This is a genomic window from Micromonospora sp. WMMD1128 (assembly GCF_027497235.1).
Taxonomy (GTDB): Bacteria; Actinomycetota; Actinomycetes; order Mycobacteriales; family Micromonosporaceae; genus Micromonospora.
On sequence record NZ_CP114902.1, the window covers coordinates 3,291,000 to 3,521,685 of the forward strand.

The window sequence follows — 230,686 nt, forward strand, 5'->3', positions numbered from 1 at the left end:
ATACCCGGTGCGCGGCTGAGCAGCGGAAACGCCCGCCACTCCGGATCACGGATCCGCGGAATGACGGCGGGTCGCCGGTCGTTGCACATCGTTCCGCCGGCACGACGAGGCCCCCGCCCCGTGGCCGGTCGGATCCCCCGAGAGCGCCTGACGGTGCTCGCGCACCCCACCCCCGGGTGTCGACCCCCGAATGGAGCCCCCCATGAACACCATGCTGCGCAAGAGCATCCTCGGCATCGCCGGACTGACCGTCGCCGGTGGCCTGGCCGCCGGCCCGCTCAACCACCACGACACCAGCCCCACCGCCCGCGAGGTCGCCGTCACCGCGCAGGCCGACCCCGCCGCGCTCGTGCCGCACGGCGTGCAGGGCGCCCAGTCCCGCATCGACCTGACCGACGAGCAGACCGCCAACGCCAAGGCGATCATCGCGGCGACGAAGAAGGCCGGCCTGCCCGAACGGGCCGCGGTCATCTCGATCGCCACCAGCCTCCAGGAGTCCAAGCTGGAGAACCTGGGTCACCTCGGCGACCGCAACGACCACGACTCGCTGGGCCTGTTCCAGCAGCGCCCGTCCAGCGGCTGGGGCACGCCGGAGCAGATCACCGACCCTGAATACTCGACCCTGGCGTTCCTCAAGGGGTTGAAGCAGGTCGACGGCTGGCAGGACATCCCGCTGACCGCCGCCGCGCAGACCGTCCAGGTCAGCGCCTACCCGGACGCGTACGCGCAGTGGGAGCAGCAGGCCGCCGACCTCGTCGGCCAGCACTGGAACAGCTGACACCACGACGGCCGGCACCCCGAACGGGTGCCGGCCGTCGGCGTGCCGGGCGAACGTCAGGTGGCGCTGATGGTGCCGGTGAGCAGCAGGCAGAGCACGAGCGTGCCGAGCGCCACCCGGTAGATCACGAACAGGTACAGCGTGTGGTGCGCGACGTAGCGCAGCAGCCAGGCGATCGCCGCGTACCCGATGGCGAAGGCGATCGCGGTGGCGACCACCATCTGCGCCACGCTCGGCGCGGCGGTGCCCGGCGCGGATGGCTCGAAGACGTCCGGCAGGCTGAACACGCCGGAGATCACCACGGCGGGGATCGCCAGCAGGAACGAGTACCGCGCCGCGGTCTCCCGGGTGAGGTTGAGGAACAGGCCGACGGTGAGCGTGCCGCCCGAGCGGGAGACGCCCGGGATCAGCGCCATGGCCTGACCCAGCCCCATCGCCACGCCGTCCCGCATCCGGAAGTTCTCCAGCGTGCGGGTCTGCCGCCCCCAGTATTCCGCGAAGGCGAGCACCAGGGCGAAGAAGATCAGCGTGAAGGAGATCAGGTAGAGGTTCCGGCCGGCGGTGCGGATCTGGTCCTTGAAGATCAGCCCCAGGATGCCGATCGGGATGGTGCCGACGATGACGTACCAGCCCATCCGGTAGTCGAGGCTGGAACGCACCGAGCGGTCGACCAGACCCAGGCACCAGGTCCGGACGATCCGCCAGATGTCCTTGAAGAAGTAGATGAGCACGGCGGCCTCGGTGCCGAGCTGGGTCACCGCGGTGAACGACGCGCCCGCGTCCCGGCCGAAGAAGATTGCCGAGGTGATGCGCAGGTGCCCCGACGACGACACCGGCAGGAACTCCGTCAGGCCCTGGACGACGCCCAGGACGATGGCCTCGACCCAGGTCACTCGCCGACCCCGGACAGGTCGAGGGCCTCGGCGACGGTGCGCAGCGTCTGCACGCCGCTGTCCCGGTCGGCCACGAACAGCGTCACCGACAGCGTGGTCACACCGGCGGCGGCGTACTCCCGCATCCGCTCGGCGATGCGTTCCTTCGGGCCGAGCAGCGAGGTGCGGTCGATGAACTCCATCGGCACCGCCGCCGCCGCGGCACGCTGCTGCTTGGCCAGGTAGAGATCCTGCACCTCGCGGGCCGCGTCGCCGTAGCCCATCCGGGTGGCGAGCTGGTTGTAGAAGTTCTGCTCGCGGCTGCCCATCCCGCCGACGTAGAGCGCGGCGTACCAGCGGACCAGCTCGGCGCAGGTGGCGACGTCGTCACCGACCACCACCGGCACCGACGGCACCACATCGAAGCCGGCCAGCTCCCGGCCGGCCCGCGCCCGCCCGGCCCGGACCGGGGCGAGCTGCTCCTCGGCGAACTCCGGGGCGTAGAAGACTGCCAACCAGCCGTCGGCGATCTCGCCGGCCAGCTCCAGGTTCTTCGGGCCGACCGCGGCCAGGTAGATCGGGATGTGCTCGCGCGGCGGACGGAAGCCCAGCCGCAACGCCTTGCCCGGGCCGTCCGGCAGCGGCAGTGTGTAGTGCTCGCCGTCGTACACGACCTCCTTGCGCGCGACCGCCAGCTTGACGATGTCGACGTACTCCCGGGTGCGGGCCAGCGGCTTGGCGAACCGGACGCCGTGCCAGCCCTCGGAGACCTGGGGGCCGGAGACGCCCAGACCGAGCCGGAACCGGCCACCGGAGAGGGCGTCGATGGTCGCGGCCGTCATCGCGGTCATCGCCGGGGTGCGGGCGGGGATCTGCATGACCGCGGCGCCGAGGTCGATCCGCTCCGTCTGCCCGGCCATCCAGGCCAGCATGCTCGGCGAGTCGGAGCCGTACGCCTCCGCGGCCCACACCACCGAGTAGCCGAGCCGGTCCGCCTCCTGAGCGAGCGCCAGGTGGTCCGCAGGCGTGCTCCACGCCGTCTGGTAGCCAAGGCTGAGCCCGAGTCGCAATGGTCCTCCCACCGTCCGCACCACAGGTCGCATCAGGTTACGCAATGCCGGTGACGCCGCCGACCACCGGCTCGCCCGAACACGTCACACCGCTCTGCGGTCGCGCGGGAAGTTGACTGCGGCGAGGATACCCGTGACACCGGGTTCGAAATAAGGTTCACGCATGCAACAGCGACCGCTCGGCCGAAGCGGGCTGGCGGTTTCGCGGCTCGCGCTCGGCACCATGACCTGGGGACGGGACACCGACGCCGACGACGCGGCCGCGCAGCTGAAGAGCTACCTCGACGCGGGCGGCAACCTCGTCGACACCGCCGACGTGTACGCCGACGGCGACGCCGAGTCGGTGATCGGCTCCCTGCTGGGCAGCCTGGTGGACCGCGACGAGATGCTCATCGCCACCAAGGCGGGGTTACGGCCGGGCAGCGGTCGCCGGCGGGACGGCTCGCGCGGGCACCTGCTGCGCACGCTCGACGCGTCGCTGCGCCGGCTCGGCACCGACCACGTCGACCTCTGGCAGGTGCACGGGTACGACCCGGACACGCCGCTGGAGGAGACGCTCTCGGCCCTGGACCACGCCGTGTCCAGCGGGAAGGCCCGGTACGTGGGCGTGTCGAACTTCTCCGGCTGGCAGACCGCCCGGGCCGCCGCCTGGCAGGCCGCCTGGCCGGGGCGGGCCCCGGTGGTCGCCGCCCAGGTGGAGTATTCGCTGCTGGAGCGCGGCATCGAGCGTGAGGTGCTGCCGGCCTGCGCCGGGATGGGGCTGGGTCTGCTGCCCTGGTCGCCGTTGGGGCGGGGGGTGCTGACCGGCAAGTACCGCAACGGCCGCCCGGCGGACTCGCGGGCGGTGTCGCCGCACTTCGAGCGTTTCGTGGCCACCTACCTGGAGCCCCGCTGCTCCAGCATCGTGGAGGCGGTGGCCATCGCCGCCGGCGGGCTCGGCGTGTCGCCGACGGAGGTGGCGCTGGCCTGGGTCCGGGACCGGCCCGGCGTCACCGCGCCGATCCTCGGCGCCCGCACCGTCGGGCAGCTCCTCGGCGCGCTCCAGGTGGAGCGGATGACCCTGCCGGACGAGATCGTCACCGCGCTCGACGACGTCTCCGCGGTGCCGGTCGGCTACCCGGAGCGCGACGGCTGACCCGCCGCCGCGACCCGGGCCACCGCCAGGGGGTGGCGGAGGGGCCGCGAGCTGGGCAGCATGGGGACATGGACTACGAATACGCGCCGCTGCGGTTGCCTTCGAACGTCGACCGGTTGACCGCCGCGGCGCAACTGGCGATCCAGGCGGAGTTCTCCGGGTGGGAGCTGGCCCGGGTGCGGCTCTACCGGGACGGCACACGGCAGGTGATGCTGCGCCGCCGCGTGGTGAACAAGCCGCAACCGGGCCTGTCGTACTGACCCCGCCCCGTACCCGGGGCCGCGCCGCGCGGTGCGGCCCCGGGACGGTCACGGCCTAGTGGGCGTGGTCGTGTTCCTCGTCGAGGTCCAGGAACGGGTGCTCGTCGAGGCGGCCGACCAGCCGGTCGTCGACGGCCGGCTGGAACGGGCCGACCGGGTCGTCGTCGTCGAACGACTCCAGGTCGACCGGAGTGCCGACCTCGCTGACCATGACCACGCCGTCGAGCGGCTCCAGCTCGGGCACGTCGAGCGCGGACAGCGAGCCGTCACCGCTCTGCAACAGCTCCAGCACCGCCTCGCCGACCCCCTCCACCGGCGCCGGCTCGTCGTCCTCCGGGATGCCCTCCCGGCGGGCCACCTCGGCGACCCGGAGCAGGGCCGCGATGCTCGGCACCCGGTAGTCGCGCCGCTGCCGCACCGAGATCACCCGCGGGTGCGGGTCGGTGGGCTCACCGCCCTCGACCGCGCCGAACCGCTCGTCGGCCTCGTCCGGGTCGATCGACTCCACGTCCCAGGGTGTCACCTCGCCGAACGCGTCGAGCAGCCGCTCGTCGTACCCGAAGGAGGCGTTGTTCAACGCGACGTACGCCTGCCAGACGGCGTCGTCGTCGATCCGGCCCTGAGCGGCCCGGACGGCGGCCAGATGGGCACGGGCCGCGTCGATCACCTGCTCGAGGGCGGCGTCCAGCTCACCGTGCTGGTCGGTCATGTGAGGCAGTCCCTTCGCGATGGGGGAGGTCCGCGCGGGCGGCGCCGCGGCGGGCGCGGTCAGCAGTTGCGGAGGAAGCGGTCGAGAACCCGCACGCCGAACTGTAGTCCGTCCAGCGGGACCCGCTCGTCGATGCCGTGGAACAGGCCGGAGAAATTGAGGTCGGCGGGAAGCCGCAGCGGCGCGAAGCCGAAGCAGCGGATGCCGAGCGCGGAGAACGCCTTGGCGTCGGTGCCGCCGGAGAGCATGTACGGCACCGGGTGCGCGCCCGGGTCCTCGGCGCGCAGCGCGGCGGACATCTGTGCCACCAGCTCACCGTCGAACGTGGTCTCCAAGGCCGGCTGGCGCTGGACGTACTCGATGACGATGTCCGGCCCGACCAGCTCCCGCAGCTGCCGCTCCAACTCCTCGCTCTGCCCGGGCAGGCTGCGGCAGTCGATGGTGGCGGTGGCCCGGCCGGGAATGACGTTGTCCTTGTAGCCGGCGGCCAACCGGGTCGGGTTGGCGGTGTTGCGGACGGTGGCGCCGATGATGTTGGCGATCGGGCCGAGCTTGGCGATCGCGGTCTCCGGGTCGTCCGGGTCGATCTCGATGCCGAGCACGTCGCCGACCTCGGCCAGGAACGCGCGCACGGTGTCGGTCATCACCACCGGGAACCGGTGCCGGCCGATCCGGGCGACCGCCTCGGCGAGCGCGGTGACCGCGTTGTCGTCGTGCACCATCGAGCCGTGGCCGGGCCGGCCCTTGGCGTGCAGGCGCAGCCAGTCGATGCCCTTCTCGGCGGTCTCGATGAGGTAGAGCCGGCGGGACTCGTCGACGGAGTAGGAGAAGCCGCCCACCTCACCGATCGCCTCGGTGCAACCGTCGAAGAGCCCGCGGTGACGCTGGGCCAGGAAGTGCGCGCCGTAGTCACTGCCGGCCTCCTCGTCGGCGGTGAACGCGAGCACCACGTCGCGGCGGGGCCGGACGCCGGTGCGCTGCCAGTCGCGGACCACGGCCAGCACCATGGCGTCGAAGTCCTTCATGTCGATCGCGCCGCGGCCCCACAGGTAGCCGTCGCGGATCTCGCCGGAGAACGGGTGCACCGACCACTCGTCCGGGTCGGCGGGGACCACGTCGAGGTGACCGTGCACCAGCAGCGCGTCCCGGCCCGGCTCGTGGCCCGGGATCCGGGCCACCAGGTTCGCCCGGCCCGGCGCCGACTCGTGGATCTCGGCGTCGACACCGACCTCGGCGAGCTTCTCCGCGACGTACTCCGCGGCGCGCCGCTCCCCCACACTGGTGTCGTTGTCCCCGGTGTTCGTGGTGTCGATGCGCAGCAGGTCCCGGCAGAGGTCCACGACCTCGTCGGCGGGCCGGGGCGGGGAGGAGGTCGTCATCGCTTCCTTATACCAGCCGAACGGGTCGCGACGGCGGGCGCGGTGCGGACCGGTTTCGCGGGGCGCGCGGGCGGGTAACGCCGGACATCGATCCCGGCACCACGCCGGCCGCCACGAGGAGGGCACCGTGACCGTCCCCCTGCCGCCGCTACCGCCCACCGCCGACGACGCCTACCGGCCGGGTGGGCGGAGCATGGCCGACCTGGTGGACGCCGAGCACCGCACCCTGCTCGACCTGGCCGACCGGGTGACCGAGCCGGGGCTGGACCCGGCCGGTCGCCGCCGGGTGCTCGACGTGCTCACCGCCGCCGTGTCCCGGCACCTCTCCGCCGAGGAGCAGTACCTGTTCCCCGCCACCCGTGCCGCGGTGCCGGAGAGCGGCGAGTTGGTCGCGCGCGAGATCGAGGCGGACGCCGCGCTGCTGGCCGCGTTGAAGGGACTGTCCGGTCCGGACGACGCGGCGGTCGCCGACGTGGCCGAGCGGGTACGCCGGCACGTGGGCCGGGTCGACGCGCTCGTCACGCCGCTGCGGGAGGTGGCCAGCGACGCGGAGCTGATCCGGCTGGGCAACCGGTGGGAGATCGCCGAGGAGGCGGCGCCCACCCGGCCGCATCCGGGCACCCCGGCCCGGCCGCCCTGGAACAAGATCGTCGAGCCGGCGGTGGGCGTGGTGGACAAGGTGCGCGACGCGGTCACCGGGCGGCGTACCCGCCTGGCCGACCTGGAGCATCGCCGGGACGCCTGAGCCGATCCGCCTCTTCCCGGACACCCGTTCGTGGTCCTACCGTCACGGTATGAACCTGGAGCTGCGACACCTGCGGGTGGTGTGCGCGATCGCCGAGACGGGCAGCGTCACCAAGGCGGCTTCCCTGCTCGGCCTGGCCCAGCCGGCGCTGACCGCCCAGCTCCAGCGGATCGAGCGGGTCCTCGGCGGGCCGCTGTTCGAGCGGGACCGCCGGGGCGCCCGACCCACCGCGCTCGGCGAGCTGGTGTTGGACCGGGCCCGGGTGCTGCTGCCGGCGATGAAGGGCCTCCAGGACGAGGCGGCCCGGATGGCCGGCGCGGGAGACCCGCTGCGCCGCTACCGGTTCGGTGGGGTGAACAGCCCGATCCTGGGCCGGCTGGTGCACCGGCTCGCCGCGGAGCGCCCGGACGCGCAGATCACCACGTACGCGTCCTGGTCGGTGGACGAGCTGGCGCAGATGGTGGCCGGCGGCCGGCTCGACTTCGCCCTCGCCGGCGTGTGCGGCGACGCCACCCCGTCGCCGGTGTTCGGGCTGAGCTGGCGCGAGGTGGCCGTCGACCCGGTCCTCGTACTGCTGCCGCAGACCCACCCGCTGGCCGGCCGGGACGAGATCGACCTGGTGGAGCTGCGGCGGGAACAGTGGGTGGCCGCGCCGGGCGACGGCTGCTTCGGCGACTGCTTCGCCGCCACCTGCGCGCGCGCCGGCTTCACCCCCCGCAAGGTGTACGAGGCGGACGTGCGGGCCGCGCTGGACCTGGTGGACGCGGGCGCCGCGGTGGCGCTGTGCCAGGCCACGTTCCGCCCGGTGGCGGGGCTGGTCACCCGCCGGCTGGCCGGCGCGCCGCTGCGCTGGCGGCTGCTGTTCGGCTGGCACCCGGAGGCGCCGGCGGCGGCGGTGGCGGAGCCGGTGCTGCGGACGGCGGTGGCCGCGTACACCGACGCGCTGGCCCACCACCCGGACTATCTGTCCTGGCTGCCGGCCCACCCGGACTTCGGGGCGCAGTCGCACGGCGCGGGCGGGGTGCGAACCGGCTGAACGCGGGTATCACCGACGACATGACTGATCTGTATCCCGCCGCCGACGAGCGGGAGCTGCTGCGTCGGGCGGCCTCCGCGCACACCACCGCCGCCGCCGACGTGGAGGCGTTCCTGCGCCGCCTGCCCGAGGTGCCGGATCCGGCGGACGTCACCGAGTACGCCGATCTGCTCAGCCGCGAGGAGCGGGCCCGGGCGGACCGGCAGGCCGCGGCCGACGCCGCCGGCCTGCGACTGCCCAGCGTGGAGTCGGAGTAACCGGAGGCCCCGCAGGGGCGAACGCACCGAGCGAAGCGAGGGCCGTGAGGCCATGCCCGGTCAGCCCCGCAGGGGCGAACGCACCGAGCGAAGCGAGGGCCGTGAGGCCATGCCCGGTCAGCCCCGCAGGGGCGAACGCACCGAGCGAAGCGAGGGCCGTGAGGCCATGCCCGGTCGGCCCCGCAGGGGCGAACGCACCGAGCGAAGCGAGGGCCGTGAGGCCATGCCCGGTCGGCCCGGGCGGCGTGGCCGCCCGGGCCGCGGCTCAGCGCTCGACGAGCACGTCGTGGCCGAGGTCGAGCAGCGCGTGCCGCCACTCGTCGTCGGCGTTGCCCCGGTCGGGCCGCTCGGCGCTGAGTTCCCGGATCCGGGTGATCGCGTCCCGCATCACCTCGATGTCCTCGGGCGTGAGGTCGACCTTGCGCTTGCGCAGCACGGCGAGGATCTGCCGGCCCGGCTCGGGCAGGTTGAGGTCCGGGTCCGGACCGAACGCCTCCTCCCCCGACCCGCGCGTGAGCAGCCACTGTCGCAACTGCTCGGAGGGCACGTTCACCTCGGCGTGGAAGTCGTCCCAGATCACCTCGACCTCGGGGTCGAGTCGCGCCTCGCGTGCCATCACGCCTCCTCCTCCGGTGGCGGCCCGGACAGTTCCGGTTCGCCCTCGCTCGTCGGTGTCCGCGGGGTCAGGCCCTCCGGCGGCACCCGCACCCGGGACGGGTTGGCCGTCGGCGCGACCTCGATGGGTTCGCCGGCCGCCGCGTCCTCCCGGGTCTCCTCGGGTTCGGTCATGTCCGCCCTCCGATCCTCACGTGCCGGCCGGCCCCCGGTGGCGGGTCACCGGGGGTGGGACGTGGTGGCGGCCGAATAGCCGCGCTCGCCGGCGGACACGTCGAGGACGAGCCGGTCGTCGCGGGCGTCCACGGTGACCTTCTGCCCGGGTGAGATCTCGTCCTCCAGCAGCATCCGGGACAGCCGGTTGTCGAGCTCGCGCTGGATCACCCGGCGCAGCGGCCGGGCGCCGAACTCCGGCTGGTAGCCGTGCTCGGCGAGCCAGTCCACCCCGGCGGTGCTGATCTCGACCTGGATGTCCTGGGCGTGCAGCCGGCGGCGGGTCTCCTCCAGCAGCAGGCCGGTGATCTGGCGCAGTTGCTCGGCCTCCAGCCGCTGGAAGATGATGACCTCGTCGATCCGGTTGAGGAACTCCGGGCGGAAGTTCTCCTGCAACCGGCGCATCAGCCGTTCCCGCAGCTCGGTGGCCTCCTGTTCGCCCGGCTCGCCGGTGGCGAAGCCGACCGTGCGCTGGGTGCCGGTGATCAGCTCCGAGCCGAGGTTGCTGGTCATGATCAGTACGGTGTTCCGGAAGTTCACCGTCCGGCCCTGGCTGTCGGTGAGCCGGCCGTCGTCGAGCACCTGGAGCAGGACGTTGAACACATCGGGGTGCGCCTTCTCGATCTCGTCCAGCAGCACCACCGCGTACGGGCGGCGGCGGACCGCCTCGGTGAGCTGGCCGGCCTCCTCGTAGCCGACGTAGCCGGGCGGGGCGCCGACCAGCCGGCTGACGGTGTGCCGTTCCTGGAACTCGCTCATGTCCACCCGGACCATCCGGTCGGCCTCGCCGAAGAGCGCCTCGGCGAGCGCGCGGGCCAGCTCGGTCTTGCCGACGCCGGTGGGGCCGAGGAACAGGAAGCTGCCCATCGGCCGGTTCGGGTCGGCCAGCCCGGTGCGGGAGCGGCGCACCGCCTCGGCGACGGCGCCGACCGCGTCGTCCTGCCCGATCACCCGCTCGTGCAGGTGTCCCTCCAGGCGCAGCAGCCGGTCGCGTTCCTCCTCGGTGAGCTGGTTGACCGGGATGCCGGTGGCCCGGGACACCACCTCGGCGATCTCCTTCGGCCCGACCGCGGGCACCTGGCTGGATCCCTCGTCGCCGCGGGCGCGGCGGATCTGGTCCTCCAGCTCGGCGAGCCGGTCGCGCAGCGCGGAGGCCCGTTCGTACTGTTCGTCGGAGACCGCCTGCTCCTTGTCCCGGCGTACCTCGTCGAGTTGCTGCTCCAGGTCGCGCACGTCGGAGGCGGGGGTCCGGGTGCGCAGTCGCACCCGGGCGCCGGCCTGGTCGATCAGGTCGATCGCCTTGTCCGGCAGGAACCGGTCGGTGACGTACCGGTCGGCGAGTTCGACGGCGGCGACGAGCGCCTCGTCGGTGAACCGGACCTGGTGGTGCGCCTCGTAGCGGTCGCGCAGGCCGCGCAGGATGGCGACGGTGTCCTCGACGCCCGGCTCGGGCACCAGCACCGGCTGGAACCGGCGGGCCAGGGCGGCGTCCTTCTCGATGCTGCGCCGGTACTCGTCGAGCGTGGTCGCGCCGATCACCCGCAGCTCGCCGCGCGCGAGCGCCGGCTTGAGCATGTTCGACGCGTCCATCCCGCCCTCGCTGCCGGCGCCGCCGGCGCCGACCAGGGTGTGGATCTCATCCAGGAAGATGATCAGCTCGTCGCGGTGGGCCCGGATCTCATCGATCACCTTCTTCAGGCGTTCCTCGAAGTCGCCCCGGTAGCGGGTGCCGGCGACCAGGCCGGACAGGTCGAGCTGGATGACCCGCTTGCCGATCAGCGTCTGCGGCACGTCGCCGTCGCAGATCCGCTCCGCCAGCCCTTCCACGATGGCGGTCTTGCCGACGCCGGCCTCCCCGATCAGCACCGGGTTGTTCTTGGTCCGCCGGGACAGGATCTCCACCGCCTGCTCGATCTCGTCGGCGCGCCCGATCACCGGGTCGATCTGGTCCATCCGGGCCAGCTCGGTCAGGTCCTGTCCGTACTGGTCCAGGGTGGGGGTGCCGTGGTCCGGGCGCGGGCCGTTCGCGGCGCCGCGCTCGGCGCTGGCCGCCTGCAACGACTCCGGCTGGATCCGGCCGGCGGCGAGCATCCGCCCGGCGGGCGACTCGGGGTTCAGCGGCAACGCCATCAGGATGTGCTCGGGGCCGATGTAGTTGGCGCCCATGGCCCGGGAGAGCTGGTGGGCGTCGAGCAGCGCCCGCTTGGCGGCCGGGGTGAGCGACAGGTTCGGCGGCACGTCGCCGCCGGGCGCGCCCTCGGCCCGCCCGCCGAGCGCGTTCACGAGCGCGTCCGGGTCGGCGCCGGCGCGGCGGACCAGGTCCCGCAGCGGCGCGCGCTGCAACGCCGCCCAGAGCAGGTGGTCGGTGTCCAGGTCGGTGCTGTGTTTCTGGGCGGCCCGCCGGGCGGCGTCGGCGAGCATCTCCCGGGCGTCGGCGGTCATCAGGCGGGTGATGTCGACCCGGTGGGCCGGCCGGCGGCCTCCCTCGCCCCGGCCGAAGTAGCGGGCCAGGAACTCGTCCCACGGGTCGTTGCCGAAGTCACCGGGTCCCATCATCTTCGTCCTCCGCAGTCGGTCGGCACGACCGGGACGCGACACGACACGGCACGGTCGGCGGTGGCTACCCGGCGGGGTGCGCGGCAAACGCGACCGGATGGCAGGCTGGGGGCATGGAGAGCAGGCCGCTGCTGGTCGTCGACGGCGCGAACGTGGTGGGTTCCCGGCCGGACGGCTGGTGGCGCGACCGGGCCGGCGCGGCGGTCCGGCTGCGCGACGCCCTGGCGCCGCTCGCCGACGCCGGGGTGCCGCCGGAGCTGCCACCACCGGTGCAGGTGGTGCTGGTGGTGGAGGGCGCGGCCCGCCGGGTGGCGCCGTCACCCGGGGTCGACGTGGTGTCCGCCTCCGGGTCCGGCGACGACACCGTGGTCGAGCTGGTCGCCGCCGCGCCGGACCGGCGCCGGGTGGTGGTGACCGCCGACCGGGAGCTGCGTGCCCGGGTCACCGCGCTCGGCGCGGAGGTACGCGGGCCGCGCTGGCTGGGCCGCTGACCCGGGGGTCCCGCCGGTGGGACCGACCCGCCCGTCCGTGGGACCAGCGGAGGCCGGGCGGCGCGGTCTTCGCGCACGTCAGCGCCCTAATCGGACACCCGGGCAGGAACGGCGCGAGGGCGGATGTTCGCCCATCCGGTGGGATGGGTTGTAATGGAGATCTCCCCTGCCCCCAGGAGGTCCACGTGGCGAGCGTCGCCGAGCTGAAGGCCGCCATCGATGTCGCTCTCCAGCAGATCGGTGACGGGCAGACAGCGGTGCAGGCGGCCGGCGAGAAGCTGGCCGAGGCACAGCAGACCCTGGCCGGCGCGCTGGAGGGCAGCGGCCACGAGACCGTCGAGGCGGCCCAGTCCTCGCTGACCCAGGCCAGCCAGGGGTTGGAGGACTGCCTCGCGGCGACACTCGTGGCGGTCGAGCAGGCCCAGCTCTACGTGTCGACGCTCTGAGGGCCGGCCGTGTCCATCGTCGAGGACATCGGCGCGCAGGTCCGCGCCGCCGCCGAGGAGCTGCCGCTGGCGCAGCTCGCCGCCGCGCTGGAGAAGCTCGGCCAGGCGCAGGAACGGCTGCGCTGGGTCCGCCAGGAGTCGGCCGACCCGATGGGCGTGCCGGAGCTGTCCGCCGCCATCGAGCACGCCGAGACCACCGGCTACGCGCTGCGCGTGGCGCAGGAGCAGCTCACCGCGTACCTGGCCGCGATCGGGCTGTCCCCGGACGGCGCGCCGCCCCCGCCGCCGGGCGAGCGCCGGCCCCGGCACGACACGCCGCGCGGCGACGCGCCGCCCGCGCCGGGCCCGGACGCCGAGCCGGACGAGCAACCCGCGGTGAAACGGTGGTGGGCGGTCCGGGTGGCCGAGCTGACCGGCGGGCGGGAGGGCGCCCCCGACGAGCCGGACGAGCGGATCGAGGACTCCCGGGAGCTGCTGCGCCGGGTGGTCGTCGGGATCCGCTCCGGCGACCGGGACCGGCTGCACCGCGAGCTGCGCCGGGCCCACGCCGACGTCGGGCTCGGCCTGGCCGCGATCGCCCCGCCGATGCTGCGCGACCTGGCCGGGGAACTGCTCGGCCACCCGCCCCGCGCGGACGACCTGACCCGGCTGCGCCGCGAGTTGGACGGGCGGGTCCGCGACCTGCTGCCCGGCCTGCCGCCGCCGGTGCTCGACACGCTGCTCACCCGGGTCTGCCGGATGCCACCGCCGCGCCGCGACGACGGGCAGGAGCAGCCGCACGCCGCCGACCCGGCGGTCACCGCCGGGGTGGTCACCGGCGTGCTCCTGCAACGGCTCGGCCGGGACCTGCCCAGGGACACCGAGGAACGGGAGCCGTCGCGTGGCTGACGTCCGCGCCCAACTGGTGACGCGGGTCCGGGGGATGCTCTCCGACGCCCTGGGCGCCACCCGCACCCGCCTCGCCACCGCCGAGGCCGAGCTGGCCGCCGACCGGGAGCGGCTGGACCGTACCCGACGTGCCGCCGCCGCGGTGCCGGAGCGGGTCGGCGCGGCGCGCGACCGGCGGCTCGCCGAGATCGACGCCCGGCACACCACCCGGCTGGCCGAGCTGGCCGGCCGGGCCGCCGACGCCGCGCGGCGGGAGGCGCCCGGCGCGGCGTCCACGCCGTGGGAGCACTGGCAGGCCGCGCCCGCCGGTCGCGGCGAGCCACCGGGCGCGGTCCGGATCGGCACGGTACGCATCCCCGGCGCCGCGCCGGTGCCCGCGCTGGTGCCGCTGCTCGACGCCGGGCACGCGCACCTGGCCGGCGGCGACCGGGACGGCCTCGCCGCGGTGGTGCCGGCGCTGCTGCTGCGTTCCGTCGGCCGGGCCGACCCGGGCGGGGTCCGGCTGTTCGGGTACGACCCGGAGCACCTCGGCGGCGGGCTGGCCGGGTTCGCCCCGCTCGGCACCGCCGGCCTGCTCACCTTCGTCGGCCCGGGTGGTCTCGGCCGGCTCCTGGACGACCTGGTGGAGCAGATCCGCCGGATCAACGCCACCGTGCTGGCCGGCGAGTACGGCTCGCTGCGGGAGCTGGCCGCCGCCACCGGCCGCCGCCCCGAGCCGTGGCGGGTGGCGGTGCTGCTCGGCGGCGACGAGCTGTCCCGGCACGAGCGCGGCCAGCTCGACCGGGTGGTGCGCACCGGCGCGGCCTGCGGGGTGCACCTGGTGGTCCGGGGCATCGACCTGCCCGACGACCGGACCGTCACCCGGATCGTGGTCGACCCGGACGACGCCCGGATCGCCGGGCTGCCGGTGGTGCTCGACGACCCGCCGCCGCCCGCCCTGGTCACCGAGACCTGCCGCACGCTCGCCTCCCGGGTCAACGCCGGCCCGCCGCCGACGCCCTTCACCGACCTGCTGCCCGCGCCGGACGAATACTGGCGGGAGGACTCGGCGCACGGGCTCAGCGCCCCGATCGGCGAGGGCCCGCACGGGCGCCCGGTGCTGCTCACCCTCGGCGACTACCCGCCGCACGCGCTGATCGGCGGTCCGTCCGGCACCGGCAAGACCAACCTGATCTTCGCCTGGATCGGCGCGCTCGCCGCCCGCTACTCCCCCGCCGAGCTGGAGTTCTATCTGCTCGACTTCAAGGAGGGGGTGTCCTTCGCCCGGTTCGCGAAGGGCCGGCGCGACCCGAGCTGGCTGCCGCACATGCGGCTGGTCGGGATCAACGTCAACACCGACCGGGAGTTCGGCCTGGGCCTGCTCCGGTTCCTCGCCGAGGAGCTGCGCCGGCGGGCCGACGCGGCGAAGAAGCACGAGGTCACCAAGCTGGCCGAGCTGCGCGCGGTGGACCCGACCGGGCACTGGCCCCGGATCGTCGCGGTGGTCGACGAGTTCCAGGCGCTGCTCGCCGGCCGGGACGTGGTCGCCCGGGAGGCCGCCGACCTGTTGGAGGACCTGGCCCGGCGGGGCCGGTCGCAGGGCATCCACCTGGTGCTCGCGTCCCAGGACGTGCGGGGCATCGAGGCGCTGTGGGGCCGGCCGGCCCTGGTCGCCCAGTTCACCCTGCGCATCGCGCTGCCCAAGGCGCTGCGCATCCTGGCCGAACGCAACGACGCCGCGCAGTCGCTGCCCCGCCACCACGCGGTGGTCAACGCCGAGTCGGGCCTGACCGAGGGCAACGAGATCGCCCGGATCCCGTCCGCGAGCGACTGGGAGACGTGGAGCGAGTTGCAGCACCGGCTGTGGCGGATGCGCCCGCAGGACGCCGCGCCGGCCCGGCTCTTCGACGGCGACGCGATCCCCCGGCTCGCCGACGCGCCGGACTTCCGTGCCCTGACCGCCCCCGAACAGGGCCTGCCGCGCAACCCGGTGGCGGTGCTCGGGGAGATCATCGACGTGCAGTCCCGCTCGGCGGCGCTGCGGCTGCCCCGGGCCCCGGGCCGGAACCTGGCCGTGCTGGGCACCCGGGTGGACGAGGCGTGCGCGGTGCTCGACGCCGCCGCCCGCTCGCTGGCCCGGCAGTACCGTCCCGGCGCCGCCCGCTTCTCCATCGCCTGCCTCGACCCGGACGCCGACCCGGCCGCCCGGGCGCTCTACGAGGACCTGCCCGGCGACGCCTCCTGGTACGACGAGGAGACGGTGCCCGAGCTGATGGCCGAGGTGGGCGACGGCCTGGCCGCGCCGGGCACCCCGCGTACCCCCCATTTCCTGCTGCTGTACGCGGTGGACGCGGCGGCCGGGTCGCTGGCCGGCAAGGCCGGCACCCGGACCGGGTTGGCGCAGTTGCGCCGGATCCTGCATGACGGGCCGGAACGCCGCACCCACGTGCTGGCCTGGTGGCGCGGGGTGGCCCGGATGCGGGCCGACCTGGGCGGCGCCGGCGCCCGCACGGACCAGATCGGCGCCTGGGTGGCGCTCGACGTGCAGGGCGGTGAGCTGGGCTCGTCGCTCTACCCGGGCAGCGGCGGGCCGGACTGGTATCCCCGGCCGTGGCGCGGTCTCTTCTTCGACCGCGCGGTGCACCGCACCGGGCAGGTGATCATCCCTTATGGTCCTTCGCGATGAACGAACCTGTCTCCAGTGAGACGTACAGCGCCCAGATCCGCCGACTCGCCGAGCTGACCGCCCGGGTGTCCGCCCAGCGGTCCGAGGCGCACACCTGGTACGCCCAGCAGGTGTCCGCCGCCGACCGCGCGGTGGCCGAGGCGGCCGAGGCGGTCCGACGGGCCGAGGCGGAGGTGACCGCGGCGCAGCGGATGGTGGACCGGGTGGACGGCGAGGTCACCTACCTGTGGGCGCAGCTCCGCGATCGGCTGGGCATGAGCGTGCGGCGGTTGGGTGACCCGCCCGGGCCGGCCCGGGACGTCGCCGGTGACCCGGTGCCGCTGCTGCGCGGCGTGCGGGAGCTGCTGGAGCGCACCGGAACGCCGGGCGAGCTGCCCGGTTCGGTGAACCCGCTGCTGATCGCGTGCGGGGTGGGCGGCGCGCTGGTGGCGTACCTGCTGGGGATCGGGACGCGGGCGCTCGGCGCCGGCTCGGGCGGTGACCTGGCGGTGGGCCTGCCGGTGCTGGCGCTGGTGATCACGCTGCTCGGTCCGCTGGTCGGGCTGGCGCCGGCCCGGCTGCTGGCGGACCGTCGGCACGCGGTGCTGACCCCGCGCCCGATGATCCTGGTCGCCGCCAGCGGCCTGGCCACCACACTGCTCCTGCTGGCCGTCACCTACACCCGCTGACCCGCCCCCACCCCACCCCGCGCCGGCCCGGCGATCATGAAGTTGGCGGCATCAACGGAGATCGACATCGCCGTCAACTTCATGATCACCGCGGCGGGACGGTGGGTGGGTGGGGTGGGTCAGGCGGGGGTCAGGACGGCTTCCTTCAGGAGGCGGCGGGTCAGCACCAGGCGGTCGGCGTCGTCGTCCAGGCCGGGCAGGTCGCCGACCCGGGTGACCTCGCCGGCCAGCAGCGCGCGCAGCGCCGCCTCGCACGTGCCGGGCAGGGTGAGCGTGCGGTCGACCAGGCGCAGCGCGACGCGACCGGCGCCGGTCGGGGTGAGCTGCCAGCGCAGGCCGTCCCGGACCGCGATCCGGCTGTCCGGGCTCAGCCGGGCCAGCGCCTCGGCCTGGGCGAGCGGTCGGATCGGCGCCGGGCGGGCGGCCGGCCACACCCGGTCCCGCAGCCGCGCGGCCACCGCCGCCGGCTCGGCCCGCAGCAGCCAGTCGCGCAGCGCCTCGACGGTCTCGGTGAGTTCCGGCTCGATCGCGTCGGCGTCGGCCAGGTCGAGGCCGAACGGCAGGCCGGCGCGCAGTCGGGCGTCCTCGGCGGCCAGGGCCAGCAGCTCCTCGACCATGGCGTACCGGGTCAGCGCCCGGATCCCCACGGTCAGGTGCAGCGAGCTGGACTCCTGCGCCTGGGCGCTGTGCAGCCAGCCGCGGGGCAGGTAGAGCGCGTCGCCCGGTTCGAGCACCACGTCCAGCGCGGGCCGGCCGTCGGCGGTGGCGGCGACCTCGTCGGCCCGGCCACCCCAGGGCTGGCGCTCCAGCGGGTCGGCGAGCACCGGCGGGTGGATGCGCCAGTGCTTGCGGCCGTCGACCTGGAGCACGAACACGTCGTGGGTGTCGTAGTGGGTGGCGAAACCCTGGCTGCCGGCCGGGGTGAGGTAGGCGTTCACCTGCAACGGCTGGGCCAGCGCGGCGCCCAGGTCACGGGCGAAGTCGACGAGCGCCGGCCAGGTGCGGTGCAGGCCCTGGAGCACGAGCGTGGCGCCGTCGGCGTAGAGCGCCAGCACCTTGTCGTCGCGCACCTGGTCGCCGATCTCGGCGCCGGCGCCACCGCCGCCGGTGTACCGCGCCGCCGGCACGAGCTGGCCGTCCTTGGCCACCCGCAGGAACGGGGTACGCAGGCCGCGGCGGCTGAGCAACTCGTCGGCGTCGGCGGGGCTGAGCAGGTCGGTGAAGCCGTCCGGGTTGGGCAGCTCGGCGGCCCGGGACAGCAGTGGGCCGCGGCCCCAGTGGTCGGCGACGAACGTGGCCGGCTCGACCGCCACGCAGCGGGCCAGCGCCCCGGCGGCAGGAGACGGACCCGCCGGGTGGCCGTGGCCACCCGGCGGGTCGACGTGCGTCATGGTCATCGCTCAGGCGCTGCCGTCGGCGCCGCCGTCGTGCTGGCCGGGGGTCGCGCCGCCGTCGGCCGGACCCTCCGCGCCGCCGTCCGCGCCACCGTCGTGCTGACCCGGCGTCGCGCCGCCGTCGGCCGGACCCTCCGCGCCGCCGTCCGCGCCACCGTCGTGCTGACCCGGGGCCGCGCCGCCGTCGGCCGGACCCTCCGCGCCGCCGTCCGCGCCACCGTCGTGCTGACCCGGCGTCGCGCCACCGTCGGCCGGACCCTCCAGCCCGCCGCCGCCGCTGGTCTGGATGTCGTCGTCGTTCAAAGCCATGGGTGCTCCCTCGGTGTGCCGCCCCGCGTGTTCCCGGGGACCGTGTTGCAGCGGGTGGTACCCCACATTCGATCTTCTCTAACACACCGTAGACGTCCGGACCGGCACACGCGGACGGTTCGCGCCGGCACGGCCGGCGGACCCGGTCGGTGCCAGGACGCGGAGGGTGGACCGGCGGGCCGGGCCGCCGGTCCCCCGGACGCCACCGGCCGGTCAGGGGATCAGCTGACCGAGGTCGCGCGGCAGGTTCGACTTCACGTCCTGCCACTCCCCCTGGGTGACGTGCCGGCGCAGCGTGTCCAGCACGACCTGCACCACCCGCCGCGGGCCGCCGTCGGTGTCGTACGGGAAGCCCTGGCGGACCTCGTAGAGGAAGTCGTCGCGGTTGAGCTTGATCGGCACGTTCTCCGGCTGCCAGCCGTCGAAGTAGATGCCCCGCAGCAGCACCGGCAGCTGCTGGGCGAACTCGGCGCTCTCCCCCACCGGCATCCGGTCGCGCAGCAGGTGCAGCACCGTGCGCAACGCGGCGTAGGACTGGTTGCGGCGATCCGCCGGCCAGCCGTACGCCGACTCGATTTCCTTGAGGATCACGTTCGTCTTGTCCAGCGAGGACTCGAACGCGGACATCAACTGCTCAGCCATCCGGCTCACCCCCGGGCGTCGGTTTCCCAGCGTCGGTCGTCGGCGCGTCGCGGCGGTCCGCTCGGCCCCCGCCAGAGCCGGGTCGGGCTGAAGCGGCCGGGCCGCCCCGCGCGCCCGCGCGGCACACCGGTGTCGCCGACCACGTGCAGGACGCCGCCGCGGCGTCGATCCGCCACCACCCGTACCGTCATGACCCACCTCCTCGTCGCCGCGCGCGGTCCGGCGGGCCGCGCGCACCGCCCATGCTGCGCGGCGGACGGGTGAGCGGGCCTCACCCGGTGTGGGTGAAGCGCGCTCAGTTCGCCAGCAGGCCGACGAGCGTGGTGGCGTTGCGCTGGGCGTGGTCGCGATAGCAGTTGTTCATCAGCACGTGCGTCCGTTCGGCCCGCCCGGCCAGTTCGCGCAGCTTCGGCGCCCAGTCGCGCAGTTCCCGGTCGGAGTAGTCGTAGCCGAACTTCTCGTGGATGTCCTTGCTCGTCCACTTGTCGCTGTGCCCGTGGAACCGGACCACCGCGAGGTCCGCGGTGGCGGCCAGCACCGGCGGTACGGACGACCGGTGGCCCTGCGGCATGTCCACGCAGACGAGCGGCAGTTCGTGCCCGCGCAGGAACTCAAGCGTCTCGTCGGCGTGGTCGCCGTCGAACCAGGAGGCGTGCCGGAACTCGAAGACCGGGCGCAGCGGGGCGCACCGCCGCGCCACCTCGAGCAGGTACTGCTTGTTGTCCCGCCGGAGGGTGAACCAGGGTGGGAACTGGAACAGCAGCGCGCCGAGCTTGCCGGCGGAGACCAGCGGGTCGAGGGCGGACAGGAACCGGGTCCAGACCTCCTCGTACGCCTGCGCCGGCAGGTCACCCGGGTAGACGGTGCGCTTCTGCGTGGCCGGCCGCAGGTCCTTGTAGAGCGCGGAGACCCGGGTCGGGTGGCCGGTCAGCAGGCTGAACGCCTTGACGTTGAAGGTGAACCCGGGTGGCGTGCGGTCCGCCCACAGCCGAGCGGTCCGCTCGGCCGGCGGCGAATAGTAGGTGGCGTCCACCTCGACCAACGGGAACTGCCGGGCGTAGTAGGACAGCCGGCGCTCCGGGGTGTCGGCGTCCGCCGGGTACCAGCCGGAGTCGAGCAGGGTCCGGTCGGTCCACGACGCGGTGCCCACCTCGATCTCACCCACGGGACCGACCGACGACCGGGCGGGCTCAGGCCGCCCGCCGCTCCCGGGTCTGCTTGCACGCCACGCAGGAGGTGGCGGACGGGAAGATCTCCAGCCGTTCCACCGGGATCGGCGCGGCGCAGCCCTCGCAGTAGCCGTAGGTGCCCTCGTCGAGGCGGGCCAGCGCGCGCTCGAACTGGGCGCGCCGCTCCAGGATGGTGCGCAGCAGGGACTGCGCGGTGTCCCGCTCGGCGGTCTTGGTGCCGCTGTCGGCCTGGTCGTCGCCGGCGGTGTCGCCGACCTCGACCAGACGCAGCACCTGGCTCTGCGCGACGGCGAGGTCGTACTCCGCGGTCAGTTCGTCGTACCGGGACCGCAGGGACTGCCGGATCTGGTCGACCTCCGCCTGGGAGCGGCCCGTGGCTGTCGTGTCGTGGACGAGCATCGCTGCCTGCCTTTCCTGCGGTCTCATAACGGGTCCGGCCGGAGCGACGAGCGCCGGCGGACCCGGTCCGGGACGTGGTGGGCGGGCGAACTCACCCGTGCCCTGTGAGCCGGGCGAATACCCCTGCCCCCAGCGGGCCAAACCGGAGATTTCCTGTCACTTTCCGGTGAGTTCGTGCCCGCGTGCGCGCATCGGCTCAGCCGGTCTCCACGAGGGCCGGGTGGCGGGGGTCGTCGGCGCGTACCACCACGTCGGCGAAGGAGGCCGGGTCGACCTCGTCGGCGTAGCGGGCGAAGGCCGGCAGGGTCCAGCGCCACGCCGGGTCGGTGCGCCGGGCCAGCGCCGCCGGGGAGAGCACCAGATGCACGGCGACGTCGAACGGCAGCGGGCCGCCGAGCAGCAGCGCGCCGCTGACCAGGACCACGCCGCCGGCCGGCACCCGCCGGTAGGTGGCCCGGCTGGCCCGGTCGGTGTCGGCGTCCCAGAGCGACGGCAGCAGCCGGCCGCTGCCGTCCGGGCCGGCCGGGTCGAGCACCTCGCGGCGCAGGCCCGGTTCGTCGAGCCAGCCCTCGTAGTACGCGTCCGGGTTGGTGCGTCCCTGTTCCAGGCGCACCGAGGCGGGACGGAGGAAGTCGGCGGCCCGTACGTGCAGCACCGGCCGTCCGGCGGCGCGCAGCGGGTCGACGAGGGCGGCGGCGAGGGCGTCCGGTTCGGCGGCCGGCGGCCCGTCGACGGCCACCCGCAGCCGCCCGGGCGTCTCGGCGGAGGTGAGCCGCGCGACCAGTTCGGCGACGAGGCGGTCGGGGCTGATCGGACGGACACGCATCCGTCCATCCTGCCCGGCCAGCCGCGCGGACCGACCACGAGTGCGCGTCCGGGCGGTCGGGGCTCCGTCCGGCGAGCGGGCTCTCGCAGGGGTGGCGTGCAGGTCAGCCGGTGCGGTCGATGGTCACCCGGGCGTCGTCGGCGAGCCGGTAGCCCACCCCGTAGACGGTGGTGACGAGCGGCACGTCCACGCCGACCTTGCCGCGCAGCCGGCGCACGTGCACGTCGACGGTGCGGACGCCGGCGTGCTCGTACCCCCAGACGGCGTTGAGCAGTTGCAGTCGGGTGAAGACCCGGCGCGGGTGGGCGACCAGGTGCAGCAGCAGGTCGAACTCCAGGCGGGTCAGCGGCAACGGCTCGCCGTCGCGCAGCACCGACCGGGAGGAGGCCAGGATGTGCAGGGTCGTCATCGTCGAGGCGAGCGGACGTGCGGGGGCCCGACCGGTCGGCACCTCGGGGCGGCGTTCCGCCGCGACGGTCCCCGTGCTGATCACCGCGTCGCCGCGTTCGAGCAGCTCACGAGCCGCGTCGAGGAGCCGGCGGGCGGCCGGGGTGAGCGACTCCTCGCAGGCCAGCGGAATGTTCAGGGTCACCGTGAGCACGGGCGTGGCGGTGTTGGCGGGGCGACGTTGACCGCCGGGCGGACGACCGGGGACCACGGGTTGGGACGTATGCCATCCGGCGCGCGGCGAGGCGGGGCTGACCGACATGGTCCTCCTTGGCTGGTCCGGGTATCTCCCCGCGGCCCGGGACACCGCTTCATCGATGCTTCCCGGCGCTCGCGTGGGGGTCAAGGGGCCATTGTGTTGCATGAATGTGACAATTGACGAACACACCGGAGCGGAGTGCTCGCTCTGCGTGCGAGGCCCGTTGATTACAGCAGAGCGACGAAACGCGGTGTTACGGGGGGTCCCCGCCCGGTTCACAATGGCCGGTAGGGCACGGAACGTGAACGCGGCGCACCCGGAAGCCGGGTACGCCGCGTGTCGGCGGGCGGCGACTCAGGCGTCGCGGTCCACCTCGATCGGGGCGTCGTCGGCGAGCCGGTAGCCGACGCCGTACACGGTGGTCACCAGCGGCGTGTCCGGACCGAACTTGGCCCGCAGCCGACGGATGTGGACGTCCACCGTGCGGGCCACCGCGTGCTCGTAGCCCCACACGTTGGCGAGGAGCTGCCGCCGGGTGAACACCCGACGCGGGTGCTCGGCGAGGAACAGCAGCAGGTCGTACTCGATCCGGGTGAGGGCGACCTCGACGCCGCCGTGCCGGACCCGCCGGGTGCCGGTGAGGATGCGCAGGCCGCCGGACAGGTCCGGCGTCGCCGGTGGCGGCTCGGCCGGCGTCTCCCGGGGTTCGGCAGGTCGGGCGGCGACGCGGCGCAGGTCGAGCACGGCCGGGGCGGCCCGGTGCCCGTCGGGGTGGACCGCGTCCTCGCCGGCGGTGGCGAGTTCGTCCAGCAGCTCGACCAGCCGGGCCAGGCCGGGCGTCAGCGGGCCGGCACCCAGGTCGAGGGTGACGGTCAGGGTCGGTCCGGTACGCGGCCGGGGCGGCAGGACCCGGTCGGTGCGGCCCGGTCGGGCCGGACGGGTGGTGAGGGCGACGACGGACATGGGTGCCTCCTGTGCGGGCGGGCGCCCCGCCCCGCCGGGTGCGGCGGGACGGTCAGCGGAGTGCCCGGCCGGCAGTGACCGGGGGCGCGGTGGACGAGGGTCGGGACGGCGGGGTGGGGCCGAGGGTGGGCAGGCCGGCGATGCGCCAGGCGGCGAAGCCACCCGCCACGTCGGTGGCGCGGCGCAGGCCGATGTCCTGTAGCGCGGCGGCGGCCAGCGACGAGGTGTAGCCCTCCTGGCAGAGGACGACCACGGGCACGTCGTAGTCGACCGCCTGCGGCAGCCGGGCCGGGCAGCGCGGGTCGAAGCGCCACTCCAGGACGTTGCGCTCGACGGTGAGCGCGCCGGGCACGGTGCCGTGCGCGGCCCGCTGGCCGGCGGGGCGGATGTCGACGAGCAACGCGCCGCCCCGGTGGGCCAGGTGCGCCTGCTCCGGGTCGAGGCGCCGCAGCCGGGCGCGGGCGGCGGCGAGGAGGTCGTCGATCCCCCGGGAGCCGGGTGGGGGGACCGGACAGCTCTCGACGAGGGCGGGGGTCAGCGCCATGTCGGCGTCCTTCCGTTCGACGGGGTTCGGGATCGGGGTGGCGGGCCGGCTCACCACGCGACGCCGGCCTCGGCCACCTCGGCGACCCGGAGCCGCCCGGCGTCGAGGCGGTAGCGGGTCATCCGGCGCAGCGCGGGCCGGTAGACGTGCACACTCACCGCGGGCTGGTCGCCGCGGTTGGTGACCTGGTGCACGTGCCGGGCGCCGAAACGCCGGCCGGCGCCGGCGGCGAGCCGGTGCGGACGCAGCCGGCTGCCGCTCACCGTCTCCTCGGTGAGCACGCCGACGACGACCAGGAAGGCGCCGGACGAGCCGCCGTGGTCGTGCAGGTCGGTGCCCTGCCCCGGCAACCAGCTCAGCGCCCACACCTCGTGCTCGCCGTCGGCGTGCAGCCGCGCGTACCACCGCTCGGACCGGTCGAAGCGCAACGGCACCGGCCAGCCGGTCGGGTCGGCCCAGCGGGCGGCGACGGTGCGCAGGTCGGTCGGGTCGGTGCTGGTCATCGGCGGGACGTCCTCACGGTGCGGAGCGGCGCGTACTCCCATACCTTAGGCGGCAAACCCGATAGGTTTAGTAGGTAATTCCAGATGCTGGGATGATCTAGGCTGGGCGGATGCCCGACGAACTGGACGGCGAGACGATCGCCTTCGCGCACCGGATGTTCGACCTGGCCCGCAGCGGAGCGACGGAGGAACTGGCCGCCAACGTGGACGGCGGACTGCCGGTCAACCTCACCAACGCCAAGGGCGACACGCTGCTGATCCTGGCCGCCTACCACGCCCACCCGGAGACCGTCTCGGCCTTGCTCGCCCGCGGCGCCGACCCGGCCCGGGTCAACGACCGGGGGCAGACCGCGCTGGCGGCGGCCTTGTTCCGGCAGAACGCGGCGGCGGTCCGGGCGCTGCTCGACGCCGGCGCCGACCCGGACCACGGTGGCCCCTCCGCGGTCGAGACCGCCCGCTTCTTCGACCTGCCGGAGATGCTGACGCTGCTCGGTCGGGACTGACCTGCGGTATACAGGGCCGGTGGAGGAACCCGTACCCGAGCAGATGCGCACCGCGGCCACCGCGCTGCTGGCGGCGCTCGACGAGCCGGCCCGCCGGCGCGCCCGGCACGACTTCGACGACGAGCCGGCCCGGCGGTGGCTGGAGTACCGGCCCCGCCCCCGGCCCGGCGTCCCGGTCGCCGACCTCGACGTCACCGCCCGCAAGGCCGCCCACCGGCTGCTCGCCACCGCACTGAGCCCGCCCGCGTACGCCCAGGCGATGGCCGTGGTGGCCCTTGAGGAGGTGCTCGACCGCGCCGAGGGCTGGCGGCGTGGCCGGCACAGCGGCGACTACTGGGTGGCGGTCTTCGGCGACCCGGCGCGCGACGACCGCTGGGCCTGGCGGTTCGAGGGACACCACCTGTCGGTGAGCATGACCGTGGCCGACGACCTGGTCTCCCCCGCCCCGATCTTCCTCGGCGCGAACCCGGCCACCGTCCGGCACGCCGGCCGGCCGGTCTCCCGGCCACTCGGCCCGGAGGAGGACCTGGCCCGGGAGCTGCTGGACGCGCTCGGCCCGGCCGGACGCTCCGCCGCGATCATCGCCGAGGAGGCGCCGGCCGACATCATCAGCGCCACCCGGGCCACCGCGCCCAAGCGACTCGACCCGCTCGGCGTACCACGGGGTCGGCTCGGGCCGACCGGCCGCGCGCTGCTCGACCGCCTGGTCGCGCTCTACCTGGACCGGCTCCCGGCCGACCTGGCGGCCCGCGAGGCGGCCCGGCTCGACGGCGGCGAACTGCACTTCGCCTGGGCCGGTCCGGTCGAGCCGGGCCGGCGGCACTACTACCGGGTGCAGGGCGACGACCTGCTGATCGAGTACGACAACACCACCGACGACGGCAACCACGCGCACACCGTGCTGCGCCGCCCGGCCGCCGACTTCGGCGCCGACGTGCTGGCCGCCCACCACGCCGCCGCGCACCGCCCGGTCACCGGCGACGCGCCTCGATGAGGAACCGTCGGGCGTGGGCGACGAACGGCCCCTCGGCGCGGATCCGCTCGTCCAGCCGGCGCAGCGCCGTGCGGTGCCGCTCCACCGTGAAGCCGGGCACGGTCCAGACCACCTTGCGCAGGAACCAGACCACCGCGCCGATGTCGTGGAAGACGGTACGCAGCGTGGCCGTGCGCAGGTCCACCACGGTCAGCCCGGCGGCCTCGGCGTCGGCCACCGCGCGCTCCGGGTGCCGGTGCGCCGGCGGCGGCAACGGCCCGAGGATCGCCTCGCTGAGCTCCCGCACGGTGCCCGGGCCGATCTGCTGGGACAGATAGCTGCCGCCGGGGCGCAGCACCCGGGCCACCTCGTCCCACCAGGTGTCCACCGGGTGCCGGCTGACCACCAGGTCGAACCCGGCGTCCCGGAACGGCAGCGGCGGCCGGTCGGCCACCCGCACCACGGACGCGCCGACCCGGCGCAGGTTGCGCCGGGCCACCGGCACGTTCGGCGGCCACGCCTCGGTGGCGACCAGCAGCGGCGGTGGCGCGGGCGCCTCGGCCAACACCTCGCCGCCGCCGGTGTCGATGTCCAGCGCGGCCCGGGCGGCGGCCAGCCGGGCACCGACCAGGCGCGCGTAACCCCATGGCGGGCGCTCCTCGGTGGCGCGACCGGCCAGCCAGGAGAAGCCCCAACCCTCGACCGGCGCGGCCACGGCCTCGGCGACCAGCTCGTCGAACCCCCGTTCCATCGTCATGGACGCAGCCTGCCGCCGGCGCCGGGGGCTGGCAACGCCTTTACCCGGCGCGCCGGCTCACCGCCGTACCCCCGCCGCGCCGTACCCCGGCCTCGGCGCTGGACCGGCCGCGCCGTACCCCGGCCTCGGCACTGGACCGGACGCGCCGTACCCCGGCCTCGGCACTGGACCGGACGCTCTCGGCGTTCCCGCCGCCGACGCGGTCGGTGCCTTTCGGTGGCGACGCACGGAGATCTTGGTACGAAATGGCCCCTATAGGGGCCGATTTCTACCAAGATCTCTCCTGGTCTCGCGACTTGGAAGATCGATCCCGAGAAACGGGAGCAGGTACCCCGGCGGCGGACCGGGCTGGTGCCCACCGGCCGTGCGGCACGGCCGGGGTCCAGCACGGCCGGGGTCCAGCACGGCCGGGGTCCAGCACGGCCGGGGTACGGCACGGCCGAGGTACGGCACGCCGGAGAGGCGCCGCGCCGGTGGACGGGCGGCCCGTGGCGGGCGGCCTGCGGGTGGGAACGGTCAGAACGGCCGGGGACGGGAGATCTCGACGGTCGCGCCGGGGATCTCGGCGAGCGCCTCCAGCCCGGTCGGCTCGGCGGCGTGGCTCCGGTCGGACCGCTGCATCAAGCGGGCGCCGAGCGCCACCCCGACCGCGCCCACGACCAGCGCCACCAGCTCGGTGACGAGCTGGCCGGTGGTCGCGCCCCGCTGCGGTGCCTGCGCCCGGACCAGGCAGGTCAGCAGGAACAGCCCGGCCATCACCGCGTTCACCACGTTGAACGTGAGCGCGGTCCGGTCGGCCCGACCGGCGCGTACGTCCCAGAGGTCGACCATCCCGGCGACCGTGGTGAGCGCGGCGGCGACAAGGGCGGCGACCGCCGTCCAGTAGCCCACCTCGCCGAGGAACGCCGGCCCGCCGACCACATCGGCCAGGTCGAACACGGCGGCGCTGACGAAGAGCCCGAACGGGAACGTCACAAGCATCGGTTGGATCGGGTGCCCCTGCACCCGAAGTCGGCTCTCCATCGCGTCCTCCCCACGTCGGCGCGGCTCACCAGTCCAGGGTGCTACCCGACGGCCCGTGGAGCGAAACGACTGTCGCTCAGTTGTCCCGAGGACGGGAGACGGTGAGCACGAGCCGCTCCGCCACCGCGCGCAGCGGAATGTCCAACGAGGAGGCGGCGCTGCGCAGCACGTCCAGGGCCTCCGGCGCGGGACAGCCCCGCTGCGTCATGATCACGCCGACCGCCTGCCCGACCACGCCCTCGACCAGCAACGCGCCGTCGAGCTGACCGGCCCGGGCGGCCACCCGTTCCCGGTCGCGGACCGCGGCCAGCAGCAGCCCGGCGTGCTCGGCCAGCAGCATCGCGGTGAGCTGGTGGCTCGGCGTGAGCGCGCCGGGCGACTCCGCGTACAGGTTGATCGCGCCGATGACGTGGTCGTCCACATCGACCGGCGCGGAGACCACACCGTGCACGCCGAGCGCCCGGGCGCGCGCGCACCAGGCCGGCCAGCGCGTCTCCTCCGCCAGCGCGCCCGCGATGGTCATCTCCCGGCGGCGGATGGCGCTCAGGGCCGGCGTGTCCGGGCCGTACCGCAGGTCGTCCAGCTCGGCCCGGCGCGCGTCGGAGGCGGCCACCCCGGCGGGCTCACCGGCACGCAACGCGGTGAAGCCGCAGCAGTCCACCCCGGGCACGGCGGCCCGGGCGATCCGGACCAGCCGGTCCAGTGCCTCGTCGAAATCGGTCACGGCGATCAGGCCGGCGGTCAGCTCGCGCAGCAGCGCGGCGGTCTCCAGCACGCCGAGATCCTCGGTTGTCGGATGGCAGGTGTGGAGGTTCACCGCGTCGCGGCCCCCACCGCCCCCGCGTCCGCCCGCGCGGTGTCCGTGTCCGGCGTCGTTGCCTGTCCCATGTCCGCCCTCTCTCTGCCGAGCCTCGGCCTACTACCCTCCCAGACCACCGTCGAAACCGCGCAAAAAGGCCCCTTCCGACCGGATCGGCGGAAGGGGCCCTGCGCTCGGGGTCAGCGCGACCCGGAGATGAGCCGCCGCCCCACCGAGGCGATCAGCCGGTCCAGCTCCGAGCCGAACGGGTTGTCGTGCACCAGGTAGGTCCAGGTGGCGGTGGGCCGCACCAGCTTGGACGAATCCGGCTCCCAGCCCTCGTCGAACTCGGTCTCCTCGAACGTGGCGACGGTCCGCGTCTCGATCTCCGGCACCAGGGCGTTGAACGCCGGCACCGCGCTGCGGTGGAACTCGTCAAGCGGGTCGAGCCGGCCCAGCGCCCGCAGGTGCACCCCCTCGCGCACCTCGGACAACTCGGCCAGGTGCTCGGCCCAGAGCCGGTCCAGATGATAGAGCGCGATCTTGCGGGCCACGTCGGCGAGCAGGTCCTCGTCCATCTCGCCGGCCTTCTCCGGCACGCGCTCCAGCAGCATGAGCGCGGCGATGTCCGTGGTCAGCAGCCGCTCCCGCCGCTCGGCGAGGGCCTTGCGCTGCTGCTCGATCACATGGCTGTAGCGCCACGTGTTGCGGTGGATCTCGTGGTTGACGCCCTCCGCGACCCGCTGGGCGTGCTCCACCGCGTAGTCGACCACCGGATCGGTGACCAGACCGTCGGCGTTCATCCGGGGCGACGCCGGCACGGTGTCGCCGGCGTGCCGCACGACCAGGTCGTCCTCCAGGCTGACGAAGAAGACCGACCCGCCCGGGTCACCCTGCCGGCCGGCCCGCCCGCGCAACTGGTCGTCGACCCGGCGGCTGTCGTGCCGACCGCTGCCGATCACGTAGAGGCCACCCAGCTCGGCCACCCGCTCCCGGTCGGACTGGTCGCTGCCGCCGAGCCGGATGTCCACGCCCCGGCCGGCCATCTGGGTGGAGACCGTCACCGCGCCGTACGCGCCGGCCTCGGCGATGATGCCGGCCTCCTCGTCGTCGTTCTTGGCGTTGAGCACCACGCTCGGCACCCCGGCCTCACCCAGCGCGGCGGCCAGCGCCTCGGACTCCTTGACGTCGAGCGTGCCGACGAGCACCGGACGCCCCGCCTCGTGGCAGCGGGTGATCTCGTCGACGAGCGCCTCGTCCTTCTCGGCGCGGGTGGCGTAGATCCGGTCCGGCTCGTCCTCCCGGACGCACGGCGTGTTCGGCGGGATCACCGCCACCTCCAAGCCGAAGAACTCCCGGAGCTGGTCGCCGACGAGCACCGCGGTCGCGGTCATCCCGCAGACCGTCGGGTAGAGCGCGATGTACGCCTGCACGGTCACCGTGCCCAGCACCTCGCCCTCGGCGGTGGCGTCCAGCCCCTCCTTCGCCTCGACCGCGGCCTGGAGCCCGTCCGGCCAGCGCCGCCGCTGGGCGACCCGGCCCCGCATCTCGTCGATCAGCTCGACCGAGTCGTCCCGCACGATGTAGTCGACGTCGCGGTGCAACAGGGCGTGCGCGTGCAACGCCACGTTCACCGCGGAGAGCTGCCCGACGTGCTCGGCGTCGTACAGGTCGATGCCGCCGAGCTTGGCCTCGACGGTGGCCAGGCCGAGCGAGGTGAAGGCGACGCTGCGACCGTCCTCGGCGACGGTGTAGTGCCGGCCCTTGCGCAGCCCGCGCACCAGCGCGGCGGCGGCGTGCACCGGATCCTGCTCGCCCGGGACCGCGCCGGCGAGCACCATCGGCACCCGCGCCTCGTCGATGAGGATCGAGTCGGCCTCGTCCACGATCGCGGTCTTCAAGGAGGGCTGCACCCGGTCGGTGACGTCGGTGGCGAGCTGGTCGCGCAGGTAGTCGAAACCGGCCTCGCTGACGGCGACGTAGGTGACGTCGCAGCCGTACGCGGCGCGCCGCTCCTCCGGGGTGGACGCCTCGTTGACCCAGCCCACGGTGAGCCCGAGCAGGGTGTAGACCGGCTCCATCCACTCGGCGTCCCGGCGGGCCAGGTAGTCGTTGACGGTGAGCACGTGCACCGGCCCGTTGCCCAGCCGCACGTGCCCGTACGCGGCGACGGTCGCGGTGAGCGTCTTGCCCTCACCGGTGGCCATCTCGGCGACCTTGCCGGAGAGCAGCGCCATCGCGCCGAGCAGCTGCACGTCGTAGGGACGCTGGTCGAGCCCGCGGCGGGCCGCCTCACGGCCGACGGCGCAGATCTCCTCGTATTTCTCCGCCCGGCCGGCGGCCTCGGTCAGCTCGGCGTCGGAGAGCTTCTCCAGCTCGGTCTCGCGAGCCTCGATCGCCGGCAGCAGCTTCTCCAGCGGGGCCAGGTCGACAGTCGTCCCCGGGCGCTGGAGGAACTGGCGGAGCCTGGTCTTCAACCGTTGCGACACACCCATGAGCCGCAACGGTACGCGAACCGCAGCCGATTGTGACCCCCGCCCGGCACGGCGGTCGGAACGTGTCCGGGTTCCGGCCGGTCACCGCAGGTCAGGGCCGGTCCGGGCGGTATCAGTCCACGAGCAGTTGGTGCGCGGCCAGCTCGCGGTAGAGCGGGCTGACCGTGGTCAGCTCGTCGTGGGTGCCGATCGCCGCCACCCGGCCGCCGTCGAGCACCACGATCTGGTCGGCGTCCACCACGGTCGAGAGGCGGTGCGCCACGATCAACAGGGTGCGGCGCACCGCCACCGCGTCGATCGCCCGGCGCAGCGCCGCCTCGTTGCGCGCGTCGAGGTTGCTGGTCGGCTCGTCGAGCAGCAGCACCGGCGCCCCGGCCAGCAGCGCCCGGGCGATGGCCAGCCGTTGCCGTTCCCCGCCGGAGAGCAGCACGCCGCCCTCACCGACCTGCACGTCCAGCCCGTCGGTGGTGCGGTCGCCCAGGTGCGTCAGGTTCACCTCGTCGAGCACCGCGCGCAGCCGGTCGTCGGTGGCGTCCGGGGCGGAGATGAGCAGGTTGTCCCGCAGCGTGCCGGCGAGCACCGGCGCCTCCTGCTCGACGTATCCGAGCCGGGCGCGCAGCGCGTCCCGGGGCAGCTCCCGCACGTCCACCCCGTCCAGCCGGATCGCGCCCTCGCCCACCTCGTAGAAGCGCTCGACCAGCGCCAGCACGGTGGACTTGCCGGCGCCGGACGGGCCGACCAGAGCGGTCCGGGTGCCCGCCGGCACGGTGAAGCTCACCCCGCGCAGCACCGGCGGACCGCCGGGATAGCCGAAGCCGACCCGGTCGAACTCGACCCGGGCCGGAACGTCCACGGACGGCGTGCCCGCCGCGGCGGGACGGTCGTCCGCGCCCTCGCCCGGCACGGCGAGGATCTCCTCGATCCGGGCCAGCGCGCCCAACCCGCTCTGCAACTGGGTGTACGCGCGGGCGCCCTGGCCCAGCGGCATCACCAGGAAGAACAGGAACATCACGAAGGCGACCAGGTCACCCACGCTGATCGCCCCCGACGCCACCCGGGCCCCGCCCACGGCCAGCACCAGCAGGAACGCGCCCTGCACGGTGATCGTGCTCGCCGGGCCCACGAGCGCCTCGGCCCGGGCCACCCCCAACCCGGCCTGGTACGCCGCGGTCGCGCTCGTCACCACCGTGTCGGTCTCGCGGCCCTCGGCGCGGCTGGCCCGGATGGTGCGCGCCGCGGAGATCGCCCGCTCCACGGCCGAGGTCATCTCGCCGACCCGTTCCTGCGCCCGGCGGGCCAGGCCCCGCACCCGGCGGGCGACGGTGACCGCGAAGACCACACCGACCGCGACCGCGGCCAGCGTCACCCCGAACAGCAGCGGGTCCAGCAGCAGCATGGCGGTGCCCGCGCCGACCACCATCACCGCCCCGGTGACGGTCTCGAAGAGGCCAGACGTGATCACCGCCCGCAGCAGCGTGGTGTCCGCGCCCACCCGGGACAGCAGGTCGCCGGTGCGACGCCTGTCGTACTCGACGATCGGCAGGCGCAGCACGTGCCCGGCCAGGCGACGGCGCACACCCAGCACGAGCCCCTCGGCCGTCCGCTGGAGCAGGTAGTCCCGGAGCCCGCCGAGCAGCGCGGCGACCACCACCAGGGCGACGAGCGCGACCACGAGCAACGCGGCCGGCTGGCCGGCGGTGATCCGGTCCAGCACGGTGCGGGTGAGCAGCGGCTGGGTCAGCGCGGCGACGGACCCGGCGAGCGACAACCCACCCACCCCGGCGAGGGTGCCGCGGTGGGCACGCAGATAGGGCAGCAGCGCGGCGAGCCCCGGCATCGGGCCGGCTTCGACGGTCATGACGGAAACGGTAGCGGGGCGCCGCACGGATCCGGCGCCCCCGCGCCGCCGTCAGGCGGTCAGCACGACCTGCAACTCCGACCGTCGCCGCTGGGCCAGGTCGGTGAGCAGGGCGGGCGCCTCGTCCAGCGGCGCCACGGCGGAGACGAGGTGTTCGCGGATCTCCGCGCCGTCCTGGCGCAGCAGCGCGATGGTCTCCGCGGAGAGCCGCTCCCGGTCCCAGGTCGGGGCGAGACCGCGCGGCACCCGGCCGATCTGCGCGCAGCGCAGCGACAACCCGTTGTGGTGGAACTCCTCGCCGAGCCGCACCGCCCCCGCGCCGCCCTGGTAGAACGCCAGGTCGACCACCGTGCCCTGGGGCCGCAGCAGCCGCAGCGCGAGCTGCAACGCCCAGTCCTGGCCCCGGCACTGGAAGACGACGTCCGCGCCCCGGTCCCCGGCGGCGTGGTGCCACCGGGTCTTCAGCACCACGGCCGGGTCGTCCGCGTCCGGGTCGAGCGTCGCCAGGCCGAGCGCCTCGGCCACCCGCCGCCGGGCCGGGGTCGGGTCCACCACGACCACCGAGGCGGCGCCGTGGCGGCGGGCGAACAGGGCGGTGAGCAGGGCGACCACGCCGCCGCCGACGACCGCCACCCGGCGCCCGCGGACCCCGTCGCCGAGGGTACGCACGTCCGTGCCGCACAGGTCCGCGGCGGCGTGCAGCAGCCCGTTGGCGCAGATCGGCCCCATGTGCGCCACGTAGACGCCGAGCAGCGGGTCGAGGTCGTCGGGCAGCGGGACGAACCGCTCGGCGACCGGGTCGGCGACCCAGCCGCTGCGGTGCCCGTACGTCATCGCGCCGACCGTGCCCACCGCCACCGCCGGGGTGCGGCTCGCCACCACGCGGCCGACCTGCATGTAGCCGAGCCGGGTCACCGGGTACGGGGTGGTCGCCGCCCCCGGCCGGAACAGCCCGAGGCCGGCGTCCCAGGTGACGTGCAGGTAGGGGTTGGTGCCCTTGACGTAGCTCAGTTCGGTGCCGGCGGAGACGCCGCTGTAGATCGTCTCCACCCGGAACGTGCCGTCGCGCAGCTCGGGCGCGTCCTGCTCGACCAGCTCGACCCGGCCGGGTCCGCGGACCACCACCACCCGATCACGCATCGACGGCCGCCCCCGCGTCGGCGACCGCGGCCCGGGCCGCCGGGCCGGTCGGCAGGGCCACCGGGCGGCCGGTCCGCGCCGATTCGGCCACCGCGACGGCGAGCCGCTGGGTACGCAGCGCCTCGGCGTACGGGACGCGCACGTCGTCGCCGACGCCGCGGACCGCGTCGACGAAGGCCCGGTCGACGGCGACCCGGGCGGCGTCCGGGTCGGCGGACAGGCGCCGCTCGCCGTCGGCGTCCCGGACCGTCAGGCCGTCCTCGGCCAGCGACAGGACCAACCCGTCGGCGAGGATCTCCAGGCCGGCCCGGTGCTTCCAGGTGAGCACGCAGGCCGCGGCGAGCGTGCCGACCGCGCCGGAGGCGAACCGCAGCGTCGCCGCCGTCACCGAGTCGATGTCGGCGCCGTCGACCGGCGGCGGGTCGCCGTCGCCGTACGCGGTTACCTCGGCCACCTCGCCGGCCAGCAGCCGGACCAGGTCGAGCACGTGCGCGGCCTGCTCCACCACCGGGCCGCCGGACCGGTCCCGGCGCGCCCACCAGGCCACCGGCGGCACCTTGTCCAGCCAGGCCCCGTTGACCATCCGCACCGGGCGGTCGCCGAGCAGCCGCCGGGCCTCGGCCACCACGTGCAGGTAGCGCCAGTGGTGGCCGACGCCGGTGAGCAGCCCGCGTCGTTGCACCAGGGCGGCGATCCGCTCGGCCGTCTCCAGGTCCGCCGCCACCGGCTTCTCCACGAACATCGGCACGCCGGCGGCGATCACCGCCTCCTCCACCGGGCCGTGCGCGAACGGCGGCACGCACACGTACACCGCGTCCGGGCCGGCGGCGAGCAACTCGTCCGGGTCGCGGAAGACCCGGCCGCCGTACGTTCCGGCGAGCGCCTCCGCCGCGCCCGGCGCGACATCCGTCACGCCGAGCAGGTCCACGTCCTCGAAGCCGCTGAGCACGCGGGCGTGGCGTTGCGCCACCCCGCCCGCACCGACCAGTCCCACCCGCATCCGACCGCCCCTCACCGTGACCTCGACACCCGCGCGGAGCACTCCCCCGGCCGGTGTCCCGGCAAACGCGACCGGGGGCGCAACGTGACGTTCATCCGCTTGATCACGAGAGTGGGCAGGATCCGGTTAGCGCGGGTCCGGAACCGGGAAAACAGGAACCCGCGATTCCGCCACTGATGGGGGTGCCCGTGCGGGAATCAGATTCGACCGTCTCACCTGTGGTGGAGGCGTGGGCCACGTACCGGACCAGCACGGCCGACGACTGGCCGGCCCGCCGGCTGGTGCGGGCCAAGGGCACCAGCCGGGTCAGCGTGGTGCTGCCGGCGCGCAACGAGGAGGCGACGGTCGGCGCGATCGTGTCGACCATCCGCGAGCACCTGATGGACCGGGTGCCGCTCGTCGACGAGCTGATCGTGGTCGACTCCCGGTCCACCGACCGGACCGCCCAGGTGGCCCGCGCGGCCGGCGCCGAGGTGGTCGGCCAGGACGCGATGACCCGCGGGTTGCCGCGGCTGACCGGCAAGGGTGACGCGCTCTGGGCCGGCCTGGCCGCGGCCGAGGGGGACGTGGTCGCGTTCGTCGACGCCGACCTGCGCGAGTTCCGGCCGCACTTCGTCACCGGCCTGCTCGGGCCGTTGCTCACCGACCCGGGCGTCGAGTTCGTCAAGGGCTTCTACCACCGGCCGCTCGTCGGCGCGACGAGCGTGGAACCCGACGGCGGCGGCCGGGTGACGGAGTTGATGGCCCGCCCGCTGCTCAACCTGTTCTGGCCGGATCTGGCCGGTTTCGTGCAGCCGCTGGCCGGCGAGTACGCGGGCCGCCGCGCGGTGCTGGAGCGGGTGCCGTTCGTCACCGGGTACGGCGTCGAGACGGCGATGCTCATCGACCTGCTGGAACTGGTCGGACTGGACGCCCTGGCCCAGGTCGACCTGGGCGAGCGCAAGCACCGGCACCAGGACACCGCCGCGCTGGGCCGGATGTCCGCGCAGATCATGCTGACCGCCTGGTCCCGGCTCCAGCGACGCGGCTGGGCGGCCACCGGCACGGCGCCGACCCCGCTGCTGACCCAGTTCCGCCGGGGTGGTTCCGACACGCTGCCCCACCTGGACCGGGAGATCGTCGTCACCGACGTCTCGGTCGAGGAACGCCCGCCGCTGGCGCAGCTGCGCCACCGGGTGCCCCGCCGGCGCGTGCCCGCGTGACCGCGACGTCCGAGCGAGGAAGAGGCGGCGCATGACGCTCACCGTGCTGATGAACGCCGGTCCGTGGCTGTCCGTGCCGCCGCCGGGCTACGGCGGGATCGAGAACGTGGTCGCCACGCTGGTGCCGGAGCTGCGGCGCCTCGGCGTGCGGGTGGTGCTCGCCTCGGTGGAGAGCAGCACGCTGCCGGTGGACGAGCGGATCGCGGTCTTCCCGGACGGGCAGTTCCACGCGTTGCAGCGGCCGTACAACCAGGTCTGCGGCGTCTCCCAGGCGCACCTGGCCGCCGTGGTGCGGGCGCTGCACGTCCGCGACGACATCGACCTGGTGCACGACCACGTGGAGGCGGTCGGGCTGGCCACCCTCACCGCGATGGGACCGGACGCGCCGCCGGTGCTGCACACGCTGCACTGGGACCTGGCCAAGCACCCGGAGCTGTACGGCAACCTGGACGGCGGCGACCGGGTCCGGGTCAACGGGGTGTCCGCGTCGCAGCTGGCCCGCGCGCCCCGCGCGCTGCGGGAGCACTCGGTCGGCCACGTGCACCTGGCCACCCCGCTCGCCGTCGACGCGGACCGCCGCCCGGCGGTCGACAAGGGCGACCACGTGGTGATCCTCGGCCGGATCAACCCGGGCAAGGGGCAGGATCTGGGGGCCCGGCTGGCCCGGGAGGTCGGCTTCCCGCTGGTGCTGGCCGGGCCGGTCGGCCCGTACCACCGGCCGGCGGACCTGGCCGCGGCCGGCGACGAGGCGCGGCAGAACCCGGACGTGCGGTTCTTCCACGACCACGTCGCGCCGTACGTCGACGGCGACCTGGTGCGCTGGGTCGGCACGGTGGCCGGGCCGGAGCGCGACGACCTGGTCGCGTCCGCGCGGGCGTCGCTGTTCCCGCTGCGCTGGGAGGAGCCGGGCGGCACGGCGGTGGTCGAGTCGCTGTCCCTGGGCACCCCGGTGGTGGCCACCGCCCGCGGTTGCCTGCCGGAGCTGATCGAGCACGGCCGCACCGGCCTGCTCGCCGCCGACGAGGAGGAGCTGGGCGACCTGGTGCTCGCCGCCGGCCTGCTGGCGGCCGGCGAGTGCCGGCGCGAGGCGGCCGGGCGGTTCACCCCGGCCCGGATGGCGCAGCGGTACGTCGAGCTGTACGACCGGGTCCGCCAGGGCGCCACGAAGCCGTTGCAGCCCGCCTGAGACCCGCGCGTCGCCGTCACCGGTCCGGTCGGCCTCGCGCCTCCGGGCCGGCGCGGATCCGGGCCGCTCCGCGTCGCGCTCGGGGTCCCCGGCGCGCGGCCCGCACCTGTCGCAGGTGGGCTGGCAACGGGGCTGACCTGCGACGGAGGACTCCGGAGCCCCCGGTTTCGGTGGTCCGGGGCGCGGGTACGTCGGTAGTCCTCCGACGAGTTGGAAACGAGGGCCCGATGTCGACCCGGATCAGGTGCGAGGTCCGCGACGAGTCCCCGGTCACGGTCGTACGGCTGGCCGGCGCGCTCGACCTGGGCACGACGCGTTCCGTGCACGAGGTGCTGGACCGCTGCCTCTCCGCGCAGCCGGACGCGCTCGTGGTCGACCTGGAGAAGCTCGACGTCCTCGACCCGCTCGCGTTGTCCGTCTTCGCGGCGGCCTGCCGGCGGGCCGCGGACTGGCCGGCCGTGCCGCTTGTGCTCTCCGCCCCGCCGTCGGCGGCGGCCCGGTTGAAAGAGACGATCGCCTGCCGGGTGGTGCCGGTGCGCCGGGACTGCACCGAGGCGACCGCGCTGGCCGGCACGGCCGCGTCGCCGCGGTTGCGGGCCCGGTTCGAGCCGGTCGCCGGGGCCTGCCGGCGGGCCCGGGAGCTGGTCACCGAGGCGTGCGGCAGATGGAACGTGCCGGAGCTGGCCGGGCCGGCCGCGCTGGTGCTCAGCGAACTGGTCGGCAACGTGGTCCGGCATGCCGGCACGCCGATGCAGGTCACGCTCACGCTGCGCCGGCCGTACCTGCGGGTGGCGGTGATGGACGGCAGCCCGGCCGACGCGCGGGCGGCGGCCGGCAACGACCCGTCGGCCGAGGGGGGCCGCGGGTTGATGCTGGTGCGGGAGCTGACCCAGCGGTGGGGCAGCACGCCGGTCGGCGCCGGCAAGGTCGTCTGGGCCATGCTCCCGGCGAACTGACCGAATTCTCCGCTCTCGCCTGGTTTCATGGGCAGCGGGGTCGGGTACGCGCGCCCGTCCTGTCTGTCGTCATACGGGGTGAGATGCCATGCCCAAGCGGGTAGTCACGGATCCGGCACGAGACCGAGGGCCCGCGATCCTCGCGCCGGCCCGGTTCGGGGGGTATCCCGGCCCGGTCCGGGAGGCTACGAAGGGCAACTCGCTGTGGCGGTTGCTGCGGACCACCGACGCCAAGCTGATCGGCCTGCTCTACCTGGGCACGTCGTTCCTGTTCTTCCTGGTCGGCGGCGTGCTGGCGCTGGTGCTGCGGGCCGAGCTGGCCCGGCCGGGGATGCAGTTCCTCTCGCCCGAGCAGTACAACCAGATGTTCACCATGCACGGCACGATCATGCTGCTGCTGTTCGCCACCCCGCTGGTCTTCGCGTTCGGCAACTACATCGTGCCGCTGCAGATCGGGGCGCCGGACGTGGCGTTCCCCCGGCTCAACGCGTTCGCCTACTGGTTGTACCTGTTCGGCGGCACGATGGTGGTGGCCGCCTTCGTCACGCCCCAGGGTGCGGCGGACTTCGGCTGGACGGCCTACACGCCGTTGAGCACCGCCCAGCACAGCCCGGGCGTCGGCGCCAACATGTGGGTGGTCGGCCTGGCCCTCTCCGGGCTGGGCACCATCCTCGGCGCGGTCAACCTGATCACCACGGTGCTGACCCTGCGCGCGCCCGGGATGACCATGTTCCGGATGCCGATCTTCACGTGGAACCTGCTGCTCACCAGCGTCCTGGTGATCTTCGTGTTCCCGCTGCTGGCCGCCGCGCTGTTCGCGCTCGCCTCGGACCGGATCCTGCACTCGCACGTCTACGACCCGACAACCGGCGGGCCGATGCTGTGGCAGCACCTGTTCTGGTTCTTCGGGCACCCCGAGGTCTACATCGTGGCGCTGCCGTTCTTCGGGATCATCACCGAGATCATCCCGGTCTTCTCCCGCAAGCCGGTCTTCGGCTACACCGGTCTGGTGCTGGCCACGCTCGCCATCACGGTGCTGTCGATGGCCGTCTGGGCACACCACATGTTCGCCACCGGCCAGGTGCTGCTGCCGTTCTTCAGCATCCTCAGCTATCTGATCGCGGTGCCGACCGGGGTGAAGTTCTTCAACTGGATCGGCACCATGTGGAAGGGGCAGCTCACCTTCGAGACGCCGATGCTGTTCGCGGTCGGCTTCCTGGTCACGTTCCTGCTCGGCGGCCTGACCGGGGTGCTGCTGGCCAGCCCGCCGGTCGACTTCCACGTCACCGACTCGTACTTCGTGGTCGCGCACTTCCACTACGTGCTCTTCGGCACCATCGTGTTCGCGGCGTTCGGCGGGGTCTACTTCTGGTTCCCGAAGATGACCGGCCGGCTGCTCGACGAGCGGCTGGGCAAGATGCACTTCTGGACCATGTTCGTCGGCTTCCACGCCACCTTCCTGGTGCAGCACTGGCTCGGCGCCGAGGGCATGCCCCGCCGGTACGCCGACTACCTGCCCAGCGACGGTTTCACCGGGCTGAACGAGATCTCCAGCATCGGGTCGTTCGTGCTCGGCGCGTCCACGCTCTTCTTCATCTACAACGTGTGGCGGTCGTGGCGCTACGGCGCGCTCGTCACCGTCGACGATCCCTGGGGCTTCGGCAACTCGCTGGAGTGGGCCACCACCTGCCCGCCGCCGCTGCGCAACTTCGACCGGATGCCGCGGATCCGGTCCGAGCGCCCGGCGTTCGACGCCAAGTACGGCCCGCTCGTCTCCAACCTCGGCCGCGACCTGCCGCAACGCACCACCAAACCGCCGCAGCGCCTCACCGAGGAGTTCCACCGCGAAATGCTGGTGCCGGAGTCGCCGGCCGCCGAGGGCGCGCACGGCGCCCGCGAGGCGGTGGAATACCAGCCCGCGCCGCAGTCCGGCGCCCGCCCCGTGGTCGTGCCGGAACCGGAGGAGGTGCGCCGCGCCAGCTTCGAGGAGACCGACGAGCCGGAGGAGACGATCCTCGGCGCCCAGCGCGAGGACCAACCCAACGACCGCTGGCGGCACCCGCGCGGACACGGCGACACCCCGCAGAACTGAAAGGAGGGGCCCCCGCTTAACGCCTGGGGTAGAGGAGGGGGCCCCGCTTAACATGCCCGTCGAGGCGCCGAAGCCGCGGCGCGGCCCGCCGGCCCGTCGAGGGCCGGCGGCGCGCGGACCGTTCAGTCGGCGGCCGGCAGGCCCGCCGCGGTCAGCGAGCGGCGCACCGCCGGCTGCACCCGGGTCAGCCGCAGCGGCACCCCGGTCCGGACGGCGGCGTCCCGGCCGGCCATCAGCGCGGCGATCCCGCCGGCGTCGAAGCCGCCAGCGCCGACCAGGTCGACGACCACCTCGCGGGGCTGGCCGGTGACCGCCTCCAGCACCGCCCGGCGCAACTGGTCCGCGCCGGCCCGGTCGACCTCCCCGCCCACCTCGACGACCACCCGGTCGCCGTTGTGTTTCACCGAGATCCGGGCCTTCGCCGGCTCGGTCTCGGCGGCGCCGTTCTGCCACGGCGGTGGCGCGTCGGCGAGCATCGCCTGGCGCAGCCAGGTCAGCGCCCGGGACAGCAGCCGGGAGACGTGCATCTGCGAGATGCCGAACCGGGCCGCGATCTCCGCCTGGGTCTGGTTGCCGTAGAAGCGCATGGCCAGGATCCGCCGCTCCCGCCACGGCAGCCGGTGCAGCAGGCCACTGATCGTGACCCGGTCGTCGACCGACTCCAACGCGTTGTCGGACTCGCCCACCAGGTCACCGAACTCGGCCGAGCTCTCCCCGCCCACCGGCGCGTTGAGCGAGGCCGGGCTGTAGCCGGCGGCCGACTCCAGCGCGGCGAGGATCTCCTCCTCCGGTGTCTCCAGCCGCGCGGCCAGCTCGGCGACCGAGGGGGCCCGGGACAGCTCGCTGGTCAGCGTCGCCGTCGCCTGTCCCACCTCGAGGATCAGGTCACGCAGCCGGCGCGGCACGTGCACGCCCCAGGTGCGGTCGCGGAAGTGCCGCTTGATCTCGCCGACGATGGTGATCGCCGCGTACGCGGTGAACGAGCCGCGCTCCGGGTCGTACCTGTCGACGGCGTTGACCAGGCCGAGGCGGGCCACCTGTTCCAGGTCCTCGAGCGGTTCCCCGCGGCCCCGGTAGCGACGGGCCAGCCGCCCGGCGAACGGCAACGCGAAGCGGACCAGGTCGTCCCGCGCCTCCTGCCGCCGCTCGGGTGGCAGCCCCGCGATCCGGGCCGCGTACGCCAGCGCCGCCGCGTCCAGGTCCTCCAGTCCCCGCTCGGTGGTCGGTGGGGTGGGTGTGGTGGTCTGTCCGAACATCCGCGCCTCCCTCGCCGAAGTCCCCCGCCCGGTCGGAACCGGTTACGCGCGTGGTCGGACCACGCACCGGGTGAGGAAGTTGGGTTACGTGACGGAATACGTCGGAAGCGGTCGCTGCCCGCCGCGCGGCGTCGTGGGCCGTTCCGCGGCGAGCGGTCTTCCCGCTCCGTAGGTACTCAATCACGGTCCGCAGGATCGCGAGGATGTTTCGCCAGGTTGCCCGGGCGGCCGGGTCAGCAGACCAGCAGCCCCTGGTGGGCGCCCGCGTCGCGGAGCGCGGACAGCGCCTCGGCCATCCGCAGCGGCGGCGGTACGGGCAGGTCACAGGGCTGGTTGCGCAACACCTCCGTGGCACGTCGGGTCGGTACCGAGGTGACCGGGTAACCGCGCGCCGCGCCCCGGTCCAACGCCCGCCGCCGCCGCCCGAATCCGGCCACGGCAAGCCACTGGGGCAGGCCGGCGAGCGCCGGCGACCGCAGCCCGGGCGGTTCGGGCAGCACGTCCACCGAACTGAACGGCTCGCTGCCGGCCAACCACCACTCGGCCCCCTCCACCCGGCGACGGGTGGCGTTCTCGCACCAGTAGGGCACCAGGCCGGCGCGAAGCACCTGCCCCGGGTCGAGCAGCCGGCCGCACTCCACCACCAGCCGGTTTCCGGTCTTGCCGGCCCGGCGCAGCCAACGCCGGTAGAGGTCGGCGGTGGCCGCGCTCAGCGCGTCCGGCTGCGGGACGACCACCCGGTGCAGGGGGTGCCCGTGCGTGTCGCCCCACTCCCGCGCGCCGTGTTCGAAACCGGACTCCACGCCGTGCTCGGCGAACGCCGCCGACTCCGTGACCTCGGGCGACGTCCAGTGCGTCTCGTCAGCGCCGGCCGCCCGCAGCACATGGCGCAGCGCGCGGGCGTCCGGGTGGAAGTCGACCGGGTCGAGGCCACTGGCCGGGCAGCCGGCCTGGAAGCTGTGCCCGGCGCCGTCGTCCCGCACCGGCCACGTGCGCGCGTCGTGCAACAGCAGCACCGGCGCCGACGGCTCCAGCCGGTCGGCCAGGAACCGCGCGTACGCCCCGGGCAGCGCCCGCCAGCGCGCGGCAAGGGTCACCGTGGCGCCGGCCGCCACGCCCCGGCTGGCCGGGCAGTGCACCTGACGTACGTGCACCCGGGGGTTTCCGGCGAGCAGCCGGCCGGCGAGCGCCGCCCCGTGGTCCAGCGCGGCGTCCGGGCGGTCCACCGCACCCCGGCCCCACCGCGCGGTGAGCTCGAAACCGGCGGGCAGCCAGGGCACGCCGAGCGCCACCGCGAGGTGGGCCGCCGCGCCGTGCGGCGAGCCGAGCACCGCCCCGGGCCAGTGCCGCTCCGGATACTGGCCGACGAACCATTCGGCCACCCGCTCGGCGTCGACGCGGGCGACCTGGGCGGCGGTGAGCGCGGCCCGGCCGGCGGCGCGGGCGGCGGCGGCGCGGCGCACCGGCTCCGGCGTACCGGAGAGGCGGGCCAGCGGGCCCGGGTGGCCGAGGTCGCCGCAGTCGTCACCGCGCAGCGCCCGGGCGGTCGCGGCGACCAGGATCCGGGCGGCGCTGCCCGCCGTCACCACCCGCTCGCCGGGCAGCCCGGCGTCGACCACCGGCGCTCGCTTGCCTCGTTCGCTCACCACGCGGCCCGGCTTCCCGTCCCTCTGGGGTCTAAACGGGGCATCTCCCCACGACGCGGACCAATGCCCGGTCGGGTGCCGTCGCGCCGCTGAACCGCCGTCGCGGGCGCAACGGCACGGCGGTGCGGGTTCGGGGCCAAGGCGGGACGCGACGGAAAGGAGGGGCCCCCGCTTAACGCCTCCGGTAGAGGAACGGGCCCCGCTTGGCGGGGCGGCTAGACGAGGTCCTCCGCCGCGATGGCCTCGGTCTGGCTCACCCGCTCCCGCACCCGGCGGGCCGCCTCCCCGTCGACCATCAGGCCGCGCAGGTCGGCCAGCGCCGGCTCGGGCACCTCCAGCGGCACGGTCGGGTCCACCACCGCCTCCAGCACGCTGGGCCGGTCGGCCGCGAGCACCTCGTCCCAGGCCGCGCCGACAAGATCCGGCCGGTCCACCCGGACGCCGTGCAGCCCGAGCAGCCGGGCCCATCCGGCGTACGGCACGTCGGGCCGCCGGTCGGCCGGGAGGCCGGGCGGGCGGCCGTCGCCCACGCCGGACTGGTCCCGGTTGTTCAGCACCAGCACGACCAGCCGGGGATCGGGCCACCCGGTCCAGTGGTGCGCCACGGTGATCAGCTCGGCGAGACCGTTGAGCTGCATCGCCCCGTCGCCGAGCAGCGCCAGCACCGGCTGACCCGGTTCCGCCAGCTTCGCGGCCACCGCGTACGGCAGGGCACAGCCCATCGAGCCGAGCGTGCCGCAGAGCCGGGCCTGCACGCCGGGCGGCAGCTCCAGGTGCCGGGCGTACCAGTAGACGACCGAACCGATGTCGACGGCGACCGCGGCGCGCGCCGGCAGCCGGGCGGACAGCTCACGGAGCACCAACTGCGGGTTGAGCGGCTCGGCGGGCGCGGCGACGCGGTCGGCGGCGACGGTACGCCACCGCTCCACCGTGCTCTCCACCACACGACGCCACTGGGCGTTCGGCCGTTCCGGCACCCGGGCCAGCAGCGCCCGCAGCGTCTCGGCGGCGTCGCCGACCAGCGGCACGTCCACCGGATAGCGGGCGCCGATGCGCCGGCCGTCGACGTCGATCTGGACGGTGCGCACCTGCCCCGGCATCGGGAACCAGTCGGTCCAGGGGTCGTTGGTGCCGACCAGCAGCAGCGTGTCGCAGCCACCCATGAGCTGCGCGGCGGCCGGCGTGCCGACCGCACCGAGCACACCGGTGTGGAACGGCAGCCGCTCGTCGAGCACCGGTTTGCCGAGCAACGACGTGGCGACGCCCGCGCCGAGCCGGTCGGCGAGCGCGACGATCTCCCCGGCCGCGCCGTGCGCGCCCTGGCCGACAAGCAGGGCCACCCGCTGTCCGGCGCCGAGCAGCGAGGCGGCGGCGTCCAGGTCGGCGGCGTGCGGCAGCACCCGGGCCAGCGGCTCGCCGGGCGTGGCGGTGACCACGCCCGCGGTCTGCGGCAGCAGGTCGGGTACGGGGGCCACCTGCAACGCCCGGGGCAGCACCACACAGGTCGGGCTGCGGGTCGCCGCCGCGGTGCGGAACGCCTGGTCCAGCAGCACCGGCACCTGATCCGGACGGCGACCGTAGCGGATGAACTGGTTGCACACGTCGCCGAAGAGCCGGCTCAGCCCGATCTCCTCGTGCGCCCCGCCGAGCGGGCCGTCGACGTCCTCGCCGATGATCGCCACCACCGGCTTGTTGTCCAGCTTGGCGTCGTAGAGACCGTTGAGCAGGTGCACCGCGCTGGGGCCCTGCGTGGCCAGGCACACCCCGATGCCGCCGGTGAACTTGGCGTGCCCGGTGGCCATGAAGGCGGCGGTCTCCTCGTGCCGGGCCGGCACGAACGCCGGGTCGCCGCCCGCGTCGACGAGCGCGGCCACAAGCGGGGCGAGCGCCGCGCCCGGGTAGCCGAAGGCCCGCGGCACCCGCCACGCCCGCAGCCGCTCGACCACCAGGTCGGCGACGGTACGGTCAGCCATCGTCCCGCCCCGGGGTGCCGGCGTCGACGTAGCGCAGCACCGCGCCCACCCCGTCGGTCAGCTCCGGCGCCTCCTCCGGCGCGAGCACGGTCAGGTCCGCGTCGGTGCCGATCAGCGCGCGCAGCAGCGCCGCGTCGGCGCGTACCCGCTGCGGGTCGGCCACCGACATGTCCGCCAGTTGCGTCCGGTCGGTGGCGATCTCGGTCGGCTCGGGTCCGACCCACAGCTCGCCGTCGGCGGACGCGTCGTCGACGAGCAGCATGGTGTCGACCTGGTTGCGTTGCAGCGCGGCGACCACCGCGTCGAGTCCGGCGCCGACGTCCTCCTGCACGCCGAACCGGTCCAGCGCGGCGGCGACCCGGCGGTCGGCGACCTCGGCGACGGTCTGCACGGTGAGGTCGTCCATCAGGGTGTCCTCCGCGCCGCCGGCGCGGGAGCCGGCGTCGGTGCGGACCAGCACGTCCTGCCAGCGCTCCGGCAACTGGGCGGCGATCATGCCGGTGGCCCGGATGTCGCCGGCCACCACGACCACGTCGGCGCCGACCCGCTCGGCCAGGTCGGCGGTGGCCGCGGCGGCGTCGCCGGCGTTCTGGTGCCACGCCTCCATGGCGGCGCGCTGGTAGCGCGACTGCGACCAGCCGCCCGGCTGCACCCGGCGCAGCTGGCGGGTCTGCCGGCCCTTCACCGTGGCCCGCCGGGGCACCCCGCCGGCGCTGACCGCCATCGCGTCCGCGCCGGTGCGGTCGGCCAGCACCCGCACCCAGGCCACCTGCTCGCCGCGCTGGGCGACGAGCGGCATGGTGTGCGGCAGCGCCGCCCAGGTGCCCAGGTCGCGCAGCGGTGGCGCGGAGAGGTACTCGGTCAGCACCACCCGGCCCCGGCTGGCGAAGACGGCGATGCCGTAGTCGCCGGGCATCGGCTCGTGCCGGCGGACCACCTCCTCCACCGCCTCCACGGTGACCTGGTCGGCGCCCTGGGCGAGCAGGTCACCCTTGAGGGCCCGCCAGCGCAGGTCGACCTGCGGCCGGGAGTCGTGGGTGTCCCGGGAGGCGTCCAGGTACACCGAGCACCAGGGCCCGGGACGGTCGTAGAGCGGGCGCAGGAAGGACAGCTGCATGCTCGACCCCTTTCCAGCTCGGCCGCACGCATACCCGCGCCCCGGCCGATGTCACCTTCCGCGCGCCGGTGCGTGACCGCCGTTCATTCACGTCGTTCAACCCGAAGGATCGATACCATCTGTGCACGGAACGGAACTCTGGGTGGTGAAGATGGACACGGAGCTGCACACCCGACGCGTGGCCCGTCCGACGGAACGCATCGTCACCGGGCGCATGGTCCGGTTCATGGAGGGCTACGCCCGGGAGGTACGGGTGGGCCAGCCCGTGCTGGTCGCGGTGCTGACCGCCGCGGGCGTGGTGGGGCTGCTGCTGCGGGTGGTCCGCGCGTTGCTCAGCAGCGGCGGCGGGGGCGCGAAGCGCAGCTTCAAGGAGTTGAAGAAGGGGCCCGAGTTCCTGGTGACCCCGGTGCGGGTACGCGACACCGCCGACCGGCTGGTCGAGGTGGAGCTGCACGGGCACCTGCCGCAGAGCGCCCTGCACCCGGGCGACCACGTCCAGCTCACACTGCGGGCGCAGCGCGACCCGGACCTACCGCCCCGGATCGAGCGGATCGTCAACCTGACCACCGGGCAGTTGCTCACCCCGCGTACCGCGACGCTCTGGTCGCACCTGGGCCCGGCGCTGCTGCTCCAGGCGACCCTGGGCGCCCTCTTGCTGTTCACCGTGGCCGCCTGCTCCGCGTTGACGTGAAAGGCGGGGGCCCCTTTTAACGCCTCCGGTATAGGCGGGGGCCCCTCTTAACCACCGACGCCGACGCGCGGAGGCTCGGCGGCGGTGGGAGCGGAAACGGCGGCGGAGAGCAGGCTGCGGCGGCGGGCCCAGCGCTCGAACACCACCGTCGCGAACGGCGGCACGGAACTGGCCAGCGCCAGCCCGGTCTGCACCAGCGACCAGCGACAGCGCCGCGCCACCACGAGGACCAGCAGCCCGTACGCCACGAAGAGCGCGCCGTGGATCGGGCCGAACACCTGCACGCCGATCTCGTTGCGCGGCGGACCGTACTTGACGGCCATGCCGGCCAGCAGCGCCGCCCAGGAGCATGCCTCGGCGACGGCCGCCACCACGAACGCCCGAATCCACCCGTCGCGCATCAACCACTCCCGGAGTCGCCGTCGGCGGCCATGGTAGCCGCCCGGCCTCCGACCGGGTGTTAAAAGGGGGCCCCGCCTATACCCCAGGCGTTAACAAGGGGCCCCTCCTTGCACCGCAGGCGTTGGCGAGGGCGGGATGGGGTACAGGTTGCGGGAAACCAACGGTGACAGGGTGGTGACCATGGGCGAGGACGTCGGTGTACGCACCTTCAGCCGGGAGGATCGGGCCCGCTACCGGGAGAAGGTCCGGCGGTGCCTGGACGTCTTCGCCGAGATGCTGCGGGAGTCCCGGTTCGACGTGGAGCGGCCGATGACCGGGCTGGAGATCGAGCTGAACCTGGTCGACGACAGCTTCGACCCGGCCATGCGCAACGCCGACGCGCTGGAGGCGATCGCCGACGAGGCGTTCCAGACCGAACTGGGGCGGTTCAACGTGGAGATCAACGTCGCGCCGCGCCGGCTGGCCGGCGCCGGCACGGCCGAGTTCGAGGAGCACGTCCGGGCCAGCCTCAACGCGGCCGAGGCCAAGGCGCGTACGGTGGGCGCGCACATGGTGATGATCGGCATCCTGCCGACGTTGCGCCCGGCGCACCTGACCGCCGACACGCTCTCCACGAACCCCCGGTACGCGCTGCTCAACGAGCAGATCCTGGCCGCCCGCGGTGAGGACCTGCCGATCTCGATCAGTGGGGTGGAGCGGCTGGCCACCACCGCTGACTCGATCACGCCGGAGGCGGCCTGCACCAGCACGCAGTTCCACCTCCAGGTCAGTCCGCCGCAGTTCGCCGACTACTGGAACGCGGCCCAGGCGATCGCCGGCATCCAGGTGGCGCTCGGCGCGAACGCGCCGCTGTTCTTCGGCCGGGAGTTGTGGCGGGAGACCCGCGTCCCGCTGTTCCAGCAGGCCACGGACACCCGGGCGGAGGAGATCAAAGCCCAGGGGGTACGCCCGCGGGTGTGGTTCGGGGAACGCTGGATCACGTCGGTGTTCGACCTGTTCGAGGAGAACGTCCGCTACTTCCCGGCGCTTCTGCCGGTGTGCGACCCGGAGGATCCGGCGGTGACGCTCGCGAGCGGCGGCGTACCGAAGCTCGCCGAGCTGCGCCTGCACAACGGCACCATCTACCGCTGGAACCGGCCGGTCTACGACGTGCTGCGTGGCCGACCGCACCTGCGGGTGGAGAATCGGGTGCTGCCGGCGGGCCCGACGGTGGTGGACACGGTGGCGAACGGCGCGTTCTACTTCGGCCTGGTCCGGGCGCTCGCCGAGTCGGACCGTCCGCTGTGGTCGCAGATGTCGTTCAGCGCCGCCGAGGAGAACTTCAACGTGTGCGCCCGGCACGGCATCGACGCCCAGGTGTTCTGGCCCGGGTTGGGCTACCTGCCGGTGACCGAGTTGGTGCTGCGCCGGCTGCTGCCGATGGCCCATCACGGGCTGGACCGGTGGGGTCTGGACCCGGCCGAGCGGGACCGGCTGCTCGGCATCATCGAGCAGCGCTGCCTGACCGGCCGCAACGGCGCGACCTGGCAGGTGGAGACGCTGCACCGACTGGAGTCCGCCGACCACCTGGACCGGCCGGCCGCGCTGCGCGAGGTGGTCCGCCACTACGTCGACCTGATGCACAGCAACCGTCCGGTGCACGAGTGGCCGATCCCCTGAGCGGGCCGCCCCCGCCCGGGGACGGCCCGCATCCGCGCCGCGGGTTACGCGGTCGCGCAGATCGCGTACGACGTCAGGGTCCAGTTGCCGGCGAAGGCGTCCTCCTCGTAGGCGCCCGACGTGATCGAGGTGGGTGCCGTGACGCTGCTCCCGTTGGGCCGGAAGTCGTCGACCACCGCCTCGCCCGTCGCGCCGTTGAGCTCGTAGCCGGCCCCGGTGAGGACTTTGCCGGCCGCGCAGGTCGCGACCGTGCTGTGGAAGTCGTTGGAGTTGCTCGGGCCGGTCACCGTGGTCCGGACCAGCCCGGCGATCGGGTTGGCGCAGATCGCGTACGCGGTGACGCTCCAGTTACCGGCGAACGCGTCCGCCTCGTACGCCCCCACGGTCACCGCGGTGGGCGCGGTGGCCGCGCCGCCGTTGGGCCGCAGATCGTCCACGACCGCTTCGCCCGTCGCGCCGTTGAGCTCGTAGCCGGTGCCGACGAGGACTTTGCCGGCCGCGCAGGTCGCGACCGTGCTGTGGAAGTCGTTGGAGTTGCTCGGGCCGGTCACCGTGGTCCGGACCAGCCCGGCGATCGGGTTGGCGCAGATCGCATACGCGGTGACGCTCCAGTTACCGGCGAACGCGTCCGCCTCGTACGCCCCCACGGTCACCGCGGTGGGCGCGGTGGCCGCGCCGCCGTTGGGCCGCAGATCGTCCACGACCGCTTCGCCCGTCGCGCCGTTGAGCTCGTAGCCGGTGCCGACGAGGACCTTGCCCGCCGGGCAGGTCGCGGTGACCGTCCGGAAGTCGTTCGAGTTGTTCGCGCTGACCGCGGAGATCCGCACCAGGCCGGGGACGGCGGCGGAGGCCGGGGTGGCGGGGGCGACCACCACGACCGCGGCGGCGCCGCAGAGGGCGAGGGCCGTCATGGCGTGCCGCCAGGGTCTGTTGTGCTCGGACATGGTTGTGCTCCTGTTCAGGTAGCTGTCGAAATGACCTCCATACGGTAAGTAACATCGCGACCCGGCATTACCGGCGATCCGACCACGCTAAGTAATCGACAACGCCCTTCCATATCCGGAATAACCGGCATACCATCGCCTGTCCTGCGCGTACCCTCCGGGCCGGGTTAAGGTCAACCGCCGACAGCGCCGAACGCCACCGCGCCCAGGGCGGCGAGCGGGAGCGCCACCACCGCCGCCTGCAGTCGCACCCGGGCGGAGCGGCCGACCAGCACCACCACCAGCGCGGCGAGCCCGAGGTCGATGGCCACGTTCCACCACGCCCCGGGGTAGTAGCCGGTCCGGGCCCGGCCGGCGAAACGCAGCGCCTCCTCGACGAACACGGCCGCCGGCAGCGCGATCGCCACCACCCGCCGCCACCCGGCCGACCGCGCCCAGACGCCGGCGACGCCGAACACCACGCCCGCGAGCACGCCGGACGCCATCCAGACCAGCGAACTGGGCGCCCAGATGACGGCCAGGTCGTCGCCCTGGAGGAGCGTCGCCGCCAGGTAGTAGCTGGGCACGGCGACGACGAGCAGGACCACGCCCGCCACGGCCGCCCGCAGCGCGCCGGCCCGGGCCCACCAGCCGAGCGCGAACGCGGCGACCGCCCAGGTGGCGGTGGAGTTGCCGAGTTCGGCGAACGGATACGGCACCCGCGTGATCCAGACGAAGTCGAGGAAGCCGAGCAGGAAACCGGCGACGGGGGCGACGAGCGCCAGGACGTGACGGGCGGGTGGCATGTCCGCGAGCATACTCAGTATGCCCTTCCGCGCGGCGGCGGGCCCTGGCAACACGGTCAGGCCGGCGCGCAGCGCTCCCGCAGGGTGGGCAGGCCGGGCCCGCTGAGGTCGTCGCAGTACGCGACCCGCCCGGCCACCGTGAAGTCCCGGGCCTGTCGAAGTCGAACCGGGCGCCCAGCACGCTCGCCAGCCAGCGGACCCGGCCGAGGCTCGCCGCCGCGGTCAGGTGCGCGACCACCTCCTCCACCGTCCACCGGCCGCACAGCGAGCGCCGCGCCCACTGGGGCCGCGTCGAGTCCGGCCAGGTCGTCGGCGAGGGCGGCCCGCTCGGCGTGCGCGAGCCCCCACAGTTCGTCGGACATGCACCCTCCAAATATTCGAGCCGTCCCCCAAAGACCACCCCCACCCCACAAACACCCTCAATGCCGTGATCATGAAGTTGACGGCAGTGTTGATCTCCGCCGATGCCGCCAACTTCATGATCACGGCCCGGGGGGGGGTGGGTGGGTGGGCGGCACCGGGCGTGAGTCGTTCACGACATCAAGTTTGTAGGCAGGGCGTCAACGACCTCGCCGGCCCGCGGCGAGCAGCCCGACACCTGGTCACGCACGTTGACGCAGGGCCTGAACCTCAATGGTCCGACCGGCGCAGCCGGATCGGCGGACAGGAAGCCGCGCCGCAGCCGCGAGGCTCAGAGCGACACGATCGCCGCGCTCTCGGCGGGCAGTTGGAGGCCGTCGCGCATCACGGTGACGCCCTCGGAGGTGGCGAGCAGCACCCGACGCACCACCCCGGGCAGGTTGACCCGCTGCGGCCGGTCGGCCAGGTTGGCCACCACGAGCGTGTCGCCGCGCCGCATCACCAGGAACTGGTCGCCGTGACGCACCTCCACCCGGTGCAGCCGGGGGTCGGACAGGTCGGGTCGGGACTTGCGCAGCGCGATCAGCCGCCGGTGGAACTCGTACATCTCGCGGTGCTCGGGTTTGTCCAGCTCGGCCCAGTCGAGCCGGGACCGCGTGAACGTCTGCGGGTCCTGCGGGTCGGGCACGTCGTCGGTGGCCCACCCGTGCGCGGCGAACTCCCGTCGGCGGCCGGTGGCGACCGCCACCGCCAGCTCCGGCTCGGGATGGCTGGTGAAGAACTGCCACGGCGTGGTCGCGGCCCACTCCTCCCCCATGAACAGCATCGGGGTGAACGGCGCGGTCATCAGCAGCGTGGCGCCGACCCGCAGCATCCCGGCCGAAAGCGTGGCGGAGATCCGGTCGCCGGTGGCCCGGTTGCCGATCTGGTCGTGGTTCTGGAGGTACGCGACGAACCGGTGGCCGGGCGTGCGCTGGCGGTCCACCGCGCGGCCGTGGCTGCGGTTGCGGAAGCTGGACCAGGTGCCGGCGTGGAAGAACGCGCCGGTCAGCACGTCGGTGAGGCACTCCAGCGAGCCGAAGTCGGCGTAGTAGCCCTGCCGCTCGCCGGTGAGCAGCGTGTGCAGGGCGTGGTGGGCGTCGTCGTTCCACTGGGCGTGCAGGCCGTAGCCGCCGGCCTCGCGCGGGGTGATCAGCGTCGGATCGTTCAGGTCGGACTCGGCGATCAGCGACAGCGGCCGGCCCAGGGCCGTGGACAGCGCCTCGACCTCGGCGGCCACCTCCGCCAGCCAGTGGGTGGCACGGCCGTCCGGCATGGCGTGCACGGCGTCCAGCCGCAGCCCGTCGACATGGTAGTCGCGCAGCCACATCCGCACGCTGTCGACGATGTAACGGCGTACGCCGTCGGAGTGCGGGCCGTCCAGGTTGACCGTGCGGCCCCAGGTGTTGCTCTGCTCGGCGAGGTAGGGCGCGAATCGCGGCGCGTAGGCCCCGGAGGGCCCGAAATGGTTGTAGACGACGTCGAGGATCACCCCCAGGCCCTTGGCGTGGGCGGCGTCGACGAACCGCTTCAGGCCGTCCGGCCCGCCGTAGGGCTCGTGCGGCGCATACCAGCAGACCCCGTCGTAGCCCCAGTTGTGCTCGCCGTTGAACGCGTTGACCGGCAGCAGCTCGACCAGGTCGACACCGAGGTCGACCAGGTGGTCGAGCCGGGCGATCGCGGCGTCGAACGTGCCCTCCGGGGTGAACGTGCCGACGTGCAACTCGTAGAGGACGCTGCCGGGCAGTTGCCGGCCGGTCCAGGCGCGGTCGGTCCAGGCGAACGCCGACTGGTCGTACACCCGGCTTGGTCCGTGCACGCCGGCCGGCTGCCAAGCCGACCGGGGGTCGGGCAACGCCTGCTCGTCGTCGTCGAGCAGGAAGGCGTAGTCGGTGCCCGGCCCGGCGTCGGGCGCCTCGACCCGCCACCAGCCGTCCCGCCCCGGACGCAGCTCGTGGTCGGCGACGCCGGGCAGGCGCAGCCGTACCCGGGCGGCCTCGGGCGCCCACACCGTGAACTCGGTCATGCGGCGGCCTCCACAAAGTCGATGGGCGCGAGGAGGGCGACGGGATAGGTGCTCAGCAGATCATCCAGGAGCAGCTCAGCACCACTGTAGACCCGTCCGGTGAACAAGTCGGCACACTCGTGAACGGGCAGTGACAGGGTGGTGTCCCGCCAGCCGCCGGCGCGGGCCAGCCGCAGCGGCAGCCGGGTCGCCACCGCTACCGCGCCGCCCCGGTCGAACGCCACCGCGTGCGCGGCGGCCGGGCCGCGCGCCGGCACCGGCCGGTAGCCGCCGAACAGGTCCGGGCGGTCGCGGCGCAGCCGCAGCGTCCGGGACACCACGAGCAGCTTGGCCGCGCCGTCGGCGGCCACCGCCGGCTGCCAGCCGGCGTCGAGCCGGGCCAGCACGTCCCGGCGTACGGCGAAGTCCACCGGGCGGCGGTTGTCCGGGTCGACGAGCGAGTTCTCCCACAGCTCGGTGCCCTGGTAGGTGTCGGGCACCCCGGGCATGGCGAGCTGGACCAGCTTCTGCCCGAGCGCGTTGGACCAGCCGGCCGGGGTGATCTCGGCGGCGAAGGCGGTGATCTGGGCGTGCAGCTCCGGGTCGTCGTACATCCGGTCGACCAGGGCGTGCATCTGGTGCTCGAAGGCCGGGTCCGGGTCGGCCCAGCTCGTGCTGACCGACGCCTCCCGGGCGGCCTTCTCGGCGTACCCGTGCAGCCGGTCCCGCTCGATCGGCCAGGCCCCGACGGCGGTCTGCCAGAGCAGGTGGGCCAGCGCGGGGTCGGCCAGCGGCGCCCGGGACATCCAGTCGGCGACCCGCTCGGCCCAGCGGCCCGGCATCTCGCTCAGCACGGCCAGCCGGGCGCGGACGTCCTCGCCACGCTTGGTGTCGTGGGTGGAGAGCGTGGTCATGCTCGCCGGCCAGCGCACCTGGCGGGCGGTGGCGAAGCGGTGCAGCTCGGCCGGCGGCACGCCGAAGTGGGCGGGGCTGCCGCCCACCTCGTTGAGCGCCACGAACCGGCTCCACCGGTAGTAGGCGGTGTCCTCCACGCCCTTGGCCATCACCGCGCCGGTCAGCTGCGGGAACCGGGCGGCCAGTTCGTGGCCGGGCTCGCGGAGCCGGGCGGTGACCTGGTCCAGCACGCCGGTCAGGTCCGGGCGGCGGCGGCCGGACTCGCTGCGGGCGGCGGCGAGGTGCCGGGCGCCCTCGGGCGGGTAGCCGCGGTAGACCGGGTAGCAGGCCGCCAGTTCGGCCAGGGCGGCGCGGACCTGCTCCCCGGGCAGCTCGGGCACGAGCGCGGCGAGGCGGGTCAGCTCGGCGGCGAGCAGCCGGGTGGCGGCTTCCAGCTTGGTGGCGTGGGTCAGGTCCGCCCAGGAGGTGTGCCGTCCGGTGAGCCGACCGTCGAGCGCGGTGAAGTCCGGTTCGGCGTCCGGGTCGACGAAGAGCCCGCTGACGGCGGCCAGCGCGTCATAGCCGGTGGTGCCGTCGACCGGCCAGTCGGGCAGTTCCTCGCCGTACTCCAGGATCTTCTCCACCACCAGCCAGCGGTCCGGCGCGGCGGCGCGCAGCCAGGCCAGGTAGCCGGCCGGGTCGCGCAGCCCGTCCGGGTGGTCGACCCGGATGCCGTCGACGTCCCCGGCGTCGACCCAGCGCAGGACCTCCGCGTGGGTGGCGTCGAAGACGGCCCGGTCCTCCACCCGCAGCCCGGCTAGGTCGGAGACGGCGAAGAACCGCCGGTACGTCAGCTCGGTGTCGCCGCGCCGCCAGTTCACCAGCTCGTAACGCTGCCGGTCGTGCACCTGCCGGGGCGTGCCGTCGCCGGTGCCGTCGGCGACCGGGAACCGGTGCTCGTGGTAGCGCAGCTCCCCGTCGACGAGCTTGAGGTCGTCGAGCGCGTCGGGGGCGTCGGCGAGCACCGGCAGCAGCAGCCGGCCCCGGTCCCAGTCGATGTCGAACCAGTCCGCGTACGCCGAGTCGCGCCCCCGCCGCAGCACGTCCCACCAGGCCGGGTTGGCCGCCGGCCGGGCCACCCCGGCGTGGTTGGGCACGATGTCCACGACCAGCCCGAGCCCGGCCGCGCGCAGCGCCCGGACCAGCCGCCGCCGGCCGGCCTCGCCGCCCAGCTCCGGGTTGACCGCGCGGTGGTCGACCACGTCGTAGCCGTGCGGCGAGCCGGGCGTGGCGGTGAGCAGGGGCGCGGTGTAGAGGTGGGTGACGCCGAGCCCGGCCAGGTAGTCGGCCAGGTCGGCGGTGGCGGCCAGGTCGAAACCGGGGCGCACCTGCACGCGGTAGGTCGAGCGGGGGGCGTCGGGCATGGTCAGGGCGTCCTCTCCAGGACCAGCAGCGAGCGGTCCGGTACGCAGACCGTGCCGGCGGCCTCCACCACTGTCGTCTTCTCCGGATCCGGTTCCGCGGTGCTGATCACCAGCTCCCACCCGGGGCCGAACTCCTCCCCGGGCAGCGTGAAGTCCAGCGGCGCGTCGTGCGCGTTGAACAGCAGCAGGAAGGAGCTGTCCCGGTGGCGCTGGCCGTACTGGCCGCGTTCCGGGATGCCGTCGCCGTTGACGAACAGGGCCACCGAGCGGCCGAAGTCGTTGCCCCAGTCCTCGCCCGTCATCTCCCGGCCGTCCGGGGTGTACCAGGCCAGGTCGGGCAGGCCGGAGCCGGCGGCCCGACCGCCGACCGGCAGGCCGGTGAAGAACCGGCGGCGGCGGAACACCTGGTGCCGGTTGCGGAAGTCGGTGAGCCGCCGCACGAACGCGAGCAGCTCGTCGTCGGCCCGCTCCCAGTCCACCCACGCCAACTCGCTGTCCTGGCAGTAGGCGTTGTTGTTGCCGCGCTGGGTGCGGCCCAGCTCGTCGCCGTGCCCGAGCATCGGCACGCCCTGCGACAGGATCAGCGTGGCCAGGAAGTTGCGCCGCTGCCGCTCCCGCAACGCCCGCACGCCCGGGTCGTCGGTGTCGCCCTCGACGCCGCAGTTCCAGGACCGGTTGTGGCTCTCCCCGTCCCGGTTGTCCTCGCCGTTCGCGTCGTTGTGCTTGTCGTTGTAGGAGACCAGGTCGGTGAGCGTGAACCCGTCGTGGCAGGTGACGAAGTTGATGCTGTGGAACGGACGGCGCCCGTCGTCCTGGTAGAGGTCGGCGGAGCCGGAGATGCGGGACGCGAACTCGGCGAGCGTGGCCGGCTCGCCGCGCCAGAAGTCGCGTACGGTGTCGCGGTATTTTCCGTTCCACTCGGTCCACTGCGGCGGGAAGTTGCCCACCTGGTAGCCGCCGGGGCCGATGTCCCACGGTTCGGCGATCAGCTTCACCCGGCCGACCACCGGGTCCTGCTGCACCACCTCGAAGAACGTGGAGAGGCGGTCCACCTCGTAGAACTCGCGGGCCAACGTGGCGGCCAGGTCGAACCGGAAACCGTCGACGTGCATCTCGGTGACCCAGTAGCGCAGCGAGTCCATGATCAGTTGGAGCGAGTGCGGGCTGCGCACGTTGAGACTGTTGCCGGTGCCGGTGTAGTCGACGAAGTACCGCCGATCCTCCTCCGACAGCCGGTAGTAGCTCGGCGTGTCGATGCCCTTGAAGCTCAGCGACGGCCCGAGGTGGTTGCCCTCGGCGGTGTGGTTGTAGACCACGTCGAGGATGACCTCGATGCCGGCCGCGTGCAGCGCCTTGACCATGCCGCGGAACTCCTGCACCTGCTGCCCGAGCCGGCCCAGCGCCGAGTAGCCGTGGTGCGGGGCGAAGAAACCGATCGTGTTGTAGCCCCAGTAGTTGCGCAGGCCCAGGTCGACCAGGCGGTGGTCGTGCACGAACTCGTGCACCGGCATCAGCTCGACCGCGGTCACCCCGAGCCGCTGGAAGTGCTCGATCATCACCGGCGAGGCGATCGCCGCGTACGTGCCGCGCAGTTCCTCCGGGATGTCCGGTTGCCGCATGGTCAACCCGCGCACGTGCGCCTCGTAGATCACCGAGTGGTGGTAGGGCGTGCGCGGCGGCTTGTCGTTGCCCCAGTCGAAGTACGGGTTCACCACCACCGACTTCGGCATGTGCGGCGCCGAGTCGGCGGTGTTCATCAGGTCCGGGTCGCCGCCCACCTCGTAGTCGTAGACCGCCGGGTCCCAGGCGACCTCGCCGTCGACCGCCTTCGCGTACGGGTCGAGCAACAGCTTGTGCGGGTTGCACCGCAGCCCGTTGGCGGGATCCCACGGCCCGTGCACCCGATAGCCGTAGCGCTGACCCGGCTCGACGCCCGGAATGTAGGCGTGCCAGACGTACGCGTCGACCTCACGCAGCTCGACCCGCCGCTCGGTGCCGATGTCCCACTCGTCGAACAGGCACAGCTCGACCCGCTCCGCCACCTCGGAGAAGATCGCGAAATTGGTGCCCATCCCGTCGTAGGTGGCGCCGAGGGGGTAACTGTCGCCCGGCCAGACCTGCATGTCGCTCCTTCGGGCCATGATCATGAGCGCACCGGACGGGCGGCCGGCACACACGCCGATGATGCCCCGCCGCACCCGCCACCAATCCACCCGTTCGGACGGTAGACCCGAACGCCCCGGGTGTCGTCCGTCACGATCGTCCATTTCAAGATGCGGGTTCGGCCCGGATGCACTTTCCTGGACCGCGGACGCGCGCCCGCGCGGGTCCACCCCGGCCGTTCGGCCACCCTCACCGCTGTCCCCGCCGTCACCGACGCCGGCGTGTCCCCCCATGCATGGACGGAGATCGACGTGACCTCTCTGCGGGTCGGCGCGCAGACCGCCACCGCGACGGACCGGCTCCACCGGCCCACCCTCACCTCCCGCCCGACCGCGCCGCCGCAGCCCGGCGGCACGCCCCGGACCCGGCGCATCCTGATGCTGTCGTGGGAGTACCCGCCGGTGCTCGTCGGTGGCCTCGGCCGCCACGTGCACGCGCTCTCCGTCGCCCTGGCCGCCGCCGGGCACGAGGTCACCGTCGTCACCCGGCACGCCGAGGGCGCGCCCCTGGAGGAGTACGCCGACGGCGTGCGGATCGTCCGCGCCGCCGAGGACCCGGTGCGCTTCCCCCTCGCCACCGACTCGCTGCTGGCCTGGACCATGGCGTTCAACCACACGCTCACCCGGGCCGCCCTGCGCGCCGCCCAGTCCGGCGCGTACGACGTGATCCACGCCCACGACTGGCTCGTCGCGCACACCGCGATGACGCTGCGCGAACACCTGGACGTACCGCTGGTGACCACCGTCCACGCCACCGAGGCCGGGCGGCACCAGGGCTGGCTGCCGGCGGAGATGAACCGCACCATCCACGGCGTCGAGCACTGGCTGACCGGCGAGTCCGGCCGGGTGATCGTCTGCTCCGGCTACATGCGCGACGAGGTCGGCGCGCTGTTCGGCGTGGAACCGTCCCGGGTCGACGTGGTCCCCAACGGCGTCGAGGCGCACCGCTGGCGGGCGCCCGCCTCGGCCGTCGCCGCCGCCCGGGCCCGCTTCGCCGCCGACGGCCCGCTCGTCACCTTCGCCGGCCGGCTCGTCTACGAGAAGGGCGTGCAACACCTGCTGGCCGGGCTGCCCCGGCTGCGGGACCGGCACCCCGGGCTGCGCGCGGTGATCGTCGGCGACGGCCCGTACCGCGCCGAACTGGAGGCCGAGGTGCGCCGGCTCGGACTCGGCGACACGGTGCGCATGCCCGGGTTCCTCGGCGGCACCGACCTGCCCGCGGTGATGGCCGCCTCGGACTGCTTCGTGGTACCCAGCGTCTACGAGCCCTTCGGCATGGTCGCGCTGGAGGGCGCCGCCGCGGGCGCGCCGCTCGCGGTGTCGCGCACCGGCGGGCTGGCCGAGATCGTCGAGCCGGGCGTCACCGGGATGACGTTCGCCCCGCAGGACCCGGAGGCGCTCGCCGGGGCGGTCCACGCGGTGCTTGCCGACACCGACCGGGCCCGCGCGCTGGCCCGCCGCGCCCGCGCCATGGTGCACGAGAGGTACGGCTGGTCGGCGATCGCGTCCCGCACGGCCGCCGCGTACGCCGCCGCCATCGCCGGCGATCCGGCGTTCACCGCCGCCCGTGCCGAACAGCGCATGGCCGCCGGCCACACCCGCCCCGCTCTCCCCGCCGGCAACCTGCTCACCGCCGCCGGTTTGCGGTAAGGCGGGGGCCCCGCTTAACGCTTCCGGTAGAGGCGGGGGCCCCGCTTAACACCCCAGCGCTCCGGAGCACGGGAAAGGCCGCCGACCCCTGCACGGGGTCGGCGGCCTCACTCGTCGGCGGTGGTTAAAAAGGGGCCCCGCCTCTACCGCAGGCGTTAAGCGGGGGCCCCGCCTTACACCTCAGCGGTTGGTGGCGGGGAGGTACTGCCGCTCGGGGGCGCCGGTGTAGAGCTGCCGCGGACGGCCGATCTTGGTCTCCGGGTCGTTGATCATCTCGCGCCACTGCGCGATCCAGCCGGGGAGCCGGCCCAGCGCGAACAGCACCGTGAACATCTTCGTCGGGAAGCCCATGGCCTTGTAGATCAGGCCGGTGTAGAAGTCCACGTTCGGGTAGAGCCGCCGGGAGACGAAGAAGTCGTCGTCGAGCGCGATCTCCTCCAACTGCATCGCGAGGTCCAGCAGCGGGTCCGGCTTGGCCATCCGGTCGAGCACGTCCTGGGCGGCCTTCTTCACGATCGCGGCGCGCGGGTCGTAGTTCTTGTAGACCCGGTGCCCGAAGCCCATCAGCTTCACGCCGTCCTGCTTGTCCTTCACCTTTTGTACGAAGGAGCGGACGTCGCCGCCGTCGGCCTGGATCTTCTGGAGCATCTCCAGCACGGCCTGGTTGGCGCCGCCGTGCAGCGGGCCGAACAGCGCGTTCACGCCGGCCGAGACCGAGGCGAACAGGTTGGCGTTGCTGGAGCCGACCAGCCGCACGGTCGAGGTGGAGCAGTTCTGCTCGTGGTCGGCGTGCAGGATGAACAGCATGTCCAGCGCCCGGGCGACCACCGGGTCGACCTCGTACTCCTCGGCCGGCACGCCGAACGTCATCCGCAGGAAGTTCTCGACGTAGCCGAGCGAGTTGTCCGGGTAGAGCAGCGGCTGGCCGATCGCCTTCTTGTAGGCGTACGAGGCGATGGTGGGCACCTTCGCCATCAGCCGCACGGTGGACATCTCCACGTGCTCGGAGTCGAACGGGTCCAGGCTGTCCTGGTAGAAGGTCGAGATGGCGCTCACGGCCGAGGAGAGCACGGCCATCGGGTGCGCCTCACGGGGGAAACCGTCGAAGAAGCGGCGCATCTCCTCGTGCAGCAGCGAGTGCCGCCGGATCCGCTCACTGAACTCGGTGAGCTGCGCCTGGGTCGGCAGCTCACCGTAGATCAGCAGGTAGGAGACCTCCAGGAAGGAGGACTTCTCGGCCAGTTGGTCGATCGGGTAGCCGCGGTACCGCAGGATCCCGGCGTCGCCGTCGATGTAGGTGATCGCGGACGAGCAGGACGCGGTGTTGACGAACCCGGGATCGTACGTGGTCATCCCGGTTTCCTTGAGCAGTTTGCTCACCCCGATGCCGGCGGGGCCTTCGACCGCGGACTGCACCGGCATCGACAGCTGCCCACCGGGGTGGTCGAGCTTGACTTCCGTCATCTGTTCCTCGCTTCGCCGGCAAGATCTTCGTTGAATTGCCTTCGCTTCTACCGTAATCACGGTGCGGGGGACAACGCCCGGCGTGGTTTCGCGGTGAGGTATGCGTCACCTCATTCCCGACTTGCCGGGGCGGAAACCGGCAGCGGCCGGGGGCGGAAACCGGCAGCGGCCGGGGGCGGATACCGGCGGGGACGCGGTCAGGACAGCGTGAGGCGGCGCAGCGCGCCCCCGGCGTCGACCCGGTAGAGGTCGAGGCGGTTGGCGCCGGCGACGAAGAGCCGGTCGTCGGGGAGGAACGCGGCGAACCGCCGCCCGCCGGCGTCCGGTGGCACCACCGGCACCACCGCGCCGACCGTCCCGTTGACCGCGACCGCGAGCCGGGTGCCGTCCGGCACCGAGTCGGGCAGGGTCCCCCAGACCAGCGCGGGCAGCCCGCGCGCCGGGTCGACCGCGTCGAACGCGGCGCGGTTCGCCACGGTGGCCGTCCCGCCGGCCGGCGCGTTCCCGACCCGCCTGCCGACGAGCGGGTCGGCGGGGGGCGGCGGCACCGGCGCGGGCACCCCGCCGGTGATCGTCACCGGCTGCCCGGGCCGGTCGTAGAAGCGCTTGTCGGCCCGCTGGCGCGGGGCGGCCTCGGCGGAGACGCCGTCCATCCGCCAGGGCACCCGGATGTGGGTCTCGTCGGCGATGGTGGGCAGCAGGTCGACGTGTTCCCAGTTGCGGTCGTCCACCCGGCCGGCGTGCTGGCCGGGCTCCTTGACGAACATCGGCACCCAGGCCACCTGGTTGGCGGCGTGGTCGATGGCGCCCATCCCGCGTCCCTGCCAGTCCTGGCGGAAGCTGACGCCGTGGTCGGCGGTGACCAGCACCAGCGCCTGGTCGTAGAGACCGGTGGCGCGCAGCGTACGCAGTGTCTCGCCGATCAGCCGGTCGGTGTAGCCGAGTTGGGCCAGGTGCCGGGCGCGGGCCAGGTCCACCCAGCCGGCGCCGTCGTTGGGCAGGTCCTCCGGCGCGTCGTAGTGCGCCCCCGACGGCAGGTACGCCCACGGCGAGTGCGGCATCAGCAGGTGCAGGAAGTGCAGCGTGGGGCGGTCGGCGGGGCGTAGCCCGGCGAGGAACGAGGTGAACCGGGCGGGCTGGTTGTCGTCGAGGGTGTCCCACCGGAACTTCGGGTCGTCGGGCACCGGCTCGGCGGCGTCCAGTCCGGCCTCGGCGGCGGTCTGTTCCCGGTAGGAGTCCTCCGGGTCGACCTGGCTGTCCACCGGCGCGGCGAGTTGGCGCAGCAGTTTGCCACTCTCCCGGGCCAGCACCCCGAATCCCTGTGGCGGGCTGGCCGGTTGCTCGCAGCGGCTGGGCGGGCAGAGCCGGGTGATGCTCTCCTCGGCCTTGATCTGGTAGAGGCCGCCGAGCGCGGTGAACAGGTTGTCCGGGTACTGCGAGTAGTGCGGCGCCACCGCCCGGTCGGGGTACCCGCCGCTGAGCATCGCCGGCAGCGCGTAGGGCGTCCAGCCGCTGACCCCGGTGGCGTTGCGGTACCAGGTCGATCCGTCGGCGAGCGCGGCGAAGTTCGGGTAGCGGGTGGCGTCGATCCGCCCGTCCGGGCCGAGCAGCGACACCAGCGGCAGCTCGTCCAGCACGATCATCACCACCGGCGGGTGGGCTCCCGCCCCGGCCACGCCGGCCGTGCCGCCGTCGCCCCTCGGCAGCACCACCGCGGAGGCCGGCGACGCGAACAGGAACAGCCCGACGAAGACCACCGGGCCGATGGCGGCCACCCGTAGCACCCGGCGCAGCGCCCGCCATCGCCGGTGCGCGACCGCCGCGGCGACGCCGGCCACGCCGGCCACGACCAGCAGCGGTACGCCCCGCAGCGGCGTGAGGTGCCGGCCGACCTGGACCGCGAGCGCGGCGAGCAGCAGCCCGACGAGCGCGGTGTGCACCGCGGCGCGGATGGCCCGGCCGCCGAGCAGGGACAGCGCGCCGAGCGCCGCGACCGGCAGCGTGGGCGCCACCGCGATCAGGGCGACCAGGAGCAGCACGTCGCCCCGGGAGGCCCGGTGGAACAGGAAGAAGTCGGGGCTGCGCCCGAGCACGTCCAGCAGCGGCTGGGTGACCACCAGGCCGATCAGCGCCACCATTTCCGCCAGCCGTGCCGCCTCGGCCCGCCAGGCGACCCGCCGTCGGGGCGTCCCGGTGCCGGCGGGGCGCTCCCGCGGCGGCGCGAGGGTGCCCTCAGCCACCCACCACCACCTGGTGGAGGGTGCGGGTGCCGGACGGCAGTTCGGCGCGCGCGACCACCCGTCCGTGCCGGGCCAGCAGCGCCTCGAACACTTCCGGCCGGTAGTCCGGGAAGAGTCCGTCCGGCTTGTTGGCCAGCAGCCGGCGGGCCATCGGGTCGTCGGGGTGGACGAACTCGACGACCAGGCTGCCGCCGGTCTCGGTGAGCGCGGCGAGTTGGTCCACCACCTCGGGCAGCGGCACGTTCCGGCCGATCGCCAGGTGGTGCGTCACGGCGAGGGCGAGCACCACGTCGGCGCGGGCCCGGTCGGCGAACGCGGCCCGCTCGACGCCGCGCCAGCCGCCGCCCGGAGTGGGATCCGCCAGGTCCATCACCAGCGGCAGGATCCGCTGCTCCCCCTCGTCGCGCAGGGCGCGGTAGAGGGCGTCGACCACCGCCGGGTCCTGCTCGACGGCGACCACGTGCGCGGCGTGCCGGGCGGCGATCCGGGCGTACCGGCCGTCGTTGGCGCCCAGGTCCAGGGCCGAGCCGGGCGCGGTGGCGGCCATCGCCCGGTCGACGAACGCCTCCTTGACCTGCCGGTCCGGCACGGAGTACGCGCAGGTGCGCTGGTAGTCCGACCAGTGAGTGTCGCCGGGCCGGTGGTCGAGCCGGCGGATCAGTCGGGTCAGCCCGCGTACCGTGGCCAGGGCCAGCTCGCGGGAGAACCCGGCGGCGCGCAGCTGGGCACGGACGTCGCTGGTGCTGGCGCGCGCGTTGCGGGCCTGCATGGCGCCGTGCAGGTGCACGTGGGTGGGCACGCCGGCGCGCCAGCGGCGGGTCCCGGCGAACAGCCGGCGCATCTGGTCCGGTTCGACGCCGTCGACGCGGGCCCGCAGGAACGGCTGGAAGTCCAGCCCGAGGTGGGCCTGGATGAGCAGCGGGTAGAGCAGGGTCTGGCAGAACTGCCGGTAGCCGGCCCAGGGTTCGCCGTCGCGGTGCGCCTCGAACGAGCCGACGTCGATGAAGACCGGCCGGGCGCCGCGCCACTGCACGTTGTAGGCCGAGCCGTCCTTGGTGGTGAAGCCGGCGTTCAGGGCGGCGCGCAGCACGTCCAGGTGCAGCAGCGCCGCGTCCCGCAGCATCGCGTACGACCATTCGTAGGGGTGCGAGACGAACGGGATCCGGTCGTGGCGCAGCACCGCGGCCCAGGGCGCGTCGACCGGGGTCGGCGTCAGCTCCTCGGTGCCGACGACGTGGCCGGCGGCGGTGAGGTCGCGGAAGAAGTCGGTGGCGGACAGCGCCTGCCAGTCGCGGGCGGATCGTTCGTCGAGCCCGCGCAGCACCTCCGCGCCCCGGTGGTAGACCCGGTTGCCGGGGTCGCGGAAGGAGCCGGGGTCGGCGCGGACGCGGGTGTCGGGGACCGTCACGCCGTCAGCCCCGGTCGGTGGGCTGGCGACGGAACCGGGTCACCAGGCGCCGCCAGTAGAGCTTGGCGGTCACCGCCACGCCGGCCACCCCGCCGACCACCGCCTGCACGATGAGACTGCCGGATCCCGCGTCCAGGTAGGCCAGGTGCGTCACGGCTGCTTTCCTTCCTTCGCCGGTTCATCGCTGTCCGCCCGGTATGCGAGCTTATTTCCGCAAAAAGACGGACTCATCCCCTACGGTACGCGGTCGACCGGATACGCGCGGGCACACCGGACACTCCTCGCCCGTCCGATCCGTTCAAGACGGCCGGCCCCGCGTGCACCTACCGTGGCGGACATGACAGCGCACTTCGACCTCGTCGGGACGGTCGTCACCGACATGGCCCGCACCCTCGACTTCTACCGCCGGATGGGGCTGCCGGTCCCGGCCGGCGCCGAGACGGAACCGCACGTGGAGATCACCCTGCCCAACGGCGTACGGCTGGCCTGGGACACCGTCGAGACGATCCGGAGTTTCCATCCCGGCTTCACGCCGCCCACCGGCAGCCCCCGGATGAGCCTCGCGTTCCGCTGCGCCGACCCGGCCGAGGTGGACCGCAGGTACGCCGAGCTGACCGCCGCCGGCCACCACGGGGAACTGCCGCCGTGGGACGCCTTCTGGGGCCAGCGGTACGCGGTCCTGCACGACCCGGACGGCAACGGCGTCGACCTGTTCGCGCCGCTGGCCACCGACTGAGCCGGGGCCGCACCGGTCAGTCGACGGGCGGGGCGAGCAGGTGGGTCGGCGGCACCCCGGCCAACTCCCGCACGTCGCGGGTGAGGTGGGCCTGGTCGGCGTACCCGGCCCGCACGGCGACCTCGGCGAGCGGCACGCCGGCCCGGGCCAGGCCCAGCGCACGGCCCATCCGCATGATCCGGGCGAGCGTCTTCGGGCCGTACCCGAAGAGGGCCCGGCTGCGCCGGTGCAGGGCACGCGGGCCGAGGCCGACCTCGGCGGCGGTCGCGGCGACCGTCGCCCCGGCGGCCAGCCGGGCGGCCACCCGGACGCCGAGCGGGTCCGGCCCGCCGGCGGCCCGCAGCCGCCCGCGCGCCACCTCCTCCAGGATCGCGGCGCCCGCCGCCGACCAGCCGGCCACCGTCAGCGCGGCAGCCGGACCGGTCGGGTCGGCCGCCGCCGCCTCGATCCGTTCGGCCAGGTCGGCGGCGGCGCGACCCCACAGGTCGGCGAGCGGGACGCGGCGGTCCCGCAACTCCTCGGCGGGCAGCCCGAACACGGCCGGCCCGACAGCCGGGGGCAGGCGCAACCCGATCCACCGCTCCCCCGGCGCCGAGCGGCCCACCTGCGCGGTGCGGTCCGGTCCCGCCACGAGCAGCCCCACCCGGCTGGACCAGAGCAGGTCCAGGCAGCCGTCCGGCAGAACCCGCACCGGCCCGCCGCCGGACGCGACGCTCGCCCATCGCACGGCCCGCCGGACACCCACCGCCTCCCGTTCCCGGTACACCACGCCCACCCTGCCACCTCACGTCGATCACGAGGTTGGCGGGCACGCGCCGGGCCGGTCAGCGGCGGTGGTGCATGGCCAGGCGGAGCAGGAGGAAGCGCAGCGCGGTGGCGGCCAGGTTGGCCGTCACCAGCACGGCCAGCTCGGCGGCCCGGGACGCGCTCGTGGTCGCGTGCAGGACGGCCAGGGCCCCGCTGGTCAGGGCCAGGCCGAGCGCGAACGCGAGCATCCCCTGGAGGTGGTGCCGCCCGGCGTGCCGGCGACCGGTGACGCCGAAGGTGAGCCGCCGGTTGGCCGCCGTGTTCGCCACCGCGGTCAGCAGCAGCGCCAGCAGGTTCGCCGGTTGCGCCCCGAGCGGGCCGCGGGCCACCACGAACAGCAGGAGGTACGCCAGCGTGCTGGCCACCCCGACGGCGGCGAAGCGGGCGAGCTGACCGGGCAGCCCGACCGGCACCTGCGCCGCCGGCGCCGGAAGCGGCGCGCGGCCGAGCTGGGAGCGCAACCGGGCCAGCGGCAACGCGCCGGTGAGCAGCGCCCGGCCCAGCCGTCCGATGCCGCGCAGGTCGGCGAGGGCGGTGGCGACGATGTCGACCCGGCTGTCCGGGTCGTCCACCCAGTCCACCGGCACCTCGTGGATCCGCAGCCCGGCCCGCTGCGCCAGGACCAGCAACTCGGTGTCGAAGAACCAGCCGGTGTCCTGGACGAGCGGCAGCAGCTCGGCCGCCACGTCGGCGCGGATCGCCTTGAAGCCGCACTGCGCGTCGGAGAAACGCGCCGCGAGCGCGCCACGCAGCAGCAGGTTGTAGCCCCGCGAGATCACCTCCCGCTTGGCGCCCCGGACCACCCGGCTGGCCCGCGCCAGCCGGGTGCCGATGGCCAGGTCGGAGTGGCCGGACAGGAGCGGGGCGACGAGCGGCAGCAGCGCGGCCAGGTCGGTGGAGAGGTCCACGTCCAGGTACGCGAGCACCGGCGCGGGCGACGCGGACCAGGCCGCCCGCAGCGCCCGTCCGCGCCCCTTCTCGGCCAGGTGCAGCACTCCCACCTCGGGCAGCTCGGCGGCGAGCGCCTCGGCCACCGCCCAGGTGCCGTCGGAGCTGGCGTTGTCAGCCACCGTGATCCGGAACGGGTACGGGAAGTGCGCGGTCAGGTGCGCGTGCAGCCGCCGCACGCAGGGGCCGAGGTCGACCTCCTCGTTGTAGACCGGGACCACCACGTCCAACACGGCGGTGGCGGCGGTGGGCCGGGCGTGCACCGCGGCCCGGGACTCAGGCGTACGTGTCATGGCTCAGCCCTCGCTGCTCAGGTCGTAGACGGTGGTCCCGTCGACGGTGGTCGCGGTGAAGGTCTCGGCCACCCAGGCGGCGATCTCGGCCGAGGCGCTGCTGCCGCCGTTGGCCCGGAACCCGCCGCCCCCGACGAAGTAGTGGATCTTCCCGGCGGCGACGTACCGCTGGAACTGTTCGAGGGTCGGCGACGGGTCGCTGCCGTTGAAGCCGCCGATCGGCATCACCGGTTCGCCGGTGGCGAGCTGGTAGCCGGACGCGTTGTTCGAACCGACCGTGGCCGCGACCCAGGTGTAGTCCGTCGCGTCGGCCTTGAGCAGCGCCGTCATCTCCGCGCTCGGCTCACGGGCGTCGAGCAGTCCGCCCATGCCGCCGCCGGGCGTGCCGCGACCCCCGTCCTGGCCCGTGCCGCCGCCGTCCCGGCCACCGGAGGCGCCCGGAGCCTGGCCGCCGCCCGGAAAGCCCGGAAACCCGCCGTCCTGTCGGGTGCCGCGGTTCTGGCCGGTGCCGTCCTGGCCGCCGGGAAAGCCGGGGAACGCGCCGTTGCCGCCGCCGGGGAATCCGGGGAGCTCCCCGCCGCCGGGGCTCCGCCCACCGGGGAAGCCACCCCGGCCGGCGGGACCGAAGCCGCCCGCCACGACGGGACCCGCGCTGGGAATCGAACCGGTGTGCGGGGTCGACGCGGTCTGCCAGGCGTACGCCGCCGGCCCCGCCATCCCCACCGCCACCCCCACCGCCGCGATCCCGGCCACCCCCCACCGCGTCCACCGCGTCCACCGCCGCGCGCCCCGACCCGGGGTGATCAAGGAGTTCGCGTCGCCGCGCGACTCGCTTCCCGACGCGAACTCCTTGATCACTGGAAGGGGCCGGGGGGTGCGGAGGTCGAGCAGGGGCAGGAGGGCGGCCGTCGTCAGGCCGGTGGCCAGGATCGTGGGGCGCAGCCACGGGTGCCAGTCGGGGGTACGGCCGAGCAGGCGCCACGACCACCAGACGGTGATCGCGAGCGTGCCGGCCAGGATCAGCGTGGCGACGTGTCCACGCCACCGGCCGGACGCGGTCCGGGCCCGCCAGAGCATGGTGACCCCGATGCCGACGAGCGCGCCGACGGCCGGCGCGAGGGCGACCGTGTAGTAGGCGTGGAAGATGCCGGACATGAAGCTGAAGATCAACCCGGTGACCAGCAGCCAGCCGCCCCAGAGCAGCAGGCCGGCCCGCCGCCGGTCGGTACGCGCCGCCCGCCCGGCCAGCCACAGGCCCGCCGCCAGCAGGATCAGCGCGGCCGGCAGCAGCCACGAGATCTGCCCACCGACCTCGGTGTCGAACATCCGCAGCGGGCCGGCCTGCCCGGAGAACGGTCCCCCGCCTCCGCCGCCCGGCCGGCCGCCCCCGCCGACGCTGCCCACCTCGTCGCCGGTGATCCGGCCCAGGCCGTTGTAGCCGAGCGTCAGCTCCAGGATGCTGTTGTGCTGCGAGCCGCCGATGTACGGGCGGGCGCTCGCCGGCACCAGCTCCACGAGCGCCACCCACCAGCCGGCGGAGACCAGCACGGCCAGACCGGCCAGCAGGAGCTGGCGGATCCGCCGTCCGGGGCCGGTCGGCGCGGCCAGCAGGTAGACCCCGGCGAGGACCGGGAGCACCAGGAACGCCTGGAGCATCTTGGTGAGGAAGCCGAAGCCGACGAGCACGCCGGCCAACGCGAGCCACCGGGTGCTCGCCGTCTCGACCGCCCGCACCGTCGCGTACGCGGCGGCCACCAGCAGGAACACCAGCAGCGCGTCGGGGTTGTTGAACCGGAACATCAGCGTCGCCACCGGGGTGAGCGCGAGGACCGCACCGGCGAGCAGCCCGGCGGCCGGGCCGTACCAGCGGCGCACCGAGGCGTACAGCACGCCGACCGAGGCGACGCCGAGCAACGCCTGCGGCACCAGGATCGACCAACTGCTCAGCCCGAAGACGCGCACCGAGAGGGCCATCAGCCAGAGCGAGGCGGGCGTCTTGTCCACGGTGATCGAGTTGGCCGCGTCCGAGGAGCCGTAGAGGAACGCCGTCCAGCTCTCCGAGCCGGCCTGCACCGCGGCGGAGTAGAACGCGTTGCCCCATCCCGAGGCGCCCAGGCCCCACAGGTAGAGGAGCCCGGTCGTCACCAGCAGGGCGAGCAGGGCCGGGCGGGCCCAGCGCGGGTCACGACCGGCCGGCGGGTCCGCCGGGGTCGGCGTCGGCCGGGGTACGGGGTGGGCGGCCGGATCGGTCGCGGGCGGACCGGTCTCGGGGGCGGTCGCGCCCGGGCCACCGGTCAGCAGGCTCTCGGTTCTGTCCATGCCGGCAAGCTTCGGAGCGCCCGCTGGCCCGCCCCCGTGAACGACCTATGCGTCCGCTGTGGATCGCGGCAGCCACACCGTGAACGCGGTGCGGCCGGGATCGCTGGCCACCTCGACCCGGCCGTGGTGCGCCTCCACCACGGCGGCCACGATGGCCAGGCCCAGACCGGTGCTGCCGTGCGCCCGGGAACGGGAGCTGTCCCCGCGGGCGAACCGCTCGAACACCTCCGCCTGCAGGTCCGCCGGGATGCCCGGTCCGTCGTCGGTGACCTGGAGCTCGACGCCGTCCGGGACCGCCGCGAGGCGGGTGGTCACGGCGGTGCCGGCCGGGGTGTGCACCCGCGCGTTGGCCAGCAGGTTCCCCACCACCTGGTGCAGCCGGTGGGGGTCGCCGGTGACGGTGAGCGGCTCGTCGGGCAGTTCGAGCTGCCAACGGTGCTCCGGTCCGGCCACGTGCGCGTCGCTCACCGCGTTCACCGCCATCGCGGTGAGGTCGACCGGCTCGGCGGTGAGCGGACGGCCGGAGTCCAGTCGGGCGAGCAGCAGCAGGTCGTCGACGAGGCTTGTCATCCGGGTGCTCTCCGACTCGACCCGGCGCAGCGCGTGCGCCACGTCCGGCGGCACCTCCTGCCGGCCACGCCGGGCCACCTCGGCGTAACCCCGGATCGCGGCCAGCGGCGTGCGCAGCTCGTGGCTGGCGTCGGCGACGAACTGGCGTACCCGGGTCTCGCTCGCCTGCCGGGCGGCGAGCGCGGCGGCGACGTGGCCGAGCATCCGGTTGAGCGCGCCGCCGACCTGCCCGACCTCGGTACGCGGGTCGGTGTCGGCGGCCGGCACCCGGACCGACAGGGCCACCTCGCCCCGGTCCAGCGGCAGCTCGGTGACCCGGGCGGCCGTCGCGGCGACCCGGTTCAGCGGGCGGAGCGTGCCCCGGACGATCAACGCGCCGAGGCCGCCGGCGATGACCAGGCCGGCGCCGATGACCCCGGCCTGGGCCACGAGCATCCACATCACGGTCTCGTCGACCTGGGCCGTCGGGATCGCCAGGACCAGCACGTCGCCGTCGCCGCGCGGGGAGGTCACCGCGATGGCCCGGAAGTCTCCCCGGGCCCCGACGTCGACCGTGCGGGGACGGTCGTCGGGGGTCACCGTGGCCAGGTCGGCCAGGTCGGCCGCGGACACCGACTCGGTGGCGCCGCTCTCGGTCCGGACCTGCCCGGAGGGGCCGCCGGTGGGTGGCACCCTGGCCGCGATCGAGCCCGGCGGGAAGCCTCCCGGCGGCGCCGGCGCCGTCTCGCCGGCGGGCGGTACGGGCGGGGCCACCTGGTTGGGCCGGGTCGGGTCGACGCCGCGGCGGGCCCAGCGTTCCAGGTCGGCCGGCCTGCGGTCGCCGAAGGTGAGCTGGTTGTCGATCTGGCCGATCAGGAAGTGCCGCAGGGCGACCGTGGTCAGGCCGCCGATGCCGACGCTCACCAGCGCCAGCAGCGCCACCACGGAGAGGACCAGGCGGCGGCGCAGCGACCAGCCGGCCAGCCGCCGCCGCAGCCGCCCGCCGAGGTCACTGTGCGGGCTTGAGGACATAGCCCGCGCCACGCAGCGTGTGGATCATGGGTGTCCGGCCCGCGTCGATCTTCTTGCGCAGGTACGAGATGTAGAGCTCGACCACGTTCGCCTGGCCGCCGAAGTCGTAGTTCCACACCCGGTCCAGGATCTGCGCCTTGCTCAGCACCCGGCGGGGGTTGCGCATCAGGTAGCGCAGCAGCTCGAACTCGGTGGCGGTGAGCGTGATCAGGTCGTCGCCGCGGCGTACCTCGTGGCTGTCCTCGTCGAGGCTGAGGTCGCCGACGGTGAGCACCGCCTCCTCCCGCGCGGCGACCGCGAACCCGGTGCGGCGCAGCAGGGCGCGCAGCCGGGCGATCACCTCCTCCAGGCTGAACGGCTTGGTCACGTAGTCGTCGCCGCCGACGGTGAGCCCGGCGATGCGCTCCTCCACCGCGTCCCGGGCGGTCAGGAACAACACCGGCACGCTCGGTGACTGCTCGCGCAGGCGGCGCAGCACCTGGAACCCGTCCAGGTCCGGCAGCATCACGTCGAGCACGACGGCGTCCGGCCGGAACTGGCGGGCCGTGCTGATCGCCGCCATCCCGTTGCCGGCGGCGGCCACCTGCCAGCCCTCGTAGCGCAGGGCCATCGAGAGCAGGTCGGTGAGCGTCGGCTCGTCGTCCACCACCAACACCCGCACCGGCTCACCGTCGGGTCGGCGCAGCTCGATGCGGCCCTGCGCGGCCTGCCCGTTCATGACCATGCTCCCCATCGTGGGCGCACCCGCTGTACCGGCGCTGTCCCGATCCTGTGTACCAGCTGTGCCCGTGGCGCGCGGCGCATCCGGGCGGGTCGGTCGCCGTACACCCCTCGCGGTTTGCACAGCTCGGGGCGTGGGTAGCGGGTTCGGGGGGACCGGATGACGGCAGGGAGTTTTCGATGAGGACGCTGGGCGGGCGGTACGAGCTCGAACAGCGAGCCGCGCTGGGTGGCATGTCCGAGGTGTGGCGGGCACACGACCGGGTGTTGGACCGCACGGTCGCGATCAAGCTGATCTCACCCGGCCTGGACGGCGACGCCGGTTCGGTGGAGCGGATCCGGGCCGAGGCCCGCTCGGCGGCGCGACTGGTGCACCCGAACGTCGCAAGCGTGCACGACTTCGGCACGGCCACGCTGCCGGACGGGCGGCCGGTCCCGTACATCGTGATGGAGCTGGCCGAGGGGGAGACGCTCGCCGCACACCTGCGCGCCGGCCCGCTGGACTGGCGCATCGCGGTGCGGGTCTGCGCCGAGGTGTGCGCCGCGCTGGCCGCCGCGCACGGCCACGGCATCGTGCACCGGGACGTGAAACCGGCGAACGTGATCCTCACGCCGTCCGGCGTGAAGGTGCTCGACTTCGGCATCGCCACCCCGGCCGGAGCGCCGGACCGCACGCCGGAGGGGATGGTGGTGGGCACCCCGGCCTACCTGGCTCCGGAGCAGCTCGACCGGCAACCGGCAACCCCGGCCGCCGACATGTACGCCCTGGGCGTGCTGCTCTACTACTGCCTGACCGGCCGCCTGCCCTACGACGCCGACAGCGCCACCCAACTGCTCGGCGTACGCCGCCGCCGGCCGCCCCGGCCCCTGCCGGAGGTCCCCGGGCTGCCGTCGGAGGTGGCCGAGCTGTGCGAGCGCTGCCTCGACTCCGACCCGACCGCGCGCCCGACGAGCGCGATGGCCGCGTTGCTGCTGGCCGAGGCGGTCGACGCCCGGATCTACGTGCCGATGACCGTGCTGCTCCCCCGGCAGCGCGCCCCGGAGGTGTCGCCGTGGACCCGCCGGGCCGCCGCGGAGGCGACCGAGGCGATGGCCCTGGAGGCAGCCACAAGCGGTCGGGTGCGCTGAGCGTACTCCCTGATCGGCGGCGGTTTCGCCGGTCGGCGGTCGGGAACGCCCGCCGGTGAGTGACGGGAGGAACGCGATGCCGGATCCGAGTTCCTGGCTGACCGAGACGGCCACGGCGACCGCGGCGGGCGGTCATGTACGCACCGACGACGGCGGTCTCTCCTCCGCCCTGGCGTCCCCGCTGGCGCCGCACTGCACCGGCCTGACACCGGAGCAGCTCCTGGCCGCCGCGTTCGCCTCCTGCCTGCACCACGCCGCGGTGGAGGCCGCCGGGAAGATCACCGACGAGGCGCACACCGTGCAGGTGACCGCAGAGGCGCGGCTGGGCCGCGACGACGACGGCCGCTACCGGGCCGACGTGCACGCCGAGATCTCCTCGGCCGGGCTCACCCGCGAGCAGCTTGCCGACCTGGTCGCGAACGCCGACCAGCTCTGGCCGTTCTCCAGCGGCGACCCGAGCCGTCACCGGCTCACGGTCACCCCGGCCGAGAACGGCCGGCACTGAGCGGCCGGTTCACCAGCGGAAGCCGGCGGTGACCGCACGATGGTCGGTGTCCGGCGTGTGCACCACGCCGGCCCGGGTCGGGGTGAGCCCCCGGTAGAGGACGTGGTCCGGGCGGGTCACCGGCACCTCCGCCGGCCAGGTGAAGCCGAAACCCTGCCCGGCCTCGGCCTGCGCGTCGCCGAGCAGCCGGGTCAGCGGGTCGAGGGCCCGGTCGGTGGTGGCCGTGTTGAGGTCGCCGAGCACCACCAGCCGGTCGGCCGGGTCGGCACGGACGGTGCCGGCCAGCGCCGCGACGGTCTCGTCCCGGGTGGTCGTGTGGCCGGCCCGCGCGGACCCCAGGTGTACGACGTACACCGTCAGGTCGCCCTCGGGGGCCGCCACCACGGCGCGCAGGGCACGGTCCCAGCCCAGTCCGGTGTCCACGCCGTGGGCCTCGCGGATCGGCCAGCGACTCCACAGCGCGACCGTGGAGACCGCCGTCCGGTGCGGGTAGCGGCCGGCCAGCGCGGGCGCGACCCGCGCGTCGTCGTCGACCTCCTGCAACCCGATCAGGTCCGGCGCATCCCCGGCCAGCGCGCCGACGGTGGCGGCCGGGTCGGGGTTGCCGGCCCGCAGGTTCTGGCTGGCCACCCGGACCACGGTGGCGTCCGCGACGGCGGGCGGGGGCAGCCAGGCGCGGCCGTAGAGACCGGCCCAGACCAACGCCGGCAGCAGCACGACGAGCAGCGCCCGGCGGGAGCGGCACAGCAACGCCGCGAGCCCGAGCAGGGGTACGCCGAGGCCGAGCAGCGGGACGGCGCTGTCGACCAGGCTGCCCAGACCACGCACGTTGGGGACCGCCCGGTGGCCGGCGAGGAGCACGGCGAGCAGCGCGGCGCAGACGATGACGATCGTGCCCCGCCGACTCCGGCGGCCGGCGGGCTCTCCGCCGGCCCGCTCGTCGACCATCTGCCCCGTCACCGTCCGCATCGTATCGAGCGGCCCCGGCGCCGGTGGACCCGATTCCGGTACGCGGACAGGTCCACCGCCAGCACCACAGGTCATGACCCGTGCGACCGGCGCGGCCTGGGTCGAACGGCCGATGCCGCCGTTCGGGTCGACACCGGCCCGCTCGTGCCCGAATCACCCCGTCCAATCTGACATAGACGTCTTTACGGACACGAACGGATGGCCCGTTATGGGGGCTCGTGACGGTAATGCGGGGGTCGATTCCGGCGAATTGTGGCGCATGCCACCAACCAGCCCGATGGCAAGCGCCCGCAAGATCTCTAACCTCGGCGGGTGCATGCCGACCACGACGACTCCCAGCCCTTGCCCGCGAAGCGCCCGGCCGGCCGAACGATCGACCCGGCATCGGCCGGACGGAGGGTGGGGCGTCATCGCGCCGCGGAGCCGCCCCGGCGCGGGCCGGCCCGGTCCGTCCCCGGCCGGATCGCGGTGACCACCGGCATCACCTGCTGTCTCGGCCTGGTCGGCGTGGCCGGGGTCGGCGAGGCCCGGCAGTCGCACCCGGACGTACGCGAGGCGCTCGCCGACCGGGCCGCCGTCGAGCAGCGGGCCTCCCGGGACTTCACCCGCGCCGCCCCACCGGTCGCCGCGCCCGCGCCGATCGCCACGCCCAGCCCGACACCGACGCGGAAGAAGGCGCCGAAGAAGGTCGTCCGCCCCCGGCACCCGCGGCCCGTCGCCGGCCTGGACCAGCGGCAGATGGACAACGCGAAGGCCATCGTCGACGTCGGACGGGACATGAGGCTGCCGCGCCGGGCGATGGTGGTGGCGGTGGCCACCGCCATGCAGGAGAGCGACCTCTACAACCTGGCCAGCGACGTGGTGCCCGCGTCCTTCGACCACCCACACCAGGGCAGCGGCTCCGACCACGACTCGGTCGGGCTGTTCCAGCAGCGCCCGAGCAGCGGCTGGGGCACGGTCGCCGAACTCATGCGGCCGGCGTACGCCGCCCGGGCGTTCCTCACCGCGCTCGTCGAGGTGCGCGGCTGGGCGGACATGAGCGTCACCGGCGCGGCCCAGGCGGTGCAGGTCTCCGCGTTCCCCGACGCGTACGCCAAGCACGAGAAGCGGGCCGTCACGGTGGTGGCGGCGCTGGCCTGACGCGGGCGTCCGTCAGGCGTGCTTCGGGAGCACGACCACCCGGCCGAAGAACTCGTCGATGCGGCGCACCACGTCGTTGAAGTCGTCCAGGTCGATCGGCTTGGTCACGTACGCGTTGGCCTGGAGCGTGTAGCTGCTCACCACGTCGGTGTCGGCGTTGGAGGTGGTCAGCACCACGATCGGGATGGTCCGCAGGTTCTCGTCCCGCTTGACCTCGCCGAGCACCTGCCGCCCGTCCATCCGAGGCATGTTGAGGTCGAGCAGGATGACGTCCGGTCGCCGCGCCTCGGCGTGCCGACCCTCGCGACGGAGGAACTCCATCGCCTCCTGACCGTCGGCGACCACGTCGATGACCTTCTCGACGTCGGAATCCTCAAGCGCTTCCTCGATCATCAGGACATCGCCCGGATCGTCGTCCACCACCAGGATACGAACGGGGTTGGGGCTGGGCTGACCCATGGGGCTACCTGCTTCGTCTCGAGGAGGGCGCCGACCGCACGGCCGGCCGCTGGCGGGGAAATCTATCCGATCAGGCGCTGGCCGACCGCGTCGGGTCGAACGTGTCGCGATCGTGGCGTAGCACCTCGGCCAGGCCGGTCACCTGGAGCACCCGGGCCACGCGGCCGGTCGCTCCGGTGAGCCGCAGCCACCCGCCGTCGTCGGCGACGAGGTTGTCCCCCCGGACGAAGGCGGCGATGCCGGTGGAGTCGCAGAACGTCAACTCGCTGAGATCGAGCAGCAGCTCACGCCGGCCCTCGGCGATGAGCCGGTCGATCGTCGCGCTCAGCGTCCCGACCGTGCTCAGGTCGAGTTCGCCGGCGAGCCGAAGGCAGGCGCCGGCCTCGCCGCGCCGGGCATGCGTGACGGTGAACGTCACCGTGGCCCCTCTCGCTCCCACCGCAGGCGAACCCTTGCAGTGCAGCAAGTATAGGGGGTGTGCGGTGTTTCGCGGCTCAGCGGCCCGCCGCCGCCGCGGACCGGCCGCCCACCACGGCGCGCCCCCGGCCGAGGAAACCGGCCGCGCGCGGGAAGTCGCGCAACTCGTGTCCATAGTGGTCCAGGGTGAGCCCGACCGCAGCCGCCGGCACGCCGCGGCTGACGAGAATCTCCACCAGCCACTCGACGAACTCGGCGAACAGCGTCCCGTCGTCCACGTAGAGCGCGGCGGCCAGGAAGTCGACGATGTAGCCGAGGTCGCCGACTGTCGAGTCGAGCTGCGCCGGGGTGTAGTCGGTCACCGCCGGCACCCGCGCACGCAGGTCGGCGAGCGCGCTGTCGATCAGCTCACCGCGCCGCTTGACCAGGCTGGCGTACTCGTCGTCGGCGAGGTGGTCCAGGCGCGCGGGCGGCGTCGCGCGCAGCGCCCGGTCGTCGGCGACCAGATCGGCCGCGGTCGGTGCGTCCGGTGCCCACGCCACCCCGAGCACGCGCGCCCAGCGGCCGTCCGAGCCGAACCCGCGCCCGCCCACCACCACCGGCACATCGGAGCGGCGGCACGCCTCGATCATCCGATGGGCGTGCGGCAGCCGCATCGGCAGGGCACACGCCAGGGCCACCGCGTCGGCGTCGTACCGGTGCAGGTAGGACACCAGATGCGCGGCCGGCACGCTGGCGCCGAGGAAGACGACCTGCCAGCCCCGCAGCCGCAGCACCTCGGCGACCAGGCGGGCCGGCAACGCGTGCCACTCACCGTCCATGCAGGCCATCACGATCCGGCCGCGGGTCGGGCGGGGATCGGCGTACGCGGCCACCGCGGCCACCACCCGCTCGCTGATGTGGGTGGCGGCGTGCTCCTGGGCGACGCTCCACTCGTTGCGCGCCCACCGCTCCCCCACCTCGGCCTGGGCCGGGGCGACCAGGTCGAGCAGGACCCGCTCGGCCGGCACACCGGCCTCCAGCAGCTCCCGGGCCACCGTCACGGCGCCCTGCTCGTCGGCCTCGGCCAGGCACTCCAGATAGCCGGGGAAGGCGCGGACCGGGTCGGCCCCGGTGCTCGTCGCGGTCACGCGGGCTGCTCCCTCGCTCGGTCGGCGTTGGTCGGGCCGGGCACCGCGTGCAGGTGCCGGGACGCGCGGCCGGACGGACCCGTCGCCCGCAGCGCGAGCACCGCGATGTCGTCGTGGTCGCCGTGGGCCAGCCAGTCGCAGGTCACCTGCTCGACCCGCTCGGCCAGCGCCGCCGCGGGCATCCGATGGCAGCCGGCCACGGCGGTGAGCAGCCGCTCGGCGCCGAACTGCTCGTCGCCGCGCCGCCCACCCCGCGCCTCGGTCACGCCGTCGCTGTAGAGCAGGCACGTCTCCCCCGGCGCCAGGTGCACGGTCACCTCGCCGATCCGCGGGTCCGGCACCACGCCGATCAGCATCCCGCTCAACGGCACCACCTCGACCGCGCCGGACTCGCGCAGCACCAGCGGAGGCAGGTGCCCGCCGCCGGCCAGGGTCAGGGTCAGCCCGCCGTCGCGGTGCGGTCGGCTCACGCCGAGCACCATGGTCGCGAACCGACCCTGCCCGTGAGCCTGGGTCGTCTCCAGCAGCGCGTCGTTGAGCAGCTTCAGCAACCGGCCCGGCTGCGACTCGACCCGGTGCAGCGCGTGCAGGCACTGGCGGAGCTGCCCGGTGAAAACCGCCGCCTCCACGCCCTTGCCCGACACGTCACCGAGGAAGAAGACCGAGCCGCCGTCGGCGAGCCGGTGGGAGCCGTAGAAGTCGCCGCCGATGCGCAACCCGGCCTGCGCCGGCCGGTAGGCCGTGCCCCACTGCCCGCCCGAGACCGCGGCCGGCTCGACCGGCAGCAGGCTGGCCTGCAGGGTGTCGGCGACCTCGGCCTGCTCGCGGTAGAGCAGGGCGGTGGTCAGCGCCGCGCCGGCCCGGGCCGCAAACGCCCGGACCAGGTCGACGTCGGCCTCGTCGTACCAGCGACCGGCCCGGCGGGCCACCAGCAGCACACCGGCCGGCGACTCCCGGCCGGGCAGGGGCACCACCCGGGCGGTCGCGCCGGGCACGTCGAGGCCGGGCAGCCAACCGGCCTCGGCGGCCTGCTCGGCCAGCCAGTCCAGCGCGTGCGGCTCGGCGCCGGCGAGACCGGCCTCGATCGCCGCGGGCAGCGCGGAGGCGGGCAGCACGCCGGTATCCACGGCGGGGGCCTCGTCGTCCGCGCGCACCGCCCGCCACCAGCGGGCCCGTCCGGCGCGCGGGGCCAGCACCAGCACCGCCACGTCGGCCACCGCGGGCACCGCGAGCCGTGCCACGGCGGCGGCGGCGCGGTCGGGGTGCAGCGGATTGCCGAGCTTCTCGCCGACCACGGCGAGGAACAGCGAACGAGCCCGTTCGGCGAGCAGCGCGTCGGCCCGGCTGACGCTCTCGGTGACGTCCTCCACGTACCAGCAGCGCCGGCCGCGCGAGAGCGACACCGGACGCAGCCGCAGCCGCCGTCCGTGGTGGGTGAACTCGGCCGGGCCGTCGCCGTGCAGGGGCGCCACCGCGGCGGCGGCGAGCACCTCGCCGGGCGCCACCTCGGGGACGAGGCGTTCCGCTACCGGGCTCACCTGACGCACCACGCCGTCGGCGTCGCAGACGATGAGGCCTTCGCGGAAGTGCTCCACCACCTCGGACCACTCGGGTACGGCGGCGATGTCGAAGTCGGGGGCCAGCGGTGGGAGCTCGGACGTGGTCGCGGCGACGGCGGACCACGCCGGAGCCCGTGCGGCACTCGTCGTGGAGATCCGTCCGTCGCCCGGGTCGGAACCCCTGACGTCGGAAGCAGTCACCAGCGGGGCCCCACTCTCCTCGTCGACATCCGTCGGGTGCCGAAACCCGGCACCCGTGGTCACGTCTCGTCACCCCACCCTACGCCGGTCCGGCCGCACCGCCACCCGAGCGCGCCGCCGGGTGACGGACGCGCGCCGAGCGGTCCGGTTGCGGGGTTGTTACGATCCGAACGTGCCTGCCCGACCGGCAGCTTGCGGAAAGGCGTGATGAGTGGTGCCCCAACGGAGAAAGCCCGACGCGACGCCGCTGAGCCTCTCCGTGGACGATTCCGATCCCGCCGCGCCGGTGGTGAGCGTCGGAGGTGACCTGGCCTACACCACCGCCATGCCGCTGCGGACCGAGGTGGACCGCCTGCTCGCCGCGCATCCGGCCACGCTGGTGGTGGACTTCGCCGACCTGGTCTTCCTCGACAGCACCGGCCTGTCGGTGATCGTGCACGCCTGGCGGGAGGGTCAGCAGGTCGGCACGGCGATCGAGCTCCGTTCCGTCCCGCGCTTCCTGGCGACCATCCTCGACATGACCGGGGTGACCGCTCTGCTGGACCGCCCCGCGGCGGGCGGCCGGCCCGCCCCCGGCTCGATCGTGTCCGCATGAGCCCGGGGGTGGCCCCGGGCACGGGCGGCTGGGACCATCAAGCGGTGCGCGCGCCGCTGCTGTCCATCGAGGTGGACCGGATCGACGCCGGGTCCGCCCGGCTGCGGCTCGCCGGTGAGCTCGACTTCGACACCGCGCCGGACCTCGTCGAGGCAGCCGCCGGGCTGCGCCGCGACGGCCACCAGGAGCTGTGGCTCGACTTCGCCGGCGTGACGCTCTGCGACTCCTCCGGCCTGAGCGCGCTGCTGGTCGTGCACCGCGCCGGCGCCGGCGCGGTCCACCTGCTCGGGCTGAATCCGCGGATCCAGCGGCTGCTCGACCGCACCGGTCTGGCGGACGTGCTGGCCGTCGCCCCGCACGCGGCGCCCGGCGCCACCCACGACGTGGTCACCTCGCGGGCGGCAGCCGCCGACGCCCGCGAGGTGGGCTGAGGCCATCCCCTCACCGATCCCGGACAGGGGGTGGCCCCCGACCCTGGGACCAGGGGTCGGGGGCCGGGAGGGGTGGCTCAGGCGGCGGGCACGGCCGCGACGTGCGTCCCGGTCTCACGGGTCTGACCCGCCGCGGGTGGTTCGGCGTCCTCCGGCATCCCGGAATCGGGCGTCTGAAACAGATAGCGGACGAAGTCCACGGTTGCGGCGTCGTCCGCGCCGGGCCACTGCCCCACGCAGTCGACGCCGACCACCTCGCGTCCGCTGCCGTCATGGCGCTCCAGCAGCGCCCACAGGGTCACCGGATAGCACCGCGTGGTCTCCGGGCCGAGGCGCCACCGGGCATACCAACCGGGACGAGCGGGGACGATCTCCACGATCCGTTTCATCACGACCTACCCTTCCGCGTGCGTCGGAAGTTGTCCGGTCCACCCCCGATCCTGCGACCCGACGGGGTGACCGTTCCTCACCCCCAGGGAATGAAGCCACCGCTCCCACAGCGCCCGTGCGCTTCCCGGCCGCGACCGTCAGCTTCCCCGCAGCACCCGTTAGCTTCCCCGCAGCGCTGGGAAGGCGACCGGCGCAGGCGCAACCGACCAGGAACGAGGTGCGACGATGCGCAAGCAGATGGAGGGCGACAACAAGCGCCGCCGGGCCCTCGCCCGCCAGGCCCGCGAGCAGGGGCGGCGACCGAGTCAGACCGGTGCCAGCCTGAGCGCGTCCAAGCAGGTCACCTCGCTGGACCGCCACGACCGGTCCGGCCCGCCGCCGGCCGGCCGGCACAAGCCGGACAGCACGCGCGGCGGTCCCGCGCCGCCCCCGGTCGGGGTGGCCGAGCGGCCACGCCCGCTTCCGGATCCGCCCACCGGACGGGCCGCCACGATGAGCTACCGGGAGCTCGTCGACGACGTGAGCCGACGCGCCGGCGTCGACTTCACCGAGGCGAAGATCGCGGCGGAGGCCACGGTGCTCGCCCTGGCCCGGGCGCTCGACGAGAGCGAACGGGAACGGCTGCTCGACGCGGTGCCGGTGAAGCTGCACGACGTGGTGCCGGTGGACGGCATCGAGCGGCGGCACGACCTGCCGGGTTTCCTGGCCGAAGTCGGGCGGCGCAGCCGGCTCACCCCGGACCAGGCGCGCTACCAGGCCGAGGCGACCCTGGCCGCCCTCGCCGACGCCGACGCAGAACTGGTCGGCTCGTTGCGCGTACCCGACGGATTGCGGGACCTGCTCGCACCGGCCGACTACGGCGGTGGCCTGGTGGGCGCCTCCTCGGCCACGCCGCCGCTGACCGAGCCGGAGCTGCGGGACGCGCTGGCGTCGCTGCCCTACTGGTCCAGCGACAGGCGGTCGTTGGTGCGTACCATCGAGCTGCCCGGCGGCGACCTGGACCGGCTGCTGGACCGGCTGGACCGGCTCCGGGCCGAGGGTGGGCGTGGTCCGCAGATCGGCCGCCCCGACCCGGACAACGCCGTGCTCACCGTCCGGACCCAGCACGCCGACGGCGTGACCGCCGCGGACGTCGACCTGGCCCAGCGCGTCGACGCCGCTCTCGACACCGCCGGTTGAGGTGTAAGGAGGGGCCCCCGCTTAACACTTCCGGTATAGGCGGGGGCCCCGCTTAACACCGCGCCCGCGGCGGTAGCGTTGCCGCGGTGGAGAGCGACGCCGAGGTGTTGGAGATCGTCGTGGACCCGGCCCGGCCCACCGGGCGCACGCTGCTCGCCGATGGGGTGGAGCAGTCCTACGTGGACGTGGCCGACGCCCGCCACCTGCACTTCGAGTACGTCCGGCGGATCGCCACCGTGATCGACCTGAGCGCGCCGGCCGGCCACCCGCTGACCGCCCTGCACCTGGGCGGCGGTGCGCTCACCCTGCCCCGCTGGCTGGCCGCCACCCGTCCCGGCTCGACGCAGCGGGTCGTCGAGCGCCACCCCGGTGTGGTGGACCTCGTCCGCCGGAAGCTGCCGCCGGTGCCGCCGGAGGTGGTGGTGACGCTCGGCGACGCCCGCGACGCGGTCACCGGTACGCCGGACCGGACGTACGACCTGGTGGTGGGTGACGTCTACCGGGCGGCCCGGATGCCCGGGCACGTGGCGGCCGTCGAGTTCGCCGCCGAGGCGGCCCGGGTGCTCCGCCCGGACGGTGTCTACCTGGTCAACCTCGCCGACCTGCCGCCCCTGGCGCACACCCGCGCGCAGGTGGCCACGCTGCGCGCGGTCTTCGCCGACGTCTGCCTGATCACCGACCGGCGAATGCTGCGCGGCCGGCGGTACGGCAACGTGGTGCTCGCCGGCGCGGCGCGCGCCGGGCGGCTGCCGGTGCGCCGCCTCGCCGCCCGGGTCGCCGGCGACCCGGTGCCCGGCACCGTGTTGCACGGGGCGGCGCTCGACGCGTTCGCCGCCGACGCCTGGCCGGTCACCGACGCCGACGTGGACTGAGCGCGGGTTTTCCGGCCGGTAGGGCGGGTAGCCGCGCGGATGAGCGTCGCCGACGACCGGACCACCGCCCGCCGGACGTTGATCGTGATTGTGCTGGTGCTGGCCACCGTGGTCGGGTTGACGCTGGTCTGGGCAACCCGCCGCGTGCTCGTCTGGGGGCTGGTCGCGGCGTTCCTCGCGGTCGCCCTCAAACCGCTCGTGGACCGGTTGGAGCGGCGGGTACGCCGGCGGGCGCTTGCCACCCTGCTTGTCTTCCTGGCCACGTTCGTGCTGCTGGCCGCGCTGGGGGCGCTGATTGTCCTGCCGCTGGTCGACGAGCTGGGCCGGCTCGCCGACCGGGCGCCGAAGGTGGTGCACGAGACGCAGGCCGGGCGGGGGCCGATCGGCCAGTTGCTGGACCGCCTGCACCTCCTGCGGTACGCCGAGCCGGGCCATCTGCGCCGGTACGGCTCCCAGCTCGGCGAGCCGACCGTCGGGCTGGTCCGGAGCGTGGCGCAGGCCGTCGCCGCGCTGGTCACGGTGGTGGTGCTGGCGTACCTGATGGTGTTGGAAGCGCCCCGGATCGTGGCCGTCACGCTGCGGCTGGTGGGGGACGGCCCGGCGGAACGGTTGCGGCGCATCGGCCGCGACTCGTCCCGGATCGTCACCGGCTACCTGAGCGGCAACCTGGTGATCAGCCTGATCTGCGGCGGCCTGACCTTCGCCGTGCTGCTCCTGCTCGACGTGCCGTTCGCCGCGGTGATCGCCCTGGTCGTCGCCGTGGTGGACCTGATCCCGCTGGTCGGCGCCACGCTGGGGGCGATCGTCGCGGCCGGCGCGGGTTTCGCGCGCTCCCCCACCGCCGGCATCGTGGTGCTCGTCTTCTTCGTGGTCTACCAGCAGGTGGAGAACCATCTGCTGCAACCGGTCATCATGGCCCGCGCGGTCCGGCTGAACCCGCTGACGGTGTTGTTCAGCGTGCTGCTGGCGGCCGAGTTGGCGGGCCTGGTGGGCGCCCTGCTGGCGATCCCGGCCGCCGGCATCGTGCAGGTGCTGCTGCGCGAGTTCGTACCCACCGGCCGGACGGTCCTGGCCGCGCCGGCCGACGGGGAACGCGACGACGGTGCCGTGGACCCCCCGCCGGCCGGCGGCTGACTCTCGCCGGTCAGGTGCCCCGGCGTACCAACTCGGGCGACTCGCTCTCCAGCGGCACCGCGTTCGCCGGCACGAGGCCGAGCTGCACCGCGGGTCGGGGCAGGGCCGCGTCGAGCGCCCAGTCGACGGCGACCCGCGGACGGTTGCCCGGCATGGCCAGCAGGTGGTAGCCGCGGGTGACCGCCTTGGCCGGCAGGCCGGCCAGCGGCACCTTCAGCGGGTTGGCCGCCGCGTCCTTCCCACCCAGGTCCACCACCCAGCCCAGATCGTGATGCTTGTACGACTTGCGGGCGCCCTGGCCGTACGAGGCGGCGATGTTGTGCGCGGCCAGCTTGCCCTGCCGCTGGGCGTGCTGCGCGGTCATCGCGCACACTTGGCCGGGACGGGTCGGGTCCGGGACGGCGGCGGCGTCGCCGCAGGCGAACACCTCGGGGAAGCCGGGTACGTTGAGGTACTCGTCGACCACCAGCCGGCCCTTCTCGGTGCGCAGCCCCAACTGCGCCACGAACGGGTCGGGGCGCACCCCCACGCACCAGATGAGGCTGCAGTTCGGGACGTACTCGCCGTCGGTGAGCATCACCCCGTCCGGGGTCGCCTCGGCGACCGAGGTGCCCATCCGCACGTCCACGCCGCGGCGGCGCAGCACCCGGTCGGCGGTGACGGACATCCGCCGGTCCAACTCGGGCAGCACGCGCGGGGCGACGTCCAGCAGCATCCACCGTGGCCGGACCTTCAGGTGCGGACGCTGGGCCATCAGCCGGTCGGTGAACAGCTGCCCGTGCGCGGCGACCTCGGTGCCGGTGTAGCCGGCGCCGACCACCACGAACGTGGTGCGGGCCCGCTGCTCGGCCGGGTCGTCGGTCAGCTCGGCCAGCTCGACCTGCCGGATCACGTGGTCGTGCAGGTAGAGCGCCTCGGGCAGGCCGCGGAAGCCGTGCGCGTACTCGGTCACGCCGGGGATGGGCAGCAGCTTGTTGACGCTGCCGACGGAGAGGACCAGCCGGTCGTACGCGAGCTGCCCGTGGTCGCCCTCGGCGGAGCGGTAGCCGACCCAGCGGTTCTGCAGGTCGACCCGGTCCGCCTCGCCGACGACCACCCGGACGCCGTCGAGCGTGCCGGCGAGCGGCACCGAGATCCGGGCCGGCTCGACCACGCCGGCCGCGACCTCGGGCAGCAGCGGCAGGTAGAGGAAGTAGTCGGTCGTGTTCAGCAGGACGATCTCGGCCCGGTCGCGGGCCAGTCGGCGCAACGTCTTGGCCGCGTGGTACCCGGCGAACCCGGCCCCCACGATCACCACACGTGGTTTCGTCATGTCTGCTGCCGTTCCCGCACAGACCTCCGACAAACGTTCCGACCCTCCACCCGCCTCTGCCGACATGACATTCCAGCCCGGTCGCGTTCCCGAAACCGGGCAACCGAGACGCCGGCTCAGCGCGTCGGCGGCGGGGCGGGCGGCGGTGCGGTGAGCGCCCAGCGCTCGTGGTCCCGCCACGCCCCGTCGACGAACAGGTAGTCGGGCGAGAAGCCCTCCAGCCGGAAGCCGAGGCGGCCGGCCAGCCGCTTCGACGGCTCGTTGCCCGGTTGGATGTTCGCCTCCAACCGGTGCAGCCCGAGCGCGTCGAACGCGTGCGCGACCACCAGCCGCACCCCGGCCGAGGCGTGACCGGTGCCCGCGTACGGGCGAAACGCCGCATAGCCGAGGTAGCCGCCGCGCAGGGCGCCCCGCACGATGCCACCGATGTTCGCGTACCCGGCGATCTCACCTGTGCTGCGGTCGCAGAACAGGAAGCCCTCGCTGTCTCGCCGCCGCATCTTCCGGAGGTACGCCGCGTACCGCTCGTTGTCGTCCGGCGCGGACAGCCACGGGTGGTGCAGGTCCCGGCTGCGCCGGGCGGCGGCGACGAACTCCGCCTCGTCGGCGGGTCGGGGCCGGCGGATCGCGACCCGCTCATCGCTACGCAGGTATCTCACCCACCCACTCTCGACCACCGACCCCAGCGGGGCCCGAGCGGGGTGGTGCGGCGCGCACCGGTCCACCCGGCGACGCCGTTGCCGCCGCACATGCTCGACGTGCCGAACGGTCAGCACGGCTTCGAGCCGCATCCGCTCCTTGATCGACTCCACTTCGGCGAGCGTGGCGGCATCCCGCGCCTTGATCCACTCCTTTTCGCCGAAGTGGCGGCATCCCAGCGGTCCGACCCCACCACTTCGGCGACCTGGAGTCGATCGCGGTCTCAAAACCCGGCAAACGGCGGTTCCCGGCACAGCGGGCTGGATTCGGGCATCTCCCGCGGCGGGCACTTTGACATCGAGCGGCGAGCACGAACTCCACCGTCTTTGGGTGCGTCTGTTGTCGCCTGGGCGACAACAGACGCACCCAAAGGCCGCTCCCCCCACCCGCGATGGGCCGAAGCCGAGGCCAGGCGTCCGGTTTGGGTGGGTCGAGCGTGGTCGGGGCTACCGCCACGGCGGAATCGCCGCCGGGGGTCAGGCGTTATACCTGGCAGACCGCGTGGAGCCCGGCCCCCGCCCAGGCAACCCCGGTCGGAATGACCGGCCACCGGCCGTCGTTACATCCCCCGGCCGTCCGAGCAGGCCCAGCCGCCGGACGCGCCCCTGCGACTCAGCCCCGCACCGCACCGCGCCGGGGCGCTCACCTGAAACGTCGCGGCATCCCCCGATCGCCGCACACCCCCGCACGCGGCACCGCCGCTGATCCCCCAACCCCCTGGGAGGCAACCATCATGGCTACCACCCTGCTGCGTAAGACCGTGCTGACCGCCGCCGGCATCGCCGCCACCACCGGCGGCATCGCCGGACCCGCCATCGCCGCGCACGCCACCCCGGCCCCCAAGACCGCCGTCGTCGCCGACCGCACGAGCGGCGATCGGGAACTCGACGTCCGCTACCAAGCCCAGCCCAACTTCTACTACTGCGGCCCCGCCGCCGCCCGCAACGCCATCAGCGTCCTCGGCAAGAACATCGACGTCGACACCATGGCCAAGGAAATGGGCACCACCGAAGACGGCACCAACAGCATCAACGACATCACCCCCGTCCTGAACAAGGAAACCGGCAAAACCTACAAGTCCGTCGAAATCAAGACACCCAAGGCCGACGACAAGCAGACCGACACCCTGCGCACCGACATCGTCCGCACCATCGACGACGGCCGCGCGGTCGTAGCCAACATCGCCGGCACCACCACCGACACCGACGGCAACCCCCACGCCTTCGAAGGCGGCCACTACATCAGCATCGTCGGCTACCAGAACGGCGGCAAGACCGTCACCATCGCCGACAGCGCCAACCCGAACACCGCCTCCTACCACATCACCGTCGACCACCTCGCCGACTGGATCGCCACCCGCGGCTACTCGACCTCCTGACCCACAACCACACGAATGGGCCCGACCCCAAGGAACACGGGGTCGGGCCCATTCGCGTATCGAACCGCTGCCTCCCGGTCACCTCGCGGTCATGTCGGCGTCGTCACCCGGACCGCTCGTCCCACCACGCTGGGTGGCACCGGACGGTCTACCCCAGCGGAGGAGCAGCAGTGGCAGCCGAGGAGGCGACAGACCCACCGACAGCCCGCCCCGACGTCAGCGTGATCGTGCCGGTCTACAACACGCTGCGCTACCTGCGGGCCTGCCTCGACTCGGTGCTGCGGCAGACCATCGGGCTCGACCGGATGGAGATCGTGGCGGTGGACGACGGGTCCACCGACGGCAGCGCTCGCCTGCTGGACCGGCTCGCCGCCCGGCACCCCGGCGCCGTCCGGGTGGTGCACCAACCCAACTCGGGCGGCCCCGCCGCGCCCTGCAACCGGGGGCTGGACCTGGCCACCGGCCGGTACGTCTTCTTTCTCGGCTCGGACGACCGGCTCGGCCCGGAGGCGCTGGAACGGCTGGTCGCCGCCGCCGACCGGTACGGCTCGGACGTGGTGCTCGGCAAGGTCGTCGGCGTCAACGGCCGGCACGTCTTCTCCGACGTGTTCGCTGCCGGCAACGCGGTCGACGTGGACCTGTTCGACTCGGCGCTGCCCTGGTCGCTGGCGAACACGAAGCTGTTCCGCCGGGACCTCGTCGACCGGCTCGGGCTGCGGTTCCCGGAGGACATGCCGGTGCTCAGCGACCAGCCGTTCACGCTTGCCGCCTGCTACCACGCCCGCCGGATCTCGGCGCTCGCCGACTACGACTACTACCACGCGGTACGCCGGCTCGACGCCCGCAACATCACCTACCACAGCCGGATCGAGCAGCGCCTGGTGAGCGTGGAACGGCTGTTAGCGTTCGTCGCCGGACTGATCCCGGCCGGCGCGCGGCGGGACGCCGTGCTGCGCCGCCACGTCGGGCTGGAACTGGCGAACCTGGTCGGCGACGACTTCCGCCGGCTGGACCGGGCCGCGCAGGAACGGGTGCACGCGACGGTCCGCCGCCTGGTCGAACGGCACGTCACCGACGGCCTGCGGAACCGGCTCGACATCGAGGCCCGGCTGCGCCTGGGCGCGGTGACCGGCGGCGGCGTCGACGAGTTGCTTGCCGTCATCGACCAGGACACCCGGCGGGGCGTACCGGACACGGTGGTGACGGGCGGCCGGTGGCATGCCGGCTACCGGGGCGCGCCGGCCGCGTGGACCGACGTCACCGATGTCCGCGCCGACTGGCTGGCCCGGCTGGACACCGTCGAGGTGAGCTGGGTCGACGGTGAGACCGTGACGGTGACCGCGCGCAGCCCGTACCCCCGGTTCGCCGTGGCGGCCGGTCCGGTCCGGCTGATGGCCGGGCGGGTCGCCGGCGCCACCCGGCTGGACGCCCGCGACCCGACCGGCCGGACCGTGCGCGCCGACTTCCCGGCGGACCTGCTGCTGGCCGCCAGCGCGGCCAGCGGCCAGCGCCATCCGGTGCGCGCCGAGGTGGACGGCGACCACGGTCGCGGCGCCGCCCCGGTACGCGCGCCCCGGCTCGCCGCCGGCCGGCCCCGCCTGCTGCGGCACGGCGCCCGGCTGTACGGGGTGGCCTCGACCGTCGACCCGCGCAACGGCCAGCTCGTGCTGTCGGTGGTCCCGGTGACCGTGGGCCAACTTGTCGGTCGGCTGCGCCGCCGCTGGCGGGGCAACCCGCCGACGGTGGCGTCCCGACCGGCCCCGGCCCTGGTCCCGGTCACCCCGCCGCGTCCCGGGCGGGGCCACCACGCCGAGCCGGCGCCGACCCCGGTGGAGCGGTTGACCGTCACCCGCTAGCTGTCCTGCCAGGCAGGCGGGGCCTCCCGACGTCAGCGCGGCGGCATGGGGACCTGGAGGTAGGTGGTGCCACGCAGGTCCAGCCAGGCCCGCTCCGGCGCGCGGACCAGGCGCACCATCACCCCGGTGCAGGCCGGGCAGCGCCCCACCAGGCCCGGCGCGTGCGAGTAGACGTGCAGGCCCGCCATCGGGCCGGTCGTGCCGCAGTTGTCGCAGCGCCCGGTGGTGGCGCTGAGGTCGACCGCGAGGAGTTCCCGCAGCGGTCCGTCGAGCATGTTGCCGTCCAGATACGACAGGTCGGTCACGCGTCCTCCTCGGGTCGTCAGCCGGTCGGACCGAACCGCTCGGTCCGCACCCGCCGGGTCGGGTGGCCCAGCCCGACGAGCAGGTCGGCCACGGTCTCCACGAACCCGGTGGGGCCGCAGACGTAGCAGAGCGGCTCCAGGTCCGGCGGCCAGCCGTGACTGTTCACATCGGCCAGCCCGATCCGGTGCGGCTCGCCCCGCCACCCCTCGGGCGCCGTCCGGGTGTAGACGTACGCGACGTCCAGGCCCTGGTCGTCGCGGGCCCGGCGGCGCAGCTCGTCGGCGTAGATCACGTCGTCCGGTGTCCGTACCGAGTAGATCAGCCGGAACGGGGTCCGGCTGCCCGCGGCCCGGCGGGCCCGGACCATGGCCATCAGCGGCACCACGCCGGAGCCGCCGGCCACGAGCAGCACCGGCGCGGTCTCGTCGGTACGCCAGACGAACCAGCCGCCGACCGGCCCGCGGACCTCCACCGGGTCGCCCTCGGCCCAGGTGTCCACCAGGTACGGCGACACCTCGCCGTCGCGCACCCGCTGGACGGTCACCTCGATCCGTTCGCCGTCGGCCGGGCCGGCGAGCGAGTAGGACCGGGCCGCCTGGTAGCCGTCCGGGGCGGTCAGTCGCACGTCGACGTGCTGTCCGGGCAGGTGCCCCGGCCAGCCGGGCACGTCCAGCACGAGCGTCTGCGCGGTCGACGTCTCGACCCGCCGCTCGACCAGCCGGGCCACCCGCCAGGTCAGCGGCACGACCCGGCTCCCCGTGGTCGGTGCGGTCACCTCAATCGCCCTGGTAGCGCTGCTCGCGCCACGGGTCGCCGTAGTCGTGGTAGCCGGCCGTCTCCCAGAACCCCGGCCGGTCGTCGGTGAGCAGCCGGATGCCGCGTACCCACTTGGCGGACTTCCACAGGTAGAGGTGCGGCACGAGCAGCCGGGCCGGGCCGCCGTGCTCGGCCGGCAGTGGCCCGCCGTCGTACGTGTGCACGACCCAGGCCCGCCCGCCGCGCAGGTCGTCGAGCGGCAGGTTCGTGGTGTAGCCGCCGTACGAGTGCGCCAGGGCGTAGCGGGCGGCGGTGTCCACGCCGTCAAGCAGCGTGTCCAGCGAGACGCCCTGCCAGGTGGTGCCGAGTTTGGACCAGCGGGTGACGCAGTGCAGGTCCACCGTCGGCGTGTCCTGCGGCAGGCTCATCATCTCGGCCCAGGACCAGCGGTGTTCCGCGCCGGTCTCGCTTGTCAGCACGAACTCCCAGGTGTCCGGCGACACCCGGGGCGTCGGGCCGGCGGAGAGCACCGGGAAGTCCTCGGTGAGGTATTGCCCCGGCGGCAGGTCCGGGGCGGACGACCGGGGCCGGCCCTGAAAGCCCGGCGACACGATTCCCACCCGTCAGTCCTACCACCCCCGGCGACGTCCGGGAACGGCTTCCGCGGTGTAAGGCGGGGCCCCTTCTTAACACGCGGAGTTAAGAAGGGGCCCCGCCTCTACCGAAAGCGTTAAGCGGGGCCCCCGCCTTGCACCTCGTGCACGACGGTGCGGTCACCGTCGCCACTGTCGCGGGTGGCGCGCAGGCTGGTGATGGTGACGATCACCAGGACACCGATGATCACACCGAGCGAGGCGAGCGTCGGGATCTGCGGCACGCCGGCCCAGATGCCGTGCGCCCAGTGCAGGCCGAGCTTGAGCCCGATGAACGCCAGGATGACGGCCAGGCCGTAGCTGAGGTGCACCAGCCGGCTCAGCGCGGCGTGCAACACGAAGTAGAGCGCCCGCAGGCCCAGCAACGCGAACGCGTTCGTGGCGAAGACGAGGTACGGGTCCTCGGTGATGCCGTAGACGGCGGGCACCGAGTCGACCGCGAAGACGATGTCGGTGGCCAGCACCGCGACCACGACAAGCGCGAACGGGGTGAGCGCCCGGCGGCCCTGCTGGCGGATGGTCATCCGGGTGCCGTGGTACTCCTCGACCACCGGCATGACCTTGCGGAGCAGCTTCACCGACCGCATCTTGTTGATGTCGACCTCCTGCTCGTGCCCGGAGAGGGCGTCGCGCAGCAGCTTGATCGCGGTGGCGATCAGGATGACGGCGAAGAGCAGGAAGGCGAAGTCGAGCGTCTGGAGGGCCGCGGCGCCGAGCGCGATGAAGATCGCCCGCAGCACCAGCGCCCCGGCGATGCCGTAGAGCAGCACCCGCTGGGCGAGCGCGGCGGGCACCGCGAACGCGGCCAGCAGCAGCATGAAGACGAAGAGGTTGTCCACCGAGAGCGACTTCTCGACCAGGTAGCCGGTGAGGTACTCGATGCCCTGCTGGCCGCCCCAGCGGGACCAGACCCAGGCGCCGAAGGCCAGCGGCAGGGCGATGTAGAACGCCGACCAGGCCAGCGCCTCCCGGATGGAGACCTCGTGCGGCTTGCGGGTGACCAGGAAGTCCAGCACGAGCAGGGCGAGCACGCCGGCGATCGTCACGGCCCACAGCGTGGGCGTGCCGATCGACGACAGCTCACCCGCGGACAGGTAGGACAACTCGGGCATGGGGCCTCCTCGAACACCGTGTCATGTTCGAGGTCTCCTTCACCCACCGTTCGTGGGCAACCACCCGAGGCTCGCCCTCGGGGCTCGCCGTACTGACCGGAATGGTTCGTGGGAAGTACTCCCCTCGCCGACCCCAGGCTAGGCCAACCGGGGGCCGGACGCCAACTAACGCCACGTTGATTGCCCTGGTCAACCGCTGTCCGCGCGGACCGGACGTGGCGTCGGCCGGTCCCGGACCCTAGGGTGACGCGGGTGAGCAACTCCGGGCCGCTTACCGGCGTACGGGTGATCGAGCTGGCCGGCATCGGCCCCGGCCCGTTCGCCGCGATGATGCTTGCCGACCTGGGCGCCGACGTGGTGCGGGTGGACCGGCCGGGTGGCGGCGGGTTCGGCGCCTTCCCCGGTGACCTGCTGAACCGCAACCGCCGCTCGGTCGCGCTGGACCTCAAGCACCCGGACGCGCGGGATCTGGCGCTGTCCCTGGTCACCGGCGCGGACGCGCTCGTCGAGGGCTTCCGGCCCGGGGTCGCCGAGCGGCTCGGCCTGGGCCCGCGGGAGTGTCTCGCCGCCAACCCACGCCTGGTGTACGGGCGGATGACCGGCTGGGGACAGGACGGGCCGCTGGCCCGCACGGCCGGCCACGACATCGACTATCTGGCGCTCACCGGCGCGCTGCACGGGGTGGGCCGGGCCGGCGAGCGTCCGGTGCCGCCGATGAACCTGCTCGGCGACTTCGGCGGGGGCGGCATGATGCTGGCCCTGGGCGTGGTCGCGGCGCTGTACGCGGTCCGCGGCGGCGCTCCCGGCCAGGTGGTCGACGCGGCCATCGTGGACGGCGTGTCGGTGCTGGCCACCCAGATCCACGCGCTGCGCGGACTCGGTCTCTGGCAGGATCCGCGCGGCGTGAACCTGCTCGACGGCGGCGCCCCGTTCTACGACACGTACGAGTGCGCCGACGGGCGGTACGTGGCGGTGGGCGCGCTGGAGCCGCAGTTCTATACCGAGCTGGTCCGGATCACCGGTTTCCCGCTCGACGGCGACGAGGCCCCGGACCGGGACGACCCCGCGAACTGGCCGTCGTTGCGGGCCGCCTGGGCGCGGCTGTTCCGCACCCGCACCCGGGACGAGTGGGCGGAACTGCTGGCCGGCACGGATGCCTGCGTGTCTCCGGTGCTCGACTGGGCCGAGGCCCCGGACCACCCGCACCTGGCCGCCCGCGGGGTGTTCGTCGCGCCGGAGGGAGTCACCCAGCCGGCACCGGCACCGCGTTTCTCGGGCACGCCGACCTCGGTGCGCCGCCTGTCGCCGCGACCGGGCGAGCACACCGACGAGGTGCTGGCGGAGGCGGGCGTGGACGCGGCCCGGATCGCCGCGCTGCGCGCCACCGGCGCGATCGGCTGAGCAAGCATCCCGCGGGCCCTCCGGCCGCCGCCGGTCGCCGGTCGCCGGTCGCGGGAGGACCGGACTGGTGGAGATGCACGACCATAACGCCACGGCTTTCGGCCCTCGCCGACGATCACTCACCGCAATCCGCGCCGCCGTCACTCAGCGTGTCCGTGCGGTGCGGGTGACGGGAGTCGCCTCGACCGCCTTTGCTCTGCAGCCACGGACGCACTGGTGCCTTGAGCAGGGGTTCGCCGGAAGTGCGGTGCGACGACGGTCGACCAAGGATGTGACGATGCGTGCGTGCTGCGCCGATGGCTGCAGAGCAAAGGCGGTGGTGGAGACCAGCTACGGGAGTGAGGCCCGTGACGGAACGTGGCCGCTTCCGTCGTGCCGGCACCGAGGTCGGGCACCGGGCGCGCACGGGCGCACCACAGCGGCGGCCCGCGCGGATGACCGCCGCGAGGCCCGGCAGCGCCCGGCCACGGGCGGCGTCAGCGGCGACGGGAGGCGTCAGCGGCGACGGGCGGCGGCCGGCGCGAGTGCCGGCTCCACCATGTCCCGGTAGTCGCGGGGTAGTTGCACCACGACGTCGTCGAACTCGCCACCGCTGATCGCCTCGCGCAGCGTGGCGAACACCGCCCGCGCCGCGCCTCGGGCCGCGTTCTCGTCGCAGTCGGCCCGCCGGGCGACCCGGGCGACGAACTCGGCCGCCCCGAACCGTTCCGCCGCCTCGGTGCGCGGGTGCGGGCGCAGCATGGCCCACAGCGGCTTGGGCAGTTGCGCCGCGAGGTCCAGCACCTCGCCGCCGGTCAGCCGGTCGGCGAGCGTCTCAAGCGTGGCGGCGGTGAGCGTCGCGGCCCGGTTCTCGGCGGTGCCGGTGAGCCGGGCGACCCGGGCCACGAAGGTGTGGTGGTCCATCGGTTGCTACCCCCTTCGGTGCACGCAGGGGGCTACCCGTCCCGGCGCGGCGGAAACAGCCGAGGATCACTGGCGTGAGCCGCCGCGAGACGGGTAACCGCCGCGCGGTCACGACCCGACGACTGGCGCGAGGAGCCCGACCCATGGCGAGCTATTCGGACGTCCTTGAGTACCTGTCCGCGCTTGACTATCCGGCCGGGAAGGACGACGTCATCCGCGAGGCCGAACGGGAGGGCGCGCCACCGGACGTGTTGCGGGCGTTGCGTGCGCTGCCGCCGGTTGACTACGCCAACGGCGTCGAGGTGGCCCGGTCGGCCGGCATCGAGGCGGCGCCGGAGGTGGACCGGTCGCAGCGGGCGGCGCAGGCGAGGGACGACCACTCGCGCGTCTCGCAGCACCTGCGCGGCATCTGAGCCGCCCGGTCGACGACGCGGCCGGGCTCGGCGCTGGGCGGCGCCGGCTCCTCGACAGGCGGGCGCCCCGGGTCGCGAACCGCGACCTGGGGCGCCACGCAGCACCTGTGCCTGCCGGTCCGCGCCCGAATCGGGTCGCGATCGTCAGGCGGTGGATGTTCGCCCGAACCGGGCTGGCATCACTGCCACGATCATCATACGGCGCGGCATCAGCCGAACGGGTGATGTTCGCGAAAGTGTGTCGGGCGGCACGTCGCCTACGAGTCTCAGTCGCGTACCCCGCCGCTGCGGTCGCGCGACTTGAGCCGGGTGGTGGGCAACGCGGGCGCGGGCAACGAGGGCGCTGCGTCGTCGGCCACCGAGCCGAACCGGCGGCCGGCCATCCAGTCCTCGCGCGCGGCGGCGATCTCCTCATGCGACCGGCCGACGAAGTTCCACCACATCACCAGCGGCTCCTCGAACGGCGCGCCGCCGAGCAACAGCAGCCGGCTGCCGGGTGCGGCACGCAGCGTCAGCGAGGTCCGGCCCACCCCGAGGTAGAGCAGCGCGCCGGGGGCGAGCGCCACACCGTCCACCTCGGCCGACCCGGACATCGCGAGCATCCCGTACTCGAAGTCGGGGCGCAGCGGCAGCGTGGCCGGCGCCGGTCCGCGCGCCTCGATCTGCACGCCTAGCAGCGGGGTGTGCGCGACGGCGGGCGAGCGTTTCCCGCCGAACTCGCCGACGAGCACCGTCAGGTCCAGGTCGCCCTCGCGCCCTGCGGGCAGCTCGGCGTAGTGGGCGAAGTCGGGGTCGCCGGCCCGGGCCGGATCGGGCAGCGCCACCCACAACTGCACGCCGTGCATCAGCGGCGGATGGACCAACGGCGAACGCTCCGAGTGCGCGATGCCCCGCCCGGAGGTCATCACGTTGAGCTGGCCGGGACGGATCGGCTGCACGTTGCCGAGGCTGTCCCGGTGCAGGATCTCGCCGTCGAGCAGCCAGGTGACCGTCTGGAGCCCGGTGTGCGGGTGCGGCGGCACCTCCATGCCCGGGCGTTCGGCGACGTCGTCCGGGCCGAAGTGGTCGACGAAGCACCACGCGCCGACCATCCGCCGCTGCCGCTGCGGCAGCAGCCGGCGCACCGTGGTGTAGCGGCCGAGGGGAACGTCGTGCCCGGGCAGCAGCACGCTGCCCGGGTCGGTGGCGCCGACGCCGGGCGGGAGCGTCTGCGCGGGCAACGATTCGGTACGGTCCACCGCCCGAACTGTACGCTCAGCCGGCGGTGACACTCACCGTGTTCGCGCCCGCGACCAGGTCGAGGTAGAGCCGGTCGCCCGCCCGGTCCCAGCCCGGCGAGCTGACCACGTCGCCGGCGGCGATCCCGCCGTGGCTCTCGTCGTAGACGTTCAGCGAGCCGGCGCCGGCGGCCACCCGCACCCGGGCCGGCGGCCCACCGGGCACGGCGACGGTCAGTTGGTTGACCCCGCCGGTCATCCGCACGGTGAGCGTGCCGCCGAGCGGGGGCAACCGCAGTTCGGTACGCGCCGCGCCGCCGATCAGCTCGATGCCGGCGAGCCGGGCCGCGCCCAGGTCGAGTTGCTGCTCGCGGACGCCGCCGACCAGCCGCAGTCGCCAGGTCAGCCGGGAGTTGAGCACCACCTCCACGTCGGCCGGGCCGGGGCGGCCGTTCTCGACGATCCGCAGCCGGACCCGGTCCCCGGTGACCTGCGGGCGCGGCGTCACTCCGGCACCGTCCGGCGCGCCGATCCGGTAGAGGTCGTCGCCGAGGTCGGCGGCCCGCAGGGTGAAGCTGGTCAGGCCGTCGGCAAGCTCGAAGTCCGCCCGCCGGCGGTCCCCGCGCGGGGCGGTCAGCGTCTCGGTGGCGGCGACCTCCGCGCCGCCCACCCCGCCCGAGCCGCCGCCGGTGGCCGGCGTGGACGAGCCGCCGGAGAAGACCACGCCGAGGCGGGCCGGGTTGGACATCGTCGCGGCGACCGCGACCGCGCCGAGCACCACCACCACCACGGCGGCGGCGACAAGCAGCCGGGCGGCCCCGGACCAGCGTGTGTCGGTCAGGTCAGCGTCGTCTCCCGACGGTGCAGTCATGGTTGTCCCCTCTCACCGGTCCCCACCGGGTCATACGTCTCCGTTTCCGTCGCGGTTCATTCGGGCGGCGGGCAGCGGCGTCCGGAGTTCACCCGGCCGGTGAACCGGACGGCGGTGACGATCCGTATCCGGGGGCGGTGCGGGCAACGGTGCGCGTGCCGGAGGCGGAAGGACGTGCCCGTGATGCCGGAGACCGTCGAGACGGTGTTCACCAAGGTGGTCGCGCGCAATCCCGGGGAACCCGAGTTCCACCAGGCGGTCCGGGAGGTGCTGGAGAGCATCGGTCCGGCGCTGCACCGCCACCCCGGGTACGCCGAGGTGGTCGAGCGCATCTGCGAGCCGGAACGGCAGGTCATCTTCCGGGTACCGTGGGAGGACGACCACGGCCGGGTCCGGGTCAACCGGGGGTTCCGGGTGGAGTTCAACAGCGCGCTCGGCCCGTTCAAGGGCGGGCTGCGCTTCCACCCGTCGGTCTACCTGGGCATCGTGAAGTTCCTCGGGTTCGAGCAGATCTTCAAGAACGCGCTGACCGGGCTGCCGATCGGCGGCGGCAAGGGCGGCGCCGACTTCGACCCGAAGGGCCGCTCCGACCGGGAGGTGATGCGGTTCTGCCAGAGTTTCATGACCGAGCTGCACCGGCACATCGGCGCGCAGACCGACGTGCCGGCCGGGGACATCGGGGTGGGCGGCCGGGAGATCGGCTACCTCTTCGGGCAGTACAAGCGGATCACCAACCGGTACGAGGCGGGCGTACTCACCGGCAAGGGCCTGACGTACGGGGGCGCACAGGTGCGCCGGGAGGCGACCGGCTACGGCGCGGTGTTCTTCGCCGAGGAGATGCTCAAGCAGAGCGGGGACAGCCTGGACGGTAAGCGGGTGGTGGTGTCCGGCTCCGGGAACGTGGCCATCTACGCCGTCGAGAAGGTGCACCAGCTCGGCGGCACGGTGGTGGCGTGCTCCGACTCGGACGGCTACGTGCTGGACGAGAAGGGCATCGACCTGGCGCTGCTGCGGGAGCTGAAGGAGGAGCGCCGCAGCCGGCTGGACGACTACGTGCGGCACGTGCCGCACGCCGTCGCGGTCGCCGGCCGTACCGTCTGGGAGGTGCCGTGCGACCTGGCGCTGCCCTGCGCGACGCAGAACGAGATCGGCGGCGCGGAGGCCGCCGCGCTGGTGGCCGGCGGCTGCCGCACGGTGGTCGAGGGGGCCAACATGCCCACCACGCCGGAGGCGGTGCGGATCCTCGGGCGGGCCGGGGTGCGGTTCGCGCCGGGCAAGGCGGCCAACGCCGGCGGGGTGGCGGTGAGCGCGCTGGAGATGCAGCAGAACGCCAGCCGTGACTCGTGGACGTTCGCCCGGTCGGAGCAGCGGCTGCGCGAAATCATGCGGGACGTGCACGACAGGTGCTGGGCTACCGCCGAGGAGTACGGCCTGCCCGGCGACTACGTGGCCGGCGCGAACATCAACGGGTTCCGGCGGGTGGCCGAGGCGATGCTGGCGCACGGCGTGGTGTGACCGGCCGGTGTCAGTCCTCGTCGGCGCCGTACCAGCCGCCCCGGTAGACGGTGCCCGGCCGGGGTGGGGCGTCAGGTGTCGGGTCCGACCGGCGGGACCGGCGGACCCGGCTCACCACGAACCAGCCCACCCCGGCCACCACCGCCACGATGACCACGTTCTGCAACGTGCCGGCGTACGCCTCGACCACGTGCCAGTTCTCGCCCAGCAGATAACCGGCGAGCACGAACGCGGTGTTCCAGATCAGGCTGCCCAGCGCGGTGAAGAGCAGGAACACCGGCACCGGCATCCGTTCCACGCCGGCCGGGATCGAGATCAGGCTCCGGAAGATGGGGATCATCCGGCCGAAGAAGACGGCCTTCACGCCGTGCCGCAGGAACCACGCCTCGGTGCGGTCCACGTCCTCCACCTTGACCAGTGGCAGCCGCCCGACCAGCGCCCGCATCCGGTCCCGCCCGAGGGCCGCGCCGACGTAGTAGAGCGCCAGCGCGCCCAGCACCGACCCGAGCGTGGTCCACGCGATCGCGCCGAACAGGCTCATCCGGCCCTGGCTGGCGGTGAACCCGGCCAGCGGCAGGATGACCTCGCTCGGGATGGGCGGGAACAGGTTCTCCAGGGCCACCGCGAGCCCGGCGCCCGGGCCGCCGAGCCGTTCCACCAGGCCGGTGACCCAGCCGACGGGTCCCTCACCGGCCGGCTCCGCGGCCCGCGCGGCGCTCGCCCGGGGTCCGGCGAGCAGAGGTGCGTGTCCGATCATCCGACCACGTTACGGGGCGAGGTGGGCAACGGCCACGGAAAGCCGGGCCGGTTACGCTGCCGCGCATGCGTACGCCGCTGCGGATCGCGGTCGCCCAGCCGCTCACCCTCGCCCACGACGTCGCCGGCAACGCCGCACGGCACGCCGCCGCGGTCCGGGCCGCCGGCGCCCGGGTGGTGGTCTTCCCCGAGCTGTCCCTGACCGGGTACGAGTTGGACGCCGCCGAACTGGACCCGTCCGACGCCCGGCTCGCGCCGCTGCGGGCGGCGTGCGCCGACACCGGGACGCTGGCGCTCGCCGGCGCGCCGGTGGCCGGACCGCACATCGCGGTGCTCGCGGTCGACGGCGAGGGCGTACGGGTGGCGTACCGGAAGATGTGGCTGGGTGGCGCGGAGCCGCAGCGGTTCCGCGCGGGCCGGGAGCCGGCGGTGCTCGCCGTGGACGGCTGGCGGCTGGGCCTCGCGGTCTGCAAGGACACCGGCGTGCCGGCGCACGCGGACGCGACAGTCGCCGCGGGCGCCGACGCCTACCTGGCCGGGGTGCTGGAGTCGGCCGACGACGCGGCGGTGCCGGACGAACGCGCCCGCCGGATCGCCGCCGCGCACGGCATCTGGGTGGCGATGGCGAGCTTCGCCGGGTCGACCGGCGGCGGGTACGCGCACGCGGCCGGCGGCTCGGGCGTCTGGTCCCCGGCCGGCCGGGCGGTGGCGCGGACCGGCACGGCCACCGGCGAGCTGGTCACCGCCACCCTGCACTGAGGACGCCGCGGCTACCGTGGAGCGGTGGAGCAGAGGCGTCTTCCCCCGGTCGGGGCGGTCCTGCTGGCCGCCGGCCGCACCGCCGACGTGTGGGCGCTACCCGGTGGACGGGTGCTGCGCCGCTACCGGGCCGGTGGCGACGTGCGCGCCGAGGCCGACGTGATGCGGCACCTGCACCGGGCGGGCTTCCCGGTCCCCCGGGTGCATCGGGCCGACGGCGCCGACCTGCTGCTCGACCGGGTCACCGGGCCGACGCTCGTGGAGGCGTTCCTGGCCGGGGATGCCGGCCCGAGCGACGGCGCCCGCATCCTGGTCGACCTGCACGCCCGACTGCATGCGCTGCCGGCCCGCCGGTCCACCGACCCGGAGGCCCGCATCCTGCACCTCGACCTGCACCCGCACAACGTGCTGCTCGGGCCCGCCGGCCCGGTGGTCATCGACTGGACCGACAGCGCCGAGGGGCCGGCCGCGCTGGACCGGGCGACGACCGCGCTGATCCTCGCCGAGACGGCCGTGGACCGCGTCGAGCCGTTGGCCGCGGCGGCGCAAGCGCTGCTGACCGCGTACGTCGCGGCGGCCGGACCGCTTGGGCCGTTGACGGCGGCCGTCCGGCGACGCGCGGACGGACGGGCGCCCGATCCGGACCGGCTGCCCGAGGCGGCGGCCCTGGTCGCGGAGACGGTACGGGGCGTGCCGCGCAGCGGCGGGTAAGGTTCAGCCCTCGTCGCGGGCGACGCCGCGCAGCCGATCGTAGGCGTCGAGTACCTTCCGCAGGGCCGTGGCCGTGGCACCGTCGATCTTGTCGTCGTCGGCGGCGTCCTCGATCCGCTCGTGCAGGTCCTCGACCCGCTTGGCGCGCTCCCTCGGCTTGCCCCGGCCCAGCTCGGCGGCCTTCTTCCGCAGGTCGTCGGCGGTCTTGCGGTCGATGAGCCGGGCCGTCTCGGCCCGGTCCAGCAGGTCGGCGAACCGGTCCGCGAGCTGACGCGCGGTGACTGGTTGGGGTGACCGGGTCGTCGGTGCGGCGCGGCTCGGCGCGGGCCGGACGGCGGATCGGGCGGTGCTCTTCGACGTGGCCGGCGGGGCGGCGGCGGGCGACGGGCCGGAGCGGCCCTCGAAGACAAGCGCGCCGACCAACGCGAGCAGCAACACCACCGCGCCGGCGACGAGCACGCCGGTCAACCGGTTCGGCGAGACCTCCGGCCGGGCCGGCGGGACCGGACGGGCCGGCGTGGGGCGCCGCTCGACGAGCGTGGCCGGACGCTCGGCTCCGGACACCGTGGACAGGAACGCGGTCGGCGGGTCGACCGGTCGGCCCGCGCCGAGCCGGTCGGCGACCTGGGCCGCGGTGGGCCGCCGGGCCGGGTCCACGGCCAGGCAGTCCAGGACCAGGGCGGCGACGTCGGCCGGCAACCCGGGCACCCGGGGCGGCGGCACCGCAGGCCGCCGGTCCCGCAGGTCGAGCACGTCATCCCAGGTCCGCACCGGCAGCGGGGGCCGGCCGGTGAGGCTGCGGTAGAGCAGCACGCCGAGCGCGTACACGTCACCGGCCGGGTGGGTGGGGCCGGGATCGAGCCGCTCCGGGGCGAAGTATGCCGGGGTGCCGGCCAACGGCTCGCCGGCCGGCCCGGTGACCGGCTGGTGCGGGCCCGCCGGCGCGGCGATGCCGAAGTCGAGCACCTTCGCGCCGGTCTCGGTGAGCATCACGTTGGCCGGTTTGACGTCGCGGTGCACCACGCCGATCCGGTGCGCGGCGGCCAGCGCGGCGGCGACCTCACCGCCGGTCCGGACCGCGTCCGGCCAGGCCAGCGGCCCGCCGGCCAGCCGGTCGGCGAGCGTCTGCCCCTCCACCAGCTCCATCACCAGGTACGGCGTCACCACGCCACCGGGCAGGGTCGCCTCGCCGTAGTCGTACACCTGGGTCACGTGCGGGTGGGTCAGTCGCGCCGCCGCGCGGGCCTCGCGTTGGATGGTGGCGCGCAACTGCGGGTCGGCGGCGAGGCGGCCGGCGAGCGCCTTGACCGCGACCGGGCGGTGCAGCACCTCGTCGTCGGCGCGCCACACCTCGGACATCCCGCCGAGCCCGATGCGCTCGCGCAGGACGTACCGGTCGTGCAGCCGGAGTTCGGGCGTGAACGGCGACATGATGTACAAGTCTGCCCGGCCACCTCCCGTACGTCACCCAAGTGCCTCGCTGCAGAGTTCAGGGTTTGCGGCCCACTCCGCCGTACAGGCTGACGTCGACGGCTGTGGGGCGGGGCTCGGGCTCGCCCTCGGCGCGCCAGTCGGCCACCGGGCAGACGCCCGGCTCGACCAGTTCGAGGCCGTCGAAGAAGCGCGTGAACTCGTCCCGCCCGCGTACGTTGATCATCCCGTGCAGGCCGCCGCCGCGGGCCGTCTCCTTCGCCTCGGCGGCGAGGTGGGCCGGCAGGTGGTCGTGGGTGGCGTGCGAGGCGGCCAGGTAGCTGCCGGCGGGCAGCGCGTCCAGCAACCGGCGGACCGTGGTGTGGGGGTCGTCCGCGTCCGGCACGAAGTGCAGCACCGCCACCAGCATCAACGCCACCGGCTCGGACAGGTCGAGGGTGCCGCGCAGCTCGGGGTGGGCGAGGATCCGCTCCGGGTCGCGCAGGTCCGCGTCGAGGTAGGCGGTGGCGCCCGCGGCTGAGCTGGTGAGCAGGGCCCGGGCGTGGGCCAGCACGATCGGGTCGTTGTCGACGTAGACCACGCGGGCGCGCGGGTCGACGGACTGCGCCACCTCGTGGGTGTTGTCGGCGGTCGGGATGCCGGTGCCGATGTCGAGGAACTGACGGATCCCCGCCTCGGCGGCCAGGTGCCGCACCGCGCGGCGCAGGAACCGCCGATTCTCCAGCGCGCTGACCCGGATGGTCGGGAAGCGGGCGGCCATCGCGTCACCGGACTCGCGGTCGGCCTGGAAGTTGTCCTTGCCGCCCAGCCAGTAGTTGTATCGCCGGGCCGGGTGCACCACCGAGGTGTCGATCCGGTCGCCCGGGTGCGCCGGCTCGGTGGCCGTGCCGTTCGCGTCTCTGGTCAAGGCCGCCTCCACGACTCGCGTGCCACCGCCGTGGCATGGCGTCCGTCCACTGTCACCGGTGTGCCGGCCATGGTATCGCCCGGTCTCCCGACGGTCAGGCCGGGTAGAGCTCGTCGCGGATGCGGGCCAGCATCTCGCGGGTGCGCTCCGGGGGCGCGGCCTCGACGCACAGCCGCTCCATCGCCTCCGCGTAGTAGTCGAGGTCGTCGCGCTTGTCGAGGTAGATGGCGCTGGTGAGCTGCTCGATGTAGACGATGTCGGGCAGGTCCTCGTCGCCGAAGCGCAGGATGCTGAAGGCGCCGCTGGCGGCGGCGTGCCCGCCGGCGGTGAACGGGACGATCTGGAGCCGCACGTGCGGCGCCGCGGTCGCCTCGATCAGCGCGTCCAGTTGCTCACGCATCACCGCGGCGCCGCCGATCGGCCGGCGCAGCACGGCCTCGTCCAGCACCGCCCACAGCTGTGGGGGGTTGGCGCGGCGCAGCAGCCCCTGGCGCTCCATCCGCAGGTCGACCCGGCGGTCCAGCTCCGCCGCCGAGGCGCCGCGATGCCCGAGCAGGATCACCTCCCGGGCGTACGCGGCGGTCTGCAACAGGCCGGGCACGAACTGCACCTCGTACGTGCGGATCAGCGCGGTGGCGGCCTCCAGCCCCAGGTAGGACTGGAACCAGGCGGGGAGCACGTCGCTGTAGCGGTGCCACCAGCCCGGGCTGTTCGCGTCCCGGGCCAGCTTGAGCAGCGCGTCGCGGTCGCCCGGCGCGGTGACCCCGTAGAGCGTGAGCAGGTCGGCCACGTCGCGCTCCTTGAAGCCGACCCGGCCCAGCTCCATCCGGCTGATCTTGGACTCGGAGGAGCGGATCTCCCAGCCGGCGCTCTCCCGGCTGACCCCGGCGCCCTCCCGTAGGCGGCGTAGCTGCGCCCCGAGCAGCATGCGCAGCACTGTCGGACCACTCGTCGGTCCGCCCTCGACAGGCACCGTCGTCACCTGACCGCCCCTCGCATCCCGGCCGCTCCCGGACCGGGCGCCCGCCCCGGCCGACGTGTAAGCATGCCATGGACCGACAGTGAGGTGAACTCCCCCGGACGGCCGAATCAGTCCCGTGTACGGGACGGCGGGATCAGGTGGTCGAAGTCCCCGTCCCGGGCGCCGAGCACGAACGCCGCGATCTCCTCGACGGTGTAGATCAGCGCCGGCCCCTCGGGGTGCCGGGAGTTGCGCACCGCGATGCCGCTGCCGCCGGGCAGCTCGGCCAGCTCGACACAGTTGCCGCTGGGATTGCTGCGGCGGCTCTTCAACCACCTCATCGGGGGCAGGTGGGGCACGGGTACGCCGTTCGGAGGCGGTTGCATGGGCGTCCTTCGGGAAGGCCAGCCGTGGCCGCGGGGAGGAGCGGTGGGTGGCGACGTTTGTCGACTGAGGAATGAGATGCACGTGCATCTGCTATTGCATCTGCAATGGACTGCGAGCATGATAACCGAACGTACGGTGTGCCGGGTCGCTCACGTTCGGTGACCCGAACCCGGCCCCCGGAAGCCGCCCCGCGCGGCCGGGGACTGCGGTGAGGAGGGCGCGTGCCGGATCCGATGACCGTCGCCTCCGGCGTCTCCGCCGCAGGCGCGCTGGTGTCCGCCTGGCAGATGCGTCGGCGGGCCCTGCGCGCCGAGGCCGAGATCAAGCTGCTCGAATCCGAACTGGCCGCCGAACGGCACGCCGCCAGCCACGACCCGCTCACCGGCCTGCCCAACCGCCGGGCCTTCTTCCGGCTGGCCGCCACTCTGCTCACCGACCCCGGCGGTCAACCGCTGGTGGCGGTGATCCTCGACCTCGACGGGTTCAAACAGGTAAATGATCGCTTCGGGCACGCCGCCGGGGACCAGGTTCTGATCAGCGTGGCCCAGCGGTTCGCCGCGTTCGCCGGCAACAACCTGGTGGCCCGGCTCGGCGGCGACGAGTTCGCCGGCCTGCTGGCCAGCCCGACCGCCGACCGGCGGTGGATCGAGCACGCCACCCGCCGGCTCTGCGAGGCGCTCGCCGCGCCGATCCCGCTCGGCGGTCGCAGCATCCGGGTCACCGCCTCGGTCGGGCTCGCCCCGGTGCACAGCCCCGCCCAGCTCACCGACGCGCTCTGCCGCGCCGACGCCGCCATGTACGAGGCGAAGACGCTCGGTGCCGCCCCCGTGCACCGCCAGCTCGTCGCCGAGCACTGACTCGACCGGCCCGCGCCGGGCCGTCAAATGCCAGCCGTAGTCAGCCCAGGCCAGCCCCCGCCGCCGCGTCAGCGCCAGCCGTGACCAACCCGCGCCAGCCCCTGCCGCCGCTCCGGTGCCGTGCCGGCCGGGACGGCGTCGTGCTGCGCTGCGCTCAGCGCCAGCCGTAGCCGGCGCGCAACGCCTGGCCGACCCGGTCGAACCGGGGCCGGTCCAACACCGCGCCCTCGCGGCGGATGCTGTCCTCGCGCATGGTGAGCACCCGGTCGAGGCGCACCCAACTGGGCCGCTTCTCCCGGTCCCACTCCCCCGGGCCGAGCGACAGCCAGTGCCGCTGGCCGTCCCGGTCGCTCTGGCTGGACAGCATCAGCCCGTACAGGGTGCGGCTGTGCCGGCCCACCACCAGCACCGGCCGGTCCTTGCCCTGCCGGGGATCGTCCTCGTAGGGCACCCAGGTCCACACGATCTCGCCCGGATCCGCCTGCCCGTCCGGCTCCGGGGCGTACGACAGCTCGCGGCGCTGCAACGCGCTGACCTGGCGTCGCCGCGCGACCTGGGCCGGGATCGGCCCGCCGGTGCGGGTCGGCGCGGCGGCGCCCCCGGTCAGCCGGCCGAGCCGGGACGCCACGTTCTTCAACAGTCCTGCCACGGCGGGCAGCCTATCGGGTCCGCGCGGACCGCCCGGCGGCGCGGCGGGACGGCGGTCCGCGCCCAGGTCAGGCCGGACGGCGGGCCAGGGCGAGCGCGGTGCGAAGGTCCAGTACGACGGTGCCGCCGAAGCCGTCGACCGCCGCGCCGACCGCGGCCCGGACCCGCGCGCGCAGCTCCGGCGGGCGGCGCAACTGCGGCGAGAACGTGTCGACAAGCCGCAGGTACGCCGCGGTGTCCAGCGGCACGGCGCGGCGGAACCGGTCCAGCCGCACGTCGGTGAAGAAGCCGCTGTCGGCGATGTCGTCGCGGAACCAGCCGTCGGGACGGTCGCCCCGGTCGGCGGGGTCGGCGGTGCTGAACGCGACCCGGATCGCCTCGGCCTGCGCCGCCTCGACGTAGGCGTAGCGGTGGCCGAGGACGGCGAGTGTGCCGCCCGGGCGCAGCGCGTCGTGGGCGCGCCGGTTGCGGGTGGCCGGGTCGAGCCAGTGCCAGGCCATCGCGCAGGCCAACGCGTCGACACCGCCGAACGGTGGGCTCCACTGCTCGAAGGTCGCCGTCACCACCTCGACATCCGGAAGCCGCTCGGCGAGCACGCGGGCCATCCGCGCGTCCGGCTCGACGCAGGTGGTGGCCGCACCGAGCCCGAGCAGCGCCGCGGTGGCCAGGCCGGTGCCGGCGCCGACCTCGACAAGCGTGCCGGGCGGCCCGCCGTGGTAGGCGCGGATCGCGTCGGCGACCTCGGTCGGATAGCCCGGACGGGCCTCGTGGTAGGTGCCGGCGGTCTCCCCGAACAGTTGCGACATCCCGCCATCGTCCCAGGTTCGGGCGGTGCCGGCGGGCCCGGTCGGCTTCCCTACGCTGCCGGCATGGAGTTGCCTCGCGATTTTCCGGTGGTGGAGCGCACCGCGGTACGGGTGGTGGTGCTCGACGCCGCCGACCGGGTGCTGCTGTTCCACACCCGCGACCCGGAACACCCCGACCTGGGGGTGTGGTGGGAGCTGCCCGGCGGCGGGCTGGACCCGGGCGAGACGTACCGGGAGGCGGCCGTGCGCGAGCTGCGCGAGGAGACCGGCATCGTGGTGGCGGCGGACGACATCGGCGCGCCCAGCTGGCGGCGACGCGCCAGTTTCCGGCACCGGCAGCGGCGGCACCTCCAGGACGAGGTGGTGGTGCCGGTGCGGCTGCCCAGGCCCGGTCCGGAGGTGGACGGGGCGTACCGGCTGGACTACGAGGTGGAGGACTATTTCGGGTTCCGCTGGTGGCCGCTTGCCGAGGTGCTCGCCGACCGACCGCGCTGCTACCCCGGTCGCCTGCCGGAGCTGCTGCCGGCGTTCCTCGCCGGCGAGGAGATCGACGAGCCGTTCGAGCTGTGGTCCTGACCGGCGTGCCGGTGGGCGCGTCAGCGGGCAGAGTGGAGCGGTGACTCCTCTCCACGCCCCCCTGGCCCACTACGCCGAGCGGCTGCACCGCGCCGCCGGTGACACCCACCACGTCGCCTCGCCGCTCGGCGCCTGGCTGCTGCTGGCGCTGACCGGCCCGGCCGCCACCGGACAGGCCCGGTCGGCGCTCGCCGAAGCGCTCGGCGTCGACCCCGACGACGCCGCCGCGGCGGCCCGGGCGTTGCTCGCCGCGCCGCACCCGATGGTCGCGGCGGCCACCGCGCTGTGGGAACGGACGCCGTTCGAGGAGCTGGCCGAGTGGCGGGCCGCCCTCCCCGCGTACACCGAACGGGGCCCGCTGCCCGACCAGGCCGCGCTCGACGCCTGGGCCCGGGAGCGCACCGGCGGGCTGATCGAGCGGTTCCCGGTCGACGCCGCCCCGGAGACGCTGCTCGTGCTGGCCAGCGCGCTCGCCACGCGCGTGTCCTGGGCCGACCCGTTCGAGGTGGCGCCGGGCACGGAACTGGGTGCGGGCAGCGTCTGGGCCGGTCGGCTGCGGCAGGTGCTGCGGACGCCGCCGGTCGGGCACCGTTGCTGGGTGTCGGTCACCGACCGGGCCGGCGACGTGGCGGTGCACGTGGCGCCGGCCCGGGTGGACGATGACGGGGCGGGGATGCTCGTGGTGTCCGTGGCCGCCGCGCCGGACGTGCCGGCCGGTGCGGTGCTGGCCGCCGCGTGGAACCTGGCCGGGGCCGCCGCCACCGTCCCGGACGGGCCGGTGCCGGGCCGCCGGTCGCTGTTCGAGCTGCCGCTGGGCGAGAGCCCGCTGTGGACGGTACGCGAGGAGCCGACCCGCACGTTCGCCCGGGACGGCCGGGAGGAACGCGCCACCGCCGTGCTGCCCTGCTGGGCGGCGCGGAGCCGACACGACCTCACGGCGCCCGGGTTCGGCTTCGACGCGGCGGCCGGCGCGCTCGGTGAGCTGCTCGGACTGGTCGAGCCGCCGTTCGCCGCGGCGCAGTCGACGGTGGCGCGGTTCGGCCGATACGGCTTCGAGGCCGCCGCGGTGACCGCGTTCGGGATGGTGGCCGGGCTGCCGCCGGAGGGCGTCGCCCGCATCGCCGACCTGCGCTTCGGCCACCCGTACGCCGTGGTCGCGGTGGCCACGGACGCCGCCGGCGGCCCCTGGCACGGCCTTCCGGTCTATTCCGCCTGGGTCACCGACCCGGAGGACGTGCCCGCCGACGAGGCCGGCTGACGACCACCGTCGAGGATCTGTTCGCGGAGGATGTCCGCGTGTCCACAGTGCTGGGCGAGCTCGCGCAGCACGTGCAGATACACCCACCGCAGCGGAAGCGGGCCCCGCCGGTGCCCCCGAACGACGTCGTCCAGCCCCAGGGCGGACGTGGCCCGGCGGGACGCCTCGCAGGCATCGCGGTGCGCCCGCCGGACGGTGGCGATCGTGTCGTCGGCGTCGAGGAGGAACGACTCCTCCGAGTTCTCCGGGATGCCGATCTCGGCGCGCGACCGGCACCTGACGGCCTGGTCGAACCAGACCTTCTCCACGAAGGTCGCGTGTTTCACCAGACCCAGCAGCGTGGTCCGGGAGGCCACCAACGATCGGCGTGTCTGCTCCTCGGTCAGCCCGTCCAGGCAGGCGTTGAGCGCGTACCGGTGCTCGTCGAGGAACGCCTCGAACTGGGTACGGGCCGGCAGCGCGACGACCCGGTCGGCGAAGGTGGGCGGGAAGGAAGGCATGGGCGAAGCATTCCAGACCGTCGTCCGGCCGAGGGGGATCGCCTCGGCGCGATCCGGCGTGTTAAAAGGGGGCCCCGCCTCTACCGAAAGCGTTAATAGGGGGCCCCTCCTTGCACGTCAGGGGCGGGGGCCCAGGAACAGGCCGCCGCTGGCGTCGATGACCTGGCCGGTGATCCACCGTGCGGCGTCGGAGGCGAGGAACGCGACCACGTCGGCGACGTCGCCGGGGCTGCCCAGCCGGTCGAGCGCCGTCATGCCGGCGATCAACTCGACCAGGCCGGGTGTCGCGAAGACCGGCCCGTTCGTCGGGGTGCGGGTGGCGCCGGGCGCGACCGCGTTCACCGTGACGCCCCGGGCGCCGAGCTGGTTGGCCAGGGTCCGGGTCATCGTCTCGACCGCGCCCTTGGTCATGGCGAACGAGGTCTGGGTGGCGTTCGCCATCCGGGTCGCCACGGACGAGAGGGTGATGATCCGGCCGCCGTCGCGGAGCAGGGGCAACGCCCGTTCGATGATGAAGTACGGCGCCCGCACGTTGACCGCGAACAGGTGGTCGAACGCGGCTCGCGTGGTGGCGCCGAGCGGACCGGCGGGTGGCGCCGCCGCGTTGTTGACCAGGATGTCGAGCGGTTGCCCGGCCAGGTGCTCCTGGACGCCCGCGAACAGCGTCTCGACGTCGCCGTCCACGCCCAGTTCCGCGCCGACGGGGTACGCGGCGCCGCCGGCCCGGGTGATCCGGTCGACCGTCTCCGTCGCGCCGCCCGCGCCGGTGCCGTGGTGGGCGATGACGACCGCGCCCCGCGCCGCCAGCCGGACCGCGATGGCCTGCCCGATGCCGCGCGAGGCGCCCGTGACGAGCGCCGTCCTGCCGATCAGATCGTTCATGATGTTAGCCGCTCCCAAACTGCTAGTCACTACCAGCCTGATAGTGTCTACCAGATGGACGGGCGGCACTCCACACTGCGGGAGCAACGACGGGCCGAGACGCAGCGCATGATCCAGGCGCACGCGGTGCGGTTGTTCGTCGAGCGCGGGTATGACGGCACGACCGTGAACGACGTCGCCGAGGCGGCGGGCGTGTCACCGATGACGGTCTACCGGCACTTCCCGACGAAGGAGGATCTCGTGCTGCTCGACCAGAACGGTCCGCTTGTCGCCGAGCGGATCGCCGCGACGCCGGCCGGGCAACCACTGGTGCGCCGCATCGGCGCCGCGCTCGTCGACTCGGCACGCACGCTGACCGAGGGTGACGACAGGTTCCTGCTGGCCCGCCTGCGGCTGATGATCTCGACGCCCGCCCTGCGCGCCCGGCACCTGGACAACCACCACCTGCTGCAACAGGCCATCGTGAACGGCCTCGGGGGCGACAACGACGGCCCGGAGGCGGCCTTCCACGCGGCGGCGGCGGCCAGCGCCTGCCTGGCCGCCATGCACACCGCGCTGGTCCGGTGGGCGGAGGATGACGGCCGCGACGACCTGGGCGACCTGATCACGCAGGCGTTCGCGGCGGCCTTCGGCGACCAGGCCGAGGCTCCAGGTCAAAGCGGCGCGGCAGCCGGATCGCGGCGCCGCCGAGCGACCGGAGGGACGCCGGCACACCCGTGAGCGACGGGACCGCGACGGGCCCGGCATGAGCGGAGCGCGACGGTAGACCGCCGGTGTTGGTGGGAGCCCGCTCGGCTCAGGACGTCGCCGCCCGCGGGCCGTACCGTTCGGCCGCGCGCGCCTTCGCCTTCGCGGCCTCCACCTCACGGTCCCGGGACGGCGCCTTCGTCACGAGCTGGTCCAGCAGCGTCCGGGTGGCCGCGGTGACCGCGCGGACCGCCTCGTCGAACGCCTTCTCGTTGGCCGTGGACGGCCGGGTCGCGCCGCTGACCTTGCGCACATATTGCAGGGCGGCGGCTTCGATCTCGTCGTCGGTGGCGGGCGGCTCGAAGTTGTGGAGCACGCGAATGTTGCGGCACATGCCCCCACCATGCCACCCGGGTCCGACACCCGCACCGACCGGCGCGTCGAACGGCCGCCGCGGTTGCTTGATCGACTCCAGGTCGCCGAAGTGGCGGGGTCAGGCATGCCAGGACACCGCCACCTCGGCGAGGTGGAGTGGATCAAGCAACCGCTGACCCACCCCGGGACGAGTCCGGCCGGGACGGCACGGCGGTGGCGGCGAGGCGCTTCTCCCGCTCCTGGGCGCCGATCAGGTCGTCGGGCAGGGAGTCCTCGACCTCCAGGTCGAAGCGGCGCAGCAACCGGATCGCGAAGCCGCCGAGCGTCACCAGGATCAGGATCACCCCGAAGCAGACGTACGCGAAGCCGATGCCGCGGCCCGGACCGGTGCCGATCACCTCGCCCACGGTGCCGGCCAGCGTGCCGCCCGGGGCGAGCATCGGCTCGAACAGGGCGGTGGCGGCCGGCGCGAGCACCGCGAACCCGATCGGCAGGGTGGACCAGGAGATGGTCTGGTTCAGGCTGAACACCCGGCCGTGGAAGCGCTGCGGCACCTTCACCTGCACGATCGTCGCGTAGATCGACTGTGCGGTGGTCATCGCCATGGCCAGCCAACAGAAACCGACGCAGATCATCGCGACGGACGCGTCCAGGCCGATCAGCACGCAACCGGTCGCGGTGCCGAGGTTGCCGATCAGCACGCCGATCATGCGACGCCGGCGCGGCCCGCCCCAGAGCGCCATCAGCACGCCGCCGAGCACCGCGCCCACCGCCTCGGCCAGCGCGACCTGGGCCACCTGGGTCGGGCTCCCGAACGACAGCACCAGCGGGGCGGTGAGCACCAGCGCCGGCGCGAGGAAGATGTTGCCCAGCGCGAAGTAGCCGAGCATCAGTCGGAACCCGCGGTGCCGCCAGGAGTAGCGCATGCCGTTGGCGATGGCCACCAGCAGCCGTTCCCGGGGCCGCCAACCGAGCAGGTCGGGGAAGCGGACCACGGCCAGGGTGAGCACCGCGACGAGGTAGCTGGCCACGTCGATGACCAGGATGCCCTTGAGGTCGATCGCGGCGAGCAGGCCGGCGGCGAAGACCGGCATGAGCAGCGTGGCCACGCCGGTGGAGAGCTGGGTGATGCCCATGGCGTGGCCGAGGTAGCGCTTCGGCACCAGCTGGGGCACCGCCGACTGGAACGCGATCCGCTGGAACGACCCGGCCACCGAGCTGAACGCCACCAGCAGGTAGATGTGCCAGAGCACCAGGTTGTCGGTCCACAGCAGGGCGGCCAGCACCAGTTGGACCGAGCCGGCGACGCAACTGGCGAGCATCATGATCCGACGCCTGCTGACCCGGTCGACCAGAGCGCCGGCCACCGGCAGCATGAGCACGCCGCAGATCAGCGCAAGCGCCCAGAGCAGGCCGAGGTCGGCCACCGAGCCGGTCCGGTTGAACAGCCAGATCGGCAGCGCGAACGCGGTGAGCGCGGAGCCGGTGCTGGAGACGAGCTGCCCGACCGTGACGGCCAGGAACCGGCCCATGCTCGGCTTCACCGTGGCGACGGGTGGCCCGTCCGCGCCGACCCGCAGCGTGTCCTGCACCGCCCAGCCGGCGTCCTCGCCCCGGGCCTGCGGGGCGAGCGCGGTGACGTCACCGGCCACCACCGCGGGGTGTACCCGGGTGACGATCTCGGCCAGCTCCACGGCCCGGTACTTGAGGAAGAAGTGCCCGGCCTGGTCGAGCACGACCAGCCCGAGCGTGTCGCTGAGGAACTGCCACTCGGCGTACCGCTCGCGGTGGTAGTCGGTGACCGGGTCCTCGGAGCCGACCACCGAGATGATCGGGGCGCGCAGCTTCGTCGCCTGCCGGTCGAGCAGGCGGGTGAAGTACTCCTCCGAGGCGCGGGAGTCGGCCCGCATGTTGCTGATGATCCGGTCGGCCTGCTCCGGGTCCAGCTCGTCGGTGTCCACGCCCATCGACTTGAGCCAGCTCGCGTAGTGCTTGTTGCTGCGCAGCTGCTCCAGCCGGTTGCGGGTGGCCGCGAAGAGGCCCTTCGGGCGGGCGAACGGGAACATCGCGCCGATGTAGACGGCGTCCAGGTCCCGGCCGGCCGCCTCGACCTTCCGGGCCACCTCGGCGACGATGGCGCTGCCCACGCCGCAGTGGCCGTAGAGCGCGACCGGGCCCTCGACGCGCTCCATGATCTCGTCGGCGACCCGGGTGGTGAGCTCGTCGAACGGCAGCGCGTCCTCGCTGAGGCCGACGTCGTGGCCGGGGATGGCGAGCGACCACAGCGCGTGCCCGGCCGGGAGCGCGTCGGCGAGCGGCTGGTAGACGATGGCGCTGCCGCCGCCGTACGGGACGCAGACGTAGGTGAGCACCCGCTGGGCGGCGGGGATCGGCCCGGTCAGCTCGTAGAGCAGGCGGCGCGGCCCCTCCTGGGCGGCGTCGCCGGCGACGAACGCGGCCAGCTCGCGGATGGTGCGCTGCTGGAACAGGTCCATCACGCCGACCGCCCGGCCGCCCAGGTCCGCCTTGCGGATCCGCGCCACCACCTGGGTGGCGAGCATGGAGTGCCCGCCCAGGTCGAAGAAGTCGTCGTCGATGCCGAGCGTGTCGACGCCGAGCACCTCCGACCAGATCACCGCGAGCGCGCGTTCGGTGTCGTCGCGCGGCGCGACGAGCGCCACCGACGCCTCGCGGGTGACCACGGGGGCGGGCAGCGCCCTACGGTCGAGCTTGCCGTTGGGGGTCAGCGGCAACACGTCGAGCGTGACGAACGCCGCCGGCACCATGTATTCCGGCAGCGTGTCCTTCAGCGCCGCCTTCAGCGCGGCGTGCTCGGCCGGCCCGACCAGGTACGCGGTGAGCCGCTTGTCGCCGGGGCTGTCCTCGCGGACGATCACCGCGGCCTCGGTCACGCCGGGCTGCTCGCGCAGCGCGCTCTCGATCTCGCCCAGCTCGATGCGCAGGCCGCGCAGCTTCACCTGGTGGTCGATCCGGCCGAGGAACTCGAGCACCCCGGCGCCGTCCGGGCCGACCACCCAGCGGGCCAGGTCCCCGGTGCGGTAGAGGCGGGCGCCCGGCTCGGCCGCGTACGGGTCGGGGACGAACTTCTCGGCGGTCAGCGCCGGCCGACGGTGGTAGCCGCGGGCCAACCCGACACCGCCGATGTGCAGCTCACCGGCGACCCCGACCGGGCAGCGGGCGCCGGACGGGTCGAGCACGTGCAGCCGCAGGTTGGCGATCGGCGCGCCGATCGGCACCGCGCTCACCTCGGCCAGCCGCGCCGGCTCGCACTCCCACGCGGTGACGTCGATGGCCGCCTCGGTCGGGCCGTAGAGGTTGTGCAGGCCGCACCGGGGCAGCCGGGCGGTGAAGTCGACCGCCGTGGCCGGCGGCAGTTCCTCGCCGGAGCAGATCACCCGGCGCAGCGCGGTGGCCGCCTCGACGCCGTCCTCGGCCAGGAAGACGGTGAGCATCGACGGGACGAAGTGGGCGGTGGTGATCCGCTCGGACACCAGCAGGTCACGCAGGTAGCCGGCGTCCTTGTGCCCGCCCGGGGTGGCGAGCACCAGGCGGGCGCCGGTGCGCAGCGGCCAGAAGAACTCCCAGACCGAGACGTCGAAGCTGGCCGGGGTCTTCTGGAGCACCGCGTCGTCGGCGCCGAGGCCGTACGTCTTCTGCATCCAGTCGAGCCGGTTGACGATGCCCCGGTGGGTGTTCGGCACGCCCTTGGGCCGGCCGGTGGACCCGGAGGTGTAGATGACGTACGCCAGGTGCTCCGGTCCGGCGACCGGCGCCGGGTCGGTGGCCGGTTGGTCGGCCCAGACCGCCGGGTCGTCCAGGTCCAGCACGGTGGCGTCGGTGGCCGGCAGCACGTCGCGCAGGCGCCGCTGGGTCAGCACCACTGGCGCGTCCGCGTCGGTGACCATGAAGGCCAGCCGGTCGGCCGGGTACTCCGGATCCAGCGGCAGGTAGGCGCCACCGGCCTTGAGCACGCCGAGCAGGCCGGCGACCAGCTCGACCGAACGTTCCGCGCACACCCCCACGAGCGTCTCCGGGCCGACGCCGGCCGCGCGCAGCCGGTGCGCGATCCGGTTGGCGTCCGCGTTGAGCTGCGCGTACGTGCGGCTGTGCCCGTCGATGGTGACGGCGACGGCGTCCGGGGTGGCGGCGGCACGCTCCTCGAACGGGGCGTGCAGCGTCTGCGCGCGCGGGAAGTCCGCCGCGGTGTCGTTCCAGCCGGCCAGCAGCGCCCGCTCGGCGTCCGGCAGCAGCGGCAGCCGGGAGACCGGGGTGTCCGGCGCGGCGACGACCGCGTCCAGCAGGGTGGTCCACCGCTGCGCCATCCGCTCGACGGTGGCCCGGTCGAACAGGTCGGTGTTGAAGACCAGCTTGCCCCAGAGCCCGTCGACGGTCTCCACCGCGTGCAGCTCGAAGTCGAACCGGGTCGCCCTCAGCTCCATCGGGGTCCACGCGAAGGTGACCTCGTCGGCGTCGGACACGGCGCGGAACCGGCCCATCTCGTAGTTCTGGAGCACGAACATGGTCTGGAACACCGGTGAGCGACTGACGTCGCGCGGCAGTCCCAGCTCGTGCACCACCTTCGCGAACGGCACCTCGGCGTGCTCGAAGCCGTCCAGCACGGTGCGCCGGGTGCGGGCCAGCAGCTCGGTGAAGGTCGGGTCGCCCGCCAGGTCCGCGCGCAGCGGCAGCATGTTGACGAACATGCCGACGACGTCCTCCAGCTCCGGCGCGGCGCGGCCGGCGACCGACGCCCCGACGGCGAAGTCGTCCTGCCCGGCGTGCCGGGCCAGCAGCACCTGGTACGCCGCCAGCAGCGTCATGAACAGCGTGCCACCGCTGCCCCGGGTGAGCGCGTGCAACGCCTCGGTGGCCGCCGGGTCGAGCTGGAACTCGACGAAGTCACCCCGGTAGGTCTGGGTGGCCGGGCGGGGCCGGTCCAGCGGTAGGTCCAGCGGCGTGATGCCGGCGAGGCGCTGCTTCCAGTGGTCCACGTGCGACCGGGCCCGCTCCCCGTCCAGCTCCCGCGCCTCCCAGACGGCGAAGTCGCCGTACTGGATCGGCAGGGCCGGCGGCTCGCCGCCGCGGTAGAGCGTGATCAGGTCGCGCAGCAGCACGTCCACCGACCAGCCGTCGCCGACGATGTGGTGCTGCCCGAGGAAGAGCACGTGGTCCACGGCGGACAGGCGGATCAGCAGGGCCCGCAGCAGCGGCCCGTGCGCCAGGTCGAACGGCTCGGCCGCCGCCGTGTCGACCAGGGCCTGCGCGGCGGCCTCGTCGGCCGCCTCCACCACGGTCAGCGGGACGTCCGGCGTCTCGGCGATCACCACGGTCGGTCGGCCGTCGGCGTCGGCCGGGAAGCGGGCGCGCTGCGACTCGTGCCGGGCGCCGAGCGCGGCCAGGGCCGCGCGCAGCGCGCCGACGTCGAGCGGTCCGCGCACCCGCAGCGGCACCGCGATGTGGTACGCGGCCTCGCCCGGCGCGAGCTGGTCCATGAACCAGACCCGCTCCTGGGCGTACGACAGCGGCACCGGCGCGCCGTCCGGCCGGGGGGTGATCCGGGCCGCGGGCGCGGCGCCGTGGCGGGCGCGTAGCCGGCGGGCGACGAGCGCCTGCCGGGCCGCCTCGCGGGCCGGATCCTTCAGGTCGGTCATGAGTGGGTGTCCTCTTCCGCCGCGAGCAGCGCGGCGACCTCGGTGTCGGAGAGCCCGTCGAGTTCGGCGGCGATCAGCGCTTCGATCTGGGCGGCGAGGTTCGCCACCACGGGGCTGCCGAACAGCGCCCGCATGGGCAGCTCGACGTCCACCTCGGCCCGGATCCGGGCCATCGCCCGCATGCCGCGCAGCGAGTTGCCGCCGAGGGCGAAGAAGTCGTCGAGCGCGCCGACCTTCTCCACCTGGAGGATGTCCGCGTACACCTCGGCGACCAGGGCCTCGGCCTCGGTGCGCGGCGCGACGTAGCTGTCCCGCGTCGACTCGCCGGCCGCCGGGGCGGGCAGCGCGGCCCGGTCCAGCTTGCCGTTGGGGGTCAGCGGCAGCGCGTCGAGGCGGACCAGGGCGGCCGGCACCAGGTGCGCCGGCAGTTCCCGGGCCAGCTCGGCGCGGACCGAGTCCTCCCGGGCCGGCCCGACGACGTACCCGACGAGCGTCGGCTCGCCGCCGTCGGCGCGGACCGCCGCGGCGGCGGCCCGCACGTCCGGGTGGGCGAGCAGCGCGGCCTCGACCTCGCCCAGCTCGATCCGCATGCCGCGCACCTTGACCTGCTCGTCGCGGCGGCCCAGGTAGTCGAGCGTGCCGTCGGGACGCCGGCGGGCCAGGTCGCCGGTGGCGTACATCCGGGCGCCGGGCGGGCCGTACGGGCAGGGCAGGAACCGCCCGGCGGTCAGGCCGGGCCGGTCGTGGTAGCCGCGGGCGAGCTGAACGCCGGTGACGTACAGCTCGCCGACCACGCCCGGCGGCACCGGCTGGAGGGCGCCGTCGAGCAGCAGCGCGCCGGTGTTCGGCGCGGGCGTGCCGATCGGCACCGGCCCCGGGGGCAGCGGCGCGCCGGGGGCGATCCGGGCCGTGACGCAGCCGACGGTGGCCTCGGTCGGGCCGTACTCGTTGGTCACCGCCACCTCGGGGTGCGCGGCCCGCCAGCCGGCGAGCTGCTCGCCGGTCAGCGCCTCGCCGCCGATCACCAGGTCGGCGGTGGGTGACAGGTCGGCGTCGAGCAGCGGCAGGTGGCTCGGGGTGACCTTGAGGAAGGACGGCCGGCCGCCGGCCCGGGCGTCCGGCGAGTCGATCGCGGCCAGCCGCACCGTGCCGCCGGCGGTGAGCGTGCCGAGCAGGCCGGTGACGGTGAGGTCGAACGACACCGGCGAGTGCAGCAGCGCCACCCCGGCCAGGCCCGGGTAGGCCGCCCGGGCCCAGGCCAGGTAGGCGGTCACCGCGCGGTGCTCCACCACCACGCCCTTGGGACGGCCGGTCGAGCCGGAGGTGTGCAGCACGTACGCCGGGTGCTCCGGGCGCAGCGGGGCGACCCGGTCGGCGTCGGTGAGGTCGTCGTCGGGCTGGTCCGCGCCGACCTCACCGTCGAGCACCAGCGCGTCGCCGGACGCCAGCGCGGCGGTGTCCGGCATGGCCACCACGAGCGTCGGGGTGGCGTCCGCCAGCAGGTAGGAGATCCGCGCGGCCGGGTAGGCGGGGTCCACCGGCACGTACGCGGCGCCGGACTTCAGCACCGCGAGCAGCGCCACCACCAGCTCGCAGGAGCGGGGCAGGACCAGCGCGACCCGGGTCTCCGGGCCGGCACCGCGGGCCACCAGCAGCCGGGCCAGCCGGTTCGCGGCGGTGTCCAGCTCGGCGTAGCTGAGCGTCGCCCCGTCGCAGACCAGCGCCGGGGCGTCCGGGGTGGCAGCGACCTGCCGCCGCACCTCGTCGACCACGGTGGTCACCGGCGTGTCCCGCGCGTCGCCGGTCGAGGCGTCGAGCGCCCGGTCCCGCTCGTCGTCGGTGAGCAGCGGCAGCGCGCCGACCGTCCGGTCCGGCCCGGCCACCGCGGCGTCGAGCAGCCGCACGTAGCGTCGCGCCACCGTCTCCGCGCTCGCCCGGTCGAACAGCGCGGTCCGGTAGACCAGGCGGCACTCGCCGGCGGTGATGTCGAAGGCCAGGTCGTCCTTGGTGGTGCCCAGCTCCGCCGGGTCGAGGCCGGAGTCCGGGATCCAGTTCAGCGCGGTCTGGAAGATCGGCTGCACCGACGGGTCCCGCTGCGGGGCCACCGCCTCGACGATCTTCTGGAACGGGGTGCCGCCGTGGTCCATGGCGTCGAGCAGGCCGTTGCGGACCCGGCCGAGCAGGTCGGCGAAGGTCGGGTCGCCGGAGACGTCGCAGCGCAGCGCCACCGGGTTGACGAACATGCCGATCAGCGGCGCCAGCTCGGGGTTGTCGCGGCCCGCGGTGGAGACGCCGACCACCACGTCCGTGTCGCCGGAGATCCGGGACAGCAGCGCCGCGAAACCCGCCAGCAGCACCATGTACGGCGTGGCCTGCGCGCCGACCGCCAGCGCGCCGACCCGGTCGAGCAGCCCGTCGGGCAGCGCGAAGCGCACCTCGTCGCCGGCGAACCCGAGCTGGGCCGGGCGGGGCCGGTCCAGCGGCAGTCCGGTGACCGGTGGCGCGCCGGCCAGGTGACCGGTCCAGAACGCGAGTTGCCGGTCCAGTTCGTCGCCGGCGAGCTGCTGGCGCTGCCACACCGCGAAGTCGGCGTACTGGATGGGCAGTTCCGGCACGGCGGGCCCGGCCGCGCTGAACGCGGCCAGCTCGGCGTGGAACAGCACCGCCGAGTGGCTGTCGAAGACGGCGTGGTGCACCACGAAGAGCAACCGCCGGGTGTCGCCGAGGTCGACCAGGCGGGCACGCCACAGCGGCGGCGCGTCAAGCGGGATCGGGGTGCGGGCCAGCTCGGTCCGGAGCCGCTCGAAGGCGGCCAGCCGATCGCCGGCGGGCAGGTGGCTCAGGTCGGTGGTGGGCAGCGTGAGCGGCTCGTGGGCGCGTACCACCTGCACCAGCGCGCCGTCGTCGACCCGCAGGTGGGTGCGGAGCGCCTCGTGCCGGGCCACCACCCGGTCCAGCGCAGCGACGGCCGCCGCGGCGTCCGTCCCGGCCGGGACGGTCCACGGGACGGAGATGTTGAACACCGGCGAACCCGCGTCGAGCTGGTTGGCCATCCACACCCGTTCCTGGGCGTACGAGGCCGGGAACGTCCACTCCTGGCTCATGAGAGCCCCTCGCGCACCGAGCGTGGGCGCATGTCGGTCCAGACCTCGTCGACGTGGGCCAGGCACTCGTCGCGGCTGCCGGCGAAGCCGGTGTCGTGCCAGCCGGCGGGCAGGTCCCGGTCGGCCGACCAGATCGAGTACTGCTCCTCGTCGTTGCGGACGACCAGAAATCGGGGTTCGGCCATGTCAGTTCGCTCCAGCGGTGTCGGGGGTGTACGCCTCGGCCATCGCCACGGCGATCTTTCGCGGGCCGGTGAACGGCTCCCGGCCGTGCGCGGCGGTCATGTTGTCGACCACGAGCACGTCGTCGCGCTGGTAGTCGAAGCGGACCGTGGCCGCCCGGTAGGCGGCACGCAGGTGGTCCATGACGTCGGCGGGGATCTCGCCGCCGTCGCCGTAGTAGGTGTTCGACGGCAGCCCGTCGGCGCCGAACATGGCCAGCAGGCCCTCCTGGTAGTCCGCCGGCAGCGTGCTGAGGTGGAAGAACGTGGCGTGGTTGAACCAGCGCGGGGTGTCCGACCCGGGCCGGTGGTGCACCACGTCGCGTACCGCGCGGGTCCGCAGGCCGTCCGCGCCGACCCACTCCACGGTGATGCCGTTCGCCGCCGCGTACGCCTCGACGTCGGTGCGGCTCTCGGTGTTGAACACCTCCTGCCAGCGGGTGCCGAAGTCGCCGTGGAAGTTGCGGACCAGCATCCAGCGACGCCTGACGAACTCCTCCCGCACCGCGGGGTCGATCAGCTCGTACACCCGGCGCACGTCGGCGAGCGGGGTGGCGCCGCGCGTCTGCGGCGGGGTGATGCAGTAGAAGAACAGCGTCAGCGGCCAGCGCGCCTGGTAGGAGTTCTCGTTGTGCAGGAAGATCTCCTCGTCCGGCGGGTAGTCGGTCGAGGTGTAGACCCGTCCGGAGATGGAGTGCCGGGGCGAGGAACGCTCGGTGTAGGTCAACGGCTCGCCGGCAAGCGCGCGCACGGCGGCGTCGAAGCCGTCCACCCCGCCGACGTCGAACCCGCGGAACAGCAGCCCGCCGTGGGCGACGAGGGTGTCCCGCAGCTCGGCGCGGCGGGCCGCGATGAGGTCGGTGAGCGCCCGACCGTCGTTCGCCACGACCACCGGGAGCGTGGCGGTTGTCTCGCTCATGATGCGGTGTCTCCTTGTCGGGTCGGGTCAGCCGCGGGGTAGCCGCGGGATGGCCGGGATCGCCGCCGGGGCGGCCGGTGGTTCGGCGGTCGCCTCGGCGCGCAACTCCTCGATCCGGGCGGCCAGGCCGGCCACGGTCGGGGTCTCGAAGAGGCTGCGCATCGGCAGCCGCACCCCGGTCGCCTTGCGCATCGCGGCGATGAGCTGCACGGCCACGAGCGAGTTGCCGCCGAGGGCGAAGAAGTCGTCGTCCACGCCGACGTCGGTGACGCCGAGGCCGTCGCGCCACACCTGGGCGATGGTGCGCTCCAGGTCGGTGCCGGGCGCGGCCGAGCCACCGGTGACGGCCGACGCGCCGGCCGGGGCGTCGGTCGCCCCGGCCAGGCTGTCCGTGGTGACCCGGGCGGCCCGGCGCCGGATGTCGGCCACGGCGCGGGTGGCGATCACCACCTGCGCGCCGAGGCCGGCGCCGAGGCTGCGGCGGAACGCCTCCGCGCCGTCGACCGGCCGGATGTCCTCGGTGGCCGGGGCCGGCTCGTCGGTCGCCGGGGTCTCGGCCAGCGTGCCGGCGACCGCGCCCTGGTCCACCCGGCGCAGCACGAAGTCGCTGATCGCGACGAGCTCCCGGCCGTGCGGGTCGCGCAGCGACAGGTCGGCGGCGACCACCTCGTCGGTGGCGGCGGACCGGTGCCGCAGGTGACTGTGGAACGTCTCCGGCAGCGTCCCGCGCACCACGATCCGGCCGTACGACAGCGGCAGGTAGGTGCCGGCGCCCTGACCGCGGCCGAACGCGGTGGCCACGTCGAGCAGCGCCGGGTGCAGCCCCCAGGCGGGCAGGTCGTCGCGCGCCGCGGCGGGCGCCTGCACCCGGGCCAGCTCCTCCCCCTCGCCCAGGTGGTGTTCGGCGAGCGCGGCCCAGCGCGGTCCGAACGTGAGCATGCTGGAACGACCGCGCCCGAACGAGGCGTCGTCGTCGACCCGCCGCCCGGTCACGGCGGACGCGGCGGGCGGCGGCACGGCCTCGGTGGTCCAGCCGGCCGTGCCCCGCACATGCGTGCGCGACCGGCCGGCGGCGAGGCTGGCCACGGTGAACTCCGTCCCGTCCTCGGCCGGGGCCAGCTCGACCCGGTACTGCGCGACGGCGCCGTCCGGGACGCCGAACGGCTCCAGGAACACCACGTCGCGCAGCTCCACCGCGGCGTCCGGCGCCGGCGCGGGCAGCGCGGCGACCACGGCGGCGCGCACCGACTCCAGGTGGGCGGTGCCCGGCACCACCGGCACGCCGCCGATCCGGTGCTCGTCGAGCACCCAGTGGGTCTCCGCCGAGACCAGGCCGTGCAGCACGGCGCCGTCCGGACCGGCGACCATGGTGGTCAGCACCGGGTGGACGACCGCGCTGGTCACGGTGTCCCGCCCGGCGGCCCGGAAGGCGGCCGGCGCGTCGGTCTCCACCGCCATGCCGACCTCCGCCCAGCCGCCCCAGTTCTGCGCCACCACCGGCGCGCGGAAACCGGCGCCGGAGCGCGCGAAGGCGTCCAGCACGTTGTTCGCGGCGCAGTAGTCGACCTGACCGAACCCGCCGATCACCGCCGTGACCGACGAACAGAGCACCACGAAGTCCAGCGGCAGGTCACCGAAGACCCGGGCCAGGGCGAGCGTGCCGGCGAGCTTCGGGGCGAGCACCCGCTCCGCCTCGGCCCGCTCCTTCACCTCGGCCATGCCGCCGCCGGGCAGGCCGGCGGCGTGCACGATGCCGTCCAACCCGCCGAAGCGGTGTTCCGCCTCGGCGCGGGCCCGGCGCAGGTCCTCCGGGTCGGTGACGTCGGCGGCGAGCACCAGCACCTCGGCGCCGGCGGCCTCCATCCGGCGGATCGCCGCGATGGCCCGGCCGGCCCGGTCGGCGCCACCGTGCACCGCCAGGTGCGCGTCCCAGTCGTCCCGCTCCGGCAGCCCGGAGCGGGCCAGCAGCACCAGCTTGGCGCGGGCCCGGACCGCGAAGTCCTCGGCCAGGGTGACGCCGATGCCGCCGAGACCGCCGGTGATCAGATAGCGGCCCTCCTCGCGCAGCACGCCCGGCTCGTCCTCGGGCCCCACGGTCACCTGCTCGTAGCCGCCCACCCAACGCCGGTCGCGGCGCAACGCCACCTCCGGGTGCTCCGGGTCGACCGGGCTGCGCAACTCCACCACGACGGCGGCCACCCCGCGCGCGGCCGGGTCGGCGTCGAGCAGCCGGACGGTGAGGCCGGGCAGCTCGACCGGGAGGACCCGGGCCAGCCCGGTGAGCGTGGCGTGCTCGGGGCGGACCACGTCGTCGCCGCGCACGTCGCCGATGCCGGCGGTGACCAGATCGAGGCGGACACCCGCCTCGTCGGCGGTCAGGCCGGCGCCGGCGAGCGCCTGCACCAGGTGCAGCGCGCCGAAGAAGCCACGGTCCTGGGCGGCCCAGGCGGCGGTCACGTCGGTGCCGGCCGGCTCGCCGTCGAACGCGAACGCGTGCACGATCCGGCGGGGCAGGTCCGCGCCGAGCGCGGCGACGAGCGCGTCGGCGTCGGACCGGGAACCGGGGCGCAGCCGGTAGCCGCTCGCGGTGACGGTGAACGCGCCGCCGGCGCGTACCTCCACCGGGTCGTCGCCGGCGGCCCGCAACGCGGCGACGAGCGCCTCGCCGCGCGGACCGTCGGCAAGCACCAGGCAGCGGCCCAGCGGCTCGACCGTGCGGGCCGGCGCGACCTGCCGCCACACCGGCACGGCGAACCACTCCGGCAGCGGCCGGGGACCGGTCTCCGCCGGGGCCGCGGCCGTCTCCTCCACCGGGTCCGGCTCGACCCAGTAGCGGCGTCGCTCGAACGGGTACGTGGGCAGCGGCACCCGCCGCGCGTCGGGGTCGGCGGAGAGGTTCACCGCCGTGCCGGCGCACCAGAGCGCGCCGGCCGTGCCGAGCAGCGTGGCCAGGTCACCCGTCGACTCGCCGGGCCCGGGCAGGCTGCCCAGCGGGGTGAGCGCCCGCTGCGCCGCGCCCGCCCTGGCGACCTGCATCCGGGCCAGGTTGGCCAGCTGCCGGCCCGGGCCGCACTCGACGAGCGCCCAGGTGCCCTCGGCGAGCAGGGTGGCCACGCACGCGCCGAAGCGGACCGGCCGGCGCAGGTGCGCGGCCCAGTACGCCGGGTCGGTGGCCTGCGCGTCGGTGATCCAGGCGCCTGTCACGTTGGACACGAACGGCACCGCCGGCGGGCGCAGCGGCACGGTCGCCATCAGCGCGGTGAACTCGTCGAGGATCGGGTCCATCATCGGCGAGTGGAACGCGTGCGAGGTGCGCAGCAGCTTGGCCTTGTGCTTCCCGCCGAGGCTCTCCGCGAACGCCTCGACGAGCGCGGTCTCGCCGGCCACCACGCAGGTGCCGGGGCCGTTCACGGTCGCCACCGACAGGCCCGCGGGCAGCAGCTCGGCCACCGCCGACTCGTCCAGCGTGACGGCGAGCATCGACCCGGCCGGCAGGGCGTGCATGAGCCGGCCCCGGGCGGCCACCACCCGCAGCGCGTCCGGCAGGGCGATCACCCCGGCGAGCGTCGCGGCCACGTACTCGCCGATCGAGTGGCCGATCATCGCGGCCGGGGTGACGCCGGCGGCCCGCCACGCGGCGGCGAGCGCGTACTCGACGGTGAACAGGGCGGGCTGGGTCCAGCGGGTCTCGGTGAGCAGCGCCGCCGCGTCCGGGTCGCGGCCGAGGATCAGGTCCCGGACGTCCCGGCCCAGCTCGGGGCGGAGCAGCTCGGCGCACTCGTCCACGGCGGCGGCGTACGCCGGGTCCTCGGCGTACAGCTCGGCGCCCATCCCGGCGTACTGCGAGCCCTGGCCGCTGAACAGGAACCCCACCCGGGGTGCGGCGTCGGCGTCGCCCCGGTGCGTCCGGCGCCGCTCGCGCAGCGCGGCGGCGGCGTCCTGCGGGTCGCCGGCGACCACTGTCGCGCGGTGGGCGTACGCCTGACGGCCGACGCGCAGCGTGTGCGCGACGTCGGCGAGCGACCCGTCGCTGTCGCCGGCCAGGTGGTCGGCGAGCCGGCGCACGGCCTCGTCCAGCGCGGTGGGGGTCTTCGCCGACACCTGGAGCAGGTGCGCCGGGCGGACCCGCCGTTCGGCCCGGTACGCGGCCGGCGCCTCCTGGAGGACCACGTGGGCGTTGGTGCCGCCGATGCCGAACGAGCTGACCCCGGCGCGGCGCGGTTCGCCGTCGGTGTCCCATTTGGTGAGCGTGTTCGCCACGTAGAACGGGGTGTCGGCGAAGTCGATGGCCGGGTTCGGCGTCTCGTAGTTGATGGTCGGGGGGATCAGCCCGTGTTCCATCGCGAGCACCGTCTTGATCACGCTGACGATCCCGGAGGGCTGGCTGAGGTGGCCGATGTTCGACTTCACCGAGCCGATGCCGCACCAGCCCCGGTCGTCGGTGTCCCGGGCGTAGACGGCGGAGAGCGCGGCGATCTCGATCGGGTCGCCGAGCGCGGTGCCGGTGCCGTGCGCCTCGACGTAGCTGATGCTGCGCGGGTCGATCCCGGCCAGCCCGACGGCCTGGGCGACCGCCTCGGTCTGCCCCTCGACGCTCGGCGCGGTGAAGCCGACCTTCCCGGCGCCGTCGTTGTTGATCGCGTTGCCGAGCACCACCGCGCGGATGGTGTCGCCGTCGGCGATCGCGTCGGAGAGTCGCTTGAGCAGGGTGACGCCGACGCCGCTGCCCCACACCGTGCCGTTGGCGTCGGCGTCGAACGGCCGGCACCGCCCGTCCGGCGAGGTGAAGCCGTCCATGCCGAGGTAGCCCACGTGCGGCAGCTCGATGTTGACGCCGCCGGCCAGGGCCATGTCGCACTCGCCGTTGCGCAGCGCCTCGCAGGCGAGGTGGAACGCGACCAGCGAGGTGGAGCAGGCGGTGTGCACGGTGAGGCTGGGGCCGCGCAGGTCCAGCCGGTAGGAGACGTTCGTGGCCACGTAGTTCGGCGAGGTGCCGGTGGCGATCGAGACCAGGCCGTGCGGGTTGCCGCCGACCCGCTTGTTGCGCAGCACGTGGCGGTGCAGGTAGGTGTTGCCGCCGGCCCCGGCGTAGACCCCCACCGCGCCGTCGTAGCGACCCGGGTCGTAACCGGCGTCCTGCAACGCGGTGTAACAGGTCTCCAGGAACAGCCGGTGCTGCGGGTCGGTGACCTCCGTCTCGCGCGCGGTCATCCCGAACAGGCCGGCGTCGAACTCGTCGTAGCCGTCGACGAGCGGGGCGCGGTTGACCCAGCCCGGGTCGTCGACCTCGTCCGGGCGGGCGCCCCGGGCGAGTTGCTCCTCGCGGGTCAGCTCGGTGGTCGACTCCACGCCGTCGACCAGGTTGCGCCAGAACTCGTCGACGTCGGCCGCGCCGGGCAGGCGGGCCGCCAATCCGACGATGGCGATGGGTTCGATGCCGTCGTCGGCGGCGGCGGGAAAGTCGTTATGCATGGGAGGTCCTTCACTCGCACGGGGTTGCGGCATCACGGCTGCTGGGGTCGGCGGGGCGGCGGGGTACGGCGGGCGCGGCCCCGCCGGGCGGCGGCGCGCAACGCGGCGCGGGCCAGCTCCGGCCGGTCGGCGGCGCCGTCGAGGCTGGCGGCGAGCGCCCGCACCGTCGGGTGGCGGAACAGGTCGAGCATGGTGATCGAGCGGCCGGTGGCCTCGACGAGCCGGGCGTGCACCGCGGCGAGCGCCATCGAGTGGCCGCCGATGTCGAAGAAGTTGTCCGCGACGCCGACGGTGTCCCGGCCGAGGACGTCCCGCCAGATGCCGGCGATCAGCGCCTCGGTGCCGGTGAGCGTGTCCGGGCCGGCCGGCAGCGACGCCCGGGCCGGCTCGGCGGCGACGGTCATCGCGCCGAGCGCCGCCACCCGCACCGCCGGGCGGGGCAGCTCGGGCGCCACCTCGCCGGCCGGCGCGTCCGGGTCGGCGGCGAGCGCGCCGACCAGGGCGACCAGGTCGGCCAGGAGCGCGGCGATCCGGTCGGCGTCGAACAGGTCCGGGTTGTACACCACCTCGACGCCGGCCCGCCCGTCCCGGTGCACCACGTAGACGGTCAGGTCGAACGGCGACCCGGGTTTCGGCACCGGCACCGGCTCGGCGGTCAGGCCGGGCAGCGCCAGCCGGGGCGGGACGAAGTTGAGCACGTTGAACAGCACCTGCACCAGCGGCGCGCGGGAGGTGTCCCGGCCGACGCCGAGCGCCTCGACGATCCGTTCCAGCGGCGCGCCCGGATGGTCGGTGACCGCGCGCAGCTCGGCGGCGCACCGGTCGACCCGCTCGGCGAAGCTGCCGCCGGCACGCACCCGCACCGGCACGGTGTCGATGAAGAAGCCGATCACCTCGTCGAACGCGGCCAGCCTCCGGTCGGCGACGACGGCGCCGAGCAGGTGGTCGTCGCCGCCGGTGAGCCGGCGCAGCAGCTCACCGAAGCCGGCCAGCAGCACCGCCGCGACCGTGGCGCCGCGCCTTGCGGCCAGGTCGCGGACCGCCCGGTCGGCCGCGGCGTCGAGCCGGACCGCGGCCTCCGCGCCGGCGTACGTCTGCACGGCCGGGCGGGGCCGGTCGCGGGGCAGCTCCAGCACGGTCGGTGCGCCGGCCAGGTGCCCGGTCCACCAGGCCAGGTCCGCCTCGCCGCGACGCCTGTCGCGTTCCGCGCGCCACACCGCGTAGTCGGCGTACGTGGCGGGCAGCGGCGGGCGGCCCGGCGCCGGCCCACCGACCGCCCGGGCGTACGCGGTGGCCAGCTCGTCGTAGAGCACCGCCTCGGACCAGCCGTCGAAGACCGCGTGGTGCACGGTGATCGCGAGCACGTGTTCGGCGGCGGCGAGCCGGTAGACGGTGACCTGCCAGGCCGGTCCGGTGGCCAGGTCGAACCCGTGCCCGGCGCCGGCCGCGAGCATGCCGGCCAGTTCGGTGTCCGGGTCGGCGGCGGCGGTCAGGTCGACCACCGGCACCGCCACGTCTGTCGGTTCCTCCCGGACCGCGTACGGCACGCCGCCGGTCTGCGGGATGCGCCAGCGCAGCACGTCGTGCCGCTCGGCGACGGCGCGCAGCGCGACGCCGAGCGCGGCCACGTCGAGCGGCCCGCGCAGCCGGTGGGCGACCGCGATGTTGTAGGGCGCGCTGGACGCGGTGAGCTGGTCGGTGAACCACAGCCGCCGCTGCGGCGGGGACAGCGTGGGCGGGTTGCCGGTGGTCAGCCCGTCGCCGTCGGCCGGGTCGGCGGCGCGGACCCGGTCCACGAGCGCGGCGAACGTGCGGTCGGTGAACAGCACCCGGGTGTCGACCTGCCGGCCCAGCTCGGCGCGGAGCGCGGCGACCAGCCGCATCGCGGCGATCGAGTTGCCACCGGCGGCGAGGAAGTCGCTGTCCGGGGCGGGTGCGGCGCCGAGCAGCCGGGTCCACAGCCGCCGGACCGCGTCGCGCACCGGGTCGTCGCCGTCGGGCGTGTCGTCCACCGTGGCCGCGGTGGCGGCCAGCGCGCGCAGCGCCGGCCGGTCCAGCTTGCCGGTGGTCGGGCTCACCGGCAACGCCGCCAGCCGCACCGTCCGGGCCGGCAGCATCGCGGCGGTCAGCCGCTGCCGCGCGTACGCCCGCAGCGTGTCGTGGTCCGGGGCGCCGGCCGGGGTGAGGAACGCGACGAGCTCGGTGCCGGCCGGGCCGGGCACCGCCTCCACCACGGCCCGCTCGACGCCGGGGTGGGCGGCCAGCGCCGCCTCCACCTCGCCGGGTTCGATCCGCTGGCCGCGCACCTTGACCTGCCGGTCGGCCCGGCCGAGATAGACGAGCCGGCCGTCGGGCGCCTGCCGGACCAGGTCACCGGTGCGGTAGAGCCGTTCGCCCGGCGCGTCGCCGAACGGGTCCGGCACGAACCGCTCGGCGGTCAGGCCGGGCCGGTCGAGATAGCCGTCGGCCAGGCCCGGGCCGCCGATCAGCAGCTCACCGGTCTCCCCGGACGGCACCGGCCGCAGGTCGGCGTCGACCACGTACGCGCGGTGGTTGGGCAGCGGCCGGCCGATCGGCACCGGATCGGCGTCGGCCGGGGTGAGGTCGCCGCTGACCGCCAGCACGGTGGTCTCGGTCGGGCCGTAGGCGTTGACGAACCGCCGGCCCGGCGCCCAGCGGGCGACCAGCTCGGCCGGGACCGCCTCGCCGCCGCAGAGCAGCACCCGCCACGACGGCGTGGTGGCCGGGTCGAGCAGCGCGAGCATGGTGGGGGTGACGAACCCCCAGGTCACGTCGTGCGCGGCGAGGAACCGGGCCAGCCGCGCCGGGTCGGCCCGGTCGTCGGCGCCGAGCAGCTGCACCGCGCCGCCGAGGGTCAGCGGCACGAACAGGTCCATGGTGGCCGCGTCGAAGCCGAGCGAGGCGATGCCGAGGCTGCGCATCGAGGCGTCGGCGCCGGTCAGCGCGGACACCCCGGTGACGAACTCGACCACGTTGCGGTGGGTGGTGAGCACGCCCTTGGGGCGGCCGGTGGAGCCGGAGGTGAACAGCACGTACGCCGGGTCGCCGGGGCGGGCCGGGCACGGCGCCAGCGGCGCGGGGCCGGTCCGGTCGAGCGTCCGCACGCCCGGTTCGTCGCCGAACTCGGCCGCCGCCGCGTCGCCGGCCACCACCCGCACCCCGGCGTCCCGGGCGATCTCGCGCAGCCGGGTCCGCGGGCCGCCCGGCTCCAGTGGCACGTACGCGGCGCCGGCCAGCAGCACGCCGACCACGGTGACCACCAGGTCCGGGGTACGCGCGCCGCAGACGCCGACCCGGTCGCCCCGGCCGACGCCGTGTGCGCGCAGCGCGGCGGCGACCCCGGCGGCCCGCTCGACGAGTTCCCGGTAGGTGAGCCGGTGGTCCCACTGGCGCACCGCCACCGCGTCCGGCGCGAGGGCGGCCCGGGCGGTGATCAGGTCGGCGAGGGTCGCGTCCGGCCAGGGCAGGTCGTCCCCGATGACGGCGGCGGTGGCGGGCAGGACGTCGGTCACCGGTGTGCTCCCAGGTGCTCGGCCGGGTCGGTGATGTGCAGGCGCAGCTCGCTGAAGTAGCGACGGCCGGCGCCGTCGGGCACCCAGGCGTGCTCCGGGCCGGGCAGCATCTCGCTGACCGTGAGCGGGACGCCGTCGCCCCCGGTGCCGCGGGCGGCCCGCACCAGGGCGCAGAGCATGGTGGCGAACCCCGGCGCGGCCAGGTCCACGAAGCAGGGTTTGGTCTCGGTGCCGAGCTTGACGTAGACCCGTTCGGGCAGGCCGAGCCGGCGGCGCCAGGCCCGGACGGCGAGGAACCGGTTCCGCTCGCCGGTGACGGTGGCCAGGCCACTCTCGCCGACCGTGGTGCGCCAGGTCTGCCGGGCCACCACGAGGCGGTCCACCGTGATCCGGGGCGTGTGGGGCGCGGCGGCGACCAGCTTGAAGCCGTCCACCGCGTGCGCGCTGAGCACCGGGGCGAAGATCTCGGCGAGCGGCCAGCGCTGCCCGTCGGAGGCGGTGGCGACCAGGTCGCCGTCGACCGCGTCCACGGTGAGGTCCACCGTGGGCAGCACCCGGGCCGGGTCCGCGCCCGGCGCGTCCTGGAAGGCCAGTTGCCGGTCGGTCGGGCCGGCCAGCGACTCGGCGGTGCGGCTGGTGCGGCGCGGCCAGTCGGCCGGGAAGAGCAGCCGGACCCGCCGTTCGCCCAGGTCCGCGGCGAGCGCGTCACGCAACCGTTCGACGTCCGGGTGCGACGGGGTGAAGACCGCGCAGTCGAACGAGGACCAGGCGGCGTGCAGCTCACCGAGCACCACGGTGTAGTCGCCGCGACCAAGCGCCGCCGCGTCGGTGGCGCAGATCTGCAGGTCGGGGCTGTGCATCGCGGCGTTGGACCAGGTCGGCCGGGAGTCGGGGAAGACCACGTCGATCCGGTCGGCCAGGTCGGCCGCGCGCACCCGGATCTCGGTCGTCCCGGCGGGGAGCGTGTCCAGGCCGAACAGCCCGGCCCAGCGGGCGGCGAAGTCGGCCGCGACGGCGTCCACCGGCCGTTCGCCGTCGCCCCAGAACATGCCCTGGGCGAGGAACCACAGGTCGGCCAGCGCCACCGGCCCGCCGGACTCGGCCCGCAACTCGTCGTGCAGGCCGCGCAGGACCTCCAGGTACGCGTCGGCGAGCGCACCGGCGAGCCAGCGGGCGGCGCGCAGCAGCACGTCGAGCGGGGCGGCCAGCTCGGCCAGCAGCGGGCTGCCGAAGACCACGTCCAGGTCCCGGGCGGTGTCCTCGTAGCAGATGGTGCGGCCGGCGTACATCTGGCCGGGACGGCGCGCGGCCGGCACGCCGGCCAGCTCGGTGAACGTGGCGTCGAGGTGGTCCAGCGCGGCGCGCAGCGGCTCCGGATCGTCGGCCGCCGCGGCCACCGCGTCGCGGGCGGCCCGCAGCCGGTCGAGGCCGGACCGGGCGGCGGCGCGGGCCGGTTCGTCGCCGATCGCGGCGATCCGCTCGGCCAGCACCCGTTCGGCGTCCGGGCTTACCGGCAGCGCCGCGTCCCAGGTGAGCAGCTCCCGCTCCACCAGCCGGTCGAGCAGCGTGTAGCCGTCCTCGGGCCGGCGCAGCCCGATCGCCGGGTCGGCGACCAGGTCGACGGCGGCACGGCGGCCGTCGGCGGCACGCAGCAACGCGGCCTCGACCGGGGTCACGGTCAGCGGCGGACGGCCGGGCCGGAGCACGGTCCGGTCCCGGACCGCCAGGTGGGGCCGCAGCATCGGCGGCCACCAGCGGCGGACCGCCACATCCACGCCGATCCGGTCGGCGTACGCGGCCAGGGCCCAGGACTCGAACCACACCCAGCGCCGTCGGGTGAGCCGGTCGCCGGGGTCGACCCGGGCGACCTCGGTCCGGTCGGGGTCGAGGGTGACCCAGCAGCTGGGGCCGAAGAAGCCGATCGTCTCGTTCTTACCGCAGTACCGCTGCCAGTACTTGAGCAGCGCCCGCTCCCGGTCCCGCCGCCGCACGTTGCGGCGCGTGTCGGCACCGCCGCGCGCCAGCCCGTCCAGCGCGATCAGGGCGCCCCGGTTCTGCCAGGTCACCGCCGCACGCACCAGCGGATCGGCGGCCAGCGCGTTGAGCCGCTCGGCGCCGGCGCGGACCGCCTCGTCGAACTCCTTGTCGAACCGGTCCGCGCCGGCGCCGGTGTCGAGCAGCTCGTCGGCGGCGGCGGCGGCCCGGGGCGCGGTCAGCAGCTCCAGCCCGTCGGCGGGGAAGCCGGTGGTCCGCAGCATCGCGTCGCGCCACACCGACCACCCGGTGTCGCCGAGGGGAACCCGGTGCGCACCGCAGGCGGTCCCGCGGCCGGCGGCGCGCACCGGGTCCGGACCCGCGACCGGTGCACCGGCGCGGGGGTCGGAGGTGCCGGGCACGGCGGTCAGGTCGGCCCGGATCAGCGCGGCCAGCTCGGCGAGCCGGTCGTGCAGGAAGAAGTGCCCGCCGGGCAGGTCGTGCAGGGTGAACCCGGCCGCGGTGTGCTCGGCCCAGGCGGCGTTCTGCTCCCGGGTGACCGCCCGGTCCCGGTCGCCGGCGAACGCGACGATCGGCACCGGCAGCGGCTCACCGGGGACGTAGCGATAGTCGTCGACCCGGCCGAAGTCGGCCCGCAGCAGCGGCAGCAGCAGGTCCACCAGCTCCGGGTGGTCGAGCAGCTCGGCGGAGAGCCCGCCACCGTCGCGCAGGCGGTGCAGCAGCTCGTCGTCGTCGGCGCGGGACAGCCCGTCGAAGAGGCCCGGCCCGGCGACGTGCGGGGCGCGGGCACCGCCGACGTAGAGCCGCAGCGGCAGCGGGCGACCGGTACGGCGCAGTTCGCGGACCACCTCGAAGCCGAGCCGGCCGCCCATCGAGTGGCCGTAGATCGCGTACGGGCGGTCGGCGCGGGCGGCGATGGCGTCGGCCACCTCGGCGACGGTGAAGCGCGGATCCTCCATGATCCGGTTCTCCCGGCCGGGTAGCTGCACCGGCAGCACCTCGACGCCCGGACCGAACGCGGCCGGCCAGTGCCGGAACGCGCTGGCGCCCGCGCCCGCGTAGGGCAGGCAGAACAGCCGTACCGGCGCCTCGGGTCGGCTGCCGGCGGAGACGAACCAGTTCACCGTGGGCCTCTCTGCACGGGGTCGATCCAGTGCCGGCGGCGCTGGAACGGGTAGGTGGGCAGGCCGGTACGCCGCACGGCGCCCTCCGGGTGCAGAGCGGCCCAGTCGACGTCGCGCCCGGCCACCCAGTCGGCGGCCAGCTCGCGCAGCGCCCCGCCGTCCCCGGCGATCCGGGCGTCGGTGTCGAGCAGCACGTCCAGCGCGGCCAGCGCGGCGGGCCGGGAGGCGACGACGACCGCGGCCCGGTGGGTGAACGGTCGCCGGCCCAGCGCCAGCGTGGCGGCCACCTCGGGCAACGGCGGCGCGGCCCCGGCCAGGTGGCCGCGCAGCCGGGCCAGCGCGGCCCGCAACGCCGCCGGGGTACGCGCCGAGACCGGCAGCAGCCACGGCCCGTCGCCGGACGGGTCGCCCGGGTCGACCGGCGGTGGCTGCTCCACCACCACGTGGGCGTTGGTGCCGCCCAGGCCGAACGCGCTCACCCCGGCCACCCGGCGGGCGCCGTCGGGCCAGTCCCGCGCCTTGGTCGGCACGTAGAACGGGCCGGCGGCCAGGTCGATCTCCGGGTGCGGGCGGGTGAAGTGCAGGTTCGGCGGGATCACGCCGTGTCGGACGGCGAGCACCGCCTTGATCAGCCCGGCGATGCCGGCCGCCGCGTCGAGGTGGCCGATGTTCGTCTTCACCGAGCCCAGCGCGCAGGTGCCCGGGGGCGCGGCGCCGGCGTACACCTCGTGCAGCGCGGCCACCTCGATGGCGTCGCCGAGGGGGGTGCCACTGCCGTGCGCCTCGACGAGACGGACCTCGCCCGGGTCGACCTCGGCGGTGGCGAGCGCGTTCGCCACGGCGGCGGCCTGCCCGGCGGGGCCGGGCACGGCGAAGCCGGCCCGGTCCGGGCCGTCGTTGGTGACCGCCCAGCCGGGCAGGATGGCGTAGATCCGGTCGCCGTCGGCCTGGGCGTCGGCGAGCCGGCGCAACGCGACCACGCCCGCGCCGGAGCCGAACCCGGAGCCGTCGGCGGCGGCGTCGAAGGCCCGGCACCGGCCGTCGGGCGAGGCGAGCCCGCCGGGGGTGGCCCGGTGCCGGGGCCAGGTCACGGTGGCGCCGCCGGCCAGGGCGAGGTCGCACTGGTAGTCGGCGAGGCTCTGCGCGGCCAGGCAGACCGCGACGAGCGAGCTGGAGCAGGCGCTCTGCACCGCCACCGCCGGCCCGGTCAGGCCGAGCCGGTAGGCGACCTGCCCGGGCAGGTGGTCGGTGAACTGCCGGCCGAGCAGCCGCGCCTCCCAGTCGTCCGGGTCGACGTCGCCGACCACGGCCGGGTTGTCCATCAGGTGGAACAGGAAGTAGCGGTTGGCGGAGGTGGCGGCGTAGACGCCGACCGGCCCGGGGAAGCGTCGCGGGTCGTGCCCGGCGTCCTCCATCGCCTCCCACGCGGTCTCCAGGAAGAGCCGGTGCTGGGGGTCGGTGCGGGCGGCCTCGTCGGCGCCGAAGGCGAAGAACTCGGCGTCGAAGTCGGTCACCCCGTCGAGCCGGCCGCTGGCGCGGACGTGCCGGGGGTCGGCGCGCAGCTCCGGCCCGATGCCGAGCGCGGCCAACTCCTCGTCGGTGTGGTCGTGGACGGAGTCCACCCCGGTGCACAGGTTCCACCAGAACGTCGCCACGTCCGGCGCGCCCGGGAAACGGCCGGCGACCCCGACCACGGCGATCTCGTCGCCGGTGTGCGCGCGGGCCACGCCGACCGGCGCGGCGGGCGCGGGCAGCACCGGCACCCGGACCGCGTCGGGCGGGGCGTCGAGCAGCGCCGCCTGGGCCGCGACGGTGGGGTGGTCGAACAGGCGCAGCATCGGCAGGCGTACGCCGAACCGCTCGGCGATCCGCTGCTGCACCAGGCCCAGCAGCAGCGACTGCCCGCCCACGTCGAAGAAGCCGTCGGTGCGGCCGACCGCCGGGCGGCCGAGCACCGCGCACCAGATGTCGTGCACGGCGCGTTCGGTGTCGGTGACCGGCGCCGCGTCGGCGGGCACGTCGACGACCGGGTCGGGCAGCGCCCGCTCGTCGACCTTGCCGCTGACGGTGAGCGGGAACTCGTCGACCACGACCACCGCGCGGGGCACCGCGTGCTCGGGCAGAGCGGCGGCCAGCGCCGCGCGCAACGCGGTCGGATCGGGGCGGTCGCCGGCCGGTCGGACGTACGCCAGCAGCTCGCCGTCGCGGACGACGGCGCGGACGCCCGCCACGCCGGGCCGGGCGGCGAGCACGGTCTCGATCTCGGTCAGCTCGATCCGGTGCCCGCGCACCTTGACCTGCCGGTCGAGCCGGCCCAGGCAGACCAGCTCGCCGCCGGGCAGCCACCGGCCGAGGTCGCCGGTACGGTACGTGGGCACGCCGTCGGCGTCCGTGCCGAAGCGGTCGCTGTCCTGGTTGAGGTAGCCGGGGGCGAGGTGCCGGCTGCGGACCACGATCTCCCCGGTGCCGGTGGCGAGGTCGAGCCGGTAGCCGGGTAACGCGGCGCCGACGGGCAGCGGCCCGGTCGCGGTCGGGTCCACCCCGGACAGGCTCAGCACGTGTCGGGCGGCGAACGTCATCTCGGTCGCCCCGTAGCCGTTGACCAGCCAGCAGTCCGGGGCGAACCGGTCCCGGCCGCGCGCCGCGTCGGCCCAGGTGGCCTGTTCCCCGCCGAGCAGCACGACCCGCACCGAGGGCAGCCGCCGCTCGCCGAGCGCGTCGAGCAGGAAGCGGTAGACGGTGGGGGTGCAGTGCAGCACGGTGGTCCGGTGCCGGTCGAGTTGCTCGACGGCGTACGCCAGGCCCTGCCGGCGCACGTCGACCGGGACGACCGCGGCGCCGGTGAGCAACGCCGGGTAGAGGTCGGGGATGGCGGCGTCGAAGCTGAACGAGGCGAGCAGGCTGAGCCGGTCGGCGGGGCCGACGGCGAGCGCGTCGATCTGGTTGTCGACGACGTGGGCCAGGTTGCGGTGGGTCTGCCCGACGGCCTTGGGCACGCCGGTGGAGCCGGAGGTGAACAGCACGTACGCGAGCGCGTCCGGGTCGACCGGGACGGGGCGCAGTGGGGCCGGCGGCACGTCGTCGAGCGGCACCACGGCACGTCCGCCGGCAAGCGTCCGGGCCAGCTCGCGGTGCTCGGCGGCGCAGGCCACGGCGGTCACGTCGGCGGCGTTGACCATCTGCCGCAGCCGCGCGACCGGGAAGCCCGGGTCCAGTGGCACGTACGCGCATCCGGCGGCGAGCGTGCCGAGCAACGCGGTGACTGTCGGCGCACCGTGCGCGGTGAGCAGCGCGATCCGGTCGCCGGGGCGGAAGCCGGCGGCGGCGAGCCGGGCCGCGTGCCCGCCGGCTGCCTCGGCCAGCTCGGCGTAACCGACCTCGTGGGTCTCGCCGAGAAGCGCCGGGCGGCCACCGTGGACCGCTGCGACCGCGCCGAAACGATTGATGATCGTCGTCTCTGCCATGTCAGGAGACGGACGGCTCTCCACCGACGGCGGGCACGCAGCATGGAATGAACGTGATCATTGATTCCCCCCCAGGACTTCACGTTGGAAGCAGAATATGGCCCGACCCCTCGACCGGAAGAGCATCGATGCGGGTCAAGCCGAAGGGGGGAAGGCCCCTGGCACCACGGGCGGAGGAATCCGTCCGATCATCCCTCTAGCGCGAAGACGATTTTCAGCGTAGGCACCTACTGGCGAGTTATTTTACGGTGAAAATACTTTCGGGCCGCGAAATCTTCACCTGGCGGCCCCGATGCCGGCAGCTCGACCCGGATCGCGGGGAGCCTGCTCAGACATCGTACGGCGGACGCGGAATCGGGTCCACCATCGCGTCGAACCCCTTGGGCAACTGCGCCACCAGATCCTGGAACTCGCCCACGGTGACCGTCTCGCGCAACGTCTCCAGCACCGCCCGGGTGCCCACCTGGGCGACCGCCGGATCCACCGCGGCCCGGTCGGCCACCCGGAAGAGGAAGTCCACCAGGGCGCCGGTCGCCCCGGCCGGTTCGGACGTCGTCAGGTAGCCGCCGACGTCGTCCGGGAGTTGGGCCGCCAGATCGGCCGACTCGTCGGCGGTGATCCGTTCGGCGAGGGTCTGCAACACCGCCCGGGAGATGGTGGCGGCCTGGTCGCCGGGAAGCTCCGCGCGGCGCGCCACCGCCTCGACGAACATGGGAAACCGCATGCCGCCCCTCCCCTCGTCGCCGGCCACCGACCCGCCGCCGCCCGCCGACCCCGGCGAGTACCCGCGCCCACCCCCACCAAACGACGTGGCTCAGCCCTCGGCGAGCGCGTCCAGCACCAGCGCCGCGGTCCAGCTGAACGCCGGTGAGCCGAGGCCGACGCCGGTGTCCGGGTGGAAGTACTCGTGGCAGCCGGCACGGTCGACCAGGTCGAGCAGGGACTCCCGCAGCCCGGCCGCCAGGTCGGCCCGGCGGTGGGTCCGCAGCCCCTGCCAGAGCAGCCAGCCGGTGTTCACCCAGCTCGGTCCGCGCCAGTACCGCAACGGATCGAAGTCCGGCGCGGTGCGGTCGTGCGTGGGCAGCGGCCGGGCCATCCGGGCGGCCAGGCCGAACCGGGGTGAGCACGCCTCGGCCAGCACCGCCCGCACCTGCCGTTCCGGCAGCTCGGGCAGGGCCAGCGGCATCAACCCGAGCACGGTACGCGCCGGCACGAGCCGGTCGGTGCGGACGTCGCGGGGGCGGAACGTGCCGGCGACCGGGTCCCACAGGCGGGTCACCAGCGCCTCGGTGATCCGGGCCGCCCGGTCGCGGTGCGGGCACGGGTCCGCGCCGACGACCGTCGCGATCCGGGCCAGCGCGTACTCGGCGACCCCGAGGGCGGCGTTGACGAGCGGGCACTCCACCAGGAACGGGTGCCGGCCGAGCAGGCGGTCGTCCCGGTAGCGGCCGGCGCGGTAGCTCTCCACCAGCGCGACGTACCGCGCGTAGTCCAGGTCGGTGGGTCGGTGCGCGGCGTCGGCGTACGCGGTGTCATGCCGGCGGTACACGCGCATCACCGACTCGTCGGCCGGCACCGCCCCCAGCGGGGCGTCCCAGGCCGGACTGTTGTCCAGGCCCGACTCCCACGGGTGCACGATCGCGGCCAGCCCGCCCCCGCCGACGTCCCGCCGCCCGGTCAGATAGCGCTGCTGGGCGACCAGCCGGGGATAGAGCCGCCGCAACGCCGCCACCGACGCCTCGGAGGGGGCGCGGCGGTGCACCAGCCACGCCGCCGGGGCGTGCACCGGCGGTTGGACGATGCCGGAGGTGGCCACCGCCGGTGCGCCGTCGACGCGGGCCGAGTCCCAGAACTCCGGCCCGGGAAAGTACGCGCCGACGCGCAACGCCGGGTTGAACACGATGTGCGGCACCCGACCGTCGGCCCACTGCGCGGCGAACAGCGTGCGCAGCTCGCGCCAGGCCCGGTCCGGGCGCACGTGGGCCAGCCCGACCGCGACGAACGCCGAGTCCCAGCTCCACTGGTGCGGATAGAGCGTGCGGGACGGGACGGTGTGGTCGTGTTCCCAGTTGGCGTCCAACGTGGCCAGCGCGAGCCGGCGCAGCCGGGCGTCGCGTTCCGCGCCGGCGCGTACCCCGGCGGCCAGGCTGCCGGTCAAGGGCGTCACGTCCTCCGTCACCAGGGTGCATGAAGGGGGTGCCGGATCCGATCGTACCCCAAAAATGGGCATATGTGATTAGACGGCTACTCCCGGCGCCGGTCGGGGTCGACGCGACCGCCCGCGACGACGGCGGGCGGGAGGTCCGACGGTTAACGTGAGCCCATGGCCAAGCCGACCCGCTGGGTGACCGACACCGAACCCGGCCACTCGCAGTGGTACGTCGACCGGTTCCGCCGCCTCGCCGCCGAAGGGGCGGACCTGGCCGGTGAGGCCCGGCTCATCGACGCGCTCGTGCCGCCCGGCGCCCGGATCCTGGACGCCGGCTGCGGCACCGGCCGGGTCGCCGCCGCGCTGGCCGCCGGGCTGCGCCCGGAGCACCGCTTCGCCACCTGGGACCTGCGGCCGTGGCGCGACGACGCCGGGTTCGTGGTCACCGTCCTGCGCCGCCCCGCCTGAGTCGCGGACCGGCCCGGATCACGGGCCGGGTGGGTCGCCGTCGTGCCTCACGGTCCGTGGTGAGTCGCGGCCGGTGGTCAGGCCGGAGCGGCGACCACGCGGGCGGCCTCCGGGTCGAGTGGGCTGCCCGCCGGCAGCAGGTCGACCAGGCCCGCCGGCAGCCGCACCGGACGCACCCCGGCGTAGCCGAGCATGCCCGGCACGTCCGCACCGGCGAGCGCGTACCGCCGGCCCAGGTCGGTGACCACGCACACCGCGCCGCCGGTGGCGCCCGGGGCCGCCACCGCCTCCACGAGCGCGCCGCGCCCCGGCTCCACCACGACCTGGTCGGCCAGCCCACCCCGCCCTCCCGAGGTACGCGCGACGGCAGCCAGGTCTGGCGCGGTCACCCCGAGCCGGATCTCGCGTACGCCCGCGTCGTCGCCGGCCCGTGCGCAGAGTGCGCCCGCCTCGGACGCGGCCAGCCGGGGCGGCACGGCCGGCGGCGCGGTCGGGCCGCCGGGTACCAGGTCGGGCAGCTTCGGCAGCGCGGCGAACCGGCCCAGCGTGATCGGCTCCGGCTCACCCTGCCCGGTGCGCGCCAGCAGCAGCGCGGCCTGCAACTCGGTGATACCGGCCAGCCCGTCGCGGGCGGCCACCGCGTACTGCCGGCCGCCGCCGGAGTTGCGCACCAGGTAGACGTCGCCCACCGTGGCCCCGGCGATCCCCCCGGAGGGTACGCCGAGGTCACCGACCGGCGGCGGGGCCAGGTCGACGCCGGCCGGGATCGTGTTGAGCAGCGCCGCCGCGACCGGCACGGCTCGCGCCCGGGTGGCGGCGAGCGCGGCGAGCACCCGGTCGGTGTCGCGCAGCAGGTAACGCCGGTCGTGCCAGAGCAGGTGCAGGCCGCCGTCCGGGTGACGGACCAGCAGGCCGCGGTCCCCGAGCGCCCGGCCGCCGGCCGCGTCCCGCCCGATCAGCAGCGCCGAGCGGGCCTGGTCCTGCCCCGCCTCCCCGGTCACCGACGAGCAGAGCGTCCAGCCGTCGCGGACCAGCCGGTCGGGCGCGGGCAGCGAGTCCGGGGCGTCGGCGATGCCGAGCGGCAGGCCGCGCGGCACCCCGTCGATGGCCCGGCGGGTGACGAGCACGGTCGTCGGCCGGTCCGCGCCGATGATCAGCAGCGCCGAGGCGTAGTTGAGCACCGGATGCAGCTTCTCGTCGCGGTAGACGAACCGGGCACCGGACTCCTTCTCCACGATCACCGCGCCGGTGTCCCGCCAGGAGCTGCCGCCGCCGGTGAACAGGCCGTACAGCGCCACCGCGCCGAGTGCGATCGCCGCGACCAGCACGCTGGCCAGGCCGGCGCCGGCCAGCCGGCGAAACGGCGACTGCGGGGGGTCGGTCTCCCGCATGACGAGCGCGGCGACCGCCCGCTGGACGGTGAACTGGTACGAGTGCAGCTGGTCCTGCCGCGACGCCATCGGGGTCCCTCCGCCGGGATCGTCGCCGCACAGAATAAGCACTCCGTCGATCCCCCAGCCACCCTGCGTGCCTCCGCTGACTCTCGTCCCCACGTCCGCCGACCCGCCCACACCTCGTCGATCATGAGGTTGCCGTCCGACATAACGGACAGGAACGCCGTTAACCTCATGATCAGCCAGGGGCGGTGGCGCTTCGGTTACCCCCGGGGGTATGTTGGGGGCAGGAGGTGGGACGTGAAGTTGCGACCCGAGATGACCGGCGACGCGTTGACCCGACTCAAGCGGGCCCGCGGGCAGCTCAACGCCGTGATCGAGATGATGGAGAACGGTGAGGACTGCCGCGCGGCGCTCACCCAGCTCGCCGCGGTGTCCAAGGCCATCGACCGCGCCGGCTTCAAGATCATCGCTTCCGGCATGCGCCACTGCGGCACCGCCCGCCAGGCGGGCGAGGAGCCGGAGATGACCGAGGAGGAGCTGGAGAGGCTCTTCCTCTCCCTGGCCTGATTCCACCGAACTCCGCCCGCGTCGCCTGATCGCGACGTGGGCGGGTAATCCGCGCCCGAACCCGGGCCGGAGTCTGCGCCCCGCATACCCCCCGGGGTATAGCGGGCGAGGAGAGGAGAACGAGACATGACCGCAGAGGTGTCCGTCATCGCGACGTCCTCGCTCGGCGACCGCAGCTACCTGGCCTCCGACGGCCGGACGGCAGTCGTGGTCGACCCGCAGCGCGACATCGACCGGGTCCTGCACCTGGCCGGCGCCAAGGGGGTGCGCATCACCCACGTGGTGGAGACCCACATCCACAACGACTACGTCTCCGGCGGCCTGGAACTGGCCCGGCTCACCGGCGCGCGTTACCTGGTCGCCGCCGCCGACCAGGTCGGCTTCGACCGGACGCCGGTGGCCGACGGCGACGTGGTGCCGGTCTCGGACGACCTGCGACTGCGGATCGTCGGCACGCCGGGCCACACGTTCCACCACCTGTCGTACGTGCTGGACCAGGCGAGCGACGGCGGCTGGACGCCGATCGGCGTGTTCACCGGCGGCTCGCTCCTGTTCGGCACCACCGGTCGCACCGACCTGCTCGGCCAGCGACACGCCCACGAGCTGGCGCACCACCAGCACGCCTCCGCGCGCAAGCTGGCCGACCTGCTGCCCGACGGCGCGCAGGTGTGGCCGACCCACGGCTTCGGCAGCTTCTGCTCGGCCAGCCAGGCCGACGCCCCCGAGTCGACCATCGGCCGGGAGAAGGACGTCAACCCGGTGCTGCGACTGGCCGCCGACCGGTTCGTCACCGAGACGCTCGCCGGCCTGGACGCCTACCCGGCCTACTACGCCCACATGGGCGTGGCCAACGCCGCCGGTCCCGCACCGGTGGACCTCACGCCGGTGGCCCGCGCCGACGCCGCCGAGCTGCGCCGCCGGATCGCCGCCGGCGAGTGGGTGGTCGACCTGCGGCACCGCAAGGCGTACGCGACGTCGCACCTTGCCGGCACCGTCAGCCTCGGCCTGGACGGGCCGATGTCGACCTGGCTCGGTTGGTTGATCGACTGGGCCGTCCCGATCACGCTCCTGGCCGAGACCCCCGGCCAGGTCGCCGACGCCCAGCGGGAACTGGTCCGGATCGGGATCGACCGGCCCGCCGCCCAGGCCACCGGTGCGCCTGAGCGGTGGGCCACCGCACCGTCGGAGCTGCGTGACCTGCCCGTGGCCGACTTCGGCGCCCTGGCCGACGCGCAGGCCGGGAACACCCCGGCCGGCCTACCGGACCCGCAGGTCGTCCTCGACGTCCGGATGACGAACGAGTGGACGGCCGGGCACGTCGACGGCGCGGTCCACGTCCCGCTCCCCGACCTGCCCGCGCGACTCGCCGACGTCCCCGCCGGGACGGTCTGGGTGCACTGCGGCTCCGGCTACCGGGCCACCGCCGCCGCGTCCCTGCTGGCCAACGCTGGTCGGGACGTCGTGCTGATCGACGACGCGTTCGGCCGGGCCGAGGCGGCCGGCGTCCGCATGGCGCCCGCCGCCTGACCTCCCCTGCCCCGCCCGGCCGGCGCGCCGACAGCGCCGGCCGGCGATGCCCCCTGCCCGCGACGGCTCCCGCCGACCCGGTGGCCGTCCGCCCCCGAAGGAGAACCATGACCACGACCAACCCGTCGACCGTCGACGCGACCACCTTGCGCGAGCTGATCGCCACCGGCCACGCCCCCCGGATGCTGGACGTCCGCACCCCGGGCGAGTTCGAGACCGCACACGTCCCCGGCGCCTACAACGTGCCCCTGGACCTGCTCCGGGAGCACCGCGACGAGCTGCGCAACCACCTCGACGAGGAGGTGGTGCTGATCTGCCGTTCCGGCGCCCGCGCCGCTCAGGCCGGGCAGACGCTCGCCGCCGCCGGCCTGCCCCATCTCCGGGTGCTCGACGGCGGCATGCTCGCCTGGCAGGCCACGAACGCCCCGGTCAACCGGGGACGCCCGCGCTGGGACCTGGAACGCCAGGTGCGGCTCGTCGCCGGCTCGATCGTGCTGGCCGCCGTCGTCGGCTCGGTGTGGCTGCCCGGCCTGAAGTGGGTCGCCGGGTTCATCGGCGCCGGCCTCACCGTCGCCGCCGTCTCGAACACCTGCGCCATGGGCATGCTGCTCAGCAAGCTGCCCTACAACCGGGGCGCGAGCTGCGACCTGGACACCGTCGTCGGCCAGCTGCGCGACACGGGGCGGCGGTCGTGACCGCCCTGGCGCTGACCCTGGTCGGCGCGGTGCTGATCGGGGTGAGCCTCGGCCTGCTCGGCGGCGGGGGGTCCATCCTCGCGGTGCCGCTGCTGGTCTACGTCGCCGACCTGCCCGCCAAGGAGGCCATCGCCACCTCGCTGCTCGTCGTCGGCGCCACCAGCGCCGTCGGCGTACTGCCGCACGCCCGCGCCCACCGGGTGCGCTGGCGCACCGGGCTGGTCTTCGGCCTGGCCGGGATGACCGGCGCGTACGCCGGCGGCCGGCTGGCCGAGTTCGTCCCGGCGAACGTCCTGCTCACCGCGTTCGCGCTGATGATGCTCGCCACGGCGGCGGCGATGATCCGCGGTCGCCGCCCGGCCGCGGGCCGGCCCGTGCCGCACGAGCTGCCGGTGTTCCGGGTCGTCCTCGACGGAATCGTCGTCGGCCTGGTCACCGGTCTCGTCGGCGCCGGCGGCGGCTTCCTGGTGGTGCCCGCCCTGGCGCTGCTCGGCGGCCTGCCGATGCCGGTGGCGGTCGGCACCTCGCTCGTCGTCATCGCGATGAAGTCCCTCGCCGGCCTGGCCGGCTACCTGTCCAGCGTCAGCATCGACTGGGGCCTGGCGACCGCCGTCACCGCCGCCGCGATCGTCGGCAGCCTGCTCGGCGGCCGGCTGGCCGGCCGGATCCCGGAGGACGTCCTGCGCCGCGCGTTCGGCTGGTTCGTCGTGGTGATGGGCGTGTTCGTGCTGGCCCGGCAGTTGCCGCCGGTCGCCGGACTCGGGCTGGCCGTTCTTGCCACGGCCGGTACGGTCACGGTGGCGGTGTGGGGCCGCCGAAGAAGGGATTACTGTGGACAGTCGCGCCTGGGACGACAGGTACGCCAACGCATCCGGACTGGTGTGGACCGCTGAACCCAACCGCTTCGTGGTCGAGTCGGTCGCCGGTCTGAGTCCCGGCTCAGCGCTGGACATGGCCGCGGGCGAGGGGCGCAACGCGGTCTGGCTCGCCGGTCAGGGGTGGCGGGTCAACGCGGTGGACTTCTCGACCGTGGCCGTCGAGCGAGGGCGTGAGCTGGCCGCCGCGCGGGGCGTCGCGGTCGACTGGCGGATCGCCGACGTGACCGCGTACCGGCCGGTGCCGGGCAGCTACGACCTGGTGCTGATCAGCTACCTGCACCTGCCCGGCGCCGACTTCGCCGGCGTGCTCGCCGCGGCGCGCTCGGCGCTGCGTCCCGGCGGCACGCTCGTGGTCGTCGGCCACGACCTGGCGAACCTGGACGGCGGCACCGGCGGCCCGCAGGACCCGAGCGTGCTGCTCACCCCCGAGGCGGTGGTCGACGGGCTGGCCGGGCTGCGCATCCGGCGGGCGGAGACGGCCCGCCGACCGGTGTCGACCACGGACGGCGGCACGGTCGACGCGCTGGACACCGTGGTGGTGGCCAACCGCCCCGCCGGCTGAGCCACCGGCGGCGGTCGTTCCCGCCGGCCACCCCGGTGCCGGCCGGTAACATCCCGGGGACGGGATCGGCGGAGGGGACACCGGGTGGGCGTGCGTTTCGAGGAACTGGCCTGGCGGGAGACGCCGATCGGGGAGATCAGCCTGCGCCGCCGACACGACCCGGCACTGCACGCCGACGTGTACGAGGTGAAGCTCGGCGACGAATACCTCATGTCCAGCGCCTTCCCGGTGGCGGAGATCGAGCTGGCCCGGCTCGGGCTGGCCCCGCTCACCGGGGAGTCGCTCGACGTGGTGGTCGGCGGGCTCGGCCTCGGCTACACCGCGCGCACCGCGCTCGAGGACTCCCGGGTGCGCTCGCTGCTGGTGGTCGAGGCGATCGAGGACGTGATCGACTGGCACCGGCAGGACCTGCTGCCGTTCGCCGCCGGCCTGGCGGGGGACCCGCGTACCCGCTTCGTCCGGGCGGACTTCTTCGCCGCGGTCGCCGACGGCGGCTTCGACCCGGACGAGCCCGGGCGGCGGTTCCACGCGGTGCTGCTCGACGTGGACCACTCCCCCCGCCACGTGCTGCACCCCGGCCACGCCTCGTTCTACACGGTCGAGGGGCTGCGTCGGCTGGCCGCGCTGCTGCACCCGGACGGGGTGTTCGCGCTCTGGTCGAACGACCCGCCGGACCCGGAGTTCCAGCGCACGCTGACCGAGGTGTTCCCGACCTCGGTGGCGCACGTCGTCCGGTTTCCCAACCCGTTGCAGGGGCGGGAGGCGGCGAACACCGTCTACGTGGCGCGACGTTGACCGTCGGCGGCGGGCATGCTCGCTGGCGCAGTGGGAAAGCGCCGGGCGCACCGTAGGAGACGGGAGGCACCACATGCGTGCGTTGCTCTGGGTGGTCGGCGTGGTCGCCGGCGTCCTCATCCTGCTCGGGCTGCTGCTGGAGGCGGTCCGCTGGCTCGTGATCATCGGCGTGATCGCGCTGGCCGCGGTCATCATCTTCGGCATCCTGAAGACCCGGCGGGTGGTGCACCACCACTCGACGCCCCGCCGCTGAGCTGGTCGGAGGACCTGCCCGCAACCGTGAGCCGTCGGCCGGTACGGATGTCACACGGCGAGGTGGGCGTCGACCGTGTGCGGCAACTCGAACAGGCCGAACACGGACGGATCGGCGAACGTCACGCAGCGCCGGATCAGGCCGTCCCGCACCGTGAACACCTGGACGGAGTGGGCCCGGCCGCCACCGGTCGCCGGGTCCGGCGCGTACGCGGCCAGGGCCGGACTGCCGTTGGCCGCCACCGCTCGCAGCCGCCAACCGTCGCCGCGCATGGCGAAGACCCGCGCCATGAACTCGCGGTAGTGCGTCCGGCCGGCGAGCCAGAGCGGCACCGGAGGCATCTCCAGCACCACGTCGTCGGCGAGCAGCCGGGTCAGGCCGGGCACGTCGGCCGCCTCGAACGCGGTCAGGTAACGCTCGACCGTCGCCTGCTCGTCCGGGTCGGCGGGCTCGCGCCACTCGTCGAGGACCGGCCCGGCGGCCCGCAGGCTCGCCCGGGCGCGTTGCAGGCTGCTGTTCACCGAGGCGACGCTGCTGCCCAGGGCCTGCGCCACCTCGGTGGCGGGCAGTTGGAGCACCTCGCGCAGCAGCAGCACGGCCCGTTGCCGCGCCGGCAGCAGTTGCAGCGCCGCGACCAGGGCGAGCCGCAGTCCGGCGCGCTGCTCGGCGGCGTCGGCCGGGTCACCGAGCCGGGTGTCCGGGAACGGCTGCAACCAGGAGACGTGCCGGCTCGGCACCAGCGGCGCGTGCGGGTCGTCGCCGGGCGGGCCGAGGCCGCTCGGCAACGGCCGCCGGGCCCGCCCCGCCAGGGCGGTGAGGCAGGCGTTCGTGGCGATCCGGTGCAGCCAGGTGCGCAGCGACGCCTGCCGCGGGTCGTACCTGTCGGCGGCCCGCCAGGCCCGCACCAGCGTCTCCTGCACCACGTCCTCGGCCTCGTCGACGGAGCCGAGCATCCGGTAGCAGTGCGCCAGCAGATCGCCGCGGTACGCCTCGTGCTTCGTCGGGTCCCCCGCCACCCGTGCGAGCCTACGCGGAACTCCCTGCCCGGGATGCGATGAGTTCCGCGCGTGGCGCCGGTATGTGCGGGTGAGGGCGGCCCGACCGGAGCCGCCACGACCGCAGGGAGCCTTCGATGGGCGACGTCATCGTCATTCAGTTCGTCACGCTTGACGGCGTGGTCTCCGACCCCGACGGGCGCGGCGGGACCGACCACGGCGGCTGGGCGTTCCGGTACGGGCCGGAGGCGGTCGCCGGTGACAAGTTCCGCCTCGGGCAGCGGATGGAGCGCGGCGTCCAGCTCTACGGCCGGCGGACCTGGGAGCACTTCGCCGGGCTCTGGCCGAGCCGGGACGGGGACTACCCCCGGCTGATGAACGCCGTGCCGAAGCGGGTGGCGACCCGCACCGGCATCGACGCGACCGCCTGGTCGAACTCGGCGGCGATCGACGGCGACCCGGTGGCCTGGGCCGTCGACGAGCGAACGCGCCGGGACGTGGTGGTGATCGGCAGCCTGAGCCTGGTGCGGGCGCTGGCCTGCGCCGACGTGGTCGACGAGTACCGGCTGATCACCTTCCCGACGGTCCTCGGCCGGGGTGACCGGCTCTTCGCCGACGGCCCGCCCGCCGACTTCCGGTTCACCGCGGCCGAACCGGTCGGCGCGGCCACCTTGACGGTCCTACGCCGCACCCGGTGAGCAGCTCGGTCTCCGCGCCGATCGGGGACCGGGGAGTGCGCTGAGCAGCCGCCCGCCGTCGTCGGCGTGCCGGCACCTGTCGCGTCCCGCGGTCGGTGTCGGTACCGGCGCCTACGCTGTGGCGATGGTGGACCGTCGGCAGGTGATGAGCTTCCGCGTCCGGGCCCAGCAGCTCGACCGCGCCAAGGGTGCGCTTGACGACACGACCGTGCTCGACCTCGGGGTGCAGGACACCGGCCCCGACGGCGGCCGGTGGGCGCTGGCTTTGCGCGGGGTCGACGTCTCCGCGCCGGCCGACGACGAGCTGGTCGTGCTGTGGACCGTGCGCGGCGCCCCCCATCTCTACCGCCGTGCCGACGTCGACCGGGTGGCAGCCGCGGTGGAGCCGTTCTCGTACGCCGACGCGGCCAAGCGCATCTACGACGCGGCCAAGCCGTTGCGGGCGGCCGGCATCGGGATCCTCGACGCGCTCGACGAGGTGGCCGCCGGCATGCGGTCGATCGTCACCGAGCCGACGGTCAAGGGTGACGTCTCGGGCCGTCTCGCCACGATGCTGCCCGAGCCCTACCTGCGCTTCTGCCGGCCGTGCGGTGTCACCCACATCTACGAGATGCCGTTCCGGCTGGCCGCCGTGCGCGCCGGGTTGGAGCTGGCGCCCGGCACCTCGCCGCCGGTCCTGCGCCGCATTCCGCGGTTCCGTCGGGCGGCGGCCCCGGGCGAGCGATTCGACCTGGTCCGCGCCTACCTCCGGCTGCTCGGCCCGGCCACGCCGAAGCACGTGGCCGACTACCTCGACGCCCCGGTCAGGGACGTGAAGGCCCGCTGGCCGCAGGACGTGGTGGAGGTGACCGTCGACGGCGAGACCCGCTGGCTCCTGGCCGCCGACGAGGCGGCGTTGGCGTCGGCCGGGAGCACCGGGGTCCGCCTGCTCGGCCCGTTCGACCTGTTCCTCCAGGCGAAGGACCGGGCGACGCTGGCGCCGGACGCGGCCCGGGCCAAGGAGTTGTGGCCGGTGCTCGGCCGACCGGGCGCGGTGTTGATCGACGGCGACCTGGTCGGCGCCTGGCGTCCCCGCAAGTCCGGCACCCGCCTGACGGTCACCGTCCAGCCGTGGCAGAAGCTCCCCGACAGCCGCCGCCGGGCCGTCGTCGAGCAGGCCGAACGCCTCGCCGCGCACCGCTCGGCCACCCTCGCGGGCGTCGAGTTCGCCGACTCCCGCTGATCATGAAGTTGACTGCCGGGAGAGCGCTCCCCCAGGCCGCCAACTTCATGATCGTCAAGCCTTTCGCGCCGGCTCGCGTCGATCGACTCAGGTGAAGCACTCGATCGTCGCGGGGATCAGGCCGTGGCGTCGGACGACGTCGGTGAGCCGGTGGAGCAGCGGGCGCAACGCCTCCCGGTCGAGCGGCTCGGCCGTCACGTCCAGGCACCATGCCACCCCACCGCCGACGCGACGCAGATCCCAGCGCAACGCCGTCCCGTCGAGGTGCAGCCGACCCGTGCCGACCACACCCGGGTCGGTGCCCCCGTCGAGACGCAGGGCCACCCGCAGGCCGGTCAACCGCTCGGCGTCGAGGTCACCGGCGAACAGCACCCGGTGCACGGCCGGGCCGAAGCCGAGCCGCAGCGGCGCGGTGGCCGCCAACGGCACGTCGTCCCGGAAGCGGTCGCGCAGCGCGTCGTCGTCCGGCAGCACGCCGCCGCCGAGCCGGCGGTAGGTCTCCTCCGCGTCGGCGCGGGTGACCGCGCGCACCCGGGCGCGCACGTCCGGGTTCGCGCGGACGGCCCGCGTGAACGCCGCCGCACTCCACCAGCCGCCGTCCGCAGGCGTCCAGCCGGCGGTACGCAGGCGCGTGGCGGACAGGTCGTCGGCCAGCTCGAACTCCTCGACCAGCAGTCCGACCGGCGCGGCCGGGCCCAGCAGGTAGTAGTCGAGCGTGGACGGGGCGACGACCGACGTCGCCAACGGCTGGGTCACCCCGGCACGGTAGCGCGCTCACCGGTGGGCGAAGACGAACCCGCCCGCGACACCCGGGGCCGGGCGGTGCGTCATCTCCGCCGCCACGGTGAACCCGGCGGCGTCCAGCCAGGCCGCGACCCGCTCCGGCGGGCGGCGGTGCACGTGGACGCGCATGGGGTGACCGCCGTATCCCTCGGTCTTGAGCCGGCTGCCGTCGCCGGCGTGGAACCCGAGCAGCACGACGCCGCCGGGCCGCAGCACGCGCCGGAACTCGCCCAGCACCGCCGGCACCTCGCCGTCCGGGACATGGATCAGCGAGAACCAGGCGAGCAGCCCGGTCAGGGCCTCGTCGGCCAGGTCGAGGCGGGTCATGGTGCCGACCTCGAACCTCAGGCCCGGATGGTCCCGCCGGGCCATCTCGATCATCCGCGGGGACAGGTCGACGCCGAACGCGTCCAGTCCGAGGCCGTGCAGGTGAGCGGTGAGTCGACCCGGCCCGCAGCCGACGTCCGCGACCGTCCCATGCCCCCGCGCCCGCACCAGCTCGGCGAAGAGCGCGAGGACGCCGCGCTGGAACGGTTCCTCGGCGAGCGCGTCGCGCAGCATCTCGGCGTAGCTGGCCGCCACCGTGTCGTAGGAGATCCGGGTGTCGTCGAGCCAGCCGGGTGCGTCCATCGCCGTACCCTAGCCACCGCCGCCGCCACGGCTGCGATCCGGTGCCACCGCTCCCGGGACCGGCCGGCGGCGCGTCACCGCGACGCCGCCGCCGGGCTGAGCCTCGGCCAGGACGGGCGCCACACCGGACCGGGCGGCGGCGGCAGGCCCGCGAGGTGGTCGACGAGCGGCCCGAGCGCCGGGTGCGGGGCGGTCGCGGCCAGCATGAGCGAGATCGGGTACGCGAGCGTCGGGTTGATGATCGGGATGCGGCGCAGGTCGTGGCCGGCCGGCCAGAGGTGGCGGTCCCGCGCGCCGACGAAGGTGGCCAGGTCGGCGGTGTCGGCCAGCGCGTCGAGGAGCACCTCGACGCCGAAGTTCGGGCCGGTCGCGTCGATGCGCAGGTCGAAGGCGGTGGCCACTTCGTCGTAGAACTCGGACCATTCGCTGCGCGGGACGATGCCCGGCACCCAGATCCGGAGCTTGCGCAGGTCGGGCGGGCTGAGGGTGCGAGCGGCGGCGAGCGGGTGCCGGGGGCCGACGAGGAGTTCCAGCGGGTTGTCGAAGGCGTGGACCATCCGTACGCCGGGCGGCAGCGTCGCCGGGTCGGTGACGGTCCGGAAGGCGGCGTCGAGGTCGCCGGCCCGGACGGCGGCGGCGACCAGGTGCGGGTCGTCGACCCGGAACGTCACCACGTCGAGGTCGACGCCGGGTCGCGACCGCCAGTAGTCGTGCAGGATGACGGCCTGCGCGCTGCGCAGGCCGAGCACGTCGATCCGCAGCGCCCGCGAGCCGGACCGGACCGCGGCGACGGCCCGGTCCGCGGTCGCGACGACGTCCCGGGCGTGCGCGAGGAACGCCTGGCCGTCGAGCGTCAGCTCGACCCCTCGGGCGGTACGGGTGAACAGGCGGACCGCCAGTTCCCGCTCCAGGGCGGCGACCCGTTTCGAGACGGCCTGCTGGGTGACGCCCAGTTCGTCGGCGGCGTGTCGCAGCTGCCCCAGCTCGGCCGCCCGGACGAACGATCGCAGTGCCTCGGTGTCCACCGGCCCACCCTAGGGCCGCACAACCGATGGTTGTGGCTCGCCGGTCGCCGGTTGTTTGCTCCCGCGCCGCCCCGGCCGGTCTGATGCGCGGATGCGCGAGAATCTGGGCCCCGACTTCGGCCGGCTGTGGTCGGCGTACGCGGTCAGCACGTATGGCACGTGGCTCGCCTTCGGGGCGTTTCCGCTGCTCGCGGTGCAGGTGCTGCACTCGTCGGCGTTCGCGGTGTCGCTGCTGGAGGCGGCCGGGCTGGCCGTCGCGGCGCTCGTCGCGCTCCCGCTCGGCCCGTGGGTCGAGCACCGACGCAAGCGCCCCGTGATGATCGCCATGGACGTGGTCCGGTTCGCCGCCATGGTGAGCGTGCCGGTCGCGTACGGCCTGGGTCTTCTCTCCTACGGGCAGTTGCTCGTCGTCGCGGTGGTGACCGGGACGGCGGGCATCGCCTTCACGGCGGCGTCCGGCGCGTACCTGAAGCATCTGGTCCGCGGCGACCACCTGGTGGTGGCGAACGGACGGTTCGAGGGCACGAGCTGGGTGGCGATCGCGGCCGGTCCGCCGCTCGGCGGCGCCCTTGTCGGGCTGCTCGGTCCGGTCGTCACCGTCACCGCCGACGCGGTGAGCTACCTGCTGTCCGCGCTGGCGGTCCGCCGCATCCGCGGCGACGACGTCGCGGCGCCGTGGGCCGGCGGGTCGCGCGCCGCCGCGCTGGCCGCCGGCTGGCGGTTCATCCGGTACGACCCGGTGCTGCGGCGGCTCTTCCTCAACGCGGCGCTGGTCGGCGGCCTGATCACGGCCACCGTGCCACTGCTGGCTGTGCTGCTGCTCGGCGAGTACGGCTTCCCGGCCTGGCAGTACGGTCTCGCCTTCGGGGTGCCGGCGCTCGGCGGCTTCGTGGGCGCCCGGCTCTGCCCCCGTCTGGTGCGGCGGTACGGGCCGCACCGGGTGCTGACCGGGTCCGGCTGGCTGCGCTCGATCTTCCCGCTCGGTCTCGCGTTGGTCGGGCCGGGCCTCGCCGGGCTGCTCACGGTGATCGTCGTGGAGGCCCTGCTGATCACGTGCATGGGGGTGTTCAACCCGATCCACGCCGCCGAACGCCTGCGGCGCACTCCCCCGGACCGGGTCGCCCGGGTGCTGAGCGCGTGGAGTGTCGGCAGCCGGCTGACGCAGGCCGCGTCGACGCTGGTGTGGGGTGTGCTGGCCACGGTCATCGGCCCGCTGGCCGCGATCGTCGTCTCCGGTGTGTGTCTGCTCGCCACCCCGCTCCTGCTGCCCGGCGCGGCGCTCATGCGGTCGCAGAGCATCGGTCAGACCCGGGTCGAGCTGCCGATCCGGAGGGTTCAGCGGCGCTCCACCGGGGCTCCGGCGCGGATGGCGCGCGGGATCTCCGCCACCTCGTCGACGCGGTCCAGCAGCCGGTCCAGGTCGTCGGCGGGCGCGGGTGAATGAAGCTCGACGTGGTAGGTGATGCCGGTGGACGCCCAGGTCGTCGTGTCGAAGCCCCCCGCGGCCGTGACGCGCACCCCGTCGACGCGGATGCCCATCTCGCCCGCCTCGCGGTACACGTCGTTGAGCACGCAGCCCGCCGCCGCGACGTGCAGGAGGTGGGCCCCGGTGAAGTCGGCGGTGACCGTCACGCCCTCCGCCGTCCACCGGTGGGGGAACCGGACCGTTTCGGCGGCACCCGACCGGTACGAGCCGGCGCCGACCACCACTTCGAACTCGCCCACCGGCTCGCCCCGTTCGCTCGTACCACGTCGGACCCGGCCATTGTGCCCCCGCCCGGGGCGTCCGGCCAGGAGTGCGACGCACAGGCGTCAGCCGGCGGTCCGCGTCGCCGCGACGGCGGCGTGCGGCCGGCGGACGCCGTCGCCGGGCCGGTGCACCCGTTCCACCTCGCTGAAGCCGGCTCGGGCCAGCCGTTCGGAGAACTCGTCGACCGGCCAGCGGTAGGCGGTGACGACCTTGTGGTCGAACGCGGCGACCTCGTCGCCGACGAAGATGCCCAGCACCACCGTGCCGCCGGGCGCCACGACCCGACGGAACTCGGCGAGCACCGCGTCGAGGTCGTCGGGCGGCAGGTGGATCACCGACCCCCAGGCCAGGATGCCGGCGGCGGCGTGGTCGGCGACGGCGAGGCGCGCCATCGAGCCGAGCACGTAGCAACCGTCCGGGTGGCTGGCCCGCGCGTGGGCGATGAACTCGCCGACGAGGTCGAAGCCGATCGCGTCGACGCCCTGCGCGCGGAGGAAGTCGGTGAGGTGGCCGGGTCCGCAGCCCAGGTCGAGCACCGTGCCGGTCCGGCCGCCGAGGTGACGTCGGATGAAGGCCCGGTCGTCGGCGTGGACCTGCTCACTCGTGCCGAACAACGCGATGTACTGGTTCGCGACGGCGGCGTACGCCCGGCGCACCTGCTCGGTCCTCATGCCCCGACCCTAGAGCCCCGGTCACGGTCCTTCGCGGTAGGTCAGGCGATCAAGGAGTTGGGACATTGTGGAGATCGTCTTCGACGCGAACTCCTTGATCATGTCGACGAGGGGGGGGTGGGCTAGGCTCGGGTGGTGGCCTTCGAGCAGCCTTTGACCATGCGCTGGCCGTCGCTTGACGACGAGCGTCGACTGCCACTGGTTTCCTGATCGGCGGCGGACGGGATGGGGGGCGGACGGGATGGGACGGAAGGGCACGCTGATCCTGCTGGCGGGTGCCGTCGTCGTCGGTCTCGTCAGTCTTGTGATGGCCATGCTCGACCCCTCCCGGGTCGGCTCCTGGGCGACCGCCCTCGGCATGGCCTGTGTGGCGAGCGCGCAGGTGCTCCGGCTGCGGGAGCTGAGAAAGCGCGGCCGGTGAGACAGCGGCCTCAGGGCCGCAGGTAGCCGGACAGCCGATCAGCGAGTTGCTTCGGGCGGCTGAGCGCCACCGAGTGACCGCCGCGGATCAACACGAACGTCGCCATGCCCGAAGCGTCGCACGAGGGCCCGACATCTCGTCGACGGACGGACGGTCTCGTGCGTCGTACCCTCCGGTTAGCCTTCCGTCATGCCGAGCCCCGAGCTGGACGAGTTGGTCGTCGCGGACGCCGAGGAGCTGCGCGCCTGGTTGTCGGCCCACCACGCCACCTCGCCCGGCGTGTGGCTGGCCCTGACCAGAAAGGGCGGCACCGTGACGACGCTGACCTGGCAGCAGGCGGTCGACGAGGCGTTGTGCTTCGGCTGGATCGACGGGCAGGCCCGCCGGCGGGATCAGGAAAGCTCCTGGATCCGGTTCACCCCGCGCCGGCCCCGCAGCGGGTGGTCGCAACGCAACGTCGCGCACGTGGCGCGGCTGGAGGCGGCCGGGCGGATGCAGCCGGCGGGCCGCGCCGTGGTGGAGGCCGCGAAGGCGGACGGGCGTTGGGCCGCCGCCTACGCCCCGTCGTCGGAGGCCGAGGTGCCGGCCGATCTGCTCGCCGCGATCGCCGCCGATCCCGCTGCCCAGGCCATGTTCGACGTGCTCACCAGGACCAACCGGTTCGCTCTCGCCCACCGGCTCAACGCTGTGAAGCGGGCGGAGACCCGGGAGCGGAAGATCGGCGAGTTCGTCGCCATGCTGGCCCGCCACGAGACCCTCCACCCGCAGAAGGCCAGGCCCTCCGCCACGCCCTGACCGACGATCAGTTGTGCATAGACGTCTGATGATTGTTGCGTCCGGCGTCTCCGACGCCTACGCTCCAAAACGGAATTCTGTGACCATGGGCGAGAGATTGCGAACGGGCGGCGGACGTTCCCGGTGGCACGGTGAGTGCGGCCGGTCGGGTGAGCTTCGCTGCTCGTAGGGCACGTATGACCTTGCCTCTGCATGTCGCTGCCCCTTGCCAAGGAACCCGCCATGGTCGGAATCGCCAGGTAGCCCCCAGGATGACTGTCCAGCGACCATCTCCTTCGGCGGTAAGCGAAAGGAATGGCACGTGAGATCAGACGTCTCCACCGTTCGACGGTTGCTGCTCGCGGTTGCGCTTGTGGTCGCCTCCACGCTTCCGGCGGTGCTCGTGAATCAGTTGCCGGCTTCGGCCGCCGTCCAGCAGACCTACTACGTCGCCCCGGACGGGAACGACGCCGACCCGGGCACGCTCCAGTCGCCGTTCAAGACCCTGCAACGTGCGCGGGACGCCGTGCGTACGGTGAATTCGAGCATGACCGGCGACATCCAGGTATATCTGCGCGGCGGTAGTTATCCGGTGAGCAGCACGATCGAGTTCGGCGCGGCCGACTCCGGCACCAACGGTCACCGGGTCGTCTATTCCGCCTACCCGAACGAGACGCCGGTGCTCGAAGGTGGTGTGCAGGTGACCGGGTGGACCCAGCACAGCGGCAACATCTGGAAGGCGCCGCTCGACCGCGCCAACAAGTTGCGGGCGCTCTACGTCAACGACAAGCGGGCGTACATGGCGTCCAAGACGATCGGCTCGGCCGGCTGCTACGGGACGTACACGGTCACGGCCGGGCAGGCCGCGTGGGCCTGGGAGTCGGGGTCGCAGTGCGACGGCGCCAAGTACAGCCTGAACGACTTCCCCGCGATCGCCCGCAACGCCGACGACATCGAGATCGAGACGGCGACGACCTGGACCACCGCCATCGTGGGGGTCCGGCAGGTGACCACGAGTTCCGACGGCGCGAACCGGGTGGCGCTGTTCCAGCAGCCGGGCGCCGCCATCGCCCAGGGCGCGTTCAACGGCAACGCCCAGACGGGCGGCTCCCACAAGGTGATGAACGCCTACGAGTTCCTGGACACGCCTGGTGAGTTCTACTTCGACAAGAGCGCCCGGACGGTCTACTACTACAAGAGCAGTGCCGAGAACATGGCGACCGCGTCGGTCTTCGCGCCGAACAACGTGACCACGCTGCTGCGGGTCGCCGGCACCTCGACGAGCAGCCACGCGCGCAACATCACGTTCTCCGGGCTCACCGTGCAGCACTCCGACTGGAACCTGTTCACCGTCGCCGGCTCGTCGTACAAGCAGGCGCAGCAGGGCAACCTCGGGGCGTTGGCGTACGCGAAGAAGAACTTCCACGACTACTACTACCGCAACGTGGACGTCACTCCCGGCATGATCCAGGTGGAGAACGCCGACGGTGTCCGCCTGGAGCGCAACCGGATCCAGCACACCGGCGTCGACGGCGTCAACATGGTCAACGACGTGCAGAACAGCCAGTTGGTCGGGAACGTCACCAACGACATCGCCGGCTCGGCGATCACCGTCGGCCATCCCCAGCACGTCTACATCGGCGACGGGACGTCGACCAACCGGGAGAAGTGGTCCCCGCAGGTCGAGGGGCTGCCGAAGAACATCGAGATCCGCAACAACTACCTCTACGACAGCGCGGTGCTGTTCAACGGGCACAGCCCCATCTCGGCGTACTTCGTCGACACGCTGACGGTGCAGCACAACCGGATCGAGAAGTCACCGTGGTCGGGCATCACGCTCGGTTGGGGCTGGTGGAACTTCGACGGGTCATCGGGCTCGATCGCACCGAACCGGCCCACAACCACGGCACGGAACAACACCATCAGCTACAACCACATCATCGACACCGTCCAGCGACTCAGCGACACCGCACCCATCTACACCCTGGGCAGCCAGCCGGGGACCACGATCACCAACAACTATCTCCAGGGCGTGCCGTCCGGTCACAAGTACGGCCTGCACCCGGACGAGGGTTCGGCGTACATCACGTTCCGTGACAACGTCCTGAGCGTGGACAAGAACATCACCTGGCTCATCAACTCCGACGACTTCGGGCGCAAGCACGACCTGAGCATCACGCAGACCTACGGCCCGATCAACAAGGTCTCGAACAAGAACCTGCCCAACAGCACGGTCAACGACATCCTCGTCTCCTCCGACTACGTCTGGCCGGCCCCGGCGTACGCCATCGCGGTCAACTCCGGCCTGGAGGACGCGTACCGGGACATCGTCCCGGCGGCCGACCTCTCCCTGCCGAACCATGTTCTGCCGGCGAGCACCTTTGTCACCAGCGGGACGTCCTCCATCCCGATCCGGAGCGCCGGCGACGCGACCAGGACGGTCTGGTTGGCGCCCGCCGGCACGACCACCTTCACCGCCGGTCCGACGATGACCCGGGCCGGGGGCACCGCCACCTCCATCGCCGTGCCGACGACGCAGGGCGAGTACCGGCTGTACGTGGTCGACGCGCAGGGCGGCCGGTCCGCCGAGTCGGGTTCGATCGTCCGGCAGCAGGGCACCGGCGGCGGCCAGCAGGGTGGCCGGCTCGTGGGTGGCCAGTCCGGTCGCTGCGTCGACGTGCCCAACTCCTCCACCACGAACGGCACCCAGGTGCAGCTGTGGGACTGCGGCGGCGGCGCGAACCAGCAGTGGACCTACGGCGCCAACAGGCAACTGACCGGGTACGGCAACAAGTGCCTGGACGCGAACGGCGCGGGCACGACGAACGGCACCACGGTCATCGTCTGGGACTGCCACGGCGGCACCAACCAGCAGTGGAACGTCAACGCCAACGGCACGCTCACCAACGTCGCGTCCGGGCTCTGCCTCGACGCCAACGGCGCCGCGACCGCAAACGGCACGAAGATCATCCTCTGGTCGTGCAACGGCGGCGCGAACCAGCAGTGGAGCCTCCGCAACTGACCGGACACAGCCGGGGCCGGGTCACGCGACCCGGCCCCGGCGCGGCTCCGGCAAAGTGACTTGCACGGTCACCAGGTTGAGGCTTTGACTGCTTGCCATGCCTACCCCCGCACCGGTCTTCGTCGCCGGCACGGGCCGTTCGGGGACGTCACGGATCGCCGACATCATCGGCGAACACCCGCTGATCCACCGGATTCCGATGGAGACCCGGTTCATCGTCGACCCGGGTGGCCTACGGGACCTGGCCGACGCGCTCACCCACCGGTACGACCCGATCGTCGGTGAGGACGCCCTGCACCGGCTCAGCGACCTGCTCACCGTACGAATCCCCGGCCGGCGCGACGACCGTGGCGGTACCGTCCCCGAACTGGTCGGCGAGCGGCGCTACCGGGACGCGGTGCACCGGCTCTGGCCACGGTTGGTCGCGTGCGCGTACGACGAACCCACGCCCGCGGAAGGCTTCGGCGACGCCGACCGGCCCGCCGGACCGTTCGCGCCGCCCAGCCGGCGGCGGATACTCCCCCGGCATTTCCGCGACCGGGACGAACTGCTCGGCATCCTGCGTGACCTGGTCGACACCATGTTCGGCGGGGCAGCCGTCGACGCGGGCAAGCCGACCTGGTGCGAGAAGACACCGTTCAACCTGCTGTGCATGGATTTCCTCTGGGAGCTGGTGCCCGAGGCGACGATCGTGCACATCAAACGGCACCCGCTCGCCGTGCTCGCGTCCCACCTGGCCCAGCCGTGGGCGCCACCCACGGTCGACGGCGCGCTCGCCTACCTCACGGCGGTCTACCACCGGTGGCTCACCTGGAGGAACACGGTCGACCTCACCGGCAGGCGGTACGTCGAGGTGAAGGCGGAGGATCTCGCCGCGGACTGGCCGGGTCAGCGCCGCGCCCTGTTCGCACAGCTCGGAGTGGACGACGCCGTCACCGTCGCCACGTTCCAGTCGCACAAGCTTGCGCACCGCGACAACCAGTTCGACGACGAGACCCGCGAATACGTCACGGCAGCGCTCGGCACGATCATCACCGCCATGGGGTACGAGTGACGGGCAGTCAGGAGACCGACGGCGGCCAGCGGTGAGTGCGCCACTCGTGCCACGTCGCGAACCCGGCCGGCGGGTCACCGATCGGTTCGCTGCCGTCGAGTTCGCCGGGCGTGGGGATCTCGATGGCGGCGGCCCACGCGGCGAGTTCCTCGTCGGACATGGGCCACGTCGTGTGCGGCGCTTCGGCTTGGCGCCTGTCGAGTCGTCTGCGCTGTTCGGCCGCGGTGAGCGCGAAGTAGCGCATCTCCACCGTCGCGCCGAGGTCCGCCGCGGCCTGCCGCAGGGCGGAACGCTCGGCCCGACTCCAGAGGCCGAAGTCGATCACCACGTTGGTGCCGAGTTCGAGGGCGCGCAGCCCGATCTGGATGAGCCGTCCTTCGATCACATCCGAAGCCGACGGCGGGTTGTCGTGCCCGTAGAGAGCCTTCACCCATTCGTCCTTCGTGAGGCGAAGTGCCTTCCGCTCGATCTCGATGCGTCGAGCGGATGTGGTCTTTCCGGTGCAGGGGAGCCCGACGGTCAGGAAGAGTGTTGGTTGCCCCATCATCACCCGTTTCCCGCCGTGCCTCGGTCGACAACGTCAGGATAGGGTTCACGGGGCCGGTTCATGGGGCAAGGAGTAGTCGTGAGCGACTGGAACGACAAGATCATCGAGGAGTTCCGTGCCAACGGCGGCCAGGTGGGCGGCCAGTTCGCCGGCGCGCCGCTGCTGCTGTTGCACACCGTCGGCGCGAAGAGCGGCCAGCCTCGCGTACACCCGATGATGTATCAGAAGCTCGACGGCGGCTGGGCCGTGTTCGCGTCTAAGGCCGGCGCGCCCACCAATCCCGACTGGTATCACAACGTGCGCGCCCAGCCGCGGGTCCGGGCGGAGATCGGCACGGACACGGTCGAGCTGGTCGCCCGGGTCGCCGACGGGGACGAGCGGGAACGGATCTGGAGCGCGCAGAAGGCCGCGTACCCGGGCTTCGCCGACTACGAGCGGAAGACCAGCCGCGAGATCCCGGTGGTCGTGCTGGAACCCGCGCCTTGACGTGAAGCCCGGTCGAGGTCGGATCATCGGCGCATGTCGGTGACGGACGAGGCGCGGCGGGCACTGGATCGGCAGCAGACGGTGGACATCACCACCATCGGGCGGCGCAGCGGCCAGCCGAAGCGAATGGAGATCTGGCGCTACCGGGCCGCCGGCCGCTACTGGCTGACCGGCAGCCCGGGCGCGCGTGACTGGTACGCCAACCTGCTCGCGCATCCCGCGTTCACGCTGCACCTGACCGGCCTGGACCTTCCGGTACGCGGGCGCGCGGTGACCGACCCGGACGAACGGGCCCGCGTGTTCGGGGAGATCGTCCCGACGCTGGACTGGGCCGGCAGCCTGGAGAGCTGGCTCGCCGGAAGCCCGCTCGTGGAGATCGAGCTGACCTGATCGCGGTCAGCGGATCTCCCAGGCCGGTCGCAGCGGTTCGTCGTTGTGCACGATGATGTCGGCGTGCGCGGTCGGGCGGGCCGTGGCGACGTAGAGCTGCTGGGCGGGGATGTACCGCTCGCGCCAGCGCCGCTCGACCTCGGCCCGGGCGGACACCTGGCGCTCCCGGATCACGGCACGCTCCACGATGGTGTCGAGCGCGGTCGACACGAGGACACGCAGGTCCCACCGGTCGATCAGTTCCGGGCGCATGAGGAAGACACCGTCGAAGAGCAGCACCGCGTCGGCCGGCGCGGTCCGGATCGGCGGGGACAGCACGGTGTCCCCAGCGTGGTCGTAGACCGCGTGTTGGAAGCGTCGGTCTCCCCCGGGCCCGAGTGGATCGAGCAGGACCCGGTTCAACGCGCCGTGGTCGTGGGCGTCGCGGTAGCAGCCCTCGGCCGAGAACTCACCGCGCGGATAGCGCCGCGCCCGCGGGACCAGGAAGTCGTCGACAGTCGCGCGGATGACGTCGCGGCCCTGCTCGCGCAGGACCGCAGCCAACTCGTCGGCGAGCGTGGTCTTGCCGGCGGCGGGCGGTCCGTCGACGGCCACCCGCGTCGGATGCCCCACGGCGACGGATCCGACCGCCTCGGCCAGGCAGCGCAGCAGATCGTCGCGGGTGCCCCGGTCCATCGTCGGTCCCCTCACCAAGACGCCGAGCCGACCCTATGCCCTCCCGCCCGCAAGATGCTCACCGCAACCACCCCAGGAACCGCCGGGGCAACGCCCCCGGCGGCGCCCAACCGAGGTCCGCCGTCGCCCGTACGGGCTGCGCCCCCATGTACAACGCCAGCGACACGGGCGCACCCTCGAACTCCTCCCGCAACTCCCGCCGCCGCGTCGCGCACGGCCACGGCCCGTCGCACCCACCGCACGTCCAGACCGGCAACACCGGCCCGTGCGCGCTCACTCCCGCACCCCGATAACGCGGGCCACGCCCGCCCGCGCCACCTGCCGACAGGGGTACGCAGTGAGCCGCCCGTGCCACACTCGGTGGCGGCCCACACACGTCCCGTCCACCCCGGATACGTGCGCCACGGGCATGATCCGGATCAGGCTCTCGTCGCTCACTGGTCACCCTGGGCAGGCCAGTGGCCGCGATTGATCGGTATCCGGTGGCGACTCCGACACGGCAGCTCTCCGCCACAGCGGCACACCCATCTCCACCTCAGCCATGACCACCTGGGCCGGTGCCGTCGCGCAAGCGTCATCGCCACGGCGAGCAGAATTCCCTCGTACGGCAGAAGACGTCGGCGCGACGCGGCGACCGTGGCGCGAGCGGCTGGCTGAGTCGGCGTCGATGGGATCGTCTGCAACTGATCCGATTCGGCCAACGCGAGAATCCGCCGTTTGGCCGCCTCCCACTCGGCCGCTTGGATCTCCTCACCCCTGGAGACTCTCCTCCGGCCGCCCCGACCACGCATCTTCGACCTCCGTCCGCCGGGGCATGGCATAGCCTCACCGATAGAGGTGTCGACGCCGCACCCGCCACAGCGAGGCAGTCGCCCCGCCCGAAACGGACACTAGAACCAAGCGGTAATGAACCAATTACCTATGGTTATGGGGCCAGCGTGATGCCGAGCCGCCCCGCCAGTAGGCGAAGCTCGTGGGGCACGGCCCGGCGCTTGGCACGTTGCGCCATCGCGACGACGGCGTCCTGAGCCAGCGGGTTGAGCGAGAAGGGCACCGGCGCGGCCTGCTCCGCGCGCACGAACGCCCCAAGCGCGTCACCGTCCCGGCGACCGGAATCGGCCAGCGCTCGCCCGAGGTCGAGCCAGTACGACATCTGCCGGATCGAAGCCGCGAGAACCTGAGGCCGTACCGTTCGGGCCAGCTCGATCACCCGGCCGGGCTCGCCCGACTCACCGGCGATGGACATCTCCCACAGCACCACGTTCGTCGGTCCGAACCCGCAGCCGTTGAATCCCACGCCGTCCTGGGGATCCCCGAGCGTCGCGGCCTCCTGGCCCGCCTCGGTCAGGTGATCGCGAGCGGCATCCGGGCGTCCGCTCACCGTCGACGCAAGCGCCGCCGAGAGATGCAACTGGCCCAGCATCTGGCGGACCCGCTCGTCCGACGCGGCGGACTGGAGTGCCGCCAGCGAGCGATCAGCCGCCCGCGCCGCCAGGGACGCCGACTCGATGGGCAGGCTCTGCGCGTACGCGAATCGGGCTGCCCCCAACCACGCCGGGTCCTCGACGTCCTCGGCCGCGGACACCGCCACCCTCGCGGCGTTCAAGGCGAGATGCCGGTACCCGAGGTGCCGCAGACAGGCCGACGCCTGATAAGCCACCCGCACGAGCACCGTCCCGCCCGATGCGGCGGCGTCGAGCAGAAGCCCCGGCAGCATCTGGGCCATCGCCGGAAAGTTCGAGCGGTGACGGAGTTGCTCACTTCGCGCGACACCGGCGTCCAACTCCTGCGGCGTGCGCGTGGGCACCCGCCGCGCGCCATCCTCGATCTCGATCAGCGCGGACCAGATCGCCGGCACGCGCTCAGCCGCGTGCTCGCGGGCCGGGTCACCGGTCTCGGTGCCCTGACCGAGCAGATCCGCGACGGTCACCTGCAACGCGGCGGCGACCGCGACCAGGGTGGACCGCCTGTCGATCGTCTTGCGGCCGGACTCGACCTGCGAGATGTAGGACTGACTGACCCCGGCCAGTCCGGCGAGGACGGCCTGACTCATCCCGCCACGACGCATCCGCCAGTATCGGATCCGGGCTCCGATCGTGTCGGTCTTCCTGACCATGCTTCGTCGCCTCCCCGGACAGGGACTGGGACCCGGCATGGACAGCCGCGCCGGCATGCCGCCTTTCGGACGGTACACCGCACGGCCGAGGGCTTCGCTCCGCCGCCTCAGACCGTACTGCCGAGCCGGTCGAGGAGGAACCGCGCCGTGGCGTCGACAACGTCGTCGAAGTCCCTGCCGTGGCCCGGGTAGTGGAAACCGTGTTCGGCGTGCGCGTACTCGACGAGCGTGCACTCGTTGCCGGAGCGCGTCATCGCGTCCCGGAACCGCCGCACCGCCTCGATCGGCTCGACCTCGTCGCGGATGCCGTGGTGGATCTGCATCGGCGGATGCCCCGGCCGCACGAATTCGATGAGCGAATACTCGACCAGCCGGCCCGCCGCGATGCCGATCTGCTGTTCCAGGCGGCGCCGCATGGCCGGCGCGAGGGCGCCAAGGTCCAGTCCCGCGGGATTGAGGGTCACCACGCCCGCGACGCCGGGCGTGGGCGCGGTCATCGCCGCGACCAGCGCGAGATGAGCCCCGGCCGAACTGCCGCCCGAGGCCAAGTGACGCGCTTCGAGCCCGCGCGACGCGGCCAGCCGGCCGAACCGTTCGACCGCGCGCCGCACGTCGGCGATGCAGTCGTCGATGCTGACCGCGCCACGACCGAGCAGCCGATACCCGGCTGAGACGGCGAAGATCCCGTGCGCGGCCAGTCGCCGGCAGTGCGGGGCGAGCCCGGCCGCCGAGCCTTCGCGCAGGGCGCCGCCATGGAACAGGACGACGCCGGCACGCGGTCTCGTGCCAACCGGCTCGAACACCAGCAGGGGCAGCTCCCTGCCGTCGGCGGCCGAGGTACGAATGTTCCGGCGACCACCTGGCGTACCGGAGGGCTTCGACATGCGCCTATCCATTCCTACGTGGCTGACGACCCCGCCCGTTCATCGCAACCGGACCGCTTCGAAGTAACTGAACCGGACATCAGCCGGCGCACCGGCGGCATCGCCGAAGGCGAATGCGTGCAGCCCTACCGGGCCAGGCCCGAGTGGGTCACCGGCGCCGTCACTGCTCTGCGCCGACAGGACCACATCACCGTTGATGGACATGGTCAGTTGTACCCCGCCTGCGGCATCTCGGCAGTCGACGGTCATGGTGTTCTCGCGAGTGACATCGAAGCCAGGAATGTTGGTCTGAGCCAGAGCCAGCTCGTAACCGTTCTTGATGTACGCATCTCCCGCGTGAGTCACGCTGAACTCATACTGTCGGCTGTTGTCCGCGATGCCCCGGCACCAGATACCCCATCCGCCCTGGCCGGCCTCCAGGTGCGCCTTGGCCGAGATTCGCACGCCGGCCGGAACCGGGTGAATCGGTGCGGTGATCCATTTGGCGAAGCCCGGGTTGGGCTGAATTCGCAGTTGTCCCAATTCGTAGCGCGCGGTGCCACGTTCGTTGTCATGCCCGACCTGCCAGCCGCGATCAGCGGTGTGGAAGTTCTCTTCGAGCAGCAGATCATCATCGGTTGATCGACTTGTACCTGAGGTTCGCGAACCAGCCGTGTTCGGCGACATCGGTTGACGCCCGGCGCTCCCGCCGCTGTTCATCGGAGGCAAGAATACGAGCGCCGTCGCGACCAGGATGAGCAACACGCCAGAGCCAGCGACGATCAACTTACCGCGACCACGCAACATGCCGGCCAGTGTGACCATTACACCGGCGACCCCGATGATCAATCCTGCCAGCTCCATGGCACATCCGCAGTACCCCTCATCCGGCTTTCTGCGATTCTAAGAACGCGCCGCAAGCCTTCCCTCAGAGAATGGTTTGCCGCCGCTCAGAACCATGTCTCCCGCATGTCCAGCGTGGTGCGGTCCAGGCTCTCCAGCAGGTCGAACTGGGCCGTCACCGTGGGCAGCTCCCATCGGTAGAAGTAGCGCGCCGCCGCCCGCTTCCCGGCGCAGAACTCGTCCGCCGGTGACCCCGACGCCTCCACCGCCAGCACCTGCTCCAGCCACATCCACGCGATCACCACGTGCCCGACCGCCGCCAGATAGACCGAGGCGTTCGCCAGCGCCAGCTCCGGGTCACCGGGTGCCCACAACCGCCGCGTCACCACCGCGATCCGGTCCACCGCCGTGGCGAGCCGCCCGGCCAGGTCGGCGGCGAACCCGTCCGCCTTCCAGGCCCGGTCGGCGGTGGCCCGCATGGTCTCCAGCAGCAGTTCCAGCGCCGCGCCGTCGCGCATGGTGACCTTGCGGCCGAGCAGGTCGAGGGCCTGGATGCCGTGGGTGCCCTCGTGGATGGCGTTGAGCCGGTTGTCCCGCCAGTGCTGCTCCACGTCGTAGTCGCGGGTGTAGCCGTAGCCGCCGTGCACCTGGATGGCCAGGTCGTTGGCGGCCAGGCACCACTGAGACGGCCAGCTCTTGGCGATCGGGGTGAGCAGCTCCAGCAGCAGGTGCGCCCGCTCCCGGTCGGCCTCGGCGGGCGCGGTCTTCTCCTCGTCGAGCAGCCGTCCGCAGTAGAGGACGAGCGCGAGCGCGCCCTCCACGTAGCTCTTCTGGGCCAGCAGCATCCGGCGTACGTCGGGGTGCGCGATGATCGGCACCTGCGGCGTGGTGGGGTCCTTGTCGGCCACCGGGCGGCCCTGCGGCCTCTGCCGGGCGTACGCGACGGACTTCAGGTAGCCGGTGTAGCCGAGCGCGGTGGCGCCGGCCCCGATGCCGATGCGCGCCTCGTTCATCATGTGGAACATCAGCGCCAGCCCGTGGTGCGGCGTGCCGACCAGGTAGCCGACCGCGCCGGCCCGCCCGTATGGCCGGTGCACGCCCTCGCCGAAGGTCAGCAGCGTGTTCGTGGTGCCCCGGTAGCCGAGCTTGTGGTTGAGCCCGACCAGCACCACGTCGTTGCGCGGGCCGAGCGCGCCGTCGTCGTCGAGGAGCACCTTGGGTACGACGAACAGGGACAGGCCCTTCACGCCGGGCGGCCCGCCGGGGATGCGGGCCAGCACCAGGTGGACGATGTTCTCGGCCAGCTCGTGGTCCCCCGCGGAGATCCACATCTTGGTGCCGGTGAGCCGGTAGGTGCCGTCGTCCTGCGGCTCGGCGCGGGTGGTGAGGTCGGCCAGGGAGCTGCCGGCCTGCGGCTCGGACAGGCACATGGTGCCGAAGAACCGGCCCGCCACCATCGGGCGGACCCAGGTGTCGACCTGCTCAGCGCTGCCGTGGGCGAGCAGCAGGTTGGCGTTGCCGAGGGTGAGGAAGGGGTACGCCGAGGTGCCCACGTTGGCGGCCTGGAACCAGGCGAACGTGGCGGCGGCCACCGCGTGCGGGAGTTGCATCCCGCCGACCGACTCGTCGAGCGTGGCGGCGAACAGGCCGGTGCCGGCGAACGCCTCTAGCGCGGCCTTGACCTGCGGGATGGTGCGCACGTGTCCACCGTCGACGGTGGGTTCGGCCGTGTCGGCGGCGCGGTTGTGCGGCGCGAAGCGTTCGGTGGCGACCCGTGCGGCGAGGTCGAGCACCGCGTCGAACGTCTCCCGGGAGTGCTCGGCGTAGCGGGGCCGTTCGGTCAGCCGGGTCACGTCCAGCCAGTCGTACAGCAGGAACGCCAGGTCACGGCGAGACAGCAGCAGGTCGGACGACGACAACGGGGTTCCTTCCGTCGTACCCGGATACGGGATCGGTCCGGGAAGTCAGGTGCCAGCCGTCCGTCAGGGGCGTGCCTGAGTCTGACCGCAGGCCGGGTCGACCCGGACCCGGCCGGTAGTTGGATTCCTCGGCGAACGGATTACCACCTGTGGACAACGTTCTCTCGAAAGTATCGCCCATCTGCGCCGCGTTCGCGCTGGCCACGCTGATCGGCGCATCCCCCGCCCTCGCCGCGGAGGCGGCCCCGGCGCCGGACCTGCCGCCGGCGCTCGCCCCGCTGACCGCGCTCTACCAGACCGCGGCGTGCGACCCCGACGGTCCCACCGGGGCCGACGGCACGCTCGCGACCCAGCTCAACTCGCGGTTGAACGCCGACATGCGCGGCTACATGTCGGCGTATCGCGTCTCCTGCGCCCGGGAGGTGGTCGAGGCGGTGCGGGACCGGGGGCTCTCCTCCCGCGCGGCGGTCATCGCGATCACCACCGTGATCGTCGAGACCCATCTGCAGAACATCAGCGAGGAGGTGGACCACACCAGCCTCGGTCTGTTCCAGCAGCAGGAGTGGTGGGGCACCCGGGCGCAGCGGCTGAACCCGGACTACGCCACGAACGCCTTCCTCGACGCGATGGTGCGGAAGTATCCCAGCGGGAGCTGGGCCAGCGCCCCGATCGGCGAGGTCTGCCAGGCGGTGCAGGTGTCGGCCTATCCAGACCGTTACCAGGCGCAGGCATCGGACGCGCAGATCATCGTCGACAGCCTCTGGAATGTCCCCGCCCCTCGTCTCGAGGACATTCCGGTGTCGGGTGACTGGAACGGCGACGGCACCGACACCGTCGGCGTCTACCGCCCCTCCAACTCCACCTTCTATCTCCGCGACACCAACAGCGGGCCCGCCACCCGCGTCTTCAAATTCGGCCACGGACCCTCCGGCGACATCCCCGTCGCCGGCGACTGGAACAACGACGGCAAGGACACCGTCGGCGTCTTCCGCCCCAGCAACTCCACCTGGTACCTCACCAACGGCACCACCACCGACGCCCAGTTCATCTTCGGCCACGGCGGATCCGGCGACATCCCCGTCGCCGGCGACTGGAACAACGACGGCTACGACTCCGTCGGCGTCTTCCGCCCCAGCAACTCCACCTGGTACCTCACCAACGGCACCACCACCACCGACCACCAGTTCATCTTCGGCCACGGCGGATCCGGCGACCTCCCCGTCACCGGCGACTGGAACAACAACGGCACAGACACCGTCGGCGTCTTCCGCCCCAGCAACTCCACCTGGTACCTCACCAACGGCACCACCACCACCGACCACCAATTCATCTACGGCCACGGCGGATCCGGCGACCTCCCCGTCACCGGCGACTGGAACAACAACGGCACAGACACCGTCGGCGTCCGCCGCCCCGACAACAACACCGTCTACCTCCGCAACACCAACAACGCCGGAGCCGTAGACATCCAATTCATCTACGGCATCTGACCGACACGCGGAACGGCGGGACCCGGCACCCCCGCCGGGTCCCGCCGCCGTGGTGACCGGGCCAACCGCGCCTCGATCGCCTCGCAGGCGCGTTCCCGGTCCGGTAGCGGCGTCGTCCCGAGCAACTCGCGGAGCGCCCTGCCGTGCCGGCCGGCCGTTTCCGTCTCGCCCAGGCAGATCGCCGCCCGGGCCTGCACGATGAGAGCGTCGGCGTGCAGTGGCCGGTAGGCGTTGCGCGAGGCGATCTGGAGCGCCTCCGTCCCGGCCCGATATGCCTGCTCGGCGGCGTCGCTCAGCAGGGCCGCTTCGGCGACGCCGATGGTCGACTGGCACTCGAAGTATTGAAAGCCGCGGCTCCGGCTGATCGACAGACTCTCGATGAACCGGGCTTGGGCCTCCTCGACGGCGCGGCTGCCGAGCAACGCGTACCCCAGGGTGTTGAGGGTGGCCGCCTCGGCCCGCAGGTTGCGCTGTTTGCGGGCGAGCCGCAACGCCTCGGCGGCGTTGTTCACCGCGGGCACCCATTCGTGCAACTGGCGGTCGAGTTGGCTCAGCTCGTCGAGGACCGACAGCTCGCGCAGGGTCGAGCCGGTACGTCGGTAGTAGTCGAGCGCGGCTTCGAAGTGGGCACGGGCCGGCTCGAAGTCTTCCATCTGCCGCAGGACCATCGCCAGGTTGTGCCGGTTCGCCATCGCCGACAGGTGCCGCGCCGACCTCTCGTTCAACCGTTGGGCCGCCCTCAGGTGGTCGGCCGCCTCGGTGAGTTGCCCCCGTTCGTGGCACAGGGTGCCCAGGTCGTTCAACGTCACCGCCCGCACGTGATGGAACTCCGGACCGCCGCCGAGATCCAGTGCCCGCTGGTAGAGCTCCTGTGCCTCGGCGGGCCGACCCAGCTCGGCCTGGACGAGCCCGAGGTTGTGCGACAGGTATGCCTCGCCGACGTGCCAGCCGCTGGCGCGGGCGGCGGCGATGCCCCGGCGGTAGTCGTCGGCGGCGAGGTGGTGCTTGCCGGCCGCCCAGTGCGCCTGCCCGATGGTCTGGTGCATGGCGGCCTGGGCCCGCACGTCACCCGCGGCCTGCGCGGCGGCCAGCCCGGCCGCCCCGCTCGCGAGCCAGGCGACCAGGTCGCCCGAGACGAAGAAGTAGCCGCGGAGCTGGTCGGCCAGCTCCCACGACCGTGCGCCGTGCCCGTCCGCCGGTGCGGCTTCGACGGCGGCGATGAGGTTGCCCACCTCCTCGCCGAGCCACGCCGTCGCGGCATCGACGTCGGGGAACGGGTACGGTGTCGGCTCGACGTCGATCGGCAACCGCACCATGTCGGCGTAGACCAGGCTCATCGCGGAGGCGGTCCGCGCGAGATACCAGGTGTAGAGGCGGCCCAGCGCGGCGGCGCGGTCGACGGATGCCCCCCGGGTCTCACCGTCCCGCAGCGCATAGAGTCGCAGCAGGTCGTGGTAGCGGTAGCGACGGTCCGCGCAGCCGGGCTGGAGCAGGTTCTCCGCGACGAGGTGGTCGAGCGCCGCGCGGACGGCCCGCGGCTCGACGCCGAGCAGCGCGGCGACCGCGTCGGCCGAGAAGCTCTCCCCCGGGATCAGCGCGGCCGTGCCGAACACCTCGGCCGCCGTCGGCGGCAGGTCACGGCAACTGATCGCGAAGCTGCTCGTCACGGTGCGGTCGCCGAGGCTCAGTCGGGCGAGCCGCGACCGCTCGTCGGTGAGTCCCCGCACCACCTCGGCGATCATGCTCTCTCGGCGGCCCGCCAACCGGCCCGCCACCAGCCGCACCGCGATCGGCAACCGGCCGCACGCCTCGACCAGCGCCTCGGCGTCCCGACGCTCGGTCCGGACGCGGGTCTCCCCCAGCGCTGCCCGCAGCAGGCCCAGTGCCTCCGTCGGCGTGAACACCGCCAGGGGCGTCGCGCCGGCGCCGTCCAACTCCTCGCACCGGTTACGACTGGTGACAAGCACCGCGCTTCCGCCCGGACCCGGCAGCAGCAGGCGGACCTGGGCGGCGTTGTGCGCGTTGTCGAGCACGACAAGCACCCGCCGGTCGGCGAGGACGCTCCGGTAGAGCGCGGCGGCCTCCCGCTCGTCGCCGGGGACGGACCGCGCCTCGACGCCGAGCGCCCGCAGCAGCCGGGCCAGGGCGTACGCCACCGGTACCGGCCGGTCGTCGCTGCCACGCAGGTCGATGTAGAGCTGACCGTCCGGGAAGTCGCGGCGCACCTCCCAGGCCGCCATCAGGGCGAGGCTGGTCTTGCCGACACCGGCCATGCCGGAGATGACGTGGACGGCGGGTGATCCGCCACGCGGATAGCGCAGCGCCCGCTCGATCCCCCGGAGTTCGTCGGCGCGTCCGCAGAAGTCCGCCGGTGGCGCCGGGGTCTGCCGCGGCGTGACCGCACCGCCGCTCACCGGAGAGGTGCCGGCAGCGCGAACGTGCTCTCCGCTGACCACGGCCTGCCGGGCCTCGACCAGCTCGGCGCCGGGATCGATGCCCAGTTCGTCGGCGAGCCGGCGGCGGACGCTTTCGAACGCCTCGATCGCGGCGGCCTGCTGGCCGCAGGCCGCGAGCGCGACCACCAACCGCGCGTGCAGCGACTCGTGCCACGGGTACCGCCCGGCCAGGCGGCGCAGGAGTGGGAGGACCTGGCGTTGTTCGCCCACCACCTCCCCGAGTCGCGCCAGCCGGACGGCGATCTCCACGCGTTCCTCGGCCAGTGCCGTGACCAGCGGGTCCCCGGAGAGTTCCGGCACGTCCTGGACGACGTCGTCACCGCGCCACATGGTGGAGGCGTCGAGGAGCAGGTCGAAGGCGCGTCGGGGCGGGATGGTCGGCGCCGCGGCCTCGGCCACGCGGGACCGGTAGGCCACGAGATCGAGTTGCTCGCCGTCGACGTGCAGCCGGTAGCCACCCGAGTCGAGGGTCACCGCGGGCGTCGGGTCGGGCTGGCGCCTCGGCTCCAGCAGACGACGGATCCGGCTCACATGGGTCTGCACCACGTTGGCCGCCGACGGCGGTGGCCGCTCCCCCCACAGCAGGTGGATCAGCTCGTCCCGGTTGACCGGCCGGCCGGGTTCCAGCGCGAGGCGGGCCAGCACGACACGGTGCCGGCCGGCGCGGAGATTGACGGGCCGACCGGCACGGGTGACGAGCAGCGGCCCCAGCGCCCAAAGTCGGGCCGGGCCGGGCGCCTCGACCCGGGCGCGCTGCGGCGGCCGGGCGAGCTGGGTGAACCGCTCGCGGTCCTCGTGGTGCAGCCCCAACGCGTCCGCGAGGGCGCGCAGTGAGCGGCCCCGCGGCCTCCCGCTGCGCCCCTGTTCGAGGTCGCGTACCACACCGACGCTGACCCCCGCCTGGTCCGCGAGGTCGGCCTGGGTCAGGCCACGGCCGACCCGCGCGCTCCGCAACAGGTCACCCAGGCCCTCATGTCTACGATCGTCCATTTCTGACTCCCCCGTGTTCGGACGGATCGTAGTACGAGGTCCACTACAGGATCTGTCCCTCCAGCGGTACGTCAGGAGCGCTCTCCACACTCGTCAGCAGGCGGGCGGCAGCTCGCCGACACGGGAGGAGAACACATTGCACTCATCCGCTCGACGGCGCGCGTCACTGGCGCGCCGTACCCTGGTGCCGGTGGCCGTGCTGGCCGCGACCGTGGTCGCGATGCCGATGCCGGCATCGGCCGCGCTCGACAGCACGGCGGCGCGCCTGGCCGCCACCACCGTGCCGGGCGACCCGGCGCTGCCCGAGTACCCCGGCCTGTCCCCGCGTCAGGGGGCGGCCGCCGCGGTGAGCACCACACCGGTGCCCTGCGACAGCAACGGCTCGGACAAGGACATGCGTCGGTCGGACGCGGTCAGCCGGGCCCGAAGCTGGCTCAGCGTGGGTGGCGTCCCCTACAGCCAGAGTCGCTGCTACAAGAACCAGTACGGTGACTACCGCACCGACTGCTCGGGCTTCGTCGCGATGGCGTGGGGTCTCGGCGGATCGGGAAGTTCCTTCTGGACCGGAAACCTGGACACCCGGTCGCACACGATCCCACGCGCCGACCTGGCGCCGGGCGACGCTCTGCTCCGGCACACCGGTGACCCCAGCGAGAACCACGTGGCGCTGTTCGTGAAGTGGGGCAACTCCGCGCACACCGAGCCGGTGGTCATCGAGCAGACGGGCAGCGCGGACACCATCGAGCGCACCTGGAGTTCCAGCTACGCCGGCCTCTACACCCCGGTCCGCTACGACAACATCCTGGAGGACGTGTCCCCGGAGGACATTCCGGTGTCGGGTGACTGGAACGGCGACGGCACCGACACCGTCGGCGTCTACCGCCCCTCCAACTCCACCTTCTATCTCCGCGACACCAACAGCGGCGACGCCACCCGCGTCTTCAAATTCGGCCACGGACCCTCCGGCGACATCCCCGTCGCCGGTGACTGGAACAACGACGGCAAGGACACCGTCGGCGTCTTCCGCCCCAGCAACTCCACCTGGTACCTCACCAACGGCACCACCACCACCGACGCCCAGTTCATCTTCGGCCACGGCGGATCCGGCGACATCCCCGTCGCCGGCGACTGGAACAACGACGGCTACGACTCCGTCGGCGTCTTCCGCCCCGGCAACTCCACCTGGTACCTCACCAACGGCACCACCACCGCCACCAACAACACCGACTACGAATTCAAATTCGGCCACGGACCCTCCGGCGACCAACCCGTCGCCGGTGACTGGAACAACGACGGCAAAGACACCCCCGGCGTCTTCCGCCCCAGCAACTCCACCTGGTACCTCACCAACGGCACCACCACCACCGACCACCAGTTCATCTACGGCCACGGCGGATCCGGCGACATCCCCGTCACCGGCGACTGGAACAACGACAACACCGACACCCCCGGCGTCCGCCGCCCCGACAACAACACCGTCTACCTCCGCAACACCAACAGCGCCGGCCCGGTAGACATCCAATTCATCTACGGCATCTGACCGACACCCCCCAACCGGCGGGACCCGGACACCACCGGGTCCCGCCGCCGTGGTCGTCAGCCGCGGCCCAGCCCGGCAACGGCCTCCCGCAGGTCGCCCTGGTCGATCGGGGCCGGCGGCGCGCCCTCCGTGGCCTCCCGGAGTGCCTTGGCGAGTTGCACCCGGCGTAACGCCTCGCGCAGGTCCGCGCCGGTGAGCCCGGCCGTGTCCACGGCGAGGGCGGCGGGGTCCACGTCGGCGGCGAACATCCGGAAGCCGGGCCGCTCGTGCCGGTCGATCAGCTCCCGGATCATCTTGGTGAGGATCTCCGCGCGGCCGGACTCGTCCGGCGCCGGAATGGCGATCTTCAGGTCGAAGCGGCCGGAGCGGATCAGCGAGGCGTCGACACGCTGCGGAAAGTTGGTGGTGGCCACCACGATGACGTCGGGGTTCTCCTCGAACAGCGTGTTCATCTCCTGCTTGAAGATGCCGGCGACCGCGTTGACCGCCTGGCTCGCCGCGTCGCCGCCCGCGCCCGCGTAGCTGATGATCGAGTCGAACTCGTCGAAGAGCATCACGGTGGGCCGGCGGTAGCGGCGGGCGTCGCGGAAGATGCGCTTGATGTTGCGCTCCGAGCCGCCGAGAAACTTGTCCAGGATCTCCGGGGTGCGGATCTCCACGAAGTCCGCGCCGACCTCGTTCGCCAGGGCCCGGGCAAGCATGGTCTTGCCGGTGCCCGGCGGGCCGTACATCAGGATGCCCTGCGGCCGGCGCGCGCCCCAGCGGGCCATCGCCTGCGGATGCCGGAACGACACCGCCACCTCGCGGAACCGCGCGACCACGTCGGCCAGGCCGCCGACCTGGTCGAGGGTCACCGTCGCGCTGCGCGGCCCGGCCACCGCCACCGTTCGCCGCCCCACCAGGTACGTCCGCCCGCGCAACACGGTCGGCTCCACGTTGTCGCCGGTCAGCTCGCGGACGGCCTGGAACACCACGCCGAGCAGCGCGCGCAGGTGCTCCGGACCGACGTCGGCGCTCGGGACGTCGACGCGGATGCGTACCGTGCCGTTGTCCTGGTCCACGCGGGGACGCAGGCCGGCGGCCTCGGCGGCGCGCAACACCTCCCGGCCGGCCGGGTCGCGTGGCGGCGCGACGAGCGCGGCGCCGGCAGGGCGCAGCCCGAGCCGGCGGCCCGCACCGGCCGCCGCCCGGCCCACCGCCGCGGCCGGGCCGTCCCCGCCCGCGGCGAGCCGCTCGGCGAGCAGCAGACCGACCGGCCCGGCCAGCCCGAGGGCGAGCAGACCGGCCGGCGCGGCCTCCACCCGCAGGTACGCCTCGAAGCGGTGCACCGGCTGCCCGTCGGCGATGTCGGCACGCACGGTGCAGCGGACCTCCCGCACCGGGGTGGGGAAGTCCGCGCCGGCCAGCATTTCCACCGGCCCGTCCGCGGCGGCGGCGAGCAGCCCGGCCGGGTCGACGATGCGCACCTCGGTGCCGAGCAACGACACCGTCTCCTCGTCCGTCCGCACCTCGTACCCGGTCATGGGTCCTCTTCCCTCGCCGCGACGTGTGCTGTCGAGTCTGGCACCGGTCGGGCGGGCCGGCCACCGCTCAACCGGCGTCGGCGAGCAGGCCGTCGACCAGGTCGCGGGGCAGCCCGTGGGTGTCGTGCAGCCAGTGGTAGTCGCGTTCGGTCAACGGACCCCGCGCCCGGACCCGGTCGACGAGAGGTCGGCCGCGCCGCAGCAGCCCGCGGAACCGGTGCTCCTCGTCGCACAGCAGCTCGGGCAGCGGGCCCGGGTCGACCGGCTGGCGGAACCGGCGCATCGTGTCCGCGTGGAGGGTCACCGGCAGGTCGCCGAGGCTCCGCGTCGGGTCGTCGCGCCACAGCACGGTGAGCGCGCGGCGCAGCAGCCGGCGCAGCACGTACCCCCGGCCGGTGTTGCCCGGGCGTACCCCGTCGCCGAGCACGACCACCGCGGCGCGCAGGTGGTCCGCGACCACGCGCAGGTCCGTGCCGGCCAGGTCCCACCGGTCGCGGACCGCGCCCGCCCACGGGCCCAACCCGTCGCCGGTGAAGACGGACCGGTCGCCGCGCAGCACCATCTCCAGCCGCTCCCGCCCCATCCCGGTGTCGATGCTGGTCAGCGGCAGCCGAGTGAGCCGACCGTCGGGGTGGCGGTGGTGGCTCATCTGCACGTGGTTCCACACCTCCACCCAGCGGTCGTCGCCGCTCGGGCGGCCGGTCGGCGGGCCGTCACCGGTCCACACGAAGATCTCCGAATCCGGCCCACAGGGGCCGGTCGGCCCGTTGGACCACCAGTTCTCCTCGCCCAGCGCCTCCACCGGCACGCCGAGCGCGGTCCAGGTGTCCCACGCGGTCGCGTCCGGGTCGAGGTGGTCGTCGCCGCCGAAGACCGTCGCGTGCAGTTTTCGCGCCGGAATGCCGTAGCCGTCGGTGAGCAGCTCGAAGCCCCAGCGCAGGCTGGTCGCGATGTCGTAGTCGCCGAGCGACCAGGAGCCGAGCATCTGGAACACGGTCAGGTGGGTACGGTCGCCGACCTCGTCCAGGTCGGTGGTGCGCAGGCACCGCTGCACGTTCGCCAGTCGCCGTCCGCCGGGGTGCGGGCGCCCCAGCAGGTACGGCGTGAGCGGGTGCATGCCGGACGTGGTGAACAGCACCGGGTCGCCCGGCGGCGGCACCAGGGAACTCTCCGGCGCGTCCCGGTGACCGAGGCGGTGGTAGTGGTCTTCGAAGATGCGGGTGATCTCGTCGGATGTCATGGCGGGCGCCTTCCGCGGGTATGGGCGTCCGGACGGTCCGCAGCGGTGGCGTGACACGACAAAGCCGGCGGACCGTTTCCGGTCGCCGGCGATGGGTGAGGCAGGTCAGGCGGCGGCAACCGGCGAGCGGGAAGCTCGCGCGGTCGCGGCGGTGATGGTTCGCCAACTCTGCATACCCGCAACGCTAACCCACCCCGCCACCCCCGCCCACCCCTTTTCCCTGCCCGCCCGCCCCACCCTGCCCTGCCCTGCCCTGCCCTGGTGATCATGAAGTTGACGGTCATGAAGGCCTGATTTGTCGCCGCCAACTTCATGGTCAAGGGTCGACGGCCGGCGTCACGACTGCGTGATCGATGTTCCGGGCGAGATCTTGGAAGGAGAGGGCCCCTGGAGGGGCACTTTCCTTCCAAGTCACCTGGTCTCGTCGGGACGCCGCGCAGGCGTGAAAACGGGCAACCGGCCGCACGGTGGCCTGCTCTCCGGCCGGGTCTCGTGCGAGGAAGCGCGGGCGGTGATCGTTTGGCCATGATCAACACCAGTTCGGTGAAGTGGGGGCATCGCCGGTGGTCGGATACCGCCACATCACCGAACTGGCGTCCGGCCTACCGACGTCTCCCGAGCACCGCGGGCATCAAGACGGCCAAACGGGTGCAAGCTGAGTCTGTTTACCGGTCAGATCTGTCCTACTCCCGGGATGTGGGAGGAATTGTTGGCAGGTGGGAGCAGTGCGGCGGGGCGAGGAGCGATCAGGGGGTCGGGGTCGGGGTCGGAGCGGGAGTCGGGGTGAGCAGGCGGTGGTAGAGGGCGTTCAGGCGCTCGGCCTGGGACTCCCACGTCCAGGTGGGCAATGGGGAGTCCGGTCCTTCGTAGGCGGCGCGGTAGCGGGCCGGGTCGGCGAGCACCGCCCGGATCGCTCGGGCGAGATCGACCACGTCCCGGGCGCGGAACACCTCGCCCTGGCCGGTGGCCCGGACCGTGTCGGCCATGGTGCGGACGTCGCTGACCACGATCGGCAGCCGCGCGTGCGCGTACTCGAAGAACTTGGTGATCAGCGCGATCTCGTGGTTGGGCCAGTGGTGCAGCGGGATGAGGCCGACGTCGGCGCCGGCGAGGAACGCGACGAGCTGCCGGTGCGACACGTACGGCAGCACGTGCACCCGGTCGACGACGCCGTGCCGGGTGGCGCGGGCGACGACCTGGCGGACGTATCCGGCGGCGGGGTCGGCGACGACCAGGGCAAGGTGTACGCCGGGCAGCCGGGTCAGCGCCTCGACCACGGTGTCCACTCCGCGCTGCACGGCCATCGCCCCGCTGTAGACGAGCAGCGGCGTGTCGGCGGTCAGGCCGCAGCGGTTCCGCAGGTCGGGTGCGCGCCCACCGGCCGCCCGAGCCGCGTCGGGCACGGCAGCGGCGGCGGACGCCGCAACCGCGGCGGGCGCAGCAACCGCGGCGGACGCCGCAACCGCGGCGGACGCGGCAACCGCGGCGGACGCGGCAACCGCGGCGGACGCGGCAACCGCGGCGGACGCGGCAACCGTGGCGGACGCAGCAGGTGCGGGTTCACCGGCTGCGGGTTCGGCGGCGGTGACGTGTGCCGGCTCGGCGACCGGGGCGTTGAGCACGACGGTCGGGCGTTCGGGCAGGTCGTGGTCGCGGATCAGTAGGTCGGCGAGCGTGTCGGAGACGGTCACGACCGCGTCGGCGTGGCCGACGTACTCCCGGACGTAGCCCAGGTGGGCGGGCAGCCAGCGGGCGTTGTCGCGACGGGGCCGGGCACCGGGCAGCCACTCGTGGGCGTCCCAGACCAGTTTCACGACCCGCCCCTGGGCGCGGGCCCGGTCCACCGCGCGGGCGGCCACGCCGAGCATCCGGAAGTCGTGGGCGTGGATCAGGTCGGGGCGCAGCTCGTCGATGACCGGGCCGGCGAGCCGCTCGTACGCCCAGAGGCCGGGCTCCAGCCGGCGCCAGGCCCGGTCGCCGAGCCGGGCCTGCCAGTAGCGGACCTGCGCGTGCTCGACCGGTCGTCGGGCCAGCCGGGCGGCCCGCAACGCCAGCCCACCGCGCGCCACCAGCCGCCGCCGCAGGCCGCGCGCGCCACCACGCAGGACGGTCGCACCGACTCGACCGGCGCTCGCCGCGCCCGCGTCGTGCCGGCCGGCGGGCGCGTCCGGCGGCAGCACCCGCATCCCGGCGGGCGCGTCCGGTGGCAGCACCCGCATCCCGGCGGGCGCGTCCGGTGGCAGCACCCGCACCCCGGCGGGCGCGTCCGGTGGCAGCACCCGCACCTCGGCGGGCGCGTGCAACGGCAGCACCCGTACCTCGGCGTCGCCGAGCCGCCAGCGGCGCTCGGCGTCGACGTGGGCGCAGCCGAGCAGCGTGACGTCCCAGCCGGCGTCGGCGGCGGACCGGGCGGCCTTCTGCACCCGCGAGTCGCCCTCGACCGCGTTGTCGACGAGCATCACCACCCGCCGCGTCACGGTGTCGCGCTGCATCGGCCACCACACCCCTTCACCCTCGCCGGCCCGACCGGCGCGAGTGTACGGGGACGCGGGACCGCCCCGGCGATCACGGAATGCGGCCTGAGCTGGGAAGACACCGAACGTGCAGGTGGCCGCGGGCGGAAGTTCACCCGCCGTGCACGTGCCGGTCAGGCGGCGCCGGAGGGGACCAGCGGACCCGGGGCGACCGGCTGCCGGCGGTCGCGCCGGTTGGGCAGCGACAGGCGGATGACCTTCCACCAGGCGGAGGCGACCTGCTTGGGCAGCGGGCCGGTGGTGTAGCGCAGCCCGTACCTGTCGAACAGCGCCCGCACCTGCGGGGCGATCTCCTGGTAGCGGTTGCTCGGCAGGTCGGGGAAGAGGTGGTGCTCGATCTGGAAGGACAGGTTCCCGGTCATGACGTGCAGCAGGCGGGGGCCGCTGATGTTGGCCGAGCCGAGCATCTGCCGCAGGTACCACTCGCCGCGCGTCTCGCCCTCGATGGAGGTCTTCTCGAACGTCTCCACGCCGCTCGGGAAGTGCCCGCACATGATCACCGAGTGGCTCCACACGTTGCGGATCAGGTTGGCGGTGAACGTGGCGGCGAGCGTGGACAGGAACGACGGGCCGGACAGCAGCGGGTGGATCACGTAGTCCTTGAGCACCTGGCGGCGGATCTTGCGGCCGACCGCCTTCGCCCTGGCCCGGAACGCCGGGTCCTTCAACCGCTTCTGCTTGAGGTGGTCCCCCAGCTCCAGGTCGTACGCGGCGATGCCGTACTCGAAGAAGGCGGCGTTGAGCAGGTTCCACACCGGCTGGCCCAGATGCATCGGGTGCCACGGCTGGTCCTCGTCGACGCGCATGATGCCGTACCCGAGGTCGTTGTCCTTGCCGACCACGTTGGTGAAGCGGTGGTGCAGCTCGTTGTGCGACTGCTTCCACTGGGCGGCCGGGGAGACGTGGTCCCACTCCCAGGTGGTGGAGTGGATCTTCGGATCGCGCATCCAGTCCCACTGGCCGTGCAGGATGTTGTGCCCGATCTCCATGTTGTCGAGGATCTTGGCGATGGTGAGGCCGGCCGTGCCGACGATCCAGGCCGGCGGGAACAGCGAGAAGAGCAGCACTGCGCGGCTGCTCATCTCCAGCGTCCGCTGGGTCTTGATCACCTTGCGGATGTAGCGGGCGTCCCGCTCGCCCCGGTCGGCGATGACCCGGTCCCGGATCGCGTCCAGTTCCTTGCCGATGATCTCGATGTCCTCGGCGCTCAGGTGGGCGATCGGGTTGTCGGCCTTCTTCTGGATCACGGTCACGTCGGTGGCTCCTGTCAGAGATCGATGTCGCAGGTACCGGCGGCGGCCGACACGCAGGTCTGGATCCGTACGCCGTCGCCCGGCACTGCCGTGGTGACGTCGCCGTTGCGCAGGTCACGCACCGCGCCCTGGCGCAGCGGCACGACACAGCCGAAACAGATCCCCATCCGGCAGCCCGAGGGCATGAGCACCCCCGCGTTCTCCCCCGCGTCGAGCAGGGTGGTGGCGCCGTCGGCCTGGACGGTCACCCCGGCCCCGGTGAAGGTCACCGTGCCGCCGTCGCCAGGCGTTATCACCGTAGGACGGAACCGCTCGGTGTGCAGCAGATCGGTGGCGTCCCGGGCCGCCCAGTGCGCCTCGGCCGCGTCCAGCAGGCCGACCGGCCCGCAGGCCCAGGTCTGCCGCCGGGCGTGGTCGGGCACCAGGTCGTCCAGTTCGGCCACGTCGAGCAGGCCGGCGGTCTCGGTGTGCCGCTCGACCAGGCGCAGCGCGCCGCGCCCGGCGAGCGCGCGCAGTTCCGCGCCGAAGATGACGTCGTCGCGGGTCGGCGCCGAGTGCACGAGCACCACGTCGGCCCGTTCGGCGAGCCCGGCCCGCAGCATCCCCATGACCGGGGTGATGCCGCTGCCGGCGGTGAGGAACAGGACCCGCTCCGGCGTCGCCGTGGGCAGCACGAAGTCGCCCTGCGCCTGGTCGAGCTGGACGATCGTGCCGGTCCGGATCCGGCGGACCAGGTGGTTGCTGACCTTCCCGTCCGGGATCGCCTTCACGGTCACGGCGATGCGGCCGTCCGCCGCGCCGGGCACCGAAGTGACCGAGTACGCGCGCCACTGGCGCACCCCGTCGACGTCCACGCCGAGGCGCACGTACTGCCCCGGCAGGTGGCCCCGCCAGCCACGACCCGGCTGGATCACCACGGTGGCCGCGTCCCGGGTCTCCGGGCGGACGGCGACGATCCGGCCGCGCAGCGGCGCGCCCGCGCGCAGCGGGGCGATCAGGTCGAGGTAGTCGTCGGGCAGCAGCGGGGTGGTGACCGTGCCGGCCAGCCGCAGCAGCCTGTGCCGGAAGGAGGCCTTCTGGGAGCGGCGGGGCGCAGTTGTGGTCATATGACCAGCGTGGCTGCGCAATCGCATAACATCTTGACCAGCAAAGGTGAAACGGTCACGGTTTTTTGTTCGGAGGGTACAAAAATGTCGCAGGAGGCCGGGACCGGGCAGCGTGCCGCCCATCTCGATCTCGACGCCGGGGTGGCGGCGATGCTGCGCGATCGGCTCCCGACGGTCGCCGAACGCACGGTGAGCGCGATCACCGCCGAGGTGTCCGACTATTCCGGCGCGCTCACCGGCGCCATGCGGGAGAAGATCGAAAACGCGGTACGCATCGCGCTCGGCACCTTCCTCCAGCTCCTCGAGGGCACCCAGGCGTACGACCCGAGCACTCCCCTGGCACCGGCGCTGGAGGCAGCGTACGCGCTGGGCAGCGGCGAGGCCCGGTCGGGGCGGAGCATGGACGCGCTGCTGGCCGCGTACCGGGTGGGCGCCCGGGTGGCCTGGCGGGAGGTCTCCACCACGACGGTACGCAGCGGGCTGGCCGCCGAGACGGTCGCCGAGTTCGCCGAGCTGATGTTCGCGTACATCGACGAGTTGTCCGCGGCGAGCGTCGCCGGGCACGCCGACGAGCTGGCGAGCGCCGGCCGGGTGCGCCGCCGTGACCTGGAGCGGCTCACCCAGCAGCTGCTCGCCGGCGAGCCGGAGGAGTCGCTGCGGCGCAGCGCCGACCGGGCCGACTGGCCGCCGCCGCAGACGCTCACCGTCGTCCTGCTGCCCCGCCGGCACCTGCGCGCGGTGCTCGCCCTGCTCAACCCGCAGACGCTGGAGAGCGGCGAGGACCTGCCGGGGATGAGCCCGGCCGAGGACCTGGCGGTGCTGTTGGTGCCGGACGCACACGGCGGCCGGCGTCGCCAGCTCGTCCGGCTGTTGCACGGGCACCGGGCGGTGCTCGGCCCGGCCCGCCCCTGGCACCGGGTCGCCGCGTCCTACCAGCGGGCCACCCGCGCCCTCGCGCTCGGCCTCGACGCGCCGGACGCCGGGCCGGTCGACACCGAGCGTCACCTGTCCACGTTGCTGCTCAGCATGGACCCGGAGGCGCTCGCCGACCTGCGTACCCAGGCCCTCGCGCCGCTTGCCGCGCTGCCCCCGGCCACCGCGCACCGGCTGGCCGAGACGCTGCGGTCGTGGCTGCTGCACCAGGGCCGTCGCGACGACGTGGCGGCGGACCTGTTCGTGCACCCGCAGACCGTCCGCTACCGGATGGGCAAGCTCCGCGAGCTGTTCGGCGACCGCCTGCTCGACCCCGCGACGGTCCTCGACCTCACCATCGCCCTCGCCGTCCCGGAGCAAGGCGGGGCCCCCGCTTAACGCCTCCGGCAGAGGCGGGGCCCCCGCTTAACACTCACAGCAGCGCGGCGATCCGATCCGCGTCCGGATGGTCGTTGGCGCGCAGGATGTTCAACGCCTCCCGCCAGGTCTGCCGCGCGGCCTCGGCCTCTCCGGCGGCCGCCAGGGCGGCCCCGAGCCGACGCAGGGTGAATCCCTCGTTCATCCGGTCACCCAGGTCGCGGTAGCGGGCGATGGCCTGCCGGTAGCAGTCCACCGCCCGGTGCGCGTCCACGTTCCGGTAGGCGTGTCCGAGGGTGTCCCAGACGCTGGCCTCGCCCATCCGGTCGCCAGCCCGTTGGAGGCGGTCCAGCGCCCGCCTGCCGTACGCGGCGGCCCGCTCGTGGTCGCCGAGCTGGGCGAGGCACCAGGCGACCGAGTTCAGCGCGTAGCTCTCGCCACGGTCGTGGCCGGCCTGGCGGAACAGGGTCAGGGCCTGCTCGTCGTGCCGGAGCGCCTCGGCCAGCTCACCCTGCTCCTCGGCCAGCCAGCCCAGGCAGCGGTAGATGAACGCCTGGCCCACCCGGTCGCCGAGGTCGTGATAGAGCGAGAGGGCTTGCCGGTAGTCCGCCCGCGCGTCGTCGAACCGGCGTAGTTCGACGCATGAGCTGCCGTGCAGCCGGTGTGCCTCCGCCACGGTGGCCGGGTCGCCCAACCGACGCGCGACGGTCACCCCCGCGCGGCCGACCCGTTCCCAGTCGTGCCGGTGGCCCCGCCGGGGCAGGAAGTTGGCCATCGCCCAGGACAGCCGCCAGGCCGGCCTGTCGAGCCCGTCGGCGACGGCCTGCTCGATCGCCGCCAGCAGCCCGGCGTGCTCGGCGGTGAACCAGGCCAGCGCCGCCTGCCGGTCGGCGAAGCCGAGCACCGTGACGCCCGGCGCCGGCGGCGGCACCGGCAACGGGTCGCGGTTCGGCCACAGCAGCCGGTCGGCGCCGAGGGCGGTGTGCAGGTAGTGGTCGAGGAGGCGTCCCCACGCGGCGCGCCGCCCGGCGCTGCCGTCCGGCGGCCCCAGTTCGTCCGCGTAGGCCCGGAGCAGGTCGTGGCGGGCGTACCGGCCGGGCAGGTGTTCGGTGACGAGGTGCGCGGTGGCCAGCTCACGCAACGGCGACCGCACCTCGTCGACGTCCCGGCCGGCGAGACTGGCCAGGGCCTCGGCGCGCAGGTCCGGACCGGCCGGCAGGCCCAGCAGCCGGAACAGTCGGTCCGCCGCCTCGGTGAGGCCCCGACGCGACCAGGAGAGCACGCTCCGGACGTCCGTGCCCGTGTCGCCGTGGGCGAAGGCGTCGAGATCCGGTCCGCCCCGGTCCGCGCGCAGCTCGGCGGCGAGCGATCCGAGCGGGAACTCCGGGTGGATGGCGGCCCGGGCCGCCGCGACCGCCAACGCCAGCGGAAGCCGGGCACACGAGTCGATGATCTCGTCCACCGCCGCGTCCTGACCGGCCAGGCGTTCGGCGCCCAACCGGCGCGCCAGGAACCGCCGCGCCTGCCCGCGGTCGAGCAGTTCGAGCCGGACCGGACGGGCTCCGTCGACGGCGACCAGGCCGGGCAGTTGGCTACGGCTGACCGCGATCACGGCGCAGCCCGGCACCCCCGGCACCAGTGGACGGGCTCGCCCGGCGTCGTCGATGTTGTCGAGCACCACCAGGACCCGCCGGTCGGCCAGCAGGGACCGGTAGAGCGCGGTCTGCGCCTCGACGGTCGCCGGGATCCGCGACGGCGGTACGGCGAGCGCATCCAGGAAGACCCGCGCCGCCTCGCCCGGTTCCATCGCCAGCCCGGTGGGGTCGAAGCCGCGCAGGTCGACGTAGAGCTGACCGTCCGGAAAGCCGGCGGCGACGAGGTGCGCCAGGCGCAGCGCGAAGAACGTCTTCCCCACCCCGGCCGGGCCCGAGACCAGCACCGTCACCGGTTGCCGGCGGGACCCGTCGAGCAGGCGACGGGCGGTGGCCAGTTCGTCGGCGCGGCCGACGAAGTGCGGCGGGTCGGGCGGCAGCAAGGACGGACGGGCCAGTTTCGGCTGGTGGGCGACCGCCGGTCCGACGGGCAGGCGGCGGTGCAGGATCTCCCGCTGCAACTCCGCCAGCTCCGGCGCCGCGAGGCCCCGTTCCCGCAGCAGGCGCAGCCCCTCCCGGCACACCTCGGCAGCCTCGTCGACCCGGCTGTCGGCGTAGAGCGCCCGGGCGAGCAGGCGGCGTGCCGTCTCGTCGTAGGGGTCGTCGACGACCAGGCCGGTCAACCCGTCGATCGCCTCGGCCCACCGACCGAGCGCCGACAGGGCCTCGGCGTGCCCGCGTCGCGCCGTACGTCGGGCGGAGTCGAGCCGGGCGACGTGCGCCAGGGTGAAGGGACGGTCGGCCACCTCGGCGAACGCCGGGCCGCGCCACAGCGCCAACGCCTCCGTCAACAGGGCGACGGCCCGTTCGATCAGGTCGGACTCGTCGGCGGCCAGCAGCCGCCGCGCCTCGGCGCAGCGGCGCTGGAACCGGTCGGCGTCGACCGCGTCCGGCGGCAGGTCGAGCCGGTACGCCGACCCGGCGCCGAGGCCGGTGGTGACCAGGATCGGCGGCTGTCGCGGGCCGGTCGCCGGGGCGAGCGCCCGCCGTAGGTGCGAGACGTGACTGCGGAGGGTGGCGCGAGCCGCCTCCGGCGCCGGGTCGCCCCAGAGCAACTCGACGATCCGGTCCGCCGGCACCGCGGACCCGGCCTCCACGAGCAGCACCGCCAGCAGTTCCACGAGTCGCGGACCCAGCCGGACGGGCCGGCCGTCGTGCTCCACCCGGATCGGCCCGAGCACGTCGACCCGCAGCAACCCGAGATCACGCTCCGCCCCCGCCCGACGATCGCCGACCCCCCGACTATAGACGGCGGCGAATGGTCACGGCGGGGGCGGAGATCTCACCAGGGGCGCGTGCTCACGTAGACGTTGCCGCCGCCGAACGTGACCGGATCGCTCGCGCAGCCACCGAGGTTCGCGTTCTTCGCGTCGTCGTGGCCCCACAACCGGACCCGGACCGGGTCGATGCCCCCCTGCGGATCCTCGTTCCACGCGTCCCCGTTGTAGGACGTGTCACCCACTTTGTTGTTCTTGAACACGTTACCCACGCCGCAGTCCTCGCTGTCGAAGCGCCAGTCGCTCATGATGGCGTACGCGCCGGCCCGCCAGAACATGTTCCCGTCGGCGACGTTGTACTTGCTGTTGTGGCGGGTCCGGATCGGATCGCCGGTGACGTAGCCGAACCGGTTCCCGGCGATGGTGCTCGAATTGCTGTAGTTGGCGAGGTAGACCCCGTGAATGGCGGCCGGGCTGTCGTCGTTGGCAAGGTAGTAGAAGCGGTTTCCCTCGATCCGGGTGCCGGTCGAGTTCGTCACGTGGACACCGCCGTAGCCCGTGCCCGTACCGTTGGCGTTGTAGTGGTCCCCCAGGTATTGGAACGTGTTTCCCCGGATGACGATGTCGCCGGCCCGGTCCCCCGGCTTCCCGGCGACCCGGATGCCCCCGTTGCGGAAGTACTGGAACGTGTAGCCCTCCACCACCACGCCGCTGTCGGCGGACGTCAGCGTCATGCCGTAGCCGGCTGCGGCCGTGCCGACGTCGTCCCCCGTGGCCGACGTCGGCACGGCCGCCGACCGCATCCGCGATCCGTCGAGCACCACCGCGCCGGTGCCCGGGATGGTCGAGAAGGTCACCCTGCCGCCGCGCGGGGCGTAACTCCACCGGATCGGGGAGGTGAGATGGTGGACGCCGCCCCGCAGCAGGACCCGGGCGTCGCGCGCACCTCGGGCCCGCAGGACCGACTCGGCCGCGGCCACCGAACCCACCGCCCGTTCGGGGGCGCTTCCGTCCCGCTGCTGACCACCGTGGAGGGCGGCCGGCCCGGTCGGGTCCACGTAGACGGTCACCGGGCCCTCCGGCGCGGCCTGGGCCGCACCTCCGGGCAGAGCGGTCGCGGTCGCGACCGCCAACGCCATCGACCAGGCACGGATTCTGCGCATGAGTCATTCCTTCCGTCCGACTGATGCCGACCTCGACAGATTGGAGGCGGGGTGTGGAAACGGCGTGGAAGGTCCCACTCCGCCGGCCGGGTAGGCGAGGTGCGGCGGCGCGGCCGGGCCACCACGGGCGGTTCATCCTCGCGGGTGGACCGCGGTGGGCCCGACGCCCGCCACGAGGGGCAATTCCCTATTGTCCACTGTCACTGTGAGCGACGCCTGTGCGAATTCCCGATCGCATGTTGACGGCCGGAGATCGAAAGGCAATCATGATGGTCACTGGATCCACCTCACGCCAATGTCGGATCCGGTGGCTTCTCCCACTTGACGACGGGATCGCGCCGTAATGCGAGATTCCGCCGGGCGAGCACGCCCGGCGCGCACCGGCAAAAACCCATCGATCGAATAGGACATGCCGCCGCTCGCCCGAGGAGTCCGCCGGTGAAGGGGAACGACGACGCTCTCGCGCCGAGCCGGCCAAGGCCGGTCTCGTGCGGCGCTGAGCTGCAAGAACAGCTCGCGCTGCACGGCGGTCGGCCGGTCCGGCGCACGCCGTGGCCCACCTACGACAAAGGCGCGGTATTCGTACATCCCGAGGACGAGGAGGCCGCAATTCGGGCCATCCGTAGTCATCTCTACTTCCGCTACGACCACCGGCCGCAGAACGAAACCGAATGCGGTCGCTTCGAGGACGAACTGTGCCGTTATTTCGGCACCCGGCACGCTCTCGCCGTTTCCAGCGGCACGGCCGCGCTGGCTCTCGCCCTGATGGGCGCCGCCGTGCCGGCGGGGTCATTGGTCGCCTGCCCCGGATTCACTTTCGTCGCCACTCCGAGCGCCATTATGATGGCCGGCTGCCGACCATTCCTGGTCGAGGTCGACGACGACCTGCGGATGGACCTCGACGACCTGCGCCGACGGTGGCGGCCGGACATCCGCGCCATCGCGGTGGTGCACATGCGGGGGTTCGCCGCCGACGTCGAGGCGCTCGCCGCGTTCGCCGCCGAGATGGGCGTGCCGCTGATCGAGGACACCGTGCCGGCGCTCGGGGCCGAACTCAACGGCCGCAAGCTCGGCACGTTCGGCGCGGCCGGCGCGTTCAGCACCCAGTCCGACAAGGCGCTCAACTGCGGTGAGGGCGGCTTCCTGCTGACCGACGACAGCACCCTGTTCGCCCGGGCGGTCGCGCTCTCCGGGGCGTACGAGGGGCGGCTGCGCCGGCACTTCACGCACGGCGAGCCGTCCGTGAGCGGCCTGGACCTGCCGCTGCTCAGCCTGCGGATGGACGAGATCCGGGCAGCTCTGCTGCGGGCCGAGCTGACCCGGCTGCCGCAGCGGCTGGGGTTGTTCCACCGCAACTACGCCCACGTCGCCGCGGCCCTGGCCGACCTTCCCGGCATCGCCGTACGACGACCGGTCGCGCCCGGGGCGTACCTCGGGGAGGCGTTCGTGTTCCGCGTGCCCGGCGGCGACGCGGGCTGGTTCACGCGGGCGCTGCGGGCCGAGGGGATCGACGCCCGCAACATCGGCGCGGACGACGACCTCAACGTCCGCGCGTTCTGGAACTGGCGCTTCCTCTACGACGACACGGCGGACCCGGCGCGGATCCGCGCGACCCTGCCGCGCACCGCGCGGCTGCTCACCGAGACCGTCGACGTGCCGCTGTCGTCGAACCTCACCCCGGACGACTGCGACGACCTGGTCCGCGCGGTCCGCAAGGTGGCCGCCGCCCGCGACCCCGCGCTGGCGCGGCCGTGAGCGGCGCGGACGCCGAGCCGAAGCGCCTGCCCCGGCTCGCGCTGGTCGGGCTGCTCGGCGGGCTGTTCGCCGGCTACCTGGGGTTGACCGCCGTCATCCCGGTGCTGCCCGGCTTCCTGCGGGAGCGGCACGACGCCGGTGACCTCACCGTCGGCGTCGTGGTCACCGTGACCGCGGTGACCGCGCTGCTGGTCCGGCCGGTCGCCGGCGCGCTCGCCGACCGGTACGGCCATCGCACGGTGATGCTGACCGGCGCGCTCGTGGTGGCCGCCGGTGGCCTGCTGTACCTGGCGCCGCTGAGCGTGCCCGCGCTGGTGGCGGTGCGGCTGCTGCTCGGGGCGGGCGAGGCGGCGCTGTTCACCGCCGGCGCGGTGTGGATCGTCCAGCTCGCCCCGCACCACCGGCGCGGCCAGCTCATCGGCCTGTACGGGGTGAGCATGTGGGGCGGCATCTCCGCCGGCACGTTCCTCGGCGCGACCGTGCAGCAGGCCGGATACCCGGCGGTGTGGGCGCTCAGCGCCGCCGCCCCGGCCGTCGGGGCCGCGCTCGTCGCGGTGGCGCCGACGCCACCCCGCGCCGCCCCGGCGGCCCGGGGTGGTGGACTGCTGCTGCGCCCCGCACTGCTGCCCGGCGTGGCGCTGACGTTCGGCGCCGCCGGGTACGCCGGGCTGGCCGCGTTCGTGGTGCTGCACCTGGACGAGCGGGGCATCGGCCACGGGGTGGTGGTGCTGAGCTGCTTCAGCGCCGTCTACGCCGGCACCCGGCTCGTCATCGGTCACCTGCCCGACCGGCTCGGCCCCCGCCGGGTGGCCACCTGGTGCGGGGTGGGCGAGGCGGTCGGGCTGCTGGTCATCGCGGTCGCCCCGAACCTGCCGGTCGCGGTGGCCGGCAGCGTGGTGATGGGCGTCGGGTTCTCGCTGCTGCACCCGTCGCTGGCGTTGATGGTGATGAACCGCACCGACCCGGCGCGGCAGGGCGCGGCGATCGGGGCGTACACCTCGTTCTGGGATCTTGGGCTGGCGGTGTGGGGGCCGGCGACCGGTCTGGTCGCCGCCGGGTTCGGCTACCCGGCGGTGTTCGTGGCCGGCGCGGCCGGCGCGGCGGTCGCCGCCGCGATGGCGCTGCGCATCGGCCGCCCCGCCGCCGACCGGGTGCCGATGGAGGTACGGACGTCATGAGCGCACCCGTGACCGTGCTCAGCGTCACCGGCTGGTGTCGCAACGGCAGCACCATCATCGGCAACGTCCTCGGCGAGGTACCCGGCGTGGTGCACGTCGGCGAACTGCACTTCCTGTGGAAGAACGCCACCGGTCGCGGGGTCAACGACAGGTGCGGCTGCGGACTGCCGCTGACCGACTGCCCGCTGTGGTCGGCGGTGCTGCCGGTCGGCCGTCCGGCCGGCGTGTCCGCGGACGCACACGCCGCCGAGGTGATCCGGCGCCAGCGCGCCCGGCTGCGGACCCGGCACACCTGGCGGGTGCTGCGCCGGGGCGCGGACGACGCGGCCACCCGCACGCACGCCGAGCTGCTCGGCGCGGTCTACCGGGAGGTGGCCGCGCGCACCGACGCCCGGGTGATCGTGGACAGCACCAAGATCCCCGGCGAGTCGGCGTTGCTGCCGCACGTGCCCGGCGTCGAGCCGTACTGGCTGCACCTGGTCCGTGACCCGCGCGCGGTGGCGCACTCCTGGCGGGAGCCGAAGGACTACGTCTACGCCATGTCTGCGGCGCGCAGCACCGCGTACTGGCACGGGTTCAACCGGGCCTCGGCCGCGATCAACCGCCGGCACCCGGGGCGGTCGGCGTTCCTGCGTTACGAGGACTTCGCCGCCGACCCGGCCGGCAGCATCGGCACCCTGCTGCGGCTGGTCGGCGTCGACCCGGCCGGCAACCCGGTCCGGGACCGGACCGTCGAGCTGCGCGGCAACCACACGGTGACCGGCAACCCGGACCGGTTCCGCACCGGTCCGACGATCGTCCGGGACACGGACGACGGGTGGCGGCGCACGCTCACCGGCCGGCAGCGCCTCGCCGTGGCGGCGCTGGCGTGGCCGCTGTCCGCCCGCTACGGCTACCGGTCCGGCGCGCCGGTCGGCGCGCACCCCGGCGCGGCGGTCCGCGCCGGTGAGACGGAGAGGTGACGGACGTGGATCTGGGGCTCACGGGTCGGGTGGCGCTTGTCGCCGGCGGCACCAGCGGCATCGGGCTGGCCTGCGCGAAGGAATTCGCCGCGGAGGGCGCGCACGTGGCGGTCTGCGGGCGCGACCCGCAGCGCCTCGCCGCGGCCGAGCGGGAGCTGGCCGCGGTGACCACCGGGCGGGTCAGCGCCACCGGCGTGGACGTCACCGACACCGACGCCGCCGCGCGCTGGGTCGACCGGGTCGCCGCCGACCTCGGCGGGGTGGACGTGCTGCTGGTCAGCGGCGGCAGCCCGCCGTTCGGCACCGCCACCGCCTTCGCCACCGACGACTACCGGGCGGCCGTCGACCAGGTGCTGCTGCCCGCGGTCGCGCTGTCGCTGGCCGCGCTGCCGCACATGCGCGCCGCCGGGCGGGGCCGGCTGCTGCTCGTCGCCTCCGAGACCGCCTGCGTGCCGATCGGCCCGCTGGCGCTGTCCGGGGTGACCCGGGCCGCGCTTGTCCGCTTCGCCCAGGGGCTCGCGGTGGACGTGGGCCGCGACGGGATCACCGTGAACGTGCTCGCGCCCGGCGGGGTGCGTACCCCGCCGATGGAACGCGTGGCGGCCCGGCTGGCCGGCGACGACGGCGACGTGGAGACCCGGCTGGCCGCGATGGGCCACCACAGCGCGCTCGGCCGGCTGGCCCGCCCCGAGGAGGTGGCCGCGGTGGCCGCGTTCCTGGCGGGCGAACGGGCGTCGTACGTGACCGCCGGCGTGCACCTGATCGACGGCGGCGCCGCCGCCACCGGCCCCGACCTGCCGCACCTGACCGGGATCCGCAAGGACACCTACGCCTGAGTCCGCCCGACCGCACAGGGGAGTCCGATGTCCACGACCAGCCAGTTCACCGAGCGCGACGTCTCCGAGTTCTTCGACCAGACCACGCGGACGTACCTCAGCTTCTGGGACAGCGAGGGCGTGCTGCACACCGGCTACTTCGCCGCCGACGCCGACGCCGACTACCACGCGGCGGCCGACCGGACCTCGGACATCCTCGCCGAGGACGCCGGCATCGACGCGTCGTCGCACGTGCTCGACGTCGGCTGCGGCTGCGGCAACTTCCTGCTGCGGCTGGCCGGACGCACCGGGTGCCGGGGCGAGGGGGTGGACCTGAGCACCGAGCGGGTCCGGTTCGCCGAACAGCGACGCGCCGAGCGCGGCGCCGGGCTGGACGTGTCGTTCCGGCACGGCTCGGCCACCGCCCTGCCGTACGCCGACGACACGTTCACGCACGTGGTCAGCCAGGATGCGCTGTTCCTGGTGCCGGAGAAGCCACGCAGCCACGCCGAGATGTTCCGGGTGCTCGCCCCCGGCGGGGTGCTTGCCGTCTCCGACTTCCTCCAGCCCACCGAGCGGATCGGCGAGGCGGCCCGGCGGCACGTCTACGACCGGGTGCGCTGGAACGGCGGCTACTCGCTCGACGGCTACCGCCGGGCGTTGACCGAGGCCGGGTTCGTGGACGTGGTGGCCCGCAGCCTCGACGCGCACATCCGGCAGACGTACCGGGTGCTGGGCCGCACCGCCCGGGAGCGTGCGGAGACGACGGCGGACGAGGCGGCGCGGACCTGGATCCTCGGCTTCGCCGAATCCTGCGACGAGATCCAGGCGGCCATCGACCGGGGCGAGTTCGGCTGGGGCATGTTCGTCGCCCGCAAGCCGGCCTGAGGAAGGGACAGCAGATGCCACAACCCATGGAGACCGTGAAGCGGACCATCGCCGAGGTGGTCGCCGCGCGGAAGACCCAGATGTCGCCGGGCGGACTGTTCGTCGAGGCGTTCGCCAAGGACGGCTTCGACACCAGCGTCGACTACGACGTCACCGTCACCGACTCGCTGACCAGCTCCCGGCGCAAGCCGCGCTACCCGTCCCGGAACGTGCTGAAGGTGGTGGACCTGTCCCGGGATCCGCAGGACTTCTACTGGCACGAGAGCCCACCCCGGCCGGACGACCCGGCGGTCGACGGCGCGGACCTGCGCCGGGAGGCCGCCAACCACTTCCACCGCTCCCCCATCCCGCCGCTGCTCACCACCACCGCGTGGGTGCAGGTGCCGGACACGCTGTGGGAGGACCCGGTCAGCTTCGCCCAGTTCATCGACTACCGGCTGGTGGTGCGGCTGGCCACCGCCGAGAACCACACCATCCTGCGCGGCGAGGGCGGGCTGCTGGCCATGCCGGACCTGGGCCGGCTCACCGAACCGGGGCCATTCGGCTCGACCATCCTGTCCGCCTGCAACGAGGTGGAGCAGATGGGCAGCACCGCGGACGGGCTGATCATCAACCCGGCCGACTACTACCGGCTGCTCGGCAACGGCACGCTGATGCGCGACGTGGAGGAGAACGGCGTCTTCATCGTGCGTACCCGCCTGGTCGACCCGGGCACCGCGATCGTCGGCGACTTCGGCCACGGCGCGCTGCTGTTCGACGCCGGCCGCTCCACGATCGGGTTCGCCGAGCCACCGCCGGGCACGTTCGCCGAACCGGGAGTGGCGTTGCGCGCCGAGATCTGGGAGCGGGTCGTGGTCAACCTGCCCACCTGCTTCTTCGTCGTCACGCTCTGACCGGCGGCGACGATGACGACACCGGCCCGCAGCGACCCCGACGTGCTGGTCATCGGCGCCGGCGTGGTCGGGCTGTGCTGCGCCTGGTTCCTGCGCCGCGCCGGCCTCACCGTGACCGTGGTGGACCGGGTTGAGGTCGGCGACCCGTCGGCCTGCTCGGCCGGGAACACCGGCTTCGTCGGCACCCAGGGCTCGGCGCCGCTGGCCGAGCCCGGGGTGCCGACGAAGGGCGTCCGCTGGCTGTTCAGCCCGGAGAGCCCGTTCTCGGTCAAGCCCCGCCTCGACGGCGCGCTGCTGACCTGGTTGTGGCACTTCCGCCGGCACTGCACCGAACGGCACGCCCGCGCCGGCTTCGAGACGCTGCTCGCGCTCAAGCAACGCAGCCTGGCGCTGCTGCGCCAGATCTGCGCCGAGGGCGAGCTGACCGGCACGCTCACCGCCCGCGGCATGATCCTGGCCTGCCACACCGAGCAGGGGTACGCGCAGGCGCGCCGGACGATCCCGGCGGCGACCGCGCGTGGGGTGCCGCTGCGTGAGCTGGACGCCGCGGAGCTGGCCGAGTTGGAACCGGGCGTCGACTTCGCCGTGGCCGGCGCGCTGTTCAACGAGGAGGGCGCCGCGCTGCGCATCCCCGCGTTCCTGGTCGGCCTCGCCGAGGAGCTGCGGGCGCGCGGCGTGGAGATCCTCACCGGCGCCGAGGTACGCGACTTCGAGGTGACCGGCCGGCGGGTGCGTGCGGTCCGGACCGGCCGGGGCGACCTGCGCCCGACCGAGGTGGTGATCGCCGCCGGGGTGTGGTCGGCGGCGTGCGCCCGGATGCTCGGCGTCGGGCTGACCCTGCAACCGGCGAAGGGCTACACGGTCACCGTGCCGGCCGGGCCGGGCACGCCCACCCGGCCGGTGCTGCTCAGCGAGGGCAAGGTCGCGGTGATGCCGCTCGGTGACCGGGTCCGCGTCGGCGGCACGCTGGAACTGTCCGGGCTGGACGCCTCGGTGTCGCCGCGCCGGGTGGACGGGATCCTGCACACCGCCCGGCGCTACCTGCCGGCGCTGGAGACCGACCGGCGGCTCGACGTGTGGAGCGGACTGCGCCCGTGCACCCCGGACAGCCTGCCGCTGATCGGCCGGGCCGGCGGTTGGGGAAACGTCAGCGTGGCGACCGGGCACGGGCACATCGGGATGGGCCTGGCCCCGGCCGGCGGGGAACTGCTCGCCCAACTCGTGACCGGTGCCGAGCCGGCCGTGCCCCTGGAGACGTTCGCCCTGGACCGCTTCCGGAAGGGGATCTCGTGAGTGACCGGCCGGAGATCGGGGTGCTCTGCCTCGACACCAGCTTCGACAAGATCCCCGGGCACATCCGCAACCCGGCGACGTTCGACTTCCCGGTGCGTTACCGGGTGGTCGAAGGCGCCACCCCGCAGCGGCTGGTACGCGAGGCCGACCCGACGCTGCTGGAGCCGTTCGTCGCCGCGGCCCGCGACCTTCAGGCCGCCGGGGTGGCCGGCATCACCGGCGCGTGCGGCTTCCTGGTGCTGTTCCAGGCCGAACTCGCCGCCGCGGTGGACGTGCCGCTGTGGTCGTCGAGCCTGGTGCAGGTGCCGATGGTGCACCTGATGGTCGGGCGCACCGTGGGGCTGCTGGTCGCCGACGAGGCGGCGCTCACCCCCCGGCACCTGGCCGCGGTCGGCGCGGCGGACGTGCCGGTCGCGGTCACCGGGATGGCCGGGCAGCCCGAGTTCCGCGAGGTGATGCTCCAGGGGCGGCGCGACGCGCTCGACGTCGACCGGCTGGCCGCCGAGGTGGACGGCCGGGCGGACGCGCTCGCCCGCGCCCACCCCGACCTGGGCGCGCTGGTGATCGAATGCACCGACCTGGTGCCGTTCGCCCACCGGATCCAGGCGCGGCTCGGCGTGCCGGTGTTCGACATCGTCACGCTGACCACGATGGCCCACGCGACGCTCACCCGCCGCCCCTACGCCGGGAGCCGGTGACCGGCCGGAAGACGGAAACGCGCACCCTGCCTCCGGGTGGCACATACCGTGGGCAGGAGGGCAGCCGGGCAGGGAGGCGGCCGGGACCGGAGGGGGACGCCGTGACGGAGCCGGAAGAGGAGCAGGAGAAGACCGGCAAGACCGACCGGGTGCTGTTCTCCCCCGACGGCGACCCGCACCACACGCTGGCGGAGGCCCCGCAGCCGGACGAGCACCTCGACGTCACCGCCACCGTCGACGACCGGACCGAGGTCGTCGACGACGAGCAGTGAGCCGGGGCCGGGCCGCGCTCAGACCGGTGGGATGCCGGAGCGGCCGATGGCCGACATGTCGCCGCCGCCGATCTCACTGGGCGCGGCCGGCGGTGGGGCCGTGGCCTCGGTGCGGTCCTCGATGCAGGCGTCACCGAGCCCGTGCATCAACTCCCCGATGGCGGCCAGCGCCGACCCCTTGTCCGGGCAGGGCCGGCCGGTGGCGAGCACCTGGCCGTCGCCGCCGAGCACGGTGAACCCGACCCGGCCGTCGGTCTCGCTCTCGATGACGAACCTCACCGCGCTCCTCCCACCGATCAGACGCCGTGGGTCTGCAACCACAGCTCCAGCAGGCCCAGCTGCCACAGTTTGTTGCTGCCGGCGGCGGCCTGCGCCCGGTCCGGCTCGGCGAGCAGCTCGTCGACGTACGCCCGGCGGAACAGGCCGCGCCGCCGTGCCTCGGGCGCGCCGAGGGCCTCGACCACCAACTCTCGCACGGGACCGTCGACGTTGCGCAGCGCCGGCACCGGGAAGTAACCCTTGGGCCGGTCGATGACCTCGGCCGGCAGCACCTCGCGGGCCACCTCCTTGAGCACCCCCTTGCCGCCCTGGGCCAGCTTGTGCTCCGGTGGGCAGGCGGCGGCGAGCGTCACCAGGTCCTGGTCGAGGAAGGGCGTCCGCACCTCCAGCCCCCAGGCCATGCTCATGCTGTCGACCCGCTTGACCGGGTCGTCGGGGAGCATCAGGTGGGTGTCCAAGCGCAGCACCGCGTCCACCGCGGTCTGCGCGCCGGGCGCAGCCAGCTCCGCGGCGACCAGCTCGCCGCTGACGTCGGCGTCGCAGGCGTACGCCGGGTCGACCACCCGGTTCAGCCCGGCGTGGTCGCGGTCGAAGAACGCGGCGGTGAACTCGGCGGCGGCGTCCGGCCGGGCCGCCTCGGCGAGTCGGTGGTGGTAGCCGTAGCCGGCGAAGACCTCGTCGGCGCCCTGGCCGGACTGGGCCACCTTCACGTGCCGGGCCACCTGCTCGGAGAGCAGGTGGAACGCCACCACGTCGTGGCTGCCCATCGGTTCGGTCATCGCCGTCACGGTGGCCCGGACGGCGGGGCCGAGGTCGCCGTCGGCGAGGCGGATGCGGTGGTGGTCGGTGTCGAAGGCGCGGGCGACCAGGTCGGAGTAGTGGAACTCGTCGCCGGCCTCGTCGCCGCGGCTGTCGAAGCCGATGCTGAACGTCTGGAGGTGGTGCTGCCCGGCGCCGTCGAGCAACGCCACGATCATGCTGGAGTCGAGGCCGCCGGAGAGCAGCACCCCGACCGGCACGTCGGCGACCAGCCGCCGCCGTACCGCGGTGCGCAGCGCGCCCCCGATCGCGGCCCGCCAGTCGCGGGCGTCCATCCCGTCGTGGGCCGGGTCGCGCCGGTAGTCGGGCCGCCAGTAGACGTGCTCGCGGGCGCGGCCGTCGGCCTCCACCACCCGGACGGTGGCCGGGGGCAGCTTGCGTACGCCGCGCAGGATGGTGCGCGGGGCCGGCACGATCGAGTGCCAGGACAGGTAGTGGTGCAGCGCGACCGGGTCGATGCCGGTGTCCACGTCGCCGGCGGCCAGCAGCGCCGGCAGGGTGGAGGCGAACCGCAGCCGGCCGGGTGACTCGGCGAGGTAGAGCGGCTTGACGCCGAGCCGGTCGCGGGCCAGCACGAGCCGGCGTCGCCGTCGGTCCACGAGCGCGACGGCGAACATGCCGACCAGGTGGTCGACGAACCGTTCACCCCACTGGGCGTACGCGACCAGGACGACCTCGGTGTCACTCGTCGATCGGAACGTGTGCCCGGCCGCCCGCAGCTCGTCGCGCAGCTCCGGATAGTTGTAGACGCAACCGTTGAAGACCAGGGCGAGGCCGAGGTCGTCGCGGACCATGGGCTGGGCACCGGTCTCGGACAGGTCGATGACGGTCAGCCGGCGGTGCCCGAGCATCACCCAGTCGTCGCTCCACCGGCCCTCGCCGTCCGGGCCGCGCGAGCGCATGGCCGTGGTCATCCGGGCCACCGCGCCGCTGTCGGGGGTGGCCCCGTCGAAGCGGGCCTCACCGCTGATCCCGCACATGTCGGCGACTACCCGGCATGTGACCAAGGAAACCCTTGATGGGCGGTTGGCGAGCCGGGACGGGTACGCCGTCGTACGGTGATCGTACGGGCCATGTCCCCGGGCGGTCCGGCCACGGGACGTGGCCATGATCAACAACGCCTGCCAGGAGGACGTGTGTTCGCCAATCCCGAGGAACTCCTGCGATACCTCAGCAACGAGGACGTGAAGTTCGTCGACGTACGTTTCTGTGACCTGCCCGGCGTGATGCAGCACTTCAACCTGCCGGTCGAGTCCTTCGACGACAGCGTCTTCACCGACGGCCTCGCGTTCGACGGCTCGTCGATCCGCGGCTTCCAGTCGATCCACGAGTCGGACATGCTCCTGCTGCCCGACGTGACGACCGCGTTCGTGGACCCGTTCCGGGCGCAGAAGACCGTCGCGCTGAACTTCTTCGTCCACGACCCGTTCACCCGCGAGGCGTACTCGCGCGACCCCCGCAACGTGGCGAAGAAGGCCGAGGCGTACCTCGCCGCCAGCGGCATCGCGGACACCGCCTACTTCGGGGCGGAGGCGGAGTTCTACATCTTCGACTCGATCCGCCACGAGACGTCGGCGCACCAGTCGTTCTACTACATCGACTCGATCGAGGGCGCCTGGAACACCGGCCGGGTCGAGGACGGTGGCAACCGGGGCTACAAGACCGGCTACAAGGGCGGCTACTTCCCGGTCCCGCCGGTGGACCACTACGCCGACCTGCGCGACAGCATGGTCCGCCGTCTGGTGGACGCCGGTTTCACGGTCGAGCGCTCGCACCACGAGGTGGGCACCGGCGGCCAATCCGAGATCAACTACAGGTTCTCCACGCTGCTGCACGCCGCCGACGAGCTCCAGCTCTTCAAATATCTGATCAAGAACGAGGCGTGGGCGAACGGCAAGACGGCCACGTTCATGCCGAAGCCGCTGTTCGGTGACAACGGCTCCGGCATGCACACCCACCAGAGCCTTTGGCGGGGCGGTCAGCCGCTGTTCTACGACGAGACCGGCTACGCCGGCCTGTCCGACACCGCCCGCTGGTACATCGGCGGCCTGCTGCACCACGCGCCCTCGCTGCTGGCCTTCACCAACCCCACGATCAACTCCTACCGCCGGCTCGTCCCCGGGTACGAGGCGCCGGTCAACCTGGTCTACTCCCAGCGCAACCGCTCCGCCTGCACCCGCATCCCGGTCACCGGCAGCAACCCCAAGGCCAAGCGCGTCGAGTTCCGCGTCCCGGACCCGTCGGCCAACGTCTACCTCGCCTTCTCCGCGATGATGATGGCCGGCCTCGACGGCATCAAGAGCAAGATCGAGCCCCCGGCCCCGATCGACAAGGACCTCTACGACCTGCCCCCGGAGGAGTGGGGCGACGTCAAGCAGGTCCCCGGTTCCCTCCCGCACGCGCTGGAGGCGCTCGCCCGGGACCACGACTACCTGCTCGACGGCGGCGTGTTCACCGACGACCTGATCTCCACCTGGATCGACTGGAAGACCGCCAACGAGGTCGACCCGGTACGCCTGCGCCCGACCCCGCACGAGTTCGCCATGTACTACGACTGCTGACGTCGTACCCCGCTCGTCACCGCCCCCGCGTGCCGACCGTGCGCGGGGGCGGTGGTCGGTGGAAACGGCATCCGGGGGGCCGCCGGCCTCGTACCGTCGAGACATGACGCAGCCTCACCACGACGGACCTCGGACGTCGGTGCGGCCGCGACCCGCGGGCGACCCGGCGGCCACCGCCGCCCTCACCCTCGGGGTCGAGGAGGAGTTCCTGCTCCTGGACCCGACGACCGGCGAGAGCATGCCGGTCGCCGACCGGGTCCGCGAGGCGCTCTCCGGGACCGCCCGCGAGCAGAGCCGGCAGGAGTTCCGGCACAGCATGGTGGAAATGGTGACGCCGGTCAGCCCCGACCTGGCGGCGCTGCGCGAGCACCTCGTCGCGTTGCGCCGTGCCGCCGCCCGCGCGGCCGACGCCGTCGGGGCGCGCCTGGTGGCGGTCGGCGCCACCCCGGTCCGCGAGGCGCACCGCACCGTGCCCGACGAACCGCGCTACCACGACATGTCCCGCCGGTTCGGCCCGGTGGCGCACGACCCGGCGGTCTGCGGCTGCCACGTCCACGTCGGCGTGCCCGACCGGGAGCTCGCCGTGCAGGTCTGCAACCACCTGCGCCCGTGGCTGCCGGTGGTGCAGGCGCTCACCACGAACTCGCCGCTGCACGACAGGCGCGACACCGGGCACGCGAGCTGGCGTTCGATGCAGTTGGAACGCTGGCCGAGCATCGGCCCCACGCCGCACTTCGACTCCGCCGCCGACTACGACGCCACCGTGCGGGACCTGATCGCCACCGGGATCATGCTCGACGCCGCGATGGTCTACTGGTATGCCCGGCCGTCGGCGTCCTACCCCACCGTGGAGGTGCGGGTCGGCGACGTCTGCCCCACCGTCGACGACACCGTGCTCGTCGCCGGGCTGGTCCGGGCCCTGGTCGCCACCGCGGTCGACGAGGTGCGCGCCGGGCGCCCCGCCCCCCGGATCCGCGACTGCCTGGTCGCCGCCGCGCACTGGCGGGCCGCCCACGACGGCGTCGACGGCGACCTCGTGGACCTGCGCACCGGCCGGCCCCGACCGGCCTGGGACCTCGTCGACGACCTGCTGGCCGCCCTCGTGCCCGCGTTACGGCGGCACGGGGACCTGGACCTGGTCCGGCGCGAGGCGGACCGGCTGCGCCGCGACGGCACCGGGGCCACCCGGCAACGGCGGATCATGGCCGGCACCGGCGGGGACGTGCGTGCCGTGCTGGACCACCTGGCCGCCCAGACCGTCGCGGGTTGACCGGCCGTGACCTCAGCGCAGCCCGGCGAACAGGTCGTCCTCGGGCGTCGGCGCGCCCGTGGTGTCGTGGACCCGGACGAACGTCTCCAACCCCATCAGCTCGGTGAACCGCTCCTGCCCCAGCCGCAGGAAGAAGATGTTCTCCGCCTGGCTGGCGTGCGCGGCGAGGGAGGCGAACTTCTGCCCGCCGTGACCACGGGTGTCCACCCAGGTGGTGATCTCCTCGTCGGGCAGGCCCAGCGCCGGCATCTCGTCGGTCGCGTCCGGCTCGGGGAACTCCACCCCGATCTCCTGCATGACCTTGCCGAACTCCTGGAACGCGCTGCGTGGCACCGTGGTCCAGTAGACCTTCGCCGGGATGCCGGTGCGCTCCACCGCGGCCATCGTGATGCGGTGCGCCTGAATGTGGTCCGGGTGGCCGTAGAAGCCGTTCTCATCGTAGGTGACGACCACGTCGGGGCGGTAACGCCGGATCAGCTCGGCCAACCGGTCGGCCGCCTCCGTCACCGGCGTGTTCCAGAACGCGCCGGGAGCGTCGTTCGTCGCCCAGCCCATCATCCCGGAGTCGGCGTAGTCGAGGGTCTCCAGATGGGTCACCTTCAACGCCTCGCAACTGGCCGCCAGCTCCGCCCGGCGCATCTCCACCACGGACTGCGGGTCGTGCCCGTCCTCGCCCGGCTTGACGCCGCCGGGACCGTCGCCGCACCGGCCGTCGGTGCACGTCACGAGCACGGTCGTGACGCCCTCCGCCGCATAGCGGGCGAGGACGCCGCCGGTGCTCGTCGCTTCGTCGTCGGGGTGCGCGTGCACCGCCATCAGGGTCAGGGATCGCTCAGCCACCCCGTCACCATACGAGCACCCGCCGACGCACTAGCATTGCCCGGTCCGCAGACGCCCGACGGAAGCGAGGCACGATGGGTTGGCTCCGGCGGTTGCTGGGTGGCGAAGGCGGAGTCGACCTGGACCCGGGGCGCCAGCAGGCGCTCCTGCGGGACGTCCAGCGTTCCTACGGCGCGCACGCCCGGATCCGGTTCCCCGAGCAGGTCGACGCGATCAGCCACCTGCTCTCCGACGACGACGGCCTGGTGGTGGCCGCCGGGATCGTCTGCGAGGCCGCCGACGAGGCCCACGCCGACCTCCAGTCCCAGGCCCAGGAGGTGTTCCGGCGCACCGGCCGACGGCTGCTGGTGCACCGCCGCAACTACCGGCCCCTGTGGAAGGAGGCCGGCCCGGCGCTGCGCTGGCCGCTCGGCGCGCTGCCCAGCGGGCTGCACCCGTACGCGCAGGTGACCGCCGCCGTCTCGGTGATCGGTGACCGGGCGAAACGCCTCGACCGGGTGACCGATCCGCAGCCGTTCGTGGCACGCCTGTTCGAGGTGCTCGACCTCACCACCGCCGGCTGGGAGTTCGGCCGGGTGCGGGTGGACACCGACGGCGCCACCCTGGTGGAGCGGTTGACCGTGACCGCCGCGCAGGTGCTCGCGGCCATGGACGACCCGCCCCGGCTGCCGCCGGCGGTGCGCGAGTTGATGCGCCGCAACCACCGCATCGACGTCTACGACCCGGCCGGTCCCCGGGTGGTCGGCCGGATCAACCTGGGCGCGCGGCTGCGCGAGACGCTCCTGGCCTGACCGGCGTCCACCCAGGAACCGGTCGCGGCGTGGTCCCGCCGGTCACGGCGCGCGGAAGGGATCGGGTGGGACGCACCCCACCAGGCCGGGGCGCGTCCCACCCTGCTCAGGTGGTGGTGCAGGTGAGGTTCGTCGGCGGGTTGTTGGTGCCGTTCACCGAACCGATGAAGCCGAAGGTGGTGGAGGCGCCGGCCGCCAGCGCGCCGTTGTAGTCGGCGTTGCGCACCGTCACGTTCGCGCCGTTCTGGGTGTGCGTGCCGCTCCAGATCTGGTTGATGACCTGCCCGTTGGGGAACGTCCAGGACACCGTCCAGCCGCGGATCGCGGTCGCGCCGGCGGTCACCGTGACCTCGCCCTGGAAGCCGCCCGACCACGAGCCCGTCACCGCGTACGTCGCCCGTGCGCCGGACGGCGCGGGCGAGCTGGTGGTCGGCGTCGGGGTCGGCGAGGTGCTGGTCGGTGTCGTGGTGGGGGTGGGTGAGGCGGTCAGGGTCGGCGACGGAGTCACACCGGGACGGGCCGCCCGGTAGGTGTGACCGGCGCGGACGCTGAACTGGACCACGTCCGTCTCCGGTCGGGTGGTGGCCGGCGTGCTGCCGTCGCTGGCGTCGGCGATGGTGAAGCCGCCGGTGAACAGCCGGGACCGCACCCGCAGCGTGCCGTCCCGGTCGGCGCGGATGCCGATCTCGTCGACCTGGCCGTTGCTCCAGGAGATTGCGACGGTGTAGCCGCCGCGCCCCCGCAGGCCCGCGACCTGCCCGGTGGACCACGCGCTCGGCAGCGCCGGCAACACGTTCAGCTCGCCGGTGTGGCTGTGCAGCAGCATCTCGGCGATGCCGGAGGTGGCGCCGAAGTTGCCGTCGATCTGGAACGGCGGGTGCAGGTCGAACATGTTCGGCGCGAGTCGGTCGGTGCGTACCAGGTCACGGAAGAGCTTGTGGGCACGGGCGCCGTCCTCCAGCCGGGCCCAAAAGTTGATCTTCCACGCGAGGGACCAGCCGGTGCCGTCGTCGCCGCGCAGCTCCAGGGTCTTACGGGCGGCCTCGTGGAGCGCCGGCGTGCCCCGCTTGGTGATCTGGTTGCTGGGGTGCAGGCCGTACAGGTGGGAGACGTGCCGGTGGGTCCGTTCGGTCTCCACCCAGTCGGCGAGCCACTCCTGCACATTGCCGCGGGAGCCGACCTTGCTCGGGGGCAGCCGGTCCCGGGCGGTGCGCACCTGGGAGCGGAAGGTGGTGTCGACGCCGAGCACCTCGCTGGCCCGGGCGGCGGCGTCGAACAGGTCGCGCAGGATCTGGTTGTCCATGGTGGGCCCCGCGCAGACGCTGGCGTTCGAGTGGTGCGGCAGCTCCGGCGAGTTCGACGGGTTCGTCACCAGGTAGTTGAGCGTCGGGTGGACGACCAGGGTGTCGAGGAAGAACTGGGCGGCGCCCTTCAGGGCCGGGTAGTTGGTCTGGAGGAAGCCGAGGTCGCCGGTGAACTGGTAATGATCCCAGATGAGCGTGCTCAGCCAGGCGCCACCGGTCTGCCACATGCCCCACAGCGCCCCGTCGACCACCGAGGCGCCCCGCCACGCGTCGGTGTTGTGGTGGGCGACCCAGCCGCCGGCGCCGTACTGCGCCTGGGCCACCCGCGCGCCGGTCACCGTCAGATCCTTGACCAGGTCGAAGACCGGCAGGAAGCACTCGGAGAGGTTCGTCGTGTCGGCCGGCCAGTAATTCATCGGCAGGTTGGCGTTGATCGTGTACTTCGAGTCCCAGGACGGGGTCAGCGAGTCGTTCCAGATGCCCTGGAGGTTCGCCGGCTGGGTGCCCGGCCGCGAGGAGGAGATCAACAGGTAGCGCCCGAACTGGAACAGCAGCGCGGCGAACTGCGGGTCGTTGGCGTTCGCGTGCTGCGCGATCCGGACGTCGGTGGGCTGGTCGGCCGCGGCCGTCCGGCCCAGGTCGAGGCTCACCCGGTTGAACAGCGCCTGGTAGTCGGCGACGTGGCGGCTGCGCAGCTGGTCGATCGCGACGCTCTTGGCGGCGTTGAGCCGGTTGCGGGCGATGCCCTGGTAGTCCCCGTTCACGGTGCGGTAGTTGACGTAGCTGGAGCCGATCGAGATCAGGATGGTCACGCTCGTCGCCCCGGACACCCGCAGCGTGCCGCCGGAGCTGCTGACCGTGCCGCCGGTCGCGGCGGCGTTGGCTAGGGCCAGGAACCGCACCGAGCCGGTGACTCCCTCCTGGCTGGCGGAGATGCCGTCGAGCCCGATGGTGGACGCGTCCGGGCTCGACGCGGTGGTCCGTTGTGGGCTGTCGAAGGTGGCGGAGAACGTGATCGAGTTGGCCCGGTCGGCGGTCAGCCGGACCACGATCACCTGGTCGGGGGCGCTGGCGAACACCTCCCGCTGGTGGCGTACCCCGTTGAGCACGTAGGTGGTGGTGACCGTGGCGGTGGTCAGGTCGAGGGTCCGGTTGTACTGGCTCGCCCCGCTGGCGGAGCCGAAGGCGAGCCGGAGGTTGCCCACCGTCTGGTAGGCGAGCTGGCCACCCGGGTTGCCCATCATGGTCTGGTTGATCAGGTCCTGCGCCGACGTCCACTGGTCGGCGAAGACCCGCCGCCGGATCTCGGCGAGGTTGGCCGCGCCCCGGGTGTTCGCCGAGTCGTACGGGCCGCCGGCCCAGACGGTGTCCTCGTTGAGCTGGAGCCGTTCGGTGTCGACGTTGCCGAACACCATCGCGCCGAGCCGTCCGTTGCCGATCGGCAGCGCGCGGAGCCAGTCGGTGCCGGCTCCTTCGTCGTACCACAGCGCCAGGTCGTTCGCGGCCAGCACCTGCGGTGGCGCGGCCGATCCGGCGCGGGCGGTCGCGGTCCAGGCGGCCGGCACCAGGGCGGCGCCGGCCCCGGCCGCGCCGGCCTTGAGGATGTTCCTTCGGGTCATGTCGGACATGATGCTCTCCAAGCCGGGCGAATCAGAGGCGGGCGCAGGTCAGGGGCGGCGTCTTCGACATCGGCTGACTCCTCACGGCGTGATGCGGAAGGTGGCGTCCTGCCTGTCGCTCAGGCTCGAACCGGAGCTGAGCGGGTCGATCCGCAGGAGATAGTTGGCGTGCCGCAGGTAGCGGTCCGGGAAGTTGTGGGAGCGGAACGACGTCCACGCGCCGTCCGCGAGGCCCGCCGTCCGGTGGAAGGTGGCGTCGGCGCGGAAGGTCGACGTCCCGTCGTTCGTGTCGAGGCGGAGCGCGTAGCTGTAGTGCCGCAGGAACATGCCCGGCCGGTTCACCGCCTCGAACGAGACCCCGGCGGAGTCGGCCAGTCCGGCCACCATCCGCCACATCTGGTCCTGGTAGGGATCGAACGGGTACGGGTCGATGCGGCCGACGTAGTCGCGGTGCCGGACGACGTAGTCCGGGAGGTTCGACGACTTGAGCCGTACCCAGTTCGGGGTGCCCCACCGGGAGACCAGGCCGTTGTACTCGGCGTCGCTGATCCCGACGACGGAGCCGTGCTTGGCGTTCAGCGGCGGGGTGTAGTCACGCTGGTTGAGCGGGGTCCACGAGTTGCCGCCGATGGCCGGGGTGGACCACATGTAGTAGTCGTTGTTGACCGGGCTGTACGAGTCGCCCCACAGCCGCCAGCCGCTGCCGTCGTTGTTCCGCACCAGCAGCGGCGCCTCGATCCCGTTGCCCTGCCGCAGCCCGCTGGTGTAGGTGGTGAAGCTGTTCGGCGCGCCGGTCGAGGAGCGGGCGCCGTGGAGCAGGCCGGTGGACAGGTTCTTGTAGTAGAGGTAGGTGGTGCCGCCGTCGACGACGATGTCGCCGTCGAGCACGCCGAAGCCGGGGCTGAAGAACACCTGCTGCGGGCCGACGCTGACGAAGTCACTGGTGTAGTTGACCATCAGCACGTCGCCGCCGCTGTTGCAGGAGTAGACGATGCCGTACTGGCCGCGGTTGGCGTCCCAGAACGCAGTCGGCGCCCAGGTGTGCGAGTCGGGCAGCGTGTGCATGCGGATCCGGCGGTAACCGGTGAGGTTCGTCAGGTTCGTCGAGTCCCACACGTGCAGGTACTGGCTGTGCTGGCCGAAGTCGGTGCCCTTGAGGTCGGTGGCCAGGACAACGAACGTGCCGTCCCGCTTGCGGAGCACGAACGGGTCCCGCAGGCCGAGCTGCCCCTGGGTCGGGGTGACCACCGGGTTGTTCTGGTTCAGCGGCGTCCAGTTGAGGCCGTCCCGGCTCACCGCCAGGTGCAGGCCGTAGTCCGCGCCCTGACCGTTGGGCGTCTCGGTGAAGTACGCCATCGCGTACGCGGTGTTCGCCGCCCAGGCGACGCCGGGCAGACCGGCCACCGACGCGGCGGTGAGCGCGCCGGACGCGGCGGCGGCCTTGATGAGTGCTCTTCGACTGATGGGCACGTTGCGGAACCCTTCTGTTAGCGTTAACAGGCGCTGCCCATGCACCCGCGCACCACATGCCGTGACGCCTGCCGGCACCCGGGCTCCCGTTCGCCTGCCGCATTCGCCTATATGGACTCTCATGGATGGATCTGGCCACGTCAAGATGTGACGATCAGGTTTCGCGAAAGTTCCTGGCGAGCACCCGTCAGCCGTGGAGCGTGCGTTCCCGACATCGAGAGTCCGGAATGTTATCGCTAAACTTCGAACCGGGCCGCCCGCCGACCCGGTCGACCCGGCGGGCCGAGCGGGCCGCCGCGGCCACCGGCCGGCCCACCCGGGTCACGTGCACGATCCGCTCCGGCGCCACGTCCAGCAGCGCGCCCAGCGCGTCGCGGGTGGCGGCCACGTCGACGAGTTGGCTCAGCGGATGCGCCGCCAGGCCGGCCGCGTGCAGCGTCAGCCAGACCCGCATCAGCACCCGTCCGAACTCCACCTGCCCGGCCGCGTCCAGGTCGGGCGGCGCGACAAGCGCCAGCACCGTGCCGCCGCGCGCGAGCGGGTCGTCGCCGGCGGCCAGCAGGCGCGGCAACCCGAACGGACGCAGCACCGAATACGCGGCGAGCGCCGTCCGCAACCCGGCGGCGGCCGGCCGGGACAGCCCCAGGCAGCGGTCGCTGAGCCCGTCGGCCCGGTAGTCCGGTCGGGCCCGGTCCAGCCGCAGCCAACGGCGCAACTCGGCCACGACCGCCGGGTCCGCGTACACCTGCCGGTCGGCGGCGCGCAGCAACGCGCCGAGACGCCCGGCCGCCGCCGGCACCACCCGGACCGCGCCGCCGGCCCACCGGGCGGCGTCGTCGGCGGCGGCGAGCACGGCGGCGTCCGGGCCGTCGGCGAACCGGCCCCGGTGGGTACGCCGCGCGCACACGTCAGCGGTGCGGAACGGCGTCCGGTACGGCTGCCGCGCCGGACGCAGCCGGCCCACCCGATGCGCGGACTCGTCGTGGTCGGCCACGAAGTCCAGCCGCAGGCCGGCGTCGGCGGCAACGATCAGGCAGGTCTCCACGAACGCGCCGAGCGACAGCCGCAGATCCCGACCGGTCGGGTCGCCGGCCGGCAGCGCGTCGGTCGGATCCCAGCCGACCGTGATCGCCCAGCGTTCGTAGCGCAGCCGCCACGGTTGGGTGTTGTGCGCGCTCGGGGCCCGCCAGCACAGCGGCTCCAACGCGCGGAACGCGGCGAGGTCCATGTCAGCGCTCCCGGGCGTAGAAGGTGTAGCCATGCAGCGGCCGGCCGCCGAGCCGCCGGTACTGGGCCGCCGAGGCCGGGTTGTCCCGCTCGACGTACGTGCTGCGCAGCGTCGTGTAGCCGCCGTCGTGCAGGTTGCGGTGCAGGTGTGTGGAGAGCAGTCGCTGGTAGCCGCGCCCCTGGCACTCCGGCACCACGCCCTTGACGATCAGCACCGCCTCCCGGCGGTAGCGCCGGCGGGTGGCAAGCAGCCGAAGCTGGTTGACCGGGCTCAGGTCGCCGCGCACCCGGACCAGAAAATCGCTGAGGTCCGGCACGCAGAGCACGAACGCCACCGGCCGCCCGTCCCGGGTCAGGTAGAGCAGCAGGGACTCGTCCAGCAGGTACGCCAGCCCGTCGGTCTGCCGGCGCAACTGGGCCGCCGAGATCGGCGTGTAGTAGCCGAGCTGGGCGAAGGAGTCGTTGAGCATCCCGCGCAGCAGGTCGAGCTGCTCGTCGAGCCGTCGCACGTTCCCCCGGTGCAGCTCCAGCCGCGTGCCGTCCGGCTGGGCGCCGAGCGCGGGCGCCGGCTCGTCGGGCGCGGGGACCGGGCAGATCCAGGTGTCGGAGACGAACCGGCGGGTGAAGCCGTGCGCCTCGTAGGCGGCCGGGTAGCGCGGCGGATTCCAGGCGCTGTCCACGAAGCCCCGATCGTCGAACCCGGAGGTGATCACGCCGCCGGCCTGGTTGGGCAGCAGCGCCACCGGCCCGAACAGCAGGTCGCGGTCGGCGGCGGCGTGCGCGTCGATCGCGTCGAACAGCGGCCCGGCGGCCGGCGCGGTGAACTCGGTGAGCCCGAAGAGCTGGCAGCGGCGGCCCAGCTTGGCGTCGAGGTCCGCGTCGGTGTGCAGCGTGGTCCGCCCGACCACCGCGCCGGCGGCGTCGCGCAGCACGAACAGCGGCACGCCGTCGCGCCACCAGCGGCGGATCTGCTGCCGGGGCGTCGGCACGTACCGGCGCTCCCCCGCGTACAGCCGGTCGGTGAGCGCGAGGAACTCCCGCAGGCCGCGCCGGTCGGTGACCCGCTCGAACCGGTGGCCGCTCACCGGCGTACCGCCGGCCCGGTCGTCTCCGCGCCCAGCGGGGTGAACTCCTCGATGTGGCCCATCGCGCCGTCCTCGGCCCGCCACGCACCGTTGGAGTAGCCGTCCGGGTCGGCGGTGTAGAGCCGGATGAACCCGGCGGTGGCGTTGCGGTTGCCGTCGGTCAGCCACGCCATCAGCTTGCGGTGGTGCCGGGTCCGCGCGAAGCGCAGCATCGCGTCCCGGTCGGCGAAGAACGCGATCGTGCCCAACGTCAGCGGGAACTGCCAGTAGACGGTGTGCCAGCGGTAGCCGGACATCCGGCGCATGTCCCGGACCATCCGGAACCAGTCCGGGGCCAGCCGCAGCAGCACCAGCGGGCTGGCGTACCGGGTGCCGCCGATGAACATCGCGCCAGCGCGGGCCTGCGCCGGGGCGCGGGAGAAGTCTCGGGTACGCATGGTCACCTCACCAGGTAGGCGTTCTTGATCTTCTGCGGGCCGGCGAACGGGCCGGTGCCCGGGTCGTGCAACTCCACCCGCAGGTCACCGGCGGTCGGATCCTCGGTCAGGGACTGGGCGAAGTCGCGCGACACCGAGGCGAGGTGCCGGCGTACCCCGTCGCGGCAGGCCGCCGCGAGCGCGGCGCGGTCCGCGGCGGCCAGCGCACCGCGCAGCTCCACGTGGATCACCGGCCGGGTCTCCAGCGCCGCGTCCTCCACCAGCGCCAGGCAGAACCGGCTGATCGCCGCGGCGTGCGGGTTGCCGGTGTAGAGGCCGTACTCGACGTCCTGCGGGTAGAGGTTCGCGCCCAGGTAGGACACCGTGGAGTCGCGCCGGCCGAACAGCAGCAGCACCGGCAGCGTCATCCGCTCGTCGGCCGTCGCGGCCCGGAACTCGGCCGCGCGCACGGGGTCGGCCGCGGCCAGTTCGGCGATCCGCCGGTACGGCACCAGCAGCGCCTCGTCGCCGACGTTGTACCGCAGCCGGGGCTGGAGCACGTCCCGGCCGCCCGCCGTGCAGACCAGCTCACGCCGCTCGTTCGTCTCCAGGTAGGACGCGAACGGGTTGTACTGGAACACCATCGGCAGCCGCTGCTCGTCCGCGCCGAGCAGCTCCGCCCGCAACGCCGGGTCGGTGCGCAGCCGCCGCCGCAGCCACACCGTGAACCGGGTCTCCGCGCCGATGCCGATGGTCAGGTCCGACGCGCCGTACGCCGAACGCACCCGGACGAACCGCTGCTCCAGGTAGTCGCGCAGCGCCTCGGTCATCCCCTCCCCGCCGCAACTGCCGAAGATCCGGTAGCGCGACCAGGGGAAGTCCTCGGCGTCCAGCCGGTCCCGCAGGTGCTTGAGGAACGGCGGGTACGCGGTCACCAGGTAGTCGTGCTCCGGGCCGAACTCGCGCAGCGTGTCGACGATCTTGCCGAGGTCCGGGCCGGTGTTCTTCACCACCGCGACCCGGGCCATCGCCGCGCCGGTCGTGGTGCCGGTCGCCCAGGCGCCCATCGAGTACGCGTTGATGACGAACGGCCGACGCATCGGGAAGACCAGCCCGGTGTAGCCGGCGATGTCCCGGTGCACCGCGCGCAGCTCCCGCTCGCCGCGCGGCCAGTTGAACGGCCGCCCCGACGAGCCGGCCGACTCGTCCACCACCACACCCCGCTCCGGCAGCCGCCCGTCCCAGCACCGCGCGGCGGCGTCGTGGCCCACCACGTACCCGAGCTTGTCGGTCTCCGGGAAGTCCCGCAGCCGGCGGCGGACGCCCGCCGGGCGGGCCCGCAGGAACTCGCGGTAGGCCGGCACCCGCCGGGCCGCCCGCACACAGGCCGCCCGCGCGTTCGCCGCGGCCAGCCGGTCCAGCACCGGGTGGTGCCGCCGGGCCAGCCACCGCCACCCGGCCGGGTGCCGGCCGACCAGCCGGACCAGCGCGGCCACCGCGCGGCCGGCGGCCACCTCCCCCGGCAACGACATCTCGACGGTACGCAGGACGGCGGGTCGGTGCAGTGTCTCGGCCATGCCAAGGATCCTGCCGACACCGCCCCGTCGACACCTGAGCCACGAGACGGCATTCGCGCTGAGTACGCGTACCCAGCGGCCCTCCACGCTCCCCCGGCCCCGTGCCCCGCGTCGGCCGGAACGGTGTTCCGCTTGATCGACTCCACTTCTCCGAGGTAGCGGTATCCCGGCACGTCGAACCCCGCCACTTCGGCGAGATGGAGTCGATCAAGGCAAGTTCAGCCGGTGTGCGGGGAAACCGGAGACAGCAGCGGTTGCAGCGGGCCGTCGTCGATGGCGTCCGGCATCCGTCGGGCTATCCCGGCGAGCAGGTCGGCGACCTGCACCCGCGGGTCGTCCCGGGAGTCCGTCATCACCAGCCCGGCCAACGGCGACTCCCCCGTTGGCAGCCCGGCGCGCCCGGCCAGGGCCCGCTGGAGGCGGCGCAGCCGGTCGGCCGTGAGCGCGCTCTGCTCGTCGTGGACCACCAGCACCCGCCGCCGCCCGGCGCTCCAGAACAGGACCGTCTCGGCCAGCGCCGGGAGCATCGGCTCCAGCGGCGGCGGGATCGACCGGTCCTCGGCGTACAGCCGGGCCTGGACGGCGGCCACCCGACCCCGGTCGAGCGCGCACAGGACGGCGTCGTCCGGCGCGTGCCGCAGCAGCGCGTCCCGGGCCGTGAAGAACCGGTCGACGCTCCCGTCGCCGGCCCGGTCCCGCCGCTTGGTCCGCAGCACCTCGACGAGGGCCGCGAGGAAGGCGTCCCAGTCCGGGCCGGCCGCGCGCCCGACCCGGTGCAGCGCGACGGCATCCGTACGGTGCTCCGCGGCCAGCCGGGTGCCGGCCAGGTAGGACGGCTCGGCCAGCAGCAGGTCCACGACGCGGGTGACCAGGAAGAACTGTTTGTCGACCAGGTGCACGTGGGCGCGCCCGCGCAACGCCGCCAGGAACCACTGCAACGCCTCGGCCGCCTCGGGTCGGCGCAGGAGCTGCCGGGACTTGAACTCGTGCGGCGCGAACCGGAAGCCGGAGCGCAGCGTCTCGACGAGCCCGGCGGCCTCGTCGGCGCTGAGGTCCACGCTCGCGTGCGTGATCACCGGGGTGGCGGGATCGAGCAGGTTGGTGCCGGAGAACCCGGACTCGTCGCAGGCGATCTCCACGACGGCCCCGGACGGCGTCGCCGCCGGCGGCAGCCCGCCCTGGAGCGGCAGCCTCATGCCCGATCCCTCACCATGCCGACCATGGTCGCCGACCCGACACGATCCGACCACCGGTTACCGCCCGACACCCGATCGCGCACCCACCGCGCCGCCGCGGATCCGTACAGTGATACCCGTTGTCCCGAGGGAGCGACGCGACGGGGGAGGTTCGAGCGTGACGGAGCTGGTGCGGATCCCGCTGGACGACGGCGGCACGCTGCTCGTCGAGGGGACGGACACGCCGGACGGGCCGGTCGACGCGGGCCGGATCGGCGACCACCTCCGGGAGCTTCCGGCGACGCTGCGGACCACGCTGCGGCCGGTCGCCGACGCGGCGCAGGTGGTGCTGGAGCAACTGCGCCGGGCCGGCCCCGACGAGATCGAGGCGGAGTTCGGCGTCAACCTGTCCAACGAGGCCGGTGCGGTGATCACCAAGAGCCAGCTCGCCTGCCACCTCAAGGTCACCGTCCGCTGGCGCCGGGCCGGGTCGGTGAGCGACCCGGAGCGATGACCCAGCCGATAACGGCCGCCGTCGCCCGGTTCGTGACCGCCGACGGACAGGTCGCCGGCACCGGTTTCCTGGCCGCCGACCGGACGGTCGTCACCTGCGCCCACGTGGCTCGCGCCGTCAGCGGCGCGCCCGGGGCGGAGGTGACCGTGTGGTTCCCGCACGCCCCGGGCGGCCCCCGCCTCGCCGGCCGCGTCGTGCCCGAGGCGTGGCGGGACGCCGACGACCGGGACGTCGCCGTCCTCCGGCTCGACACCCCACCCGAGGGGGTGCGCCCACTCCCGCTGGGCGCCGCCGCCGGCTGCCGCGGGCACGCGGTGCGGTCGTACGGCTTTCCCCGCCAGGCGCCCACCGGCGGCCACCACGGGTACGCGGTCGCGGGCGACCTGCTCCCCGAGGCCGCCGCCGGCCCGCTGCTGCAACTCACCGACGCCAACGACCTCACCACCGGCTTCAGCGGCGCGCCGGTGCTCGACGACGTGACCGGGCTCGTGGTCGGCATGGTCACCGCGATCACCCACCCCGACGCCCACCAGCGCGGTCAGGGCATCGCGTACGCCACGCCGACCGAGACGTTGCGCGAGGCGTACCCGGCGCTGGCGGTGCGGGACATCTCCCCGTACCGCGGTCTGGAAGCGTTCACCACCGCGGACGCCCGTTGGTTCCACGGCCGCGACGACGCGGTGGACCGGGTGCTGGCCGCGCTGGGCGGCGGGCATCCGGCGCTGCTGCTGCTCGGCCCCTCCGGGTCCGGAAAGTCCTCGCTGGTCCAGGCCGGCGTCCTGCCGGCGTTGGTCGCCGGGCGGCTGCCCGGCGCGGACCGGTGGCTCACCGTCCTGGCCCGCCCCGGCGACGACCTGCGCACCGAGCTGGCCGACGCCGGCCTGCCCGGCGTCGCGGAATCCGGGGTACGCGCGGCGGTCGACGCGCGGCTCACCGGGGAGCCGCCCGGCACCCGCTTGCTGCTGGTGGTCGACCAGGTCGAGGAGGCGCTGACCGAGGTGGGTCCGGCCCGGGCCGCCGACCTGCGCCGGCTGCGCGACGCCGTCGGCGCGCATCCGGCGCTGACCGTGCTGCTGGTGATGCGGGACGACTTCTACCCCCGGCTGGCGACCGTCGCGCCGGATCTCCTCGACGCGGCGCTGCCGGGGCTGGTCAACGTGCCCGCCGCGCTCACCGCGCGGGAGCTGGCGGCGATCGTCACCCGGCCCGCCGAGGCGGCCGGCGCGCACGTCGAGGACGGGCTGACCGACCGGATCGTCTCCGACCTGCTCGCCGCCGACCCGGCCGACCCGCCCGACCGCCGCGCCCCGGTCACGCTGCTCCCGCTGCTCGAACTCACCCTCGAACAGCTCTGGCAGCGGCGCCACGACGGTCGCCTCACGCACGAGGCGTACCGGCGGGTCGGCGAGATCACCGGCAGCCTGGCCCGGTGGTGCGACCGCGCGGTCGACGAGCTGCCCGCCGAGCGGCGACCGATCGCCCGGCGTGTGCTCACCGGGCTGGTCCACCCCGCCGACGAGACCCACCGGGTGCCGGCCGCCCGGCGGCAGGTGCCGCTGGCCACGCTCCGGGAGCTGGCCGGCGCCGACACCGACCCCGGGCCGGTCGACGAGGTGCTGGCCGCCCTGACCCGGCACCGTGTGGTCACCACCCGCCGGGTCACGCCGCCCGGCTCGGACCGACCGCCCGAGCCGGTGGCCGAGCTGGTCCACGACGCGTTGATCCGCGACTGGGGAGCGCTGCGCGAGTGGGTGGCCCAGGACCGCCGGTTCCACGACTGGCTGCGCCGGGCGGACGAACGCCGGCTGCGGTGGCAGGACACCGCCGACCCGGACGACCTCCTGCACGGCACCGACCTGACCGACGGGCTGACCTGGTCGCCGACGCACGCCCTGCCCCGCGAGACCGCCGCCTACCTGGCGGCCAGCGCCGACCGGCAGCAGGCCGCGACCCGGCGGTCGCGCCGGCTCAACGCCGTGCTGGCGTGCCTGCTGGTCCTCGCCGTGGTCGCCGCCGGGCTCGCGTTATGGCAGCGGCAGGACGCGGTCCGCACGGGCGCGCAGTCGCTGTCCCGGCAGTTGGCGACGCAGTCCCGGTCGTTGCAGACCACCGATCCTCAACTCGCCGCGCTGTTGGCCCTGCACGCCGACCGGGTCAGTCCCACGGCAGAGGCCATCACCGGCCTCTATGCCGCTGCCGACCTGCCATCCCTGGACCGGCTCACCGGGTTCCGAGACGACGTCTACCAGGTCGCGTTTCCGCGCGACGACGCACGACTGGCCACCCTCAGCGACCGGCGGGTGCAGCTGTGGGATCTGACGACGCGGCAGCTCGTCAGGGAATTCGGCGATCAGGCCACCACGGTGCTGTCGTTCGCATTCACCCCCGACGGGGGCACCCTTGTCACCGGCGCTGACGGCGTCGTCTCCCTCTGGACGGTGGCGGACGGGCGTCGCCGGTTCGACCTGAAGGACGCAGGACGGGTCGGGCGGGTCACCGTGCTCGCCCTCACCCCGGACGGCACGACCCTGGTCACCCCCGGCCCCGACCACGACCTCACGCTGTGGAACCTGGCCGACGGGCAACCTCGGGCCACCCTCAGCGGCCATTCCGGCACCGTCTACTCGCTCGCCGTCTCACCCGACGGCCGAACGCTGGCCAGTGGCAGCGAAGACGGGACCGTCCGGCTCTGGGATCTACCCAGCGGCCGGAACCGCGGCGTCCTTCCTGGCAGCCGGAAGGACGATCCGGTCTTCTCGGTCGCCTTCAGTCCGGACGGACGCACCCTCGCACGTGCGAGGAGCGGCGAGCCAGTACAGCTGTGGGACGTCGCCCGGCGGCGAATCCGCGCTGTCCTGCGCGGGAGCACCGGCAGCCTTCCGGTGTTCAGCCCCGACGGCACTCGGATCGCCACGGCCGACGGAGCGGACGTACGCCTGTGGGACGCCGCCACCGGCGGAATCCGCGCGGTCCTCACCGGCCATGCGAGGACGGTGTTCGACCTGGCTTTCAGCGCGGACGGACGCACCCTGGCCAGTGGCGGTGCCGACCGGACCGTGCGGCTCTGGGATGCCACCGTCACGACGACTAGAGGCCTCCTCGCCCGGCCCGGCGTCACCGTGGAGAACGTGGCCTTCAGCCCGGACGCAGCGATCCTCGCGGTGGGCGACGGTGACAACAGCGTCAGCCTCTGGAACCTCTCCACCGGCCGGATCGACGCGACTCTTCGCCCGCCCGGCCCGATGGAGACGACGTTCGTGGTCGCGATGGCGTTCAGTCCCGACGGACGAACGCTGGCCGTCGGCACAGACGCCATCCGCCTATGGGATCTGACGACCGGCCGGCTGCGTCGAACGCTGCCCCTGGCCGGCGATCAGGAATCCGTTCACGCCCTCGTCTTCAGCGCGGACGGCAGCGCTCTGGCCCACGACGCCGACGACGGTGACGTGCGTCTCTGGGATCTGGGCACCGGACAGGTTCGCGCCACGTTCACCGGTCACCGGGGTCTGGTCCTTGCGATCGCTCTCTCCCCGGACGGCCGTCTCCTCGCCACGGCGGGTGACGACAACACCGTTCGCCTCTGGAACACCACCTCGGCGCGATCACTGGCGGTCCTCACGGCGCACACCGACGGGGTGGACTCGGTGGCCTTCAGCCCGGACGGCCGTGCCCTGGTCAGCGGGAGCGGCGACGCCACCGTGCGGGTCTGGTCGGTGGCGACCGGCGGCCTGACCGCGACACTGAGCCTGCCCGAGGGCGCTTCGGAGGTCGTTGTGCGGTACGCCCCAGACGGCCGCACGCTGGCGATCAGCACTGGCTGGAACGCCGCCCAGCTCTGGGACGCGGCGACCGGTCTCCGGTACGCCACCCTCGCCGGTTACACCCCGAGCGACGACGCCGACCTGGTGGCGTTCAGTCCGGACGGCGGCACCCTCGCGGTCGCCGGCGGAGACACCGTGTGGCTCGGTATCTTCGAACCACCCGACGCGTCCCGCGCCCGGGACAAGCTCTGCCGGGAGCTGCGCCGGGACTTGACCGACCAGGAGTGGTCCACCTACCTGCCGGGCGTGGCGCACGAGCCGGCCTGCCCGGCGCGCTGAGGTGGCCCGTCCGTCAGGACGTGGCGGTGCTGGGGCTCGGCGTGACCGCGTCCCCCGCCGGAGCACACACCTTCCAGGCGCCGTCCTCCCGGCGGAAGTGCAGGGTCACGTCCCGTTGCCCCGGTCGGGAGATCTCGGCGCTGGCGGTGTCGCCGGTGACCCGGATGTCGGCGGCGTCGACCGGCCGGAGCGAGGGCGACTCGGCGAGCGGCTCCCGGGACGGCTCGAAGTCGTCGTCGGCCCGGAACTCCTCGGCCTCCTCGGCGCAGAGCAGACCGAGGATCGCCGTCTGGTCGTGCCGGTCGACGGCCGCGGCGAAGTCACCGACCACGCCGCGGATGCGCGTCTCGTCGGTGGCCCCGGCCGACTTCGGCGAGCCGCCGCCGCGCAGCAGCAGGAAGGCGCCGACGCCGCAGGCGGCGAGCAGGACGACTCCGGCGATCACCAGCGGGACGACCGGCAGCCGCTTCCACCGGTCGGAGCCGGCGCCCGGCTGCGGCACCGGCCCAGCCGGCGGCGGAGTGGCCGGCGGCGGAGTGGCCGGCGGCGGCTGCTCGGGCGGGCCCGCCGGCTCGGGTGTCGGTTCGCCCGGCGGCACCGGGCGGTCCGGATCCTGTGACATCGCGACTCCCCCGTGACGTCGGTCCGGTCGCCCGTCCGACCGGACGACCCATCTGAGTATTGCACTGCCTCGATACAGTCGGGCGCGTCCCAGCAGCGAAAACAGGGAGTCGACCCCATGCGTCTGCCGGTCGCGACGCGCCGATGCGCGTACCTGCTCGTCCTTGTCCTCGCGGTGGCGTTCCTGCTGGCGCCGATTCGTCCGGCCCAGGCCAGCCCGGCCGACCTGTGCACCGAGCCATTGAACGCGACGACCCTGCTCAAGGCCCGGATCGACGCGCACAACGCGCAACCGCACCAGTTCGAGCTGCCGAAGCAGCAGGCCGCCTTTGCCGCCTACAACGCCGAGGCCCACCGCCTGAACCTGGAGAAGACCAGGATCCTCGCCCGGCTGGAGAACTGCGTCGCGGCGATGAAGGCGCTGGAGGACACCGCCGCCGGCTCCCCGCCGCTGACCCCACCGCAGGCCCGTACCGTCCGGAAGATCCAGGCCGCGCTGGACCAGGTACCGGCGAACTGGCAGCGCGGGCCGCGACCGTCCCCGCAGGAGTACTGGCGCGTCCCGGACGGCCTGCGGCCGCTCTACGACACGCTGCGGGGAGTCTCGCCGCCGGGGTCGTTCCGCACCCGGAACGTGCCGCTGCGCGGGCAGCCGCGCCCGGCGGCGGGCTCACCCGACCCGGCATACCCCGGCAAGACCATCGGCCAGCGGGCGAACACCTACTCGGACGTCTCGCCGGATCACATCGTCCCGCTGGCCGAGATCGTCCAGATGCCGAGCTTCCTGAAGCTCCGGCCGGAGAACATGTACCAGGTGGCGAACGCGCGGATGAACCTCCAGTGGATGTCGTCCCCGGCGAACGATGCGAAGTCCTCCCGTAGTGTGGCCGGCATGTCCGGCGTCGACCCAGTCTGGCAGCAGAACCAGATCCAGTTGGAGATCCAGGTCCGCCGCGAGCTGCGCAAGGCGATCGACACGCTGCTGAAGAGCCAGAAGTGAGGGACCGTGCCCGAGCCCGACCATGCCGCGATCGCGGCCACCCTGCCCGGCCTCGACATCGAACTGCCGACCGAGCCGGCGGACCTGCCCGGCCTGCCGGAGCGGTGGCGGCCGGTCGCCTCGACCGGTGACCCGGCGACCCGCCTCGCGCTGGCGACGGCGCTCTGGAACGAGCCGCTGCTGGACGTGCTGCCGGAGTTCTCGGCCGAGCTGCGCACCAGTTTCTTCGACGTACGCGCGTGTCGGGTCGACGGCGAGTCCGCCTTGGTCTACCTGGCCCGGGACGACGCCGGTGAGCTGCTGACCTGGCTCGGCGCCGATCCGGCCGGGTTCGTCGAACCGCCGTTCTGGGAGCACTTCCCCGAGCCGCTGCGGACGTTCCACCGTCAGGTCCATGCCGGCTTCACCTCCGTGGAGCTGGACACGTTCGGGCCGATGCACCCCCGGCACATGCGGACGATCGCCGAGCGGGCCGGCCGGCCCGACAGCTTCCCCGACTGGGACGAGTCGCGGCCGATCGCCTCCACCCGGCTGCTGTTGATCTCCTCCAACGGGGGCCAGCTCGACTGCTGCGTCTCACCGGACCTCCCGGCTGACCACCTCGCCCTGGTGCACGAGGGCGACATCGACCCCACGCCCTACGGCCGGGCGATGGACGAGATGCTGATGCTGCGGTTCGAGGTCTAGGCACGCAGAGTCACCATCTCGACACTTCTCTGGCTCGCCGGGGGTGGGTCCGTGACACTTCGCCCATGACAGATGCCCAGCGTGAGCGCACCGACGAGCGCTTCGAGAAGGTGGCCGAGGAGACCTCCGAGACGGTGACCCACGCGGCCACCGTGCTGGAGGAGGAACTCTCGGCGGGGCTGGCCGGCGCGCGCCGGCTCCAGGAGAAGTTGACCGAGAGCCGCCGGGTGGACCCGGAGGCGTTCGACGAACTGGTCGCACGTGTGCGCACCGACGGGCACGCCCTGATCGACACCGTGGTCGGGCAGTTGAAGATGGCGGACGAACAGCGCGGTGAGGTGATCCGCCGGTACACCTCGGACGCGCACGACGCGCTGGACACCGTACTCAATCTGGCCCGGCTGGCGCCCGACGTGGCCAACGGGCTCGCGGACCGGCTGACGTCGCCGACCCCGCACGGCCCGGCCCGGACGGACCGGTAGCGGCGCGATGACGCCGACCGCCGGAGTGGCCGGCGGGCACGTGGAACGCATGCTGGAGCGCTATCGCGGCCTCGCCCTCGGCGCGCTGCTCGACGACGTGCCCGCGGGCGGACCGCGCTACCTGTACGACCTGGTCGCGGAATATCCCCGGCGGTGGGGCAAGGGGCTGCGCGCCGCGTTGTGCCTGGCCACCTGCCGGGCGTTCGGCGGCGGGGAGGCGGTGGGCCTCAACGCCGCGGTGACCGTGGAGCTGTTCCACAACGCCTTCCTCATCCACGACGACATCCAGGACGAGAGCGAGCAGCGGCGCGGCGGGCAGACCCTGCACGCCGAGTACGGGGTCGGCGTGGCGCTGAACGTCGGCAACATGACGAACCTGCTGGCGTTGCAGCGACTCGCCGCGAACCGGGCGGCGCTCGGCTCCGGGATCGCCTGGCGGCTGTTCACCGAGACCGAACTGATGCTGCGCCACTCGCTGGAGGGGCAGGCGATCGAGATCGGTTGGATCCGCGACAACGTGTGCGACCTGGACGCCGACGACTACTACCGGATGTGCCTGAAGAAGACGTCCTGGTACACCTGCATCTATCCGTGCCGCAGCGGGATCCTCGTGGCCACCGGCCGGGAGAACGCGGTGGACGTCCTCGACCGCTACGGGTGGTATCTGGGCGCCGCGTTCCAGATCCAGGACGACGCGCTCAACCTGACCGGCGACTACGCGCGGTACGGCAAGGAGATCGCCGGCGACCTGTGGGAGGGCAAGCGGACGCTCATCCTCATCGACTTCATGCGGCGGTGCACCGCCGACGAACGCGAACGGGTCATCGACTTCCTGGGCCGGACCCGGGCGCGACGCTCCGCGACCGACGTGGGTTGGCTGCACCGGCGGCTCCTCGCGTACGACTGCGTGGAGTCCGCGCGGCGCAGCGCCCGGGAACTCGCCGAGGCCGCCCGGCGCGAGGGGCAGCGGGCACTGGGCGCCGCGGCCGACACCGAGGACGGTCGCTTCCTGCTCGACCTGACCGAGTACGTCGTGGAGCGCAACCGCTAGGCCGCCGGTCGCCACCTAACCTGGGTGGATCGGGTCGGTGTCCGGGCCGGCCCCGCACGGGGGGACCGCGATGACCGAGAGCGTCCGCCGGCCGGAGCCGGCCGGAGCGCGCGGCGACGACAAGTGGCTGGCGGAGGTGGCCCGCGGGGCGAGCGCCGACGCCGACGGCGTACCTGTGGAGTTGCTCGGCGACTATCTCCGGCTGCTCCGGGACGCGGCGGTGACCGGTCGCCGGCCGCGCCGCGGCGAACTGGACGCGGTCGGGGTCCTCGGCCGGCGCGCGGCCGAACAGGGCGTGTCGGCCGGCCGGGCGGTACGCCTCTACCTGTCCGCGGCGCGGCGGCTGTGGCGGCACCTGCCGCACCTGGACCGCTCCACCGACAGTGAGACGGTCCGGGCCGCGGCGGACGCCGTCCTCCACGTGGTCGACGCCGCCGTGGCCACGCTCGCCGAGGGCTACGCGGTGGCCCGCCGGGAACTGGTCCGCCACGAGGAGTCGCTACGCCGCGAACTCGTCGACGACCTGCTGCGCGGCGACTCCGACCTCGGCGGGCTGGTGGAGCGGGCCGAGCCGTTCGGGTTGGATCTCGCCCGCGTCCACCAGGTCGCGCTCGCCGCGCCGGGCCGCCGCCTGCCCGACACCGAACCGGCGGTCAGCGCCCTGGAACGGGTCATCTTCGACCGGCTCGGCGACCGGGACGTGCTGGTGGCGACGAAGGAAGGGCTGCTCGTGGTGGTCGCCCCGGCCGAACCGGCACGGCCCGGCGGGGGTCGCGACCCCGGCGGGCCGACGGACGACCTCGGCCGGCTGATGCACGGCGAGTTGGACCGTCTGGCGCGGGGCCGGCCGTGGCAGGTGGTGGTCGGCCGCCCGCATCCCGGCCTGTACGGCATCGCCCGCTCCTACGAGGAGGCCCGGGAGGCCCTCGCCACGGCTCGCCGGCTGCACGCCGACGCGCCGGTGATCGACGCCCACGACCTGCTCATCTACCGCGTCCTGCTGCGGGACCAGCCGGCGATGGTGGACCTGGTGCGGGCCGTGCTGACCCCGTTGGGCCAGGCCCGGGGCGGCGCCGAGCCGCTCGTGGACACCCTGGCCGAATACTTCGCCTGCGGCGAGGTCGCCACCGAGGCGGCTCGCCGCCTGCACGTGTCCGTCCGCACCGTCACCTACCGGCTCGACCGGATCCGGACGCTGAGCGGCCATGATCCCGCCGATGCGCGGGACAGGTTCACCCTGCACGCCGCCGTGCTCGGCGCGCGGGCCCTGGACTGGCCGCGCCGGCCGCTGCCGGCCTGACCGTCAGGCGGGGACGGCCACCAGCTCCGGGAAGCCCAGCAGGGTGGCCAGCGCGGACGCCTCGGCCGGGGTGAGGGCGAGACCGACCATGCCGTCGGGGTCGTCCGGATCGTCGTGGACGACGTCCCGGCGGCCACCCACCGCGTGCTCGACGACCGCGATCCGGCGGCCCTGTTCGGTGGTGAAGGCGTGTCGTACCCCGATGCCCGGCAGATGGGTGCGTTCGATGACCACAGGAGGGCTCCTTCGGTGACGGCTGCCGGGGCCGGCCGGGAGCGGGCCGGCGCTATGGCAACGCGGGCGGGTGGTGCTGCTGGTGCCGCATGTGGCAACCATAGCCAGCGGGCGGGGCGGCATCCTCGCCCGCCGCCGGCAATCTGGCGGGCGCTTGTTGGCCGGTCACGGGCAATGCCGGTCCTCACTTTCCGGGCGACGCTGGGACTCCGCAGACGTCCCCGGGCAGCGTGGACGCTCCCGGCCGGCACGGGCCGGCACGGATGCCTGCCCCGCCACGGCCGGCACGGCGCTTCTCCAGGAAAGGACCACCGACGATGACGCACACCCTCGACGACCGCACCGGGACGCTGCGCGAACTGCTGGAACAGCAGCTCGCCGACTACACCGACCAGCTCACCGAGCTGACGCCGGCCACACGGCAGCCGGGCCACGGTGGTCACGACCCGGACACCCTGCGCCGGCTGATCGAGGCGGCCCGGCACGGCGCCGCGGACACCGCGCAGGCGTTGCGGCGCATGTCCGAGGGCACGTACGGCGTCTGCGAGCGCTGCGGTCAGGCCATTCCCACGGACCGCCTGGAGATCCGTCCCGCCGCCCGCTTCTGCGTGCCCTGCCAGCAGTCCCGCTGACCAGCCGTCTCACCCAAGGCTCGCGGCAGCGTGCTACGTCACCGGCGTGTTGTAGCGATCGAGTGTCGCCTTGGATGTCGAGGCGTCGCGGAAGACGAGTTCCCACGGGCCGGTGTTCACGTCCATGTCCTTGCCGAAGCCGATCCATTTCCCGGCCATCCGTCGGCCGGTGGGCTCGGCGATGAGTTGGATTGCGCCGTGGTAGCGGGCGCCTCGGTAGTAGCCGGTGGGGTCGGTCTGTTCGACCCAGGTGCCGGTGACGACGGCACCGTCCACGGTCAGGTCCAGCGAGAGAGACGACGACGCCGAGCCGGGCAGGCTGCGGGCGGTGAGCCGGTCGCCGTGCTGGAGCAGCACCACGAAGTGCTGTCCGGCGAAGGAGTCTGCCCGCCCGCTGGAGTAATACTGGTAGCGGCTGAGCCACACGCCTTCGTACGACCGGTGGGCCGTGGTGGGCTTGGGCGTCGATGTCGGCGTGGCCAGGCTGGACACGGGCGAGGTCAGGTCGTGGCCGCCGTGTTCGTCGTCGGTGACATGCCCGCCGGGCACCGCGTCGAAGCCGAGCAGTGAGATGGGTAGCCCGGTGACGACCTCCAGGGCGCGGGCGTAGACGGGGCGGGGCGCGGCGATTGCGCCGGACTCCCATCGTTGGACGAGTCTCTTGTTGGCGTCGTTGGGTTCGCCGACGCGGTGGCCGGCGGCCTGGAGGGCGCGAGCGAAGTCGTCCTGGCTCATGCGCATCCCGGTGCGGACGGCGCGTAGGGCGGTGTTCGGCGCGGCCATGTTTGTCACCATAGCGTCGTGTCGCCTTAATGTCGCCGGCCAAGTGACCTGATTGTCGGCTCTTGTGCCGTCGCGCTAGATGACATCCCGACGTCACTATGGATTCGCGACGGTCGACCTGCCGCCGCTTTCTACGGGCGGAGGTGGGGATGCCGGGTAAGGGTGACGGATGGTGATCTCATAGCTCGGTCCACAAAGGCGTCAGCGACTACCGTTAATCCGAGTGCTGATGCGGCCGGTTGGCCCTGATCCACGCCTCAACGTCGGCACGCGCCCAGATGCGCATCCGGCCGTTGCCGACCACGTCCAGCGGGTCCGGGAAGCCAGGTCGCCTGACGATCTCCGTCGCCCGGGTGCGTGAGACACCACCGAGCATCTCGGCGACGTCTGCCAAGGCCACGAGTCTCACATCCTGACCGTAGGCACGACTCGCATTGCCACTTCGTCACTTGCCTACTTGACGGTGACGAAGTGGCAAGTGAGTCTGGTGGGGTCGGCTGAGCGGTGTGTCCGGGGCGAACCTCAGGGTCCCCTCCGGGGGATCGCCCATGGGACTCGGGCGCGGCGCCGATCGAGGATGGACGGACATCCACACCGCAGGAGGCACCGTGTTCCGTCGTCCGTTGGCCCTGGCCGTCGCCGTGCTCACCCTCCTCGCCGGAGCGCCCACGCCGGCACGCGCCGATCCCGGGCCACCGGGTCTCGCCTGGGGCGCGTGCCCCGACGACCTGCCGGACGTCCCGCTCGACCCGGCCGTGCGGTGCGCCCGGCTCCGCCTGCCGGTGGACTGGGACCGGCCGCACGGCCCGACGTTCGAGCTGGCCGTGGCGCGCCGGGCCGCCCGGGTGCCGGAGCGGCGGGTGGGCACGCTCGTGTTCGGGCCGGGCGGTCCGGGCGACTCCGGGGTGGAACGCATTCGCAAGGGCGACCGGTTCAGCCCCGAACTGCTCGACCGGTTCGACCTGGTCAGCTTCGACCCGCGTACGGTGGCCCGCTCCGCCGCGCCGGTCTGCGCGCCGGATCCGAGCCTGCGCCGACCGCCGATCCCGCTCGCCGACCAGGCCGACTTCGACGCCGCGGTGGCCTGGAACCGGGCGCTGTGGGACCGGTGCCGCCCGACCAGCCCGGTCTTCGAGCACGCGGACACGGTGAGCACGGTGCACGACCTGGAGGCGTTGCGGCGGGCGCTCGGGGAACGGCGGCTCACGTTCCACGGCAGTTCGTACGGCACGCTGCTGGGCCAGCAGTACGCCGAGCGGTACCCGGGCCGGGTGCGGGCCGTCGTGCTGGAGGGCGTGTTCGACCACGGCCTCGGCCTGCGCCCGTTCGTGCGGACCCAGGCGGCGACGCTCCAGGACTCGTTCGACGAGTTCGTGTCCTGGTGCGACAGGTCGACCGACTGTGAGTTCCACGGCCGGGACGTGCGATCGGTCTGGGCCGGCGTGCTGGCCCGCGCCGACCGCGGCGGGTACGCCCCGCGTACCGCCTTCGACGTGACCGCCGTGGCCCTCGGGTTGCTCGCCGGCCCGCGCTGGCCGCAACTGGCCACCGAGATCCGGAAGATGGAGGCCGGCGCCCCGCCGGACGAGGTGAAGCTGCCGATCGCGGTGGCGGCCTTCTGCGCGGACTGGCCGGCCCCGGTGCGCGACTACGACGAGTACGCCGCCCTGGTCCGGGTGGCGGCGACCGCCGCGCCGGACGTCCGGTACGGCGCCGGGCTGCTGGCGGTGCAGACCTGCCTCGGCTGGCCGTCCCCGGTCCGGAACCCGCCACACCGCCTGCACGTGCGCACCCGTGCGCCGCTGCTGCTGATCAACGCCCGGCACGACCCCCGCACCGGCTACGCCTGGGCCACCGACGTCGCCCGGCAACTGGGCCGGCACGGACGCCTGGTCACGTACGACGGGTGGGGGCACGGCGCGTACGAACGAAACGACTGCACGATCGCGGTGGTGGACCGGTACCTCATCGACCTGACGCTGCCCGCCCCCGGCGCCCGCTGCCCCGCGAGCTGAACCGGCGGCGGCGTGGCCTCAGGCCGCCCCGGCGGCCGGCGGGGTGGCCATCCGATGATTCTGTCCGGGCACCCGGAAGTGGTGGAAGGTGACCGTGGCGCTGAGGTCCAGGGCGTGCACCCAGTGCCACCAGCCGACCGGTATCAGCAGCATCTGGCCCGGTTCGAGGATCGTCTCCAGCACCGTGGCCTCGGCGTACCGGGGGTGCCGGTCCAGGTCCGGACGCGCCGCGTCCACCGCGCTGAACGTGCCGCCGCGCGGATACACCAGGTGCCGCTGGTACGACGGGACCAGCCGGACGTGTTTGCGGCCGAGCACCTGGCAGAGCAGCACCGTGCTGTTGTCGACGTGCAGCGGCGTGACGGTGCCCGCCGGGCCGAGCAGCAGGTGCCCACCGCCGGCCGGGTCGACGAGGTGGGCCGGTGGCCGCACGTCCTCGGCGAGCGGGCGCAGCGCCCCGTTCCAGTTCTCGTTGCGGGGGACCATGTAGTAGTCGTTGGTCCGGGTTCCGGAGCCGAGCATCGCCAGGTAGTCACGGAACGACATGGTGGTGCGGTGCCTGTCGTACTGCCAGGCGTGGTCGGGGTTCGCCTCCCGGCCGGTCATCACCTCGACCACGGCGTCCGGGCACCGGCGCGCCATCCGCGCCAGCGTCCAGTCGCGCGCGGGCCAGTCGGTCATCAGGCCGTCGAGCACGACCGGCCGGTTGCCGTAGTAGTAGCGGCCGAAGAACTCCTCCGCGCTCACGTCGGTACGCCGGTCCAGGTCCCGCCCGCCGTCGTCGTCGCGGAGCACCCGGTAGGTGTCGAGCACCGACTCCATCCAGTCGTAGCGCAATGCGAGCCGCCGGCAGACGGCGAAGTACGGGTGTGTGGCGAGCGCCGCCAGTTCGGCGTCGACCGCGTCGGCGTCCGCGCCCGCGTCGACGGCCGCCGCGCGGGCCTGCTCGGCGGCGATCCCCATCGCCAGGTTCTCGGCGAGCCACTCCCGCCATGCGGGGAGCAGGCCCGGCGCGGCGGCCACGGTCACCGGGTCGCCCCGGCGGTGGCCGGCGGTACGACGCGGTCGGTGGCGGCGCCGGCCGGCGGCGGGGTGAGCCGTGGCGCCCGGGTGTACTCGGAGCAGTTGACGTAGGAGTTCTTCACGTGGGCCGGGATGTGGTCCGGCGAGGTGTCGGTCATGGCGGCAGTCAACAGGCGCGGCGTCCCGGCCCGCCAGGGACACCGGTCCCGTCCGGTCCGGGACGCCGGCCTCGGCCGGACGGCCGATCCGTCCCGGTCCCGCCGACCCGGGACATCCACCCCTGGTCGACGGGACACCCCCGCGGGCAGGCTGCGCTGCGCGTCCGCCGGACCGGCGGACGGAGTGATCCGGAGGAATCCCAGTGGGTGTGATGGTGCAGGCGCCGCGACGGCGTCGGCGGTGGAGAGCGCTTGTCGCCGCGGTCGTGGCGGCGGTGGTGGTGGTGTCGCCGACACCGGCGGTGGCCGCGGAGACGGTGGACTACGAGGCGACCCGGTTCCACGACGGCGTGTTCGCCGCGTACCTGCGGGCGCACAACGGCGGGGTGGCGGGGCTGAAGAACCTGGTGCTCACCGCGGAGCTGCTGGACTGGCGGGGCCGCAACCCCGGCGCGTCCCGGGACGCGGTGGTGCGGCACCTGGTCGCCACCCGGCAGGCGGTCGACGCGGCGGGGGTCTCCGACACCACGGCCCGCACCAACTACACGACCCTGATCAAGGTCATCGACGCGCTCTCCGGCGTCCCGGGTGTCTCCATCGGCGCGCCGATGGTCAAGGGGCTGCTGGACGCCACGATCGGCGGCACGATCACCGCCTCGGCCGAGGTCGAGGACGCGGTGACGAGCGCTTACCAGAACTACCGGTGGATGGATGCGCTCTACGCCCAGCAGGAGCGCGCGTGGGGCCAGCTCACCCGGGCGGCGGCGCAGGACGGCGACCTGGCGGCGGCCTGGGACGGCGAGATCGGGGCGCAGCTCAACGTCCGCGCCACCGCGACCACCGAGCAGTTGCTCGCCGATCCGCTGCTCGCCTCGTTCGTCAACACCGAGGCCATCCTGGAGCACCTGGGCAACGAGCAGGCGTACCTGGCGGCGCTGCGCACGGAGCTGCGCGGCGCGCTGGGCAAGGTGGCCGCGCAGAACGCGGAGATCATCGAGAAGCTGGCCGCCGCCGACCTGAAGTATCCGGTCGGCCCCGGCCCGAAGCCGACGCCGCAGGACTACACCGCCGCGCTGGCCGAGGCGGCCAACCGGCAGGTGGCGATCGACGCGGCGGACTCCGCGGTGACGATCCTGGCCACGCTCGCCGGGTTCGCCGACGAGAAGGCCGGCAAGGAGGTGCTGGCGATCGGCAAGGCGGCGATCGGCATCGCCACCGCGATCAACAAGTACCTGCCCACGGTGGCCGGGCTCAGCCTCAGCGACGCGATCGGGTCGCTGAGCACGGTGGTGCTCACCGGCAACGTCCTCGGCGCCGTGATGACCCTCCTCCCGCTGTTCACCGGTGGCGCACCGAGCGAGCACGAGCTGGTGATGCAGGAGATCGGCAAGCTGCGCGAGCAGGTTGGCGAGCTGCGCACCGAGATGCACGAACGGTTCGACCGGGTCGAGGCGATGCTCTCGGCGATCTACGACGACGTCATGTCGGTCCTGGAGCGGATGCGCGACGACCTCGACGGGGTGATCCGCGACATCGACGCGATCAAGCGCCAGATCAACGGTCTGGAGACCCGCGTCGACCAGCTCAGCCTCTCCATGCAGGAGGCGCTGAAGAAGAACGCGCTGAGCGACACCGAGTTCGCCATCAACACCTACGTCGGATACAAGGCGCGCACCGGCCGTTCCCTCTCGGTGGCGCAGTACGACGAGACGGAGGGGCGGCTGTTCACCTCGGCCACCTCCACCGCCGCCAGCGCCCCCTTCGTGCTCACGCCGGCCGAGTGGTCGCAGGGCGGCGTCGACCCGGTGCGGGTGCTCGACGAGAAGAGCCCCTACGGCGCCATCGACTACCTGTCCTACCTGGCCCGCACCTGGGACCCGGTGTACCCGGCCACCACGAAGGTCCCGCACGCCGGGGTCTGGACCATGTCGACGCGGGCGTTCACCGCGCTGGCGTTGGAGAACCCGACGCTTGTCGGGGACATGACCGGCGACAACTCGTTCGCCGCCCGGATGGGCCGCTCCGGCCAGGTCATCCTGGACGCGAGCAGCCGGTTCAGCCGGCCGACCGCGGACGGGCACCGCAACGCGCTGTTCACCGGCCTCGTCGACAACTACCGGGGCGCGGTGAACGCCCAGTCGGCCGAGCTGCGCAAGCTGCGGGACGAGGCCACCGGCGGCGGCTACAACCCGTGGTACGGGCCGGACCAGAAGTCCCCGAAGCCGTTGACCAACACGGGCCGCTACTGGACGCCGGACAACGAGCGCACCTACAACGCGGACGCCAAGATGTCCGGCTGCGCGCCGTTCAGCCCGCTGCCGCGCGTGCGTATCCCGAACAACGTGAACCTCGGCGACCTGCCGAACGCGTTCCAACTGCTCACCCACGGCACCAGCCGGCAGTTCCAGCCGCACTTCCGGATCTGCTACGACGCGGAGCTGGTCAACCACACGACCACCACCGGTCCGCGCGCCGAGACCACCAAGGCGGACCTCCAGTTGACCGTGCACGCGCAGATGAGCGTCAACCAGGGCGCCTTCTGGATGGACGTGCGGACCTGGCGCAACACCAAGAGCGCCGGCATCGTCTGCTCGTGGAGCACCCGGGACAACCCGCCCACCGGGTACTGCTACGACGAGGTCTACTACATGACCCACAACGACGAGTCGGTGCACCTGCCGGCGTTCGAGACGGGTGCGCGTTACGCCGACAACACCGAGCGGTTGACCATCGCCCGTCAACTGGGTGACCGGATGCTGTGGGGCAAGCAGAAGCGCTACTACCAGTTGGTCAACCAGAGGTTCGGCGATCCGACCTCGCCCCTGCGCCAGGCCGGGAACCAGGTCACCCAGGCGTTCCGGCTGCTCCAGGCGTACACGAAGCTCGGTTTCCCGGTGGCGTTGGACGCGGACGCCTCGCTCAGCGGCTACCTGTTCGGCGGCAACCTGCTGCCGAGCGACTACCGCCACCCGGGCGCGCCGGTCGGGCAGGAGCTGCCGGACACGAACATCAGCCGGGCGTACACCATCGCCGAGGCCGACTACGCGCCCTGCACGCAGCCGGTTCCGGGCGACCCGTGCCCCGAGTCGATGTCCGAGATCGACCCACGGGTCGGGCAGGCGCCCATCTTCGGCACGTCGTGTTCGGGCGCGGACAGCCCGAACTCGCCGAACGAGTACCTCGGCAACTGCATCCACGCGGTGGCCATCGGGCGGGCCGGCGAGCTGGCCGCGGTCTACGAGACGTACTCGCAGCGCCTCGCCGCGAACGTCTACCGGGAGCGGCTGCCGGAGGTCGCCGCCGTGGTCGACCAGCTGAAGGTCACCGGCACGGCGGTCACGCAGAGCTGATCCCCGGACGGCGGGCCGGTCACTCCGACCGGCCCGCCGTCCGGCGTACACCGTTCCGGTGGTCCCGCCGACGACGCCGGACTGACACAGTGGACCCGACATGCCGAACGCATCCCCGGTCGGGCGGTGGACCGCGTGGACCGTCCTCGCCGCCACCGCGCTGCTCACCGTCGGCGCGGTCGTCGCCTGGGCGGTGGCGACTCCCCCGTACACGGCCACCCAGCTCTACTCGCTCGTCGACCTGCTCGACGGCGTGGTCTACGGGGTCGTGGCGTGGCTGATCCTGGGCCGGCAGCGTACCGGCAGCCGGCTGCCCGGCGGCATCGCCGCCGCCGCGGCGCTCGGCAGCGCGCTCGCCGCGTTCGCCGCCCAGTGGCAGCTCGCCGTCGGCGGGCCCCCGTTGCTGACCGCGCTGCACGTCTGGGCCTGGGTGCCCGGCCTGTACGCGCTCGTCGTGGTCATGCCCTGGCTGCTGCCGGACCGGCCGCTGCGCCGGTTGGACCGGATCGCCGCGACCACCGGCCTCGGCTACCTGGCGGTGACGGTGCTGGCCCTCGCCACCGCGCCGCCGCCGGTGGGCGTGCTGCCGCTGACGCCCGAGCTGCGCGAGGCCCGGGCCGCGGTGCTGCGACCGCTGGCGCCCGTCCTGCCGTACGCGCTTGTCGGGCTCGGCCTGCTCGCCGGCGCCGGGTTGGCCTGGCGGTGGCGGCGCGGGCCGGCGCGCCAGCGCCACGGCCTCGGCTGGGCGACGGCCGGCAGCACGCTGCTCACCCTCGCCTTCGGCGTCACGCTGCTGCCGCCGGTGCTGCCGGCCGTCGTTCCGGCGCTGCTGATGCTCGCCTCGCAGGCGTTCTTCCCCGCCGCGGTGGCGGTGGTGGTGCTGCGCCAGCAACTGTGGGGGCTGCGGTTGGCCGTGCGCCGCACCCTGGTCTGGTATCTCATGACCGCCGTGGTGATCGCCGCCTACTGCCTCACGGTGGCCCTGCTCGACCGGCTGCTGCCGCCGGCCCCGCCGGTGCCGCAGCTCGTGGTGACAGGCGTCCTCGCGGCGGCCTTCCAACCCATGCGGGTGGCGGTGCAGCGGCGGGTGGACCGGCTGGTGCACGGCGAGGCGCCCGAGCCCCTGCTGCACCAGGTGATGCACAGCGTCGGCCGCACCACCGACATCGGCGCCACCGTCGCCGCCGCGCTCCGGCTGGCCGAGGTGCGGATCACCGAGGACGGACCGCAGCCGCCACCGCACGAGCACGGTCCGCCGCTGACCGTGCCGTTGACCAGCGGCGACCGGTCGGTCGGCTACCTGCACGCCTGGCCCCGGCCGGGCGAGCTGCTCGGCGCCCGGGCCGCCGAGTCCCTCGCCGTCCTCGCCCCGGTGGTCGCCGCGGTGGTCGACCTCGCCGGCACCAACCGGGACCTGGCCCGGTCGCGGCAACGGCTGGCGGAGGTACGCGACGAGGAGCGCAAGTCGCTGCGCCGGGACCTGCACGACGGTCTCGGGCCGGCGCTCAGCGGCATCGGGTTGGGGCTGGCCGCCACCCGCAACCTGCTGCGCCGCGACCCGGACCGGGCCGAGAAGCTGCTGGACCGGTTGACCGACGAGCTGACCGCACGCGCGGCGGAGGTCCGTGAGCTGGCGCACGGCCTGCTGCCCCCGGTGCTCGCCGACGGCGGCCTCGGTCCGGCCCTGGACCTGCTGCGGGACCAGTAC

At 73.9% G+C, this 230,686-nt stretch carries 199 protein-coding genes (1 of these 199 running past the window's edge); 83 read left to right on the forward strand and 116 right to left on the reverse strand.

Going from position 1 to position 230,686, the window contains the following annotated elements:
- Positions 1-202: 202 nt before the first annotated feature.
- Complete coding sequence (locus O7602_RS15080) at positions 203-778, forward strand: hypothetical protein (protein ID WP_281589826.1); 576 nt, start codon at positions 203-205, stop codon at positions 776-778.
- Between the two features lie 56 nt (positions 779-834).
- Here the strand turns inward: O7602_RS15080 and O7602_RS15085 are convergent, their stop codons facing one another.
- Together O7602_RS15085 and O7602_RS15090 are read right to left on the reverse strand one after the other, a co-directional pair.
- Positions 835-1,671 carry an undecaprenyl-diphosphate phosphatase gene (locus tag O7602_RS15085; RefSeq protein ID WP_281589827.1) on the reverse strand — a complete coding sequence of 279 codons (837 nt, stop codon included), beginning with the start codon at positions 1,669-1,671 and terminating at the stop codon, positions 835-837.
- Positions 1,668-2,720 (reverse strand): LLM class F420-dependent oxidoreductase, encoded by a 1,053-nt coding sequence (locus tag O7602_RS15090; RefSeq protein WP_281590319.1) that lies wholly within the window; start codon positions 2,718-2,720, stop codon positions 1,668-1,670. The genes O7602_RS15085 and O7602_RS15090 overlap by 4 nt, the downstream gene beginning before the upstream one ends.
- Positions 2,721-2,883: 163 nt before the next feature.
- On the opposite strand from O7602_RS15090, the gene O7602_RS15095 reads away from it, so the two are divergent.
- Complete coding sequence (locus tag O7602_RS15095) at positions 2,884-3,855, forward strand: aldo/keto reductase (protein WP_281589829.1); 972 nt, start codon at positions 2,884-2,886, stop codon at positions 3,853-3,855.
- A gap of 68 nt (positions 3,856-3,923) precedes the next feature.
- A complete protein-coding gene (locus O7602_RS15100; RefSeq protein ID WP_107155556.1) occupies positions 3,924-4,115 on the forward strand; it encodes a DUF5703 family protein in 192 nt (63 codons plus the stop codon).
- A 55-nt stretch (positions 4,116-4,170) separates the two neighbouring features.
- Here O7602_RS15100 and O7602_RS15105 read toward each other — a convergent pair whose 3' ends face one another.
- Positions 4,171-4,824 (reverse strand): hypothetical protein, encoded by a 654-nt coding sequence (locus O7602_RS15105; RefSeq protein ID WP_281589831.1) that lies wholly within the window; start codon positions 4,822-4,824, stop codon positions 4,171-4,173.
- Between the two features lie 59 nt (positions 4,825-4,883).
- Positions 4,884-6,203 (reverse strand): M20/M25/M40 family metallo-hydrolase, encoded by a 1,320-nt coding sequence (locus O7602_RS15110; protein WP_281589833.1) that lies wholly within the window; start codon positions 6,201-6,203, stop codon positions 4,884-4,886.
- Positions 6,204-6,330: 127 nt separating this feature from the next.
- Here O7602_RS15110 and O7602_RS15115 point away from each other — a divergent pair, with 127 nt between their 5' ends.
- Genes O7602_RS15115 through O7602_RS15125 form a run of 3 tightly spaced genes read left to right on the forward strand, consistent with a single transcriptional unit; the run spans position 6,331 to position 8,241 of the window.
- A complete protein-coding gene (locus O7602_RS15115) occupies positions 6,331-6,948 on the forward strand; it encodes a hemerythrin domain-containing protein (RefSeq protein WP_281589835.1) in 618 nt (205 codons plus the stop codon).
- A gap of 49 nt (positions 6,949-6,997) precedes the next feature.
- A complete protein-coding gene (locus O7602_RS15120; protein WP_281589837.1) occupies positions 6,998-7,984 on the forward strand; it encodes a LysR family transcriptional regulator in 987 nt (328 codons plus the stop codon).
- A gap of 20 nt (positions 7,985-8,004) precedes the next feature.
- Positions 8,005-8,241 carry a hypothetical protein gene (locus O7602_RS15125; protein WP_281589839.1) on the forward strand — a complete coding sequence of 79 codons (237 nt, stop codon included), beginning with the start codon at positions 8,005-8,007 and terminating at the stop codon, positions 8,239-8,241.
- 265 nt (positions 8,242-8,506) lie between these two features.
- Here the strand turns inward: O7602_RS15125 and O7602_RS15130 are convergent, their stop codons facing one another.
- From O7602_RS15130 to O7602_RS15140, 3 genes are read right to left on the reverse strand one after another with little or no spacing between them, the layout of a single operon-like run.
- On the reverse strand, positions 8,507-8,857 hold the full coding sequence (locus O7602_RS15130; protein WP_281589841.1) for a DUF3140 domain-containing protein: 351 nt from the start codon (positions 8,855-8,857) through the stop codon (positions 8,507-8,509).
- Complete coding sequence (locus tag O7602_RS15135) at positions 8,857-9,030, reverse strand: hypothetical protein (RefSeq protein WP_281589843.1); 174 nt, start codon at positions 9,028-9,030, stop codon at positions 8,857-8,859. The genes O7602_RS15130 and O7602_RS15135 overlap by 1 nt, the downstream gene beginning before the upstream one ends.
- Positions 9,031-9,075: 45 nt before the next feature.
- Positions 9,076-11,625 carry an ATP-dependent Clp protease ATP-binding subunit gene (locus O7602_RS15140; RefSeq protein ID WP_281589845.1) on the reverse strand — a complete coding sequence of 850 codons (2,550 nt, stop codon included), beginning with the start codon at positions 11,623-11,625 and terminating at the stop codon, positions 9,076-9,078.
- Positions 11,626-11,738: 113 nt separating this feature from the next.
- Here O7602_RS15140 and O7602_RS15145 point away from each other — a divergent pair, with 113 nt between their 5' ends.
- From O7602_RS15145 to O7602_RS15165, 5 genes are all read left to right on the forward strand, one after another.
- The gene (locus O7602_RS15145) at positions 11,739-12,116 is read left to right on the forward strand and encodes a hypothetical protein (RefSeq protein ID WP_281589847.1); all 378 of its coding nucleotides are present in this window, start codon (positions 11,739-11,741) and stop codon (positions 12,114-12,116) included.
- Positions 12,117-12,301: 185 nt separating this feature from the next.
- Positions 12,302-12,562, forward strand: coding sequence for a hypothetical protein (locus O7602_RS15150; protein ID WP_281589849.1), 261 nt, complete (start codon positions 12,302-12,304; stop codon positions 12,560-12,562).
- 9 nt (positions 12,563-12,571) lie between these two features.
- Positions 12,572-13,450: a hypothetical protein gene (locus tag O7602_RS15155; RefSeq protein WP_281589850.1), complete on the forward strand. Its 879-nt coding sequence runs from the start codon at positions 12,572-12,574 to the stop codon at positions 13,448-13,450.
- Complete coding sequence (locus O7602_RS15160) at positions 13,443-16,115, forward strand: FtsK/SpoIIIE domain-containing protein (protein WP_281589852.1); 2,673 nt, start codon at positions 13,443-13,445, stop codon at positions 16,113-16,115. Before O7602_RS15155 ends, O7602_RS15160 begins: the two co-directional genes overlap by 8 nt.
- Positions 16,112-16,783 carry a hypothetical protein gene (locus O7602_RS15165; protein WP_281589854.1) on the forward strand — a complete coding sequence of 224 codons (672 nt, stop codon included), beginning with the start codon at positions 16,112-16,114 and terminating at the stop codon, positions 16,781-16,783. Before O7602_RS15160 ends, O7602_RS15165 begins: the two co-directional genes overlap by 4 nt.
- A gap of 119 nt (positions 16,784-16,902) precedes the next feature.
- On the opposite strand, the gene O7602_RS15170 is transcribed toward O7602_RS15165, so the two are convergent.
- The 11 genes from O7602_RS15170 to O7602_RS15220 form a co-directional block, all read right to left on the reverse strand.
- Positions 16,903-18,174 (reverse strand): cupin domain-containing protein, encoded by a 1,272-nt coding sequence (locus O7602_RS15170; RefSeq protein ID WP_281590321.1) that lies wholly within the window; start codon positions 18,172-18,174, stop codon positions 16,903-16,905.
- Between the two features lie 9 nt (positions 18,175-18,183).
- Positions 18,184-18,486 (reverse strand): hypothetical protein, encoded by a 303-nt coding sequence (locus O7602_RS15175; RefSeq protein ID WP_281589856.1) that lies wholly within the window; start codon positions 18,484-18,486, stop codon positions 18,184-18,186.
- Positions 18,487-18,699: 213 nt separating this feature from the next.
- Positions 18,700-19,128 carry a DUF2267 domain-containing protein gene (locus O7602_RS15180; protein WP_281589858.1) on the reverse strand — a complete coding sequence of 143 codons (429 nt, stop codon included), beginning with the start codon at positions 19,126-19,128 and terminating at the stop codon, positions 18,700-18,702.
- Positions 19,129-19,133: 5 nt separating this feature from the next.
- Positions 19,134-19,319 (reverse strand): hypothetical protein, encoded by a 186-nt coding sequence (locus O7602_RS15185; protein WP_281589860.1) that lies wholly within the window; start codon positions 19,317-19,319, stop codon positions 19,134-19,136.
- 104 nt (positions 19,320-19,423) lie between these two features.
- The gene (locus tag O7602_RS15190; RefSeq protein WP_281589862.1) at positions 19,424-20,293 is read right to left on the reverse strand and encodes a DUF72 domain-containing protein; all 870 of its coding nucleotides are present in this window, start codon (positions 20,291-20,293) and stop codon (positions 19,424-19,426) included.
- A gap of 25 nt (positions 20,294-20,318) precedes the next feature.
- Positions 20,319-20,717 carry a TraR/DksA C4-type zinc finger protein gene (locus O7602_RS15195; RefSeq protein ID WP_281589864.1) on the reverse strand — a complete coding sequence of 133 codons (399 nt, stop codon included), beginning with the start codon at positions 20,715-20,717 and terminating at the stop codon, positions 20,319-20,321.
- Between the two features lie 196 nt (positions 20,718-20,913).
- Positions 20,914-21,543 (reverse strand): uridine kinase, encoded by a 630-nt coding sequence (locus O7602_RS15200; RefSeq protein WP_281589866.1) that lies wholly within the window; start codon positions 21,541-21,543, stop codon positions 20,914-20,916.
- Positions 21,544-21,646: 103 nt separating this feature from the next.
- The gene (locus tag O7602_RS15205; RefSeq protein ID WP_281589868.1) at positions 21,647-22,252 is read right to left on the reverse strand and encodes a winged helix-turn-helix domain-containing protein; all 606 of its coding nucleotides are present in this window, start codon (positions 22,250-22,252) and stop codon (positions 21,647-21,649) included.
- A 291-nt stretch (positions 22,253-22,543) separates the two neighbouring features.
- Complete coding sequence (locus O7602_RS15210; protein WP_281589870.1) at positions 22,544-23,152, reverse strand: winged helix-turn-helix domain-containing protein; 609 nt, start codon at positions 23,150-23,152, stop codon at positions 22,544-22,546.
- Between the two features lie 52 nt (positions 23,153-23,204).
- The gene (locus O7602_RS15215) at positions 23,205-23,696 is read right to left on the reverse strand and encodes a rhodanese-like domain-containing protein (protein WP_281589872.1); all 492 of its coding nucleotides are present in this window, start codon (positions 23,694-23,696) and stop codon (positions 23,205-23,207) included.
- 50 nt (positions 23,697-23,746) lie between these two features.
- On the reverse strand, positions 23,747-24,199 hold the full coding sequence (locus tag O7602_RS15220; protein ID WP_281589874.1) for a cysteine dioxygenase family protein: 453 nt from the start codon (positions 24,197-24,199) through the stop codon (positions 23,747-23,749).
- A gap of 110 nt (positions 24,200-24,309) precedes the next feature.
- On the opposite strand from O7602_RS15220, the gene O7602_RS15225 reads away from it, so the two are divergent.
- Positions 24,310-24,702 carry an ankyrin repeat domain-containing protein gene (locus O7602_RS15225; protein WP_281589875.1) on the forward strand — a complete coding sequence of 131 codons (393 nt, stop codon included), beginning with the start codon at positions 24,310-24,312 and terminating at the stop codon, positions 24,700-24,702.
- A gap of 19 nt (positions 24,703-24,721) precedes the next feature.
- Positions 24,722-25,696 carry a DUF3500 domain-containing protein gene (locus O7602_RS15230; protein ID WP_281589877.1) on the forward strand — a complete coding sequence of 325 codons (975 nt, stop codon included), beginning with the start codon at positions 24,722-24,724 and terminating at the stop codon, positions 25,694-25,696.
- Here O7602_RS15230 and O7602_RS15235 read toward each other — a convergent pair.
- The 7 genes from O7602_RS15235 to O7602_RS15265 form a co-directional block, all read right to left on the reverse strand.
- Positions 25,674-26,426: a class I SAM-dependent methyltransferase gene (locus O7602_RS15235; protein WP_281590323.1), complete on the reverse strand. Its 753-nt coding sequence runs from the start codon at positions 26,424-26,426 to the stop codon at positions 25,674-25,676. The genes O7602_RS15230 and O7602_RS15235 overlap by 23 nt on opposite strands.
- Positions 26,427-26,948: 522 nt before the next feature.
- The gene (locus O7602_RS15240) at positions 26,949-27,455 is read right to left on the reverse strand and encodes a DUF2231 domain-containing protein (protein ID WP_281589879.1); all 507 of its coding nucleotides are present in this window, start codon (positions 27,453-27,455) and stop codon (positions 26,949-26,951) included.
- Positions 27,456-27,531: 76 nt separating this feature from the next.
- Positions 27,532-28,272, reverse strand: coding sequence for a GAF and ANTAR domain-containing protein (locus O7602_RS15245; RefSeq protein WP_281589881.1), 741 nt, complete (start codon positions 28,270-28,272; stop codon positions 27,532-27,534).
- Between the two features lie 182 nt (positions 28,273-28,454).
- The gene (gene secA2, locus O7602_RS15250) at positions 28,455-30,749 is read right to left on the reverse strand and encodes an accessory Sec system translocase SecA2 (RefSeq protein WP_281589882.1); all 2,295 of its coding nucleotides are present in this window, start codon (positions 30,747-30,749) and stop codon (positions 28,455-28,457) included.
- Positions 30,750-30,861: 112 nt separating this feature from the next.
- A complete protein-coding gene (locus tag O7602_RS15255; RefSeq protein WP_281589883.1) occupies positions 30,862-32,607 on the reverse strand; it encodes an ABC transporter ATP-binding protein in 1,746 nt (581 codons plus the stop codon).
- A gap of 51 nt (positions 32,608-32,658) precedes the next feature.
- Complete coding sequence (locus O7602_RS15260) at positions 32,659-33,747, reverse strand: zinc-binding dehydrogenase (protein WP_281589885.1); 1,089 nt, start codon at positions 33,745-33,747, stop codon at positions 32,659-32,661.
- Entirely contained in the window at positions 33,740-34,747 is a 1,008-nt protein-coding gene (locus O7602_RS15265; protein WP_281589886.1) for a Gfo/Idh/MocA family oxidoreductase, read from the reverse strand. Before O7602_RS15265 ends, O7602_RS15260 begins: the two co-directional genes overlap by 8 nt.
- Before the next feature lie 188 nt (positions 34,748-34,935).
- On the opposite strand from O7602_RS15265, the gene O7602_RS15270 reads away from it, so the two are divergent.
- The 4 genes from O7602_RS15270 to ctaD all read left to right on the forward strand — a co-directional run bounded on the left by O7602_RS15270 (position 34,936) and on the right by ctaD (position 40,183).
- On the forward strand, positions 34,936-35,949 hold the full coding sequence (locus O7602_RS15270) for a glucosyl-3-phosphoglycerate synthase (protein ID WP_281589887.1): 1,014 nt from the start codon (positions 34,936-34,938) through the stop codon (positions 35,947-35,949).
- Positions 35,950-35,980: 31 nt separating this feature from the next.
- Positions 35,981-37,135, forward strand: a complete 1,155-nt coding sequence (locus O7602_RS15275; protein WP_281589889.1) for a glycosyltransferase — start codon at positions 35,981-35,983, stop codon at positions 37,133-37,135.
- Positions 37,136-37,362: 227 nt separating this feature from the next.
- Positions 37,363-38,091 (forward strand): ATP-binding protein, encoded by a 729-nt coding sequence (locus O7602_RS15280; RefSeq protein WP_281589891.1) that lies wholly within the window; start codon positions 37,363-37,365, stop codon positions 38,089-38,091.
- 88 nt (positions 38,092-38,179) lie between these two features.
- Positions 38,180-40,183 carry a cytochrome c oxidase subunit I gene (ctaD, locus tag O7602_RS15285; protein WP_281589893.1) on the forward strand — a complete coding sequence of 668 codons (2,004 nt, stop codon included), beginning with the start codon at positions 38,180-38,182 and terminating at the stop codon, positions 40,181-40,183.
- A 122-nt stretch (positions 40,184-40,305) separates the two neighbouring features.
- Here the strand turns inward: ctaD and O7602_RS15290 are convergent, their stop codons facing one another.
- From O7602_RS15290 to O7602_RS15305, 4 genes are all read right to left on the reverse strand, one after another.
- Entirely contained in the window at positions 40,306-41,439 is a 1,134-nt protein-coding gene (locus tag O7602_RS15290; protein WP_281589895.1) for a SigB/SigF/SigG family RNA polymerase sigma factor, read from the reverse strand.
- Between the two features lie 233 nt (positions 41,440-41,672).
- Positions 41,673-43,088 carry a hypothetical protein gene (locus O7602_RS15295; RefSeq protein ID WP_281589897.1) on the reverse strand — a complete coding sequence of 472 codons (1,416 nt, stop codon included), beginning with the start codon at positions 43,086-43,088 and terminating at the stop codon, positions 41,673-41,675.
- A gap of 212 nt (positions 43,089-43,300) precedes the next feature.
- Positions 43,301-45,058 carry a thiamine pyrophosphate-binding protein gene (locus O7602_RS15300; protein ID WP_281589899.1) on the reverse strand — a complete coding sequence of 586 codons (1,758 nt, stop codon included), beginning with the start codon at positions 45,056-45,058 and terminating at the stop codon, positions 43,301-43,303.
- On the reverse strand, positions 45,051-46,175 hold the full coding sequence (locus tag O7602_RS15305; RefSeq protein ID WP_281589901.1) for a Vms1/Ankzf1 family peptidyl-tRNA hydrolase: 1,125 nt from the start codon (positions 46,173-46,175) through the stop codon (positions 45,051-45,053). The genes O7602_RS15300 and O7602_RS15305 overlap by 8 nt, the downstream gene beginning before the upstream one ends.
- A 142-nt stretch (positions 46,176-46,317) precedes the next feature.
- On the opposite strand from O7602_RS15305, the gene O7602_RS15310 reads away from it, so the two are divergent.
- Positions 46,318-46,866, forward strand: coding sequence for a hypothetical protein (locus O7602_RS15310; protein WP_281590325.1), 549 nt, complete (start codon positions 46,318-46,320; stop codon positions 46,864-46,866).
- 47 nt (positions 46,867-46,913) lie between these two features.
- Here the strand turns inward: O7602_RS15310 and O7602_RS15315 are convergent, their stop codons facing one another.
- Positions 46,914-47,267 (reverse strand): DUF3817 domain-containing protein, encoded by a 354-nt coding sequence (locus O7602_RS15315; protein ID WP_281589903.1) that lies wholly within the window; start codon positions 47,265-47,267, stop codon positions 46,914-46,916.
- A 181-nt stretch (positions 47,268-47,448) separates the two neighbouring features.
- Between O7602_RS15315 and O7602_RS15320 the strand changes: the two genes are divergently transcribed.
- Positions 47,449-48,927 (forward strand): glutamate--cysteine ligase, encoded by a 1,479-nt coding sequence (locus O7602_RS15320; protein ID WP_281589905.1) that lies wholly within the window; start codon positions 47,449-47,451, stop codon positions 48,925-48,927.
- Positions 48,928-48,971: 44 nt separating this feature from the next.
- Here O7602_RS15320 and O7602_RS15325 read toward each other — a convergent pair whose 3' ends face one another.
- The 6 genes from O7602_RS15325 to glgX form a co-directional block, all read right to left on the reverse strand.
- Positions 48,972-49,871 (reverse strand): hypothetical protein, encoded by a 900-nt coding sequence (locus O7602_RS15325; RefSeq protein ID WP_281589907.1) that lies wholly within the window; start codon positions 49,869-49,871, stop codon positions 48,972-48,974.
- A 173-nt stretch (positions 49,872-50,044) separates the two neighbouring features.
- Positions 50,045-50,656, reverse strand: coding sequence for a DUF6518 family protein (locus O7602_RS15330; RefSeq protein WP_281589909.1), 612 nt, complete (start codon positions 50,654-50,656; stop codon positions 50,045-50,047).
- Positions 50,657-50,712: 56 nt separating this feature from the next.
- The gene (locus O7602_RS15335; RefSeq protein ID WP_281589910.1) at positions 50,713-51,018 is read right to left on the reverse strand and encodes a hypothetical protein; all 306 of its coding nucleotides are present in this window, start codon (positions 51,016-51,018) and stop codon (positions 50,713-50,715) included.
- A 329-nt stretch (positions 51,019-51,347) separates the two neighbouring features.
- Positions 51,348-53,081, reverse strand: coding sequence for a malto-oligosyltrehalose trehalohydrolase (gene treZ / locus O7602_RS15340; protein ID WP_281589912.1), 1,734 nt, complete (start codon positions 53,079-53,081; stop codon positions 51,348-51,350).
- The gene (treY, locus tag O7602_RS15345; RefSeq protein ID WP_281589914.1) at positions 53,078-55,378 is read right to left on the reverse strand and encodes a malto-oligosyltrehalose synthase; all 2,301 of its coding nucleotides are present in this window, start codon (positions 55,376-55,378) and stop codon (positions 53,078-53,080) included. Before treY ends, treZ begins: the two co-directional genes overlap by 4 nt.
- A gap of 2 nt (positions 55,379-55,380) precedes the next feature.
- A complete protein-coding gene (gene glgX / locus O7602_RS15350; protein ID WP_281589916.1) occupies positions 55,381-57,501 on the reverse strand; it encodes a glycogen debranching protein GlgX in 2,121 nt (706 codons plus the stop codon).
- Between the two features lie 291 nt (positions 57,502-57,792).
- Here glgX and O7602_RS15355 point away from each other — a divergent pair, with 291 nt between their 5' ends.
- Positions 57,793-59,190: a glycosyltransferase family 4 protein gene (locus tag O7602_RS15355; RefSeq protein WP_281589918.1), complete on the forward strand. Its 1,398-nt coding sequence runs from the start codon at positions 57,793-57,795 to the stop codon at positions 59,188-59,190.
- Positions 59,191-59,370: 180 nt separating this feature from the next.
- Here the strand turns inward: O7602_RS15355 and O7602_RS15360 are convergent, their stop codons facing one another.
- The 4 genes from O7602_RS15360 to O7602_RS15375 all read right to left on the reverse strand — a co-directional run bounded on the left by O7602_RS15360 (position 59,371) and on the right by O7602_RS15375 (position 64,456).
- Entirely contained in the window at positions 59,371-60,654 is a 1,284-nt protein-coding gene (locus O7602_RS15360) for a citrate synthase (protein WP_281589920.1), read from the reverse strand.
- Positions 60,655-60,851: 197 nt separating this feature from the next.
- Entirely contained in the window at positions 60,852-62,894 is a 2,043-nt protein-coding gene (locus O7602_RS15365) for a sulfatase-like hydrolase/transferase (RefSeq protein ID WP_281589922.1), read from the reverse strand.
- Positions 62,887-64,302, reverse strand: a complete 1,416-nt coding sequence (locus O7602_RS15370) for a methyltransferase domain-containing protein (RefSeq protein WP_281589924.1) — start codon at positions 64,300-64,302, stop codon at positions 62,887-62,889. The genes O7602_RS15365 and O7602_RS15370 overlap by 8 nt, the downstream gene beginning before the upstream one ends.
- 4 nt (positions 64,303-64,306) lie before the next feature.
- Positions 64,307-64,456, reverse strand: a complete 150-nt coding sequence (locus O7602_RS15375; protein ID WP_281589926.1) for a hypothetical protein — start codon at positions 64,454-64,456, stop codon at positions 64,307-64,309.
- A gap of 183 nt (positions 64,457-64,639) precedes the next feature.
- Here O7602_RS15375 and O7602_RS15380 point away from each other — a divergent pair, with 183 nt between their 5' ends.
- Positions 64,640-65,038, forward strand: a complete 399-nt coding sequence (locus O7602_RS15380; RefSeq protein ID WP_281589927.1) for a VOC family protein — start codon at positions 64,640-64,642, stop codon at positions 65,036-65,038.
- 16 nt (positions 65,039-65,054) lie between these two features.
- Here O7602_RS15380 and O7602_RS15385 read toward each other — a convergent pair whose 3' ends face one another.
- The 5 genes from O7602_RS15385 to O7602_RS15405 are packed head-to-tail and all read right to left on the reverse strand — an operon-like array spanning position 65,055 to position 71,719.
- A complete protein-coding gene (locus O7602_RS15385; RefSeq protein WP_281590327.1) occupies positions 65,055-65,804 on the reverse strand; it encodes a helix-turn-helix domain-containing protein in 750 nt (249 codons plus the stop codon).
- Between the two features lie 58 nt (positions 65,805-65,862).
- On the reverse strand, positions 65,863-67,086 hold the full coding sequence (locus tag O7602_RS15390; RefSeq protein ID WP_281589928.1) for a glycosyltransferase: 1,224 nt from the start codon (positions 67,084-67,086) through the stop codon (positions 65,863-65,865).
- 3 nt (positions 67,087-67,089) lie between these two features.
- Positions 67,090-69,405: a glycosyltransferase family 39 protein gene (locus O7602_RS15395; RefSeq protein ID WP_281589930.1), complete on the reverse strand. Its 2,316-nt coding sequence runs from the start codon at positions 69,403-69,405 to the stop codon at positions 67,090-67,092.
- 45 nt (positions 69,406-69,450) lie between these two features.
- The gene (locus tag O7602_RS15400) at positions 69,451-70,986 is read right to left on the reverse strand and encodes a HAMP domain-containing sensor histidine kinase (protein WP_281589932.1); all 1,536 of its coding nucleotides are present in this window, start codon (positions 70,984-70,986) and stop codon (positions 69,451-69,453) included.
- Complete coding sequence (locus O7602_RS15405) at positions 70,964-71,719, reverse strand: response regulator transcription factor (protein ID WP_281589934.1); 756 nt, start codon at positions 71,717-71,719, stop codon at positions 70,964-70,966. The genes O7602_RS15400 and O7602_RS15405 overlap by 23 nt, the downstream gene beginning before the upstream one ends.
- A gap of 167 nt (positions 71,720-71,886) precedes the next feature.
- On the opposite strand from O7602_RS15405, the gene O7602_RS15410 reads away from it, so the two are divergent.
- Both O7602_RS15410 and O7602_RS15415 read left to right on the forward strand, forming a co-directional pair.
- Entirely contained in the window at positions 71,887-72,834 is a 948-nt protein-coding gene (locus tag O7602_RS15410; RefSeq protein WP_281589936.1) for a serine/threonine-protein kinase, read from the forward strand.
- A 76-nt stretch (positions 72,835-72,910) separates the two neighbouring features.
- Positions 72,911-73,339 carry an OsmC family protein gene (locus tag O7602_RS15415; RefSeq protein WP_281589937.1) on the forward strand — a complete coding sequence of 143 codons (429 nt, stop codon included), beginning with the start codon at positions 72,911-72,913 and terminating at the stop codon, positions 73,337-73,339.
- A 9-nt stretch (positions 73,340-73,348) separates the two neighbouring features.
- Here O7602_RS15415 and O7602_RS15420 read toward each other — a convergent pair whose 3' ends face one another.
- Positions 73,349-74,299, reverse strand: a complete 951-nt coding sequence (locus O7602_RS15420; protein WP_281589939.1) for an endonuclease/exonuclease/phosphatase family protein — start codon at positions 74,297-74,299, stop codon at positions 73,349-73,351.
- A 408-nt stretch (positions 74,300-74,707) separates the two neighbouring features.
- Here O7602_RS15420 and O7602_RS15425 point away from each other — a divergent pair, with 408 nt between their 5' ends.
- Positions 74,708-75,448 (forward strand): hypothetical protein, encoded by a 741-nt coding sequence (locus tag O7602_RS15425; RefSeq protein ID WP_281589941.1) that lies wholly within the window; start codon positions 74,708-74,710, stop codon positions 75,446-75,448.
- A gap of 12 nt (positions 75,449-75,460) precedes the next feature.
- Here the strand turns inward: O7602_RS15425 and O7602_RS15430 are convergent, their stop codons facing one another.
- The 4 genes from O7602_RS15430 to O7602_RS15445 form a co-directional block, all read right to left on the reverse strand.
- On the reverse strand, positions 75,461-75,907 hold the full coding sequence (locus O7602_RS15430) for a response regulator (protein ID WP_281589943.1): 447 nt from the start codon (positions 75,905-75,907) through the stop codon (positions 75,461-75,463).
- 70 nt (positions 75,908-75,977) lie between these two features.
- Positions 75,978-76,325 (reverse strand): STAS domain-containing protein, encoded by a 348-nt coding sequence (locus O7602_RS15435; protein ID WP_281589945.1) that lies wholly within the window; start codon positions 76,323-76,325, stop codon positions 75,978-75,980.
- A gap of 76 nt (positions 76,326-76,401) precedes the next feature.
- Positions 76,402-77,454, reverse strand: coding sequence for a cobalamin-dependent protein (locus O7602_RS15440; protein WP_281589947.1), 1,053 nt, complete (start codon positions 77,452-77,454; stop codon positions 76,402-76,404).
- Positions 77,451-79,214: a PP2C family protein-serine/threonine phosphatase gene (locus tag O7602_RS15445; RefSeq protein WP_281589949.1), complete on the reverse strand. Its 1,764-nt coding sequence runs from the start codon at positions 79,212-79,214 to the stop codon at positions 77,451-77,453. Before O7602_RS15445 ends, O7602_RS15440 begins: the two co-directional genes overlap by 4 nt.
- Positions 79,215-79,473: 259 nt before the next feature.
- Between O7602_RS15445 and O7602_RS15450 the strand changes: the two genes are divergently transcribed.
- Both O7602_RS15450 and O7602_RS15455 read left to right on the forward strand, forming a co-directional pair.
- Positions 79,474-79,809 (forward strand): STAS domain-containing protein, encoded by a 336-nt coding sequence (locus O7602_RS15450; RefSeq protein WP_281589952.1) that lies wholly within the window; start codon positions 79,474-79,476, stop codon positions 79,807-79,809.
- Complete coding sequence (locus O7602_RS15455) at positions 79,806-80,240, forward strand: STAS domain-containing protein (RefSeq protein WP_281589953.1); 435 nt, start codon at positions 79,806-79,808, stop codon at positions 80,238-80,240. The genes O7602_RS15450 and O7602_RS15455 overlap by 4 nt, the downstream gene beginning before the upstream one ends.
- 77 nt (positions 80,241-80,317) lie before the next feature.
- On the opposite strand, the gene O7602_RS15460 is transcribed toward O7602_RS15455, so the two are convergent.
- A complete protein-coding gene (locus O7602_RS15460) occupies positions 80,318-80,629 on the reverse strand; it encodes a hypothetical protein (RefSeq protein ID WP_281589956.1) in 312 nt (103 codons plus the stop codon).
- Between the two features lie 226 nt (positions 80,630-80,855).
- On the opposite strand from O7602_RS15460, the gene O7602_RS15465 reads away from it, so the two are divergent.
- The 3 genes from O7602_RS15465 to O7602_RS15475 all read left to right on the forward strand — a co-directional run bounded on the left by O7602_RS15465 (position 80,856) and on the right by O7602_RS15475 (position 83,815).
- The gene (locus O7602_RS15465) at positions 80,856-81,809 is read left to right on the forward strand and encodes a DUF2267 domain-containing protein (protein ID WP_281589957.1); all 954 of its coding nucleotides are present in this window, start codon (positions 80,856-80,858) and stop codon (positions 81,807-81,809) included.
- 86 nt (positions 81,810-81,895) lie between these two features.
- Positions 81,896-82,681, forward strand: coding sequence for a fused MFS/spermidine synthase (locus O7602_RS15470; RefSeq protein WP_281589958.1), 786 nt, complete (start codon positions 81,896-81,898; stop codon positions 82,679-82,681).
- 39 nt (positions 82,682-82,720) lie between these two features.
- Complete coding sequence (locus O7602_RS15475) at positions 82,721-83,815, forward strand: AI-2E family transporter (protein WP_281589961.1); 1,095 nt, start codon at positions 82,721-82,723, stop codon at positions 83,813-83,815.
- A gap of 10 nt (positions 83,816-83,825) precedes the next feature.
- Here O7602_RS15475 and O7602_RS15480 read toward each other — a convergent pair whose 3' ends face one another.
- On the reverse strand, positions 83,826-85,127 hold the full coding sequence (locus tag O7602_RS15480; RefSeq protein ID WP_281589963.1) for an NAD(P)/FAD-dependent oxidoreductase: 1,302 nt from the start codon (positions 85,125-85,127) through the stop codon (positions 83,826-83,828).
- A gap of 116 nt (positions 85,128-85,243) precedes the next feature.
- Positions 85,244-85,939, reverse strand: coding sequence for a GNAT family protein (locus tag O7602_RS15485; RefSeq protein WP_281589965.1), 696 nt, complete (start codon positions 85,937-85,939; stop codon positions 85,244-85,246).
- A 620-nt stretch (positions 85,940-86,559) separates the two neighbouring features.
- On the opposite strand from O7602_RS15485, the gene O7602_RS15490 reads away from it, so the two are divergent.
- Both O7602_RS15490 and O7602_RS15495 read left to right on the forward strand, forming a co-directional pair.
- On the forward strand, positions 86,560-87,204 hold the full coding sequence (locus O7602_RS15490) for a C39 family peptidase (protein WP_281587641.1): 645 nt from the start codon (positions 86,560-86,562) through the stop codon (positions 87,202-87,204).
- A gap of 170 nt (positions 87,205-87,374) precedes the next feature.
- Positions 87,375-89,060: a glycosyltransferase family 2 protein gene (locus tag O7602_RS15495; RefSeq protein WP_281589967.1), complete on the forward strand. Its 1,686-nt coding sequence runs from the start codon at positions 87,375-87,377 to the stop codon at positions 89,058-89,060.
- A 32-nt stretch (positions 89,061-89,092) separates the two neighbouring features.
- Here the strand turns inward: O7602_RS15495 and O7602_RS15500 are convergent, their stop codons facing one another.
- From O7602_RS15500 to O7602_RS15515, 4 genes are all read right to left on the reverse strand, one after another.
- Positions 89,093-89,365, reverse strand: coding sequence for a DUF6510 family protein (locus tag O7602_RS15500; protein ID WP_281589969.1), 273 nt, complete (start codon positions 89,363-89,365; stop codon positions 89,093-89,095).
- A 17-nt stretch (positions 89,366-89,382) separates the two neighbouring features.
- Entirely contained in the window at positions 89,383-90,141 is a 759-nt protein-coding gene (locus O7602_RS15505; RefSeq protein ID WP_281589971.1) for a ferredoxin reductase, read from the reverse strand.
- A gap of 1 nt (position 90,142) precedes the next feature.
- A complete protein-coding gene (locus O7602_RS15510) occupies positions 90,143-90,733 on the reverse strand; it encodes a sulfite oxidase-like oxidoreductase (protein WP_281590329.1) in 591 nt (196 codons plus the stop codon).
- A 119-nt stretch (positions 90,734-90,852) separates the two neighbouring features.
- Entirely contained in the window at positions 90,853-91,887 is a 1,035-nt protein-coding gene (locus O7602_RS15515) for a TerC/Alx family metal homeostasis membrane protein (protein ID WP_281589973.1), read from the reverse strand.
- A 243-nt stretch (positions 91,888-92,130) separates the two neighbouring features.
- Here O7602_RS15515 and O7602_RS15520 point away from each other — a divergent pair, with 243 nt between their 5' ends.
- A complete protein-coding gene (locus O7602_RS15520) occupies positions 92,131-93,288 on the forward strand; it encodes a CaiB/BaiF CoA-transferase family protein (RefSeq protein ID WP_281589975.1) in 1,158 nt (385 codons plus the stop codon).
- Positions 93,289-93,783: 495 nt separating this feature from the next.
- Here the strand turns inward: O7602_RS15520 and O7602_RS15525 are convergent, their stop codons facing one another.
- Positions 93,784-94,191, reverse strand: coding sequence for a DUF2267 domain-containing protein (locus O7602_RS15525; protein WP_281589977.1), 408 nt, complete (start codon positions 94,189-94,191; stop codon positions 93,784-93,786).
- A gap of 143 nt (positions 94,192-94,334) precedes the next feature.
- Here O7602_RS15525 and O7602_RS15530 point away from each other — a divergent pair, with 143 nt between their 5' ends.
- Entirely contained in the window at positions 94,335-94,604 is a 270-nt protein-coding gene (locus O7602_RS15530; protein WP_281589979.1) for a DUF2795 domain-containing protein, read from the forward strand.
- Positions 94,605-94,870: 266 nt separating this feature from the next.
- Here the strand turns inward: O7602_RS15530 and O7602_RS15535 are convergent, their stop codons facing one another.
- Entirely contained in the window at positions 94,871-95,842 is a 972-nt protein-coding gene (locus tag O7602_RS15535; RefSeq protein ID WP_281589981.1) for a pirin family protein, read from the reverse strand.
- A gap of 16 nt (positions 95,843-95,858) precedes the next feature.
- On the reverse strand, positions 95,859-96,692 hold the full coding sequence (locus O7602_RS15540) for a hypothetical protein (protein ID WP_281589983.1): 834 nt from the start codon (positions 96,690-96,692) through the stop codon (positions 95,859-95,861).
- 183 nt (positions 96,693-96,875) lie between these two features.
- Here O7602_RS15540 and gdhA point away from each other — a divergent pair, with 183 nt between their 5' ends.
- Positions 96,876-98,207, forward strand: a complete 1,332-nt coding sequence (gene gdhA, locus O7602_RS15545) for an NADP-specific glutamate dehydrogenase (protein ID WP_281590331.1) — start codon at positions 96,876-96,878, stop codon at positions 98,205-98,207.
- 10 nt (positions 98,208-98,217) lie between these two features.
- On the opposite strand, the gene O7602_RS15550 is transcribed toward gdhA, so the two are convergent.
- A complete protein-coding gene (locus tag O7602_RS15550) occupies positions 98,218-98,964 on the reverse strand; it encodes a DedA family protein (RefSeq protein WP_281589984.1) in 747 nt (248 codons plus the stop codon).
- Between the two features lie 65 nt (positions 98,965-99,029).
- Between O7602_RS15550 and O7602_RS15555 the strand changes: the two genes are divergently transcribed.
- Positions 99,030-99,722: a carbon-nitrogen hydrolase family protein gene (locus O7602_RS15555; protein ID WP_281589986.1), complete on the forward strand. Its 693-nt coding sequence runs from the start codon at positions 99,030-99,032 to the stop codon at positions 99,720-99,722.
- Positions 99,723-99,746: 24 nt separating this feature from the next.
- A complete protein-coding gene (locus O7602_RS15560) occupies positions 99,747-100,433 on the forward strand; it encodes a phosphotransferase (RefSeq protein ID WP_281589988.1) in 687 nt (228 codons plus the stop codon).
- Positions 100,434-100,436: 3 nt separating this feature from the next.
- On the opposite strand, the gene O7602_RS15565 is transcribed toward O7602_RS15560, so the two are convergent.
- The 4 genes from O7602_RS15565 to O7602_RS15580 form a co-directional block, all read right to left on the reverse strand.
- Positions 100,437-101,864: a serine/threonine-protein kinase gene (locus O7602_RS15565; RefSeq protein ID WP_281589990.1), complete on the reverse strand. Its 1,428-nt coding sequence runs from the start codon at positions 101,862-101,864 to the stop codon at positions 100,437-100,439.
- Between the two features lie 58 nt (positions 101,865-101,922).
- Positions 101,923-102,771 carry an SAM-dependent methyltransferase gene (locus O7602_RS15570; protein WP_281589992.1) on the reverse strand — a complete coding sequence of 283 codons (849 nt, stop codon included), beginning with the start codon at positions 102,769-102,771 and terminating at the stop codon, positions 101,923-101,925.
- A 94-nt stretch (positions 102,772-102,865) separates the two neighbouring features.
- A complete protein-coding gene (locus tag O7602_RS15575) occupies positions 102,866-103,753 on the reverse strand; it encodes a helix-turn-helix transcriptional regulator (RefSeq protein WP_281589994.1) in 888 nt (295 codons plus the stop codon).
- Positions 103,754-103,860: 107 nt separating this feature from the next.
- Positions 103,861-104,118, reverse strand: coding sequence for a DUF397 domain-containing protein (locus O7602_RS15580; protein WP_281589996.1), 258 nt, complete (start codon positions 104,116-104,118; stop codon positions 103,861-103,863).
- Between the two features lie 222 nt (positions 104,119-104,340).
- Here O7602_RS15580 and O7602_RS15585 point away from each other — a divergent pair, with 222 nt between their 5' ends.
- Entirely contained in the window at positions 104,341-104,976 is a 636-nt protein-coding gene (locus tag O7602_RS15585; RefSeq protein ID WP_281589998.1) for a GGDEF domain-containing protein, read from the forward strand.
- A gap of 154 nt (positions 104,977-105,130) precedes the next feature.
- Here the strand turns inward: O7602_RS15585 and O7602_RS15590 are convergent, their stop codons facing one another.
- Positions 105,131-105,625, reverse strand: a complete 495-nt coding sequence (locus O7602_RS15590; protein ID WP_281590000.1) for a type II toxin-antitoxin system PemK/MazF family toxin — start codon at positions 105,623-105,625, stop codon at positions 105,131-105,133.
- Between the two features lie 67 nt (positions 105,626-105,692).
- Entirely contained in the window at positions 105,693-106,430 is a 738-nt protein-coding gene (locus tag O7602_RS15595) for a class I SAM-dependent methyltransferase (protein ID WP_281590002.1), read from the reverse strand.
- Positions 106,431-106,493: 63 nt separating this feature from the next.
- On the opposite strand from O7602_RS15595, the gene O7602_RS15600 reads away from it, so the two are divergent.
- Both O7602_RS15600 and O7602_RS15605 read left to right on the forward strand, forming a co-directional pair.
- Entirely contained in the window at positions 106,494-107,006 is a 513-nt protein-coding gene (locus tag O7602_RS15600; protein WP_281590003.1) for an NUDIX domain-containing protein, read from the forward strand.
- A gap of 40 nt (positions 107,007-107,046) precedes the next feature.
- Complete coding sequence (locus O7602_RS15605) at positions 107,047-108,264, forward strand: hypothetical protein (protein ID WP_281590005.1); 1,218 nt, start codon at positions 107,047-107,049, stop codon at positions 108,262-108,264.
- Here the strand turns inward: O7602_RS15605 and O7602_RS15610 are convergent.
- Positions 108,210-108,764 (reverse strand): DinB family protein, encoded by a 555-nt coding sequence (locus tag O7602_RS15610; RefSeq protein WP_281590006.1) that lies wholly within the window; start codon positions 108,762-108,764, stop codon positions 108,210-108,212. The two genes, O7602_RS15605 and O7602_RS15610, sit on opposite strands and share 55 nt — an antisense overlap.
- A 117-nt stretch (positions 108,765-108,881) precedes the next feature.
- On the reverse strand, positions 108,882-109,646 hold the full coding sequence (locus O7602_RS15615) for an SDR family oxidoreductase (RefSeq protein WP_281590007.1): 765 nt from the start codon (positions 109,644-109,646) through the stop codon (positions 108,882-108,884).
- A gap of 54 nt (positions 109,647-109,700) precedes the next feature.
- Here O7602_RS15615 and O7602_RS15620 point away from each other — a divergent pair, with 54 nt between their 5' ends.
- Positions 109,701-110,366: a TetR/AcrR family transcriptional regulator gene (locus O7602_RS15620; protein WP_281590010.1), complete on the forward strand. Its 666-nt coding sequence runs from the start codon at positions 109,701-109,703 to the stop codon at positions 110,364-110,366.
- Positions 110,367-110,442: 76 nt separating this feature from the next.
- Here the strand turns inward: O7602_RS15620 and O7602_RS15625 are convergent, their stop codons facing one another.
- The 11 genes from O7602_RS15625 to O7602_RS15675 all read right to left on the reverse strand — a co-directional run bounded on the left by O7602_RS15625 (position 110,443) and on the right by O7602_RS15675 (position 138,391).
- Positions 110,443-110,727 (reverse strand): DUF2277 domain-containing protein, encoded by a 285-nt coding sequence (locus O7602_RS15625; RefSeq protein WP_281590012.1) that lies wholly within the window; start codon positions 110,725-110,727, stop codon positions 110,443-110,445.
- A gap of 142 nt (positions 110,728-110,869) precedes the next feature.
- Positions 110,870-116,380, reverse strand: a complete 5,511-nt coding sequence (locus tag O7602_RS15630) for a non-ribosomal peptide synthetase/MFS transporter (protein ID WP_281590013.1) — start codon at positions 116,378-116,380, stop codon at positions 110,870-110,872.
- Positions 116,377-119,484, reverse strand: a complete 3,108-nt coding sequence (locus O7602_RS15635) for an amino acid adenylation domain-containing protein (protein ID WP_281583368.1) — start codon at positions 119,482-119,484, stop codon at positions 116,377-116,379. The genes O7602_RS15630 and O7602_RS15635 overlap by 4 nt, the downstream gene beginning before the upstream one ends.
- Positions 119,481-119,669 (reverse strand): MbtH family NRPS accessory protein, encoded by a 189-nt coding sequence (locus O7602_RS15640; protein WP_281583369.1) that lies wholly within the window; start codon positions 119,667-119,669, stop codon positions 119,481-119,483. Before O7602_RS15640 ends, O7602_RS15635 begins: the two co-directional genes overlap by 4 nt.
- A gap of 1 nt (position 119,670) precedes the next feature.
- Complete coding sequence (locus O7602_RS15645) at positions 119,671-120,624, reverse strand: TauD/TfdA family dioxygenase (RefSeq protein ID WP_281583370.1); 954 nt, start codon at positions 120,622-120,624, stop codon at positions 119,671-119,673.
- 27 nt (positions 120,625-120,651) lie between these two features.
- Positions 120,652-126,096 carry a type I polyketide synthase gene (locus O7602_RS15650; protein WP_281583371.1) on the reverse strand — a complete coding sequence of 1,815 codons (5,445 nt, stop codon included), beginning with the start codon at positions 126,094-126,096 and terminating at the stop codon, positions 120,652-120,654.
- A 32-nt stretch (positions 126,097-126,128) separates the two neighbouring features.
- A complete protein-coding gene (locus tag O7602_RS15655) occupies positions 126,129-129,629 on the reverse strand; it encodes an amino acid adenylation domain-containing protein (RefSeq protein ID WP_281583372.1) in 3,501 nt (1,166 codons plus the stop codon).
- The gene (locus O7602_RS15660) at positions 129,626-132,748 is read right to left on the reverse strand and encodes a thioesterase domain-containing protein (RefSeq protein ID WP_281583373.1); all 3,123 of its coding nucleotides are present in this window, start codon (positions 132,746-132,748) and stop codon (positions 129,626-129,628) included. Before O7602_RS15660 ends, O7602_RS15655 begins: the two co-directional genes overlap by 4 nt.
- Positions 132,745-136,212: an AMP-binding protein gene (locus tag O7602_RS15665; protein WP_281583374.1), complete on the reverse strand. Its 3,468-nt coding sequence runs from the start codon at positions 136,210-136,212 to the stop codon at positions 132,745-132,747. The genes O7602_RS15660 and O7602_RS15665 overlap by 4 nt, the downstream gene beginning before the upstream one ends.
- A 328-nt stretch (positions 136,213-136,540) precedes the next feature.
- The gene (locus tag O7602_RS15670; protein WP_281583375.1) at positions 136,541-136,936 is read right to left on the reverse strand and encodes a DUF2267 domain-containing protein; all 396 of its coding nucleotides are present in this window, start codon (positions 136,934-136,936) and stop codon (positions 136,541-136,543) included.
- Between the two features lie 90 nt (positions 136,937-137,026).
- Positions 137,027-138,391, reverse strand: a complete 1,365-nt coding sequence (locus tag O7602_RS15675) for a hypothetical protein (protein WP_281583376.1) — start codon at positions 138,389-138,391, stop codon at positions 137,027-137,029.
- Positions 138,392-138,535: 144 nt separating this feature from the next.
- Here O7602_RS15675 and O7602_RS15680 point away from each other — a divergent pair, with 144 nt between their 5' ends.
- A complete protein-coding gene (locus O7602_RS15680; RefSeq protein WP_281583377.1) occupies positions 138,536-138,829 on the forward strand; it encodes a hypothetical protein in 294 nt (97 codons plus the stop codon).
- Between the two features lie 77 nt (positions 138,830-138,906).
- Here the strand turns inward: O7602_RS15680 and eccB are convergent, their stop codons facing one another.
- Positions 138,907-140,289: a type VII secretion protein EccB gene (eccB, locus tag O7602_RS15685; protein WP_281583378.1), complete on the reverse strand. Its 1,383-nt coding sequence runs from the start codon at positions 140,287-140,289 to the stop codon at positions 138,907-138,909.
- Between the two features lie 234 nt (positions 140,290-140,523).
- Between eccB and O7602_RS15690 the strand changes: the two genes are divergently transcribed.
- The 7 genes from O7602_RS15690 (at position 140,524) to O7602_RS15720 (ending at position 145,503) form a co-directional block, all read left to right on the forward strand.
- Positions 140,524-140,793: a metal-sensitive transcriptional regulator gene (locus O7602_RS15690; RefSeq protein ID WP_281583379.1), complete on the forward strand. Its 270-nt coding sequence runs from the start codon at positions 140,524-140,526 to the stop codon at positions 140,791-140,793.
- 126 nt (positions 140,794-140,919) lie between these two features.
- Positions 140,920-142,320, forward strand: a complete 1,401-nt coding sequence (locus O7602_RS15695; protein WP_281583380.1) for an MBL fold metallo-hydrolase — start codon at positions 140,920-140,922, stop codon at positions 142,318-142,320.
- Positions 142,321-142,427: 107 nt separating this feature from the next.
- A complete protein-coding gene (locus tag O7602_RS15700) occupies positions 142,428-143,015 on the forward strand; it encodes a rhodanese-like domain-containing protein (protein WP_281583381.1) in 588 nt (195 codons plus the stop codon).
- Positions 143,012-143,908 carry a sulfite exporter TauE/SafE family protein gene (locus O7602_RS15705; protein WP_281583382.1) on the forward strand — a complete coding sequence of 299 codons (897 nt, stop codon included), beginning with the start codon at positions 143,012-143,014 and terminating at the stop codon, positions 143,906-143,908. Before O7602_RS15700 ends, O7602_RS15705 begins: the two co-directional genes overlap by 4 nt.
- Positions 143,847-144,455 carry a class I SAM-dependent methyltransferase gene (locus tag O7602_RS15710; protein WP_281583383.1) on the forward strand — a complete coding sequence of 203 codons (609 nt, stop codon included), beginning with the start codon at positions 143,847-143,849 and terminating at the stop codon, positions 144,453-144,455. The genes O7602_RS15705 and O7602_RS15710 overlap by 62 nt, the downstream gene beginning before the upstream one ends.
- Positions 144,456-144,539: 84 nt before the next feature.
- Complete coding sequence (locus tag O7602_RS15715; protein WP_281583384.1) at positions 144,540-145,250, forward strand: spermidine synthase; 711 nt, start codon at positions 144,540-144,542, stop codon at positions 145,248-145,250.
- 73 nt (positions 145,251-145,323) lie between these two features.
- On the forward strand, positions 145,324-145,503 hold the full coding sequence (locus O7602_RS15720; RefSeq protein WP_281583385.1) for a hypothetical protein: 180 nt from the start codon (positions 145,324-145,326) through the stop codon (positions 145,501-145,503).
- Positions 145,504-145,553: 50 nt separating this feature from the next.
- On the opposite strand, the gene O7602_RS15725 is transcribed toward O7602_RS15720, so the two are convergent.
- Positions 145,554-146,519 carry an RNA polymerase subunit sigma-70 gene (locus O7602_RS15725; RefSeq protein ID WP_281583386.1) on the reverse strand — a complete coding sequence of 322 codons (966 nt, stop codon included), beginning with the start codon at positions 146,517-146,519 and terminating at the stop codon, positions 145,554-145,556.
- Between the two features lie 116 nt (positions 146,520-146,635).
- On the opposite strand from O7602_RS15725, the gene O7602_RS15730 reads away from it, so the two are divergent.
- Both O7602_RS15730 and O7602_RS15735 read left to right on the forward strand, forming a co-directional pair.
- Positions 146,636-147,196 (forward strand): dihydrofolate reductase family protein, encoded by a 561-nt coding sequence (locus O7602_RS15730; RefSeq protein ID WP_281583387.1) that lies wholly within the window; start codon positions 146,636-146,638, stop codon positions 147,194-147,196.
- Positions 147,197-147,320: 124 nt separating this feature from the next.
- Positions 147,321-148,418, forward strand: coding sequence for a winged helix DNA-binding domain-containing protein (locus tag O7602_RS15735; protein ID WP_281583388.1), 1,098 nt, complete (start codon positions 147,321-147,323; stop codon positions 148,416-148,418).
- Between the two features lie 87 nt (positions 148,419-148,505).
- Here the strand turns inward: O7602_RS15735 and O7602_RS15740 are convergent, their stop codons facing one another.
- The 3 genes from O7602_RS15740 to O7602_RS15750 all read right to left on the reverse strand — a co-directional run bounded on the left by O7602_RS15740 (position 148,506) and on the right by O7602_RS15750 (position 150,856).
- Positions 148,506-149,174: a hypothetical protein gene (locus tag O7602_RS15740; RefSeq protein ID WP_281583389.1), complete on the reverse strand. Its 669-nt coding sequence runs from the start codon at positions 149,172-149,174 to the stop codon at positions 148,506-148,508.
- An 18-nt stretch (positions 149,175-149,192) separates the two neighbouring features.
- Entirely contained in the window at positions 149,193-149,831 is a 639-nt protein-coding gene (locus O7602_RS15745; protein WP_281583390.1) for a class I SAM-dependent methyltransferase, read from the reverse strand.
- Between the two features lie 74 nt (positions 149,832-149,905).
- Complete coding sequence (locus O7602_RS15750; RefSeq protein ID WP_281583391.1) at positions 149,906-150,856, reverse strand: LysR family transcriptional regulator; 951 nt, start codon at positions 150,854-150,856, stop codon at positions 149,906-149,908.
- Positions 150,857-150,947: 91 nt separating this feature from the next.
- Here O7602_RS15750 and O7602_RS15755 point away from each other — a divergent pair, with 91 nt between their 5' ends.
- Entirely contained in the window at positions 150,948-152,300 is a 1,353-nt protein-coding gene (locus tag O7602_RS15755; RefSeq protein ID WP_281583392.1) for an MFS transporter, read from the forward strand.
- Here O7602_RS15755 and O7602_RS15760 read toward each other — a convergent pair.
- Together O7602_RS15760 and O7602_RS15765 are read right to left on the reverse strand one after the other, a co-directional pair.
- Positions 152,192-152,581, reverse strand: coding sequence for an OsmC family protein (locus O7602_RS15760; RefSeq protein ID WP_281583393.1), 390 nt, complete (start codon positions 152,579-152,581; stop codon positions 152,192-152,194). The genes O7602_RS15755 and O7602_RS15760 overlap by 109 nt on opposite strands.
- An 87-nt stretch (positions 152,582-152,668) precedes the next feature.
- Entirely contained in the window at positions 152,669-153,277 is a 609-nt protein-coding gene (locus O7602_RS15765; RefSeq protein WP_281583394.1) for a class I SAM-dependent methyltransferase, read from the reverse strand.
- A 241-nt stretch (positions 153,278-153,518) separates the two neighbouring features.
- On the opposite strand from O7602_RS15765, the gene O7602_RS15770 reads away from it, so the two are divergent.
- From O7602_RS15770 to O7602_RS15785, 4 genes are all read left to right on the forward strand, one after another.
- Positions 153,519-153,698, forward strand: coding sequence for a hypothetical protein (locus O7602_RS15770; protein ID WP_281583395.1), 180 nt, complete (start codon positions 153,519-153,521; stop codon positions 153,696-153,698).
- A gap of 189 nt (positions 153,699-153,887) precedes the next feature.
- Positions 153,888-154,493 (forward strand): YdeI/OmpD-associated family protein, encoded by a 606-nt coding sequence (locus tag O7602_RS15775; protein WP_281583396.1) that lies wholly within the window; start codon positions 153,888-153,890, stop codon positions 154,491-154,493.
- A 301-nt stretch (positions 154,494-154,794) separates the two neighbouring features.
- On the forward strand, positions 154,795-157,494 hold the full coding sequence (locus O7602_RS15780; RefSeq protein ID WP_281583397.1) for an RICIN domain-containing protein: 2,700 nt from the start codon (positions 154,795-154,797) through the stop codon (positions 157,492-157,494).
- Between the two features lie 97 nt (positions 157,495-157,591).
- Positions 157,592-158,548 (forward strand): sulfotransferase, encoded by a 957-nt coding sequence (locus tag O7602_RS15785; protein WP_281583398.1) that lies wholly within the window; start codon positions 157,592-157,594, stop codon positions 158,546-158,548.
- A gap of 7 nt (positions 158,549-158,555) precedes the next feature.
- Here O7602_RS15785 and O7602_RS15790 read toward each other — a convergent pair whose 3' ends face one another.
- A complete protein-coding gene (locus O7602_RS15790; RefSeq protein ID WP_281590332.1) occupies positions 158,556-159,095 on the reverse strand; it encodes an ATP-binding protein in 540 nt (179 codons plus the stop codon).
- A 78-nt stretch (positions 159,096-159,173) separates the two neighbouring features.
- On the opposite strand from O7602_RS15790, the gene O7602_RS15795 reads away from it, so the two are divergent.
- On the forward strand, positions 159,174-159,581 hold the full coding sequence (locus O7602_RS15795) for a nitroreductase family deazaflavin-dependent oxidoreductase (protein WP_281583399.1): 408 nt from the start codon (positions 159,174-159,176) through the stop codon (positions 159,579-159,581).
- Between the two features lie 33 nt (positions 159,582-159,614).
- Positions 159,615-159,971 (forward strand): nitroreductase/quinone reductase family protein, encoded by a 357-nt coding sequence (locus tag O7602_RS15800; RefSeq protein ID WP_281583400.1) that lies wholly within the window; start codon positions 159,615-159,617, stop codon positions 159,969-159,971.
- Positions 159,972-159,977: 6 nt separating this feature from the next.
- Here the strand turns inward: O7602_RS15800 and O7602_RS15805 are convergent, their stop codons facing one another.
- From O7602_RS15805 to O7602_RS15825, 5 genes are all read right to left on the reverse strand, one after another.
- Positions 159,978-160,646, reverse strand: a complete 669-nt coding sequence (locus O7602_RS15805; protein ID WP_281583401.1) for a uridylate kinase — start codon at positions 160,644-160,646, stop codon at positions 159,978-159,980.
- Between the two features lie 925 nt (positions 160,647-161,571).
- Positions 161,572-162,762 (reverse strand): helix-turn-helix transcriptional regulator, encoded by a 1,191-nt coding sequence (locus tag O7602_RS15810; protein ID WP_281583402.1) that lies wholly within the window; start codon positions 162,760-162,762, stop codon positions 161,572-161,574.
- Between the two features lie 107 nt (positions 162,763-162,869).
- A complete protein-coding gene (locus O7602_RS15815) occupies positions 162,870-163,646 on the reverse strand; it encodes an alpha/beta hydrolase (protein WP_281583403.1) in 777 nt (258 codons plus the stop codon).
- A gap of 39 nt (positions 163,647-163,685) precedes the next feature.
- Positions 163,686-164,489, reverse strand: coding sequence for a hypothetical protein (locus tag O7602_RS15820; RefSeq protein ID WP_281583404.1), 804 nt, complete (start codon positions 164,487-164,489; stop codon positions 163,686-163,688).
- Between the two features lie 86 nt (positions 164,490-164,575).
- Positions 164,576-166,387, reverse strand: coding sequence for an acyl-CoA dehydrogenase (locus O7602_RS15825; protein ID WP_281583405.1), 1,812 nt, complete (start codon positions 166,385-166,387; stop codon positions 164,576-164,578).
- Positions 166,388-166,536: 149 nt separating this feature from the next.
- On the opposite strand from O7602_RS15825, the gene O7602_RS15830 reads away from it, so the two are divergent.
- Entirely contained in the window at positions 166,537-167,877 is a 1,341-nt protein-coding gene (locus O7602_RS15830) for a VCBS repeat-containing protein (protein WP_281583406.1), read from the forward strand.
- Here O7602_RS15830 and O7602_RS15835 read toward each other — a convergent pair.
- The gene (locus O7602_RS15835) at positions 167,865-171,323 is read right to left on the reverse strand and encodes a BTAD domain-containing putative transcriptional regulator (RefSeq protein WP_281583407.1); all 3,459 of its coding nucleotides are present in this window, start codon (positions 171,321-171,323) and stop codon (positions 167,865-167,867) included. The genes O7602_RS15830 and O7602_RS15835 overlap by 13 nt on opposite strands.
- A 190-nt stretch (positions 171,324-171,513) precedes the next feature.
- Between O7602_RS15835 and O7602_RS15840 the strand changes: the two genes are divergently transcribed.
- Complete coding sequence (locus O7602_RS15840; protein ID WP_281583408.1) at positions 171,514-172,863, forward strand: hypothetical protein; 1,350 nt, start codon at positions 171,514-171,516, stop codon at positions 172,861-172,863.
- Positions 172,864-172,919: 56 nt separating this feature from the next.
- Here the strand turns inward: O7602_RS15840 and O7602_RS15845 are convergent, their stop codons facing one another.
- From O7602_RS15845 to O7602_RS15865, 5 genes are all read right to left on the reverse strand, one after another.
- Entirely contained in the window at positions 172,920-174,386 is a 1,467-nt protein-coding gene (locus tag O7602_RS15845) for an ATP-binding protein (RefSeq protein WP_281583409.1), read from the reverse strand.
- A gap of 67 nt (positions 174,387-174,453) precedes the next feature.
- Positions 174,454-175,626 (reverse strand): alanine--tRNA ligase-related protein, encoded by a 1,173-nt coding sequence (locus O7602_RS15850; RefSeq protein ID WP_281583410.1) that lies wholly within the window; start codon positions 175,624-175,626, stop codon positions 174,454-174,456.
- Between the two features lie 746 nt (positions 175,627-176,372).
- On the reverse strand, positions 176,373-178,118 hold the full coding sequence (locus O7602_RS15855) for a glycosyltransferase (RefSeq protein WP_281583411.1): 1,746 nt from the start codon (positions 178,116-178,118) through the stop codon (positions 176,373-176,375).
- A 155-nt stretch (positions 178,119-178,273) separates the two neighbouring features.
- Positions 178,274-179,413, reverse strand: a complete 1,140-nt coding sequence (locus O7602_RS15860; RefSeq protein ID WP_281583412.1) for an acyl-CoA desaturase — start codon at positions 179,411-179,413, stop codon at positions 178,274-178,276.
- Between the two features lie 14 nt (positions 179,414-179,427).
- The gene (locus tag O7602_RS15865; protein WP_281583413.1) at positions 179,428-180,519 is read right to left on the reverse strand and encodes a ferredoxin reductase; all 1,092 of its coding nucleotides are present in this window, start codon (positions 180,517-180,519) and stop codon (positions 179,428-179,430) included.
- An 84-nt stretch (positions 180,520-180,603) separates the two neighbouring features.
- Here O7602_RS15865 and O7602_RS15870 point away from each other — a divergent pair, with 84 nt between their 5' ends.
- Entirely contained in the window at positions 180,604-181,830 is a 1,227-nt protein-coding gene (locus O7602_RS15870) for a helix-turn-helix domain-containing protein (RefSeq protein WP_281583414.1), read from the forward strand.
- Between the two features lie 34 nt (positions 181,831-181,864).
- Here the strand turns inward: O7602_RS15870 and O7602_RS15875 are convergent, their stop codons facing one another.
- Positions 181,865-184,657 carry a BTAD domain-containing putative transcriptional regulator gene (locus O7602_RS15875; RefSeq protein WP_281583415.1) on the reverse strand — a complete coding sequence of 931 codons (2,793 nt, stop codon included), beginning with the start codon at positions 184,655-184,657 and terminating at the stop codon, positions 181,865-181,867.
- Between the two features lie 86 nt (positions 184,658-184,743).
- Positions 184,744-185,841 carry a right-handed parallel beta-helix repeat-containing protein gene (locus tag O7602_RS15880; protein WP_281583416.1) on the reverse strand — a complete coding sequence of 366 codons (1,098 nt, stop codon included), beginning with the start codon at positions 185,839-185,841 and terminating at the stop codon, positions 184,744-184,746.
- Positions 185,842-186,279: 438 nt separating this feature from the next.
- On the opposite strand from O7602_RS15880, the gene O7602_RS15885 reads away from it, so the two are divergent.
- The 9 genes from O7602_RS15885 (at position 186,280) to O7602_RS15925 (ending at position 194,595) form a co-directional block, all read left to right on the forward strand.
- Entirely contained in the window at positions 186,280-187,596 is a 1,317-nt protein-coding gene (locus tag O7602_RS15885; RefSeq protein ID WP_281583417.1) for an aminotransferase class I/II-fold pyridoxal phosphate-dependent enzyme, read from the forward strand.
- Positions 187,593-188,774, forward strand: coding sequence for an MFS transporter (locus O7602_RS15890; protein ID WP_281583418.1), 1,182 nt, complete (start codon positions 187,593-187,595; stop codon positions 188,772-188,774). The genes O7602_RS15885 and O7602_RS15890 overlap by 4 nt, the downstream gene beginning before the upstream one ends.
- On the forward strand, positions 188,771-189,736 hold the full coding sequence (locus tag O7602_RS15895; protein WP_281583419.1) for a sulfotransferase domain-containing protein: 966 nt from the start codon (positions 188,771-188,773) through the stop codon (positions 189,734-189,736). Before O7602_RS15890 ends, O7602_RS15895 begins: the two co-directional genes overlap by 4 nt.
- Before the next feature lie 5 nt (positions 189,737-189,741).
- Complete coding sequence (locus tag O7602_RS15900) at positions 189,742-190,572, forward strand: SDR family oxidoreductase (RefSeq protein WP_281583420.1); 831 nt, start codon at positions 189,742-189,744, stop codon at positions 190,570-190,572.
- Between the two features lie 27 nt (positions 190,573-190,599).
- A complete protein-coding gene (locus O7602_RS15905; protein ID WP_281583421.1) occupies positions 190,600-191,439 on the forward strand; it encodes a class I SAM-dependent methyltransferase in 840 nt (279 codons plus the stop codon).
- Between the two features lie 14 nt (positions 191,440-191,453).
- Positions 191,454-192,332, forward strand: coding sequence for a family 3 encapsulin nanocompartment shell protein (locus O7602_RS15910; RefSeq protein ID WP_281583422.1), 879 nt, complete (start codon positions 191,454-191,456; stop codon positions 192,330-192,332).
- A gap of 12 nt (positions 192,333-192,344) precedes the next feature.
- A complete protein-coding gene (locus tag O7602_RS15915; RefSeq protein WP_281583423.1) occupies positions 192,345-193,625 on the forward strand; it encodes an FAD-dependent oxidoreductase in 1,281 nt (426 codons plus the stop codon).
- The gene (locus O7602_RS15920; protein ID WP_281583424.1) at positions 193,622-194,323 is read left to right on the forward strand and encodes an aspartate/glutamate racemase family protein; all 702 of its coding nucleotides are present in this window, start codon (positions 193,622-193,624) and stop codon (positions 194,321-194,323) included. The genes O7602_RS15915 and O7602_RS15920 overlap by 4 nt, the downstream gene beginning before the upstream one ends.
- A 101-nt stretch (positions 194,324-194,424) precedes the next feature.
- Positions 194,425-194,595, forward strand: a complete 171-nt coding sequence (locus O7602_RS15925) for a hypothetical protein (protein ID WP_281583425.1) — start codon at positions 194,425-194,427, stop codon at positions 194,593-194,595.
- 18 nt (positions 194,596-194,613) lie between these two features.
- On the opposite strand, the gene O7602_RS15930 is transcribed toward O7602_RS15925, so the two are convergent.
- Positions 194,614-194,874 carry a hypothetical protein gene (locus tag O7602_RS15930; RefSeq protein WP_281583426.1) on the reverse strand — a complete coding sequence of 87 codons (261 nt, stop codon included), beginning with the start codon at positions 194,872-194,874 and terminating at the stop codon, positions 194,614-194,616.
- A 17-nt stretch (positions 194,875-194,891) separates the two neighbouring features.
- Complete coding sequence (locus O7602_RS15935; protein ID WP_281583427.1) at positions 194,892-196,673, reverse strand: N-acetylglutaminylglutamine amidotransferase; 1,782 nt, start codon at positions 196,671-196,673, stop codon at positions 194,892-194,894.
- 156 nt (positions 196,674-196,829) lie between these two features.
- Between O7602_RS15935 and glnA the strand changes: the two genes are divergently transcribed.
- Together glnA and O7602_RS15945 are read left to right on the forward strand one after the other, a co-directional pair.
- Positions 196,830-198,254: a type I glutamate--ammonia ligase gene (gene glnA, locus O7602_RS15940; RefSeq protein WP_281583428.1), complete on the forward strand. Its 1,425-nt coding sequence runs from the start codon at positions 196,830-196,832 to the stop codon at positions 198,252-198,254.
- Between the two features lie 238 nt (positions 198,255-198,492).
- Positions 198,493-199,524: a glutamate--cysteine ligase gene (locus O7602_RS15945; protein ID WP_281590334.1), complete on the forward strand. Its 1,032-nt coding sequence runs from the start codon at positions 198,493-198,495 to the stop codon at positions 199,522-199,524.
- Between the two features lie 12 nt (positions 199,525-199,536).
- Here the strand turns inward: O7602_RS15945 and O7602_RS15950 are convergent, their stop codons facing one another.
- On the reverse strand, positions 199,537-200,364 hold the full coding sequence (locus O7602_RS15950; RefSeq protein ID WP_281583429.1) for a PIG-L family deacetylase: 828 nt from the start codon (positions 200,362-200,364) through the stop codon (positions 199,537-199,539).
- 74 nt (positions 200,365-200,438) lie between these two features.
- Between O7602_RS15950 and O7602_RS15955 the strand changes: the two genes are divergently transcribed.
- Positions 200,439-201,155: a hypothetical protein gene (locus O7602_RS15955; RefSeq protein WP_281583430.1), complete on the forward strand. Its 717-nt coding sequence runs from the start codon at positions 200,439-200,441 to the stop codon at positions 201,153-201,155.
- 106 nt (positions 201,156-201,261) lie between these two features.
- On the opposite strand, the gene O7602_RS15960 is transcribed toward O7602_RS15955, so the two are convergent.
- The 7 genes from O7602_RS15960 to O7602_RS15990 all read right to left on the reverse strand — a co-directional run bounded on the left by O7602_RS15960 (position 201,262) and on the right by O7602_RS15990 (position 211,049).
- Entirely contained in the window at positions 201,262-204,087 is a 2,826-nt protein-coding gene (locus tag O7602_RS15960; protein WP_281583431.1) for a glycoside hydrolase N-terminal domain-containing protein, read from the reverse strand.
- A gap of 72 nt (positions 204,088-204,159) precedes the next feature.
- Positions 204,160-205,548 (reverse strand): glycoside hydrolase family 43 protein, encoded by a 1,389-nt coding sequence (locus O7602_RS15965; RefSeq protein ID WP_281583432.1) that lies wholly within the window; start codon positions 205,546-205,548, stop codon positions 204,160-204,162.
- Between the two features lie 187 nt (positions 205,549-205,735).
- Positions 205,736-206,776, reverse strand: a complete 1,041-nt coding sequence (locus O7602_RS15970; protein ID WP_281583433.1) for a nitroreductase — start codon at positions 206,774-206,776, stop codon at positions 205,736-205,738.
- A 1-nt stretch (position 206,777) separates the two neighbouring features.
- Positions 206,778-207,860: a hypothetical protein gene (locus O7602_RS15975; protein ID WP_281583434.1), complete on the reverse strand. Its 1,083-nt coding sequence runs from the start codon at positions 207,858-207,860 to the stop codon at positions 206,778-206,780.
- The gene (locus tag O7602_RS15980; RefSeq protein WP_281583435.1) at positions 207,857-208,297 is read right to left on the reverse strand and encodes a DUF4188 domain-containing protein; all 441 of its coding nucleotides are present in this window, start codon (positions 208,295-208,297) and stop codon (positions 207,857-207,859) included. The genes O7602_RS15975 and O7602_RS15980 overlap by 4 nt, the downstream gene beginning before the upstream one ends.
- Positions 208,298-208,299: 2 nt before the next feature.
- Positions 208,300-209,853: a phenylacetate--CoA ligase family protein gene (locus O7602_RS15985; protein ID WP_281583436.1), complete on the reverse strand. Its 1,554-nt coding sequence runs from the start codon at positions 209,851-209,853 to the stop codon at positions 208,300-208,302.
- Between the two features lie 218 nt (positions 209,854-210,071).
- Positions 210,072-211,049, reverse strand: a complete 978-nt coding sequence (locus O7602_RS15990; RefSeq protein ID WP_281583437.1) for a hypothetical protein — start codon at positions 211,047-211,049, stop codon at positions 210,072-210,074.
- Between the two features lie 157 nt (positions 211,050-211,206).
- On the opposite strand from O7602_RS15990, the gene O7602_RS15995 reads away from it, so the two are divergent.
- Positions 211,207-211,542 carry a CU044_2847 family protein gene (locus O7602_RS15995; protein ID WP_281583438.1) on the forward strand — a complete coding sequence of 112 codons (336 nt, stop codon included), beginning with the start codon at positions 211,207-211,209 and terminating at the stop codon, positions 211,540-211,542.
- Positions 211,539-215,642: a trypsin-like peptidase domain-containing protein gene (locus O7602_RS16000; RefSeq protein ID WP_281583439.1), complete on the forward strand. Its 4,104-nt coding sequence runs from the start codon at positions 211,539-211,541 to the stop codon at positions 215,640-215,642. Before O7602_RS15995 ends, O7602_RS16000 begins: the two co-directional genes overlap by 4 nt.
- A gap of 13 nt (positions 215,643-215,655) precedes the next feature.
- On the opposite strand, the gene O7602_RS16005 is transcribed toward O7602_RS16000, so the two are convergent.
- Positions 215,656-216,264 (reverse strand): hypothetical protein, encoded by a 609-nt coding sequence (locus O7602_RS16005; RefSeq protein ID WP_281583440.1) that lies wholly within the window; start codon positions 216,262-216,264, stop codon positions 215,656-215,658.
- A gap of 117 nt (positions 216,265-216,381) precedes the next feature.
- On the opposite strand from O7602_RS16005, the gene O7602_RS16010 reads away from it, so the two are divergent.
- The 5 genes from O7602_RS16010 to O7602_RS16030 all read left to right on the forward strand — a co-directional run bounded on the left by O7602_RS16010 (position 216,382) and on the right by O7602_RS16030 (position 220,783).
- Positions 216,382-217,263, forward strand: coding sequence for a hypothetical protein (locus O7602_RS16010; RefSeq protein WP_281583441.1), 882 nt, complete (start codon positions 216,382-216,384; stop codon positions 217,261-217,263).
- Between the two features lie 6 nt (positions 217,264-217,269).
- Positions 217,270-217,950, forward strand: a complete 681-nt coding sequence (locus tag O7602_RS16015) for a hypothetical protein (RefSeq protein ID WP_281583442.1) — start codon at positions 217,270-217,272, stop codon at positions 217,948-217,950.
- A 65-nt stretch (positions 217,951-218,015) separates the two neighbouring features.
- Positions 218,016-218,432, forward strand: coding sequence for a hypothetical protein (locus O7602_RS16020; protein ID WP_281583443.1), 417 nt, complete (start codon positions 218,016-218,018; stop codon positions 218,430-218,432).
- Between the two features lie 7 nt (positions 218,433-218,439).
- Entirely contained in the window at positions 218,440-219,483 is a 1,044-nt protein-coding gene (locus O7602_RS16025; protein WP_281583444.1) for a polyprenyl synthetase family protein, read from the forward strand.
- 70 nt (positions 219,484-219,553) lie between these two features.
- Positions 219,554-220,783 (forward strand): helix-turn-helix domain-containing protein, encoded by a 1,230-nt coding sequence (locus O7602_RS16030; protein WP_281583445.1) that lies wholly within the window; start codon positions 219,554-219,556, stop codon positions 220,781-220,783.
- Between the two features lie 3 nt (positions 220,784-220,786).
- Here O7602_RS16030 and O7602_RS16035 read toward each other — a convergent pair whose 3' ends face one another.
- On the reverse strand, positions 220,787-221,017 hold the full coding sequence (locus O7602_RS16035; protein WP_281583446.1) for a potassium transporter TrkA: 231 nt from the start codon (positions 221,015-221,017) through the stop codon (positions 220,787-220,789).
- A gap of 317 nt (positions 221,018-221,334) precedes the next feature.
- Here O7602_RS16035 and O7602_RS16040 point away from each other — a divergent pair, with 317 nt between their 5' ends.
- Entirely contained in the window at positions 221,335-221,649 is a 315-nt protein-coding gene (locus O7602_RS16040) for a TraR/DksA C4-type zinc finger protein (protein WP_281583447.1), read from the forward strand.
- Between the two features lie 33 nt (positions 221,650-221,682).
- Here O7602_RS16040 and O7602_RS16045 read toward each other — a convergent pair whose 3' ends face one another.
- Entirely contained in the window at positions 221,683-222,441 is a 759-nt protein-coding gene (locus O7602_RS16045) for an XRE family transcriptional regulator (protein WP_281590336.1), read from the reverse strand.
- 599 nt (positions 222,442-223,040) lie between these two features.
- Between O7602_RS16045 and O7602_RS16050 the strand changes: the two genes are divergently transcribed.
- A complete protein-coding gene (locus O7602_RS16050) occupies positions 223,041-224,447 on the forward strand; it encodes an alpha/beta hydrolase (RefSeq protein WP_281583448.1) in 1,407 nt (468 codons plus the stop codon).
- Between the two features lie 18 nt (positions 224,448-224,465).
- Here the strand turns inward: O7602_RS16050 and O7602_RS16055 are convergent, their stop codons facing one another.
- Complete coding sequence (locus O7602_RS16055) at positions 224,466-225,476, reverse strand: cupin-like domain-containing protein (protein WP_281583449.1); 1,011 nt, start codon at positions 225,474-225,476, stop codon at positions 224,466-224,468.
- Entirely contained in the window at positions 225,473-225,628 is a 156-nt protein-coding gene (locus O7602_RS16060; RefSeq protein WP_281583450.1) for a hypothetical protein, read from the reverse strand. The genes O7602_RS16055 and O7602_RS16060 overlap by 4 nt, the downstream gene beginning before the upstream one ends.
- A 203-nt stretch (positions 225,629-225,831) precedes the next feature.
- Between O7602_RS16060 and O7602_RS16065 the strand changes: the two genes are divergently transcribed.
- Both O7602_RS16065 and O7602_RS16070 read left to right on the forward strand, forming a co-directional pair.
- Positions 225,832-228,978: a hypothetical protein gene (locus tag O7602_RS16065; protein WP_281583451.1), complete on the forward strand. Its 3,147-nt coding sequence runs from the start codon at positions 225,832-225,834 to the stop codon at positions 228,976-228,978.
- A 100-nt stretch (positions 228,979-229,078) separates the two neighbouring features.
- Positions 229,079-230,686 carry the 5' portion of a sensor histidine kinase gene (locus O7602_RS16070; protein ID WP_281583452.1) on the forward strand. Its footprint extends 345 nt past the window's final position, so 1,608 of the gene's 1,953 nt are visible here — the first part of the coding sequence; the start codon lies at positions 229,079-229,081; the stop codon falls past the right edge of the window.

Coding starts and splice junctions, on each gene's coding strand:
- O7602_RS15080 (WP_281589826.1), top strand. CDS start 203: ATGAACACCATGCTGCGCAAGAGCATCCTCGGCATCGCCGGACTGACC.
- O7602_RS15095 (WP_281589829.1), top strand. CDS start 2,884: ATGCAACAGCGACCGCTCGGCCGAAGCGGGCTGGCGGTTTCGCGGCTC.
- O7602_RS15100 (WP_107155556.1), top strand. CDS start 3,924: ATGGACTACGAATACGCGCCGCTGCGGTTGCCTTCGAACGTCGACCGG.
- O7602_RS15105 (WP_281589831.1), bottom strand. CDS start 4,824: ATGACCGACCAGCACGGTGAGCTGGACGCCGCCCTCGAGCAGGTGATC.
- O7602_RS15110 (WP_281589833.1), bottom strand. CDS start 6,203: ATGACGACCTCCTCCCCGCCCCGGCCCGCCGACGAGGTCGTGGACCTC.
- O7602_RS15120 (WP_281589837.1), top strand. CDS start 6,998: ATGAACCTGGAGCTGCGACACCTGCGGGTGGTGTGCGCGATCGCCGAG.
- O7602_RS15125 (WP_281589839.1), top strand. CDS start 8,005: ATGACTGATCTGTATCCCGCCGCCGACGAGCGGGAGCTGCTGCGTCGG.
- O7602_RS15130 (WP_281589841.1), bottom strand. CDS start 8,857: ATGGCACGCGAGGCGCGACTCGACCCCGAGGTCGAGGTGATCTGGGAC.
- O7602_RS15135 (WP_281589843.1), bottom strand. CDS start 9,030: ATGACCGAACCCGAGGAGACCCGGGAGGACGCGGCGGCCGGCGAACCC.
- O7602_RS15140 (WP_281589845.1), bottom strand. CDS start 11,625: ATGATGGGACCCGGTGACTTCGGCAACGACCCGTGGGACGAGTTCCTG.
- O7602_RS15145 (WP_281589847.1), top strand. CDS start 11,739: ATGGAGAGCAGGCCGCTGCTGGTCGTCGACGGCGCGAACGTGGTGGGT.
- O7602_RS15165 (WP_281589854.1), top strand. CDS start 16,112: ATGAACGAACCTGTCTCCAGTGAGACGTACAGCGCCCAGATCCGCCGA.
- O7602_RS15170 (WP_281590321.1), bottom strand. CDS start 18,174: ATGACGCACGTCGACCCGCCGGGTGGCCACGGCCACCCGGCGGGTCCG.
- O7602_RS15175 (WP_281589856.1), bottom strand. CDS start 18,486: ATGGCTTTGAACGACGACGACATCCAGACCAGCGGCGGCGGCGGGCTG.
- O7602_RS15180 (WP_281589858.1), bottom strand. CDS start 19,128: ATGGCTGAGCAGTTGATGTCCGCGTTCGAGTCCTCGCTGGACAAGACG.
- O7602_RS15185 (WP_281589860.1), bottom strand. CDS start 19,319: ATGACGGTACGGGTGGTGGCGGATCGACGCCGCGGCGGCGTCCTGCAC.
- O7602_RS15195 (WP_281589864.1), bottom strand. CDS start 20,717: ATGCTCGTCCACGACACGACAGCCACGGGCCGCTCCCAGGCGGAGGTC.
- O7602_RS15200 (WP_281589866.1), bottom strand. CDS start 21,543: ATGCGTGTCCGTCCGATCAGCCCCGACCGCCTCGTCGCCGAACTGGTC.
- O7602_RS15205 (WP_281589868.1), bottom strand. CDS start 22,252: ATGTCGGTCAGCCCCGCCTCGCCGCGCGCCGGATGGCATACGTCCCAA.
- O7602_RS15210 (WP_281589870.1), bottom strand. CDS start 23,152: ATGTCCGTCGTCGCCCTCACCACCCGTCCGGCCCGACCGGGCCGCACC.
- O7602_RS15215 (WP_281589872.1), bottom strand. CDS start 23,696: ATGGCGCTGACCCCCGCCCTCGTCGAGAGCTGTCCGGTCCCCCCACCC.
- O7602_RS15220 (WP_281589874.1), bottom strand. CDS start 24,199: ATGACCAGCACCGACCCGACCGACCTGCGCACCGTCGCCGCCCGCTGG.
- O7602_RS15225 (WP_281589875.1), top strand. CDS start 24,310: ATGCCCGACGAACTGGACGGCGAGACGATCGCCTTCGCGCACCGGATG.
- O7602_RS15235 (WP_281590323.1), bottom strand. CDS start 26,426: ATGGAACGGGGGTTCGACGAGCTGGTCGCCGAGGCCGTGGCCGCGCCG.
- O7602_RS15240 (WP_281589879.1), bottom strand. CDS start 27,455: ATGGAGAGCCGACTTCGGGTGCAGGGGCACCCGATCCAACCGATGCTT.
- secA2 (WP_281589882.1), bottom strand. CDS start 30,749: ATGGGTGTGTCGCAACGGTTGAAGACCAGGCTCCGCCAGTTCCTCCAG.
- O7602_RS15255 (WP_281589883.1), bottom strand. CDS start 32,607: ATGACCGTCGAAGCCGGCCCGATGCCGGGGCTCGCCGCGCTGCTGCCC.
- O7602_RS15260 (WP_281589885.1), bottom strand. CDS start 33,747: ATGCGTGATCGGGTGGTGGTGGTCCGCGGACCCGGCCGGGTCGAGCTG.
- O7602_RS15265 (WP_281589886.1), bottom strand. CDS start 34,747: ATGCGGGTGGGACTGGTCGGTGCGGGCGGGGTGGCGCAACGCCACGCC.
- O7602_RS15275 (WP_281589889.1), top strand. CDS start 35,981: ATGACGCTCACCGTGCTGATGAACGCCGGTCCGTGGCTGTCCGTGCCG.
- O7602_RS15280 (WP_281589891.1), top strand. CDS start 37,363: ATGTCGACCCGGATCAGGTGCGAGGTCCGCGACGAGTCCCCGGTCACG.
- ctaD (WP_281589893.1), top strand. CDS start 38,180: ATGCCCAAGCGGGTAGTCACGGATCCGGCACGAGACCGAGGGCCCGCG.
- O7602_RS15290 (WP_281589895.1), bottom strand. CDS start 41,439: ATGTTCGGACAGACCACCACACCCACCCCACCGACCACCGAGCGGGGA.
- O7602_RS15300 (WP_281589899.1), bottom strand. CDS start 45,058: ATGGCTGACCGTACCGTCGCCGACCTGGTGGTCGAGCGGCTGCGGGCG.
- O7602_RS15305 (WP_281589901.1), bottom strand. CDS start 46,175: ATGCAGCTGTCCTTCCTGCGCCCGCTCTACGACCGTCCCGGGCCCTGG.
- O7602_RS15315 (WP_281589903.1), bottom strand. CDS start 47,267: ATGCGCGACGGGTGGATTCGGGCGTTCGTGGTGGCGGCCGTCGCCGAG.
- O7602_RS15320 (WP_281589905.1), top strand. CDS start 47,449: ATGGGCGAGGACGTCGGTGTACGCACCTTCAGCCGGGAGGATCGGGCC.
- O7602_RS15325 (WP_281589907.1), bottom strand. CDS start 49,871: ATGTCCGAGCACAACAGACCCTGGCGGCACGCCATGACGGCCCTCGCC.
- O7602_RS15330 (WP_281589909.1), bottom strand. CDS start 50,656: ATGCCACCCGCCCGTCACGTCCTGGCGCTCGTCGCCCCCGTCGCCGGT.
- O7602_RS15335 (WP_281589910.1), bottom strand. CDS start 51,018: ATGTCCGACGAACTGTGGGGGCTCGCGCACGCCGAGCGGGCCGCCCTC.
- treZ (WP_281589912.1), bottom strand. CDS start 53,081: ATGACCGAGTTCACGGTGTGGGCGCCCGAGGCCGCCCGGGTACGGCTG.
- treY (WP_281589914.1), bottom strand. CDS start 55,378: ATGCCCGACGCCCCCCGCTCGACCTACCGCGTGCAGGTGCGCCCCGGT.
- glgX (WP_281589916.1), bottom strand. CDS start 57,501: ATGCAGGTCTGGCCGGGCGACAGTTACCCCCTCGGCGCCACCTACGAC.
- O7602_RS15360 (WP_281589920.1), bottom strand. CDS start 60,654: ATGACGGAAGTCAAGCTCGACCACCCCGGTGGGCAGCTGTCGATGCCG.
- O7602_RS15380 (WP_281589927.1), top strand. CDS start 64,640: ATGACAGCGCACTTCGACCTCGTCGGGACGGTCGTCACCGACATGGCC.
- O7602_RS15390 (WP_281589928.1), bottom strand. CDS start 67,086: ATGACACGTACGCCTGAGTCCCGGGCCGCGGTGCACGCCCGGCCCACC.
- O7602_RS15395 (WP_281589930.1), bottom strand. CDS start 69,405: ATGGACAGAACCGAGAGCCTGCTGACCGGTGGCCCGGGCGCGACCGCC.
- O7602_RS15400 (WP_281589932.1), bottom strand. CDS start 70,986: ATGTCCTCAAGCCCGCACAGTGACCTCGGCGGGCGGCTGCGGCGGCGG.
- O7602_RS15405 (WP_281589934.1), bottom strand. CDS start 71,719: ATGGGGAGCATGGTCATGAACGGGCAGGCCGCGCAGGGCCGCATCGAG.
- O7602_RS15410 (WP_281589936.1), top strand. CDS start 71,887: ATGAGGACGCTGGGCGGGCGGTACGAGCTCGAACAGCGAGCCGCGCTG.
- O7602_RS15415 (WP_281589937.1), top strand. CDS start 72,911: ATGCCGGATCCGAGTTCCTGGCTGACCGAGACGGCCACGGCGACCGCG.
- O7602_RS15430 (WP_281589943.1), bottom strand. CDS start 75,907: ATGGGTCAGCCCAGCCCCAACCCCGTTCGTATCCTGGTGGTGGACGAC.
- O7602_RS15455 (WP_281589953.1), top strand. CDS start 79,806: ATGAGCCCGGGGGTGGCCCCGGGCACGGGCGGCTGGGACCATCAAGCG.
- O7602_RS15460 (WP_281589956.1), bottom strand. CDS start 80,629: ATGAAACGGATCGTGGAGATCGTCCCCGCTCGTCCCGGTTGGTATGCC.
- O7602_RS15465 (WP_281589957.1), top strand. CDS start 80,856: ATGCGCAAGCAGATGGAGGGCGACAACAAGCGCCGCCGGGCCCTCGCC.
- O7602_RS15475 (WP_281589961.1), top strand. CDS start 82,721: ATGAGCGTCGCCGACGACCGGACCACCGCCCGCCGGACGTTGATCGTG.
- O7602_RS15480 (WP_281589963.1), bottom strand. CDS start 85,127: ATGACGAAACCACGTGTGGTGATCGTGGGGGCCGGGTTCGCCGGGTAC.
- O7602_RS15490 (WP_281587641.1), top strand. CDS start 86,560: ATGGCTACCACCCTGCTGCGTAAGACCGTGCTGACCGCCGCCGGCATC.
- O7602_RS15515 (WP_281589973.1), bottom strand. CDS start 91,887: ATGCCCGAGTTGTCCTACCTGTCCGCGGGTGAGCTGTCGTCGATCGGC.
- O7602_RS15525 (WP_281589977.1), bottom strand. CDS start 94,191: ATGGACCACCACACCTTCGTGGCCCGGGTCGCCCGGCTCACCGGCACC.
- O7602_RS15530 (WP_281589979.1), top strand. CDS start 94,335: ATGGCGAGCTATTCGGACGTCCTTGAGTACCTGTCCGCGCTTGACTAT.
- O7602_RS15540 (WP_281589983.1), bottom strand. CDS start 96,692: ATGACTGCACCGTCGGGAGACGACGCTGACCTGACCGACACACGCTGG.
- gdhA (WP_281590331.1), top strand. CDS start 96,876: ATGCCGGAGACCGTCGAGACGGTGTTCACCAAGGTGGTCGCGCGCAAT.
- O7602_RS15550 (WP_281589984.1), bottom strand. CDS start 98,964: ATGATCGGACACGCACCTCTGCTCGCCGGACCCCGGGCGAGCGCCGCG.
- O7602_RS15555 (WP_281589986.1), top strand. CDS start 99,030: ATGCGTACGCCGCTGCGGATCGCGGTCGCCCAGCCGCTCACCCTCGCC.
- O7602_RS15565 (WP_281589990.1), bottom strand. CDS start 101,864: ATGTCGCCGTTCACGCCCGAACTCCGGCTGCACGACCGGTACGTCCTG.
- O7602_RS15580 (WP_281589996.1), bottom strand. CDS start 104,118: ATGCAACCGCCTCCGAACGGCGTACCCGTGCCCCACCTGCCCCCGATG.
- O7602_RS15595 (WP_281590002.1), bottom strand. CDS start 106,430: ATGTCGCAACTGTTCGGGGAGACCGCCGGCACCTACCACGAGGCCCGT.
- O7602_RS15600 (WP_281590003.1), top strand. CDS start 106,494: ATGGAGTTGCCTCGCGATTTTCCGGTGGTGGAGCGCACCGCGGTACGG.
- O7602_RS15610 (WP_281590006.1), bottom strand. CDS start 108,764: ATGCCTTCCTTCCCGCCCACCTTCGCCGACCGGGTCGTCGCGCTGCCG.
- O7602_RS15615 (WP_281590007.1), bottom strand. CDS start 109,646: ATGAACGATCTGATCGGCAGGACGGCGCTCGTCACGGGCGCCTCGCGC.
- O7602_RS15620 (WP_281590010.1), top strand. CDS start 109,701: ATGGACGGGCGGCACTCCACACTGCGGGAGCAACGACGGGCCGAGACG.
- O7602_RS15625 (WP_281590012.1), bottom strand. CDS start 110,727: ATGTGCCGCAACATTCGCGTGCTCCACAACTTCGAGCCGCCCGCCACC.
- O7602_RS15630 (WP_281590013.1), bottom strand. CDS start 116,380: ATGACCGACCTGAAGGATCCGGCCCGCGAGGCGGCCCGGCAGGCGCTC.
- O7602_RS15635 (WP_281583368.1), bottom strand. CDS start 119,484: ATGAGCCAGGAGTGGACGTTCCCGGCCTCGTACGCCCAGGAACGGGTG.
- O7602_RS15640 (WP_281583369.1), bottom strand. CDS start 119,669: ATGGCCGAACCCCGATTTCTGGTCGTCCGCAACGACGAGGAGCAGTAC.
- O7602_RS15645 (WP_281583370.1), bottom strand. CDS start 120,624: ATGAGCGAGACAACCGCCACGCTCCCGGTGGTCGTGGCGAACGACGGT.
- O7602_RS15650 (WP_281583371.1), bottom strand. CDS start 126,096: ATGCATAACGACTTTCCCGCCGCCGCCGACGACGGCATCGAACCCATC.
- O7602_RS15665 (WP_281583374.1), bottom strand. CDS start 136,212: ATGGCAGAGACGACGATCATCAATCGTTTCGGCGCGGTCGCAGCGGTC.
- O7602_RS15670 (WP_281583375.1), bottom strand. CDS start 136,936: ATGCGGTTTCCCATGTTCGTCGAGGCGGTGGCGCGCCGCGCGGAGCTT.
- O7602_RS15680 (WP_281583377.1), top strand. CDS start 138,536: ATGGCCAAGCCGACCCGCTGGGTGACCGACACCGAACCCGGCCACTCG.
- eccB (WP_281583378.1), bottom strand. CDS start 140,289: ATGGCGTCGCGGCAGGACCAGCTGCACTCGTACCAGTTCACCGTCCAG.
- O7602_RS15695 (WP_281583380.1), top strand. CDS start 140,920: ATGACCGCAGAGGTGTCCGTCATCGCGACGTCCTCGCTCGGCGACCGC.
- O7602_RS15700 (WP_281583381.1), top strand. CDS start 142,428: ATGACCACGACCAACCCGTCGACCGTCGACGCGACCACCTTGCGCGAG.
- O7602_RS15720 (WP_281583385.1), top strand. CDS start 145,324: ATGCGTGCGTTGCTCTGGGTGGTCGGCGTGGTCGCCGGCGTCCTCATC.
- O7602_RS15730 (WP_281583387.1), top strand. CDS start 146,636: ATGGGCGACGTCATCGTCATTCAGTTCGTCACGCTTGACGGCGTGGTC.
- O7602_RS15735 (WP_281583388.1), top strand. CDS start 147,321: ATGGTGGACCGTCGGCAGGTGATGAGCTTCCGCGTCCGGGCCCAGCAG.
- O7602_RS15745 (WP_281583390.1), bottom strand. CDS start 149,831: ATGGACGCACCCGGCTGGCTCGACGACACCCGGATCTCCTACGACACG.
- O7602_RS15755 (WP_281583392.1), top strand. CDS start 150,948: ATGCGCGAGAATCTGGGCCCCGACTTCGGCCGGCTGTGGTCGGCGTAC.
- O7602_RS15765 (WP_281583394.1), bottom strand. CDS start 153,277: ATGAGGACCGAGCAGGTGCGCCGGGCGTACGCCGCCGTCGCGAACCAG.
- O7602_RS15770 (WP_281583395.1), top strand. CDS start 153,519: ATGGGACGGAAGGGCACGCTGATCCTGCTGGCGGGTGCCGTCGTCGTC.
- O7602_RS15775 (WP_281583396.1), top strand. CDS start 153,888: ATGCCGAGCCCCGAGCTGGACGAGTTGGTCGTCGCGGACGCCGAGGAG.
- O7602_RS15785 (WP_281583398.1), top strand. CDS start 157,592: ATGCCTACCCCCGCACCGGTCTTCGTCGCCGGCACGGGCCGTTCGGGG.
- O7602_RS15790 (WP_281590332.1), bottom strand. CDS start 159,095: ATGATGGGGCAACCAACACTCTTCCTGACCGTCGGGCTCCCCTGCACC.
- O7602_RS15800 (WP_281583400.1), top strand. CDS start 159,615: ATGTCGGTGACGGACGAGGCGCGGCGGGCACTGGATCGGCAGCAGACG.
- O7602_RS15805 (WP_281583401.1), bottom strand. CDS start 160,646: ATGGACCGGGGCACCCGCGACGATCTGCTGCGCTGCCTGGCCGAGGCG.
- O7602_RS15810 (WP_281583402.1), bottom strand. CDS start 162,762: ATGGTCAGGAAGACCGACACGATCGGAGCCCGGATCCGATACTGGCGG.
- O7602_RS15815 (WP_281583403.1), bottom strand. CDS start 163,646: ATGTCGAAGCCCTCCGGTACGCCAGGTGGTCGCCGGAACATTCGTACC.
- O7602_RS15820 (WP_281583404.1), bottom strand. CDS start 164,489: ATGGAGCTGGCAGGATTGATCATCGGGGTCGCCGGTGTAATGGTCACA.
- O7602_RS15835 (WP_281583407.1), bottom strand. CDS start 171,323: ATGGACGATCGTAGACATGAGGGCCTGGGTGACCTGTTGCGGAGCGCG.
- O7602_RS15845 (WP_281583409.1), bottom strand. CDS start 174,386: ATGACCGGGTACGAGGTGCGGACGGACGAGGAGACGGTGTCGTTGCTC.
- O7602_RS15850 (WP_281583410.1), bottom strand. CDS start 175,626: ATGACATCCGACGAGATCACCCGCATCTTCGAAGACCACTACCACCGC.
- O7602_RS15855 (WP_281583411.1), bottom strand. CDS start 178,118: ATGCAGCGCGACACCGTGACGCGGCGGGTGGTGATGCTCGTCGACAAC.
- O7602_RS15865 (WP_281583413.1), bottom strand. CDS start 180,519: ATGACCACAACTGCGCCCCGCCGCTCCCAGAAGGCCTCCTTCCGGCAC.
- O7602_RS15870 (WP_281583414.1), top strand. CDS start 180,604: ATGTCGCAGGAGGCCGGGACCGGGCAGCGTGCCGCCCATCTCGATCTC.
- O7602_RS15880 (WP_281583416.1), bottom strand. CDS start 185,841: ATGCGCAGAATCCGTGCCTGGTCGATGGCGTTGGCGGTCGCGACCGCG.
- O7602_RS15895 (WP_281583419.1), top strand. CDS start 188,771: ATGAGCGCACCCGTGACCGTGCTCAGCGTCACCGGCTGGTGTCGCAAC.
- O7602_RS15905 (WP_281583421.1), top strand. CDS start 190,600: ATGTCCACGACCAGCCAGTTCACCGAGCGCGACGTCTCCGAGTTCTTC.
- O7602_RS15910 (WP_281583422.1), top strand. CDS start 191,454: ATGCCACAACCCATGGAGACCGTGAAGCGGACCATCGCCGAGGTGGTC.
- O7602_RS15915 (WP_281583423.1), top strand. CDS start 192,345: ATGACGACACCGGCCCGCAGCGACCCCGACGTGCTGGTCATCGGCGCC.
- O7602_RS15935 (WP_281583427.1), bottom strand. CDS start 196,673: ATGTGCGGGATCAGCGGTGAGGCCCGCTTCGACGGGGCCACCCCCGAC.
- O7602_RS15945 (WP_281590334.1), top strand. CDS start 198,493: ATGCCGGTCGCCGACCGGGTCCGCGAGGCGCTCTCCGGGACCGCCCGC.
- O7602_RS15955 (WP_281583430.1), top strand. CDS start 200,439: ATGGGTTGGCTCCGGCGGTTGCTGGGTGGCGAAGGCGGAGTCGACCTG.
- O7602_RS15960 (WP_281583431.1), bottom strand. CDS start 204,087: ATGTCCGACATGACCCGAAGGAACATCCTCAAGGCCGGCGCGGCCGGG.
- O7602_RS15970 (WP_281583433.1), bottom strand. CDS start 206,776: ATGGACCTCGCCGCGTTCCGCGCGTTGGAGCCGCTGTGCTGGCGGGCC.
- O7602_RS15980 (WP_281583435.1), bottom strand. CDS start 208,297: ATGCGTACCCGAGACTTCTCCCGCGCCCCGGCGCAGGCCCGCGCTGGC.
- O7602_RS15985 (WP_281583436.1), bottom strand. CDS start 209,853: ATGGCCGAGACACTGCACCGACCCGCCGTCCTGCGTACCGTCGAGATG.
- O7602_RS15990 (WP_281583437.1), bottom strand. CDS start 211,049: ATGAGGCTGCCGCTCCAGGGCGGGCTGCCGCCGGCGGCGACGCCGTCC.
- O7602_RS16000 (WP_281583439.1), top strand. CDS start 211,539: ATGACCCAGCCGATAACGGCCGCCGTCGCCCGGTTCGTGACCGCCGAC.
- O7602_RS16005 (WP_281583440.1), bottom strand. CDS start 216,264: ATGTCACAGGATCCGGACCGCCCGGTGCCGCCGGGCGAACCGACACCC.
- O7602_RS16010 (WP_281583441.1), top strand. CDS start 216,382: ATGCGTCTGCCGGTCGCGACGCGCCGATGCGCGTACCTGCTCGTCCTT.
- O7602_RS16020 (WP_281583443.1), top strand. CDS start 218,016: ATGACAGATGCCCAGCGTGAGCGCACCGACGAGCGCTTCGAGAAGGTG.
- O7602_RS16025 (WP_281583444.1), top strand. CDS start 218,440: ATGACGCCGACCGCCGGAGTGGCCGGCGGGCACGTGGAACGCATGCTG.
- O7602_RS16030 (WP_281583445.1), top strand. CDS start 219,554: ATGACCGAGAGCGTCCGCCGGCCGGAGCCGGCCGGAGCGCGCGGCGAC.
- O7602_RS16040 (WP_281583447.1), top strand. CDS start 221,335: ATGACGCACACCCTCGACGACCGCACCGGGACGCTGCGCGAACTGCTG.
- O7602_RS16060 (WP_281583450.1), bottom strand. CDS start 225,628: ATGACCGACACCTCGCCGGACCACATCCCGGCCCACGTGAAGAACTCC.